206 protein-coding genes, 6 tRNA genes, 3 rRNA genes and 3 pseudogenes (2 of these 218 running past the window's edge) are annotated in these 228709 nt (G+C 59.5%); 115 read left to right on the top strand and 103 right to left on the bottom strand.

Translation table 11 applies throughout. The features are described 5' to 3' along the window. On the bottom strand, positions 1-784 hold the 5' end (the start) of the coding sequence (locus LOY38_RS03940) for a C13 family peptidase (protein WP_258698911.1). 932 nt of this gene lie to the left of the window's left edge; the window shows 784 of its 1716 coding nt (coding positions 1-784); the start codon lies at positions 782-784; its stop codon lies beyond the left edge, outside the window. A gap of 115 nt (positions 785-899) precedes the next feature. After that, entirely contained in the window at positions 900-1355 is a 456-nt protein-coding gene (locus LOY38_RS03945; protein ID WP_258698912.1) for a MaoC family dehydratase, read from the bottom strand. Between the two features lie 179 nt (positions 1356-1534). Between LOY38_RS03945 and LOY38_RS03950 the strand changes: the two genes are divergently transcribed. From LOY38_RS03950 to LOY38_RS03960, 3 genes are read left to right on the top strand one after another with little or no spacing between them, the layout of a single operon-like run. Beyond that, positions 1535-1897 (top strand): CidA/LrgA family protein, encoded by a 363-nt coding sequence (locus LOY38_RS03950; protein ID WP_258698913.1) that lies wholly within the window; start codon positions 1535-1537, stop codon positions 1895-1897. After that, positions 1894-2610 carry an LrgB family protein gene (locus LOY38_RS03955; RefSeq protein WP_258698914.1) on the top strand — a complete coding sequence of 239 codons (717 nt, stop codon included), beginning with the start codon at positions 1894-1896 and terminating at the stop codon, positions 2608-2610. Before LOY38_RS03950 ends, LOY38_RS03955 begins: the two co-directional genes overlap by 4 nt. Before the next feature lie 10 nt (positions 2611-2620). Further along, complete coding sequence (locus LOY38_RS03960) at positions 2621-3211, top strand: LON peptidase substrate-binding domain-containing protein (protein ID WP_258698915.1); 591 nt, start codon at positions 2621-2623, stop codon at positions 3209-3211. Positions 3212-3258: 47 nt separating this feature from the next. Here LOY38_RS03960 and LOY38_RS03965 read toward each other — a convergent pair whose 3' ends face one another. Both LOY38_RS03965 and LOY38_RS03970 read right to left on the bottom strand, forming a co-directional pair. Continuing rightward, entirely contained in the window at positions 3259-4575 is a 1317-nt protein-coding gene (locus tag LOY38_RS03965; protein ID WP_258698916.1) for a bifunctional DedA family/phosphatase PAP2 family protein, read from the bottom strand. 191 nt (positions 4576-4766) lie between these two features. Continuing rightward, positions 4767-5465: a DNA-3-methyladenine glycosylase gene (locus LOY38_RS03970; RefSeq protein WP_258698917.1), complete on the bottom strand. Its 699-nt coding sequence runs from the start codon at positions 5463-5465 to the stop codon at positions 4767-4769. Positions 5466-5652: 187 nt separating this feature from the next. Between LOY38_RS03970 and LOY38_RS03975 the strand changes: the two genes are divergently transcribed. The 13 genes from LOY38_RS03975 to LOY38_RS04035 all read left to right on the top strand — a co-directional run bounded on the left by LOY38_RS03975 (position 5653) and on the right by LOY38_RS04035 (position 18232). Continuing rightward, entirely contained in the window at positions 5653-6924 is a 1272-nt protein-coding gene (locus tag LOY38_RS03975) for a glutamate-5-semialdehyde dehydrogenase (protein ID WP_258698918.1), read from the top strand. A 1-nt stretch (position 6925) separates the two neighbouring features. Further along, entirely contained in the window at positions 6926-7615 is a 690-nt protein-coding gene (gene nadD / locus LOY38_RS03980; RefSeq protein ID WP_258698919.1) for a nicotinate-nucleotide adenylyltransferase, read from the top strand. A 72-nt stretch (positions 7616-7687) separates the two neighbouring features. After that, positions 7688-8182, top strand: a complete 495-nt coding sequence (gene rsfS / locus LOY38_RS03985; RefSeq protein WP_258698920.1) for a ribosome silencing factor — start codon at positions 7688-7690, stop codon at positions 8180-8182. A 9-nt stretch (positions 8183-8191) separates the two neighbouring features. Beyond that, positions 8192-8659: a 23S rRNA (pseudouridine(1915)-N(3))-methyltransferase RlmH gene (gene rlmH / locus LOY38_RS03990; protein ID WP_003185785.1), complete on the top strand. Its 468-nt coding sequence runs from the start codon at positions 8192-8194 to the stop codon at positions 8657-8659. 10 nt (positions 8660-8669) lie between these two features. Next, positions 8670-10565 (top strand): penicillin-binding protein 2, encoded by a 1896-nt coding sequence (mrdA, locus tag LOY38_RS03995; RefSeq protein WP_258698921.1) that lies wholly within the window; start codon positions 8670-8672, stop codon positions 10563-10565. 31 nt (positions 10566-10596) lie between these two features. Next, complete coding sequence (gene rodA / locus LOY38_RS04000; protein ID WP_258700648.1) at positions 10597-11700, top strand: rod shape-determining protein RodA; 1104 nt, start codon at positions 10597-10599, stop codon at positions 11698-11700. 17 nt (positions 11701-11717) lie between these two features. Further along, positions 11718-12728 (top strand): lytic murein transglycosylase B, encoded by a 1011-nt coding sequence (mltB, locus tag LOY38_RS04005; protein WP_258698922.1) that lies wholly within the window; start codon positions 11718-11720, stop codon positions 12726-12728. Beyond that, a complete protein-coding gene (locus tag LOY38_RS04010) occupies positions 12728-13738 on the top strand; it encodes a septal ring lytic transglycosylase RlpA family protein (RefSeq protein WP_258698923.1) in 1011 nt (336 codons plus the stop codon). The genes mltB and LOY38_RS04010 overlap by 1 nt, the downstream gene beginning before the upstream one ends. 180 nt (positions 13739-13918) lie before the next feature. After that, positions 13919-15076, top strand: a complete 1158-nt coding sequence (locus LOY38_RS04015; RefSeq protein ID WP_258698924.1) for a D-alanyl-D-alanine carboxypeptidase family protein — start codon at positions 13919-13921, stop codon at positions 15074-15076. 81 nt (positions 15077-15157) lie between these two features. Beyond that, on the top strand, positions 15158-15433 hold the full coding sequence (locus LOY38_RS04020) for a DUF493 domain-containing protein (RefSeq protein WP_258698925.1): 276 nt from the start codon (positions 15158-15160) through the stop codon (positions 15431-15433). After that, positions 15433-16080, top strand: a complete 648-nt coding sequence (gene lipB, locus LOY38_RS04025; RefSeq protein WP_183682885.1) for a lipoyl(octanoyl) transferase LipB — start codon at positions 15433-15435, stop codon at positions 16078-16080. The genes LOY38_RS04020 and lipB overlap by 1 nt, the downstream gene beginning before the upstream one ends. A 1-nt stretch (position 16081) precedes the next feature. Then, a complete protein-coding gene (gene lipA / locus LOY38_RS04030) occupies positions 16082-17104 on the top strand; it encodes a lipoyl synthase (RefSeq protein ID WP_007946663.1) in 1023 nt (340 codons plus the stop codon). A 177-nt stretch (positions 17105-17281) separates the two neighbouring features. Continuing rightward, positions 17282-18232: an LD-carboxypeptidase gene (locus LOY38_RS04035; RefSeq protein WP_258698926.1), complete on the top strand. Its 951-nt coding sequence runs from the start codon at positions 17282-17284 to the stop codon at positions 18230-18232. A 116-nt stretch (positions 18233-18348) separates the two neighbouring features. On the opposite strand, the gene LOY38_RS04040 is transcribed toward LOY38_RS04035, so the two are convergent. From LOY38_RS04040 to leuS, 5 genes are all read right to left on the bottom strand, one after another. Next, entirely contained in the window at positions 18349-19671 is a 1323-nt protein-coding gene (locus tag LOY38_RS04040) for a lytic murein transglycosylase (RefSeq protein WP_258698927.1), read from the bottom strand. A gap of 62 nt (positions 19672-19733) precedes the next feature. After that, positions 19734-19898 (bottom strand): alternative ribosome rescue factor ArfA, encoded by a 165-nt coding sequence (gene arfA / locus LOY38_RS04045; RefSeq protein ID WP_003176285.1) that lies wholly within the window; start codon positions 19896-19898, stop codon positions 19734-19736. 188 nt (positions 19899-20086) lie between these two features. Further along, a complete protein-coding gene (gene holA / locus LOY38_RS04050) occupies positions 20087-21124 on the bottom strand; it encodes a DNA polymerase III subunit delta (protein WP_258698928.1) in 1038 nt (345 codons plus the stop codon). Positions 21125-21163: 39 nt separating this feature from the next. Further along, entirely contained in the window at positions 21164-21769 is a 606-nt protein-coding gene (gene lptE, locus LOY38_RS04055; protein ID WP_258698929.1) for an LPS assembly lipoprotein LptE, read from the bottom strand. An 88-nt stretch (positions 21770-21857) separates the two neighbouring features. Next, the gene (gene leuS, locus LOY38_RS04060) at positions 21858-24464 is read right to left on the bottom strand and encodes a leucine--tRNA ligase (RefSeq protein WP_258698930.1); all 2607 of its coding nucleotides are present in this window, start codon (positions 24462-24464) and stop codon (positions 21858-21860) included. 280 nt (positions 24465-24744) lie between these two features. Between leuS and LOY38_RS04065 the strand changes: the two genes are divergently transcribed. Next, positions 24745-25065 carry a hypothetical protein gene (locus LOY38_RS04065; protein WP_258698931.1) on the top strand — a complete coding sequence of 107 codons (321 nt, stop codon included), beginning with the start codon at positions 24745-24747 and terminating at the stop codon, positions 25063-25065. A gap of 106 nt (positions 25066-25171) precedes the next feature. Continuing rightward, a complete protein-coding gene (locus LOY38_RS04070; protein ID WP_258698932.1) occupies positions 25172-25951 on the top strand; it encodes a YdcF family protein in 780 nt (259 codons plus the stop codon). A 94-nt stretch (positions 25952-26045) separates the two neighbouring features. On the opposite strand, the gene lnt is transcribed toward LOY38_RS04070, so the two are convergent. From lnt to miaB, 5 genes are all read right to left on the bottom strand, one after another. Next, positions 26046-27569, bottom strand: a complete 1524-nt coding sequence (gene lnt / locus LOY38_RS04075) for an apolipoprotein N-acyltransferase (RefSeq protein ID WP_258698933.1) — start codon at positions 27567-27569, stop codon at positions 26046-26048. A gap of 17 nt (positions 27570-27586) precedes the next feature. Next, positions 27587-28426: an HlyC/CorC family transporter gene (locus tag LOY38_RS04080; RefSeq protein ID WP_007909641.1), complete on the bottom strand. Its 840-nt coding sequence runs from the start codon at positions 28424-28426 to the stop codon at positions 27587-27589. Positions 28427-28431: 5 nt separating this feature from the next. After that, positions 28432-28926, bottom strand: a complete 495-nt coding sequence (ybeY, locus tag LOY38_RS04085; protein ID WP_258698934.1) for an rRNA maturation RNase YbeY — start codon at positions 28924-28926, stop codon at positions 28432-28434. Continuing rightward, complete coding sequence (locus LOY38_RS04090) at positions 28919-29935, bottom strand: PhoH family protein (RefSeq protein ID WP_258698935.1); 1017 nt, start codon at positions 29933-29935, stop codon at positions 28919-28921. The genes ybeY and LOY38_RS04090 overlap by 8 nt, the downstream gene beginning before the upstream one ends. A 271-nt stretch (positions 29936-30206) precedes the next feature. Beyond that, positions 30207-31535 (bottom strand): tRNA (N6-isopentenyl adenosine(37)-C2)-methylthiotransferase MiaB, encoded by a 1329-nt coding sequence (gene miaB / locus LOY38_RS04095; protein ID WP_258698936.1) that lies wholly within the window; start codon positions 31533-31535, stop codon positions 30207-30209. 134 nt (positions 31536-31669) lie between these two features. Here miaB and LOY38_RS04100 point away from each other — a divergent pair, with 134 nt between their 5' ends. Next, the gene (locus LOY38_RS04100; RefSeq protein ID WP_007894425.1) at positions 31670-31999 is read left to right on the top strand and encodes a DUF1820 family protein; all 330 of its coding nucleotides are present in this window, start codon (positions 31670-31672) and stop codon (positions 31997-31999) included. 178 nt (positions 32000-32177) lie between these two features. Here the strand turns inward: LOY38_RS04100 and LOY38_RS04105 are convergent, their stop codons facing one another. The 4 genes from LOY38_RS04105 to LOY38_RS04120 form a co-directional block, all read right to left on the bottom strand. Further along, on the bottom strand, positions 32178-32732 hold the full coding sequence (locus LOY38_RS04105; protein WP_258698937.1) for a tetratricopeptide repeat protein: 555 nt from the start codon (positions 32730-32732) through the stop codon (positions 32178-32180). A gap of 225 nt (positions 32733-32957) precedes the next feature. Next, entirely contained in the window at positions 32958-34241 is a 1284-nt protein-coding gene (gene hemL / locus LOY38_RS04110; RefSeq protein ID WP_258698938.1) for a glutamate-1-semialdehyde 2,1-aminomutase, read from the bottom strand. A gap of 16 nt (positions 34242-34257) precedes the next feature. Continuing rightward, positions 34258-34881 carry a thiamine phosphate synthase gene (gene thiE, locus LOY38_RS04115; RefSeq protein WP_258698939.1) on the bottom strand — a complete coding sequence of 208 codons (624 nt, stop codon included), beginning with the start codon at positions 34879-34881 and terminating at the stop codon, positions 34258-34260. Between the two features lie 18 nt (positions 34882-34899). Next, positions 34900-35697 carry a hydroxymethylpyrimidine/phosphomethylpyrimidine kinase gene (locus LOY38_RS04120; RefSeq protein ID WP_258698940.1) on the bottom strand — a complete coding sequence of 266 codons (798 nt, stop codon included), beginning with the start codon at positions 35695-35697 and terminating at the stop codon, positions 34900-34902. A 415-nt stretch (positions 35698-36112) separates the two neighbouring features. Between LOY38_RS04120 and LOY38_RS04125 the strand changes: the two genes are divergently transcribed. The 4 genes from LOY38_RS04125 to LOY38_RS04140 all read left to right on the top strand — a co-directional run bounded on the left by LOY38_RS04125 (position 36113) and on the right by LOY38_RS04140 (position 42638). Then, entirely contained in the window at positions 36113-38491 is a 2379-nt protein-coding gene (locus LOY38_RS04125) for a hybrid sensor histidine kinase/response regulator (protein ID WP_258698941.1), read from the top strand. A gap of 75 nt (positions 38492-38566) precedes the next feature. Then, the gene (locus LOY38_RS04130; protein WP_258698942.1) at positions 38567-40216 is read left to right on the top strand and encodes an acyl-CoA dehydrogenase family protein; all 1650 of its coding nucleotides are present in this window, start codon (positions 38567-38569) and stop codon (positions 40214-40216) included. Between the two features lie 208 nt (positions 40217-40424). Further along, positions 40425-41924 (top strand): AMP nucleosidase, encoded by a 1500-nt coding sequence (gene amn, locus LOY38_RS04135; protein WP_258698943.1) that lies wholly within the window; start codon positions 40425-40427, stop codon positions 41922-41924. A gap of 147 nt (positions 41925-42071) precedes the next feature. Next, positions 42072-42638: a pseudouridine synthase gene (locus LOY38_RS04140; RefSeq protein WP_258700649.1), complete on the top strand. Its 567-nt coding sequence runs from the start codon at positions 42072-42074 to the stop codon at positions 42636-42638. Here the strand turns inward: LOY38_RS04140 and LOY38_RS04145 are convergent. Both LOY38_RS04145 and LOY38_RS04150 read right to left on the bottom strand, forming a co-directional pair. Continuing rightward, the gene (locus LOY38_RS04145; protein WP_007937369.1) at positions 42633-42842 is read right to left on the bottom strand and encodes a DUF2788 domain-containing protein; all 210 of its coding nucleotides are present in this window, start codon (positions 42840-42842) and stop codon (positions 42633-42635) included. The two genes, LOY38_RS04140 and LOY38_RS04145, sit on opposite strands and share 6 nt — an antisense overlap. Before the next feature lie 214 nt (positions 42843-43056). Next, positions 43057-43536, bottom strand: a complete 480-nt coding sequence (locus LOY38_RS04150) for an Lrp/AsnC family transcriptional regulator (RefSeq protein ID WP_007937367.1) — start codon at positions 43534-43536, stop codon at positions 43057-43059. Between the two features lie 434 nt (positions 43537-43970). On the opposite strand from LOY38_RS04150, the gene LOY38_RS04155 reads away from it, so the two are divergent. Continuing rightward, on the top strand, positions 43971-44972 hold the full coding sequence (locus LOY38_RS04155) for a DUF6515 family protein (RefSeq protein WP_258698944.1): 1002 nt from the start codon (positions 43971-43973) through the stop codon (positions 44970-44972). Here LOY38_RS04155 and LOY38_RS04160 read toward each other — a convergent pair. Together LOY38_RS04160 and LOY38_RS04165 are read right to left on the bottom strand one after the other, a co-directional pair. After that, positions 44966-45862 carry a cation diffusion facilitator family transporter gene (locus LOY38_RS04160; protein ID WP_258698945.1) on the bottom strand — a complete coding sequence of 299 codons (897 nt, stop codon included), beginning with the start codon at positions 45860-45862 and terminating at the stop codon, positions 44966-44968. The two genes, LOY38_RS04155 and LOY38_RS04160, sit on opposite strands and share 7 nt — an antisense overlap. 41 nt (positions 45863-45903) lie before the next feature. Then, positions 45904-46323, bottom strand: a complete 420-nt coding sequence (locus LOY38_RS04165; RefSeq protein WP_258698946.1) for a polyribonucleotide nucleotidyltransferase — start codon at positions 46321-46323, stop codon at positions 45904-45906. Positions 46324-46420: 97 nt separating this feature from the next. Between LOY38_RS04165 and hrpB the strand changes: the two genes are divergently transcribed. Then, the gene (hrpB, locus tag LOY38_RS04170) at positions 46421-48937 is read left to right on the top strand and encodes an ATP-dependent helicase HrpB (RefSeq protein ID WP_258698947.1); all 2517 of its coding nucleotides are present in this window, start codon (positions 46421-46423) and stop codon (positions 48935-48937) included. A 149-nt stretch (positions 48938-49086) separates the two neighbouring features. Here the strand turns inward: hrpB and LOY38_RS04175 are convergent, their stop codons facing one another. Continuing rightward, positions 49087-50166, bottom strand: a complete 1080-nt coding sequence (locus LOY38_RS04175) for an endonuclease/exonuclease/phosphatase family protein (RefSeq protein ID WP_258698948.1) — start codon at positions 50164-50166, stop codon at positions 49087-49089. 74 nt (positions 50167-50240) lie between these two features. Then, positions 50241-50915 (bottom strand): YciC family protein, encoded by a 675-nt coding sequence (locus LOY38_RS04180; RefSeq protein ID WP_258698949.1) that lies wholly within the window; start codon positions 50913-50915, stop codon positions 50241-50243. A gap of 177 nt (positions 50916-51092) precedes the next feature. Between LOY38_RS04180 and LOY38_RS04185 the strand changes: the two genes are divergently transcribed. From LOY38_RS04185 to LOY38_RS04195, 3 genes are all read left to right on the top strand, one after another. Beyond that, on the top strand, positions 51093-51854 hold the full coding sequence (locus tag LOY38_RS04185; protein WP_258698950.1) for a DUF2076 domain-containing protein: 762 nt from the start codon (positions 51093-51095) through the stop codon (positions 51852-51854). Positions 51855-51996: 142 nt separating this feature from the next. Beyond that, positions 51997-52476: an NYN domain-containing protein gene (locus tag LOY38_RS04190; RefSeq protein WP_258698951.1), complete on the top strand. Its 480-nt coding sequence runs from the start codon at positions 51997-51999 to the stop codon at positions 52474-52476. A 22-nt stretch (positions 52477-52498) separates the two neighbouring features. Continuing rightward, positions 52499-53110, top strand: a complete 612-nt coding sequence (locus LOY38_RS04195; RefSeq protein WP_258698952.1) for a PolC-type DNA polymerase III — start codon at positions 52499-52501, stop codon at positions 53108-53110. A 135-nt stretch (positions 53111-53245) separates the two neighbouring features. Here the strand turns inward: LOY38_RS04195 and LOY38_RS04200 are convergent, their stop codons facing one another. Further along, entirely contained in the window at positions 53246-53701 is a 456-nt protein-coding gene (locus LOY38_RS04200; protein WP_258698953.1) for an Lrp/AsnC family transcriptional regulator, read from the bottom strand. Between the two features lie 163 nt (positions 53702-53864). Between LOY38_RS04200 and yedA the strand changes: the two genes are divergently transcribed. Both yedA and LOY38_RS04210 read left to right on the top strand, forming a co-directional pair. Then, entirely contained in the window at positions 53865-54791 is a 927-nt protein-coding gene (yedA, locus tag LOY38_RS04205) for a drug/metabolite exporter YedA (protein ID WP_258698954.1), read from the top strand. Positions 54792-54856: 65 nt separating this feature from the next. Beyond that, positions 54857-56191, top strand: a complete 1335-nt coding sequence (locus LOY38_RS04210) for a DEAD/DEAH box helicase (RefSeq protein ID WP_258698955.1) — start codon at positions 54857-54859, stop codon at positions 56189-56191. A 123-nt stretch (positions 56192-56314) separates the two neighbouring features. Here the strand turns inward: LOY38_RS04210 and LOY38_RS04215 are convergent, their stop codons facing one another. Together LOY38_RS04215 and LOY38_RS04220 are read right to left on the bottom strand one after the other, a co-directional pair. Further along, positions 56315-57556: a TIGR03862 family flavoprotein gene (locus tag LOY38_RS04215; protein ID WP_258698956.1), complete on the bottom strand. Its 1242-nt coding sequence runs from the start codon at positions 57554-57556 to the stop codon at positions 56315-56317. 281 nt (positions 57557-57837) lie between these two features. Next, entirely contained in the window at positions 57838-58758 is a 921-nt protein-coding gene (locus tag LOY38_RS04220) for a histone deacetylase (RefSeq protein WP_258698957.1), read from the bottom strand. A gap of 91 nt (positions 58759-58849) precedes the next feature. Here LOY38_RS04220 and LOY38_RS04225 point away from each other — a divergent pair, with 91 nt between their 5' ends. The 3 genes from LOY38_RS04225 (at position 58850) to LOY38_RS04235 (ending at position 60985) form a co-directional block, all read left to right on the top strand. After that, complete coding sequence (locus LOY38_RS04225) at positions 58850-59419, top strand: GNAT family N-acetyltransferase (protein ID WP_258698958.1); 570 nt, start codon at positions 58850-58852, stop codon at positions 59417-59419. Between the two features lie 106 nt (positions 59420-59525). Beyond that, positions 59526-60395 (top strand): acyl-CoA thioesterase II, encoded by an 870-nt coding sequence (gene tesB / locus LOY38_RS04230; protein ID WP_223485818.1) that lies wholly within the window; start codon positions 59526-59528, stop codon positions 60393-60395. Then, the gene (locus LOY38_RS04235; protein WP_258698959.1) at positions 60392-60985 is read left to right on the top strand and encodes an HAD family hydrolase; all 594 of its coding nucleotides are present in this window, start codon (positions 60392-60394) and stop codon (positions 60983-60985) included. Before tesB ends, LOY38_RS04235 begins: the two co-directional genes overlap by 4 nt. Positions 60986-61101: 116 nt before the next feature. On the opposite strand, the gene LOY38_RS04240 is transcribed toward LOY38_RS04235, so the two are convergent. Further along, entirely contained in the window at positions 61102-62061 is a 960-nt protein-coding gene (locus tag LOY38_RS04240; RefSeq protein WP_258698960.1) for an alpha/beta fold hydrolase, read from the bottom strand. Next, entirely contained in the window at positions 62061-62954 is an 894-nt protein-coding gene (locus tag LOY38_RS04245; RefSeq protein ID WP_258698961.1) for a neutral zinc metallopeptidase, read from the bottom strand. Before LOY38_RS04245 ends, LOY38_RS04240 begins: the two co-directional genes overlap by 1 nt. A gap of 260 nt (positions 62955-63214) precedes the next feature. Here LOY38_RS04245 and LOY38_RS04250 point away from each other — a divergent pair, with 260 nt between their 5' ends. From LOY38_RS04250 to LOY38_RS04265, 4 genes are all read left to right on the top strand, one after another. Further along, entirely contained in the window at positions 63215-63991 is a 777-nt protein-coding gene (locus LOY38_RS04250) for an IclR family transcriptional regulator (protein WP_258698962.1), read from the top strand. A gap of 259 nt (positions 63992-64250) precedes the next feature. Further along, complete coding sequence (locus LOY38_RS04255) at positions 64251-65306, top strand: Gfo/Idh/MocA family protein (protein WP_258698963.1); 1056 nt, start codon at positions 64251-64253, stop codon at positions 65304-65306. A gap of 2 nt (positions 65307-65308) precedes the next feature. Then, a complete protein-coding gene (locus tag LOY38_RS04260) occupies positions 65309-66124 on the top strand; it encodes a sugar phosphate isomerase/epimerase (protein WP_258698964.1) in 816 nt (271 codons plus the stop codon). Between the two features lie 159 nt (positions 66125-66283). Beyond that, entirely contained in the window at positions 66284-67162 is an 879-nt protein-coding gene (locus tag LOY38_RS04265; protein WP_258698965.1) for a DMT family transporter, read from the top strand. Between the two features lie 6 nt (positions 67163-67168). On the opposite strand, the gene LOY38_RS30240 is transcribed toward LOY38_RS04265, so the two are convergent. The 3 genes and pseudogenes from LOY38_RS30240 to LOY38_RS04275 form a co-directional block, all read right to left on the bottom strand. Beyond that, positions 67169-68032 carry a methyl-accepting chemotaxis protein gene (locus LOY38_RS30240; protein WP_408980614.1) on the bottom strand — a complete coding sequence of 288 codons (864 nt, stop codon included), beginning with the start codon at positions 68030-68032 and terminating at the stop codon, positions 67169-67171. Further along, positions 68024-68845 (bottom strand): annotated as a pseudogene (locus LOY38_RS30245) (MCP four helix bundle domain-containing protein); the annotation flags it as partial. The gene LOY38_RS30240 and the pseudogene LOY38_RS30245, both read right to left, overlap by 9 nt. Positions 68846-68887: 42 nt before the next feature. After that, a complete protein-coding gene (locus LOY38_RS04275) occupies positions 68888-70225 on the bottom strand; it encodes an MFS transporter (RefSeq protein ID WP_258698967.1) in 1338 nt (445 codons plus the stop codon). A 612-nt stretch (positions 70226-70837) separates the two neighbouring features. Between LOY38_RS04275 and quiC the strand changes: the two genes are divergently transcribed. After that, on the top strand, positions 70838-72739 hold the full coding sequence (gene quiC / locus LOY38_RS04280) for a 3-dehydroshikimate dehydratase QuiC (RefSeq protein ID WP_258698968.1): 1902 nt from the start codon (positions 70838-70840) through the stop codon (positions 72737-72739). A gap of 103 nt (positions 72740-72842) precedes the next feature. Further along, positions 72843-73520: a TetR family transcriptional regulator gene (locus LOY38_RS04285; protein WP_258698969.1), complete on the top strand. Its 678-nt coding sequence runs from the start codon at positions 72843-72845 to the stop codon at positions 73518-73520. Between the two features lie 100 nt (positions 73521-73620). On the opposite strand, the gene LOY38_RS04290 is transcribed toward LOY38_RS04285, so the two are convergent. The 5 genes from LOY38_RS04290 to LOY38_RS04310 form a co-directional block, all read right to left on the bottom strand. Further along, a complete protein-coding gene (locus LOY38_RS04290; protein ID WP_258698970.1) occupies positions 73621-74475 on the bottom strand; it encodes a shikimate dehydrogenase in 855 nt (284 codons plus the stop codon). A gap of 5 nt (positions 74476-74480) precedes the next feature. Continuing rightward, positions 74481-74921 carry a type II 3-dehydroquinate dehydratase gene (gene aroQ, locus LOY38_RS04295; RefSeq protein ID WP_258698971.1) on the bottom strand — a complete coding sequence of 147 codons (441 nt, stop codon included), beginning with the start codon at positions 74919-74921 and terminating at the stop codon, positions 74481-74483. Positions 74922-75132: 211 nt separating this feature from the next. Continuing rightward, on the bottom strand, positions 75133-76044 hold the full coding sequence (locus LOY38_RS04300; protein ID WP_258698972.1) for a LysR family transcriptional regulator: 912 nt from the start codon (positions 76042-76044) through the stop codon (positions 75133-75135). A gap of 133 nt (positions 76045-76177) precedes the next feature. Then, positions 76178-77257 carry a tRNA (uridine(54)-C5)-methyltransferase TrmA gene (gene trmA, locus LOY38_RS04305; protein WP_258698973.1) on the bottom strand — a complete coding sequence of 360 codons (1080 nt, stop codon included), beginning with the start codon at positions 77255-77257 and terminating at the stop codon, positions 76178-76180. Beyond that, positions 77254-78549, bottom strand: coding sequence for an NCS2 family permease (locus LOY38_RS04310; RefSeq protein ID WP_258698974.1), 1296 nt, complete (start codon positions 78547-78549; stop codon positions 77254-77256). Before LOY38_RS04310 ends, trmA begins: the two co-directional genes overlap by 4 nt. A 228-nt stretch (positions 78550-78777) precedes the next feature. Here LOY38_RS04310 and LOY38_RS04315 point away from each other — a divergent pair, with 228 nt between their 5' ends. Then, positions 78778-79233, top strand: coding sequence for a YolA family protein (locus tag LOY38_RS04315; protein ID WP_258698975.1), 456 nt, complete (start codon positions 78778-78780; stop codon positions 79231-79233). A 67-nt stretch (positions 79234-79300) separates the two neighbouring features. Beyond that, on the top strand, positions 79301-79852 hold the full coding sequence (locus tag LOY38_RS04320; protein ID WP_258698976.1) for a DJ-1 family glyoxalase III: 552 nt from the start codon (positions 79301-79303) through the stop codon (positions 79850-79852). 22 nt (positions 79853-79874) lie between these two features. Here the strand turns inward: LOY38_RS04320 and LOY38_RS04325 are convergent, their stop codons facing one another. Beyond that, positions 79875-81113, bottom strand: coding sequence for an MFS transporter (locus LOY38_RS04325; protein WP_258698977.1), 1239 nt, complete (start codon positions 81111-81113; stop codon positions 79875-79877). A gap of 526 nt (positions 81114-81639) precedes the next feature. Here LOY38_RS04325 and LOY38_RS04330 point away from each other — a divergent pair. The 3 genes from LOY38_RS04330 to LOY38_RS04340 are packed head-to-tail and all read left to right on the top strand — an operon-like array spanning position 81640 to position 84309. Then, on the top strand, positions 81640-83079 hold the full coding sequence (locus LOY38_RS04330) for a cytochrome ubiquinol oxidase subunit I (RefSeq protein WP_258698978.1): 1440 nt from the start codon (positions 81640-81642) through the stop codon (positions 83077-83079). A gap of 3 nt (positions 83080-83082) precedes the next feature. Then, positions 83083-84090 carry a cytochrome d ubiquinol oxidase subunit II gene (gene cydB, locus LOY38_RS04335; RefSeq protein ID WP_258698979.1) on the top strand — a complete coding sequence of 336 codons (1008 nt, stop codon included), beginning with the start codon at positions 83083-83085 and terminating at the stop codon, positions 84088-84090. A 51-nt stretch (positions 84091-84141) separates the two neighbouring features. Further along, entirely contained in the window at positions 84142-84309 is a 168-nt protein-coding gene (locus tag LOY38_RS04340) for a DUF2474 domain-containing protein (RefSeq protein ID WP_052967973.1), read from the top strand. A 69-nt stretch (positions 84310-84378) separates the two neighbouring features. Here the strand turns inward: LOY38_RS04340 and LOY38_RS04345 are convergent, their stop codons facing one another. Both LOY38_RS04345 and LOY38_RS04350 read right to left on the bottom strand, forming a co-directional pair. Then, positions 84379-85503, bottom strand: coding sequence for a class I SAM-dependent methyltransferase (locus tag LOY38_RS04345; protein ID WP_258698980.1), 1125 nt, complete (start codon positions 85501-85503; stop codon positions 84379-84381). Between the two features lie 191 nt (positions 85504-85694). Beyond that, positions 85695-86405, bottom strand: coding sequence for an autoinducer binding domain-containing protein (locus LOY38_RS04350; protein WP_258698981.1), 711 nt, complete (start codon positions 86403-86405; stop codon positions 85695-85697). 293 nt (positions 86406-86698) lie between these two features. Here LOY38_RS04350 and LOY38_RS04355 point away from each other — a divergent pair, with 293 nt between their 5' ends. Then, positions 86699-87475: a ferredoxin--NADP reductase gene (locus tag LOY38_RS04355; RefSeq protein ID WP_258698982.1), complete on the top strand. Its 777-nt coding sequence runs from the start codon at positions 86699-86701 to the stop codon at positions 87473-87475. A gap of 40 nt (positions 87476-87515) precedes the next feature. Here the strand turns inward: LOY38_RS04355 and mscL are convergent, their stop codons facing one another. Further along, the gene (gene mscL, locus LOY38_RS04360) at positions 87516-87929 is read right to left on the bottom strand and encodes a large-conductance mechanosensitive channel protein MscL (RefSeq protein ID WP_111454232.1); all 414 of its coding nucleotides are present in this window, start codon (positions 87927-87929) and stop codon (positions 87516-87518) included. Between the two features lie 285 nt (positions 87930-88214). Here mscL and katB point away from each other — a divergent pair, with 285 nt between their 5' ends. From katB to radA, 3 genes are read left to right on the top strand one after another with little or no spacing between them, the layout of a single operon-like run. Then, positions 88215-89756: a catalase KatB gene (gene katB, locus LOY38_RS04365; RefSeq protein ID WP_258698983.1), complete on the top strand. Its 1542-nt coding sequence runs from the start codon at positions 88215-88217 to the stop codon at positions 89754-89756. A gap of 57 nt (positions 89757-89813) precedes the next feature. Then, positions 89814-90368: an ankyrin repeat domain-containing protein gene (locus tag LOY38_RS04370; protein ID WP_258698984.1), complete on the top strand. Its 555-nt coding sequence runs from the start codon at positions 89814-89816 to the stop codon at positions 90366-90368. A gap of 45 nt (positions 90369-90413) precedes the next feature. After that, positions 90414-91781 carry a DNA repair protein RadA gene (radA, locus tag LOY38_RS04375; protein ID WP_258698985.1) on the top strand — a complete coding sequence of 456 codons (1368 nt, stop codon included), beginning with the start codon at positions 90414-90416 and terminating at the stop codon, positions 91779-91781. A gap of 128 nt (positions 91782-91909) precedes the next feature. On the opposite strand, the gene LOY38_RS04380 is transcribed toward radA, so the two are convergent. Beyond that, positions 91910-92278 carry a PilZ domain-containing protein gene (locus LOY38_RS04380; RefSeq protein WP_258698986.1) on the bottom strand — a complete coding sequence of 123 codons (369 nt, stop codon included), beginning with the start codon at positions 92276-92278 and terminating at the stop codon, positions 91910-91912. A gap of 156 nt (positions 92279-92434) precedes the next feature. On the opposite strand from LOY38_RS04380, the gene LOY38_RS04385 reads away from it, so the two are divergent. The 3 genes from LOY38_RS04385 to yjiA all read left to right on the top strand — a co-directional run bounded on the left by LOY38_RS04385 (position 92435) and on the right by yjiA (position 95846). Beyond that, positions 92435-94501 carry a carbon starvation CstA family protein gene (locus LOY38_RS04385; protein WP_258698987.1) on the top strand — a complete coding sequence of 689 codons (2067 nt, stop codon included), beginning with the start codon at positions 92435-92437 and terminating at the stop codon, positions 94499-94501. A gap of 14 nt (positions 94502-94515) precedes the next feature. Then, complete coding sequence (locus LOY38_RS04390; RefSeq protein WP_007895266.1) at positions 94516-94713, top strand: YbdD/YjiX family protein; 198 nt, start codon at positions 94516-94518, stop codon at positions 94711-94713. Positions 94714-94874: 161 nt separating this feature from the next. Next, entirely contained in the window at positions 94875-95846 is a 972-nt protein-coding gene (gene yjiA, locus LOY38_RS04395) for a GTPase (RefSeq protein WP_258698988.1), read from the top strand. A gap of 103 nt (positions 95847-95949) precedes the next feature. On the opposite strand, the gene LOY38_RS04400 is transcribed toward yjiA, so the two are convergent. The 4 genes from LOY38_RS04400 to glyA form a co-directional block, all read right to left on the bottom strand. After that, on the bottom strand, positions 95950-96645 hold the full coding sequence (locus LOY38_RS04400; RefSeq protein WP_258698989.1) for a GntR family transcriptional regulator: 696 nt from the start codon (positions 96643-96645) through the stop codon (positions 95950-95952). A gap of 26 nt (positions 96646-96671) precedes the next feature. After that, complete coding sequence (locus LOY38_RS04405) at positions 96672-97376, bottom strand: FadR/GntR family transcriptional regulator (protein ID WP_258698990.1); 705 nt, start codon at positions 97374-97376, stop codon at positions 96672-96674. 67 nt (positions 97377-97443) lie between these two features. Further along, complete coding sequence (locus tag LOY38_RS04410; protein ID WP_258698991.1) at positions 97444-98757, bottom strand: C4-dicarboxylate transporter DctA; 1314 nt, start codon at positions 98755-98757, stop codon at positions 97444-97446. 276 nt (positions 98758-99033) lie between these two features. Then, complete coding sequence (glyA, locus tag LOY38_RS04415; protein ID WP_223485880.1) at positions 99034-100287, bottom strand: serine hydroxymethyltransferase; 1254 nt, start codon at positions 100285-100287, stop codon at positions 99034-99036. 353 nt (positions 100288-100640) lie between these two features. Between glyA and LOY38_RS04420 the strand changes: the two genes are divergently transcribed. Then, complete coding sequence (locus tag LOY38_RS04420) at positions 100641-101588, top strand: transposase (protein ID WP_258696476.1); 948 nt, start codon at positions 100641-100643, stop codon at positions 101586-101588. 123 nt (positions 101589-101711) lie between these two features. On the opposite strand, the gene LOY38_RS04425 is transcribed toward LOY38_RS04420, so the two are convergent. Continuing rightward, positions 101712-105560: a bifunctional diguanylate cyclase/phosphodiesterase gene (locus LOY38_RS04425; protein ID WP_258698992.1), complete on the bottom strand. Its 3849-nt coding sequence runs from the start codon at positions 105558-105560 to the stop codon at positions 101712-101714. Between the two features lie 285 nt (positions 105561-105845). Here LOY38_RS04425 and ettA point away from each other — a divergent pair, with 285 nt between their 5' ends. After that, the gene (gene ettA / locus LOY38_RS04430) at positions 105846-107510 is read left to right on the top strand and encodes an energy-dependent translational throttle protein EttA (protein ID WP_258698993.1); all 1665 of its coding nucleotides are present in this window, start codon (positions 105846-105848) and stop codon (positions 107508-107510) included. Positions 107511-107694: 184 nt separating this feature from the next. Here ettA and LOY38_RS04435 read toward each other — a convergent pair whose 3' ends face one another. The 4 genes from LOY38_RS04435 to LOY38_RS04450 all read right to left on the bottom strand — a co-directional run bounded on the left by LOY38_RS04435 (position 107695) and on the right by LOY38_RS04450 (position 111226). Continuing rightward, entirely contained in the window at positions 107695-108189 is a 495-nt protein-coding gene (locus LOY38_RS04435; protein ID WP_258698994.1) for a GreA/GreB family elongation factor, read from the bottom strand. Positions 108190-108259: 70 nt separating this feature from the next. Continuing rightward, on the bottom strand, positions 108260-108616 hold the full coding sequence (locus tag LOY38_RS04440; protein WP_258698995.1) for a hypothetical protein: 357 nt from the start codon (positions 108614-108616) through the stop codon (positions 108260-108262). 175 nt (positions 108617-108791) lie between these two features. Continuing rightward, positions 108792-110645, bottom strand: a complete 1854-nt coding sequence (locus tag LOY38_RS04445; RefSeq protein ID WP_258698996.1) for a DUF4105 domain-containing protein — start codon at positions 110643-110645, stop codon at positions 108792-108794. Between the two features lie 92 nt (positions 110646-110737). Further along, on the bottom strand, positions 110738-111226 hold the full coding sequence (locus LOY38_RS04450; RefSeq protein WP_258698997.1) for a DUF3015 domain-containing protein: 489 nt from the start codon (positions 111224-111226) through the stop codon (positions 110738-110740). A 267-nt stretch (positions 111227-111493) separates the two neighbouring features. Here LOY38_RS04450 and LOY38_RS04455 point away from each other — a divergent pair, with 267 nt between their 5' ends. Both LOY38_RS04455 and LOY38_RS04460 read left to right on the top strand, forming a co-directional pair. Then, positions 111494-113932 (top strand): Lon protease family protein, encoded by a 2439-nt coding sequence (locus tag LOY38_RS04455; protein WP_258698998.1) that lies wholly within the window; start codon positions 111494-111496, stop codon positions 113930-113932. Between the two features lie 306 nt (positions 113933-114238). Beyond that, the gene (locus LOY38_RS04460) at positions 114239-114580 is read left to right on the top strand and encodes a hypothetical protein (protein ID WP_258698999.1); all 342 of its coding nucleotides are present in this window, start codon (positions 114239-114241) and stop codon (positions 114578-114580) included. A gap of 5 nt (positions 114581-114585) precedes the next feature. Here LOY38_RS04460 and LOY38_RS04465 read toward each other — a convergent pair whose 3' ends face one another. Further along, positions 114586-116415 (bottom strand): hypothetical protein, encoded by a 1830-nt coding sequence (locus LOY38_RS04465; RefSeq protein ID WP_258699000.1) that lies wholly within the window; start codon positions 116413-116415, stop codon positions 114586-114588. 159 nt (positions 116416-116574) lie between these two features. Here LOY38_RS04465 and LOY38_RS04470 point away from each other — a divergent pair, with 159 nt between their 5' ends. From LOY38_RS04470 to LOY38_RS04480, 3 genes are all read left to right on the top strand, one after another. Further along, entirely contained in the window at positions 116575-117063 is a 489-nt protein-coding gene (locus LOY38_RS04470) for a TIGR00645 family protein (protein ID WP_258699001.1), read from the top strand. Between the two features lie 204 nt (positions 117064-117267). Beyond that, the gene (locus LOY38_RS04475) at positions 117268-117561 is read left to right on the top strand and encodes a DUF6482 family protein (RefSeq protein WP_258699002.1); all 294 of its coding nucleotides are present in this window, start codon (positions 117268-117270) and stop codon (positions 117559-117561) included. A gap of 129 nt (positions 117562-117690) precedes the next feature. Continuing rightward, entirely contained in the window at positions 117691-118308 is a 618-nt protein-coding gene (locus tag LOY38_RS04480) for an FKBP-type peptidyl-prolyl cis-trans isomerase (protein ID WP_007938433.1), read from the top strand. Between the two features lie 130 nt (positions 118309-118438). Here the strand turns inward: LOY38_RS04480 and LOY38_RS04485 are convergent, their stop codons facing one another. The 3 genes from LOY38_RS04485 to LOY38_RS04495 all read right to left on the bottom strand — a co-directional run bounded on the left by LOY38_RS04485 (position 118439) and on the right by LOY38_RS04495 (position 120406). Next, on the bottom strand, positions 118439-118696 hold the full coding sequence (locus LOY38_RS04485; RefSeq protein WP_258699003.1) for a hypothetical protein: 258 nt from the start codon (positions 118694-118696) through the stop codon (positions 118439-118441). 209 nt (positions 118697-118905) lie between these two features. After that, positions 118906-119247 carry a zinc ribbon domain-containing protein YjdM gene (locus LOY38_RS04490; RefSeq protein WP_258699004.1) on the bottom strand — a complete coding sequence of 114 codons (342 nt, stop codon included), beginning with the start codon at positions 119245-119247 and terminating at the stop codon, positions 118906-118908. Between the two features lie 190 nt (positions 119248-119437). Beyond that, positions 119438-120406 (bottom strand): polyprenyl synthetase family protein, encoded by a 969-nt coding sequence (locus tag LOY38_RS04495; RefSeq protein ID WP_019650960.1) that lies wholly within the window; start codon positions 120404-120406, stop codon positions 119438-119440. Positions 120407-120646: 240 nt separating this feature from the next. On the opposite strand from LOY38_RS04495, the gene rplU reads away from it, so the two are divergent. From rplU to LOY38_RS04520, 5 genes are all read left to right on the top strand, one after another. Next, complete coding sequence (rplU, locus tag LOY38_RS04500; protein ID WP_007901869.1) at positions 120647-120961, top strand: 50S ribosomal protein L21; 315 nt, start codon at positions 120647-120649, stop codon at positions 120959-120961. Between the two features lie 35 nt (positions 120962-120996). Beyond that, positions 120997-121272: a 50S ribosomal protein L27 gene (rpmA, locus tag LOY38_RS04505; protein WP_007901871.1), complete on the top strand. Its 276-nt coding sequence runs from the start codon at positions 120997-120999 to the stop codon at positions 121270-121272. Positions 121273-121467: 195 nt separating this feature from the next. Further along, entirely contained in the window at positions 121468-122691 is a 1224-nt protein-coding gene (gene cgtA, locus LOY38_RS04510) for an Obg family GTPase CgtA (RefSeq protein ID WP_253418535.1), read from the top strand. Between the two features lie 123 nt (positions 122692-122814). Further along, positions 122815-123933: a glutamate 5-kinase gene (proB, locus tag LOY38_RS04515; RefSeq protein WP_258700650.1), complete on the top strand. Its 1119-nt coding sequence runs from the start codon at positions 122815-122817 to the stop codon at positions 123931-123933. Between the two features lie 12 nt (positions 123934-123945). Then, positions 123946-124410 (top strand): CreA family protein, encoded by a 465-nt coding sequence (locus LOY38_RS04520; RefSeq protein ID WP_258699005.1) that lies wholly within the window; start codon positions 123946-123948, stop codon positions 124408-124410. Between the two features lie 185 nt (positions 124411-124595). Here the strand turns inward: LOY38_RS04520 and rpsT are convergent, their stop codons facing one another. Next, complete coding sequence (rpsT, locus tag LOY38_RS04525; RefSeq protein WP_003185593.1) at positions 124596-124874, bottom strand: 30S ribosomal protein S20; 279 nt, start codon at positions 124872-124874, stop codon at positions 124596-124598. A gap of 252 nt (positions 124875-125126) precedes the next feature. On the opposite strand from rpsT, the gene murJ reads away from it, so the two are divergent. The 6 genes from murJ (at position 125127) to ispH (ending at position 132631) form a co-directional block, all read left to right on the top strand. Further along, positions 125127-126665 (top strand): murein biosynthesis integral membrane protein MurJ, encoded by a 1539-nt coding sequence (gene murJ / locus LOY38_RS04530; protein WP_258699006.1) that lies wholly within the window; start codon positions 125127-125129, stop codon positions 126663-126665. Positions 126666-126794: 129 nt separating this feature from the next. Further along, complete coding sequence (ribF, locus tag LOY38_RS04535) at positions 126795-127745, top strand: bifunctional riboflavin kinase/FAD synthetase (RefSeq protein WP_258699007.1); 951 nt, start codon at positions 126795-126797, stop codon at positions 127743-127745. After that, positions 127746-130577: an isoleucine--tRNA ligase gene (ileS, locus tag LOY38_RS04540; protein WP_258699008.1), complete on the top strand. Its 2832-nt coding sequence runs from the start codon at positions 127746-127748 to the stop codon at positions 130575-130577. Then, complete coding sequence (lspA, locus tag LOY38_RS04545) at positions 130570-131082, top strand: signal peptidase II (RefSeq protein ID WP_258699009.1); 513 nt, start codon at positions 130570-130572, stop codon at positions 131080-131082. Before ileS ends, lspA begins: the two co-directional genes overlap by 8 nt. A 7-nt stretch (positions 131083-131089) precedes the next feature. Further along, complete coding sequence (gene fkpB / locus LOY38_RS04550; RefSeq protein WP_258700651.1) at positions 131090-131527, top strand: FKBP-type peptidyl-prolyl cis-trans isomerase; 438 nt, start codon at positions 131090-131092, stop codon at positions 131525-131527. Positions 131528-131683: 156 nt separating this feature from the next. Beyond that, positions 131684-132631, top strand: a complete 948-nt coding sequence (ispH, locus tag LOY38_RS04555; RefSeq protein ID WP_008008700.1) for a 4-hydroxy-3-methylbut-2-enyl diphosphate reductase — start codon at positions 131684-131686, stop codon at positions 132629-132631. Here ispH and LOY38_RS04560 read toward each other — a convergent pair. Further along, positions 132600-133157 (bottom strand): GspH/FimT family pseudopilin, encoded by a 558-nt coding sequence (locus LOY38_RS04560; protein ID WP_258700652.1) that lies wholly within the window; start codon positions 133155-133157, stop codon positions 132600-132602. The genes ispH and LOY38_RS04560 overlap by 32 nt on opposite strands. Positions 133158-133288: 131 nt before the next feature. Here LOY38_RS04560 and LOY38_RS04565 point away from each other — a divergent pair, with 131 nt between their 5' ends. From LOY38_RS04565 to thiO, 7 genes and pseudogenes are all read left to right on the top strand, one after another. Continuing rightward, on the top strand, positions 133289-133762 hold the full coding sequence (locus LOY38_RS04565; protein ID WP_258699010.1) for a GspH/FimT family pseudopilin: 474 nt from the start codon (positions 133289-133291) through the stop codon (positions 133760-133762). Then, positions 133759-134208 (top strand): type IV pilus modification protein PilV, encoded by a 450-nt coding sequence (pilV, locus tag LOY38_RS04570; protein WP_258699011.1) that lies wholly within the window; start codon positions 133759-133761, stop codon positions 134206-134208. The genes LOY38_RS04565 and pilV overlap by 4 nt, the downstream gene beginning before the upstream one ends. Beyond that, entirely contained in the window at positions 134205-134918 is a 714-nt protein-coding gene (locus LOY38_RS04575; protein ID WP_258699012.1) for a PilW family protein, read from the top strand. Before pilV ends, LOY38_RS04575 begins: the two co-directional genes overlap by 4 nt. Positions 134919-134929: 11 nt before the next feature. After that, on the top strand, positions 134930-135409 hold the full coding sequence (locus LOY38_RS04580; protein WP_258699013.1) for a PilX N-terminal domain-containing pilus assembly protein: 480 nt from the start codon (positions 134930-134932) through the stop codon (positions 135407-135409). Continuing rightward, positions 135396-138511 (top strand): annotated as a pseudogene (locus LOY38_RS04585) (pilus assembly protein). Before LOY38_RS04580 ends, LOY38_RS04585 begins: the two are co-directional and overlap by 14 nt. 13 nt (positions 138512-138524) lie before the next feature. Continuing rightward, positions 138525-138926, top strand: coding sequence for a type IV pilin protein (locus LOY38_RS04590; protein ID WP_258699014.1), 402 nt, complete (start codon positions 138525-138527; stop codon positions 138924-138926). A 56-nt stretch (positions 138927-138982) separates the two neighbouring features. Beyond that, positions 138983-140083 carry a glycine oxidase ThiO gene (gene thiO / locus LOY38_RS04595; protein ID WP_258699015.1) on the top strand — a complete coding sequence of 367 codons (1101 nt, stop codon included), beginning with the start codon at positions 138983-138985 and terminating at the stop codon, positions 140081-140083. 128 nt (positions 140084-140211) lie between these two features. Here thiO and LOY38_RS04600 read toward each other — a convergent pair whose 3' ends face one another. From LOY38_RS04600 to LOY38_RS04615, 4 genes are all read right to left on the bottom strand, one after another. Next, positions 140212-141558 carry a sigma-54 dependent transcriptional regulator gene (locus LOY38_RS04600; RefSeq protein WP_258699016.1) on the bottom strand — a complete coding sequence of 449 codons (1347 nt, stop codon included), beginning with the start codon at positions 141556-141558 and terminating at the stop codon, positions 140212-140214. Next, the gene (locus tag LOY38_RS04605; protein WP_258700653.1) at positions 141555-143144 is read right to left on the bottom strand and encodes a PAS domain-containing sensor histidine kinase; all 1590 of its coding nucleotides are present in this window, start codon (positions 143142-143144) and stop codon (positions 141555-141557) included. The genes LOY38_RS04600 and LOY38_RS04605 overlap by 4 nt, the downstream gene beginning before the upstream one ends. Then, positions 143134-143367 (bottom strand): PP0621 family protein, encoded by a 234-nt coding sequence (locus tag LOY38_RS04610; RefSeq protein WP_258699017.1) that lies wholly within the window; start codon positions 143365-143367, stop codon positions 143134-143136. Before LOY38_RS04610 ends, LOY38_RS04605 begins: the two co-directional genes overlap by 11 nt. Positions 143368-143503: 136 nt before the next feature. After that, positions 143504-144520 (bottom strand): outer membrane protein assembly factor BamD, encoded by a 1017-nt coding sequence (locus tag LOY38_RS04615; protein WP_258699018.1) that lies wholly within the window; start codon positions 144518-144520, stop codon positions 143504-143506. Positions 144521-144671: 151 nt separating this feature from the next. Between LOY38_RS04615 and rluD the strand changes: the two genes are divergently transcribed. The 7 genes from rluD (at position 144672) to LOY38_RS04650 (ending at position 149763) form a co-directional block, all read left to right on the top strand. Beyond that, positions 144672-145634 (top strand): 23S rRNA pseudouridine(1911/1915/1917) synthase RluD, encoded by a 963-nt coding sequence (gene rluD, locus LOY38_RS04620; RefSeq protein WP_007901932.1) that lies wholly within the window; start codon positions 144672-144674, stop codon positions 145632-145634. Further along, the gene (pgeF, locus tag LOY38_RS04625) at positions 145631-146356 is read left to right on the top strand and encodes a peptidoglycan editing factor PgeF (RefSeq protein ID WP_258699019.1); all 726 of its coding nucleotides are present in this window, start codon (positions 145631-145633) and stop codon (positions 146354-146356) included. Before rluD ends, pgeF begins: the two co-directional genes overlap by 4 nt. A gap of 129 nt (positions 146357-146485) precedes the next feature. Further along, positions 146486-149050, top strand: coding sequence for an ATP-dependent chaperone ClpB (clpB, locus tag LOY38_RS04630; protein WP_258699020.1), 2565 nt, complete (start codon positions 146486-146488; stop codon positions 149048-149050). Between the two features lie 299 nt (positions 149051-149349). Next, positions 149350-149425, top strand: a tRNA-Asn gene (locus LOY38_RS04635). 9 nt (positions 149426-149434) lie between these two features. Then, positions 149435-149511, top strand: a tRNA-Pro gene (locus LOY38_RS04640). Positions 149512-149516: 5 nt separating this feature from the next. Next, positions 149517-149592: transfer RNA gene (locus LOY38_RS04645), tRNA-Lys, on the top strand. Between the two features lie 94 nt (positions 149593-149686). Continuing rightward, positions 149687-149763 (top strand) — tRNA-Pro (locus tag LOY38_RS04650). Positions 149764-149869: 106 nt separating this feature from the next. Here the strand turns inward: LOY38_RS04650 and LOY38_RS04655 are convergent. The 4 genes from LOY38_RS04655 to LOY38_RS04670 all read right to left on the bottom strand — a co-directional run bounded on the left by LOY38_RS04655 (position 149870) and on the right by LOY38_RS04670 (position 152914). Further along, positions 149870-150271, bottom strand: coding sequence for an EF-hand domain-containing protein (locus LOY38_RS04655; RefSeq protein ID WP_258699021.1), 402 nt, complete (start codon positions 150269-150271; stop codon positions 149870-149872). Positions 150272-150611: 340 nt separating this feature from the next. Further along, positions 150612-151910 (bottom strand): NAD(P)/FAD-dependent oxidoreductase, encoded by a 1299-nt coding sequence (locus LOY38_RS04660; RefSeq protein ID WP_258699022.1) that lies wholly within the window; start codon positions 151908-151910, stop codon positions 150612-150614. Between the two features lie 60 nt (positions 151911-151970). Further along, positions 151971-152144, bottom strand: coding sequence for a DUF3094 domain-containing protein (locus LOY38_RS04665; protein ID WP_007938396.1), 174 nt, complete (start codon positions 152142-152144; stop codon positions 151971-151973). Between the two features lie 143 nt (positions 152145-152287). Beyond that, the gene (locus tag LOY38_RS04670) at positions 152288-152914 is read right to left on the bottom strand and encodes a DUF1780 domain-containing protein (protein WP_123357369.1); all 627 of its coding nucleotides are present in this window, start codon (positions 152912-152914) and stop codon (positions 152288-152290) included. A 129-nt stretch (positions 152915-153043) separates the two neighbouring features. Here LOY38_RS04670 and LOY38_RS04675 point away from each other — a divergent pair, with 129 nt between their 5' ends. After that, complete coding sequence (locus LOY38_RS04675) at positions 153044-153511, top strand: FAD/FMN-containing dehydrogenase (RefSeq protein ID WP_258699023.1); 468 nt, start codon at positions 153044-153046, stop codon at positions 153509-153511. A gap of 11 nt (positions 153512-153522) precedes the next feature. Here the strand turns inward: LOY38_RS04675 and LOY38_RS04680 are convergent, their stop codons facing one another. The 4 genes from LOY38_RS04680 to ppk2 form a co-directional block, all read right to left on the bottom strand. Further along, positions 153523-153969 (bottom strand): potassium channel family protein, encoded by a 447-nt coding sequence (locus tag LOY38_RS04680; protein ID WP_258699024.1) that lies wholly within the window; start codon positions 153967-153969, stop codon positions 153523-153525. Between the two features lie 22 nt (positions 153970-153991). After that, positions 153992-155092: an AI-2E family transporter gene (locus LOY38_RS04685; protein WP_258699025.1), complete on the bottom strand. Its 1101-nt coding sequence runs from the start codon at positions 155090-155092 to the stop codon at positions 153992-153994. A 108-nt stretch (positions 155093-155200) separates the two neighbouring features. Further along, positions 155201-156979, bottom strand: a complete 1779-nt coding sequence (locus tag LOY38_RS04690) for a SulP family inorganic anion transporter (protein WP_258700654.1) — start codon at positions 156977-156979, stop codon at positions 155201-155203. 49 nt (positions 156980-157028) lie between these two features. Then, positions 157029-157853: a polyphosphate kinase 2 gene (ppk2, locus tag LOY38_RS04695; protein ID WP_258699026.1), complete on the bottom strand. Its 825-nt coding sequence runs from the start codon at positions 157851-157853 to the stop codon at positions 157029-157031. A gap of 364 nt (positions 157854-158217) precedes the next feature. Here ppk2 and LOY38_RS04700 point away from each other — a divergent pair, with 364 nt between their 5' ends. The 3 genes from LOY38_RS04700 to LOY38_RS04710 are packed head-to-tail and all read left to right on the top strand — an operon-like array spanning position 158218 to position 162068. Continuing rightward, complete coding sequence (locus LOY38_RS04700; protein WP_258699027.1) at positions 158218-159558, top strand: MFS transporter; 1341 nt, start codon at positions 158218-158220, stop codon at positions 159556-159558. Between the two features lie 3 nt (positions 159559-159561). Beyond that, positions 159562-160782 carry a benzoate/H(+) symporter BenE family transporter gene (locus tag LOY38_RS04705; RefSeq protein ID WP_258699028.1) on the top strand — a complete coding sequence of 407 codons (1221 nt, stop codon included), beginning with the start codon at positions 159562-159564 and terminating at the stop codon, positions 160780-160782. 17 nt (positions 160783-160799) lie between these two features. After that, the gene (locus LOY38_RS04710; protein WP_258700655.1) at positions 160800-162068 is read left to right on the top strand and encodes an OprD family porin; all 1269 of its coding nucleotides are present in this window, start codon (positions 160800-160802) and stop codon (positions 162066-162068) included. Positions 162069-162076: 8 nt separating this feature from the next. Here the strand turns inward: LOY38_RS04710 and LOY38_RS04715 are convergent, their stop codons facing one another. Continuing rightward, positions 162077-162319, bottom strand: coding sequence for a DUF2790 domain-containing protein (locus LOY38_RS04715; protein WP_258699029.1), 243 nt, complete (start codon positions 162317-162319; stop codon positions 162077-162079). 121 nt (positions 162320-162440) lie between these two features. Here LOY38_RS04715 and LOY38_RS04720 point away from each other — a divergent pair, with 121 nt between their 5' ends. Further along, positions 162441-163367 (top strand): LysR family transcriptional regulator, encoded by a 927-nt coding sequence (locus LOY38_RS04720; RefSeq protein WP_258699030.1) that lies wholly within the window; start codon positions 162441-162443, stop codon positions 163365-163367. Positions 163368-163389: 22 nt separating this feature from the next. Here LOY38_RS04720 and dctM read toward each other — a convergent pair whose 3' ends face one another. The 4 genes from dctM to LOY38_RS04740 all read right to left on the bottom strand — a co-directional run bounded on the left by dctM (position 163390) and on the right by LOY38_RS04740 (position 167927). Further along, on the bottom strand, positions 163390-164673 hold the full coding sequence (gene dctM / locus LOY38_RS04725) for a C4-dicarboxylate TRAP transporter large permease protein DctM (RefSeq protein WP_258699031.1): 1284 nt from the start codon (positions 164671-164673) through the stop codon (positions 163390-163392). Continuing rightward, the gene (locus tag LOY38_RS04730; protein WP_258699032.1) at positions 164670-165302 is read right to left on the bottom strand and encodes a TRAP transporter small permease; all 633 of its coding nucleotides are present in this window, start codon (positions 165300-165302) and stop codon (positions 164670-164672) included. Before LOY38_RS04730 ends, dctM begins: the two co-directional genes overlap by 4 nt. Positions 165303-165373: 71 nt before the next feature. After that, the gene (locus tag LOY38_RS04735) at positions 165374-166369 is read right to left on the bottom strand and encodes a TRAP transporter substrate-binding protein (RefSeq protein WP_258699033.1); all 996 of its coding nucleotides are present in this window, start codon (positions 166367-166369) and stop codon (positions 165374-165376) included. Between the two features lie 103 nt (positions 166370-166472). Beyond that, entirely contained in the window at positions 166473-167927 is a 1455-nt protein-coding gene (locus LOY38_RS04740; RefSeq protein WP_258699034.1) for a TrkH family potassium uptake protein, read from the bottom strand. 245 nt (positions 167928-168172) lie between these two features. On the opposite strand from LOY38_RS04740, the gene LOY38_RS04745 reads away from it, so the two are divergent. Both LOY38_RS04745 and LOY38_RS04750 read left to right on the top strand, forming a co-directional pair. Continuing rightward, complete coding sequence (locus tag LOY38_RS04745) at positions 168173-168862, top strand: energy-coupling factor ABC transporter permease (RefSeq protein ID WP_258699035.1); 690 nt, start codon at positions 168173-168175, stop codon at positions 168860-168862. Positions 168863-168925: 63 nt separating this feature from the next. Continuing rightward, positions 168926-169141 carry a hypothetical protein gene (locus LOY38_RS04750; protein ID WP_258699036.1) on the top strand — a complete coding sequence of 72 codons (216 nt, stop codon included), beginning with the start codon at positions 168926-168928 and terminating at the stop codon, positions 169139-169141. Positions 169142-169149: 8 nt separating this feature from the next. On the opposite strand, the gene yacG is transcribed toward LOY38_RS04750, so the two are convergent. The 5 genes from yacG to pilB are packed head-to-tail and all read right to left on the bottom strand — an operon-like array spanning position 169150 to position 173761. Continuing rightward, entirely contained in the window at positions 169150-169350 is a 201-nt protein-coding gene (yacG, locus tag LOY38_RS04755) for a DNA gyrase inhibitor YacG (RefSeq protein WP_030130376.1), read from the bottom strand. Continuing rightward, complete coding sequence (coaE, locus tag LOY38_RS04760) at positions 169347-169970, bottom strand: dephospho-CoA kinase (RefSeq protein ID WP_258699037.1); 624 nt, start codon at positions 169968-169970, stop codon at positions 169347-169349. Before coaE ends, yacG begins: the two co-directional genes overlap by 4 nt. Then, on the bottom strand, positions 169967-170839 hold the full coding sequence (locus LOY38_RS04765; protein WP_258699038.1) for an A24 family peptidase: 873 nt from the start codon (positions 170837-170839) through the stop codon (positions 169967-169969). Before LOY38_RS04765 ends, coaE begins: the two co-directional genes overlap by 4 nt. A gap of 1 nt (position 170840) precedes the next feature. After that, positions 170841-172058, bottom strand: a complete 1218-nt coding sequence (locus LOY38_RS04770; protein ID WP_258699039.1) for a type II secretion system F family protein — start codon at positions 172056-172058, stop codon at positions 170841-170843. A gap of 2 nt (positions 172059-172060) precedes the next feature. Then, the gene (pilB, locus tag LOY38_RS04775) at positions 172061-173761 is read right to left on the bottom strand and encodes a type IV-A pilus assembly ATPase PilB (protein ID WP_258699040.1); all 1701 of its coding nucleotides are present in this window, start codon (positions 173759-173761) and stop codon (positions 172061-172063) included. 226 nt (positions 173762-173987) lie between these two features. On the opposite strand from pilB, the gene LOY38_RS04780 reads away from it, so the two are divergent. After that, positions 173988-174398 (top strand): pilin, encoded by a 411-nt coding sequence (locus LOY38_RS04780; RefSeq protein ID WP_258699041.1) that lies wholly within the window; start codon positions 173988-173990, stop codon positions 174396-174398. Between the two features lie 321 nt (positions 174399-174719). After that, entirely contained in the window at positions 174720-175076 is a 357-nt protein-coding gene (locus LOY38_RS04785; protein WP_258699042.1) for a BON domain-containing protein, read from the top strand. A gap of 198 nt (positions 175077-175274) precedes the next feature. On the opposite strand, the gene LOY38_RS04790 is transcribed toward LOY38_RS04785, so the two are convergent. From LOY38_RS04790 to dksA, 16 genes and pseudogenes are all read right to left on the bottom strand, one after another. After that, positions 175275-175571: a DUF2845 domain-containing protein gene (locus tag LOY38_RS04790; RefSeq protein ID WP_258699043.1), complete on the bottom strand. Its 297-nt coding sequence runs from the start codon at positions 175569-175571 to the stop codon at positions 175275-175277. After that, positions 175571-178567, bottom strand: a complete 2997-nt coding sequence (locus LOY38_RS04795; protein WP_258699044.1) for a DUF748 domain-containing protein — start codon at positions 178565-178567, stop codon at positions 175571-175573. The genes LOY38_RS04790 and LOY38_RS04795 overlap by 1 nt, the downstream gene beginning before the upstream one ends. A 60-nt stretch (positions 178568-178627) precedes the next feature. Next, entirely contained in the window at positions 178628-179644 is a 1017-nt protein-coding gene (locus tag LOY38_RS04800) for a class I SAM-dependent rRNA methyltransferase (RefSeq protein ID WP_258699045.1), read from the bottom strand. A gap of 165 nt (positions 179645-179809) precedes the next feature. Beyond that, positions 179810-180031 (bottom strand): annotated as a pseudogene (locus tag LOY38_RS04805) (acetyl-CoA C-acetyltransferase); the annotation flags it as partial. Then, positions 180030-181967, bottom strand: a complete 1938-nt coding sequence (gene acs, locus LOY38_RS04810) for an acetate--CoA ligase (RefSeq protein ID WP_258699046.1) — start codon at positions 181965-181967, stop codon at positions 180030-180032. The gene acs and the pseudogene LOY38_RS04805, both read right to left, overlap by 2 nt. 141 nt (positions 181968-182108) lie before the next feature. Next, entirely contained in the window at positions 182109-183773 is a 1665-nt protein-coding gene (pgi, locus tag LOY38_RS04815; RefSeq protein WP_258699047.1) for a glucose-6-phosphate isomerase, read from the bottom strand. Between the two features lie 230 nt (positions 183774-184003). Next, positions 184004-184384 (bottom strand): aspartate 1-decarboxylase, encoded by a 381-nt coding sequence (panD, locus tag LOY38_RS04820; protein WP_008153310.1) that lies wholly within the window; start codon positions 184382-184384, stop codon positions 184004-184006. A gap of 129 nt (positions 184385-184513) precedes the next feature. Next, the gene (gene panC, locus LOY38_RS04825) at positions 184514-185374 is read right to left on the bottom strand and encodes a pantoate--beta-alanine ligase (RefSeq protein WP_258699048.1); all 861 of its coding nucleotides are present in this window, start codon (positions 185372-185374) and stop codon (positions 184514-184516) included. Continuing rightward, positions 185371-186171 (bottom strand): 3-methyl-2-oxobutanoate hydroxymethyltransferase, encoded by an 801-nt coding sequence (panB, locus tag LOY38_RS04830; protein ID WP_258699049.1) that lies wholly within the window; start codon positions 186169-186171, stop codon positions 185371-185373. Before panB ends, panC begins: the two co-directional genes overlap by 4 nt. Positions 186172-186524: 353 nt before the next feature. Beyond that, positions 186525-187010 (bottom strand): 2-amino-4-hydroxy-6-hydroxymethyldihydropteridine diphosphokinase, encoded by a 486-nt coding sequence (folK, locus tag LOY38_RS04835; RefSeq protein WP_258699050.1) that lies wholly within the window; start codon positions 187008-187010, stop codon positions 186525-186527. Positions 187011-187013: 3 nt separating this feature from the next. Beyond that, complete coding sequence (locus LOY38_RS04840; RefSeq protein WP_258699051.1) at positions 187014-188414, bottom strand: polynucleotide adenylyltransferase PcnB; 1401 nt, start codon at positions 188412-188414, stop codon at positions 187014-187016. Between the two features lie 708 nt (positions 188415-189122). Next, entirely contained in the window at positions 189123-190559 is a 1437-nt protein-coding gene (locus tag LOY38_RS04845) for a sigma-54 dependent transcriptional regulator (RefSeq protein ID WP_258699052.1), read from the bottom strand. A 22-nt stretch (positions 190560-190581) separates the two neighbouring features. Further along, positions 190582-193536: a sensor histidine kinase gene (locus tag LOY38_RS04850; RefSeq protein WP_258699053.1), complete on the bottom strand. Its 2955-nt coding sequence runs from the start codon at positions 193534-193536 to the stop codon at positions 190582-190584. Further along, positions 193520-193696 (bottom strand): hypothetical protein, encoded by a 177-nt coding sequence (locus tag LOY38_RS04855; protein WP_003176118.1) that lies wholly within the window; start codon positions 193694-193696, stop codon positions 193520-193522. Before LOY38_RS04855 ends, LOY38_RS04850 begins: the two co-directional genes overlap by 17 nt. Before the next feature lie 77 nt (positions 193697-193773). After that, positions 193774-194670, bottom strand: coding sequence for a tRNA glutamyl-Q(34) synthetase GluQRS (gene gluQRS / locus LOY38_RS04860; RefSeq protein ID WP_258699054.1), 897 nt, complete (start codon positions 194668-194670; stop codon positions 193774-193776). Positions 194671-194874: 204 nt separating this feature from the next. After that, entirely contained in the window at positions 194875-195318 is a 444-nt protein-coding gene (gene dksA / locus LOY38_RS04865) for an RNA polymerase-binding protein DksA (RefSeq protein WP_030130357.1), read from the bottom strand. A gap of 335 nt (positions 195319-195653) precedes the next feature. Between dksA and LOY38_RS04870 the strand changes: the two genes are divergently transcribed. Together LOY38_RS04870 and sfsA are read left to right on the top strand one after the other, a co-directional pair. Next, positions 195654-196826, top strand: a complete 1173-nt coding sequence (locus LOY38_RS04870; RefSeq protein ID WP_258699055.1) for a pyridoxal phosphate-dependent aminotransferase — start codon at positions 195654-195656, stop codon at positions 196824-196826. Continuing rightward, entirely contained in the window at positions 196826-197539 is a 714-nt protein-coding gene (gene sfsA, locus LOY38_RS04875; protein WP_258699056.1) for a DNA/RNA nuclease SfsA, read from the top strand. The genes LOY38_RS04870 and sfsA overlap by 1 nt, the downstream gene beginning before the upstream one ends. On the opposite strand, the gene LOY38_RS04880 is transcribed toward sfsA, so the two are convergent. Further along, positions 197536-197853, bottom strand: a complete 318-nt coding sequence (locus tag LOY38_RS04880; protein ID WP_258699057.1) for a Rieske (2Fe-2S) protein — start codon at positions 197851-197853, stop codon at positions 197536-197538. The genes sfsA and LOY38_RS04880 overlap by 4 nt on opposite strands. Positions 197854-198101: 248 nt before the next feature. On the opposite strand from LOY38_RS04880, the gene LOY38_RS04885 reads away from it, so the two are divergent. The 3 genes from LOY38_RS04885 to LOY38_RS04895 are packed head-to-tail and all read left to right on the top strand — an operon-like array spanning position 198102 to position 200734. Beyond that, on the top strand, positions 198102-199085 hold the full coding sequence (locus LOY38_RS04885) for an iron ABC transporter permease (protein ID WP_258700656.1): 984 nt from the start codon (positions 198102-198104) through the stop codon (positions 199083-199085). Then, positions 199085-199852 carry a heme ABC transporter ATP-binding protein gene (locus LOY38_RS04890; RefSeq protein WP_258699058.1) on the top strand — a complete coding sequence of 256 codons (768 nt, stop codon included), beginning with the start codon at positions 199085-199087 and terminating at the stop codon, positions 199850-199852. The genes LOY38_RS04885 and LOY38_RS04890 overlap by 1 nt, the downstream gene beginning before the upstream one ends. A gap of 12 nt (positions 199853-199864) precedes the next feature. Next, positions 199865-200734: a ChaN family lipoprotein gene (locus LOY38_RS04895; RefSeq protein ID WP_258699059.1), complete on the top strand. Its 870-nt coding sequence runs from the start codon at positions 199865-199867 to the stop codon at positions 200732-200734. A 266-nt stretch (positions 200735-201000) separates the two neighbouring features. Here the strand turns inward: LOY38_RS04895 and LOY38_RS04900 are convergent, their stop codons facing one another. The 3 genes from LOY38_RS04900 to LOY38_RS04910 all read right to left on the bottom strand — a co-directional run bounded on the left by LOY38_RS04900 (position 201001) and on the right by LOY38_RS04910 (position 203508). Next, positions 201001-201273 (bottom strand): TfoX/Sxy family protein, encoded by a 273-nt coding sequence (locus LOY38_RS04900; protein ID WP_009050884.1) that lies wholly within the window; start codon positions 201271-201273, stop codon positions 201001-201003. Positions 201274-201515: 242 nt separating this feature from the next. After that, a complete protein-coding gene (locus LOY38_RS04905; protein WP_258699060.1) occupies positions 201516-201860 on the bottom strand; it encodes a pentapeptide repeat-containing protein in 345 nt (114 codons plus the stop codon). Positions 201861-201951: 91 nt separating this feature from the next. Continuing rightward, positions 201952-203508: a bifunctional aminoglycoside phosphotransferase/ATP-binding protein gene (locus tag LOY38_RS04910; protein ID WP_258699061.1), complete on the bottom strand. Its 1557-nt coding sequence runs from the start codon at positions 203506-203508 to the stop codon at positions 201952-201954. Positions 203509-203626: 118 nt separating this feature from the next. On the opposite strand from LOY38_RS04910, the gene mrcB reads away from it, so the two are divergent. The 3 genes from mrcB to LOY38_RS04925 are packed head-to-tail and all read left to right on the top strand — an operon-like array spanning position 203627 to position 207031. Then, positions 203627-205945 carry a penicillin-binding protein 1B gene (mrcB, locus tag LOY38_RS04915; RefSeq protein WP_258699062.1) on the top strand — a complete coding sequence of 773 codons (2319 nt, stop codon included), beginning with the start codon at positions 203627-203629 and terminating at the stop codon, positions 205943-205945. A gap of 16 nt (positions 205946-205961) precedes the next feature. After that, positions 205962-206696, top strand: coding sequence for a M48 family metallopeptidase (locus LOY38_RS04920; RefSeq protein WP_258699063.1), 735 nt, complete (start codon positions 205962-205964; stop codon positions 206694-206696). After that, on the top strand, positions 206696-207031 hold the full coding sequence (locus tag LOY38_RS04925) for a YqcC family protein (protein WP_258699064.1): 336 nt from the start codon (positions 206696-206698) through the stop codon (positions 207029-207031). Before LOY38_RS04920 ends, LOY38_RS04925 begins: the two co-directional genes overlap by 1 nt. 21 nt (positions 207032-207052) lie before the next feature. Here the strand turns inward: LOY38_RS04925 and LOY38_RS04930 are convergent, their stop codons facing one another. Further along, entirely contained in the window at positions 207053-207475 is a 423-nt protein-coding gene (locus LOY38_RS04930) for a DUF4124 domain-containing protein (protein ID WP_258699065.1), read from the bottom strand. Between the two features lie 401 nt (positions 207476-207876). Here LOY38_RS04930 and LOY38_RS04935 point away from each other — a divergent pair, with 401 nt between their 5' ends. The 14 genes from LOY38_RS04935 to LOY38_RS05000 all read left to right on the top strand — a co-directional run bounded on the left by LOY38_RS04935 (position 207877) and on the right by LOY38_RS05000 (position 223312). Further along, the gene (locus tag LOY38_RS04935; RefSeq protein ID WP_258699066.1) at positions 207877-209601 is read left to right on the top strand and encodes an acetolactate synthase 3 large subunit; all 1725 of its coding nucleotides are present in this window, start codon (positions 207877-207879) and stop codon (positions 209599-209601) included. Between the two features lie 2 nt (positions 209602-209603). After that, on the top strand, positions 209604-210095 hold the full coding sequence (gene ilvN / locus LOY38_RS04940) for an acetolactate synthase small subunit (RefSeq protein ID WP_057450890.1): 492 nt from the start codon (positions 209604-209606) through the stop codon (positions 210093-210095). Between the two features lie 47 nt (positions 210096-210142). Next, positions 210143-211159 (top strand): ketol-acid reductoisomerase, encoded by a 1017-nt coding sequence (gene ilvC / locus LOY38_RS04945; protein WP_003228216.1) that lies wholly within the window; start codon positions 210143-210145, stop codon positions 211157-211159. A 145-nt stretch (positions 211160-211304) separates the two neighbouring features. Continuing rightward, a complete protein-coding gene (pssA, locus tag LOY38_RS04950; RefSeq protein ID WP_095055878.1) occupies positions 211305-212162 on the top strand; it encodes a CDP-diacylglycerol--serine O-phosphatidyltransferase in 858 nt (285 codons plus the stop codon). A gap of 63 nt (positions 212163-212225) precedes the next feature. Beyond that, positions 212226-213239: a protein-methionine-sulfoxide reductase catalytic subunit MsrP gene (gene msrP, locus LOY38_RS04955; protein WP_258699067.1), complete on the top strand. Its 1014-nt coding sequence runs from the start codon at positions 212226-212228 to the stop codon at positions 213237-213239. Then, positions 213239-213859 carry a protein-methionine-sulfoxide reductase heme-binding subunit MsrQ gene (gene msrQ / locus LOY38_RS04960; protein WP_258699068.1) on the top strand — a complete coding sequence of 207 codons (621 nt, stop codon included), beginning with the start codon at positions 213239-213241 and terminating at the stop codon, positions 213857-213859. Before msrP ends, msrQ begins: the two co-directional genes overlap by 1 nt. A gap of 543 nt (positions 213860-214402) precedes the next feature. Further along, positions 214403-215941 (top strand): 16S ribosomal RNA (locus LOY38_RS04965). Between the two features lie 82 nt (positions 215942-216023). After that, positions 216024-216100, top strand: a tRNA-Ile gene (locus LOY38_RS04970). A 33-nt stretch (positions 216101-216133) separates the two neighbouring features. Next, a tRNA-Ala gene (locus tag LOY38_RS04975) sits at positions 216134-216209 on the top strand. Between the two features lie 236 nt (positions 216210-216445). Next, positions 216446-219337 (top strand): 23S ribosomal RNA (locus LOY38_RS04980). Positions 219338-219481: 144 nt separating this feature from the next. Beyond that, positions 219482-219597: ribosomal RNA gene (gene rrf, locus LOY38_RS04985) — 5S ribosomal RNA — on the top strand. The 16S, 23S and 5S rRNA genes sit together here with 2 tRNA genes alongside, the layout of an rRNA operon. A 149-nt stretch (positions 219598-219746) precedes the next feature. Beyond that, on the top strand, positions 219747-220406 hold the full coding sequence (locus LOY38_RS04990; RefSeq protein WP_258699069.1) for a paraquat-inducible protein A: 660 nt from the start codon (positions 219747-219749) through the stop codon (positions 220404-220406). Further along, on the top strand, positions 220393-221016 hold the full coding sequence (locus LOY38_RS04995) for a paraquat-inducible protein A (RefSeq protein WP_258699070.1): 624 nt from the start codon (positions 220393-220395) through the stop codon (positions 221014-221016). Before LOY38_RS04990 ends, LOY38_RS04995 begins: the two co-directional genes overlap by 14 nt. Continuing rightward, positions 221009-223312: an intermembrane transport protein PqiB gene (locus LOY38_RS05000; RefSeq protein WP_258699071.1), complete on the top strand. Its 2304-nt coding sequence runs from the start codon at positions 221009-221011 to the stop codon at positions 223310-223312. The genes LOY38_RS04995 and LOY38_RS05000 overlap by 8 nt, the downstream gene beginning before the upstream one ends. Before the next feature lie 97 nt (positions 223313-223409). On the opposite strand, the gene mksF is transcribed toward LOY38_RS05000, so the two are convergent. Genes mksF through mksB form a run of 3 tightly spaced genes read right to left on the bottom strand, consistent with a single transcriptional unit; the run spans position 223410 to position 228212 of the window. Next, entirely contained in the window at positions 223410-226250 is a 2841-nt protein-coding gene (gene mksF / locus LOY38_RS05005; protein ID WP_258699072.1) for an Mks condensin complex protein MksF, read from the bottom strand. Continuing rightward, entirely contained in the window at positions 226247-226948 is a 702-nt protein-coding gene (gene mksE / locus LOY38_RS05010; protein ID WP_258699073.1) for an Mks condensin complex protein MksE, read from the bottom strand. The genes mksF and mksE overlap by 4 nt, the downstream gene beginning before the upstream one ends. Continuing rightward, positions 226938-228212 carry an Mks condensin complex protein MksB gene (gene mksB, locus LOY38_RS05015; RefSeq protein ID WP_258699074.1) on the bottom strand — a complete coding sequence of 425 codons (1275 nt, stop codon included), beginning with the start codon at positions 228210-228212 and terminating at the stop codon, positions 226938-226940. The genes mksE and mksB overlap by 11 nt, the downstream gene beginning before the upstream one ends. Before the next feature lie 206 nt (positions 228213-228418). On the opposite strand from mksB, the gene LOY38_RS05020 reads away from it, so the two are divergent. Further along, on the top strand, positions 228419-228709 hold the beginning of the coding sequence (locus tag LOY38_RS05020; protein ID WP_258700657.1) for an energy transducer TonB. Its footprint extends 456 nt past the window's final position; the window shows 291 of its 747 coding nt (coding positions 1-291); its start codon is at positions 228419-228421; its stop codon lies beyond the right edge, outside the window.

Raw genomic sequence — 228709 nt, forward strand, 5'->3', positions numbered from 1 at the left:
AACTGCCATCGGCCAGGTTCAAGCGGCCCTGGCCAGTGAAGCGCCAGTCGCTGAACTGACCGATGTAGTGACTGCCGTCGGCGCCGATCAACTCGCCCTTGCCGCTCAGCACCCCTTCCTTGAACTGACCGAGCCAGACATCGCCATCGGCGTTCTCGTAGCGGCCCTTGCCGTGCAGTTGATTGTTCTTGAAGCCGCCGACATAGATATCGCCATCGGCGCTGTTGAAGGTGCCGTTGCCTTCCAGCTGGCCATCGACGAAATGCCCGGTGAACTGATTGCCGCTGGCATCGCCGCGCTGGCCTTCGCCGTTGGGTTTGCCATGGGCGAACTGACCCTGGTACTGGCTGCCGTCTTCGAGTTCCAGACGACCGAGCCCTGAATATTGATCGGCCTTGAATTCGCCACGGTAGGTCATGGCGTTTTCTTTGAGGGTGCCTTCACCGTCCCGTCGACCGGCCTTGAAGCCGCCGGTGTAGCTGCTGCCGGTGGTGGTCAGCGTGCCCTTGCCGTCGAACAGCCCCTGCTGGAATTGCCCGCGATAGACCTCGCCGTTGCTACCGTGCCATTCGCCCTGACCATGCCATTGGCCTTTGTCGAACTGGCCGGCGTACCAGCTGCCGTTCGGGTAATCGATGCGACCCTCGCCTTGCAGCAAGCCGTTGACCAGGTCACCGCGATAGCGTCCGCCGTCCGGCAGGCGGGCGTCGGGGGGCAACAGCGATTCGCCATCGCCGCAAGCGGTGAGCAACAGGGTCAGAGCAAGGAGTGCAAGTGAGCGCATAGCGGGATCCGGGCAGTTAGGCGACGGAGTATGCCGCAGCTATGTGTCGCATTTATAGAGACACGGCAGAGACACAGCGCGAAACAGCATGAGCTGTTTCGCAATCAGGCATGTGTCAGACGAAACAGAGGGACAGTGGCTCGGCGATATACGCCGGTTTGTCCGACCCTTCGATTTCAAGCGTGGCGGTGGCCTTGAGCAGCCATTGGCCGGGTTTCTTCTCGGTGACGTCGTTCATGTCGACCTTGAGTCGAACCCTGGAATTGACCTTCACAGGCTGGATAAAACGCACGCTGTCCAGACCGTAGTTGACCACCATCTTCGCGCCTTGGGGCAGGATGAGGATGTCTTCCATCAACTTGGGGATCAGCGACAACGACAGGAAACCGTGGGCGATGGTGCTGCCAAAGGGTGTTTGCGCGGCTTTGACCGGGTCGACATGGATGAACTGATAGTCACCTGTGGCTTCTGCGAACAGGTTGATGCGTTCCTGGTCGATGGTGAGCCATTCGGAACGTCCGAGTTCCTTGCCGACATAATCTTTGAGCTCTGCAACTGGAACATAGGGCATTGAGACTCTCCTTGGGTCATCGGTTTTATAGTTTTCGAGTGGGGGGATTCGACCTCCCTGCGAACCACTTTAGATCAACATGGCAAATGGCTCCGGTCAACTGACCATGCTTTTGGCGAATGCCGATTCATAGCGTTGACGTGCTTATAATGCCTGGCGCCTTTTGCGGGAGATGATGGATGTTGTTACGTGGCCTGACTTGGCTGGTGCTGTTTCAATTGCTCGGCACTGCCCTCAACCATCTGATATTGCCAGTGCTGCCGGGGCCGATCATTGGCCTGCTGTTGTTGCTGGGGTATCTGATCAGCCGTGGCCAAGTCGGCGAGCCGCTGAACCTGGCGGCCAGCAGTCTGCTGCGTTACCTGCCGTTGCTGCTGGTGCCGCCGGCCGTGGGCGTGATGGTTTACGCCACCGACATTGCCGCGGATTTCTGGGCGATCACCGGTGCTCTGGTGTTGTCGCTGGTGCTGTCGATGGCCTTCGCCGGGGTGCTGATGCAGCGCATGGTCAAGCGTCATGCTCATGACGAGGGCGGCCAATGATGTTCGATTGGCACGGCGCCTGGGCGTCGGTGATCCATCATCCGCTGTTCGGTATCGGCATTACGCTGGGTGCGTATCAATTGGTACTGGCGGCGTTCGAGAAAACCCGCTGGGTTTTTCTGCAGCCGGTACTGGTTTCCATGTTGCTGGTCATCGGTGTACTGGTCAGTTGCGGCCTGAGCTATGCCGAGTACCGCAAGAGCACCGAGATCCTGAGCATCTTGCTCGGGCCGGCCACCGTTGCGCTGGCGGTGCCGCTGTACCTCAACCTGCGGCGGATCCGGCAGTTGTTCTGGCCGATATTTACTACGCTGGTGATAGGTGGCGTGGTCGCCACGGGCATGGGGGTATTGCTGGGCTGGTGGTTCGGCGCTGAACACATGATCCTGATGACCATGGCCCCCAAGTCGGTCACCTCGCCGATTGCCATGCTGGTGGCAGAGCAGATCGGTGGCGTCGCGGCGCTGGCGGCGGTGTTCGTGTTGATTACCGGGGTGATCGGGGCGATCTTCGGGCCGAGTCTTTTGACCCGTCTCGGTGTCCACAGCCCGGAGGCCCGCGGTATGGCCCTGGGCATGACCGCCCACGCGGTCGGCACTTCGGTGGCCTTGCAGGAAAGTGAAGAGTGCGGCGCCTTCGCAGCGCTGGCGATGAGTCTGATGGGCGTGGCCACGGCGGTGTTCCTGCCGTTGGCGGTGTCGATGGTGGTGTAAGGAAATGTCTATGAGTCTGCCGCTTTTTCCGCTGAACACGGTGCTGTTTCCGGACTGCATCCTCGACTTGCAGATCTTCGAGGCGCGCTACCTGGACATGATCGGTCGCTGCATGAAACAGGGCGGTGGCTTCGGCGTGGTGTGCATTCTCGAGGGCGAAGAAGTCGGCATCGCCCCTGAAGGCTACGCACGGGTGGGGTGCGAGGCGCTGATCACCGACTTTCACCAGCAGGACAACGGCCTGCTGGGTATTCGGGTGAAGGGCGGGCGGCGCTTTCACGTTGTGCGCGCCGAGGTGCAGCGCGACCAGTTGATCGTCGCCGAAGTCGAGTGGCTCAAGGATGAGCCTGAGCAACCGCTACTGGACGAAGACGCCGATCTGGTTGCGCTGCTCAAGGCCTTGGCGGAACACCCGATGGTCGAAGCGCTGAGCATGGGCGCCGAAGCGACGGGGCAACAGTCGCTGGCCAATCAGTTGGCGTACCTGTTGCCGTTTTCCGAGATGGACAAGATCAACCTGCTGCAACTCGATGATCCGCAGCAACGGCTGGATGCGATTCAGGCGTTGCTCGATGAGTTGCAGGGTGAGTTGTTCGCCTGACATCCGTCAAAAGATCGCAGCTGCTACAGGTGCGATCTTTTGATCTTTCAGTACGCATACCGCAACAAAGCATGCGGCAAATGCCTCAACACAAAGAATCCGAACAGCGCCACCAACGATGGCAACACCAGCCACCAGACCTTGGGTGGCATGGCGTTGAGTGGCGCCTGGCGCTGACTCAGCCACAGGCTGGCCGCACAGATACACGCCGCCAGCATTGCACCGGCCAACACATCGGTCGGCCAGTGCGCGCCCAGATATACCCGCGACAAGGCAATCGCCAGTGCCGGCAAGCAGCCCACCAATAACCAGGTCAGGCGCATTCGCGGCGGTTGTCCGCGGCCAGCCAGCACCGCGAGCGTCAGAAACAGCGCGAAGGAGCCCGAGGCATGGCCGCTGGGCATGCTGTAGCTGGTCAGTGGATCACTCAGCACTTCCGGGCGCATGCGGGCGAAAAAGTGCTTGGTCGCGGTGTTGCCCAGCGCGGTGAACAGCAGGGTGCCACCCGCGAAGATCGCGTGCCGCCATTGCCGCGTCAGCAACAGCAAGGCTGTCAGCAGGGCGCTGATCATAAACATGTTGCGGAATTCGCCGATCAGCGTGAACACCACAGCCACTTCATCGAGCATCGGGCTGCGGTGTTCCTGCACCAGAGTCATCAACCCTTGGTCGAGGGCGGTCAGGTGCGGATAGCCGATGAACAGCCCGGCCAGAATCACCAGGCTCAGGCTGGCAATCAGCACCGTGGCCTTGCGATGGCGGCGCAGGCTGCTGTTGATGCTCAGCCCCACCATCACCGCAATACTGCCCGCGACGACCCCGGCCTCGGGCCAGAAACCTTCCGGCAACGGCAAACGAATGGCCGCGCCCGTGGCCCAGCCGGGCAGCAGATAGGCAACGCTCCAGCCTGCGGCGGCCAGCAGGCTGACGACGGCGAATCGTGGGAACGGCATGTCGAACATCCCGGCGACCATGGGCAGCATGGGCCGCAACGGGCCGATAAAGCGGCCGACCAACAGGCTGGCGATGCCATAGCGCTGGAAGTAGGCCTCGGCACCCGCGATCCATTCCGGGTGATGGCGCAACCCTGGCAGGCGACGGATGTTCTGGTGGAAATGGCGACCCAGGAAATACGAAACGATATCGCCCAGCACACCGCCGAGGAAACCCAGCAGCAGTGTTTCACCCAATGACAATGCGCCACTGCCGGCCAGCACCGTCACGGCAAACAGCAACACCGTGCCGGGTACGATCAGCCCGGCAATCGCCAGGCATTCCATACAAGCCACTATGAACACTGCCGCGGCCAGCCACTGCGGATTGACCGTCAGCCAACCGGTCACGCTATCGAGCCATGGGCCCATAAAAACAACTCCATCTGATTCAATTGGCCCTTGGTGGGCGAACATAATTTAAACAATGTCAAAAGTCCTGTGGGAGCGGGCTTGCCCGCGATGGTGCCTGGACAGTCAACATTGATGTCGACCGGTATGGCCCTATCGCGGGCAAGCCCGCTCCCACAAGGGATCTCCTTTGCATCAAGATTCAGCCGGTATCAGGACAACAAAAAATAATCTCGACCTTCGATTTGCCCCCGGCGCAACGGGTTGCGTGTGCAATAGGGCGCATAAGCCGCGTCGACGAAACGGTACATCAGGTGTTCGTCGCGCCCATGGGGAATGCCCAGCCGTGTGGTCTGGATGATGTGGCCGGGCGCCGGCCCCCGGTCTTCCACCAGCAACACTTCATGATCGAAGCGCTTGGCGTCCCAGACCGGCACCTTCAGTCCCAGCGCCTTGCACAGTAGGGTCTGCCCGGCACACAGCTTTTGCGAGGGGCGAGGGCGGCCCTGAGCGTCGGGGTTGTTCAGCAGCATCTGCGCCAGGCTTGCCGGCCCGCTCAGTTCATCGACCCATGGATAGGCTGATTTGATCAGTACGGCATTGCCCGGCCCCTGAGCGCTGAAGTTCAGGGAATCGCCGCCACGGGCGTAATACATATAGATGTGGCCACCATCCAGAAACAAAGCCTTACGCTTTTCTGTGTAGCCGAGGGAGGCGTGACTGCCTTTTTCTTCGCAGTAATAGGCTTCGGTCTCGATGATCCGGGCACTGAGCCATAGGTCGTCGACCCGATGACGGATGATCTTGCCCAGTAAATCCCGGGCCAGCGTTTGGGCATCGCGGTCGAAAAACGCATCCGGTAGCGCTTTGGGTGGGCGCGTATCGGACGCACGAACAGTCAGGTTGGTCATGATGGACAGCGTTTGTCAGGGCTGATTGAGTCGTGATGATAACAATATGCAGCTTAATCAAGCTTAATCACGGCTGAACGTCGGCAAATTGCCTTCCATTTCGACCATCCGCCCGTCACCGCTGTTAGTCCCGAGACGCGACAGCTATAATCTGCCGCTTTCCTCTTTACCAAGACCACAGTAGACCATGACTGAGTCCGTTCTTGACTACATGACCCGTTTGGGTCACGCCGCCCGCGAAGCTTCCCGTGTGATCGGCCGTGCCAGCACCGCGCAGAAAAACCGCGCATTGCAGGCGGCAGCCAGTGCGCTGGACGCTGCGCGCGCCGAGCTGAGCGCAGCCAATGAGCTGGATTTGACCGCCGGTCGCGCCAATGGTCTTGAGCCGGCTCTGCTGGAACGGCTGGCGCTGACCCCGGCGCGCATCGACAGCATGATCGTCGGTTTGCGTCAGGTCGCGGCACTGCCGGACCCGGTCGGCGCGATCCGTGACATGAGTTATCGGCCGTCGGGCATTCAGGTCGGCAAGATGCGCGTGCCGTTGGGCGTGATCGGAATCATCTACGAGTCGCGGCCGAACGTGACCATCGATGCCGCCAGCCTGTGCCTGAAGTCCGGCAATGCGACCATCCTGCGTGGCGGTTCCGAGGCGATTCATTCCAACCGTGCCATCGCCGCCTGCATTCAGCGTGGCCTGGCCGAGGCAGGTCTGCCGGCCGCCGTGGTGCAAGTGGTTGAAACCACCGACCGTGCCGCCGTCGGCGCGCTGATCACCATGCCGGAATACGTCGACGTCATCGTGCCTCGTGGCGGCCGTGGCCTGATCGAGCGGGTCAGCCGCGATGCCCGCGTGCCCGTCATCAAGCACCTGGACGGCATTTGCCACGTCTACGTCAGTGCCCACGCCGATCTGCCGAAAGCCCGGCGCATCGCGTTCAACGCCAAGACTTATCGTTATGGCATCTGCGGCGCGATGGAAACGCTGCTGGTGGATCAAGCCGTTGCCAAAGATTTCCTGCCCTCGATGGCGGCACAGTTCCGCGAGAAAGGCGTCGAACTGCGCGGTTGCGAGCGCACCCGGGCAATCATCGAGGCCGTTGCGGCCACCGAGGAAGACTGGACCACCGAATACCTGGCGCCGATTCTCTCGATCCGCGTGGTCGACGGGCTGGATCAGGCCATCGAGCACATTAACAAGTACGGCTCCCATCACACCGACTCGATCGTCAGCGAAAACCTGGCCGACAGCCGGCGTTTCGTGGCTGAAGTCGATTCGTCTTCGGTGATGATCAACACCCCGACGTGCTTCGCCGATGGTTTTGAATACGGATTGGGTGCCGAGATTGGCATTTCTACTGATAAGCTGCACGCCCGCGGCCCGGTGGGCCTCGAAGGGCTGACCTGCGAGAAGTACATCGTAGTCGGTGACGGTCAGTTGCGCGGCCAGGAGTCGGTCTGACTTGGGCGACCTCGACCCGTCAGCCCACGTGACCGCCAGCGAGCCCCGGCCTCGACGCATTGGCGTACTGGGCGGGACCTTCGACCCGGTGCACATCGGCCATCTGCGCGGTGCGCTGGAAGTCGCCGAATCGCTGGCGCTCGATGAGTTGCGTCTGACACCCAGTGCCAGGCCGCCTCATCGCGGCACGCCGCAGGTGTCGGCGAAGGACCGTCTGGCGATGGTCAAGTGCGCGGTGGCCGGTGTGCCACCGTTGGTGGTGGACGCCCGCGAATTGCAGCGGGACAAACCGTCCTACACCATCGATACCCTGGAACTGATGCGCGCCGAACTTGCCGCTTCAGACCAGGTTTTTCTACTTTTGGGCTGGGACGCATTTTGCGGCCTGCCCACTTGGCACCGCTGGGAAGAGTTGCTCCAGCATTGCCACATCCTGGTGCTGCAACGCCCGGATGCCGACAGCGAACCGCCGGATGCCTTGCGCAACCTGCTGGCGGCGCGCTCGGTGAGCGACCCGCTGGCCCTCAAAGGGCCGAGCGGACAGATTGCATTCGTCTGGCAGACACCGCTCGCGGTATCCGCCACCCAGATCCGTCAACTGCTGGCCAGCGGTAAGTCGGTACGTTTCCTGGTGCCCGACGCGGTCCTGGCCTACATCGATGCGCACGGACTTTACCGTGCGTCGAACTGAAAAAGGGCGCGCTTCAAGGCACGTGAATGCGTGTATCGAAGCGCCCGAACATACGAGCAAAACGAGTTTTATATGACTGACAAAGACGTAAACAAAGTAAAGCGCAAGGGCACGTTCAAGAGCGCTCCGCTGCCGGTCGCGGCTGACACCGGCCCGGAGCTGCGTGGCGAAGAGCTGGTCAAGGTTGCCGTAGCAGCCCTGGAAGACGTCAAGGCCCAGGACATTCTGGTGATCGACGTTCGTGAAAAGCAGAGCATCACTGACTTCATGATCATCGCTACCGGTACTTCCAACCGCCAGATCGGCGCGATGCTGGATAAGGTCCGCGAGGCGGTCAAGGCTCAGGGCGTCAAGCCGTTGGGTGAAGAAGGCAAGGGTGACAGCGACTGGGTGTTGCTGGATATGGACGATGTCATCGTACACATGATGACGGCCAGCGCTCGTCAGTTCTATGACCTGGAGCGGTTGTGGCAGGGTGCCGAGCAGAGCCGTGCCGGCAGCGCCGCGCACCACAGCCCGGAAAACACCCATGAGCATTTCATCAAGCTCAACAAAGACCAGCAATAAGGGGCCGCTGTGCGACTGCGACTGATCGCCGTCGGTTCACGCATGCCCAAGTGGGTGGAAGAAGGCTGGCATGAATATGCCAAGCGTCTTCCGTCCGAGCTGGCGCTGGAACTGGTGGAAATTCCGCTCAACACCCGCGGCAAGAACGCCGACGTGGCGCGCTTTATCCGTCAGGAAGGCGAAGCCATGCTGGCCAAGGTCGGGCCTAACGAGCGTATTGTCACCCTCGAAGTCCACGGCAAGCCCTGGAGCACCGAGCAACTGGCGGTCGAACTCGATCGCTGGCGGCTGGACTCGCGCACGGTGAACTTCATGGTCGGCGGCCCCGAAGGGCTGGCACCGGAAGTCTGTGCGCGGGCGGATCAACGCTGGTCGTTGTCGCCATTGACGTTGCCGCACCCGTTGGTGCGGATTCTGATTGGCGAACAGCTGTACCGTGCCTGGACAGTGCTGTCCGGCCACCCTTACCACAAGTAGTTCTGCCCTCATGCCCCAGCCGATCCGCATCAAGGACCACGAAAAAGACGCCCGTCTGGTGCGTGGCCGCGTCGTGTTCGGGGCCATTACGGTGGTGGTGCTGATTGGCGTGCTGATCGCGCGGCTGTATTTCCTTCAGGTGATCCAGTACGAGTACCACTCGACCCTGTCGGAAAACAACCGCGTTCACGTGCAGCCGATTCCCCCGACTCGCGGGCTGATCTTCGACCGCAATGGCGTGGTGGTGGCCGACAACCGGCCCAGCTTCAGCCTGAGCATGACCCGCGAGCGCTCCGGCGACTGGCAGCAAGTGCTCGACGCGATCGTCGAAGTGCTGGAGCTGACACCCGAGGACCGGGTGATCTTCGAGAAACGCATGCGTCAGGGGCGCCGACCGTTCGAACCGGTGCCGATCCTGTTCGAGCTGACCGAAGAGCAGATCGCCCGCATCGCGGTGAACCAGTTCCGTCTGCCCGGTGTGGAAGTGGTTGCGCAACTGGTACGTCATTACCCGCAGGGTGCGCACTTTGCGCACTCGGTGGGTTACATGGGGCGGATCAACGAGAAAGAGCTCAAGTCGCTCGATCCGGTGAGTTACAGCGGCACCCATCAAATTGGTAAAACCGGCATCGAGCGGTTCTACGAGCCCGAGCTGCACGGTCAGGTGGGTTACGAAGAAGTCGAGACCAACGCTCGGGGCCGCGTGTTGCGGGTGCTCAAGCGTACCGAACCGATTTCCGGCAAGGACATCGTCCTGAGCCTGGACATCAAATTGCAGGAAGCCGCCGAAGCTGCACTCGGTGGTCGTCGTGGCGCCGTGGTAGCGCTGGACCCGAAAACCGGCGAAGTGCTGGCGATGGTCAGTCAGCCGAGTTTCGACCCAAACCTGTTCGTCACCGGCATCAGTTTCAAGGCGTACTCCGAGCTTCGCGATTCCATCGACCGGCCACTGTTCAACCGGGTGCTGCGCGGTCTGTATCCGCCGGGTTCGACCATTAAACCGGCGGTGGCGATTGCCGGTCTTGATTCGGGTGTGGTCACCGCATCGACCCGGGTCTTCGATCCCGGCTACTACATGCTGCCCAATTACGACCACAAATATCGCAACTGGAACCGCACCGGCGACGGCTATGTGGATCTGGACACGGCGATCATGCGATCCAACGACACCTACTTCTATGACCTGGCCCATAAGCTGGGGATCGATCGACTGTCGAGCTACCTGGGCAAGTTCGGCATCGGCCAGAAAGTCTCCCTGGACATGTTCGAAGAATCGCCGGGGCTGATGCCGTCCCGTGAATGGAAGCGCGCGACCCGTCGTCAGGCCTGGTTCCCGGGCGAGACGCTGATTCTGGGGATTGGCCAGGGCTACATGCAGTCGACCCCGTTGCAACTGGCCCAGGCCACGGCGCTGGTGGCCAACAAAGGTGTCTGGAACCGTCCGCACCTGGCCAAGACTGTCGAAGGCGAGCGGCCGAAGGATGAAAATCCGATGCCGGACATCATCCTGCGCGACCCGTCCGACTGGACCAAGGTCAACCACGGCATGCAGCAGGTCATGCACGGCGCTCGCGGTACGGCGCGCAAGGCATCGATAGGCGCGCAATACCGGATTGCCGGCAAAAGTGGTACGGCTCAGGTGGTCGCGATCAAGCAGGGCGAGAAGTACGACCGCTCCAAGGTTCAGGAGCGTCACCGCGACCACGCCTTGTTCGTCGGCTTCGCGCCGGCCGACAACCCGCAAATCGTGGTGTCGGTGATGGTCGAGAACGGCGAGTCCGGTTCCGGCGTCGCGGCGCCTGTGGTGCGTCAAGTCATGGACGCCTGGCTCCTGGACCAGGACGGCCGGCTGAAAGCCGAATACGCCAGCCCTATCAGTGCGGAGGCTACGGCCCGTGAAGAGTAATTTCGATCGCATCCTCTCCAGCGAGGATGTGATGCGTCGCCGTGCGACGCTGTTGCAACGCCTGCACATCGACGGGCCGTTGCTGATCCTGCTGCTGACCCTCGCCGCCGGCAGCCTGTTCGTGCTGTATTCGGCCAGCGGCAAGAGCTGGGACCTATTGGCCAAGCAAGCCACTTCGTTCGGTATCGGCCTGGTATCGATGATCGTCATCGCCCAGTTCGAGCCGCGCTTCATGGCCCGCTGGGTGCCGGTCGGTTATGTGGTCGGTGTGCTCTTGCTGGTGGTGGTGGACGTGATGGGCCACAACGCCATGGGGGCCACGCGCTGGATCAACATTCCCGGGGTGATCCGCTTCCAGCCCTCGGAATTCATGAAAATCCTGATGCCGGCGACCATCGCCTGGTACTTGTCCAAACGCACCTTGCCGCCGCAGCTCAAGCATGTGGGCGTCAGTCTGTTTCTGATCGGCTTGCCGTTCATATTGATCGTGCGTCAGCCCGACCTCGGCACTTCACTGCTGATCCTCGCCGGTGGCGCGTTCGTTCTGTTCATGGGCGGCCTGCGCTGGCGCTGGATCCTCAGCGTGATTGCCGCCGCGGTGCCGGTGGCCGTGGCGATGTGGTTCTTCATCATGCACGATTACCAGAAGCAGCGAATCCTGACCTTCCTCGACCCCGAAAGCGATCCGCTGGGCACGGGCTGGAACATCATTCAGTCGAAGGCCGCCATCGGTTCCGGCGGCGTGTTCGGCAAAGGCTGGTTGCTCGGTACCCAGTCGCACCTGGACTTCCTGCCGGAAAGCCACACCGACTTCATCATTGCGGTGATGGGCGAAGAATTCGGCCTGGTGGGCATCTGCGCACTGTTGCTGATTTACCTGCTGTTGATCGGTCGCGGCCTGGTGATCACCGCCCAGGCTCAGACATTGTTCGGCAAGTTGCTTGCGGGCAGTCTGACTATGACGTTTTTTGTTTACGTTTTCGTCAACATCGGTATGGTCAGTGGCCTGTTGCCGGTCGTGGGGGTGCCGTTGCCGTTCATTAGCTACGGAGGAACTTCGCTGGTGACGCTGCTGTCAGCGTTTGGGGTTTTGATGTCGATCCATACCCATCGTAAGTGGATCGCACAGGTTTGAATAAGGTGATGATTTCAATGCAAGTAATGCGTGGCTGGGCGACTCGATACGCACCGTGGGTCGGCCTGGTAGGCATCCTTGGTTCCGCGCAGGAAGCGTTGGCCGGCGATTACGAAGGCTCACCCCAGGTGGCCGAGTTCGTCGGTGAAATGACCCGCGACTACGGCTTTGCCGGTGAACAGCTGATGGGCGTGTTCCGCGAAGCCGAGCGCAAGCAGTCGATTCTGGACGCGATTTCCAAACCCGCCGAACGCGTCAAACAGTGGAAAGAATACCGTCCAATGTTCATCACCGACGCGCGCATCGCCCGTGGTGTGGACTTCTGGCGTCAGCACGAAGCGGTGCTGGCCCGTACCGAGCAGGAGTACGGCGTGCCGGCGCAGGTGATTGTCTCGATTATCGGCGTCGAGACCTTTTTCGGCCGCAATACCGGTAATTATCGGGTGATCGACGCCTTGTCGACCCTGGGTTTCGACTATCCTCCCCGTGCCGAATTCTTCCGCAAGGAATTGCGTGAATTCCTGCTGCTGGCCCGTGAAGAGCAGGTCGACCCGTTGACCCTCAAAGGCTCCTACGCCGGAGCCATGGGCTTGCCGCAGTTCATGCCGAGCAGTTTTCGCGCCTATGCGGTGGATTTCGACGGTGACGGCCACATCAATATCTGGAACAACCCGGATGATGCGATCGGCAGCGTCGCCAGTTATTTCAAGCGTCACGGCTGGGTCGCCGGCGAACCTGTGGTCAGTCGCGCCGATGTGCGCGGCGATCAGGTGGACGACGGGCTGACCGCAGGCATCGAGCCGACGAAAACCGTCGGGGAGTTGCGGGCGCTGGGCTGGTCGAGTCATGATGCGCTGCGCGATGATATGCCGGTCACGGCTTTCCGCCTGGAAGGCGACAATGGCCCCGAATACTGGATGGGCCTGACGAATTTTTACGCGATCACGCGTTATAACCGCAGCGTGATGTACGCCATGGCCGTACATCAACTGTCTGAACAGCTGGTCCAAGCACGGGGCGTCAAGTAATGCGGGCATTGCCTATGAATAAACCCCTGAAGCTCATGGCATTCGCCGCGTTGGCGGTGCTGGTCGCCAGTTGTTCGACCAGCCGCTCGCCGACCCAGAAGTCTTCCAGCGCCGTTCGTTCGGCGCCAGGCCTGGATATCAACCGGGCCCACAAGGATGGTGCACCCTGGTGGGACGTCGACGTATCGCGCATCCCGGATGCCACGCCGACCCTGCACTCCGGTCCTTATAAAGCCAATCCGTACACCGTGCTGGGCAAGACCTACTTCCCGCTGCAAGACTCCAAAACCTACGTCGCCTCGGGCACGGCGTCCTGGTATGGCACCAAGTTCCATGGTCAGAACACCGCCAATGGCGAGGTTTATGACCTGTACGGCATGAGTGCCGCTCACAAGACATTGCCACTGCCAAGTTATGTTCGGGTGACTAACCTGGACAACAACAAAAGCGTGATCCTGCGGGTCAACGACCGTGGTCCGTTCTACTCGGACCGAATCATTGACTTGTCCTATGCCGCCGCCAAAAAGCTCGGTTACGCCGAAACCGGTACGGCGCGGGTCAAGGTCGAAGGTATCGACCCGCAGCAGTGGTGGGCACAAAAGGGCCGTCCGGCGCCTTTGATGCTCAACGAGCCGCAAGTCGCACAGAATAGCGCTCCGGTGATTACGGCTTCGGCCGGCACCGTCGAGCAATGGACACCACCACCGCAGCAACACGCCGCGGCCGTTGTGCCCGCGCAGATCGATGCAAAAAAAAACGCTTCTGTACCAGCCTCTGGCCAGTATCTGCAGGTGGGCGCGTTCGCCAACCCGGACGCTGCAGAACTCCTGAGATCGAAGCTCAGCGGGATGGTGAGCGCTCCGGTGTTCATCAGTTCGATCGTGCGCAATCAACAGACACTGCATCGGGTGCGCCTGGGGCCGATCGGTTCGCCGGGTGAAATCCAGCAAGTGCAGAACAGCGTGCGGCTGGCCAATCTCGGTTCGCCGAGCCTGGTCAGCGCCGAGTAACACGTAGTACCTGATTGACGGTTCGCTTGCGATTTGGGGGGTGGACCGGGTTGTTGGCTCGTGAAGAACAAAAGCCCGGCTAGGGTTACAGAGTGAGCAACTGAACACGTGACGGCTTTTAAAAAGTTGTCTGATTAGTTTTGCCCTAGGGCAGTTTCCATTAGCGATTTCGAGAGACGGATGAACATCACCACCTTTGCCAAACGCCTGTGCCTGCTAGTCCCGCTGCTCCTCTCGCCTGCCGCTTTTGCGGCCGAGATGATGCCGTCGCCACCGCAACTGGCCGCCAAAGCCTACGTACTCATGGACGCCAGCAGCGGCAACGTGCTGGTAGAGAACAACGGTGACCAGCGTCTGCCGCCGGCCAGCCTGACCAAGCTGATGACCGCGTACATCGCGACCCTGGAAATCCGTCGTGGCCAGATCGGTGAAAACGATCCGGTGACCGTCAGCGAAAACGCCTGGCGTACCGGCGGTTCGCGGATGTTCATCAAAGTCGGCTCGCAAGTCACCGTCAGCGACCTGCTGCACGGCATCATCATTCAGTCTGGCAACGACGCCAGTGTTGCGCTCTCCGAGCACATCGCCGGCAGCGAAGACGCGTTCGCCGACCTGATGAACAAGACCGTCGCCGATCTGGGCATGAGCAACACCCACTTCATGAACCCGACCGGTCTGCCGAACCCGGAGCACTACTCGTCGGCTCACGACATGGCCGTGCTGGCTCGCGCGATCATCCACGAAGACCCGGCTCACTACGCGATCTACTCGCAGAAAGAGTTCTTCTGGAACGGCATCAAGCAGCCTAACCGTAACCTGCTGCTGTGGCGCGACAAGACTGTCGACGGCCTGAAAACCGGCCACACCGATGAAGCCGGCTACTGCATGGTGTCTTCGGCTGTACGTGATGGCATGCGCCTGATCGCCGTGGTATTCGGCACCAACAGCGAAGTGGCCCGTGCTGCTGAAACCCAGAAGCTGCTGACCTACGGTTTCCGCTTCTTCGAAACCCAGACCTTCTATCAGAAAGGCGCCGAGCTGGCTCAGGCACCTGTCTGGAAAGGCACCACCAATCAAGTCAAGGCCGGCCTGGCTGAAGACCTGACCATGACCCTGCCAAAAGGCCAGCTGAAAAAGCTCGCTGCCAGCATGTCCATGAACCCGCAACTGGTTGCACCCATCGCCAAGGGCGACGTGATCGGTAAAGTCGAAGTGAAGCTGGACGACAAAGTGGTGCACAGCGCTAACTTGATCGCTCTGGACGCGGTCGACGAGGGTGGTATCTTCCGCCGCATGTGGGATAGCATCCGTCTATTCTTCTACGGCTTGTTCAACTGATATTGTCGACCTGCGTGCCTCCCTCCCTGATACAGGGGCGGGGGGTATGCCCGTCGCCACGGCTTACGAGGCCGTTACGCCATGACAGACTCCGAAGTAAAGGCGCCAAAGATCGAATTCCCCTGCGCGGATTACCCGATCAAGGTAATCGGCGACACTGGCGTGGGTTTCAAGGACAAGATCATCGCGATCCTTGAGAAACACGCGACCGTTGACCACAACACTTTTGCCGAACGGCAGAGTACCAACGGCAAGTACACCACCATCCAGTTGCACATCATCGCCACCGGCCAGGAACAGCTGTACGACATCAACAGCGAGTTGCGGGCTACCGGTTTCGTGCACATGGTGCTGTGATGTCTGGCACGCTGGGCTTTCGCGAGCTCGGCCAGATGGCTTACGAGCCGGTCTGGCATGCCATGCAACGCTTCACCAACGAACGCGGCAGCGATGCCGCGGACGAGATCTGGCTGGTGGAACACCCGCCGGTGTTCACCCAGGGCCAGGCCGGCAAGGCTGAGCATCTGTTGCTTCCGGGGGATATTCCGGTGGTGAAGGTCGACCGCGGTGGTCAGGTGACTTACCACGGTCCGGGTCAGTTGGTGGCCTACCTGTTGCTGGATGTCCGCAAACTGGGGTTCGGCGTGCGTGATCTGGTCAGCCGCATGGAGCAATGCCTGATCGAGCTGCTGGCCAGCTACGGCGTGACCGCGGTGGCCAAGCCGGATGCACCGGGTGTTTATGTCGATGGCGCGAAAATCGCGTCCTTGGGTCTGCGGATCCGCCACGGTTGCTCCTTTCATGGCCTGGCCCTGAATGTGGATATGAATCTGGAACCGTTTCGACGGATTAATCCCTGCGGCTACGCCGGGCTGGCGATGACCCAGCTGCGCGATCACGCAGGATCGATTGAATTTGCCGAGGTAAGTGCCCGGCTGCGCGCGCAGCTCGTCAAACACCTCGACTATGCTGAGCAGACGACCCTAACGGGCGGAATCGACTGATATGACTACTGATGCAGTGCAAACCATGATCCCGACGCTCGATGTTACCGAGCGTCCGGCCCCGCGTGCCAAGGTTGAAGCCGGCGTCAAGCTGCGCGGCGCCGAGAAGGTTGCACGCATTCCGGTAAAGATCATTCCGACCACCGAACTGCCGAAGAAACCCGACTGGATTCGCGTGCGCATCCCGGTTTCCCCGGAGGTCGACCGCATCAAGGCACTGCTGCGCAAACACAAGCTGCACAGCGTGTGCGAAGAAGCGTCCTGCCCGAACCTGGGCGAGTGCTTCTCCGGCGGCACCGCGACCTTCATGATCATGGGGGACATCTGCACCCGCCGCTGCCCGTTCTGCGACGTCGGCCACGGACGTCCGAAGCCACTGGACGTCAACGAGCCGGAAAGCCTGGCCATCGCCATCGCCGACCTCAAACTGAAATACGTGGTAATCACCTCGGTAGACCGTGACGACCTGCGTGACGGTGGTGCCCAGCACTTTGCCGACTGCATCCGCGAAATCCGCAAACTGTCGCCGAACGTTCAGCTCGAGACCTTGGTCCCGGACTACCGTGGCCGCATGGACGTCGCGCTGGAAATCACCGCCGCCGAGCCGCCGGATGTGTTCAACCACAACCTGGAAACCGTGCCGCGCCTGTACAAGGCTGCGCGTCCGGGGTCGGATTACCAGTGGTCGCTGACGTTGCTGCAACGCTTCAAGCAGATGATGCCGCACATTCCGACCAAGTCCGGTTTGATGCTGGGCCTGGGCGAAACCGATGAAGAAGTCATCGAAGTCATGAAGCGCATGCGCGAACACGACATCGACATGCTGACCCTGGGCCAGTACCTGCAACCGTCCCGCAGCCACTTGCCGGTCCAGCGTTTCGTGCACCCGGACACCTTCGCCTGGTTTGCCGAGGAAGGTTACAAGATGGGCTTCAAGAACGTCGCTTCCGGCCCGTTGGTACGTTCCTCGTACCACGCCGACGAGCAGGCGAAGCTGGTCAAGGCCGAGTTGATGTCGTCCTGATCCCGCTGTGAGAGCAAAAAAAGGCCCGCAAGGCTTCTAGGCCTTGCGGGCCTTTTTTTAGCAGTGCCTACGGCTATTACAGTCTTTTCCTGCAAACCGTGGTGCGATTGCCCCTCTTCTGTTTATCCCCGTTCCTGACTACTGTGTGCTGAAGCGTTCACACAGGGAGAATCATGGATGACTGCTCGACCGACCCACACCCTTTGTCCTCACATCCCGGTTCCGGCCTTGCCGCCTGCAGGGCTGATCGGCGTGATCGCGCCCGCCGGCCCCGCAGCACTGGACACCAATAAAGCCATTGCCTGGATGCGTGCTCGCGGCTATTCGCTGCGGGTGTTTCCCGGGGTTTACGAGCAAGAAGGCTATCTGGCCGGCAGCGACGATGTGCGACTCAATGACTTGCACGCAGCCTTCGCCGACAGCGAGGTCGACGCGATCATCTGTCTGCGCGGCGGTTACGGTACGCCGCGTTTGCTCGATCGCATCGATTTCGAATTATTGCGCAACAACGCCAAGCCGTTCATCGGCTACAGCGACATCACAGCGCTGCACTTGGCCATCAGCCGTTATGCAGGCTTCGTGACCTTCCACGGTCCGATGCTCAATGCCGATCTGCTGGGTGACAAGCAGACCCCCACCGAGTCCTCGTTTTTCAACATGCTGCGCGGTCAGGTAAAGGCAGACAGCGTACTGGCGCATCCAGTGGCCTACCCGTTGACCACCCTCGAACCAGGCATCGCTCATGGGCGTTTGCTGGGGGGTAATCTGTCAATGATCGCCGCGACCATGGGCACGCCTTACGAGATCGATGCCGAGGGCGCCATCCTGTTTATCGAGGACATCAACGAGCCGCTGTATCGCATTGACCGGCTGCTGACTCATCTGCGTCTGGCTGGCACGTTGCACAAGCTGCGTGGGGTTCTGGTGGGGGATGTGGCAGGGGTTGATGCGATTGCGCTGGAGAGGTTGCTCAAGCAGACCTTTGCTCCGTTGCGCATACCCGTGCTGGCCGGATGGCGCAGCGGGCATTGTGATCCGAATTTGACACTGCCGATGGGCGCGCTGGTCAGGCTGGATGCGGGGGACAAGGCGTTGGTGTTGGAGCAGGATGTGGTGATCAAGGCTTAGGAATTCATCGCCTGACAGTCAGTCTTCGCAAGCAAGCCCGCTCCCACAGGATCAAGGTGTACGCAAATGTCGCATTCACCTTTGAACTTGTGGGAGCGGGCTTGCCCGCGATGCTTTTAGCGGTTACGCAAACCTTCCAGCAACTTGTGCGTCGGATACCCATCCGCCGGCCATCCAAACGACTGCTGCGCGCTGCGGATCGCCTTGCGGGTATTGGCACCGATAATCCCGTCGGCGGTGCCGGCATCGTAGTTCCGGGCGCTCAGCAGGTTTTGCAGCTCGATTCGCTCGGTACGGCTCAGCGGCAAGTCATCTTTTGGCCATAGACCGTTAATCAGGCCACCGCCATTGAAGCGCTCGGACAACAGGCTCACGCCCAAGGCGTAGGACGAAGAGTTGTTGTACTTCAGGATTGCGCGGAAGTTATCGAGGATCAGGAACGCCGGGCCGCGATAGCCTGCCGGCAGCAGCAGGGCGGCCGACAGGTGTTCGGAACCTGCCGGAACCTGGCCGCCATCGGGCAGGGTGACCCCCAACTGCTGCCACTCGGCAACGCTCTTGCGAATCGTGCCATCGGCCAGGGCGTAATTGAAGCCACTCGCCAGTTGCACTTCAAAGCCCCATGGCTGGCCTTTCTGCCAGCCGGAGCTTTGCAGGTAGTGCGCGGTCGAGGCCAGTGCATCGGCGGGGCTGTTCCAGATATCGCGACGGCCATCGCCATCGAAGTCCACGGCGTGGGTGTTGTAGGTGGTCGGGATGAACTGGGTCTGGCCCATGGCACCGGCCCAGGAACCGAGCATTTTCTCAGGTTCGATATCGCCCTGTTGCAGGATTTGCAGGGCAGCAATCAGCTGCGCATGAGCAAAGCCCGGCCGTCGACCTTCATAAGCCAGGGTCGCCAGGGAGTTGATCACCGACTTGTTACCCTGGAACTGACCGAAGTTACTCTCCATGCCCCACACTGCGACCAATGCCTGGCGGTCGACGCCATAACGCTGTTCGATGCTTTGCAGGATGTCGGCATATTGGCTGACCAGTGCCTGACCTTTGCGCACCCGCAGCGGTGACAGGGCGCCATCGAGGTATTCCCACACCGGGCGAGTAAATTCCGGTTGGCTGCGGTCGGCACGGATCACGCTGGCGTCCACGCTGACATTGGCAAAGGCGCGGTCGAACAGGTCGGCGCGAATGCCGGCGGCGAGGGCGTCTTTGCGAAAGCCCGCCTGCCATTCGGCAAAGGTCTGGGTGGGCTGGATGTCGAGATTCTCACCGGTCGGAACCACCGGAGGAATGACCGCAGGGGCCGTGGCAACGGTGCGGGTCTGAAGCGGCTGGGCGTCGGCGGCGGTAGGTTTTTCCGCACAGGCGACAAGCAGAACGAGGCTGGAGGCAGCTATCAGTTGGCGAAGGTGCCAACGACGGGAAAGACGAAGGGGCATGCACAGGTCCAGAGGATACGAATCAGGTGCAGACCTTAACATGTTGAGCGATGGCTTGCCTTTCAGGCCGCCAGAAAGTAAGAAGCCTCCCAGCTATTAGACTGGAAGGCTTCGCGGCGGTAGCTGCCTTTGCCCTTGCCGGCTCGTTCCTGACGGCTGCGGAACAGTGGCTGGGCGATGATGGATTTGGCCTTGTTGGGGCCATGCTTGGATGGCTTTTTGCTCATGATGATTTCTCGCAAGTGAGTGGGTTTTGCGGGGGGAATAATCTGCCGAAGTTGGGGGGCTGTCTATAGGGCAGTTGGATGTGTGTTGTGTAGGAAAAAAGATCGCAGCCTTCGGCAGCTCCTACAGGAGAACGCGATTCTCTGTAGGAGCTGCCGAAGGCTGCGATCTTTTGATTTTTCTTTTGATCTTATTCGGCAGGCAATGTCAGCCGCTGCCCGGCCATCAACAACGTCAACCGGCTCAAACTCATCCACGGCGAACCCGCCGCCTGGCCTTTGATCTGTGCGTCGATGCGCTGCGCTTCGAGCAGCAACTGCGCCCAGCGTTGCGCCGAGTAGCGTTGCAGCGCCTTGCTCATCAGCGGTTTGCGCTTGTCCCAGACGGGCGGTCGGGCCTGGCTGAAGGCTTTATCCAGCGGCACCCCCTGGCTGTATTGCAGCGACAGATTGGCCAGCAGTCGCAGCTCCCGGGCCAGGGCCCAGAGAATCACCGGCGGTTCGACGCCTTCACCGCGCAACCCTTCGAGCATGCGCAGGGCGTGGGCAGCCTCGCCATTGAGAATCGCATCGGTCAGGCCAAAGACATCGAAACGCGCACTGTCGGCCACCGCCGCTTGCACGGTTTCGACTGTAATCTGGCCACCTTCGGCCATCAGCTTGAGCTTTTCGATTTCCTGGGCGGCGGCCAGCAGGTTGCCCTCAACCCGTGCGGCGATCAGTTCGACAGCGTCCTGGCTGGCGGAAAGCCCGGCCTGGGACAGTCGTTGACGGATCCAGCTGGGCAACTGGTTGGTGTCCACTGGCCAGATCTGTACGAACTGGGTCTGCGGACCCTCGACCAGCGCCTTGCCCCACTTGGTCTTCTGCGCGCTACCGTCAAGCTTGGGCAGGCTGATCAGCAGTACCGTGTCTTCGGCCGGGCGCGAGCAGTATTCGATGAGTGCGGCGGCACCTTTGTCACCGGGTTTGCCGGAGGGCAGACGCAGTTCCAGAAGACGTTTTTCAGCGAACAGCGACATGCTGGCGCCAGCCTGCAGCAGCGTACCCCAGTCGAAACTGGCGTCGGCGGCGAAGACCTGGCGTTCATCGAAACCTTGTTGGCGGGCAGCGGCGCGAATGGCGTCGGCGGCTTCCTGGCACAGCAGTGGGTCATCGCCACTGATGATGTAGACCGGCGCGAGGGCGCCTTGCAGGTGTTTGCCGAGTTGGGCGGGGGCGAGTTTCATAAGAAGAGGCGAACGGGGCGCCTGAGCGCCCCGTAAGGCTTACTGCCGTGGCAGTTCGACAGGCGACTGACGCGGAGTCTCCGCTTCAGCCTTCTGCGCCGCTTCCAGCGCGGCGGCTTCAGCCTTGGCCCTGGCGTCGGCGGTCTGTTGCAGCTGTTCCAACTGAGTCGGGGTGAGCTGTTGCAGACGCAGCATCATGCGTTGGACCAGTTCACGACGAATCTCGCGGCGGGCATCGTTGGCTTCCTGGTCGGAACCTACCAGGTTGTTGCCGTCGTGGATGAACACCTTCTGCACTTCAAGCTTGTCGCTCAGCAGTGGCAGGTTACCCTGACCACGGATGTCGTAATTGAGCACGGTGGTCACCTGGTACTCGCCAGTACGGCCGGCACCGGCATAGCTGAGGATGCGCTGGCTTTCCTGCTCATCGGTCAGCACCAGTTTGTAAGATGCGCCGGTGTAGACCCTGACGCCGCTGCTTTCCAGCACCTGACGCAATTGCGTCACGGTTTCGCCGTAGGCATTACGGGCGCTCAGGTCGAGTTCCTTGATCGCCAGTTCGGTGGTGCCGGTGCCACGCAGCTGGAAACCGCAGGCGCTCAGCAGGACCGCAAGGCCCATCACCAGCAAATTGCGTTTGATCATCTTGTTGCTCCCCTTGAAACCATGTGGGCCGGTCAAGCGGCCCGAAAGGTTTTACTCGGCGCCAGGCTCGCCTGGCGCCCGATCCAATTTAGCTGGCGACGATATTGACCAGTTTCCCGGGCACTACGATCACTTTGCGAATAGTCAGGCCGTCGACGAAACGCAGCACGTTCTCGTTGGCCCGAGCGGCGGCTTCGACTTCTTCGCGGCTGGCGCTGGCCGGCATTTCGATGTGGCCGCGCAGCTTGCCATTCACTTGAATGACCAGTTGCAGGCTGTCCTGTACCAGGGCGCTTTCGTCCAGTACAGGCCAACCGGCATCGATCACCGGGTCGGCGTGACCCAGGCGATGCCACAGCTCATGGCTGATGTGCGGGGTGATCGGGGCCAGCAGCAGAGTCACGGTTTCCAGGCCTTCGTGAATCAGCGCGCGATCCTGCTCGGTGCCTTGTGGGGCTTTTTCCAGCACGTTCATCAGCGTCATCACTTGAGCGATGGCGGTGTTGAATTTGTGGTTCTGGCCGACGTCGTGGCTGGCCTGCTTGATGGCCTGGTGGATCGAACGGCGAATGGCTTTCTGCTCGTCGTTCAGGCTGGCGACGTCCAGTTTGCCCGGCAGGCCCTGAGTGACGTGCGCTTGAGCCAGGCGCCAGACGCGCTTGAGGAAGCGGTGCGAACCTTCTACTCCTGAGTCGGACCATTCCGCGCTCATGTCAGGTGGCGAGGCGAACATCATGAACAGGCGGCAGGTGTCTGCGCCGAACTGGTCAATCATCGACTGTGGGTCAACGCCGTTGTTCTTTGACTTGGCCATCTTCTCGGTGCCACCGATTTCCACCGGCAGGCCATCTGCGATCAGCTTGGCGCTAATGACCTTGGCCTTGCTGTCGCGTTCGAGTTCGACGTCCGCCGGGTTGAACCAGGTGTAGGCGCCGTTGGCTTCGCGACGATAGTAAGTCTCGGCGATCACCATGCCTTGGGTCAGCAGGTTCTTGAACGGCTCGTTGGAACTCACCAGGCCTTCATCGCGCATCAACTTGTGGAAGAAGCGCGCGTAGAGCAGGTGAAGAATGGCGTGTTCGATACCACCGATGTATTGATCCACCGGCAGCCAGTGGTCGGCCGCCGATTTTTCTACCAGGCCACCTTCATAGTGCGGCGAGGCGTAGCGGGCGTAGTACCACGAGGACTCGACGAAGGTGTCCATGGTGTCGGTTTCACGCTTGGCCGGTGCGCCGCATTTCGGGCACGAGCACTCGTAGAACTCGGGCATGCGCGCCAATGGCGAACCAGCGCCATCGGGTACGACGTCTTCCGGCAATACGACAGGCAACTGATCTTCCGGGACCGGCACATCACCGCAAGTATTGCAGTGGATGATCGGGATCGGGCAGCCCCAGTAGCGTTGACGGCTGATGCCCCAGTCGCGCAGACGGAATTGGGTGCGCGAGGCGCCGAGGTTTTTCTTGATCAGCGCCACTTCGATGGCGTCGAAGGCGCCTGCGAAGTCGAGGCCGTCGAATTCGCCGGAGTTGATCAGCGTGCCGTGCTCGCCGTATGCATCCTGCCAAGGGGCCGGGTTGGTGTCACCTGCACTTGTGCGGACCACGGATTTGATCGGCAGGTTGTACTTGGTGGCGAACTCGAAATCACGTTCATCGTGTGCCGGAACAGCCATGACCGCGCCATCGCCGTAATGCATCAGCACGTAGTTGGCGACCCACACCGGGAGCTTCTCACCCGTCAGCGGGTGCTCGACGAACAGCGAGGTCGGCAGACCTTTTTTCTCTTGAGTGGCGACGTCGGCTTCGGCGACGCTGCCGCCCTTGCATTCAGCGATGAACGCTTGCAGCTCGGGGTTGTTTTGCGCGGCCAGGGTCGCCAAATGGTGTTCGGCGGCCACGGCAACATAGGTTGCGCCCATCAGGGTGTCCGGACGGGTGGTGAAGACTTTCAGCGCACCGGTTTCGCCGATGGAGGCGACGTCGTACGGGAACTGTACTTCCATGCCACGGGATTTGCCGATCCAGTTGCGCTGCATGGTCTTGACCTGTTCAGGCCAGCCCGTCAGTTCGTCGAGGCTTTCCAGCAGTTCATCCGCATAAGCGGTGATCTTGAAGTAGTACATCGGGATTTCGCGTTTCTCGATCAGCGCGCCGGAACGCCAGCCGCGACCGTCGATCACTTGCTCGTTGGCCAGAACGGTCTGGTCGACCGGGTCCCAGTTCACGGTGCCGCTTTTTTTGTAAATCACGCCTTTTTCGAACAGGCGAGTGAACAGCCATTGTTCCCAGCGGTAGTAATCGGGCTTGCAGGTGGTCACTTCGCGGGACCAGTCCACCGCCAGGCCCAGGCTGCGCAGCTGGCTTTTCATGTAGGCGATGTTTTCGTAGGTCCACTTGGCGGGCGCTACGTTGTTCTTCATCGCGGCGTTTTCCGCCGGCATGCCGAAGGCGTCCCAACCCATGGGTTGCAGGACGTTCTTGCCTTGCATGCGCTGGTAGCGGGAGATCACGTCGCCGATGGTGTAGTTGCGCACGTGCCCCATGTGTAGCTTGCCGCTGGGGTAAGGGAACATCGACAGGCAGTAGAAAGTCTCCTTGCCTGGCTGTTCACTGACTTCAAAGGACTTTTGCTCGTCCCAGAATGACTGGGCGGCGGCTTCGATTTCACGGGGCTGATATTGTTCGTGCATGGCTACTTTTGAACTGAATAGGGGTGGCCTAATCCTCTTCAATGCGACGCTGGACGGTGACAACGCCAAATCGGCGTTTCGGTGCCCAGGCGAGCTGGAAGTGGAGTTACAGGAAGCGCCGTAGCATACATGACCGCACTCTATCGAGGGAAACCCTGATTACACGCAAGGGCGAGGCCAATACCCGCCCCGAGGGCCGTTGGTCGCGGCGCTCAGCCGGTTTTTTCAGCGAAGCTAAGCTCTAAAAGGGGAGTGAGTCTTATCTTCAATGAGGTGATGGATGGTTGAGTCACAGCAAAAAGCTACAAAACCGGAGTTGTACGAAAGGCTGATAGACCGTCTCGCAATGGCCTTGGATGCGGCCAAAACCGCCGGACGGCTTCGTGATGAGCGTCCCCTGGAGCTGGAATTGCGTGGTTTGACCCCCGAAGAGTTTGACCTGGTCAAGGCCTATCTGGACCGCAGTGAACGTGAAACGCACGGATGCTTGTCAGTAGCAGTGAAGCAACTCGAGGCACCACGTTCGGCCAAGATCATCTGGCTCAAGGACAAGGCATCCGGCGGAGGCGCGGTAAAGGTCCGGTCTCTGCAATTCAAGTAAGGGCACTTGAAGCCATGGAATATGGTTTTTTGAAGCAAAGTCCTTCTGTATTTGTTGTCGCATTGCGTCAACCCACCTAGGCTTCGGGCATCTATGGAGATGCCCGATGCCTTTTCGTTATTTCGTTAAACAACTTCTATTGCCGCCCGGCATTCTTTTGCTGTTACTGGTGCTCGCCTGGTGGTGGCGCCGCTCAAGGCCGAGGCTGGCGGGAGTGTGCTTTGTCCTGGGCGTGGGCGGCTTCTGGTTGATGAGCCTGCCAGTGATAGTGGAGTGGAGCGCCAGGGCCCTGGAACGCGAGCCGGCGCTGGCGCGCGAGGAGTGGGCAAGCCTGGGCCAGCGCGCTGACGCGATTGTGGTGCTGGGTTCGGGCCGCGAACGTGGCGATCTGGCCTGGGGCGTCGACCAGCCGACCGGCGTAGGCCTGGGGCGTGAACGCTATGCCGCGCGCCTGGCCAAGGCGTCCGGCTTGCCGATTCTGACCAGCGGCGGTCTGCATTACGGTACCCCGCCGACTGAAGCGCAGCTGATGGCGGACTCGTTGCTCGATGATTTTGGCGTGACGGTGCGCTGGCAGGAAGGGCGCAGCCGCACGACCTGGGAAAATGCACAGTTCAGCGCCCAGGTATTGTTGCCGCAGGGGATCAAGCGGGTGGTGGTCGTGACTCAGGCGTGGCACATGCCGCGGGCGGTCTGGAGCTTTGAGCAGGCCGGATTTGAGGTGGTGCCGGCGCCGGTGGGGTTCTTGGGCGTGGACAATGCCCGGCCACTGGGGGGGTGGATGCCGGAATTCAAATCGATCTGGCAATCGGGGCAGTTGATGAATGAGGCGGTGGGGCAGATCGGGTATTCGATGTTTTATCGAGGCGATGTTGAGGCTGATTGATGTTGTGCCTGTGATGCCGTCTTCGCGAGCAAGCCCGCTCCCGCACTGGATTTTCTGTATACACAGATCAAATGCGGGCTTGCTCGCGAAGCTTTTAAACGGTCTTCGCCATCCGGCTAGCGATCAGCGCCCAGCCAAATAACAACACGCAAATAATGATCAACGGCCACGAACGCCATTCCAGGTACGGCGTCAGGTTGTGCATCGGTACTACTTCGCCGTACAGGATGCCTTGTTCGAACTGAGGGATCTGCGCAGTGATCTGGCCAAACGGGTTGATCAGGCCAGTCACGCCGTTGTTGGTCGCGCGGATCATCCAGCGACCGGCCTCAAGTGCGCGCATCTGTGCCATCTGCAAATGTTGCAGCGGGCCGATCGAGGTGCCGAACCAGGTGTCGTTGCTGATGGTCAGCAGCAAATCGCTGCGGGCGGCGAGGCCGGCGGCGAATTCCGGGTAGACCACTTCGTAGCAGATGAACGGCGCAATCTGATAACCCTTGGCTTGCAGCAGTGCCTGATCGGTCGGCCCACGGGCAAAGTCGGACATTGGCAGGTCGAAGAAGGCGATCAGGCCGCGCAAGATGTCCTGCAGCGGAACGTACTCGCCGAACGGCACCAGTTTCTGTTTCAGATAAGTGCCATCGCCTTCACCGACAACGGTAATGCCGTTGAAGAAGCGCTTCTCGTGACGGACTTCCTGGCGAATCGGCACGCCGGTAATCAGCGCGGACTTACGCTCGGCCGCGAAGCTTCCCATCATGTTCAGGTAGCCCTCGACGGACTCCTTGAGCACCGGGACCGCCGTTTCCGGCCAGATCAGCAGGTCGACGGGTTTGGAGCTGAAACTCAAGTCGCGGTACAGCGCCAACTGCGCGTTGAGTTGCGACGGCTCCCATTTCATGCTTTGTTCGATGTTGCCCTGAATCGCCGCGACGCTCAGCGGTGCGCCCGCCGGGTTGGTCCAGGCATGCTCCTTGAGCGCCATGCCGGCCACCCATGGACCCGCCAGCAGCAACACACCGACAGCGATGAAGCCTTTACGGCCAGTGCGGACCAGTCGTGCAGCGTTGTAGATCAGCGCGGCCGTCAGGGCCAGAGTGAAGGAGATCAGCCACATCCCGCCGACCGGCGCGAGCCCGGCCAGTGGGCCGTCGAGCTGACTGTAGCCGGAATAGAGCCACGGGAAACCGGTGAGGAACCAGCCGCGAAAGGCTTCCTGGCCCACCCACAACGCCGCAAACGCCAAGGCGTCGGCCAGGGGGGCTTCGTTACGACGTAGCCAGCGCGCCCAAAGCCAGGCGGGCAGGGCGAAGAACCAGGCAATCGCCGCCGTGAAGATCAGCATCAGGAAACCGGCCAGCAGCACTGAAGCGCCACCGAAGTGGTGAATGCTGTAGTAGATCCAGCTAGTGCCTGCGGCAAACAGGCCAAAACCGAAACACCAGCCTCGACCCAGGGCCTGGCGGGGGCTCAGTTCACGCAAGCCGGCGTAAAAGAAGCCGACCGCCAGCAATGCCAGCGGCCAGATATCGAAGGGCGCCAGGGCCAGGGTGGTGAGTGCACCGGCCGCCACGGCCAGCAGGTTACCGGGCCAGCCGGGGCGGGTCATACGACGCATTTCAATCCTTAGAAAAATTACCGGGCAATAGGTGTCAGGCGCAGCAAGTGAATCCGACGGCTGTCGGCGTTCAGGATGCGGAAGCGATAGGCGCCGATTTCAGTGATTTCGTTGCGTTTTGGCAAGTGCCCGAACGCGCTCATCACCAGACCGCCGACGGTGTCGAATTCGTCGTCGGAGAATTCGCTGTCGAAGAACTCGTTGAAGTTCTCGATCGGCGTCAGGGCCTTGATCAGGAAGTCCCCGCTGGGCAGCGGCTTGATGTAGCTGTCTTCTTCGACGTCATGCTCGTCTTCGATGTCGCCGACGATTTGTTCCAGAACGTCTTCGATGGTCACAAGGCCAGCCACACCGCCGTATTCGTCAATGACGATGGCCATGTGGTTGTGGTTGGCGCGAAACTCGCGCAGCAGCACATTCAGGCGCTTGGACTCGGGCACGAAGGTGGCCGGGCGCAGCAGGTCCTTGATGTTGAAGCTGTCGCCGTTCTCCTTGAGGATCAACGGCAGCAAGTCCTTGGCCAGCAGCACGCCCATCACGTCATCGTGGCTTTCGCCGATCACCGGGTAGCGGGAGTGGGCCGAGTCGACCACGGCCGGCAGAAACTCGCGAGGTGTCTGGGTCGCCTTGATGCTGATCATCTGCGAGCGCGGGACCATGATGTCCCGTACTTGCAGGTCTGCAACCTGGATGGCGCCTTCGACGATGGCCAGCGCTTCGCTGTCCAGCAACTTGTTTTGGTGTGCATCGCGCAGCAGCTCCAGCAGCTCCTGCCGGTTCTTCGGCTCGTGGGCAAAAGCCTGGGTGAGCTTACCCAGCCATGACTTCTGCCCGTTGCTCGATCGATCTTCGCTCATAGCGATTACTCTGAATCCTTTGTTGTAACGATAGGGGATGTGTCTGTTTCGTCGTCCGCATAAGGATCCGGATGACCCAGTTCTGCAAGCAACGTTCGTTCCAGTGCTTCCATTTCTTCGGCTTCCTCGTCATCTATGTGGTCGTAACCAAGCAGATGCAAGCAGCCGTGAATGACCAGATGCGCCCAGTGGGCCTTTAATTCCTTGCCTTGTTCCGCCGCTTCGCGCTCGACTACTGCTACGCAGATCACCAGATCGCCCAGCAGTGGAATGTCGAGAAACTCGTCGGGCACATCGGCCGGGAACGACAAAACATTGGTGGCGTAGTCTTTCTGCCGCCAGGTGAAGTTCAGTTCGCGGGCTTCCTCTGTGTCGACCAGACGGATGGTCATTTCGGAGTCGGCAGTACGCTGGCGCAGGGCCAGTTCGCACCATTGACGGAATTCGGCTTCGCTTGGGGCAGACGCTTCGGTAGCCAGTTGCAGATCAAGCTCAAGCATCGGGGCGAGTGTCCTTGGGAGAGAGCTTCGCCGGTTCGTCGGCTGTGCGATTTTCGAAGCGCTCGTAGGCTTCGACGATTCGCTGCACCAACGGATGGCGCACCACGTCCTTGGGCATGAAATGGGTGAAGCTGATACCCGGCACGTCTTTCAGTACTTCGATCACATGGTGCAGCCCGGACTTGGTGCCTTTCGGCAGGTCGACCTGGGTGATGTCACCGGTAATGACCGCGGTGGAGCCGAAGCCGATCCGGGTCAGGAACATCTTCATCTGTTCGACGGTGGTGTTCTGGCTTTCGTCGAGGATGATGAAGCTGTTGTTCAGCGTACGGCCGCGCATATAGGCCAGCGGCGCGACTTCGATCACCTGACGCTCGATCAGCTTGGCGACGTATTCGAAGCCGAGCATTTCGTAGAGTGCGTCGTAGAGCGGGCGCAGGTACGGGTCGATTTTTTGCGACAGGTCGCCGGGCAGGAAGCCGAGCTTTTCGCCCGCTTCAACCGCCGGACGGACCAGCAGGATGCGACGAATCTGCTCGCGCTCCAGCGCGTCTACCGCGCAGGCAACGGCCAGATAGGTCTTGCCGGTACCGGCCGGGCCGATGCCGAAATTGATGTCGTTACCGAGGATTTCCTTCACGTAGCGCAGCTGATTCAAGCCGCGAGGGCGAATCATGCCTTTCTTGGTGCGCAAGGCGACGGACGGTTCGGCGGGGGAGTGGTCGTCCAGTTGCTCGACGGCCGATTCCTGCAGGAACAGGTGAACCATGTCCGGCGACAGCTCGGTACCCTTGGTTTCCCGGTACAGGCGGCGCAGGAGGTTTTCCGCGGAGGTGGTGTGTTTGGGTTCGCCGATCAGTTCGAACTGGTTTCCGCGGTTGCGGATCTCGATGGTCAGGCGCTGTTCGATCAAGCGCAGATGCTCGTCGAATTGCCCGCACAGATTGGCGAAGCGCCGAGCTTCAAAGGGCTCGAGGATGAAGCGATGTGGTTCTATGGGTGCGTTCAAGGTCGTATTTAGCCGCCCTGGGGCAATTATGATGAAATCAAGGATAACGCCAGTCGCCTGGGTGCGAAAGCTCTTAAACAGACCAATCACTAACGGTCACTTCATGTCTGTGGCGAGGGAGCTTGCTCCCGTTGGAGTGCGAAGCACTCCCTTCCCGGTCTCTGCAGTTTACAGGGTTGCATCGAGTCGCTTGGTTTACGACTGCTTCGCAGCCGAGCGGGAGCAAGCTCCCTCGCCACACAAACCCGCTCCCTGAGGGGGGAATGCGCTGTTATTGGATCAGCGAGCCCCGCAGCGAGTGCGGTTGTGCGGCGTCGATGTGTACGTCAGCGAACTGGCCGATCAGGGTCGGATTGTCGCAGCGGAAGTTGACGATACGGTTATTCTCGGTCCGGCCTTGCAGTTCGCCGGGGTCTTTTTTCGAATAATCGGTGACCAGGATCCGCTGAGTGGAGCCGACCATTTGTCGGCTGATCTCGAACCCTTGCTGGTTCAGGCGATGTTGCAGGGCGTTCAGGCGTTCTTTTTTCAGCTCTTCCGGCGTTTCGTCGGCCAGGTCGGCGGCCGGAGTGCCCGGGCGTTGGCTATAAACGAACGAGTAGGAGAAGTCGAAGCCGACGTCTTCGATCAGCTTCATCGTCTGTTCGAAGTCTTTCTCGGTCTCGCCCGGGAAGCCGACGATGAAGTCCGAGCTGATGCAGATCCCCGGCACGGCGGCCCGCAGCTTGCGCAGTTTGGATTTGTACTCCAGCGCAGTGTGGTTACGCTTCATCGCCGCGAGGATGCGGTCCGAACCCGATTGCACCGGCAGGTGCAGGTGTTTCACCAGTTCCGGCACGTCGGCGTGAGCCTGGATCAGGCTGTCGGAGAACTCCAGTGGGTGCGAGGTGGTGTAGCGAATCCGGTCGATACCATCGACAGCGGCCACCACCCGGATCAATTCCGCCAGGTCGGCCAGGCGTCCATCGTGAGTGGTGCCGCGATAACCGTTGACGTTCTGCCCCAGCAAGGTCACTTCGCGCACGCCGTTTTCGGCCAGGTGAATGATCTCGGCAATCACGTCATCGAACGGTCGGCTGACTTCTTCACCGCGGGTATAAGGCACCACGCAGAAGGTGCAGTACTTGCTGCAGCCTTCCATGACCGACACATAAGCGCTCGGCCCGTCGATACGTGGCTCGGGCAGGTGGTCGAATTTTTCGATTTCCGGGAACGAGACGTCGACTTGCGGCAGTTTGGTGGCGCGCGCAGCGTTGATCATTTCCGGCAGGCGGTGCAGGGTTTGCGGGCCGAACACCACGTCTACGTACGGAGCGCGATCACGGATGGCCGCGCCTTCCTGGCTGGCCACGCAACCGCCGACAGCGATCACCATGTCCGGGTTGGCCAGTTTCAGCTCACGCCAGCGACCGAGTTGGGAATACACCCGGTCCTGGGCGCGTTCGCGGATCGAGCAAGTGTTGAGCAGAATCACGTCGGCGTCTTCAGCGCGGGCAGTGACTTCCAGGGCCTGATGTTCGCCCAGCAGATCGACCATGCGCGAGCTGTCGTACTCGTTCATCTGGCAACCGTGGGTTTCGATGTAAAGCTTCTTGGCCATGGACCCCAGTCTCACGTGATTCAAAGAACCGCGCATTATAGGGAACATGCACCAAGGTTCCTACCGTTGCGCGTCCGGTGGCTATGCTATAGTTCGCGCCCTCATTTTTATCCCCGATGTGTTACCCGCCCACCATGACCAAACGTGAAGCTCCAATCTACAAGGTGATTTTCCTCAATCAGGGCCAGGTGTACGAAATGTACGCCAAGCAGATCTACCAAAGTGATCTGTGGGGCTTCCTGGAAGTGGAAGAGTTCGTCTTTGGCGAGCGCACACAAGTGGTCGTCGATCCGAGCGAAGAGAAGCTCAAGGCTCAGTTCGAAGGCGTTGTGCGCAGTTTCGTGCCGATGCATTCGATCGTGCGTATCGACGAGGTCGAACGCCTCGGCACACCGAAAATCAGCGAAGCCCGCGGCGCGGTCGGCAATGTCATGCCGTTTCCGATGCCGATGCCTGAGAAGTAAGCCACGGATTGAGTGGCTAGTGGGGCTTGTTGTGGCGAGGGAGCTTGCTCCCGTTGGGCTGCGAAGCGGCCCTGAAATCAGCCTCCGCTACCTTCTGGACAGACCGCGTGTGCCGACTTTACGACTGCTACGCAGCCGAGCGGGAGCAAGCTCCCTCGCCACAGGGGGCCGTGTCAATTCAGGGAAGTGGCGAAAACGGTGTACGCCCATCGGCGCTCTGCAATTCCATCAGGTATTTACGGAAAATTTGCCCCAGCACCTGGGTAGCGACTTCCAGATCTTCGCGGGACATTTTTTCGGCGACTTCGTCGGCGGTGTCCAGCGCGTCTTCGGCACCATTGACCGCGGCCATTTTCAGCACGATATAGGCCTGAACGTTATTGGCCGGTACGCCTTCGCCGTGGAAGAACATGGTGCCGAGTTTGAATTGCGCCTGGGCATGGCCTTGCAGCGAGGCTTTTTCGAAGTAGCTCAGGGCTTGATTGAGGTCGCGCGGCGCGTGTTTGCCGTTGTAGTAGAACTCACCCAACTCGTATTGCGCTTGCGCATCCCCTTCATCCGACGCTTTCTGGCAGGCGGCGAGCGCTTGCGCCAGGTCTTGCGGCTGAGTATTGAGGGTGCAGCGACCCATCGCCGGGATCAACAACGAGTTGCCGCCTGCTTGTGCGAGCGCGAGCAGGGGCTGAAGGAGCAACAGGCAGCCCAGTGCAAGGGTGCGGCCGGTGCGGTTCATGGGAATCGACTTACCTCTGAGGGGCGCGCGGACCCATCGAGGGATCCAATAAGCGCGCATTATGAAATAAGCGAGGCCAACCTTACAAAGTCTTTACTCGTTTTTCTGCTGCGCGGGGACTATATCGCCTACTTTGCGGGGGATTATGGGTAGACGAGTAGGAAAAAGGGCGGGAATGTAGGTGAAAGCTGACGCTGGCAATGGCCAACGTCAGCGTCGCAGCTTTTATTTCAGTGCGGCGAATGCACGCTCGGCAGCGTCCAGCGTCAGTTTCAACTCGGTTTCGCCGTGGGCGATCGAGGTGAAGCCGGCTTCGAAGGCACTCGGCGCCAGGTACACACCACCTTCAAGCATCAGGTGGAAGAAGCGCCCGAACAGGTTCGCATTGCTGGCCATGACGTCATCGAAGGTCACGATATCGTCGGCGCCGGTGAAGTACAGTCCGAACATGCCGCCGGCCTGAGTGGTCACGAACGGAATGCCGGCGGCGTCGGCGCGCTGTTGCAGGCCATCGAGCAGACGGCTGGTGTAGTCGCTCAACTCAGCGTGGAAACCAGGGCGACTGATCAGGCGCAGAGTGGTCAGGCCAGCCGCCATCGCCAGCGGGTTGCCCGACAACGTGCCAGCCTGGTAGACCGGCCCCAGTGGCGCGATCTGCTCCATGATTTTGCGTTTGCCGCCGAAGCAGCCAACCGGCATGCCGCCACCGATGATCTTGCCGAAGGTGCTCAGGTCCGGCGTTACGCCGTAAAGAGCTTGGGCACCACCGAGGGCGACACGGAAACCGGTCATCACTTCGTCGAAAATCAGCACCACGCCGTGCTTGTCGCACAGGGTCCGCAGACCTTCGAGGAAACCCGGTGCCGGCGGTACGCAGTTCATGTTGCCGGCCACTGGCTCGACGATGATGCAGGCCACGTCCTGGCCAACTTCGGCGAGCAGGGTTTCTACCGCGTCGATGTCGTTGAACGGCAGGGTCAGGGTGTGTTTGGCGAACGCTGCCGGTACGCCGGCCGAGCTCGGTACGCCCTGGGTCAGGGCGCCGGAGCCGGCCTTGACCAGCAGGCTGTCGGAGTGACCGTGGTAGCAGCCTTCGAACTTGATGATGCTGTCGCGACCGGTGAAACCACGGGCCAGGCGGATGGCACTCATGGTTGCTTCGGTGCCGGAGCTGACCATCCGCACCATTTCCATCGACGGCACGATCGAGCAGACCAGATCGGCCATTTCGGTTTCCATCGCGGTCGGGGCGCCGTAGGACAGGCCGTGTTCCAGCTGTTTGCGCACTGCATCCAGTACGTCCGGGTGGCTGTGGCCGAGAATCATCGGGCCCCAGGAACCGACGTAATCCACATAACGCTTGTCGTCTTCGTCGGTGACGTAGGCGCCTTCGGCGTGCTTGAAGAACAACGGTGTGCCGCCAACGCTCTTGAACGCGCGAACCGGCGAGTTCACGCCCCCGGGGATGTGTTTCTGGGCATTGGCAAACAGGGTTTCGGAACGAGACATGATTTGGCTCTCAAAATCAGACTTTAAGTAATTCATTGAATGCGCGGGCACGGCGTGTCACTTCAGCCGTGCTCTCTGCGCCAAACAGGCCATGCACCACCGCCAGCAGATCGACTCCGTGGGCCACCAGCGGGGCGGCGTTGTCCAGGGTGATGCCGCCGATCGCGCAGATCGGCAGGTGCAGTTGGCTGCGGGCCTGGTCGAGCAGTTCGAGGCTGCACGCCGGTGCGCCGGGCTTGGTGTTGGAATTGAAGAAGCGGCCGAAGGCGACGTAACTGGCGCCTTCTTTGGCGGCAAGTTCGGCGAGTTCGAGTTGCGCGTGGCAGGTCGAGCCGATGATTGCGTGACGCCCCAGCAGTGCCCGAACCGGCATCAGTGGGCCATCGGTCTGGCCCAGGTGCACGCCTACGCCCAATCGTGCGGCCAGTTCGGCGTCGTCGTTGATGATCAGCTGGGTCTTGTAGCGTTCGCACAGATCGCGCAGCGCTTCGGCCTCACGCAGGCGGCGGGCTTCATCGCTGCTTTTGTCGCGGTATTGCAGCAGGGTGACGCCGCCTTCCAGCGCCGCCTCCACGTATTCGAGCAATTTACCGGCCAGTAACTGGCTGTCGGTAATGGCGTACAGGCCACGTAGTTTCATCGGACAGCCCTCATGGCGTTACGAACAGAAATCCAGCGGCAGGCGGCGCGGCACGAACTGTCCTTTGCCCAGCTGTTCCGCATCCCGCAGAGTGCGCCAAGTGTAGTCAAGCGCGGTCTGTACGGCACTGGCGAGTTGTTCACCCTGGGCCAGGCGACCGGCGAGGGCGCTGGCCAGCGTGCAACCGGAGCCGTGATAGCTGCCGGGCAGACGCTGGCAGGTAAAGGTGTCGCGGCGACCGTCGCGGCTGTACAGGCGATTGTGGATTTCGTGTTCATCGCCATGGCCGCCGGTGATCAGCAGGTGTTTGACGAATGGCAGGAGTTTTTCAGCGCACTCGTCCGCGGTGCCTTCGGGCAGTTCGGCGAGGATGCGGGCTTCGGGAAGGTTGGGGGTGGCAATGATCGACAGCGGCAGCAGGCGTTCGCGCATGGCGTAGCCGACTTCGTCCTTGCCCAGTCGTCCGCCACCACCGGCGCGCAGCACCGGGTCGCAGACCACCGGCAGATGCGGGTGCGCCGAGAGCAGTTCGACCACGGTGTCGACCATTTCCAGGGAACCGAGCATGCCCAGTTTGACGGCAGCGACTTCGGAGTCGTTGAGCACGGCGTTGGCCTGGGCCAGCACCCACTCGCGATCGAGGACGCGGAAGTCAGTGACGTTGACGGTGTCTTGCACCGTCAGGGCGGTGACGGCCGGAGCCGCATGGCAACCCTGAGCGAGCAGGGCTTCGATATCTGCCTGCAAGCCGGCGCCACCACTTGGGTCGTGGCCGGAGAGACAGAGGACAACGGGGCGAGAGCTGTAGATATTCATGGTGCGCGAGCTTACCACCAAACATGTTTTTCGGGTGTTGTGGCAGCCATCGCGGCCGATACAGTGTGGCGAGGGGGCTTGCTCCCGTTCGGCTGCGAAGCAGTCGTCAGGTGTAGCCGACAGCATATTTTGGGGCCGCTACGCAGCCCAACGGGAGCAAGCTCCCTCGCCACAGGTGTTCACCACCCGCCGGGGCATTCTCACAACCTGACAAAGCCTACAGCTCTAACTCAATATATAGAGCTGGAACGCTTGTTCTAGAGCCTTTGTAGGAAAAATTTCAATGGTGTTCAATGGCCATCAACGGCTATGCTAGAGTGGATCCAAACCAATAACAGGTAATACCGGTTTTACGTCTACTCAAAAGGAATGGGGGGCTTCCTGACAGGACCGGACAGGCCACTCTGGGGCTTAAATGCGCTATTTGCTGATGTTGCTGTTGTGCTTGCCCCTCCTGGCGAGCGCCGTCGAATTCGACGAGTTCACCCAGAGCCTTCCCCTGGGCCGAACGATGCAGGTTTATGAAGACGCGGGCGGTCACGCGACCATCGCCGATGTCCGTGCACAAGCCGCGGCCGGGCTCTTCAAACCCCACGATAAAGCCACCCTCAACGCCGGTTATTCGCGTTCGGCGTTCTGGCTGAAAATCGACCTGCAGTACCGCCCGACCAACCCGTCGGTACAACGGACCTGGTTACTGGAACTGGCCTATCCGCCCCTCGATCACCTTGATCTCTATTTGCCCGATGCTGGTGGTGACTATCAATTGGTCCGGCAGACCGGCGATGCGTTGCCGTTCGCCACTCGCCAGATCCGTCAGAACAACTACCTGTTCGATTTGAATTTTGCGCCTGAGCAGGCGCAAACCGTGTACCTGCGCCTGCAAAGTGAAGGCTCGATTCAGGCGCCCGTCACCTTGTGGTCGAGCACCGCTTACCTTGAAGAGCAGCCTGTCCGGCTCTATGTGCTGGGGCTGATTTACGGCGTGTTGCTGGGGATGCTGGTCTACAACCTGTTCATCTTCCTCAGCGTGCGTGACACCAGCTACCTCTACTACATCGTCTATATCGCCTCGTTCGGCTTGTATCAACTGTCGGTGAACGGCGCGGCCGTGGAGTATTTCTGGCCGGATAATCCGTGGTGGGCCAACGCCGCGACGCCGTTCTTCATCGGCTGTTCAGGTTTGTTCGGCAGCCAGTTCGCCCGCAGCTTCTTGCAGACGGCCACCCATAGTCGCTGGCTCGACCGTTTGTTGTTGGCGTTGATTGCGTTCAGTGCGGTAGTGGTCGGGTTGTCATTGATGACCAGTTACGCCCTGGCCCTGCGTCTGGCGACGATATTGGCGCTGGTTTTTACCGTGATCATTTTCGCCGCCGGGATCTTCGCCTGGTGGCGAGGCTTGAGGGTGGCGCGGTACTTCATCATTGCCTGGTCGGCGTTCCTGCTCGGTGGCGTCGTCAACACGATGATGGTGTTGGGGTATTTGCCCAACGTGTTCCTGACCATGTACGCCAGCCAGATCGGCTCGGCGGTCGAAGTGGCGCTGCTGTCCCTGGCCCTGGCCGATCGCATCAACGCCATGCGCGAGCAACAGGCACAGACGTTGTTCGATGCCGGCCAAAAACTCGAAGTGCTGAACCAGCAACTGGCTCACAGTAACAAGCTCAAGGACGAATTCCTCGCCACCCTGACCCACGAATTACGCACCCCCATGAACGGTGTGATCGGTTCGCTGGAGCTCATGCAGACGGTCGAGATGAACCCTGAACTGGAGCAGTATCAACAAACGGCCGCAGGTTCGGCGCGGGACATGATGCGCATGGTCAACGGCATCCTCACCCTGACCGAATTGCAGGCCGGCAAGCTCAAGGTCTATCCGGACACATTCAGTTTGCGCAGTGTGGTCGAGGCCTTGCGCCTGCAGTTCGATGGCAATGCGTCCAGCAAGTCGCTGGACTTCAAGGTCGAGGTAACGCCCGGACTGCCGGATCGCTTGCACGGCGACAGCGGCAAGTTGGTGCAATGCCTGGAGTGCCTGCTGGATAACGCGATCAAATTCACCCGGGTCGGCGGACTGGCGTTGCGCGTGACGGGCAAACCGGTGGAGCCCGGTCGACTGGCGTTGTCCTTTGCGGTGATCGACACCGGCATTGGCTTTACCGATTTGGGGGAGGCAACCCTGTACCAGCGCTTCTTCCAGCTCGACGGTTCGATGACCCGTGAATACGGTGGTCTGGGCGTTGGCCTGGCGATTTGTCGGCAACTGGTCGAATTGCTCGACGGGCGCTTGAGCCATCGCTCGGAACCGGGCCGCGGCAGTCGCTTCCAACTGGATGTCGAGTTTGAGCTGCCCGTGGTGGAACCTGCGCCCTCGATCATGCGGCAAGCTGCCCGCCTGCGTCAGCCTCAGGACTGCACGGTGTTGCTGGTCGATGACAACAGCATCAATCAATTGGTGATGCGCGGCATGTTGCTGAAACTTGGGTTCCAGGTGCGCACCGCCGACAGCAGCGTCGCCGCGCTCGATCACTTGCAGCGTGAAGCCGTTGACGCGGTACTGCTCGATTGTCAGTTGCCGCCACTGGACGGCGTCTCCATCTGTAGTCGGATCCGCGCCTTGCCGGGTTGCGCCGAATTACCCGTGTTCAAGATTGCCCTGAGTGCGGACCGAGCGCACTGCCCGAGTGACACCTTGGTCGACTACCTGAACAAACCGGTGAAATTCGAAGACTTGCAGGCGGCGCTTTATCGACGGGTGCTCTGTCCGGGACAAGGCGAAAGCGCCGACAGTTAGGCAGATATGCCACTTTGTTCAGCCTCGGGGCGGTGCTTAACTGAAAGTCCCTTGGCTGGCCAAAGGAGCCCCGTCATGAACCTGCATCAGTTCGCCGAAACCCACGAAGTCACCAACCAGCCACCGTCGCTGGACGGCACCAACCTTTATCGCATCGACCTGCCTTTGCAGGAGTGGTCGCGGCGGTTCGATGCCGGTTGGGCCGAATCGCGGATCGACGCTTACGGCGCATTGGCCGGCGGGCCGCTGATGGAAGCGGGGTTTGCGGCCAATCAGAACAAACCGGTGCTCGTCAGCCATGACCGTTATGGCCATCGCATCGACCTGGTGGAATTTCACCCGGCTTATCACGAGTTGATGCGCACGGCCGTGGAGCATGGCCTCACAGGCTTGCCCTGGACCGACCCGCAACCGGGCGCCCACGTTGCCCGTGCGTCCATGACGTATTTGCACAGTCAGGCTGAAGCCGGTAGCGGTTGCCCGTTGACCATGACTTTCGCCAGCGTCCCGGCGATGCGTCTGCAACCGGATCTGGCCAAACAATGGCTGCCGAAAATCCTCGCCACCGAATACGACCCACGCAATGTCGGCATGGCCCACAAGGCTGGTGTAACCATTGGCATGGCCATGACCGAGAAACAGGGCGGCACCGATGTGCGGGCCAACACCACCAAGGCTTATCCGGTTGGCGCCAGTGGTCCCGGTCAGGCGTATGAACTGGTGGGCCACAAGTGGTTCTGTTCGGCGCCGATGTGCGACGCCTTCCTGACCCTGGCCCAGACGGACAAAGGGCTGACCTGCTTCCTGCTGCCGCGTCATCGCCCGGACGACACGCGCAATCAGTTCTACATACAGCGGCTGAAGAACAAACTCGGCAACTGGTCCAACGCCTCCAGCGAGGTGGAGTTCCGTGGCGCCCTGGCCTGGATGGTCGGTGAAGAGGGGCGGGGTGTTCCGACCATCATCGAAATGGTTGCCATGACCCGCTTCGATTGCATGGTCGGCTCCAGTGCGCTGATGCGCCAGGCCCTGACCCAGGCCAGCCATCACTGCGCCCACCGCAAGGTCGGTGGCAAGTTGCTCAGCGAACAACCCTTGATGCAAAACGTGCTGGCCGACCTGGCCCTGGAAAGCGAAGCTGCCTTGGCGCTGAGCCTGCGCATGGGCCGGGCGCTGGATCATCTGGATGACGACCACGAAGCGAAATTCGCCCGACTGGTGACGGCGGTGGGCAAGTACTGGATCTGCAAGCGCGCGCCCGCGATGATCAACGAAGCGGCCGAATGCATGGGCGGCGCCGGTTATGTCGAAGAAAGCATCCTGCCGCGACTGTACCGTGAGGCACCGGTCAACTCGACGTGGGAAGGTTCCGGCAACGTGCAATGCCTCGACGTGTTGCGCGCGCTGTCGAAAGAGCCGGGTGTGCTCGATGCGCTGTTCCACGAGTTGGGCGATGGCCATGGTGACAAGCGCCTGACGGCGCACATCAGCCAATTGCAGGCGGCGTTCAAGGACACCGACGACATTCAATACCGTGCCCGCCAGCTCACCGAAGACATCGCCTTGGGACTTCAGGCCAGGCTATTGCTGGAGGCCGGTAACGCGGCGGTCAGTGATGCCTTCATCGCCAGCCGCCTCGGTTCGGCCGGTCGGGTATATGGAACGTTGCCACGCGGGCTGGATGTGGACGCGATTGTGGCCCGGTCGACTCCGCAAGGTTTCTGACAACAATGTTGATCAACAGCACTGAAACCTGTGGGAGCGGCGGTGCGGCGATCCGACTTGCCCGCGATGGCGGTTTAACATTCAACATGGATGCTGTCTGACACACCGCTATCGCGGGCAAGCCCGCTCCCACAGGGTCTGTCTGCGCATCACATCTTGATGTACAACCAACACGCCACTGTTCCCGTGAAGCGACGATGCAGGCAAGATGAGGGTCTGCAAGTCAGAACACAGGAAGCTGATCGTGACCGAAGCGTTTATTGTCGTTCAAACCGCCGAGCAAGCCGTGGATCGGCTTGCTGTCTTGCACGAGCGTGCAACCACCGCGCTGAATCAGGCGCTCAAGCGTTATCTCAAGGATCGCGTCGAGCCGGACGCTGAACAGCGTGCCCTGTTTCGTTATCCCGAGTTGCGTCTGACCTACCTTTGCCAGGGCGAAGTCCCACAGACCACCCGCGCCTATGCCAAGGTTCAATTGCCGGGGACCTACAGTGTCACCGTCACTCATCCGGCAGCCTTCCGCAAATACCTGCTGGAACAACTTGTCCCGTTGATGCACGACTTCACCGTGACCGTGGAAGTCGGCGTCAGCCAGCAGAACATTCCTTATCCGTACGTGGTCGAGCAGGGCGATGAGCTGGCCGGCTCCGGCGTCACCGCTGCGGTGTTGGCGCGAGTGTTCCCGAGTACCGATTTGTCGGCCGCCACCGATGGCATTGCCGATGGCTTGTACGATTGGGAAAACACCGATCCGCTGCCATTGGCCCTGTTCGACGCCGCGCGGGTGGACTTCTCCCTGCGCCGACTGGTGCATTACACCGGCAGCGACTGGCGCCATGTGCAGCCGTGGATTCTGCTGACCAACTACCACCGCTACGTCGACCAGTTCATCGTTCATGGCCTGGAGCAACTGCGCAACGACCCGCGTTTTGTGCGCATGGTGTTGCCGGGCAACGTGATCATCGAAAAGGGCATGGACCACGGCGAAGCCTCGGCGATTGCCGCGGGCGTGGTCTGGCATCGTTATCAGATGCCGGCCTATCACCTGATCGCCAGCGATGGCCATGGCGTGACCCTGGTGAACATCGGTGTCGGCCCGTCCAACGCCAAGAACATCACCGATCACCTGGCGGTGCTGCGTCCGCATTGCTGGTTGATGATCGGCCACTGCGGCGGCTTGCGTCAGTCGCAGACCATTGGCGATTACGTGCTGGCCCACGCTTACATGCGCCGCGACGGGATTCTTGACCGGGTCGTGCCGCCGAACATTCCGATTCCAGCCCTGGCCGAAGTGCAGATGGCGTTGCAACAAGCGGCGGCCAATATCACCGGTGAGAAGGGTGACGAGCTGAAGAAACGCCTGCGCACCGGCACCGTGCTGACCTACGACGACCGTAACTGGGAACTGCGCTGGGCGCAGGAACGTCCGCTGATCAACCTGTCCCGCGCCGTGGCGGTGGACATGGAAAGCGGCACCATCGCCGCGCAAGGGTATCGTTTGCGGGTGCCTTACGGCACGTTGCTGTGTGTGTCGGACAAACCGCTGCACAGCGAAATCAAATTGCCGGGTTCGGCCAACGCTTTCTATGAACGCGCGGTCAGCCAGCACTTGAAGATCGGCATCGAAGCGGTGGATCTGTTGCGCACTGAGCTCAACTCGCTGCACTCGCGCAAACTGCGCAGCTTCGACGAACCGCCGTTCCGCTAACGGTTTGTCGTGGTCATTTGGCGGTCAGGGCACTAGCATTAGCAGCCCTGACCGTTAGATGTTCTTCTCGCCATGTCTCGTCCTCCACGTCCCGTTTCTCGCCGCCCCGGCGTGAAGCCTGCGCCATCCTCTTCAGCCCCGCGACGTATCGCCAAAGCGCCGCCGGCCGAGCCGAAGCTGATTCTGTTCAACAAACCTTTCGATGTGCTGACGCAATTCAGCGACGGCGAAGGGCGGGCGACGCTCAAGGATTTCATCGAGATTCCGGGGATTTACCCGGCAGGGCGGCTGGACCGTGACAGCGAAGGCTTGTTGTTGCTGACCAACGACGGCCAGCTTCAGGCGCGGATTGCCGACCCGAAACACAAACTGGCCAAGACTTACTGGGTGCAAGTGGAAGGCGAACCGAGCGCCGAGCAGTTGCAGCGCTTGCGCGATGGCGTCGAGCTGAACGATGGCATGACGTTGCCGGCCGAGGCGCGACAACTGGATGAGCCTGAACTGTGGCCGCGCAACCCGCCGGTGCGCTTTCGCAAAAGTGTGCCGACGAGTTGGCTGGAACTGGTGATTCGCGAAGGCCGCAACCGTCAGGTGCGGCGCATGACCGCGGCGGTCGGCTTGCCGACGTTGCGCCTGGTGCGGGTCAGAATCGGTGACTGGTCGATCGAAGGGCTCGATCAGGGCCAGTGGAAGGAAGTGCCGGCGCGTTTATAGAGTGCCGGATTCGATCAGGCCGATGACCACGCTTTTGATCACGAATGCGGCCACGCCCAGCCCCAGTACAAAGAACAGAATGAACGAGCCGAAGCGCCCGGCCTTGGATTTTTTTGCCAGATCCCAGACGATGAAACCCATGAAAATGATCAGGATGCTGACCAGGCCAGTCATCATCCACTCTTCGAAAACTGCAGGATCCATCGAACATCTCCAGCGCGGGCGGGGCTAAAAAGGGCGGGGCGAGTATACGCCAAGGGCGATTGGCGGGGCATTGACGTGCGTCGGTGTGCCGCAGTCATTCGTCGCCTGTGCCGACGCCATCGCGGGCAAGCCCGCTCCCACAAGGTTTTGTGTCGAACGCAATACTGTGACTGACGCAAAACCTGTGGGAGCGGGCTTGCCCGCGAAGGCGTCTTCAGCTGCGCAAATGAGTCAGCGGCAACTCGGTGCTGTTGAGCACCTGATTCAACACGAAACTCGAGCGCACACTGGTCACCCCTTCAATCCGGGTCAGATGCCCCAGTAGCAGTTTCTGATAGTGATCCATGTCCGGCACCACCACCTTGAGCTGATAATCGGCATCCATCCCCGTCACCAGGCTGCATTCCAGCACTTGCGGCAAGGTGCGAATGGCGGCTTCGAAGTTCTCGAAGCGTTCGGGTGTATGGCGGTCCATGCCGATCAGTACATAGGCGGTCAGGCTCAGGCCGAGCATCTTGCGATCCAGCAAGGCGACCTGGCGGGAGATGTAGCCGTCGTCTTCCAGTTGCTTGACCCGCCGCGAGCAAGGCGAAGGCGACAGGCCGATGCGTTCGGCCAGCTCCTGATTGGAGATACGCGCGTCGCGCTGTAATTCCGCCAGAATGCTCAGGTCGTATCGGTCGAGTTTGCTCATCAATCAGGCCTTTGTCATAACTATTGCGGAGGATTATCTATCCTGAGTTAAAAATTGCGCAAGTGATGTTTATTTGAGCAATCTTCGCAATCCTCTGCCACTGCGCCGGGCCTATTCTTATCACCAGAATCACTGCTCGGACAAACAGTCCAGTGCGGCTCGCCCAATCAGGCCAGCTGCGGTCGCCACCCCCACCGGGGTTGTGTCGGCCCCCGAGCTACACACTGTCCACAAGACGGCGTGAGGTGAGCCGACGTCATAAGCGTCGAGCACGGACGAAGTTTTCAAAGGGAGGCCGACGGGTCTCCCTTTTTTCTTGCCCGCAATTTCCTTCAGCCCTCAATAAATAAGTTGCGCGACTGATAACCTGTAGCAGAACCGGCCTGCGCTTTCCCAGTCTTACGTACAGGCCCTAACCCGCAGTGAGGAAAAGCATGAAATCGCGCATCTGGCGTTTGGCCGGTGTTGGTTTGCTGTGTGTGAGTGTCACTGCGCAATCGCTGGCCGATGAGCCGCAAAACCGTGGCCCCGATGGCGGGCAGCGTGGGCCGGATCATCAAGGGAATGACCAGGGCCATCGCGGTAACAATCAGCCCCGACCGCAGAACACCGAAATCATTCGTGGCGACAACAGCCGCCAGTTCGAACTCCATGACCAGAATCAAGGCGGTCAGCGGCAGAACCCTACACTGCACGACTCCAACGTTCAGGAGCGAGCGCCACAACAACCGAGTAACAATCTGCCGATCCAGGGGCGGCCCGATACCGTGCGCCAGACCCAGGAACCCCGGCGTGGCTACTATCAGGACGAACCGCGGCGTAACAATTACAACCAGCAATGGCAGACCGGGGGGCGGGACGCGCGTCACGATGACCGTCGCTGGCCCGGTCGCCCGGATGGGCACGGCAATGGCTGGGGCCCCGGCCCGCAGTATCGTCCGGGGTACGTGATCGACCGCTTCCCGGAGGACCGTCACTTCCGTGTGCCGTATCGTGGCCAGGATTATTTCTATTCCGGTGGTTACTGGTATCGCCCGCAAGGCCCGCGTTATGTGGTGGTTCAGCCGCCTCGCGGGATTCGTGTCAGCTATTTGCCCGATTACGCCCGTGAAGTGTGGATCGGCGGGGCGCTATTGTTCCTGGCGGCCGGCGCGTATTACGCCTACCAGGAGAGCACTCAGGATTACGTCGTGGTCGAACCGCCCGTACAGCCGCAACCGGTGAGCAGTGGCTATGACGTGGTGGCGTATCCGGCCAACGGCCAGTCGCCGGAGGAGGTCAGTCGGGACGGTTATGAGTGCTATCGCTGGGCCGTGGAGCAGAGCGGTTTCGATCCGCGCGCTATCACCTATCAACCGGCCCCGTCGGTGGTGCAAGCCTACCGACAGGCCCAAGGCAATTGCCTGAGCAGTCGCGGTTATCAGGTGAGTTACTGAGCCCTGGCGGCGTTCACCACTTCCTGCGGGTCGGCGTGCACCAGCACTTCGGCTCGCGGGTAGGCGGCGTGAATCGCATCGGCGGCTTGATCGCTGATGCCGTGGGCGACTGACAGGGTCAAGTCCCCCGGTAATTCCAGATGCAACTGCACGAACCACTGGTTGCCGGAGATCCGTGTGCGCAAGTCATGGGCGCCCAGAACGCCTGGTACGCTGCAGGCCAGTTCGAGCATGTGCTGGCTGACATCCATCGGCAGCTCTTCATCCATCAGCACCGCAAAACTTTCCTGGGCGATATGAATCGCGCTCCAGAGGATGTAGGCGGCGATTCCCAGGCCGAACCAAGGGTCGACTTGATACCAGCCAAACCCGGCCAGCACCAGCGCCACCAAAATGCTGCCGTTGAGCAGCAGGTCCGAGCGGTAATGCAAGGAGTCGGCACTCACGGCGTTGGAACCGGTTGCCTTGATCACCCGATGCTGCAACTTCAGCAGGGCCAGGGTCAGGGCGAGTGAGAACATAATCACCCCGATGCTGAGCCACGCCGCGCCTATCGGTTCCGGATGTTTCAACCGTTCGATCGCCTGCAAGGCAATCAGCACCGCACTGCCGCCAATGAACAGCGCTTGAGCCATGCCAGCCAATGATTCGGCCTTGCCGTGCCCATAACGATGATCGTTGTCGGCCGGGCGCAAGGCGTAATGCACGGCCAGCAGATTGAGCAACGAGCTGACGCCGTCGAGTGCCGAGTCGGTCAGCCCGGCGAGCATGCTCACCGAGCCGCTCAACCACCAGGCGATAGCTTTGGCGACGATCAACGTGCACGCCACCGCCACCGAGGCGCGCGTCGCCAGCCGCAGCAGGCGGGCGTGTTCGGTACTGGTGGTCATAGGTGCGGCTTTTCCTTTAAATGTTCCTTCACAGGCACGAATTATGCGGCCGGTTGCAGGCCGAACATGGCCAGTTGCTGGGCGCTGCCCTTGTGCTGGATCAGGCGCGGATCGTCCAGCGGGAAGCTGCGGCCCAGTTCACTTTCCAGAATAGTCTGCAACTTGTGGTTATCGACCTTGCCGTCGGTGCCGATGGCTTCCTTGAGTTTTTCCGGAGCCACCTGAGCGGTCCGGCCGGGCTCGAAGTAAATGGCCCCCGTGGCGAAGTCCACCGCAAAGGCGATCAGGCCGGGGATGATATAGAACAGCAGGCCCACGGCATCCAGCGCAGCGATCGCCGGGTCGATCTTGCCGTCGATCTGGCCGCGACGATCCGGGTAGAAAATCGAGCCGCAGGCGGAGATTTGGGTCAGTAAGGTCGCGACCAGTACACCGCCGATCAAGCGAAAGGGAGCACGCATTTGAAATCTCCTGAGTTATCTGGAAACGAAGCATCGTCGATATGAATTAGGACCGCGACGAAGCTCGTTATACTCGCGCCTCTGTTTGGGAGCCAGCATGATTTCTTTGCCAATTGATGAAGTTTTACCCGCCCTGCGTGAAGCCCTCGCTACACGCCACGAAGCCGTGCTCGAAGCACCGCCCGGCGCCGGTAAAACCACCCGTGTGCCCTTGGCCTTGCTCGACGAGCCGTGGCTGGCCGGGCAGACCATTCTGATGCTCGAACCGCGCCGCTTGGCCGCGCGGGCGGCGGCGGAGCGGTTGGCCAGTGAATTGGGCGAGAAGGTCGGCGAAACCGTTGGCTACCGCATTCGTCTGGACAGCAAAGTCGGCCCCAATACCCGCATCGAAGTGGTCACCGAAGGCATTCTCACCCGGCGCTTGCAGGATGACCCGGCGCTGGAAGGGGTGGGCTTGCTGATCTTTGACGAGTTCCACGAACGCAGCCTCGACGCCGATTTGGCATTGGCCCTGAGCCTGAATGGCCGAGAGCTGTTTCGTGATGATCAACCGCTGAAAATCCTCTTGATGTCGGCGACCCTGGAAGGCGAACGCCTGGCCGGGTTGCTGGACGATGCACCGATCCTGCGCAGCGAAGGTCGGATGTACCCGGTGGCGATGCGCTGGGGGCGGCCGTTTCAGCCCGGTGAATTCATCGAGCCGAGGGTTGTGCAGACCATCCTCGACGCGCTGAACGATGAAACCGGCAGCCTGTTGGTGTTCCTGCCGGGGCAGGCGGAGATCCGTCGGGTACATCAACAATTGGTCGAAGCGTTGGGTGAGGGCACGCCGGTGTTGCTGTGCCCGTTGCACGGGGAACTGGACCTGGCGGCGCAGCGTGCGGCGATTGATCCGGCGCCTGCGGGCAAGCGCAAAGTGGTGCTGGCCACCAACATCGCCGAAACCAGCCTGACCATCGATGGTGTGCGGGTGGTGATCGATGCCGGGCTGGCACGAGTACCGCGTTTCGACCCCGGCAGCGGCATGACCCGCCTGGACACCCAACGCATTTCCAAAGCCAGTGCCACCCAGCGCGCGGGCCGGGCCGGGCGTTTGGAGCCTGGCGTGTGTTATCGCCTGTGGTCGCAGGACCAGCACGAGCAACTGGCGGCTTACGCCAGTGCGGAAATTCTCTCGGCGGACCTCGCCGGGCTGGCCTTGCAACTGGGTCGTTGGGGCGTGACGCCGGGGCAGTTGGTTTGGCTGGATATCCCTCCGGCTGCGGCTTATGCACAGGCCCAGGATCTGCTTGAACGTTTGGGCGCGCTGGAGGGCGAGGCGCTGACCCGTCACGGTCAGGCGATGGCCGAACTGCCGGCTCATCCACGGATCGCCCATTTGCTGTTGCGTGGCCAGGCGCTCGGCTTGGCCGACATGGCCTGCGATGTCGCGGCACTGCTCGGCGAGCGCGATATCTTGCGTGGCGCTGGCGCGGACCTGCACAGTCGACTGGTGTTGTTGTCCGGTGAGGAACGGGCCACTCGTGGTGCGCAGGGCGGTGTTCAACGGGCCCGGCAACTGGCGCGGCAGTATCGCGGTTATTTGCGCGGCAAAGCGTCGGAGCCGGTCAGCGATCCTGAGCATCCGCGCTGGCTCGGCGTGTTGCTGGCATTGGCTTATCCCGATCGGGTCGCCCAACAGCGGCGGGCCGGTGGCGCTGAATATCGCTTGGCCAACGGCCGTGCAGCGCTGTTCGCCGAGGCGGACAGCCTGATGAAGCAACCGTGGCTGGTGATCGCCGACTTGGGCAGTCGTCAGGGCCAGCGTGAGGAACGGATTTATCTGGCGACGGATTTTGATCCGGCGCTGTTCGATTCAGTGCTGGCCGAGCAGGTGCGTTGCGTCGATCAACTGGATTGGGATGAGCGCGAAGGCGTGCTGCGGGCCGAGCGTCAGCGCAAGGTCGGCGAATTGATCCTCAGCCGCGAACCGCTGACCGGGCTCGATGAAACCGCCCGCAGTCAGGCGCTGGTGAACCTGGTGCGGCGCAAAGGTCTGGAGCTGTTGCCGTGGACCCCGGAGCTGCGTCAGTGGCAGGCGCGGGTGGCGTTGTTGCGCCAGTTGGACCTCAGCAGTCAGGGCCAGAGCGAATGGCCGGATGTCAGCGACGCTGCACTGCTCAAAAGCCTTGAGCACTGGCTGATGCCGTATCTGGGCAAAGTCTCGCGGCTCAGTCACTTCGCCAACCTGGACCTGTCGAGCATCGTTCACAACCTGCTGCCCTGGCCGTTGCCGCAACGGCTCGAAGAGCAGGCTCCGCGTCACTTGAGCGTGCCGTCAGGTTCGTCGATTCGTCTGGACTACAGTGAGCAGCCACCGATTCTGGCGGTGCGTTTGCAGGAGTTGTTCGGTCTGGCCGAGACGCCGCGCATTGCCGGTGGTCGGCAAGTGGTCAAGCTGCATCTACTGTCCCCAGCTCGGCGGCCGGTGCAGGTGACGCAGGACCTGGCGAACTTCTGGCGCAGTACGTATGCCGAGGTGAAGAAGGATTTGAAGGGACGTTATCCGAAACACTATTGGCCGGATGATCCGCTGGTGGCCGAGGCGACGGCGCGGATCAAGCCCCGTAAGTAGCGCCCGGACTTTTGTGGCGAGGGAGCTTGCTCCCGTTGGGCTGCAAAGCAGCCCCAAGTTCTGTCACATCATTTTTCAGGTGCGTGGCGTCAGTCAGTTTACGACTGCTTCTCAGCCGAACGGGGGCAAGCCCTCTCGCCACACTTGACCTAAGGCGCTGCCGGCAACAAAAACCGTGCAATCACCGGCAAATGATCGGAAATCCGTAACGTATCGTCCTGCCGCACCCGCGCCTCGACCCGTTTGATGTGTGGGCTGTAAAGCAGATAGTCGACAGTCCGGTCCGGGCCATTCAAGCCAGGATCATTCGGGTAATGGGTCAGCCATTGCGCCCGGTCGATACCACTGGCTTCGTTGTTGGTGGGGATCATCGGGTACTTGTCCCACAGCACATGCAGCGCGCTGTCGGCGGAGTAGGGCGTGCGTTGCTCCGAGGGCAGGCGTCGATACTGGCCCAGCGGCAACAGGTTGAAATCACCACCGATCAACCATGGCGTGCCGCGGCTTTCGTACTTGTCGAGCACCCTGGCCACGGCTGTCACTTGGGTTTGCAAGGTTTCGTCGGGCTGGGTGGCGCGATCCAGATGGGTATTGAGCACGGCCATCTGGCCGCCGTCGCTCAGTGGCAGGTACGTGACCAGCAAGGCGTTTTTCGGCTTGAACTGACGGCTGATGACATTGGCCGGTGCGACCGGCAGTTGCAGGCGTTCGGCGTGGTCGATCCGGTAGCGGCTCAGGGTTGCCAATTGCCGGCCGACGCTGCCGTAGATGTGCGGATCAGGCACGAAGTCGGCTTTCCAGTCGAAGGCCTGAGCGGTGCACGGATACAGGTCGGTGACCCGATCCTGAAGCAATTTGAACTGGTTCTGGTAGTCGCTGGCCTTGGCGCCGTCATCGAGTTCCTGCAACAGCACGATGTCCGGTTGCTCGTCGCGAATCACCCGTGCCACTTCGTCGAGGCTGAAGGCCATGTCTTCAGGCGTAGGGCTCTCGTCGTCTCCTGCGGCCAGGTCATTCCAGAACACGTAGCGCTTGCCGGCCAGGTACTGGACGTTCCAGGTCATCACCTTCAGCGCCTGGCCGGGCGCCAGCGTCGGCGCCTGGGCGTTGCAACTGACCGGTAGCGCTTCCTTGGCTTCTGGGCGCCAGGTCAGGCTGTAGATCAGCAATGCAATCAGGCTGATGGCGATCAGCAGGCCCAGCAGGGTGTAGCGCAGTAGACGGGTCATGGCTCGGCTTATAGCGTTACGGAATTGACTCCGAGCATAACCGAGAGCAGCGCCCAAGCCCAAGGTTAGAGCGGTCAGAGCCGCTCATCAGATTTTTCGGGCACATCGCCGATCAGCATGAACAAGCGGAACAGCACCACGCTGGTGAACAGTTGCAGAAAGCTGTGAGCGCTATCGATCAGCAGCGAAATCACCGGGTTCTGCGGTTCAGGGTAAGCCGCCAGCGTCGCTCCCTTGAGCACCCACAGCGGGCCCATCACGCACAGAATGCACACCAGAATGCGCAGGAAGTTTCCGCGGGTCAGGCGCAGGCTTTCCTTCATCGCCGCCAACGGCGCCAGGCCGCGCAGCACCAGCAGGTACTCACCGAATGCCAGCGTCACCATCAGCCAGATACCCGGCAGGAAATACAACGACAGGCCGATCAGGATCAGCAGCGTGTTGAGGGCGGTCAGCACGGCGAAGCGCGGCCACAAGGTCGCGGCGGTCGCCAGCAGGTCGCGGGTGCGCGGCGATTCGCCACGGCTACGGGCATCGAGAAACAGGATCAGCGCGGCGGTGTACAGCGGATACACCAGCAAGCCGACCATCACACTGATGCCGGCGAAACTGTCTGGCCCGGTCGAGTGGTCGACCACTTGTTGCAGCAGCGCCTCGAGAATCACCAGTGGCAGGCACAGCTGCACGATCTGGCGCAGATTGCGCTTGAAAAAATACAGAGAGTCACGCAGTACATCGAACGAATTCATCAGTCGGTATCGCAGGTTGAAAGCAGTGCCTCACTTTAACCGATCAAGCCCTTCGGGGCGCAAACGTAAACGTTCGGTAAAGGTCATTGAAACATCCTGTATCAGCCCCATTACTGGTGAGCACCTTATCCACTGTGGGTGAGGGCAACGATATTCCCGGCAATCTACGAGGTCGCCATGAACAGCGAAGAACAAACCCTGATCGATGGACTGTTTTCCCGGCTGCAACAGGCCGAAACGGACTCAGCCCCGCGCGACGCCCAGGCCGAGGCGCGGATCAAGGAGCACCTGACTCGCCAACCGGCGGCGGGCTATTTCATGACCCAGGCGATTCTGGTGCAAGAGGCCGCCATCAAGAGCCTCGACGAACAGAACAAGCAACTCGCCCAACAGGTCCAGCAATTGCAGGCTGAACTGCAATCGGCCAAGGCTCAGACGGCGGCTCCGGCGCCGAGCAGCGGTGGCTTTTTGTCGAGCATCTTCGGTGGCACTTCTCGTGATCCGCAGCCTGCGTCGACTCAAAGCGCAGCCCCGTCCAATGGTGGCTGGCGTGAACCGGGGCGGCCGTCGTTCAATGCCCAGCCGCCACAGCAAAACTTCGGCGCCGCACCGCAGCAGAACTATGCACCGCAACAACAAGCCCCAGCGGCCGGCAGCGGTTTCCTCGGTGGTGCATTGAAAACGGCAGCGGGCGTGGCCGGTGGCGTGATGCTGGCGCAAGGCATCAGCAGCCTGTTCCATCACAATCAGCAGCCGGAAGTGGTTGAGGTCATCAAGGAAGAACCGGCCCGGGTCAACGATCAGAGCGACAACGGCAATGGCTGGGGCGACGATCAGCGCGTGGCTGACAACTCCAGCGGTCAGGGCGGTTTCGCCGATGCTGATTACAACGATGACAGCTCGTCGTTCTTCGGCGGCGATGACGACTCCTTCGTCTGACTACATCTGTGGCGAGGGAGCAAGCTCCCTCGCCACATGGCCGATTATTCGCGGAACAATCCTTCGTGCTGGCATACTGGGCAACTTTTCGGGCCTGGCGCCTGATCCTGCCCGCGCTTCGGCACGCCAAAGAGGATGTACGGTGAAAAAAATCGCAGTGTTCGCCGATGTCCAGAACCTCTATTACACCGTGCGTCAGGCCTATGGTTGCCACTTCAACTATGCCGCTTTGTGGGCTGACATCAGCAAACAGGGGCAGATCGTCGAGGCCTATGCCTATGCGATCGATCGTGGCGACAGCAAGCAGCAGCAGTTTCAGCAGATCCTGCGCAATCTCGGCTTCATCGTGAAGCTCAAGCCCTACATCCAGCGCAGCGACGGTTCGGCCAAAGGTGACTGGGACGTGGGCATCACCCTCGACATCATGGACGCCGCCGACCATGTCGACGAAGTGGTGTTGGCCTCCGGCGACGGTGATTTCGACATGCTGCTGGAGCGCATCATCGCCAAGCACGGCGTGCAAGCGGTGGCTTACGGCGTGCCAGGCCTGACGGCCAATTCGCTGATCCGCGCCGCCAGCCGTTACGTGCCGATCGAAGGCGCGTTACTGCTCAAGAATTGATTTTTACGGAGTTGAAACAGGTTTGGAACGCATAGCAGTCATCGACTTTGAAACCACCGGGATCTCCCCGAGCAGCAGCTGCCGGGCCACGGAAATTGCCGTGGTGATTCTTGAACAGGGGCGCATCGTCGAGCGTTATCAAAGCCTGATGAACGCCGGCGTGCGGGTGCCGGCCTTTATCGAACAGCTCACCGGCATCAGCAACGCCATGCTGCGCACCGCGCCTTCGGCCGAGCAGGTGATGAACGAGGTCAATGAGTTCGTCGGCATCACCCCGCTGTTGGCGCACAACGCTGCGTTCGACCAGAAGTTCTGGGACTTTGAGCTTGGGCGAATCAAACGTACACGCTTGCAGAACTTTGCCTGCTCGCTGTTACTCGCCCGCCGCCTGATGCCCGCCGCCCCGAACCACAAACTCGGCACCCTCACCACTTACGCCAGCCTGCCCGATACCGGCAAGGCTCACCGGGCCATGGCCGATGCCGAAATGGCCGCCAACCTGACGGCGCATTTGGCTGAAGAGTTGCGGCAAAAGCATGGGTTGCGGGAGTTGTCCCATGATCTGCTGTGCAGCTTGCAGAAAGTGCCGGCGGCGAAGATCAATGAGCATCTGAAACGGCATCGCGGGTTTTAAGACCCACCACAAATCCTGTGGGAGCGGCGGTGCGGCGATCCGACTTGCCCGCGATGAGGCCATCACATTCAACATCTTTGTTGACTGACAGTCCGCTATCGCGGGCAAGCCCGCTCCCACAGGGGCGGTGCAACATCACGATTTGCCATTCCCTTCCAACTGCCCCAACGGCACCCGCTTCTCGATGGCGCTGGACAGCACGATCGAGGTCTTGCTGAACCCGAACGTAGCAACTCGGTTGATCAACTCTTCCAGCTCCGGCATCGAGCCCACCGCCGCTTGCATGATCACGCACGGGTCGCCGGTGACGCGATGGCATTCGGTGAGTTGTGGGATTTTGATCAGTTCGTCGTAGGTTTTCTGGTTGCCGTGCTGGTTCAGGCGCAGTTCGATGACGCACTGGATCGGCAGGCCGATTTTGGACATGTCGACCTTTGCCTGGTAGCCGGTGATCACCCCACAGGCCTCAAGTTTGGCCACTCGCTCGGCCACCGCCGGAGCGGACAGGTTCACCTTGCGCGCCAGTTCAGCGTAGGACGCACGACCGTTTTCCAACAGGGCGCTGAGGAGCATGCGGTCGTATTTGTCCATCGCAGTATTCCTGAAAAGTGACTGGCTTTCGAAAGCACGGTTTATAGCGTTGAACTCCGTGTTTTGAAAAGTGTACTGGCGCTATAAACAGGTTTTGTAGCTTATTTTCCGCCGTTGGCCTTTCTAGAATAGCGGCTCTCTTTGTTTTGTTCTCGAGCTGCCCATGTCTGGCATACGCCGTTTTTCCTTACCGCTGATCGCTGCTTTTTTTGCGCTGTACGTGATTTGGGGGTCGACCTATCTGGTGATTCGCATCGGTGTGCAGTACTGGCCGCCGTTGCTGCTCGGCGGTATCCGTTTCGTGATCGCCGGGACGTTGATGTACGCGTTCCTGCGCTGGCGCGGGGCACCGGCACCGACCTGGGCGCAGTGGAAGGCCGCGGGGATTATCGGGATTTTGCTGCTGACTTGCGGTAACGGCGCGGTCAGCGTGGCTGAACACACCGGTGTCGCCTCCGGCGTTGCAGCATTGGCGGTGGCGACGGTGCCGCTGTTTACGTTGTTGTGCGGATATTTCTGGGGCGCGCGTAATACCCGTCTCGAATGGGCCGGGATTGTGCTCGGGCTGATCGGCATCGCCATGCTCAACCTCGGTTCAAACCTGCAGTCGAGCCCGTTGGGTGCGGCGTTGTTGGTATTCGCGGCAGCGTCCTGGGCGTTCGGTTCGGTGTGGAGCAAGCACTTGCCGTTGCCTCAGGGCCCGATGGCCAGTGCCGTGGAAATGCTGGTGGGCGGCGTGGCGTTGCTGATCGGCAGCGCGGTGAGTGGCGAACGTCTGGACAGTCTGCCGCCGATCGAAGGCTGGGCGGCGCTGGCGTACCTGACCATTTTCGGTTCGATCATCGCCTTCAATGCCTACATGTACCTGTTGAAACACGTGCGTCCGGCAGCGGCCACCAGTTATGCCTACGTCAACCCGGCGGTGGCGGTGTTGCTGGGTATCGTGTTTGTCGGCGAGACCATCGGTATCGAGGAAGCGCTGGCCATGGCGGTGATCATCAGTGCCGTGGTGTTGATCGGGTTGCCGCAGTGGCGCCGAGGTGCAGATCGGCCTGCCGTAGCGGTGCCGACAGAATCCCGCGCGAATTAGGGTAAACTGCGCGCCATTGCACACTCGTTTTGCACAACCGCGCTGATTTTTCCTACGGTACTCCCATGACTTTCGCCACCCTTGGCCTGATCGAACCCTTGCTGCGCGCTCTCGAGACGCTCGGCTACCAGACCCCGACGCCGGTTCAGACGCAAGCGATTCCGGCGGTGCTGGCCGGTCGCGACCTGATGGCCGCGGCCCAGACCGGCACCGGCAAGACTGCCGGTTTCGCCTTGCCGCTGCTGCAATTGCTGGCCATGGAAGGGCCGAAAGTCAGCGCCAACTCCGTGCGCGCGCTGATCCTGGTGCCGACCCGCGAACTGGCCGAGCAGGTTCACGAAAGCGTGCGTCAGTACGCCGAGAACCTGCCGTTGAGCACATACGCGGTGTACGGCGGCGTCAGCATCAACCCGCAAATGATGAAGCTGCGCAAAGGCGTTGATCTGTTGGTGGCGACCCCGGGCCGCTTGCTCGACCTGTTCCGCCAGAACGCGCTCAAGTTCAACCAGTTGCAAACCCTGGTGCTGGACGAAGCCGATCGCATGCTCGATCTGGGCTTCTCCGAAGAACTGGGGAACATTTACAAGGCGCTGCCGAAGAAGCGCCAGACGCTGTTGTTCTCCGCGACCTTCTCCGACGCCATCCGCACCCTGGCCGGGCAAATGCTCAACGACCCGCTGAGCATCGAAGTCAGCCCGCGCAACGTCGCAGCCAACACTGTTAAACAGTGGGTGGTGACGGTGGACAAGAAGCGCAAGCCGGAGCTGTTCGTTCACTTGATGCGCAAGGGCAAGTGGAAGCAGGTGCTGGTATTCGCCAAGACCCGTAACGGCGTAGACGCGCTGGTGGAAAAACTCCAGGGCCTGGGCATCAACGCTGACGGCATCCACGGCGACAAACCTCAGGCAACCCGTCAGCGAGCGCTGGATCGTTTCAAGGCCAGCGAAGTGCAGATACTTGTAGCCACCGACGTGGCCGCCCGTGGTCTGGATATCGAAGATTTGCCGTTGGTGGTCAACTTCGACCTGCCGATCGTGGCGGAGGACTACATCCACCGCATCGGCCGTACCGGCCGTGCGGGTTCAACCGGCGAGGCAATTTCGCTGGTCTGCGCCGATGAAGTGAATCAGCTGTCAGCCATCGAGATGTTGACCCGTCAGACGCTGACTCGCCAGATGGAGCAGGATTTCGAGCCTGAACACCGCGTGCCGGATACCGATGCCAGCGGTCAGGTGATCAAGAAGCCGAAAAAACCGAAGAAGCCCAAGACCTCCGGTGGCGGCAAGCGCAACCTGGGTAAATGGGTCGAGAGCGGTGATGCGTCGGCGCCGGAGCCTTCGATCAAGCCTGTGCGTAAAGTGCCGGTGTTCAATACCGGGCCGCGTAAGCGTAAGCCTTGATTAAACGCTGCGCCTGTCAGGCCACCATCGCGAGCAGGCTCGCTCCCACATTGACCGTATTCTTATGAAAGAACTCGGTCACCTGTGGGAGCGAGCCTGCTCGCGATGGACGCGCCTCGGTCTTCAATCCTTGCGCCGCAACCACTCCACCATCCCCAACCCCGCCGCTCGACCACTGGCGAAACACGCGGTCAGCAGATAGCCGCCGGTCGGCGCTTCCCAATCGAGCATTTCCCCCGCGCAGAACACGCCGGGCAGTTGCTTGAGCATCAAACGTTCATCCATCGTCTCGAACATCACGCCCCCCGCGCTGCTGATGGCTTCGTCCAATGGCCGGGTTTTCATCAGCGTCAGTGGCAATGCCTTGATCGCTTTGGCCAGCAGCGCCGGATCGGCAAAACATTCAACCGGTGTCAGCTCGCGCAACAACGCCGCTTTCACGCCATCAAGCCCAAGCTGACTGTGCAGGTGTTTGGCCATGGAGCGTGATCCGCGCGGTTTGTTCAGCGCCGCCTGAACTTTATCCACAGGCTTGCCCGGCAACAGATCGAGATGAATGGTTGCCGAGCCGTGCTGATTGATCGCTTCGCGGATCGGTGCCGACAGGGCGTAGATCAAACTGCCTTCAATCCCCGTGGCAGTGATCACACACTCCCCGAGTCGCGGCACGTCGTCATTGAGGCCAATGGCGATGTTTTTCAGCGGGCTGCCTGCGAATTTGCTGACCATCAATTCGCTCCAGGCCTGCACCTCGAAGCCGCAATTGCTCGGTTGCAACGGCGTCAGTCCTACACCGCGCTGTTCCAGCGGCAGCATCCAGGCACCGTCCGAACCGAGGCGCGACCAACTGCCGCCGCCGAGGGCCAGTAAGGTCGCATTCGCTTGAACGGTTTTTTCGCCTTCGGGGCTGTCGATACGCAAGTCACCGTTGTCATCCCAACCGAGCCAGCGATGGCGGGTGTGGATAACTACGCCGGCATCGCGCAGGCGTTTGAGCCAGGCACGCAACAGGGGCGCGGCTTTCATGTCGGTAGGAAACACCCGGCCGGAGCTGCCGACAAAGGTTTCGATGCCCAGGTCATGAATCCATTGGCACAAGGCTTCGGCACCGAAGGCTCGCAGCAGCGGTGCAATCTGCGGAGCCCGTTCGGCGTAGCGTGAGAGAAATGCGGGGTAGGCCTCGGAATGGGTGATGTTCATGCCGCCGACACCGGCGAGGAGGAATTTTCGCCCCACTGAAGGCATGCCGTCGTACAGGTCGACCTTGATTCCTGCCTGGCTCAACACTTCAGCCGCCATCAAACCGGCGGGACCGCCACCGATGATGGCGACGTTTGAGGGGAGGGAAGTGGAGGGCTGGGTCATGGCGAGAGCTGCGGCGTGGCGGAATAAGCCGCGCATTCTAGCAGTGCGCGATAACGGTGGGAGCAGGCTTGCCCGCGATAGCGGACTGTCAGGCAACAATGATGTTGAATGTACCGGCCTCATCGCGGGCAAGCCCGCTCCCACAGGGATCATGGGTGTGTTCAAGAGCTGATCAAAAAACAACCACTCCGTTGCACGCTATAGGTAGCATGGCCTGCAGGCCCTTTCACTCAGGTTATCCACAGGCGGTTCCACAGGCATTGTGGGTAAAGGCCCACACCTCAATGACAACCTGATGACTGCCAGACCCGTTGGGCGCTGTGATGGAGGATGCCATGACGGCGCGCCAGGGCTTTGCGGTCCTTGCTGTAACCGCCGCCGATCACGCCGACCAGCGGAATATCCCGGCCCAGGCAATGACGCATCACGCTTTCGTCGCGAGCGGCGACGCCTTCGTCTGTCAGTTTCAGATAGCCCAAAGCGTCGTCCTTATGCACGTCGACACCGGCGTCGTACAGCACCAGATCCGGTTGGTAGAGCGGCAGCAAATAGTTGAGCGCATCGTCCACCACCTTCAGGTAGTCGGCATCGCCCATGCCCATGGGCAAGGGGATGTCCCAGTCGCTTTCGGCTTTGCGTGCAGGAAAGTTCTTTTCGCAGTGCAGGGAAACGGTCACTGCCTCTGGGGTGTTGTGCAGGATTCGTGCAGTCCCATCGCCCTGATGCACATCGCAGTCGAAGATCAGCACCCGATTCACCCGGCCACTTTCCAGCAGGTAATGGCTGATCACCGCCAGGTCATTGAAGATGCAGAACCCGGCGGGGTGATCGTAATGCGCGTGATGAGTGCCGCCGGCCAGGTGACAGGCCAAGCCATGTTCCAGTGCCTGTTCGGCCGCCAGCAGCGAACCGCCGACCGCTCGCACCGTGCGCCGGGCCAGTGCTTCGCTCCAGGGCAGGCCGAGGCGCCGCTGGTCTTCCCGGGACAACTCGCCGCCCATGTAGCGTTCGATATACGCAGGGTCATGAGCGAGGGCGAGAATATCCGCCGGGCACAGGTCCGGGCGCAGCAGGTCAGCGTCGCGGGTCAGGCCACTGTCCACCAGGTGATCGCGCAGCAAGCGAAACTTGTCCATGGGGAAGCGGTGATCCGCCGGGAACTCGGGACTGTAGTCTTCGTGGTAGATCAGAGGCAGGGGCATGGCTGATTTATCTAGGAAGGCCTGTAGGAATGAGTGAAGGATCCTACCAGCGATGTAGACTTGCGGCATGGAAACAGAGGGGAGGGGCACGATGGAGCCGATACTGGAACTCGAAAGCGCGCGACTGTTGTTGCGGCAGTGGCGTGACGAGGATTTGCCGGCGTTTGCGGCAATGTGTGCCGATCCACAGGTGATGCGTTATTTTCCGGCACCCTTGAGTCGACTGGAAAGCGCCTCGCTGATCGGACGGGTTCGCGGGCATTTTGCCGAGTATGGTTTTGGCCTCTGGGCACTCGAGCGCAAGGACACCGGGGCGTTCATCGGGTTTACCGGACTGGGTGTGGTCGGCTTCGACGCGCCCTTCACCCCGGCCATCGAAATCGGCTGGCGCCTGGCGCGCGAGCACTGGGGCCTGGGGTATGCCAGTGAAGCGGCGTGGACCGCATTGCGCTGCGGGTTTGACCGGCTGGCACTGCAAGAGGTCGTGGCGTTCACCACCGAAACCAACATGCCTTCGCAAAAAGTCATGCAGGCGATTGGCATGCACCATGCCCCCGCCGATGACTTCGAGCACCCGAGTCTGGCAGCCGATCATCCGCTGCGCCCCCACGTGTTGTATCGCATCACCCGTGAACAATGGCTGGAAACCTTGCATGGATAAGCAGGCACGGACGTTTACAATGGCCCTCATGTTGAACCGGGCCATAAACTGAATCGACCGCCGCAGCCAAGGCTGCTCGGCATTGCTTTGTGTGAGGAGAGTCTGAATGAGCCAAGTGTTGGAAGATCTGGTAGACCTGCTGACCCTGGAACCGATTGAAGAAAACCTGTTCCGTGGCCGCAGCCAGGATCTGGGTTTTCGTCAGTTGTTCGGCGGCCAGGTGCTCGGCCAGTCCCTGTCGGCGGCCAGTCAGACAGTCGAAGCCGCGCGTCATGTGCATTCGATGCACGGTTATTTCCTGCGCCCGGGCGATGCCAAGCTGCCGGTGGTGTATCAGGTTGATCGGGTGCGCGATGGCGGCAGTTTCAGCACGCGCCGGGTGACGGCGATCCAGAAGGGCAACCCGATTTTCACCTGCAGTGCCTCCTTTCAGTACGACGAAGAAGGCTTCCAGCACCAGAGCGAAATGCCGCAAGTGGTTGGCCCGGAAAACCTGCCGTCGGAGCTGGAGCTCACCCAGCAGCGCGCGCACCTGATCCCTGAACACATGCGCGAGAAACTGCTGTGCCCGAAACCGATCGAAGTCCGTCCGGTGACCGAGAAAGATCCCTACAACCCGCAGCCTGCCGATCCGGTCAAGTACGTCTGGTTCCGCGCCGACGGTGCGTTGGCCGACACCCCGGCGCTGCACAAATACCTGTTGGCCTACGCGTCGGACTTCGGCCTGCTGACCACCTCGATGTTGCCCCACGGCAAATCGGTCTGGCAGAAAGACATGCAGGTCGCCAGCCTCGACCACGCATTGTGGTTCCACGCCGACCTGCGTGCCGATGACTGGTTGCTGTACGCCATGGACAGCCCGTGGGCCGGCAACTCGCGCGGATTCTCCCGTGGCAGCGTGTTCAACCGTGCTGGGCAATTGGTGGCTTCGGTCACTCAGGAAGGCCTGATTCGTCATCGCAAGGATTGGGCATGAGCCTGGCCGAGGTGCGGCACTGGGTGTTCGATATGGACGGCACCCTGACAGTGGCGGTGCATGACTTCGCGGCAATCCGCGTGGCGTTGGCGATTCCCGCCGAAGACGACATTCTCACCCACCTCGCTGCGCTGCCGGCCGATGAAGCGGCGGCCAAGCACGCGTGGTTGCTGGAGCATGAGCGGGATCTGGCATTGGGTTCGAAACCGGCGCCGGGCGCGGTGGAGCTGGTGCGTGAGTTGGCCGGGCGCGGTTATCGTCTGGGCATTCTCACGCGCAATGCTCGCGAGCTGGCGCATGTCACGCTGGAGGCGATTGGTCTGGCCGACTGCTTTGCGGTGGAAGATGTATTGGGCCGCGATGAAGCACCGCCCAAGCCGCATCCCGGTGGTCTGCTGAAACTGGCCGAGGCCTGGAAGGTGCCGGCGAGCGACATGGTGATGGTCGGTGATTACCGCTTTGATCTGGATTGCGGTCGGGCGGCGGGGACGCGGACGGTGCTGGTGAATCTGCCGGATAATCCGTGGCCGGAATTGACTGATTGGCATGCTGCCGATTGCGTGGTGTTGCGGCAGATGCTTTCGGCTTGAGGGATTGGTCATTTGATTAACCGCTATCGCGGGCAAGCCCGCTCCCACAAGGATGGTGCATAACCCTGTGGGAGCGGGCTTGCCCGCGATAGCGTCAGTTCAGGCACCACAAAAACTCACTGACCGAACAACGCCTTCTGCCCCTCAGGCGACGTAAACATCCCGTCCCCATTGTGCCCGACCCCAGGCACTTCGATCAGTTGCTGACTCAACCCCTGAGAATGGCGTTGTTTCAGATATTTGAAATAGTTGCGCCCACGAATCAATCGAGACGCACCCTGAGCTTTAGCCTCACAACTTTTATCCAGCGCCGGATGATTCGGATCAGTGTCCTGCTGGCCGAGTAAATAAACGATGTCACGTTTGACATAGTTCTCTTCGAGTTGCGCAGGCGTTTGCCCATTGGCATAAGCGGGCAGATCCGTCAGCCCGTACTTCCAGCGATTGAAATTCGGGCACCCCGCATGACTGAACGCCACTGGCCGTTGCTCATTGAAGTAGGCGTACGACGAAGGATTGGCAATCACATAGCGCACCTTCACGCCTTCTGTATCGAGAGCGGGCTGAGGGTGACCCAGCAAGGCATAACGCTGAACCACCTGAGCACCGCCGGAGTGACCGGCGATGACGATTTGCTTCACGTCCGGAAACTGGCGCCGATCCCCCAGGCGAGCGATGATTTCGTCGAGCGCCGCATAGGAACTCAGGGTGAACGGCGCGGTGGATAAGCCGCCGGCCATCCAGTCATTGCCTTGCCAGCGTAAAACACTGTCAGGCACCGGATGGCTCGCGATGTCGGTTTCATTGAGAAACTGCGGGGCGAGCACCAAGGTGTTCGCGCTTTGCCCGGCCTGCTCGGCCGCGTGCTCGGCGCTCTGGCGGTAGGTTTCAGCATTGCGCAAACGACCATGGATGATGATCAGCACGCGTTCGATTTTCGCAGGCGTCGGGCCGATGCCCACCGCGATTTCGCCAGCGCTCAACAGCAGGCGCCCGGAACTGATCGCCTTGCCTCCCTGCTCGGCAGCCTGGGTGCTTGCGCAGGTGATCAACAGAACCAGCAGCCACTGACGCATCACAGAGTCTTCGCGGCAAAGGTATCGCACTGGCTGATCTGGCCCTGTGCGAATCCAGCCTTGAACCAGCGCACCCGCTGGGCCGAAGTGCCATGGGTGAAGGAGTCCGGCACCACGCGGCCCTGACCTTGCTGTTGCAAGCGGTCGTCGCCGATGGCGTTGGCGGCGTTCAAGGCTTCTTCGATGTCACCGGGTTCCAGCCAGTTCAGGCGTTTTTGCGCATTGTTGGCCCAGACCCCGGCCAGGCAATCGGCCTGCAGTTCCTGACGCACCAGCAAACCGCCGTCGCCTTCCATTTGCCGGCCCTGCTGCCGAGCGGCCTGAATTTTCGCCGAAACGCCAAGCAGGGTCTGCACGTGGTGTCCGACTTCATGAGCGATCACGTAGGCCTGAGCGAAATCACCCGCAGCGGAAAAGCGTTGCGACATTTCCTGGAAGAAACTCGTGTCCAGGTAGACCTTCTGGTCTGCCGGGCAATAGAACGGACCGGTTGCCGACGTCGCCAGGCCGCACGCCGAATTCACCCGATTGCTGAACAGCACCAGGGTCGGGTCTTTATATTGCCGACCGGCCTGCTGGAAAATCTGGCCCCAGGTGTCTTCGGTGTCGCCGAGGATCGAGCGTACGAATTCGGCCCCTTCATCATTGGCCGGTGGCGCCTGGCGGGTTTGGGGGGTGGCCGGGGCCGATTGCTCGCTCATCTGCCCGGTCAGTTGCCCGAGGATCTGCAACGGGTCCTGGCCGGTGATCCAGCCGATCCCGACGATCAACAGGATCGCCGTCAGGCTCAGGCCCTTGCCCCCGCCGAAGCGCATCCCGCCGCCGCCACCACCGACATCATCGCCACGGGCGTCGACCACGTTGTCGCTGCGTCGGCCTTTTTTCCAAAGCATGGGCGGATCCTCGTTTGAACATGGTGATGAGTGTTGCTGGTGAGTAAGCGTGGCGCCAGTCCGGTCGTCCGTCTTTTGCCGTGCGCGCACCATTTCAGACTTGTATTGAACACGGATAGCCCAGCGAATTCCTTCAGGCGATGGGTTTTTATCGAGTGGGGGACTGCTTGTCTCGACGGCGGCTAACGGACTCGCGGTTCCAGATTTCGCATTCGGCGGGTTGTCTTCTAGAATCGGGCAAATTTCGTGTGGAACCTCCCATGGCCGGCAGTCAGATCGAACGTGTTTTCAGCGTGCTGGAAAGCCTCACCAGTGAACCTCGTGGCCTGCCGATGCAGACGCTGGCAGAGCAACTGGATATCCCCAAAAGCGCGACTCATCGCCTGCTCGCCGAGCTGATCCGGCTGGGTTATGTGCGGCAGAATCCGGAGAGCCTGCGTTATCACTTGTCGACCAGACTGGTGGCGATGGGTTTCCGTTACCTGTCCAGCAGCGGCGCCGATATCGTGCAGCCGGTGCTGGATCGTCTGGCCGAGGAAACTGGTGAACTGGTGCGCCTTGGCGTTATTGAAGGCGAACGGCAAGTCTGGATCGCCAAGTCTCAAGGCGCCCGCTCGGGGCTGCGTTATGACCCGGACATGGGCCGTGATGCGCCGTTGTTCTACACCGCGTCGGGCCACGCATGGCTGGCGTGCATGAGCGATGCCGAAGCGTTGTCGTTGGTGGAACGTCAGGGCGACGTGCAACCGAAAGATCTGGGGCCGAACGCACCGCGCTCCAACATTGAATTGCTGGAGCGCCTGCGTCTGGCGCGGGAGCAGGGCTACGCCTGGGTCGAGGAGAGTTCGGCAGTGGGCACCTCGGCGATTGCGGCGGTGGTGCGCCATCCCGGCGATGGTCGAGTGATCGGTGTGCTGAGCATTGCCGGGCCAAGCGCACGGATGCCGGGGGCACGGCTGCATGAGTTGGCACCGCTGTTGTTGACGTTTGCCGAGGAACTGTCGGCGGCAAGTCTGGCGTCGGAGTTGTTCAATTAAGCCGGCCAGCGCCCGTTCATTGTGGGAGCGGTGGTGCGGCGATCCGACTTGCTCGCGAAGACGGTGTGTCAGTCGACATCAATGCTGCATGACACACCGCTTTCGCGAGCAAGCCCGCTCCGACATTTGATCTTCTTTCGCTCCTGCAAAGTTGTGCGCTGTTCGCACACTTTTGCGGTTCGCTTGTGTAAGAATCTGGAACTAGGTTCTAAATTATTGGAATTCACCCTTCCGACAATAATCACAAGAGGACTGCACCGTGTCTTTGCCCCTTCGCATCGCCCTGATCGGTGCTGGCAACATGGGCCGGCAGCATTACCAGCATCTGAAATCCCTGACGGAAGCGACCTTGTGCGCAGTGGCCGATCCCGGTTCACAAGCCGCAGGTCTTGCAGCCGAGTGGGGCGTGAGGCATTTCGCCGATCACCGTCAGATGCTGGAGCAGGTGCAGCCAGACGCGGTGATCGTCGCCAACCCGAACACGTTGCACGTCAGCACTGCGCTCGATTGCCTCGCCGTCGGCGTGCCGGTGCTGCTGGAAAAGCCGGTGGGCGTGTACATGGATGAAGTGCGCGAACTGGTGGCCGCGTCGAAAGCCACCGGCGTCCCCGTGCTGGTCGGCCATCACCGTCGGCACAATCCGTTGATCGTTCGCGCCCAAGAACTGGTTCAGGGCGGTGCTTTGGGGCAGCTGACGACGGTGACGGCGCTCTGGCAATTGCGCAAACCCGACAGCTATTTCGAAACACCATGGCGCCGCGAACCCGGTGCGGGGATGTTGCTGACCAACCTGATTCATGACCTCGATCTGCTGCGGCATCTGTGCGGCGAAGTTCGGCAGGTGCAGGCAATCACCAGCAATGCGGTTCGCGGGTTTGCCAACGAAGATTGTGCGGCGGTGTTGCTGCAATTCGACAATGGCGCACTGGGCAGCCTGACCGGTTCCGACGCAGTGGCGGCACCCTGGAGTTGGGAGCTGGATTCCGGCGAGAACCCGGTGTATCCGCGCCAGGCCGATCAGCCGTGTTATCTGTTGGCCGGGACGGGCGGTGCGCTGAGCATTCCACAGCTCAAGCGCTGGCACTATGCCGACGTCGATGGGGGCTGGCATCAACCGCTGCTGCCGGTGCAGGAGAGCTTCAGCGCCGATGAAGCGTTGCGTTTGCAGTTGCAGCATTTCGTGCGCGTGGCGCGCCGGGAAGTCGAACCATTGGTGAGCGCTGCCGATGCTGCGCGCACCCTGGCGCTGATTGACGCAATCCGCGAGGCCGCCGAAACCGGTCGCGCCTGCACCCCGATGTTGATCGAGGAGTGAACATGAGTGAACGGATCTTTTCCCTGGCCAGTCTGACGGTACTGGAGTTGTCACCACCGGAGAGGGTCGAGGTCGCGGCACGGGCCGGTTACAGCCATGTCGGATTACGCCTGGAACCTGCGACACCCGAAGAACATCACTTTGCGCTGGTAGCCGATGTCGGGTTACGGCGCAGGACGCTGGAGAGTTTGCGCGACACCGGCATTCGTGTGCTGGATGTTGAAATCCTGCGTCTTGAACCGCAAACCATCGTTGCCGACTTCGAGAAGATTCTGGCGGTCGGAGCGGAGTTTGGTGCCAGTGAATTGCTGGTGGCCGGTAACGATTCTGACGAACAGCGACTCACCGAGAATTTCGCCCGGCTCTGTGATCTGGCGGCACCTTACGGGCTGCATCCGCATTTGGAGTTCATGCCGTGGACCGATGCGCGCAACCTCCAACAAGCGGTGCGCGTCGTCGAAAAAGCTGACCGTGAAAACGGCGCGGTGTTGGTGGACGCGTTCCATTTCGACCGATCGGGTTCGCGGCTGGAAGATCTGGCCAAGGTAGCACCGTCACGGTTACGGTATGCACAGCTGTGCGATGTTGCGGGGCCACGGTCAGCGGACATGGCGGAGATTTTGCGTCAGGCCCGTAACGAACGACGTTTTCCGGGCGATGGCGATTGTGATCTGGTGGGGTTGTTGCAGTGTTTGCCGGCTGATATTCCGTTGAGCCTGGAGGTTCCCACTGTGAAGTTGCTGGAGCAGGGCGTAAGCGGGTTACAGCGGGCGCGGATGGCGTTGGATAAAACCCGGGAATTGTTGGCGCGCCTTTGAACCTGTGGCGAGGGAGCTTGCTCCCGTTCGGCCGCGAAGCGGTCGTCAACGATCTGTCATATGAAGTGACGGAACACCTTTGCTGATTTGGGGACTGCTGCGCAGTCCAGCGGGAGCAAGCTCCCTCGCCACATTCTGATTTGATTCCAGAGGCCTTGCATGACCGTCAGCACCCCGCTCTCCGGCGTAAACCAACCCTTCAAAGGGATTCTGCTGATCGTCGTCGCGACCTTCCTGTTTTCCAGTCACGACGCTTTGTCGAAGTATCTATCGGGCTTCTACCCCATCGTCATGGTGGTCTGGGCTCGCTATGTGATTCACACCCTACTGATGGCCGGGATATTTCTGCCGCAATCCGGGCTGCGAGTCCTGCGCACCAAACGGCCGTTGCTGCAGTTGCTCAGAGCGTTGTGCCTGTTGGGCACCAGTTTGTTTTTCACCACCGGTTTGCAGTACATCCCGCTGGCCGAAGCCACGGCGGTCAACTTCCTTGCCCCGGTGTTGGTGACCGCGCTATCGGTGCCACTGCTGGGTGAGCGGGTCACCCGTGGGCAATGGATCGCGGTGATTTGCGGATTTATCGGCGTATTGATCATCGTCCACCCCGGCGGTGATCTGTTCACGCCAGCGGTATTACTGCCGCTCTGCTCGGCGCTGTTTTTCTGCTTCTATCAATTGCTCACCCGCAAGCTCAGTGAAATCGACAGCCCGACCACCAGTAACTTCTTCGCCGGCCTGTGCAACACCCTGGTGATGAGCGCACTGGTGCCGTTCTTCTGGAAAGTGCCAAGCCTTGGGCATGGATTGATGATGGTTGCACTGGGCGCCTGCGGGATGACGGCGCACCTGTTTCTGACCCAGGCTTTCCGTCACGCCGCCCCCGCGCTGCTGGCACCGTTCGGCTATTGCCAGATTGTCTTTGCCGGGTTGCTGGGTTGGTTGCTGTTTTCTCACACGCCGACCCTGACCACGGTGGTCGGGATCGCGGTGATTTGCTGCAGCGGGTTGGCGGCGGCGTGGCAACAAAGCCGCCGCTGAGGCCAGTCAAAACCTGAAGCGCACCACCAGGTTTTGCAGGCCGGCCGCCAGTCGCGACAGCTCCTGGCTGGTGGCGCTGGTCCGGGTCGCGGCGTCGGCGCTTTCCAGCGACAGGTCGCGAATGTTCAGCAGATTGCGATCCACCTCACGGGCCACCTGGGCCTGTTCCTCCGAGGCACTGGCGATCACCAGATTACGTTCATGGATCTGCTCCATCGCCCGGGTGATTTCTGCCAGCGCCAGCCCGGCCTGTTCAGCAATCGACAGGGTTTCGGCGACACGCTGACTGTTGTCGTGCATCGACACCACCACACTGTCGGTGTCGCCCTGAACCCGCCCGATCATCTGTTCGATCTCCCGGGTCGATTGCTGAGTGCGATGCGCCAGCGCCCGAACTTCGTCGGCCACCACCGCGAAACCACGTCCGGCTTCCCCGGCCCGCGCGGCTTCGATCGCGGCGTTGAGCGCGAGCAGATTGGTCTGTTCGGCGATGGCGCGGATCACATCCAGCACCTTGCCGATTTCCCGGGACTGCTCGGCCAGGGTCTGAACCTGTTGCAGTGCGAGGCCCGCATTGCTGCTCATCGCCTGAATCGAATCCAGTGTTTCAATCACCCGTGCCTGGCCCTGACTGGCTTGCTGCGTGGATTGGCGAGTGCTGTCGGAAGTCGACACCGCGTTGCGCGCGACTTCTTCCACCGCGACGGTCATTTCGTTGACGGCCGTGGCGGCCTGCTCGATTTCATTGTGTTGCTGTTGCAGCCGACTGGAGTCCTGGTGAGTGCTCTGATTCATTTGCAGGGCGGCGGCCGCCAGTTGAGTCGAAGTGCCGCTGATCAATTGCAGGGTTTCCCGCAGGCTGGTCTGCATGGCCGACAGGGCCTTGAGCAAGCGTGCGGTTTCATCGGCGCCGTGGCTGCGGATCGGTTGACTCAGGTCACCGGCGGCCACTTGCTCGGCCACCTCGACTGCCTGGCGGATTGGCATGACGATGCTGCGAATCAACAGCCAAGCCAGGCACAGGGTCAGGAGTGCGACTGCTATCAGCGCACCGATAACCGTGATTTTTACCTGGTTGTAGAGCGAGTCGGCCTGGTTGGCCGACAGGCTGACTTCGTTAGCGGCAAGGGCCATCAATTCGGCGAACTGGTCACCGGTCTGAGTCGAGTAGTCCTGGATTTTGCTGTTGAGCAACGCGGTCATTTCTTCGCTGCGGTTCTCCCGCGACAGCGCTTCGTATTGCGCCAGCGCCTGCCGGTAGTTTGTGACGGTGGCGACGAATTTTTCGTACGGCCCCCGGTTGTAATCACCGACCAGCGGGGTGAATTTTTCCAGTGTCTGCGCAAGCCAACCCTGCACTTGATGCAGGCGTGTGACGGTGGCATCGAGCACTTTTGGATCGCGGTTGAGCGCCATGCGCAGGCTGAGTACGCGAATGCTCAGGATGTAGTCGCGGATTTCACCCAGGTAGCGAATGCTGGGCAGAGAGATGTTTTCAGTGTGCTGGCCGGTGGCGCGGACTTGCGCGACTTGTTTGAGGGCGAACAGCCCCTGCAACAGGACCAGCAAGGCGATGACGCCGAAGCTGATCACGGCACGCTTGGCGATGCTCAAGTTACCTGGCGACATGGTTTGTCTCTGTGGCTTTGAGAAAAAAGGGGTGAATTCATAAACCGCGCACATAAAAAAACGCAGGCCCGGGATCAGGCCTGCGTTTGAGATGAATCAATCTTTTATGGTCGGAATCTTGCGCGGTGCCATGAAGTACAGCCAGGTCAGCGCGATGAAGTACATCGCCGGAATGATGGTGAACAGCACGGTGTAGTTGTTGTTGGTGATCGTCAGAATGTGGCCGACCAACTGGGTCATGAACATCCCGCCGATCGCCGCGCACATCCCGCCGAAGCCGAACACCGTACTCATCATGTGCTTGGGTGTGTAGTCCATCACCAGGCTCCAGATGTTCGCGGTCCAGGCCTGGTGAGCGCCGATGGCCAGGGAGATGGCGAACACCGCGAGCCACAGGCTGCTCGAGCCGGCGGCCATGACCACGCCGATGATGCAGCAGGCGAACAGGAACATGGACATCAGTCGTGCCTTGATCGGGTTGATCCCGCGACCGATCAGGAACGAGGACAGGATCCCGCCGCCGACACTGCCGAAGTCAGCCGTGAGGTAGATGATGATCAGCGGGATACCCATCTGGGTCACGTTGATCCCCAGGTTGTATTGCTGATTGAGGAACGGCGGCAGCCAATACAGGTAGAACCAGAACACCGGCGCGGTGATCGAGTAGGCCAGGGCGAAGGCCCAGGTGCCTCGCATGCGCAGGATTCGTGAGAACGGTACGCGGGATTGTTCCGGTTCGACTTCATTCTGGATGTAGTCCAGTTCCGATTGTTTGACGCTCGGGTGGTCTTCCGGATTGAAGTACTTCAGCCCCCAGAACAGCAACCAGATGGCGCCCAGTGCCGCGATGCACAGGAACGCGGCTTGCCAGCCCCAGGCATGGAGGATCAGCGGCAGCAGCATCGGTGTGAACATCGCACCGACGTTGGTCCCGGCGTTGAAGATGCCGGTGGCCACGGCGCGTTCGCCGGCGGGGAACCACAACCGGGTGGTTTTCACGCAGGCCGGGTAGTTGGCGGCTTCGGTCAAACCGAGAATGAACCGGCAAACCATGAAGCCCACCGCCGAAGTGGCCAGGCCATGAGCGCCGGTGGCCAGGCTCCAGAGCAGTACCGCGCAGAAGAACACGCGTTTCACGCCGACCCGGTCGATCAACCGGCCTTGCAGCACGAAACCGACGGCGTAGCCGACCTGGAACCAGAAGTTGATGTTGGCGTAATCCATCGCCGTCCAGCTCATTTCCTTGGCCAGGATCGGCTGCATGACGCCCAGGGCGGCGCGGTCGATGTAGTTCAGGGTGGTGGCGAAAAACACCAGCGCCAGCATCCCCCAACGGGTTTTGCCGACCGCCATGGCGCCGCGGATTTTGTCGCCGATGCCGCCAGTGGCGACGCTTTGGGCCGGAGCCACGTGAGAGCTTTGAGAAGGAAACATGTGTGCCATCCGTTCAATGACTGACAAGCGAGGCTTGTCGGGACTTCAAGGGCGCGTGATCAATCGACGGCGACAGGCGCGGGTGTGATTGATCGGCTGAGGGGTTCTCGTCAGGTGACGACAACGTTTTATTCAGCGAGCGGCACGGTTCGGCCGAGGGAACGCGAGGTTCGGATGGACGCCAGGCCAGGCGTGAGGGCGGTGGAGCAAGCAAACAAGGCGTTGAATGAGTGCATGAGCGTGTACCCGTTTTTTGAAATTTTTATGTGGTGTTCAGGGTCTTTGGTAACCGAGTCCATGGGGTCGTGACCGGACTCAATGTGCTGTCGATGGTGCGCAGTGGACGAAAAATCGTCAATTCGCCAACCGCCATTGTGTTCGATAATCGCCCGCAAAACTAACCGGGTAGTACACTTTGAATTGCTGTGTGGATTCGTCAAGCCAATAATTTACCCAAGACAAACGCTACCCCTGTAGGAGCTGCCGAAGGCTGCGATCTTTTGATCTTGATTCTGACGCCTGACCTATTGCTGAAGGCAAAGTCAAAAGATCGCAGCCTTCGGCAGCTCCTACGCCCTGACAAGAAATTTCCCTACCACCGGGAGTCCATACATGCAGCGTTCCATTGCCACCGTTTCCTTGAGCGGCACCCTGCCGGAAAAACTCGAAGCCATTGCCGCCGCCGGTTTTGACGGGGTGGAGATTTTCGAGAACGACCTTCTCTATTACGACGGAAGCCCGCGAGAAATCAAACAGATGTGCGCCGATCTCGGGATCGCCATCACACTGTTTCAACCCTTTCGGGATTTCGAAGGTTGCCGCCGCGATCGCCTGCCGCGCAATCTGGAGCGGGCCGAGCGCAAGTTCGATTTGATGCAGGAACTGGGCACCGACCTGGTGCTGGTGTGCAGCAACGCTTCGGCCGACTCCATCGGTGATGAACAGATCCTGATTGATGATTTGCGCCAGCTCGCAGAACGGGCCGGTATTCGTGGCCTGCGGATCGGCTATGAAGCGCTGGCCTGGGGCAGGCATGTGAACACGTATCAACAGGTATGGAACATCGTTCGCCAGGCCGACCACCCGAGCCTCGGCGTGTTGCTGGACAGTTTTCATACGCTGTCGCTCAAGGGCGACCCGAGCGCCATCGCCGAGATTCCCGGCGACAAGATCTTCTTCGTGCAAATGGCCGACGCGCCGATCCTGGCCATGGATGTGCTGGAGTGGAGCCGACACTTCCGCTGTTTCCCGGGCCAGGGTGAATTCGATCTGCCGGGCTTCCTCGCGCCGATCATCAAGAGTGGCTACACCGGGCCGCTGTCGCTGGAGATCTTCAACGACGGCTTCCGCGCCGCACCGCCACGGGCCAACGCCGCCGACGGTTTGCGTTCGTTACTGTATCTGGAAGAGAAAACCCGCCAGCGTCTGGAGCAGCAAGCCACGCCTGTGGCCAATCGCGACATTCTGTTCGATACCCCAGGCGCCAGCGAATACAACGGCATCGAGTTTCTTGAATTCGCGGTGGACGAAAGCCTTGGCGCCAAGCTGGCCCATTGGCTGGAGCGGCTGGGTTTCGTCAAGGCCGGGCAACACCGCTCCAAGAGTGTCAGCCTGTTGCGTCAGGGCGATATCAACCTGATCCTCAACTCCGAGCCTTACTCGTTCGCCCACAGTTTTTTCGAGGCCCACGGTCCATCGCTGTGCGCCACCGCCGTGCGGGTCAAGGACAGCACCAGTGCACTGGCCCGCGCCGTTGCGTACAAGGGGCAACCCTATCGCGGGCTGGTAGGCCCCAATGAGCTTGAACTGGCAGCGGTTCGTGCGCCGGATGGCAGCCTGATTTACCTGGTGGACCAGGACGCCGACGTCTACGGCACCGACTTCAACCTGCAACCGACGGCCGTCGCCAGCGGTGGCCTCAAGCGCATCGATCACATGGCGATGGCACTGCCCGCCGACAGCCTCGACAGCTGGGTGCTGTTTTACAAAAGCCTGCTGGATTTCGAGGCCGACGATGAAGTGGTGTTGCCTGACCCGTATGGTTTGGTGAAGAGCCGCGCATTACGCAGCCGCTGCAGTTCGATCCGCTTGCCGCTGAACATTTCCGAGAACCGCAACACTGCTATCTCACATGCGTTGTCGAGTTATCGCGGTTCCGGCGTGCATCACATCGCTTTCGATTGTGACGACATTTTTGCCGAAGTCAGCCGCGCGAAGGAGGCCGGCGTGCCGCTGCTGGATATCCCGCTCAACTACTACGATGACCTCGCCGCGCGGTTCGATTTCGACGACGAATTCCTCAGCGAGCTGGCCTACTTCAACGTGCTCTACGACCGCGATGCTCAGGGTGGCGAGCTGTTTCATGTTTACACCGAGCCGTTCGAAGGACGGTTCTTTTTTGAAATCATCCAGCGCAAAAACGGCTACGCGGGTTACGGCGCGGCCAACGTGGCAGTGCGACTGGCGGCCATGGCAAAATCACGAACTGGTGGCGTACGTCAGGCAAAGTTGTAGGAAAATCGTAAACATGGGTACAAAACCGCTGCCGCGCGACTTCCTTCACCGGGCGCAGCGGCCCATAATCGCCCACTTGTGTAGTGATGGCCGTGAGCCCGCAATGACAATAATTTCAGAACTCTCCGTAGCGCCCGAAAAGCCAATTGCCGAGCCTCGCAAGAGTCGCAAGAACAACCCGGAAAAAACCCGCGAGAACATCCTTCAAGAGGCCATTGTCGAGTTCGTCCAGCAGGGGCTTTCCGGTGCCCGGGTCGATGCAATCGCCGAGCGCATCCACACCTCCAAACGCATGATCTATTACTACTTCGGCAGTAAGGAACAGCTCTACGTCGAGGTGCTGGAGAAACTCTACGGGGATATCCGCAGCACCGAGAGCCGTTTGCACCTGGCCGAACTGGCGCCGGTGGAGGCGATTCGGCGGTTGGTGGAATTCACCTTCGATCACCATGATCGCAACGTCGATTTCGTGCGTATCGTCAGCATCGAGAACATTCACAACGCCGAGTATGTGAAGCGCTCCGATGCGATCAAGGCGATGAACAACACCATCCTCGATTCACTGGGTGAGATTTTGCGTCGCGGGGCCGAAGCGGGTGTATTCCGCGGCGGCCTCGATCCGCTGGATGTGCACCTGCTGATCAGTTCGTTTTGCTTCTATCGCGTGTCGAACCGTCATACCTTCGGTGAGATCTTTCAGATCGACTTGCCGGACGAAAGCATCAAGCAGCGTCATCGGGAGATGATCTGCGAGTCGGTGTTGCGCTACCTGCAGGCCTGATTTCCAGGGCCCTTAAAAGATCGCAGCCTGCGGCAGCTCCAGAGACCGGTGTGTACCCGGACATTTGCAGGAGCTGCCGCAGGCTGCGATCTTTTGATCTTCAACCATTCATGCTCTGAAAATGCGCCAGCATCCGCTGGGCATCCGGCACCACCCCGCTGAATAATTCAAACGCCTTCACTGCCTGAAACACCGCCATGTTGCCGCCATCCAGGGTTCGGCAACCCAGCGCGCGAGCGTTGCGCAGCAGTTCGGTTTCCAGTGGGAAGTAAACGATCTCTGCTACCCATAGATCGGCCCGAAGCAGCTCTGCCGGCACGGGCATGCCCGGCAGTTTTTTCATGCCCATCGGCGTGGTATTGACCAGTCCGTCCGCCTGACCCAGCGTGCCTGGCAAGTCATGACCGGCCACGGCGCGGCCAAAACCAAAATGCTGATTGAGGTTGTTCGCCAGCGACTGAGCCCGGCTGTGATCCACATCGAAAATACTCAGCAGTTGTACGCCTTCGCTCAATAGCGCGTGGGCCACCGCCGCGCCTGCACCCCCTGCACCCATTTGCACCACACGCTCACGGGCAACGTCCTTCAGGCCACGGCGAAACCCTTCGGCAAAACCCAGGCAATCGGTGTTATGGCCGATACGTTTCCCGTCCTTCAGCACCACCGTGTTCACCGCGCCAATGCCGCGGGCTTCCGGCGACAATTCGTCGAGCAACGGGATGATCGTCTGCTTGCACGGGAAGGTAATGTTCAACCCGGTGAAGTTCATGCGTTCGGCGGCCATCAGCAGGTCGGGCAGGGCGCCGCTGTCGAGTTTCAACTGATCCAGATCGATCAACCGATACAGGTAGCGCAAACCCTGCGCATCACCTTCATGCTCGTGTAGCGCCGGGGTGCGGGAAGCCTGAATGCCGGCGCCGATCAACCCGGCGAGTACCACGGTGTTCTGTGTCATGACGCTTAATCCTTCAAACGTTGGCTGAAATGCTCCAGCGCCAAACGATAGCCGTGGCTGCCGAAACCGCACATGACCGCCGTGGCGATGGACGAGACAAAGGAGTGATGCCGGAAAGGTTCGCGGGCATGGACATTGGACAGGTGCACTTCGATCACCGGCAGTTCGCTGGCGACCAGGGCATCGCGAATGGCGACCGAGGTGTGAGTCCAGGCGGCCGGGTTGATGACGATCCCGGCGCAGCGGCCACGGGCGGCATGAATCCAGTCGAGCAGTTCGCCTTCATGGTTGGTCTGGCGAAACTCCACCTTCAGGCCGAACTCTTCGGCTGCGCGACCGCACAGTGATGAAATATCCGCCAGGGTTTCGTGGCCATAAGTCGCCGGTTCACGGGTGCCAAGCAGGTTCAGGTTCGGGCCGTTGAGCACCAGAACGATAGGGGACATCGGTTCTCTCCACTTATTATTTTTGGCGTTGGCCGAGGGTTTCAGCCTGTGGAGATAAATTGTACTAACTGGTTAATCCGGTCAATTGAAGAGGTGCTGCAACGGTTTTTTGTGTGCGGTGATCGGACATATGCCAAAAGATCGCAGCCTTCGGCAGCTCCTGCAGGTGCACGCGTTTCAAAGGTAGGAGCTGCCGAAGGCTGCGATCTTTTCAGCGAGGCAGATGCTCAACCAGAAAATCGATAAACGCCCTGAGCCGCAACGGCACATGGCGGCTCTGCGGATACAGCAAAGTGAAGGGACGCGAACGCCCGCCATAGGGCTTGAGCACTTCAACCAGCGAGCCATCCGCCAGTTCGTTTTCGACGATGAAACGATAGGTTTGAAACAGTCCTGCGCCGTGTTTCGCCAGCGTCACGCCACCCAATACATCATCGGAACAGCAGTAATTACCCTCGGCCAAAATCTCCAGCGGCACGCCGTTATCGTTGAACAGCCAGGCAATCCGCCGCCCGTTGCTGGGTAGCTCGAACTGGATGCATTCGTGGTGCGCCAGGTCGTCGAGGGTTTGTGGAGTGCCGGCACGCTTCAGATAGTCAGGGCTGGCAATCATCACCAGCGCGGCGTCCTCCAGCGGCCGGGCAATCAGCCCGGAATCGGGAATGGCGCGCACACGGATTGCCATGTCGTAGCCTTCGCCGACGAAATCGATGTTGCGATTGCTGATGTGCGCCTCGACCTTCACGGCGGGAAAGCGCGCCCGAAACGCGGGCAGCAAGGGCAGGATGCGATGGTGGGCATAGGTGGTGGGAATGCTGATGCGCAAGGTGCCGGAGGGTGCCTGCTGTTGGCCCATGACTTCGCGCTGAGCCTCGACCAGTTGCGCAAGGGCTAGGCGACACTCCTCGAAATAACGCCGGCCACTGTCGGTCAGCTTGACGCTGCGTGTGGTACGCGCGAACAGCCGCACACCCAGACGTTCTTCCATCCGCGACACCGAGCGGCTGACGGCGGCCGGCGTCACACCCGCCACCAGGGCCGCGGCGGTAAAGCTGCCGGCTTCGGCGGCCAGGCAAAACAGTTCGATGCTGCCCAGCTGAAGATCGTCGAAATGTCGCTGCATGATTGATTACACCGGGAATCAAATGAAATGCCTGAGGCTGTATTTATCAAATAAGGGCGCACAAATACAGAGCGTTTCAATCGCCCACAAAAAAGCCGTCCCGGGGACGGCTGGTTTGTGTGTAGGGATGTAATCAACGACGGGTCAACAACACTCCGGATTCCATGTGATGGGTCCATGGAAACTGGTCGAACATCGCACATTGAGTGATGCGGTGAGTGTCGTGCAGTTGGGCGATGTTGGCCGCGAGGGTTTCCGGGTTGCAGGAAATGTAGAGGATGTTGTCGAAGCGCCGGGTCAGTTCGCAAGTGTCCGGGTCCATGCCGGCGCGGGGCGGGTCGACGAACACGCTACCGAATTCGTAGCTCTTGAGGTCGATGCCGTGCAGGCGACGGAACGGGCGAACTTCGTTCAGGGCTTCGGTCAGCTCTTCGGCGGATAAACGCACCAGCGTGACGTTATCCACCGCGTTTTCGCTCAGGTTGCTGAGCGCAGCGTTGACCGAGGTCTTGCTGATTTCGGTGGCCAGTACTTTGCGCACGCGGGTAGCGAGTGGCAGGGTGAAGTTGCCATTGCCGCAATACAGCTCCAGCAAATCGTCGGAACGATCGCCGAGGGCGTCATACGCCCAGTTGAGCATCTTCTGGTTCACCGTGCCGTTGGGTTGGGTGAACGCGCCTTCCGGCTGGCGATAGCTGAAGGTGCGACCGCTGACTTCAAGTTTCTCGACCACGTAATCGTGACCGATCACTTCGCGTTTGCCCTTCGAACGGCCAATGACACTGACGTTCAGCTCGGCCGCCAGCTTCGACGCCGCCGCGTGCCAGTGCTCGTCCAGCGGGCGGTGGTAGCACAGGGTGATCATCGCATCGCCAGCCAGCGTGGTCAGAAACTCTACCTGGAACAGCTTGTGGCTCAGGGCAGCACTCGCTTGCCACGCCGCCTTGAGTTGCGGCATCAATTGGTTGATGCGCAGGCTTGCGATCGGGAATTCCTCGATCAGGATCGGCGTGCGTTTGTCTTCCTGAGAAAACATCGCGTAATGGCGCTCGCCGGCCTCACGCCACAGGCGGAACTCGGCACGCAGGCGGAAGTTTTTCAGCGGCGAGTCGAACACTGCGGGTTCGGGGGCACCGAATGGGGCCAGCAGGTCACGCAGGCGCGTGACCTTTTCTTCGAGCTGTGCGGCGTAAGCCTGGGAATCAAAAGTCATGCGTTGAACCAACCCAACTTGATCACGAACAGAATCGACAGAATCACCAGCGCCGAATTCAGTTCACGGCCGCGACCGGACAACAATTTGGCGGCGGTCCAGGCGATGAAACCGAAGGCGATGCCGTTGGCGATGGAATAAGTGAACGGCATGGCCAGGGCGGTGACCACGACCGGTGCGGCGACGGTGATGTCGTCCCAGTCTATTTCCGCCAGGCCAGATGTCATCAGTACGGCGACGAACAGCAATGCAGGCGCGGTGGCGAAGGCTGGAACGCTGGCCGCCAATGGCGAGAAAAACAGCGCCAGCAGGAACAGAATTGCCACCACGACAGCGGTCAGGCCGGTGCGGCCACCAGCACTCACGCCGGCTGCGGATTCGATGTAACTGGTGGTGGTCGAGGTGCCCAGCAAGGAACCGGCCATGGCCGCGGTGCTGTCGGCGATCAGGGCGCGGCCCATTTTCGGCATGTGACCGTCCTTGCCCATCAGGCCAGCGCGTTTGGCAACGCCAATCAGGGTGCCGGAGTTGTCGAACAGATCGACGAACAGGAAGGCGAAGATCACGCTGACCAGACCGATGTTCAGTGCGCCTTTGATATCCAGTTGCAGAAAGGTCGGGGCCAGCGATGGCGGCATCGACATCACGCCGCCGAACGGGCTGAAGCCCAACAGGATGGAGACGATGGTCACCGACAGAATGCCGATCAGTACCGCACCTCGCACTTTCAGGGCTTCAAGCGCCACGATCAGGGCAAAACCGAGGCTTGCGAGAATCGGCGCCGGTTGCGTCAGATCACCGAGGCCGACCATGGTTGCCGGGTTGCTGACCACGATACCAGCGTTGTGCAGGGCGATCAGCGCCAGGAACAGGCCGATACCGGCGGCAATCGCCGAGCGTAGCGCCAGCGGGATGCTGTTGATGATCCATTCGCGGATGCGGAAGATCGACAACAGGAAAAACATCACCGCCGAGAGGAACACCGCGCCCAGTGCCACTTGCCAGGTGTGGCCCATGTGCAGAACCACGGTGTAAGTGAAGAAGGCGTTCAGCCCCATGCCCGGCGCGAGGGCGATCGGGTAGTTGGCGATCAGGCCCATGGTCGTCGAGCCGATGGCGGCTGCCAGGCAGGTGGCGACAAACACCGCGCCCTTGTCCATGCCGGTCTCGCCGAGGATGCTCGGGTTGACGAACAGAATGTAGGCCATGGCCAAAAAGGTCGTGACGCCCGCCAGAATCTCGGTCCGCACGTTGGTGTTGTGTGCCTTGAGTTGAAACAGCCTTTCCAGCATGTCTGCTCCCCGTGGCGCGCCCGGCGCCGTGAATGTATCGACCTCAACAGCAAAGCACAGACCGCCGTAGGCGCCTGGGAAATTTCTGTGGGTCGGAAAAAGCCGCGCATCATACCAGCAGCGTAGGGTTATGGCTGCTTATGGCTACGATCGTCGTCGATGTTTTGCCCAAAAGGGAACTGCGCCATACTGCGCTCTGTTTTTTTGGGGGGAGAGGGAAGGGTGAATATGAAGTGCATGAACAGGCGTGCGGTTACCGCATTCGCAATATTGATCGCATTGTTCCTGGGGGCGCAAATCGCCTCGGCAGCGACGGCGCCCCCGTTGAGCCAGGTAAAGGTACTCAAGGTCGAATCGCCAGGCTGTGGCTTTGAAAGTATCGCGGACGGCCAGGCGCAAACCCGTTGCGACCACAAGGGGCCGAACATCAAGGTTTACGTGCTGGAAGTCGGCTACGGTCGCCAGGCCCATGTCGCGCTGGACGGTTTCGAGGTGGATGGCACCCGGACCAAAGTCTGCGCGTTCGATAACGGCAATCTGACGGATTGCTCTGAACGGACCAAAGTGGTCGGCTTTTTGTACATCTTCGACCTGAAGGGCAAGCAGGACGGCAACTTCACGTTCAGCAACACCTCGATCAACGCACCGGGCAACACGATGTCGACCCAGCTTTACATCAAGTAACAGCCAGGCTCGAACAAGGGACAGGAAAGCTGACTACGCTTTAAAGATCATCCTGTGGACCGCGCCCATGACCTTTAGAGCCCTGATTACCCTCGCCGAGGGCATCGACGATCTGCAAACCGTGACCCTGATCGATGTGCTGCGCCGCGCCAAGGTCGAAGTGGTGGTGGCCAGCATCGAGTCGCGACGCATGCTCACCTGCGCTCGCGGCACCCGCTTGACCGCCGATGCGATGTTGGTGGATTTGCTGGCCCAGCCTTTCGACCTGATCGTTCTGCCCGGCGGTGTCGTGGGGGCGCAGCATTTGGCGGCTCACCAACCCCTGCAACAATTGATCAAGGACCAGGTGGCAGCCGGGCGCCTGTTCGCCGGTATTGCCGACTCTCCGGCGCTGGCGCTGCAAACCTTTGGCGTTTTACGTCAGCGGCGCATGACCTGCCTGCCCGCTGTCAGCCATCAACTGTCAGGTTGTAACTTCATTGATCAACCGGTGGTGGTCGACGGCAACTGCATCACCGCTCAGGGTTCGGGCGCCGCGTTGCAGTTTGCGCTGACGCTGGTGGAGCAGCTCTGTGGCAAAGCCATGCGGTCGACGGTGGCGGGGGAGTTGGTGGTTTAGAGAGCGCCCTGGACAGACTGCGTCATGCCCTGACTGCTTCCACCGGCACATGCATGCGGTCGCGGTTGGCCAGGGTCGGGAACAGTTTGATCCACGCCCCGGTCACCACCAGCGTGCCGATGCCACCCATGACCACTGCCGGCACAGTGCCGAACCAGTGGGCCGTCAGGCCGGACTCGAACTCGCCTAGCTGATTCGAAGCGCCGATGAACAAACCATTCACGGCACTGACCCGGCCGCGCATTTCGTCCGGGGTTTCCAGTTGCACGAACGAGGCGCGGATCACCATGCTGATCATGTCCGCCGCACCCAATACCACCAGCACGGCGAGGGAAAACCAGAACGAGGTCGACAAGCCGAAAGCGATCGTCGCCACGCCGAATACGCCCACGGCGGTGAACATGACCCGTCCGACGTTGCGCTCCATGGCAAATCGCGCCAGAAACAGCGACATCAGCAGCGCACCCACCGCCGGGGCCGAACGCAACAGGCCCAGCCCCCAGGGGCCGGTCAGCAGAATATCTTTGGCGAACACCGGCAGCAGCGCGGTCGCGCCACCCAGCAGGACGGCAAACAGGTCCAGGGAAATTGCTCCGAGAATGTCCGGGCGGCTGCGAATGAAGCGGATGCCTGCCAGCAGCGAATCCAGGGTCGCCTTGCCCTTGTTCAGCGGCGTCTGCCGGGCCGGGAGGTTGAGCATCAGCGTACAGGCGATGAGGTAGAGGATCACCGTCGGGCCATACACCCAGACGCTGCCGAAGGCGTAGAGCAAACCGCCCAGCGCCGGGGCGACGATGGTCGCCGATTGTTGCGCAGATTGCGCGGCGGCAACCGCGCGGGGGAACAGGGCGCTGGGCACGATGCTCGGCAGCAAGGCCTGGGTCGTTGGCATCTCGAAGGAGCGGGCGGCACCCAGCAGGAACGCGAGGATGAAGATCATCTCCCGGGTGACATGGTCGGTCGCGCTGCCGATGGCCAGCGACAGGGCGATCAACGCTTGCAGGGACTGACAGATCGCCGCGACCTTACGCCGGTCGTAGCGGTCCGCGACATGCCCGGTGTGCAGCATGAACAACACCCGCGGGGCAAACTCCACCAGCCCCACCAGCCCCAGATCGAGCACGTTGCCGGTCAGTTGATAAAGATTCCAGCCAATGGCCACGGTCAGCATCTGAAAACCGCTGGCGGTAAATACCCGAGCCAGCCAAAACGCGATAAACGGGCGGTGATGACGTAACAGCAAGGGCGCTTGGCTGGGCATCTGAGGCAGGTCTTGAGCGAGGGAAGGGCGAGATTATCACCTACCTGTAACCAGAGGTTGCGAGGGCGGGAAATTTAGTTAGCTAGACACCGATCTGCGGAGCAGACGAAATCCCGTGTGACGAGGGAGCTTGCTCCCGCTGGGCTGCGAAGCAGTCCTGAACCTGCCATCTCATTCCCACGGGCATATCGCATTACCCGGTTTTACGACTGCTGCGCAGCCGAGCGGGAGCAAGCTCCCTCGCCACAGGGAATGTATTGCAGTTCATGACCAAACCCGTGAGGCAACCTGTCACGCGGCAATAGACCACACCGTCCATCGGCAAAAATGCGACTACTCTTTCAACATTGCTTGATCCAGATCAAGACCCTTCGTGGAATTGATCGGGTGGCCTGATGGCCAGATTCCCTACGTTGTGATGATGGTAGAAAAAGAACGAATTCAAATTCGCCACACTCCATATCCGTGGGGGCAGTGGGTGCAGGCCGCAAGCCTTCAGCCGGTATTACCTGACAGAGGAAGACTTATGTTCGGTTTGGAGGCACTTGATCTCGCCCGGATTCAGTTTGCGTTCACCATTTCGTTCCACATCCTGTTCCCGGCCATCACCATTGGCCTGGCGAGTTACCTGGCGGTGCTCGAAGGCCTGTGGCTGAAGACGCACAATGGCACTTACCGCGATCTGTACCATTTCTGGTCGAAGATCTTTGCCGTCAACTTCGGTATGGGCGTGGTGTCCGGTTTGGTCATGGCCTATCAGTTCGGTACCAACTGGAGCCGATTCTCGGATTTCGCCGGTTCCGTGACCGGGCCGTTATTGACCTACGAAGTACTCACCGCCTTTTTCCTCGAAGCCGGTTTCCTTGGCGTCATGCTGTTCGGCTGGAACAAGGTCGGGCGCAAGCTGCACTTCTTCGCCACGGTCATGGTGGCCATCGGCACCCTTATTTCGACCTTCTGGATTCTGGCCTCCAACAGTTGGATGCAGACTCCGCAAGGCTACGAAATCATCAATGGCCAGGTCATTCCGGTGGACTGGCTGGCGATTATCTTCAACCCGTCGTTCCCTTACCGCCTGATGCACATGGCCACGGCGGCGTTCGTGGCTACCGCTTTCTTCGTCGGTTCGTCGGCGGCCTGGCACTTGTTGCGTGGCAAGGACAACCCGGCGATCCGCACCATGCTCTCGATGGCCATGTGGATGGCCTTGATCGTGGCGCCGATTCAGGCCGTCATCGGTGACTTCCACGGCCTCAATACCCTTAAGCACCAGCCGGCGAAAATCGCTGCGATCGAAGGCCACTGGGAAAATGTTGGCGATGAACCGACCCCGTTGATCCTGTTCGGCTGGCCGGACATGAAAGCCGAAAAGACCAAATTCGCGGTCGAGATTCCGTATCTGGGCAGCCTGATCCTGACCCACACCATGGACAAGCAAGTACCGGCGCTCAAGGAGTTCCCGCCTGAAGACCGGCCGAATTCGACCATCGTCTTCTGGTCGTTCCGGATCATGGTCGGCCTGGGTTTCCTGATGATCTTCACCGGTCTGTGGAGCCTGTGGCTGCGCAAGCGTGACAAGCTGTATACCTCGCGTCCGTTCCTGTACCTGGCGTTGTGGATGGGGCCGTCCGGTCTGATCGCGATCCTCGCCGGCTGGTTCACCACTGAAATCGGTCGTCAGCCATGGGTGGTTTATGGGCTGATGCGCACGGCGGATGCGTCCTCCGGGCACAGCTTCGTGCAGATGAGCATCACCTTGATCATGTTCGTTGTGGTGTATTTCGCGCTGTTCGGTGCCGGCCTTGGCTACATGATGCGCCTGGTGCGCAAAGGGCCGAAGGTCGACGAAGGCAAGGAAACCAACGAAGGCGGTCCTGGCCAGAAACGTACGCCGGCCCGCCCGCTGTCCGCAGCCGATGACAACGGTGACGGTGATCACAACCACAGCCTGAACAAGGAGATTTGAATCATGGGTATTGATCTTCCGCTGATCTGGGCCGTGATCATCATCTTCGGCATCATGATGTACGTGGTCATGGACGGCTTCGACCTGGGGATCGGGATTCTTTTCCCGTTCATCAAGGGCAAGACCGACCGTGATGTGATGATGAACACCGTCGCCCCGGTCTGGGACGGCAACGAAACCTGGCTGGTATTGGGCGGCGCGGCCTTGTTCGGCGCCTTCCCGCTAGCCTATTCGGTGGTGCTCTCGGCGTTGTACCTGCCGCTGATTTTCATGCTGATCGGGCTGATTTTCCGCGGCGTGGCTTTCGAGTTCCGCTTCAAGGCCAAGGACGCCAAGCGCCACCTCTGGGACAAGGCGTTCATTGGCGGTTCGATCGCCGCAACCTTCTTTCAGGGCGTGGCGTTGGGGGCGTTCATCGATGGGCTGCCAGTGGTCAACCGTCAGTTCGCCGGTGGCTCACTGGACTGGCTGACGCCGTTCACGATGTTCTGCGGTGCGGCGTTGGTGGTGGCTTACGCGCTGCTCGGCTGCACCTGGCTGATCATGAAGACCGAAGGCAAGCTGCAGGAACAGATGCATGACCTGGCGCGGCCATTGTCCTTCGTGTTGCTGGCGGTGATTGGCATCGTCAGCATCTGGACGCCGTTGGCCCATGCCGAGATCGCCGCACGCTGGTTCACCCTGCCGAATTTGTTCTGGTTCCTGCCGGTGCCGATTCTGGTGCTGGTGACCCTGTACGGTTTGATTCGCGCGGTGGCCCGCAACGCGCATTACACGCCATTCCTGCTGACCCTGGTGCTGATCTTCCTCGGCTACAGCGGCCTGGGTATCAGCCTGTGGCCGAACATCGTGCCGCCGTCGATCTCGATCTGGGACGCTGCCGCGCCGCCGCAAAGCCAGGGCTTCATGCTGGTGGGTACGCTGTTCATCATCCCGTTCATCCTGGGTTACACCTTCTGGAGCTACTACGTGTTCCGCGGCAAGGTCACCCATGAAGATGGTTACCACTAGCGACTACGGCGCAGGATTGATACCTGCGCCGTTGCAGAGGAGAAAGCGATGATGGCTGGCAAACCTGATTTGCAGGAAATCGAAGCCGCCGAGAAAAAGCCGCTATGGCAGCGACTCGGCTGGCTGGCGATGATCTGGACCGGCAGCGTCGTGGCACTGTTCATCGTGGCCAGCCTGATGCGCATGTTCATGAACGCCGCGGGCCTGAGCACCCACTGAAATTCCCATCCCGTTGCCTTGCGGCACGGATTTACAACCCTCCCGCGATGGAGGGTTTTTTGTGCGCGGTTATTTGCGGGCTTTGAGAATCACGAACTTGGGGGTGGCTGCTACTTGCTCGACGCCGCGGAACAACCGCGCAAGCTTGCTGTGATAGCCCAGATGACGGTTGCCGACGATGTACAGCGCGCCGCCTACCACCAGCGCTTCGCGCGCCTGCTGGAACATCCGCCAGGCCAGGAAATCACCGACTACTTGCTGTTGGTGAAACGGTGGATTGCACAGCACCACGTCCAGGGATTGGGGTTCCTGGCCAGCCAACCCATCGCCGGCCCGCACAATCACGTCACGATCACCCAGTGCCGCGCGCCAGTTTTCAGCGGCCGATTGCACGGCCATGAATGACTCGTCCACCAGGGTGTATTGGGCCTCGGGGTTTTGCAGGGCACTGGCGATCGCCAGCACGCCGTTGCCACACCCCAGATCGGCGACACGCGCTGCGCCGAGGTTCTTCGGCAAGTGCGGCAAAAAGGCCCGTGTGCCGATATCCAGTCCTTCGCGGCAGAACACATTCGCGTGATTGAGCAGTTCGATTGCAGGCTCGTCGAGTCGATAGCGGGTCGGGTATGCAGAGATCGCGCAGGCTTTGACTTCGGGCGTGGCGATCAGCAGTCGAGCCTTCTTCACGGCCAGCGAGGCTTGCACCGGGCCGATGTAGCGCTCCAGCAGATCGCCAGCGGCGCGTGGCAGATGCTTCACCATCGCGGCCGCAACCACTTGAGCGCCGGGAGCCAATTGACCCTGTAGCCGAATCAGTTGCTCTTCCAGCAAGGCCAGGGTTTTCGGTACCCGGATCAAGACCCGGTCAAACGGCCCGACGAACGCTTCGCTGGCAGGCACCTTCGACACCGCATCAAACGCCTGGCCGTTGCGTATCAGGTTTTTTTCCAGTCCCTGAAAGGCTAGAAACGAATCGCCGCTGCTGGTCACCCGGACCTTGCCCACCAGGCTGGCGGCCAATGCGCCGAAGCTGTCGTTGAGCACCAGCACTCGGATATCGGCTGTCGGTTGTTGTCCGGCCAGATGATTGAGCAGGTATTCGTCTGCGGCATCAAACGCTTGCAGCGGTTCGTTCTGCTGTTCTGGCTGGCGGATCAGGTCGAGTCGAGCGAAGGGGGTTTCGAGCAGAGGCATGAGGCAGGGGGCTCTGGGTAGTCAACGAAGGATAATCAAGCGGGGGCCCGTCGCTCAGGGGCGTTGTAGCGGGCGGATCCATCCGAGTGGGCTGCGTCGTGGGATTTCCCACGTCATCACTCAGGATGGATCGCAGATGGTACGTTTTTTTGTTCTGGATTACTTGCAGGGATTACCGGATTCGAACAGTTTTAGATAACGCCTTCCCTTGCTGCTCTGATCACCGCCGCAATCTTGTTGTTGACGCCGAATTTGCGGATGGTGTTTTGTAAATGGAACCGTACCGTGCTTTCACTCAGGTTGAGGATGGTCGCGATCTCCCATGCCGTCTTGCCGTTGGCTGAATATTTCAGCACTTCAATTTCTCGGGATGATAAATGCACGGTGTCCGGATTCAGCGAGGAGGCAGGCAGGTCTTTCACGGCAAGCCCGTGCAGGTGCCGGCTGATGAACATCGCGTAGCCCAGATTTTCATACATATCATGCGTAGTAATCGGGCAGTGGCTTCTGGCCAGGCTTAGCATGCTGCAAAGTCCGTTCTTATCATGAACGGATTGGGACCAGCCATAGTGCAAACCTTGCTTTTTTTGTGTTTGCCACAGCGCTGGTGTCTTTGAGAAGACTTCCTCCTGCCAAAGAATCGGCATTTCGGAGCGATTGCAGTGGGCTAGTATTGGATCGATCTCACTGAAATGTTCTTGTTCATATTGGGTGTTCCATTCGCTAGAGTAGTTATTCAAATTGATCTTATGATGGGGGATCCCTCGTGTTCGGGGTATTACTGAAAATGCGCAGAAATTAAAGCCCAGGTTTTTAACGAGATTGAGAGAAATCTCGTACGCGGTCTCTAAATTCTGGGCGTAAGAAAGCTGCATTAGCTGTGATTCCTTCCACGCTTTCATCTGGTAACTCCGTGCGGCTTCCTTGGGGGTGCGGATTGGATCCTGGATCCAGCACGTTACAGATTGTAAGAGAATTCCTATATGTATGCTGAATTTTTTTCGTTCTTGAAGACGCTTGCAACTGCATAACCGGTTCTTGGCTTTATTACTACGGACTAACAGACTCAATGCCAGATGTAATCATTTTTATTGTTGTGCTGTTTGGTTTGTGGCCTAAAAGACATTACAAATCACCGGTGTTTATGCTGCTTGCTTTGCGGGACACTGGGGTTATCTGTTGAATGGAGCGCCCCATGACTGCCAGTGCGGAAAAATTCACTCGCCAGACCTTGCTTGAGGTCCAGCCATTGACCCCAAACCTGTTCACCCTGCGCACCACCAGGGACCCGGGCTTTCGTTTTCGCGGCGGGCAATTCGCCCGGCTGGGCGTGACCAAGGCAGACGGCAGTACGGTATGGCGGGCTTATTCCATGGTGTCTTCGCCCTATGACGAGTTCCTTGAGTTCTTCTCCATTGTTGTGCCGGGAGGGGAATTCACCAGTGAGCTGAGCCGCCTGGAAGTCGGCGATACACTGCTGGTCGACCGACAGGCCTTTGGTTATCTGACGCTGGATCGCTTCGTTGATGGCCGTGACCTCTGGTTGTTATCCACAGGTACGGGCCTGGCGCCGTTCCTGTCGATCCTGCAGGACTTCGAGGTTTGGGAAAGATTCGAACGCATCATCCTGGTCTACAGCGTGCGCGAAGCGCGGGAGTTGGCGTACCAGGAACTGATAACGGGGCTGGCACAGCGTGACTATCTGGCCGAGTACGCGCACAAGCTGCAGCTCATAACGACCGTCACCCGTGAACAGCATCCGGGGGCCTTGAATGGGCGGATCACGAGGCTCATGGAAAGTGGTGAGCTGGAACGGACGGCCGGTGTAGCGCTGACGGCCGAGCAGTCGCGGGTGATGCTCTGCGGTAATCCACAGATGATCGATGACATGCGCCAGCTATTGAAACAACGGGACATGCACTTGAGCCTCAGTCGACGACCTGGCCAAGTGGCAGTGGAAAACTACTGGTAAACAAACGGCGCCGAGGCGCCGTTTCTGGGGCAATCGGTCATCAGGGCCGATTGTTCTGAGCCTTGAGCAGATCGCGGATCTCGCTCAGCAGCTCTTCTTCCTTGGTCGGAACCGGCGGCAGGGTTGGCGCAACGGCTTCTTCGCGTTTCAGTCGGTTGATGGCCTTGACGCCCATGAAGATCGCGAAGGCGACAATGATGAAGTCGATCATGCTCTGGATGAACTTACCGTAGGCCAGCATCACTGCCGGGACATCGCCGTTGGCGGCCTTGAGCGTAATGGCCAGGTCACTGAAGTCTACCCCACCGATCAGCAAGCCAATGGGCGGCATCACCACGTCGCCGACAAACGACGTAACGATTTTGCCGAAGGCGGCACCGATGATGATACCGACGGCCATGTCGACCACATTACCTTTGACCGCGAAGGCCTTGAACTCACTTATCACGCCCATAGGTTATTCCCTTGTTACAGATGAGGTTGGTGAACGCAGTGTAAATCAGCAAGGCGGCTCCTGCTCGAAACACCTTCTTACAATGCTTGCCCTTATCGACCCGCCTTCTGGCAATAAGTTTACAAAGTGCCACCAATCGCGCGCGTTTACCCGCTCTAGGCCGGGCTTTCCAGAACCTTTTCGCTATCGGCCCGGTACGGGATTTCTATTTATGTTTTGGCCTTCGGGTCACTAGCCTCTGTGGTGCGCACCTGGATGCGCCTTATAAAATCAGAGGAAACATCCATGACAACTCCCCTTGGCCTCGGGGCTTTTCCCCTCCGTCGTACCCTTGGCGTTCTGACCGCTAGCCTGCTGTCCTTCTCCGTCAACGCCGCGACGTTGACCCGCGATAACGGTGCCGCCGTCGGCGACAACCAGAACTCGCAAACCGCCGGCGCGACCGGGCCGGTGCTGTTGCAAGACGTACAATTGATCCAGAAACTCCAGCGTTTCGACCGTGAACGCATTCCCGAACGCGTGGTGCATGCCCGCGGTACTGGCGCCCATGGCACGTTCACCGTGACCGACGACCTCAGTGACCTGACCAAGGCCAAGGTATTCGCCGGCGGCCAGAGCACGCCGGTATTCGTGCGTTTCTCTGCGGTGGTGCACGGCAATCATTCGCCGGAAACCTTGCGTGACCCGCGTGGTTTCGCCACCAAGTTCTACACCGCAGACGGCAACTGGGACCTGGTCGGCAACAATTTCCCGACTTTCTTCATTCGCGACGCCATCAAGTTTCCAGATATGGTCCACGCCTTCAAGCCGGACCCGCGCACCAACCTTGACGACGACTCCCGCCGTTTCGACTTCTTCTCCCATGTTCCTGAAGCCACTCGCACCTTGACCGAGTTGTATTCCAACTCCGGCACGCCGGCCAGTTATCGGGAGATGGACGGCAATGGTGTACATGCCTACAAGTTGGTTAATGCCAAAGGTGAAGTTAACTATGTAAAGTTTCACTGGAAAAGTTTGCAGGGGATAAAAAATCTCGACCCCAAAGAAGTTGCCGGTGTTCAAGGTAAAGATTACAGTCATATGACTAATGACTTGGTCGCTCACATTAACAAGGGTGACTTTCCAAAGTGGGACTTGTACGTCCAGGTTCTAAAACCTCAAGATTTGTCCAAGTTTGATTTCGATCCATTGGACGCCACCAAAATCTGGCCCGGTGTTCCTGAACGAAAAGTTGGACAAATGGTGTTGAACCGTAATCCGGCGAATGTTTTTCAGGAAACCGAACAAGTGGCCATGGCGCCAGCCAATTTAGTTCCGGGTATCGAACCTTCGGAAGATCGCTTGTTGCAGGGACGAGTGTTCTCGTATGCCGATACCCAACTGTATCGTCTGGGGGCCAATGCTCTGCAACTGCCAATCAACGCCCCCAAAATTACCGTGAACAACGGTAATCAGGATGGCGCAATGAACACTGGCGCCAGCAGCACGGGCGTGAATTACCAGCCAAGTCGTTTGCTGCCCCGTGAAGAGCCGCAAACCGCGCGTTACAGCCAGTCGACCCTGTCGGGCAGCACGCAGCAGGCGAAGATTCAGCGTGAGCAGAACTTCAAGCAGGCCGGCGATCTGTATCGTTCGTTCAACCAGAAGGAACGTCTGGATCTGATCGACAGCTTCGGCGGCTCCCTGGCCACCACCGATGACGAGAGCAAGCACATCATCCTGTCCTTTCTCTATAAGGCCGACCCGGAATACGGGACAGGGGTGACCAAGGTGGCCAAGGGTGATCTGGCCCGAGTCAAGGCACTGGCAGCCAAACTGGTCGATTGATCTATCTGTCTGAAGCGGGGCCTCACGCGAGGTCCCGTCTGATCAAGGAGCGTTGCCATGCGTATTTATCTGTCTGTGTTTCTGGCGTGCTGGTTAGTCAGTGTGCTCGCCGGACCCGGCACGCAAGTCTCGCAGGACCCCGAGGCGCTGAAAACCCAATTACAGGATTACTACTTCGATGCTGCTCGACGCGGTGATGTGCCGATGCTCGAGACCTTCATCGAGGCCGGCTATTCCCTCGATACCCGCGACAGCAAGGGTTACACCGCACTGATTCTGGCGGCCTATCATGGCCAGAGTGCCGCCGTGGAGCGTTTGCTCGCCGCCGGCGCGGACGCCTGCGCTCAGGATCAACGCGGCAACACGGCGCTGATGGGCGCGATTTTCAAAGGCGAAGTGCAGATCGCCAGAACCTTGCTGTCCACCCATTGCAGCCCCGACCAACGTAATGGTGCAGGACAAACTGCCGCGATGTACGCCGGCTTGTTCAAGCGCGTCGAGTTGCTCGACGCGCTCAAGGCCAAAGGCGCGGACATGAACGCTCAAGATCCACTGGGTAACAGTGCCGCGCGTCTGGCCAGCGGTGAAATCCACACGGCGGCGCCGCGCTGATCCGTGCCAGCTGAGCTATCATCGCGGTTTTTGCCGGGAGTTCAGATGGCCAAGGCCAAGCGCATGTACGGCTGCACCGAGTGCGGTTCAACCTTCCCCAAGTGGGCCGGCCAGTGCGGCGAATGCGGGGCCTGGAACACGCTGACCGAAACCATGGTGGAGAGTGGCGGCGCCTCAGCCCCCAGTGGTCGCACCGGTTGGACCGGCCAGCAGGCACAGATCAAGACCCTGGCCGAAGTCAGCGTCGAAGAGATTCCGCGTTTCTCCACAGCGTCCAGTGAGCTCGATCGCGTACTGGGCGGCGGCCTGGTGGATGGCTCGGTGGTGTTGATCGGTGGTGATCCCGGCATCGGCAAGTCGACCATTCTGTTGCAAACCTTGTGCAACCTCGCCAAGAGCATGCCGGCGCTGTATGTCACCGGCGAAGAGTCTCAGCAGCAAGTGGCCATGCGCGCCCGGCGGCTCGGCTTGCCTCAGGATCAACTGCGGGTGATGACCGAAACCTGCATCGAAACCATCATCGCCACCGCCCGGCAGGAAAAGCCCAAGGTGATGGTGATCGACTCGATTCAGACGATCTTCACCGAACAACTGCAATCGGCACCCGGGGGCGTTTCCCAGGTGCGCGAAAGTGCGGCGTTGCTGGTGCGTTACGCCAAACAAAGCGGCACGGCGATTTTCCTCGTGGGCCATGTCACCAAAGAAGGCGCGTTGGCCGGCCCCCGAGTGCTGGAGCACATGGTCGATACCGTTCTGTATTTCGAAGGCGAATCCGATGGGCGCCTGCGTCTGCTGCGGGCGGTGAAAAACCGTTTCGGCGCGGTGAATGAATTGGGCGTGTTCGGCATGACCGACAAGGGCCTGAAAGAAGTCTCCAACCCTTCGGCAATTTTTCTCACCCGCGCTCAGGAAGAAGTCCCGGGCAGCGTGGTCATGGCAACGTGGGAAGGCACCCGACCGATGCTGGTGGAAGTCCAGGCCTTGGTGGATGACAGCCATTTGGCCAACCCGCGCCGGGTAACGCTGGGGCTGGATCAAAATCGATTGGCGATGTTGCTGGCGGTGCTGCACCGCCATGGCGGCATTCCGACTCACGATCAGGACGTGTTCCTCAACGTGGTCGGCGGCGTGAAGGTTCTGGAAACAGCGTCCGACCTGGCCTTGATGGCGGCGGTCATGTCCAGTTTGCGCAACCGGCCACTGCCCCATGATCTGCTGGTGTTTGGTGAAGTCGGGTTGTCGGGTGAAGTGCGCCCGGTACCGAGTGGCCAGGAGCGCTTGAAAGAGGCGGCCAAGCACGGCTTCAAGCGCGCCATCGTGCCCAAGGGCAACGCGCCGAAGGAGGCGCCGCCGGGGTTGCAGATTATCGCCGTGACGCGCCTGGAACAGGCGCTCGATGCGTTGTTCGAATAGCTGCAAGCAACACACAATCCTGTGGGAGCCGGGCTTGCCCGCGATAGCGGTTTGTCCGTCGACATTTGTGGTGGGACTAAAATAGCCATCGCGGGCAAGCCCGGCTCCCACTGGGTATTGCGGCGTTTTCAGATTTCGATGAGTGCGCCCAGTTCGCGCTCCAGCTCTTGCGGATCGCCCAGGTTGAACTCGATCAAACGCCGCAGGCGCTCAATCGATTCCAGACTTATGTGTTTGCAGACAAACCCGAGCTGCCCCTGATCTTCATGGGTCAGCTCCATATCCATTTTGATCTCGATGTCATTGCTCAGATGAATGTCGACCGAGAACGCCTGCTGCCGATTTCCCAGCCATGGCTCGGGCCGCTCGATCAACAACCCTTTGAGCGACAGGTCGATCAGCTTCACCGGCCAGATGAATTCTCCTTGGCTCAGCTCGGATCGAGCATCGAACGCAATACGTTTGAAGCGGCGGCGATCAGCAAGGTGTTCACTCATGGTGCAATCCTCTGAATGTCCGCTGACTATAGACCCGCATTGTTAAAGCCTGCCAGCAAGACAGGGTCTAGACCAACGTTGGGGGTGGTCTTTGAGGCCAGTAGCGCTAAACTCGAGACGGCTGTCTTTCTTGTCCACTCTGGCTGGAATCATAAAATGAAAAATAACAATAGCCTGCTACGCCACTTACCTTGGCTGCTGCTGGCAATCCTGGGAGCGTGCGCCCTGGGCGTAGTGGCATTGCGCCGAGGCGAGGCGATCAACGCCTTGTGGATCGTGGTCGCCGCCGTGGCCATTTATCTGGTCGCTTACCGCTACTACAGCCTGTTCATCGCTAACAATGTGATGCAACTCGATCCGCGTCGGGCTACACCCGCCGTGCTCAACAATGACGGTCTGGACTATGTGCCGACCAACAAACACATTCTTTTCGGTCACCACTTCGCGGCCATCGCTGGCGCGGGGCCGCTGGTCGGTCCGGTATTGGCGGCGCAGATGGGCTACCTGCCCGGCACGCTGTGGCTGATTGCCGGCGTGGTGCTGGCCGGTGCGGTTCAGGACTTCATGGTGCTGTTCATGTCCACCCGCCGCAATGGTCGTTCCCTGGGCGACATGGTCCGTGAAGAAATGGGCCGCATCCCCGGAACCATCGCGCTGTTTGGCTGCTTCCTGATCATGATCATCATCCTCGCGGTGCTGGCGCTGATCGTGGTCAAAGCCCTGGCCGAAAGCCCGTGGGGTATTTTCACGGTGATGGCGACCATCCCGATCGCGATGTTCATGGGCATCTACATGCGCTACATCCGTCCGGGCCGCATCGGTGAAATTTCGGTGATCGGCGTGGCGTTGCTGCTGGGTTCGATCTGGCTGGGCGGGCAGATTGCTGCTGACCCGGTGTGGGCCAAAGCATTCAGCTTCACCGGGATCCAGATCACCTGGATGCTGATCGGCTACGGTTTTGTGGCAGCAGTGTTGCCGGTGTGGCTGATTCTGGCACCGCGTGACTACCTGTCCACTTTCCTGAAAATCGGCACCATCGTCGCGCTGGCGATTGGCATTCTGATCACCATGCCCGAGTTGAAAATGCCGGCATTGACCCAGTTCATCGACGGCACCGGGCCGGTGTGGAAGGGCGGCCTGTTCCCGTTCCTGTTCATCACCATTGCCTGTGGCGCAGTGTCCGGTTTCCACGCGCTGATCTCCTCCGGCACCACACCGAAACTGCTGGATAACGAGGTTAACGCCCGTTACATCGGTTATGGCGGCATGCTGATGGAATCCTTCGTCGCGATCATGGCCATGGTGGCCGCTTCGGTGATCGAGCCGGGCGTGTACTTCGCCATGAACAGCCCGCCAGCGGTCGTCGGCGGAGATGTGGTGGCGGTGGCACAAGCTGTCAGCGGCTGGGGTTTCGCGATTACCCCGGAAGCGCTGCAAGCGGTGGCCAAGGACATCGGTGAAACCACCATCCTGGCCCGCGCCGGCGGTGCGCCGACCCTGGCGGTCGGTATCGCGCAGATCCTGCACAGTGTTCTGCCGGGTGAAAACACCATGGCGTTCTGGTACCACTTTGCGATCCTGTTCGAAGCGCTGTTCATCCTGACCGCGGTGGACGCCGGTACCCGTGCCGGGCGTTTCATGCTGCAAGACTTGCTCGGCTCCTTCGTGCCGGCGCTCAAACGCACCGAATCCTGGACCGCCAACCTGATCGCCACCGCCGGTTGCGTGGCGATGTGGGGCTGGTTGCTGTATCAGGGCGTGATCGATCCGCTGGGCGGGATCAACACCTTGTGGCCGCTGTTCGGTATCTCCAACCAGATGCTGGCCGGTATCGCGCTGATGCTCGGCACTGTCGTGCTGATCAAAATGAAACGCCAACGCTACGTCTGGGTGACCATGCTGCCGGCGCTTTGGCTGCTGATCTGTACCACCACCGCCGGCTTCATCAAGCTGTTCGATGCCAACCCGGCAATCGGCTTCCTGGCGCTGGCCAAGAAGTACAGCGATGCGTTGGCCAACGGACAGGTCCTGGCCCCGGCCAAGAGCATCGAGCAGATGCAGCATGTGATCTTCAACGCCTACACCAACGCAACGCTGACCGCGCTGTTCCTGTTCGTGGTGTTCAGCATCCTGTTCTATGCGCTCAAGGTCGGTATCGCCGCCTGGGGCAAAAAAGAACGTACGGATAAAGAAGCGCCATTCCAGGCTCAGCCGGATGCGTAATCGAGGAGTGCAGCATGTTCAATGACCTGAGTCGCCTGGGTAAATACCTCGGTCAGGCCGCGCGCCTGATGGTCGGTATGCCCGACTACGACAACTACGTCGAGCATATGCAAACCAAACACCCGGACAAGCCGGTGATGAGCTACGAGATGTTCTTTCGCGAACGTCAGGAAGCCCGTTACGGTGGCAAGGGTGGACCGAAGTGCTGTTGACCCGACAGCCTGGCTGATGCAATCCCTGTGGGAGCGGGCTTGCCCGCGATGACGGACTATCAGTCAGCATTATTGTTGAATGGTAAGTCGCTATCGCGGGCAAGCCCGCTCCCACATGTGTTTTGTGTAGTTTCTTAACTTTGTGAAACAGGAGAACCCGTTTGTCCTCTCCCATTCCAGTAACAATCCTCAGTGGCTTTCTCGGCGCGGGAAAAACCACGCTGCTGCGCCACCTGCTCAAAGCCGAGCACGGCCTGAAAATCGCCGTGATCGAAAACGAATTCAGTGATGCCGGCATCGACACCCAACTGTTGGGCGATGAGCCGGTACAAGTGATGACGCTGTCCAACGGCTGCGTTTGCTGCACCATCCATACCGATTTGACCAAAGCGCTGTACCTGCTGCTGGAGCGCCTGGACAGCGGCGAAATCGCCTTCGATCGTCTGGTGATCGAATGCACCGGTCTGGCCGACCCGGCGCCAGTGGCGCAGACCTTCTTCATTGACGAAGAATTGCGCGAGCGATACATCCTCGACGGCATCATTACCCTGGTGGACGCAGCCCACGCCGACGCTCACCTGACCCAGACCATCGCCCAGGCGCAGATCGGTTTCGCTGACCGCTTGCTGGTGAGCAAACGCGATCTGGTGGACGAGCCGACCTTCACCGCCCTCAGCGAGCGCCTGACCCGCATCAATCGCCGCGCGCCTATTCGTGTGGTCGATCACGGCAAGATCGACCTGGCCGAACTGCTCGATGTACGCGGCTTCAACCTCAATGCTGACCTCGGTGGTGGCGTGAGCTTGCGCCCGGTGAGCAAGGCACCGTCCATCGACCGCATTTCCAGCCTGGTGCTGCGCACCGATAAACCGCTGGATATCGACAAGCTCAGTGAGTTCATGAACGAACTGCTGGAAGACCATGGCAAGCAACTGCTGCGTTACAAAGGTGTTTTGAACATTCTTGGTGAGCCGCGACGCATGGTGTTTCAGGGCGTGCTGAAGTTGTACGGTTTCGACTGGGATACCGAATGGGCGGACGACGACACGCGCGAAAGTGTGATCGTGTTCATTGCCGATGAGTTGCCGGAAGAGAAGATTCGTGAGGGGTTTGCCCGGGTCGCGGCAGAGTAAGCCCCGACATTTTCAGCGAGCCTGATGCCGCCATCGCGAGCAGGCTCGCTCCCACAGGGGGATGCATTTCAAATGTGGGAGCGAGCCTGCTCGCGATGGCGATCTAACCGGCAACACGATTTTGGCTGACTACCGATCCAGAGTTCAGCAATACCTCCTCAAGATGATCCAGGTGCTGGTTCATCAATGTTTCGGCCATCACAACATCCCCACGCTCCACTGCATCGACAATCTCCGTGTGCTCGTGCCACGTGCAATAACCGCCTACCTGAGCAATCGCCAACGAAGTCAGCGGCACCAGGCTGCCGAGAAAATGCGCCAACGGTGCGTTCCCCGCCATTTCGGCCAGTTGCAGATGAAACTCCCCTGACAATCGAATGGCCGGACCACGCGCTGTGCATTGGCGTTCACTGTCGATCAAGGCGCGCAGGCGTTTCAGGTCCTGTGGGCGAGGTTGCTGGCAGGCCAGTCGAACCAGCGTGATTTCGGTCAGTCGTCGGGCATGCAGCGTCTGCCGAGTCTGCTCGACATCGGGCGCGGCGACTCGGGGACGATGATTGCTCCGAAGGATAATGATCTGCTGATGGGACAACTGCGTCAGTACGCCACGAATGTCACTGCGTCGAGCGCTGAACATCTGCGTCAGGCTGTCTTCGGTAAAACGACTGGCTGCATGGATGCGCTGTTCGAGAATGGCGTCGAAGATCCGTGAATAGAGATCATCCGCTGGCGGTTTCCCGGTGTCCGTTCGGGAGAATGGCAGGGCAGTGAAAATATGTGGTGAGGCGAAGCTGTTCATGGCCTGTCTCCAGTTCGAAGAGGGGGTCAACTGCCGAGGTGGTCGTCCGGGATGTTCAATTCGATGCCCATCCGTTGGCCTTCCCGAAGGATGTGCCGACGCATCTCGGCGCTGGCCTGGGCGCTGTTCTTGCTGCGAATGGCACGCACCACGGCTTCGTTTTCTTCAAGGCGTTCCGCCAGGTGCTCAGGCGAATTGCGCAGCACATCGGCGCTTTGCTTGAGGGCATTACTGGTTTGCTGCACCACGCTCTGGAAAATCGGGTTCGAGGTCAGCGTGAACAACTCTTCGTGGAACGCGATGTAGGCGTTCACACCGGCCTCGCTGTCGCTGGCCTCCAGCGCTTCGCGCATGTCCATCAGGGTCAGGCGCAGTTGCCCGACTTCCTTGCTGCTGATCGACTGCGCTACCAGGCCGACAATGAATGGCTCGAGGGTGTAGCGCAGTTGCAGCACGTCTTCCAGGCTCGCGCCGGCGACCGCGCTGTCGTGGCTTTGGCTGTCGTTGAGATTGGCTTCCAGCACCACCACGCCTTTGCCCGGCATGGAGCGCACCAGCCCGAGGGTTTCCAGCACGATCACCGCTTCACGCAGGCTCGGGCGGCTGATGCCAAGTTGTTCGGCCAGCTCACGTTGCCCTGGCAGCATCTCGCCGGAACGCCACTGACCACGGGCCAGAGCGGCCCGAAGTTTTTCTACGACTGAATTGACGACGGTTGATGTGGTATTCACTGTTCACTCCATGAGCATCCATAACGATTGATGACCGTGCCTGCCCGTAGGCAGGCACGGCGTTTATTCAGAATTCTTGTTGATGCACCGGGCCGACAGGCTTTCTCGGCTGGAAGGTATAACCCTGCTGGCCCGACAGCACTTTGTTCGCGCGTTGGATATCGATGTCTTTTTCCCAACGGGCGATGGCCACGGTGGCAACGCAGTTACCGATCAGGTTAGTCAGCGCCCGGCCGATGCCCATGAACCAGTCCACCGCCAGCACCAACACCAGGCCCACCACCGGAATCGCCGGGATCGCCGTCAGAGTCGCTGCGAGAATCACCAGCGCCGAGCCGGGAATCCCGTGGGCACCTTTGGAGGTGATCAACGACACCAGCAGAATTGTCAGCAGATCGGTCATGGCCAGCGGCGTGCCGGTGGCATTGGCGATGAAGACGATGGCCAGGGTCAGGTAGATCGAAAAACCATCAAGGTTGAACGAGTACCCGGTTGGAATCACCAGCCCGACCGTGGAGCTACCAATGCCCAGATGCTCAAGCTTGCGCATGATTTGTGGCAGCACGGCGTCGGAAGAGGCGGTGCCCATGACGATCAGCAGTTCTTCACGCAGGTACTTGAGCAACGGCCACATCTTCAAGCCCGAAAGGCGCATCACCAGGCCGAGAATCAATGTCACAAACGCCACGCAGGTCAGATAAAACAGACCGACCAGGCTGCCCAGGTGCTGTAGCGAATCCAGGCCATATTTGCTGGTGGTGAAAGCGATGGCGCCGAACACGCCGATCGGCGCCAGACGCACGATCATACCCATGATGCGGAAGATTACGTGGCTCAGCTCATTGATCAGCCGGGAAATACCCGACGCTGCTTCGCCCACCAGGTTCAACGCACTGCCGAACAACACCGAAAACAGCAGGACTTGCAGAATGTTGTTTTCCGCGAAGGCGCCGATTACCGAGGTCGGGATCAGGTTCATCAGGAACTGGGAGGTGGTTTGCATGTGCTGACCGCGCTGGGCGATGTCGCCCATGTCGGCGGCGGAGAGCTGCTCCAGATGAATGTTCGCGCCGCTGCCGATGCCGGTAGTGAAGGCGAACACCAGACCGATCACCAGCGCGATGGTGGTCAGTATTTCGAAGTAGATCACCGATTTCAGGCCGATACGACCGACCTTCTTCAGGTCACCGGCACCGCTGATGCCGCTGACCACCACGCAGAACACGATCAGACCAATGAGCATCTTGATCAGTTTGATGAAACCGTCGCCCAGCGGTTTGAGTTGGGCGGAGTATTCGGGAAGGGCCAGCCCGCAGACGATGCCGAGCACCAGTCCGAGAACCACTTGAAGGAAGATTGAACGCGAGCACCATCTGAGCATGGGAGGAATCCTGGTCGGTGTCCTGGCTGCCGTGCGCGAGGCGCATCAGATTCAGGACTTAATTATTGTGGTCTTACCGGTATGTCCAGTGCAGGCGCAGTCTAGGCGCTGTTTTTGGGTGATCGCAAGCATATTTTGAATAATTGGCATGACCGGTCTTACCAGTTGGGCGCAATGCCCCGACCTTGAGCCTTTTCATTATTTGAAAAAAACGCGGACGAAAAAAAACCGGCCATCACTGGCCGGTTTTTTCATTGCTACGGTTTAGCGGTGCAATCAAGCGCCGTATACCGGCAGCTTTTTGCAGATGGCCTTGACCTTCTCACGAACGGCGTCGATCACCGCTTCGTTGTTCAGGTCAGCCAGGATGTCGCAGATCCAGCCGGCCAGCTCTTTGCACTCGGCTTCCTTGAAGCCGCGAGTGGTCACTGCCGGCGTACCGAAACGCAGACCGGAGGTGACGAACGGGGAGCGTGGATCGTTCGGTACCGAGTTCTTGTTCACGGTGATGAACGCTTTGCCCAGTGCGGCGTCGGCGTCTTTACCGGAGATTTCCTGCTTGATCAGCGACAGCAGGAACAGGTGGTTCTGAGTACCGCCCGACACCACGTCGAAACCGCGCTCGATGAATACGCCGGCCATGGCCTGGGCGTTTTTCACCACTTGTTGCTGGTAAGTCTTGAACTCAGGCTGCAGCGCTTCCTTGAAGCAGATCGCCTTGGCAGCGATTACGTGCTCCAGCGGGCCACCCTGGGCGCCCGGGAATACTGCGGAGTTCAGCTTCTTCTCGATGTCGGCGTTGGCGCGAGCCAGGATCAGACCGCCACGTGGACCGCGCAGGGTCTTGTGGGTGGTGGTGGTCACGACGTCAGCGAAAGGAACCGGGTTCGGGTAGACGCCAGCGGCGACCAGACCGGCCACGTGGGCCATGTCGACGAACAGGTAGGCGCCAACCTTGTCGGCGATTTCACGGAAACGCGGGAAATCCAGAATCTGCGAGTAGGCAGAGAAACCGGCCACGATCATTTTCGGCTTGTGCTCGACCGCCAGACGCTCGACTTCGTCGTAGTCGATCAGGCCGTTGGCGTCGATACCGTACTGAACGGCGTTGTACAGCTTGCCGGAGGACGAAACGCTGGCACCGTGGGTCAGGTGACCGCCGTGGGCCAGGCTCATGCCCAGAATGGTGTCGCCTGCTTGCAGCAGGGCCAGGTAAACGGCGCTGTTGGCTTGCGAACCGGCGTGGGGCTGAACGTTGGCGTAATCGGCGCCGAACAGTTCTTTGGCACGGTCGATGGCCAGTTGCTCAACCACGTCGACGAACTCGCAACCACCGTAGTAGCGCTTGCCCGGGTAGCCTTCGGCGTACTTGTTGGTCAATACCGAGCCTTGAGCTTCCATTACCGCAGGGCTGGTGTAGTTTTCCGAAGCGATCAGCTCAATGTGTTCTTCCTGGCGCTGAGCTTCTTGCTCCATGGCGGCAAAAAGGTCGGCGTCGAACTTGGCAATAGTCAAATCACGGCTGAACATGGCGGTCCTCAAGGATCGGGGCAGAAAAGGGGGGCATTCTAACCCAATGGGTTTTAGATGGCATATGAAAGGACATCATGTCGCAGACAAGTGGGCTTCATGACGGGATCAGCGGTGATCGTGCGGGCCTCATCGCGGGCAAGCCCGCTTGTATGGTAGGACTTGAAGGGAGGAGGAGGGACAAAGCCCGATTCTGACTGTTGACGCAGTACAGATCCGTGGGAGATTTCGCCCCTCCTCCTTTCACCCAAGCGCCGATAAAGAATGCATCTGGCTAGACCGACGATAGGAACAAGCCTGCGCCTCTGAGTGAGCCCTTCAAGTGTTCAAAACCATATCCCGGAGGAAATACAATGGCAATGCCGGTTTCTGTCACACAGCCGATCGTAGGCGTGGATGTCGCCAAGAACGAACTGGTGATCTATCGCGCCGAACTTGACCTGCTTGAAGAGATTCCCAACAACAAAGCAGCCATCAAGACGTGGTTGAAGGCCTTGCCAGGGACAGTCGCGGTAGCTATTGAATCGACCAATATCTATCACCTGGAGTTCGCTGATCTGGCCTATGAGGCCGGCTGCACGATTTACATGGTGGGTGGCTATGAGCTCAGCCATTACCGCAAAGGGGTGAATGTCCGTGCCAAAACCGACGCGCTGGATGCCAGGCTGCTCGCTCGCTATCTGAAGAACGAAGGTGATGATCTTCATCCATGGACCCCGCCATCACCGCTGTACCGCCAGCTCCTGAGCCTCTTCCGTCGTCGCGCAGCCTTGGTTCAGGCGCGGGTCGGCCTGGTGCAAAGCTGGGCGAATGAGCCACTGTTGAAGACAGCTTTTGCCGAGCAAGTGAAATCCATGCAGCAGCTTGAGGCGCTGGTCGAAAAGACGATTAATAATCATCTGAAGGAAGCCGGCTTGCTCGGTCAGTTGAAGCGTTGCGTGAAAGTTGAAGGCATTGGATTTTTGACCGGAGCCCGCTTGCTCACGGCGTTTCAGCGGGGCGACTTCAGAAACGCGGATGCCTTTATTGCCTTCCTGGGAATGGATCTGCGCGTGTCGAAGTCAGGACAAAAGGATGGTCGTCGGAGTCTGACCAAGCGAGGTGACCCGGAAGCCCGCCGGCTTTTGCACAATGCAGCCATGTCGGCCAGCCGTACGCCTGCCTGGAAAGGCTTTTACGAAGAGCAAAGAGCTCGGGGCTTCAGCACCACTCAGGCGCTGGTGATACTGGCTCGCAAGCTTGCTCGGATCGTATTCGCTCTGCTGAAAGGGCAGAGCGAATACCAACCAAAAGCCGGTTGAGGGCTTCCCCTCAACCATAGAATCTCCCACAGTGATCTTCAGTGGTCACAAATCTTGGGTTCACCCAAAAAACTGTGGGAGCGGGCTTGCCCGCGATGAGGCCAGCAGCCTCACCACATAGCTTCAGTCAAACATGAACAACGCATCATTGCTGAACTGCGCCTCAAACCGACTCGCCGGCATCGGACGTCCAAACAGATACCCCTGAACCTCATCGCAACCATGCTCACGCAGGAAGTCGAGCTGCTCGTGGGTTTCCACACCCTCGGCGATCACCGCCAGATTGAGGCTGTGAGCCATGGCGATGATCGCCCGGGCAATCTGCGCATCCTGTTCGCCCGAGGGCAGGCCGTCGACGAAAGTACGGTCGATTTTAAGCACGTCGATCGGGAATTGCTTGAGGTAGTTGAGCGATGAATAACCGGTGCCGAAGTCGTCGACCGCGATACTCAAGCCGAGGTTTTTCAACCCGGCGAGGATCTGCATCGCCTCGCTGACTTCACGCATCAGAATACTTTCGGTCAGTTCCAGCTCCAGGCACGCCGGCGGCAGGCCGGTTTCCTTGAGAATCGTGGCGATCCGCGTGCCGAGCTGCCCGTCGGAGAACTGCCGGGCCGAAATATTCACCGAAACCTTCGGTACCCGCACCTTGGCCTGGTGCCAGGTCTTGAGCTGACGGCAGGCTTCGCTGATCACCCAGTCGCCGACATCCACTACCAGGCCGAGTTCTTCGAGCACCGGAATGAAATCCCCCGGCGGCACCAGACCGCGTCGCGGGTGGCGCCAGCGCAGCAGGGCTTCGGCGCCGGTCAGGCGTTTGCCGTCGCCGCTGAATTGCGGTTGGTAATACAGCACGAATTCGTTTTGCTCCAGGGCATGGCGCAAGTCGCTTTCCAGCTCCAGGCGCTCCAGGGCACTGGCGTTCATGTCGGCCTGATAGAACTGGAAGTTGTTTTTGCCACGCTCCTTGGCGTGGTACATCGCAGTGTCGGCGTTTTTCATCAGCTGACTGAGTTCGCTGCCGTCCTGAGGGCTCAGGGCGATGCCGATACTGGCGGTGACGAAGAATTCGCGGCCTTCCAGTACGAACGGTTTCACCAGGCTGGCGAGGATCTGTTCGGCCACATGAATCGCCCGGTTCAGGGCGATCTCGCGGTTGACCCGCGGTTGCAGAAGCAACGTGAACTCATCGCCGCCCATGCGCGCCACGGTGTCGTCATCGTCGACGCAACCCAGCAGGCGCGTGGCCATTTCCTTGAGCATACGGTCGCCGGCGGCGTGGCCCAGGGAGTCGTTGATCGGCTTGAAGCGGTCCAGGTCGAGGAACATCAGCACCACCCAGGACTTCTGCCGTTCGGCCGATTGCAGCGCGGTGTGCAGGCGATCCTGGAACAGCGTGCGGTTGGGCAGGTGGGTCAGGGCATCGTAATAGGCGAGGCGGTGAATTCGTTGTTCACTGGCCTTGCGTTCGCTGATGTCGCTGAAGAAACACACGTAACTGGCCAGGTCGCCTTCGTCGTCGAGCACCGCCGTAATCCCGACCCAGGCCGGGTAATGCTCGCCATTGCGGCGCTTGAGCCAGACTTCGCCTTCCCAGGTGCTGTGCTGATGCAATTGCTTGAGCACATAGCGCAGATGAGCTTCCTGCTGCTCGTCGACGGTGAGCATGTTCGGCAACTGATCGAGGACCTGGGACACCGCATAGCCGCTGACGCGACTGAAGGCCTCGTTGGCCTGGACGATGTAGCCGGCCGGGTCAGTGATCAGAATCGCCGAGGTCGAGTGCTCGAATACCGTGGCTGCCATGCGCAGGTCTTTCTCGGCCCGGCGTTGCTGGCTGATGTCGCGACCGACCCCGAGCACGCCTTCGAAGGCACCGTGTTCGTCCCAGACCAGCACCAGACGCAACTCGATGGGAATCTTGCGTCCGTCGGCCCGCAGGCAGTCGAACAAAAACAGTTGGGTCTGCACCTGACTGCGCAGCAGTGCCAGTTGATCGGGTTTATCCAGCGCTTTGCTGACCCGGTCCATCAGGCTGTAGATGCCGCTCAGTTGTTGCGGGTTTGCGATGGTCGATTGCCAGCCGTTCTGGAATATCCAGTCGGCGTCGAAGCCCAGCACGGCTTGCACCGAAGGGCTAACGTAATTGAGCGCCATCTTGCTGTCGGTGGAGAAAATCACGTCGCTGATGCTTTCGGCGAGCATCCGGTAACGCTGCTCGCTATCGCGCAGAGACTCGCTGGCTTCGATCTGTTCGGTGATGTCCTTGGCCACGCCGATGATGCGTGTGACCTGGTCGTGCTTGTCTCGCGCCAAGGCCTGTTCGCGTATATCGAAACGCCGCCATTTGCCGTTGCGATGACGGAAACGCAGCTGGCACTGCAGCAATTGGGTGTAACCGGCTTGACGCTGGGATTGGCGTGAACGGTGGTAATAGTCGGCATCTTCGGGGTGCAAGAGGATTTCCCAGAAGTACTCGCCCATCTGGTGCAGCTCGGTGCGGTTGTAACCCAGCGTCTGCCCCAGATGGTGGTTGCTGAAGATCATCCGCGGGCTGATCACATCCTGCACATACAGGTGATCCGGCACGGTGCGCACCACGTCGGACCAGAACCCTTCACGCTCCAGCAGCGACAGTTCGATGAGCTTACGGCTAGTGATGTCGCTGATGCTCAGGATCACCGCTCTATAGTCGGCCTGATCTTCTGGCAGGCGCAACACCAGCCATAGGTGCTGGTCGCGGCGATCGGCGTCCTGGAATTTGATTTCCAGCTCAAGCTGTTTCTGCTGGTGGAGCACTGCGTCGAGCACTTGATTGCCGATGGCCGTGCAGTCCAGCGGACAGCCGTCGATCAGCAGTTTCCAGGCCTGATCGCAAGAATTGACGTTGAGCAGTTGCAGGGCAACCTGATTGACCTCGGTGATGCGCAGTTCCTGCAGCAGTTGCTGGCGTTGCTCCGGTGTGTCGAGCCAGGCCTTCAACTGCTCGCTGCTGTTGAGTTGAGCCTTGTCGAAAATACTTTTAAGCCCGGACAGGTCGAGCACGCATAACGCAACGCCGGTGCCTTCGAAAATGTCCTGATAGCGTCGGCGGCCTTCGTGCAGCTGGCGTTGACGGCGACGAATGTTCAGCAGCGCGATGAACGGTAGCAGAGAGAAGGCCAGGCCCAGCAGGCATTTGCCGATAAACGCCGGCAGCAGTTGCTCGAGCACCTGTTGCCGGTCGAACAGCCCGCGCAGTTGCCAGTCGCTGCTGCTCAGAGGAACGGTCAGCACGCTGTTGGCCAGTTCATCGGGTGTCAACACCGTCGGCTTGGCCGAGGGCAGGGCATCCTCACGGCTGATGATTTGATGATTGATGCGGTTCTCCACCAGCCACAGGGGGCGAATGCCGGTGTCGCCCTGTTTGGTCAGTGAAGCGAAAAACGTTGGCGTCAGGCGCAGGGCCCAATAGCCGCGGGAACTGCCGCTGGCCTGATGCAGGAGCAGGTGCACCACCGAGCCGTCGTCAGCATTGCTGAAATAGTGGGCCTGGGCGCGGCTGCGCTGGACCAGTTCGCTCAGGTAGCTGGCGTCCGGGCTGTCGACGGCGCTGTCGCTGAGAATCTTTCCGGAGGGGCTGAGCAGCGCCAGGCTGCGCAGGTCGGGCAGCGATTGTTGCAGTTTGAGCAGCAACGCCTGCTGTTCGTCGGCGCTTTGCGGTTGTTCGATGAACGGTAGCAAATTAAGGGCGATCTGGGCATTGAGCGCCATGTTCAGGCTGACTTGCGAAGCCAGATCGGCGGTGTAGTCGATGGTGTACTGGCGCTGGTTTTTCTGGGTTTCGCGAAGCTGATCCAGGAGCTGCCAGAACAGGAGGGTGAGCAGCAACAGCACGAGGGTCGCCAGCGCGCCCTTCAATGTTCCGCGCAGGGGGGAGCCGCTCGCAGAATCAAGTGCGCTAACGAACGGTGTCGGAGTGACATTGGACAAACTGTAATCCTGCGGTTTGGCTGGACTGGCGCGACGTGCACTATAAGCCGGGCGCCCGAAGGGCGGCTAGCATGCCTTGAGTTGTGGCGAAGTGCCAGTCCCGCTCGGCTGGACTGCCTTCCGTCAATCAGGTAGCTTTGCCGGTTACGCGGGAGCGTTCCAGCTCCTAGACTCAGGTTTTTTCAGCGCGCACGCCTTGATACCCATCAATCGAACGACGCGCATGGCCTGGCCGGGCATCGCCTGCGCTCTAATCATTCATCAGTCACTGACCCTAGGTTCTCCATGGCTCAATACGTCTTCACCATGCATCGGCTGGGCAAAGTTGTTCCGCCGAAGCGGGAAATCCTGAAAAACATTTCGCTGTCGTTCTTCCCTGGCGCCAAGATCGGCGTACTCGGCCTCAACGGTTCGGGTAAATCCACCCTGTTGAAAATCATGGCGGGCGTCGACACCGAGTTCGACGGTGAAGCCCGTCCGATGCCAGACCTGAACATCGGCTACCTGCCGCAAGAACCCATTCTGGACCCGACCAAGACCGTGCGAGAAGTGGTCGAGGAAGCGGTCAGCGTGATCAAGGATGCCCAGGCGCGCCTGGACGAGGTCTACGCCGCTTACGCTGATCCGGATGCCGACTTCGACAAGCTCGCTGCCGAACAGGCCAAACTCGAAGCCATCCTGCAGGCCAGCGACGGTCACAACCTGGATCGCCAACTGGAAGTCGCCGCCGATGCACTGCGTCTGCCGGCCTGGGACGCCAGGGTCGAACACCTCTCCGGTGGTGAAAAGCGCCGTGTGGCCCTGTGCCGTCTGCTGCTGTCCGCCCCGGACATGCTGCTGCTCGACGAACCGACCAACCACCTGGACGCCGATTCCGTCGCCTGGCTGGAGCATTTCCTGCACGACTTCCCGGGCACCGTGGTTGCGATCACGCACGACCGCTACTTCCTGGACAACGTCGCCGGCTGGATCCTCGAGCTCGACCGTGGTGCCGGTATCCCGTACGAGGGCAACTATTCGGGTTGGCTCGAAGCCAAGTCCGATCGTCTGGCGGCCGAATCCAAGCAGCAGTCGGCCCACGAAAAGGCCATGAAGGAAGAACTGGAGTGGGTGCGCAAAGGCGCCAAGGCCCGCCAGTCCAAATCCAAGGCCCGTCTGCAACGCTTCGAAGAAATGCAATCGCAGGAATTCCAGAAGCGCAGCGAAACCAACGAGATCTACATCCCGGCCGGTCCGCGCCTGGGCGACAAGGTCATCGAATTCAAGAACGTCAGCAAGGGCTACGGCGATCGCGTGTTGATCGACAACCTGTCGTTCTCCATGCCTAAAGGCGCCATCGTTGGTGTGATCGGCGGTAACGGTGCCGGTAAATCGACGCTGTTCCGCATGCTGATGGGCAAGGAAACGCCGGATTCGGGCAGCATCGAAGTCGGCGAAACCGTGCAACTGGCATGCGTGGATCAAAGCCGTGAAGACCTGGAAGGCAGCAAAACGGTGTTCCAGCAGATCTCCGACGGTTCCGACCAGATTCGCATCGGCAGCTACGAGATCCCGTCGCGCACCTACGTTGGCCGTTTCAACTTCAAGGGCGGCGATCAGCAGAAGTTCGTCAAGGACCTGTCCGGCGGTGAGCGTGGTCGCTTGCATCTGGCCCTGACCCTGAAAGAGGGCGGCAACGTCCTGCTGCTCGACGAACCGTCCAACGACCTCGACGTTGAAACCCTGCGTTCCCTGGAAGAAGCCTTGCTGGACTTCCCGGGCGCCGCCATTGTGATCTCTCACGATCGGTGGTTCCTTGACCGCGTCGCGACTCACATCCTGGCGTACGAAGACGACTCGCAAGCCGTGTTTTTCGAAGGCAACTACACCGAGTACGAAGCCGATCGCAAGAAACGCCTCGGCGAAGCGGCTTCCCAGCCGCACCGCGTACGGCACAAGAAACTGGCCTGATTTCAGGTTGGTTGCATAAAAAAACGGAGCCTTCGGGGCTCCGTTTTTTATGGGTTTCAGGAAGACCGAGTCGCGGCTATCGCGAGCAGGCTCGCTCCCACATTTGATCTTCAGTGAACTGAAGATTTGTGGCCAATACAAATCCCCTGTGGGAGCGAGCCTGCTCGCGATGGCGGCCTCGATATCACCCGATCTCTATCGTAAGAACCTCAATCACCAAATCCCCCGCCGGCCGCTTCCACAACACGTCATCGCCCACTTGCGCCCCAAGCAATGCTCGCCCCAGCGGCGAGCTCCAATTGATCAGCCCATGGGCGGCATCCGCCTGGTCTTCTCCGACCAATTGCACGCGCTGTTCATGATCGTGTTCGTCGGCAAATGTCACCCAGTTGCCGATCTGCACTTTATCGGTAGAGGAAGCCAGTGCGACCACCTGGGCGCTTTGCAGGCGCTGCTTGAAGTAGCGCCAGTCGCGATCGAGGTCGGCCTGGCGCTGCTTATCGGCCAGGTCACCTTTGGCGCTTTCCTGATCGAGCAGGTTTTGCAGCTCGTCGACTTTCGCCTGAAGCTGTGCGAAACCGGCTGGCGTGACGTAATTGGGCTGCGCGCTGACCTGCCGTTCGACTGGCTGATCGGCTTGCGCGGCGGCGTTATCTTCATTGACGAAGGCACGACTCATGCTTTTCTCCCGTTATAGGGTTTGGGCCATGGTCGCAGGCTTTAAGTTTCGACGAATGTCTGTAAACGACTTATTGCGAGCGATAGGCTCGCGCGGCGTCCCGGTCTTTCTGCTGTTGCCAGGCCCGTTCGCGCTCGTCCCAATGGCGTTCCCTGTACTCGTTTCGATCCTCGTTTTCGCGCATGGCCTGGCACTGACGGAAGCCATCGGTCCAGCCTTCGGCGTATTGCTTGTCCTTGAGGTAACGTGGGACGTTTTTGCGAAACTCACCAGTGATTGCCCCGGCGGCCTGCCGGCCACTGCTGCAACCGTCATCGAAGCCGTCGGCGAATGCCGGTGGATAACCCTTGCTGATCAGATCTTCATGGGTCGACTGGCACCCCGTGATCAATACCAACATCCCCAACACACCCACGCAACGCCACATCTTGGACTCCTGGACCGTTCAACGGCCTATAAGGGAAGTCTAGAAGCGTATTTGTCAGCTGGGAGTGAAAGAAAGATTAAAAGATCGCAGCCTTCGGCAGCTCCTACAAAAGCACGGTTATATGCGGTCCTGTAGGAGCTGCCGAAGGCTGCGATCTTTTGCGGTTAAGCAACGATCAATAGTGATACCACTTCACCTCAAGCATCACTTCGTTTTCGGGTGAAGCCAGGTGGCTGAACTCGCGTTGGGCACTTAGGCGCACACCCAGATTACGCGACAATTCCCACTGCTGATTCAGGCTCACACTACGGCGCACTTCGCCGTTAGTGAAGTAATCTCCCTTGGCTTCCAGGCTGAAATTGCCCAGCGGGTTTTTCCACAGCAGGCCGCTGTTAAAGCCCGCCGCCGGGGCGATGAAGCCCGCGAAGTCATTGTTGTGCTCCACGCGAACGGTGCCCAAGGCGAACCCGAGCATGTCGTCACCCAGTTGCCAGGTTCCGCCGCCGCCACCGTTGACATGGCTGACCAGGGTTTCGTCATCGTGCTTGCCCGGCACGCGCTCCAGGCCGCCGGTGACTTGCCACGACAGCGGCTGCAAGAGCGCGTTGCGCGGGGTCAGGGAGCGGATGGTCGCCAGGTCCAGTTGCTGCAACTGCCAGTGATTACCTTCGTATTGGCGCAGCTTCATCTGCAGGATTTCGATCTGCGCGCCAAGCGGGAAGCCTTCGGCGTTGTCGTTGAGGTCGTGATAGGCCATGCGCAGGCCATATTCGCCGAAGGCCTTGTCGCCCCGGGTGCCGATGCCGGCCTGCCAGGTACGGGATTCGTGGCCGTCTTCGGGCAAGTCAGGTTGCGCAATGTCCAGTTCCGGAGGCGGGTTTTGATTGATTGCGCGCAGCAATTCGAAACTGCGCTGCGCCCGTTGCGGGTCACGTTCCTGGCCGTTGGCGCGATAACGTTCCAGGCGGTAAGCCGCATCGATGATCAACGCCTGACGGTCGCGAGGCTGAGCCTTGAACGCCGGGGCCTGCAATTGCTTCTGATCGGCACTGAGCTTTAGCACCCAGTCCTGTTCTTCAGCGGTCAACGGTTCTGCGCGGCTCAGCAGCTCACGCTCGCGGGACGGGCGATATTCAATCGATTCCACCAGCCCGGCCTGTTTCACCGCTTTGACCGTGTCGGTGGGAATGGCGGTCAACGGGAATTGCTCGGTCAACTTCAGGCCCGGCCGCGCCACTTGCAGCAGCTCAAGCAGGCGATAAGAGCAGTTTTCGTCGAAGAAAAAGTAGTCGAACTGGATCTGTTTGAGTTCCCAGACGTGCTCGACCATGCGCTCGGTTTCCTGCTGGGTCAGATTCAGGCGGTATTCCCACAGATCGCGGTTCTCGAGGCTACGGTATTCCGAGAGTTTTTCCTGGTAGGGCACCAGGGCAAACAGCCCCGGATAACCGCCCATCAAGCCTTTCCAGGCGTACAGAATGCTGTTGTCCGAACCTTCGATGTAGGCGCCGAAGTTGATCGCGTAACTGAGTAGCGACGTCTTGTCGCTCTGCACATCGGCCTGATCGATGCGTAGCAACGTGTGACCGAACATCGACGACGGGCTGTTCAGGTAGGCCGCCGGGAAAATCATCACCGCACTGTGGGGCGAAACGTCCTTGAACCACTGTTTGAACTCAGCGCAGTCCGGCGTCGGCAGACCGCTCAGCTCAAGCTGCGCCCTCAACCAGCGGGTGCGGGCCGGATAGACGCATTGCGCATGCTGCTCGCCGGCACTGGCCGGGGCATACAGTGCCTGCACGGTCGCCGCCAGTTCACGGTCGGGGTGTTCGTTACCATCGGGGGCGAGGAAGAACTTCTTGTCGCTGACGTAACTGCGCCAGCCACCGAGCTTGGCGGTTTCGTAATGGCCCAGGGAAATCCAGAAGGGGTCGTTGGCCAAGTGCTGCAAACGTTGATTGTCGATGTGTGGCGCGCCGGACAGCGGGGCGCAGACACAGAGCGCCAGCCAGGCAAGGCGTTTGAGCATAGGAGGCTACTTGAACTCGAAGAAAACAAAGACCAAGGGGTCAGGTCCAAAAAACAAAACCCGCTCCCAGAAAGGAGCGGGGTGGGTCGAGCTTATGCTTGAGTGGCGTACTTGGCCAGACGAGGATCGTTCTTCAATACGGCCAGGGTGTTGGTATGCACGTCTTCAGCGGTCACATCAGCTTTGCTGAAAATCTGCTGGAAGTGCTGATGAGCCACCGCGGCGAAATGCGCACGGTCTTCCGGCGCCACGCCCAGGACCACGGCGTAAGTGGTCAGCGCTTCGCCCTGACCTTTGGCCATGTCTTCGGACAGCTCGTTCATCATGCCATTCATGGCGATCCAGGATTTGCCGCCATAGGTCAGCGCCGCATTGGTCGAGCAACCGTTGGTACCGGAGGTCATACCGAAGGTTGCGTTACCGGAAGTGCCGTTGGTGGTGGATGCCAGGAAGTGTGCCGGGGTGCCACGCTGACCTTCGAACAGCATGTTGCCCCAACCGCAGTCCGGACCGCCTGGCGCCTGAGCCATGGCGTTGATGGATACAGCGGTGAAGAGAGTACCGAGAAGAATCCGTTTCATAGCTATGTTCTCTTTTGTGTGCATGCCAATGGACAGGGTGCTGGCCCCTAATGGTGCCAGTGGGCCGGTTATTAGTTCCAGCCGCGCGGTTTGGAGTTTAAGGGGTTGCGTAACCTTTTGCGAAACATTCCTTGAAAACATTGATTTTGACCCGCTCGGCCTGGAGCTGGCGCTTTGTCTAAGCTTTGGCTTGAGGCGCGCCTTGCCAGTGAGGTACGGGCAGCGCCAGAATGCCGCTATCTGCCCCGCCTGATGTAAGGAAGCCCGATGCCTGATCCTGTTGCTGCCAGCTTGCGTCTAGCGCCCGAAGCGCTGACCCGTCCGTTTTCCGCTGAACAGTTCAGCTTCTCTACCACCAATGATCTGGAGCCCTTCCGCGGTGTGCTTGGCCAGGAACGTGCGGTCGAAGCCTTGCAGTTCGGTGTGGCCATGCCACGCCCCGGTTACAACGTATTCGTCATGGGCGAGCCCGGCACTGGCCGCTTCTCGTTCGTCAAACGCTACCTCAAGGCCGAAGGCAAACGCCTGCAGACCCCGGCGGACTGGGTCTACGTCAATAATTTCGATGAGCCGCGCGAGCCTCGCGCCCTGGAGTTGCCGTCGGGCACCGCAGGCGCCTTCATCGGCGACATCAACGGTTTGATCGACAACCTGTTGGCGACCTTTCCGGCGGTGTTCGAGCACCCGTCCTACCAGCAGAAGAAAAGCGCCATCGACCGCGCTTTCAACCAGCGTTATGACCGGGCACTGGACGTGATCGAGCGTCTGGCGCTGGAGAAAGAGGTCGCGCTGTACCGCGACAGCAGCAACATCGCCTTCACGCCGATGAGCGAAGGCAAGGCCCTGGATGAGGCTGAGTTCGCCCAGTTGCCGGAAGCCGAGCGCGAGCGCTTTCATGACGACATTTCCGGGCTCGAAGAGCGGTTGAACGAAGAACTTGCCAGCCTGCCGCAATGGAAGCGCGAGTCGAGCAATCAGCTGCGTCAGCTCAACGAAGAAACCATCACCCTGGCCTTGCAGCCATTGCTGTCGCCGCTGTCGGAAAAGTACGCGGAAAACGCAGGCGTTTGCGGTTACCTGCAAGCGATGCAGGTGTACCTGCTCAAGACAGTGGTCGAGCAACTGGTGGACGACAGCAAGACCGACGCTGTCGCCCGCAAATTGCTTGAAGAGCAATACGCCCCGAGCCTGGTGGTGGGTCATCCGTTCAGCGGCGGTGCGCCGGTGGTCTTCGAGCCGCACCCGACCTACGACAACCTGTTCGGTCGCATCGAATACAGCACCGACCAAGGCGCGCTCTACACCACCTATCGGCAGCTGCGACCGGGTGCGCTGCACCGGGCCAATGGCGGTTTCCTGATCCTCGAAGCGGAAAAAATGCTCAGCGAGCCATTTGTGTGGGATGCGCTCAAGCGCGCCCTGCAATCGCGCAAGCTGAAAATGGAATCGCCTCTGGGTGAGCTGGGCCGTCTGGCCACCGTGACCCTGACACCGCAAAACATTCCGTTGCAGGTCAAGGTCGTCATCATCGGCGCCCGGCAGCTCTACTACACGCTGCAAGACCTCGATCCGGACTTCCAGGAGATGTTCCGCGTCCTGGTGGATTTCGACGAAGACATCCCGATGGTCGACGAGAGCCTGGAGCAGTTCGCCCAGTTACTCAAAACCCGTACGTCCGAGGAAGGCATGGCGCCGCTGACCGCCGATGCGGTGGCGCGTCTGGCGACTTACAGCGCGCGTCTGGCCGAACATCAAGGGCGTTTGTCGGCGCGGATCGGCGATCTGTTCCAGCTGGTCAGCGAGGCGGATTTCATTCGCGACCTGGCGGGTGACGAGATGACCGACGCCGGGCACATCGAACGTGCACTCAAGGCCAAGGCCACCCGTACCGGGCGCGTTTCGGCGCGGATTCTCGATGACATGCTGGCCGGGATCATTCTGATCGACACCGATGGCGCGGCGGTCGGCAAGTGCAACGGGCTGACGGTGCTGGAAGTCGGCGATTCGGCTTTCGGGGTGCCGGCGCGGATCTCCGCCACGGTTTATCCGGGCGGCAGCGGTATCGTCGACATCGAGCGCGAGGTCAACCTCGGCCAGCCGATCCACTCCAAAGGCGTGATGATCCTCACCGGGTACCTGGGCAGCCGTTATGCGCAGGAATTCCCGCTGGCGATTTCCGCGAGTATCGCCCTGGAGCAGTCCTACGGTTATGTCGACGGCGATAGCGCGTCTTTGGGCGAGGCCTGCACACTGATCTCGGCCTTGTCGAAAACCCCGCTCAAGCAGTGCTTCGCGATTACCGGTTCGATCAACCAGTTCGGTGAAGTGCAGGCGGTAGGCGGGGTCAACGAGAAGATCGAAGGTTTCTTCCGGCTCTGCGAAGCTCGCGGCCTGACCGGTGAGCAAGGGGCGATCATTCCTCACGCCAACGTCGCCACGCTGATGCTCGACGAGAAGGTGCTGGCGGCAGTGCGCGCGGGGCAGTTCCATGTCTACGCGGTGCGCCAGGCCGACGAAGCCCTGAGCCTGTTGGTCGGCGAGCCGGCCGGTGAGCCGGATGAGAATGGCGAATTTCCTGAAGGCAGCGTCAACGCCCGGGTGGTGGAACGCTTGCGGGTGATCGCGGAAATGATCAGCGACGAAGACCTCAAGGAGGCCGAAAAGGAGTTGGCGCAGGAAGCGTTGGTGGAAACCAAGCCGGCCTGACGCGCCCCCCCCATGTAGGAGCGGGCTTACTCGCGAAGACGGACTGACATTCAGCATTAATGTCGACTGTTATGCCGCCTTCGCGAGCAAGCCCGCTCCCACAGGGTTTTGTGTTCAATGCAAATTAAAAGCGTCGCCAAAATGGCGTCAATATTCACGCCGTGACCGCTCGGCGCCTTCTGGTCTCGGTCCGCGTGCGAGCCGAACTTTTCTTCTATTCTCAGCTCAAGGACATCGACAGTAATCACTGGATCGAGACAGCCTTCCCGTGGGGGCTGAATACCGGATCTACCGAGGGTCGCCGCCATGTCGCGCAACCTCTGCCTCACCCGTCAATGCCTGGGCCTTGTGACCCGTATCGAATGTGCTATCCGCCCGCTGGCGGGAGATACGGGCATGTGGACCTTGCTCTTCGCCGCCGGAATGGCCGGCGAACAACCTTCAGCCATCAAGGCTCAGGGCCCGTTTCATGGGCCGGTCGTGGCTGAGTCGATCCTCGACACCATTGTTGAAAGTCTGACTCTGCATGGCTACGAATTGGCCGATGACCCGCAAATCTGGTGCCTGCACCTGCAAGCCCAGTTGCGAGAGATCAATGGTGGCCGTTGCCGCAACCTTGGCGGTTTCGAGTTTCGGCCCGAGCACTGAACAGGCTATTGATCAAGGTTGCCTGGCTCGGCCTTATCGAGTTTGACCTCGAAACCGTACTGCACGGTGGTGAGGTTGGTTCGCTGATAAGTTTCCAGACGTGTGGGCTGGCCATAGAAGTAATGCACTGCGAATAACGCCGGGCCTTGCGTGCTCGCGTCATGAATGACCGAAAGAATCTCTTTCAGATAGTTGCCACTGTTGTCCTTGGCGAAAAAGCGCCAGTCCTGGGCGGGAAACAGCTTCAAATCAACCACCAGTGCATTCCCTTTGAACGCCAGGCCTTTGGGCAATGGTTGGGTGTCGTACGTTTGCTGGCCGATAGTCGCCAGGAGCAGGGGCATGGAGCCCACCGCGTAGGCCGGTGTTTCTGCAAACAGATTCAGATCGTAGGTGATGGTGCCGCGTAGCGGGTCGACCTGATACGCCTCCGGTGGCAGTTCGATCGGCCCATCGCGCTGCCCCTTGTCATCTTGGGTAAAGAACGTCACCGGGCTTTCGCTGGGATTGAAAGAGGTGCCGAGCAGTTCGTCATTGAAGCTTCTGGGGTGATCGAACTCGATGCGCGCGGCGCTCGGGTCATCGACCGACTGACTGATGCTGATGCTCTTTTTCAATTGCTCCTCGCCCAGCGTTGCACCTTTGAGCCAGGTCGCGGCCTGGTCGTCATACACCACCACGGGCAAGGTCAGTGGCTGGATGGTTTTTTCCGTGGTGTGCTGGTCGAAGCGGCGTACCGGCAGGTCCAGGTTTTTTCGAGTGACCGTGACCCCCGAGAAGTCCAGCAGGCTGACTTCGAGGGTTTCGATCGGTCCGTTGAAGTACACCTTGGTGTAATGCCGGGTCTGTTGCTTTTCAAACGCACGCTGATCGTCGTCGAGCTGTTTTTCGAATGCTTCGCTCCAGCCCTTCTGCTGCTGCATTTGCGCCAGTTGTTTTTGATAGAACGCAATTTGTGCGGCAGTTTCATTGATCGCGCCCGAGCGAGCGAGGAATTGCCCGGTGGCGTCCCTGGCCTGAACGATCAGTGGGTTGAGCGGCGTATCGCGGACCTCGGGGTCTGGCGGCGCGCTGTTACTGAATTCGATTTCGGCATGGTTTTTTTCAAGCTTCAGCAGCGTGACACTGAGGTTGTCGTTGGTGCGCGTCTGGCCGACGTCCTTTTTCGTCAGGTCGAAGCTGTAGAGCCGGCGTGGAGCGATGATTTCCACCTTGCCTTGCAGGCTCACCGGTTGTGGCTGGTTCTTCCTATCCACATCCAGCCCCTCGATGAAGGGGTAGGTCACCGTCAGATCATCGGGGCTGGTCAGGTTGGAGCTCGACGGGCTCAACTGAATGCCTGGATCGGTTTCCGACCATTCCGGCTGGAACGCGATGACGCGCTTGTTGCTCAGGGTCACCGATTGCCATTCCAGGCCATGAGGAAAAAGGAACGTGCCCGGAATGTTGAAGTTGAAGGGGAATACCGGTTGCAGGTCGGTCAGGTAATCCGAACTGGAATCCTTGTGCAGCACGAACAGATCGTTGATGTAGGTGTCGACCAGTGCCTGGGGCGTGGGGTAGTGCTTGAGCACGACGAGGGCGTCTTCGCCGTATTCGGTGACCACCGGTTTGCTGTCGAGCTTGAGTTGTGCGCGCTCGAGCAATAACAGTGAGCCGCCTAGCTCGGCCACGGCGTCCCTGAGTTTCGGATCCTCGATCGTCTCCAGGGATTTTTCGAACTGCGCGGTCTTTTCTTCGAGGCTGACCTGGCGTTTCTCATCGCTGGGCGAACAACCACCGAGCAACAGAGCGAGGCAAAGTCCGGCACTCGTTAAAGGCAATCGCACATCCATTTCCAGTCTTCCTGTCTGACGCCGCTGACCTGTCAATGATCTGGACACTAGCAGAAAAACTTTGTCACACACACGCAGGTTGCGGATTTTCCGGCGGTTTCTGGGTGTAACAGGTGGCTGTTATACTCGCCGCCATTTCCAGCCCTGATGTGAGATTTAATGGAACGCTTTATCGAAAATGCAATGTACGCTTCCCGTTGGCTACTGGCACCGATCTATTTCGGTTTGTCTCTGGGGTTGCTGGCATTGGCGCTCAAATTCTTCCAGGAAGTCTTCCACGTCATCCCTAACGTGTTCTCGATGGTCGAGTCGGAACTGATTCTGGTATTGCTGTCGCTGATCGACATGGCGCTGGTGGGCGGCTTGCTGGTGATGGTGATGATCTCCGGTTACGAGAACTTCGTCTCCCAGCTGGATATCGACGACAGCAAGGAAAAGCTCAACTGGTTGGGCACCATGGATTCATCTTCGTTGAAGATGAAGGTCGCGGCTTCCATCGTGGCGATTTCGTCGATCCACCTGCTGCGAGTCTTCATGGACGCCAAGAACGTCGATCCCGAGCATCTGCAGTGGTACGTGATCATCCACATGACCTTTGTGGTGTCTGCGTTTGCCATGGGCTATCTGGACAAGCTGACCAAGCACTGATCGACTGATTCTTGTGGGAGTGGGCTTGCTCGCGAAGAGGCCATGACATTCAGCATCATCGTTGGCAGTTGCACCGTCTTCGCGAGCAAGCCCGCTCCCACAGAGTTGTGAAACAGACAGGCGGTGTCGTTTGTGGCTTGTGCTTTGGCACGTCGAGGCATATCCCTGTAAGGATCCTGACTCGCCACTGCATGAGGTGCGTTCATGAACCTGCAAGAGTTGAATGTGTTTGCCATCGCCGGAAAGATCGATGAGCTGAACCTGGTTTCGATGGAAGGCGTGTTCTACGTGCTGGAGGCACGGATGCATGGCTCGGCGCACCCATTGCTCGATGCCCACGGCAAGATATTGCAGCTGCGCTCGGTCGAGCATGCGCGTGAAGTGCTTCACGCCTGTCCCAAGTCATTCAACGTTGTACATACCCCGGCTCATGACGAAATGTGCGGTGCCAGCACTGAGGAAAGCCCAAAAGTGCCGAGCACCTTCCGTTCTGCGTAACAGGGCTGACACCGCTCATCAACGTGACGGCATCTGTGCTAGTCTGCTGGCCCTTTTTTATGAAGGGCTCTTCTGGAAGTGCTGTACGAATATTTACCTTTCAGGGATGCCCCACAGCGGAGCAGTGTGATGTCCGAAGTAAATCTGTCCACCGACGAAACCCGCGTCAGCTACGGCATTGGCCGTCAGTTGGGCGACCAGCTGCGTGACAACCCGCCACCGGGCGTTAGCCTGGACGCGATCCTGGCTGGCCTGACCGACGCGTTCGCCGGCAAGCCAAGCCGTGTGGGTCAGGAAGAAATGTCCGCCAGCTTCAAAGTGATCCGCGAGATCATGCAAGCCGAAGCGGCTGCCAAGGCTGAAGCGGCTGCTGGCGAAGGTCTGGCTTTCCTGGCTGAAAACGCCAAGCGCGAAGGCATCACCACCCTGGCTTCCGGCCTGCAATTCGAAGTGCTGACTCAAGGTGAAGGCGCCAAGCCAACCCGTGAGGATCAAGTGCGCACTCACTACCACGGCACCCTGATCGACGGCACTGTGTTCGACAGCTCCTACGAGCGTGGTCAGCCTGCAGAATTCCCGGTTGGCGGCGTCATCGCTGGCTGGACCGAAGCCCTGCAACTGATGAACGCCGGCAGCAAATGGCGTCTGTACGTGCCGAGCGAACTGGCTTACGGCGCTCAAGGCGTTGGCAGCATTCCGCCGCACAGCGTACTGGTATTCGACGTCGAACTGCTCGACGTTCTGTAATGCCCGGCCTGTCGTTATGACGGGCTAATGTGGGAGCGAGCCTGCTCGCGATGCAGTCAACTCGGTTTTTCTGTGAAACCGAGGTGATGCCATCGCGAGCAGGCTCGCTCCCACAGTTTTTTGCGTTGTCTCATAGTTCGATCTTATGGTTCAGCTCACTGGTCGGGCGCAACGCCCGGGCATAGCAGAACAGAAACAGATTGCGCACCAGTTCCTTGAGCACCACCGGCTCACTGGAACTCAGGCCGTTGACGTCCAGATCACCCTGATCCTGCAGCTCGTTCAAGGCTTCTTCTTCAAGCACCGCACAGACTTCCCCGGTTTCCCGATGCAGGATTCTGAGGTAGGGATGTGGGCGGTCCAGCCAGGCATCGATCAAATAAGTCATGGGTCTCATCTCCATTGATGGGTTTCAATGAGAATAATTCTTATTCGTCAAATAGCAAGGACCTATTGGCGGTCTGTGTTTTTTTATGGGTAAAGATTGCGTAAGGTCAAAACGGCTGGCGTTTGGCTATTGCGAGGAATGTTGGGCGAAGCGGGGGGGGGGAGGCGAAGCACCATCCCACGCCAGGCGCGGGATGGAATACAGCAGGCTCAGACTTTTCTGACGAACTCGGATTTGAGCTTCATCGGGCCAATGCCGTCGATCTTGCAGTCGATGTCATGATCGCCATCGCACAGGCGGATGTTCTTGACCTTGGTGCCGACCTTGACCACCAGCGACGTGCCCTTGACCTTGAGATCCTTGATCACGGTGATGATATCGCCGTCCTGCAGAACGTTGCCGACCGAATCCTTTTTCACGGTGTCGTCGGAGGCCACTTCGGCTTCGCCGCTGGCGGACCACTCATGGGCGCACTCCGGGCAGATCAGCTGCGCGCCGTCTTCGTAGGTGTATTCGGAATTGCATTTCGGGCAGGGTGGCAACGTGCTCACTAAAGCTCCTTGGATTCAGGATGGCTAAAAACGCACATTATATAGGGTTTTAGGCAGGAGGGGGGCAACGCTACTCCTGTGGGAGCCGGGCTTGCCCGCGATGCGGGCGCCCCGGTGTTTCAGATGCACCGCGGTGATGCCATCGCAGGCAAGCCAGCTCCCAACAGGAGCCGGTCCTTGCAAGAGGGTGTCAGTGCGTACGGGCTACCGCAAACTCGCTCAATTCCACCAATGCATCGCGGTATTCGCTGGCAGGCAGCGCGTCCAGGCACTTGATCGCACGGGCCACGTAGTCGCGGGCCAGTTGCGCGGTGTAATCCAGCGAGCCGGAAGCTTCGACAGCTTCGCGAATGCTTTCCAGATCTTCGATGCCACCTTTCTGGATCGCCTGACGAACCAGTGCGGCCTGCTCCGGAGTGCCTTCGCGCATGGTGTAGATCAGCGGCAGAGTCGGTTTGCCTTCGGCCAGATCGTCACCGACGTTCTTGCCCAGGGTCTCGGCATCGCCACGGTAGTCCAGCAGGTCGTCGACCAATTGGAAGGCCACGCCCAGGTGATCACCGAAGGTGCGCAGCGCTTCGCTCTGTTCCAGCGAGGCCCCGGCCAGGGCGGCGGCACTGTGGGTCGAGGCTTCGAAGAGCATCGCGGTTTTGCCGCGGATGACTTCCATGTAGGTTTCTTCGGTGGTGCTGGCGTCGCGGACCTTCGACAGCTGCAACACTTCGCCTTCAGCGATGATGCGCGTGGCTTGCGAAAGGATCTTCATCACCGGCATGGAGCCCAGTTCGACCATCATTTCGAAAGAACGCGAATACAGGAAGTCGCCCACCAGCACGCTCGGCGCGTTGCCCCACATGGCATTGGCGGTCGAGCGACCACGGCGCATGCCTGACATGTCGACGACGTCGTCATGTAGCAGGGTGGCGGTGTGCAGGAACTCGATGGTGGCGGCCAGCAGACGCAGGTCATCGCCTTCGCGGCCCAGCGCCTTGCCGCACAGCAGCACGAGCAACGGACGCAGGCGTTTACCGCCAGCCGAGGTAATGTAGTCGCCGATTTTCGATACCAGCGGCACTCGGGAAGTCAGCTGCTTCTTGATGATGCCGTCGACGGCGCTAAAATCGTCCGCCACCGCGCGGTAGAAAGCTTGGGGTTGCATCAGCGACAGTTGCTCCAGAAGGGGTGCGCGGCATGCTAGGACCCACGTCCGGGCCTGTCAAGGCACGATGGACGGCCACTTGCAACGCCAGAGCAGCTTGCGTACAATCGCGCACCCTGAACTTCCTGGGCAGCACCTGCCTTACGCAATTGCAAACAGGCCTTCCAGCCTTATGCAGCCATGCCAGCCAATACCTCTTCTTATAAAGAGCTGGGTGAGCAGGATTATCGGAGAAATACCATGTCTTATGCAGTAATCGTTACTGGTGGCAAGCAGTACAAAGTTGCTCCAGGTGAATACCTGAAGATCGAAAAACTGGAAATCGCTACCGGCGAATCCGTAACTTTTGATCGCGTTCTGTTGGTTGCCAATGGCGACGACGTGAATATCGGCGCTCCAGTTGTTCCTGGCGCTACCGTTGTGGCTGAAGTGATCTCCCAAGGTCGTCACGATAAAGTCCGCATCATCAAGTTCCGTCGCCGTAAGCACCACATGAAGCGTATGGGCCACCGCCAGTGGTACACCGAGATCAAAATCACCGGTATTCAGGCTTAATTTCAGCCTAATTCCTCACTAGGAGAATTGAACTCATGGCACACAAAAAAGCTGGTGGTAGTACCCGTAACGGTCGCGACTCAGAAGCCAAGCGCCTTGGCGTGAAGATGTATGGCGGCCAGGTTATCATTCCGGGCAACATCATCGTGCGTCAGCGCGGTACCCAATTCCACGCTGGCTACGGCGTTGGCATGGGCAAGGATCACACTCTGTTCGCTAAAATCGACGGCGTGATCAAGTTCGAAGTAAAAGGCGCCTTCGGTCGTCGTTACGTGAGCATTGTCCCGAAGACTGACGTCGTCGCGGCATAATTACGTAGTTGCTGGAAAAGCCCTGTCTTGCGACGGGGCTTTTTCGTTTGTGGGGTGAGTCTCTTGCAAAGCTGTTTGTGATGGGCTCCAGCGCTGTATTGGCGGTCGTTGATTGAGGTCGCTGCGCTCATTTTTGCAAGAGTCTTATGTCTTGGTTGTTTTTCGGCTCGTCCGTATGGCGAGAGGCGTTTTGTTATGAAGTTTGTTGATGAAGTATCGATTCGAGTAAAGGCCGGCGACGGTGGCAACGGTTGCATGAGTTTCCGTCGGGAAAAATTCATTGAAAACGGCGGCCCGAACGGCGGCGACGGTGGCGATGGCGGCTCCATCTACATGATGGCCGACGAAAACCTGAACACCCTGGTCGACTACCGTTACACCCGGCACTTCGATGCTGAGCGTGGCTCCAACGGTGGCAGCACCGACTGCACCGGCAAAAAAGGTGAAGACCTGGTCCTGCGGGTGCCGGTCGGTACCACTGTGATCGACTCTGCTACCCAGGAAGTCATCGGCGACCTGACCAAGGCTGGTCAGCGTCTGCTCGTGGTTCAGGGCGGCTGGCACGGTCTGGGTAACACTCGTTTCAAATCCAGTACCAACCGCGCACCGCGCCAGACCACGCCGGGTAAGCCGGGTGAGCAGCGCGACCTGAAACTGGAAATGAAAGTATTGGCGGACGTCGGCCTGCTCGGTTTGCCGAATGCCGGTAAAAGCACCTTCATTCGCTCGGTGTCGGCCGCCAAGCCGAAAGTCGCTGACTACCCGTTCACCACGCTGGTGCCGAACCTGGGTGTGGTCAGCGTCGATCGCTGGAAGAGCTTCGTGGTGGCGGACATTCCGGGCCTGATCGAAGGTGCTTCCGACGGTGCGGGCCTGGGGATTCGCTTCCTCAAGCACTTGTCGCGTACCCGTTTGCTGCTGCACCTCGTCGACATGGCGCCGCTGGATGACACCAGTGCTCCGGACGCCGCTGAAGTGATCGTCAGCGAGCTGACCAAGTTCAGTCCGTCCCTGGCCGAGCGTGATCGCTGGCTGGTGCTGAACAAGTGCGACCAGATCCTCGAAGAGGAGCACGATGCTCGCGTCAAGGAAATCGTTGATCGTCTGGAGTGGACCGGTCCGGTCTACGTGATCTCGGCGATCGCCAAGCAAGGCACCGAGCGTCTGTGCCACGACATCATGCGTTACCTGGAAGATCGTGCCGATCGTCTGGCTAACGACCCGGCCTACAAGGAAGAGCTGGCCGAGCTCGATCAGCGCATCGAAGACGAAGCCCGTGCCCAGTTGCAGGCGCTGGACGATCAGCGTGCTCTGCGCCGCAGCGGCGTGAAGTCGGTCCATGACATCGGTGACGACGATTGGGACGAAGAAGATGTGGATGACGAAGACGGTCCGGAAATCATTTACGTGCGTGACTGATTCGTTGCGATAAACTTAAGCGCCGCTCACTGGAGCGGCGTTTTAGTATCTGGAAATCGGTAGTCACGAATAACGTTACGGGCAGCGCTGGGTCGTGCTGTCCTCAAGCTAAGGTTGAAGATGATGCGGAGCAAGGTGACAGGTGCGCAGCGTTGGGTCGTGAAAATCGGCAGCGCTTTGCTGACGGCGGACGGCAAGGGCCTGGATCGCGCGGCAATGGGTGTCTGGGTCGAGCAGATGGTTGCCCTGCATGAGGCAGGTGTTGAGCTGGTGCTGGTGTCCTCCGGGGCGGTGGCGGCGGGCATGAGTCGTCTGGGCTGGACCGTACGACCCGGTGCCATGCACGAGTTGCAGGCGGCTGCCGCCATCGGTCAGATGGGGTTGGTGCAGGCTTGGGAGTCGAGCTTCGCCGAGCATGGCCGGCATACCGCGCAGATTCTCCTGACTCACGACGATTTGTCCGACCGCAAGCGCTACCTGAACGCTCGCAGTACGCTGCGCGCGCTGGTCGAGCTTAAGGTGATCCCGGTGATCAACGAGAACGACACCGTGGTCACTGACGAAATCCGTTTCGGCGACAACGACACGCTGGCGGCGCTGGTGGCGAACCTGGTCGAGGCTGATTTGCTGGTGATCCTCACCGATCGCGACGGCATGTTCGACGCTGATCCGCGCAACAATCCCGATGCCAAGCTGATTTACGAAGCGCGAGCCGATGATCCGGCGCTGGATGCGGTCGCCGGCGGCACTGGCGGTGCGCTGGGGCGTGGCGGTATGCAGACCAAATTGCGCGCCGCACGTCTGGCGGCGCGTTCCGGTGCGCACACCATCATTGTCGGTGGGCGTATTGAGCGGGTGCTGGATCGCCTCAAGGCTGGCGAGCGCATCGGCACCTTGCTGTCGCCTGAGCGCGGCATGCTGGCGGCGCGCAAACAGTGGTTGGCCGGGCATCTGCAAACCCGCGGTACTCTGGTGCTGGATGCGGGCGCGGTGACGGCGTTGTCCCAAGGCAATAAAAGCTTGCTGCCGGTGGGCGTCAAACTGGTCCAGGGCAGTTTTCGTCGTGGCGAAATGGTGGTTTGTGTGGCGCCGGACGGTCGTGAAATTGCCCGTGGCCTGGCTAACTACAGCGCGCTGGAAGCACAAAAAATCATCGGTCAGTCGTCTGAGGCGATTGTCGGTTTGTTGGGTTACATGGCTGAGCCGGAGCTGGTTCACCGCGATAACCTGATTCTGGTCTGAAGGAATACCTGAATGCGTATGGCAAAAGGATTATTGAGCTTGTTGTTGGCGATGCCGCTGCTGGCCTCGGCTGAGGAAATTGGTCAGGTGTCGACGGTGTTCAAGTTCGTCGGCCCGAACGACCGTATCGTTGTCGAGGCGTTTGATGATCCGAAGGTTGAGGGGGTGACCTGCTACCTGTCCCGGGCCAAAACTGGCGGCGTGAAAGGTGGGTTGGGCTTGGCCGAGGATCGCGCTGAGGCGTCGATTGCCTGCCGTCAGGTCGGGCCGATCAATTTCAAGGGTGAGCTCAAGGATGGCGAGGAAGTGTTCAAGGAGCGCACCTCGCTGGTATTCAAGACCATGCAGGTGGTGCGCTTCCTCGACAAGAAGCGCAATACGCTGGTGTATCTGGTCTACAGTGATCGTTTGATCGAGGGCAGCCCGCAGAATGCGGTGACGGCGATTCCGATTCTGCCATGGACTCACGCTCAATAAGTTAACGCAGATCCAAATGTGGGGGCGGGCTTGCTCGCGAAGACTGACTAACATCCAACACTTGTGTTGACTGTTATGCCGCCTTCGCGAGCAAGCCCGCTCCCGCATTTTTTTTGCGGTGTATTCGATAAATCGCAGGCAATAAAAAACCGACCCTAAGGTCGGTTTTTTAATGAGCGTGTCGCTTAGGCAGCAGCGGCAACGTTCAGGGCCTTTACGTGGCCATTCAGGCGGCTCTTATGGCGAGCAGCTTTGTTCTTGTGGATGATGCCTTTATCGGCCATACGGTCGATAACTGGCACGGCCAGAACGTAAGCAGCTTGAGCTTTTTCAGCGTCTTTTGCGTCGATGGCTTTAACTACATTCTTGATGTAGGTACGAACCATGGAACGCAGGCTGGCGTTGTGGCTGCGACGCTTCTCAGCCTGTTTTGCACGTTTTTTGGCGGAAGGTGTGTTGGCCACCGTCGAGCTCCTCGAAAGACTTTTTAGGAAATAGCAAACAAAATAGGCCGCGAATCATGCCGATGAGTTGATGTCTTGTCAAGGGCGGTTGAAACGATCCGCTAAGTGGCAGGTATGGAGCGCCGGGATATTTCTTTCCGGCGTGCGACCTGTAAACTCGCGAGCTTTGGCTCTGTGCTGTTGCGGCGCGGAGTATCGCATAAGTAGGCGCGTTGTTCGCCTGCTGTTTATCGACAGGCAAAAACTCTTTCAATGAATCTGCTCAAATCGTTGGCCGCTGTCAGCTCTATCACGATGCTTTCCCGAGTGTTGGGGTTTGTTCGTGACACCCTAATCGCCCGTGCATTTGGTGCGGGGATGGCGACCGACGCCTTCTTTATCGCCTTCAAACTGCCCAATCTACTGCGGCGGATCTTCGCCGAAGGGGCGTTTTCCCAAGCCTTCGTGCCGATTCTTGCCGAATACAAAAGTCAGAAGGGTGAGGAGGCGACGCGAACCTTCATTGCCTACGTCTCGGGCCTGCTGACGCTGGTGCTGGCGCTGGTCACCGTGTTGGGCATGCTTGCCGCGCCCTGGGTTATCTGGGCCACGGCACCGGGTTTCGTCGATTCTCCGGAAAAATTCGAGCTGACCACCGACCTGTTACGGGTCACTTTTCCTTATATATTGCTGATCTCGCTGTCTTCATTGGCCGGAGCGATCCTCAACACCTGGAACCGCTTCTCGGTGCCGGCCTTCGTGCCGACCCTGCTCAATGTCAGCATGATCATCTTTTCGGTGTTCCTGACGCCGTACTTCGATCCGCCGGTGATGGCGCTGGGCTGGGCCGTTCTGGTGGGGGGGCTGGCGCAGTTGCTGTTCCAGCTGCCACACCTGAAAAAGATCGGCATGCTGGTGCTGCCGCGCCTGAGCCTGCGCGATAGCGGTGTCTGGCGGGTCATGAAACAGATGCTGCCGGCGATCATTGGCGTTTCGGTGAGCCAGATTTCGCTGATCATCAACACCATATTCGCTTCGTTTCTGGTGGCCGGTTCCGTGTCCTGGATGTATTACGCCGACCGTCTGATGGAATTGCCATCCGGCGTACTGGGTGTGGCACTGGGAACGATTTTGCTGCCGACCCTGGCCAAGACTTACGCCAACCAGGATCGCCACGAATATTCACGGATACTCGATTGGGGGCTGCGCCTGTGCTTCATGCTGGTGTTGCCGTGCTCTCTGGCGCTGGGGATTCTGGCAGAGCCGCTGACGGTTTCGTTGTTTCAGTACGGCCAGTTCAGCGCTTTTGACGCGACCATGACCCAGCGCGCGTTAATCGCTTATTCCGTCGGTTTGCTGGGGATTATCGTGATCAAAGTGCTGGCGCCGGGCTTTTATGCGCAACAAAACATTCGCACCCCGGTAAAAATCGCGATTTTCACCCTGATCGTCACCCAGCTGTTCAACCTGGTGCTGATCGGGCCGTTGGCTCACGCCGGTCTGGCCTTGGCCATCAGCGTGGGGGCCTGCATCAACGCCGGGCTGCTGTTCTATCAACTGCGCAAGCAGCAGATGTATCAGCCACAACCGGGCTGGGCGAAGTTCGGGCTCAAACTGTTGGTGGCGGTCGCGGTGATGTCCGCGGTATTGCTGGGTGCGATGCACTTTATGCCGGCCTGGGAGCAGGGGCATATGCTTGAGCGCCTGCTGCGTCTGGGCGCGTTGGTGATCGCCGGCGTGGTGGCGTATTTCGGCATGTTGCTGTTGATGGGCTTCCGTTTGCGCGACTTCAATCGCAAGGCATTGAGCTGAGGCTTTTGTCTCGATAGATACGGGCGGGCCGACGGTTTTGTCGGCTCGATCACTTTGGGTTACGGTGTTGCCTGTCGTCGGCCGCCGGGTGTGGTTATAATCGACCACTTTATGAGCAAGAAGCGCGTTATGCAGCTGGTTCGAGGCCTCCACAACCTGCGCCCCCAGCATCGGGGCTGTGTCGCCACTATTGGCAACTTTGACGGTGTTCACCGTGGTCACCAGGCTATCCTGGCCCGGCTGCGTGAGCGTGCGCTCGAGTTGGGCGTGCCCAGCTGCGTGGTGATTTTCGAGCCGCAGCCGCGAGAGTTCTTCGCCCCGGACACCGCCCCGGCCCGTCTGGCCCGCCTGCGGGACAAACTGCAGTTGCTGGCCGAAGAAGGTGTCGATCGGGTGCTGTGCCTGGCTTTCAATCAGCGGCTGAGCAAACTCAGCGCCAGAGAGTTCGTCGATACTATTCTGGTGGACGGCCTCGGCGTGCAGCATCTGGAAGTCGGTGACGATTTCCGTTTCGGCTGTGACCGGCTGGGGGATTTCGATTTCCTGCAGCAGGCCGGCGCCCTTCAGGGGTTTACCGTCGAAGCGGCGCAGACCGTCGAGATGGACGGCATTCGTGTCAGCAGCACTCAGGTGCGTAATGCCCTGGCCGCTGCCGATTTTGCCTTGGCCGAGCAGTTGCTCGGTCGTCCGTACCGGATTGCCGGGCGAGTCCTGCACGGCCAGAAGCTGGCGCGCCAGCTGGGTACGCCCACGGTCAACGTGCAGCTCAAGCGTCGTCGTGTGCCGCTGAGCGGGGTTTACCTGGTCAACGTCGACATCGACGGCAAGACCTGGCCGGGCGTTGCCAATATCGGCGTGCGGCCAACGGTCGAAGGGGATGGCAAAGCCCACCTCGAAGTACACCTTTTAGATTTTGCCGGCGATCTGTATGACCGGCGTTTGACGGTGGTTTTCCACCACAAGCTGCGTGAAGAGCAGCGTTTCGCCTCTCTGGAGGCGCTTAAGACGGCGATCAATGCGGATGTTGCCGCCGCCCGTGCCCTGTCGCACCTAGCGCCAATCGCTAATGAAGAGCCTTAAATGACCGACTATAAAGCCACGCTAAACCTTCCGGACACCGCCTTCCCAATGAAGGCCGGCCTGCCTCAGCGCGAACCGCAGATTCTGCAGCGCTGGGACAGCATTGGCCTGTACGGTAAGTTGCGCGAGATTGGCAAGGATCGTCCGAAGTTCGTACTGCACGACGGTCCTCCGTACGCCAACGGCACGATTCACATCGGTCATGCGCTGAACAAGATTCTCAAGGACATGATCATCCGCTCGAAAACCCTGTCGGGTTTCGACGCGCCTTATGTTCCGGGCTGGGACTGCCATGGTCTGCCGATCGAGCACAAAGTCGAAGTGACTCACGGCAAGAACCTGGGCGCCGACAAAACCCGCGAACTGTGCCGTGCCTACGCCACCGAGCAGATCGAAGGGCAGAAATCCGAATTCATCCGTCTGGGCGTGTTGGGCGATTTCGCCAACCCGTACAAGACCATGGACTTCAAAAACGAGGCCGGTGAAATCCGCGCCCTGGCGGAAATCGTCAAGGGTGGCTTCGTATTCAAGGGCCTGAAGCCTGTGAACTGGTGCTTTGACTGCGGTTCGGCCCTGGCTGAAGCGGAAGTCGAGTACGAGAACAAAAAGTCCGCGACCATCGACGTGGCGTTCCCGATCGCCGACGAAGCCAAACTGGCCGCCGCGTTCGGTCTGCCATCGCTGGGCAAAACCGCCTCGATCGTGATCTGGACCACCACCCCGTGGACCATCCCGGCCAACCAGGCGCTGAACGTTCACCCAGAGTTCAACTACGCCCTGGTCGACGTCGGCGACAAGCTGCTGGTGCTGGCTGAAGAGCTGGTCGAGTCCTGCCTGGCCCGCTACAGCGTGGAAGGTTCGGTGATCGCCACCACCACCGGCAAGGCGCTGGAGCTGATCAACTTCCGTCACCCGTTCTACGATCGTCTGTCGCCGGTTTACCTGGCCGATTACGTCGAACTGGGCGCGGGCACCGGCGTGGTCCACTCCGCGCCAGCCTACGGCGTAGACGACTTCGTGACCTGCAAAGCCTACGGCATGGTCAACGACGACATCCTGAACCCGGTACAAAGCAACGGCGTGTATGTGCCGTCGCTGGAGTTCTTCGGCGGCCAGTTCATCTGGAAGGCCAACCCGGCCATCGTCGACAAACTGACCGAAGTCGGCGCGCTGCTGCACACCACCACCATCGAACACAGCTACATGCACTGCTGGCGTCACAAGACCCCGCTGATCTACCGCGCCACCGCGCAGTGGTTCATCGGCATGGACAAAGAGCCGACGACTGGCGACACCCTGCGCAAACGCGCAATCAAAGCCATCGAAGACACCAAGTTCGTTCCGGCCTGGGGCCAGGCGCGTCTGCACTCGATGATCGCCAACCGTCCGGACTGGTGCATCTCCCGTCAGCGTAACTGGGGTGTGCCGATCCCGTTCTTCCTGAACAAGGAAAGCGGCGAACTGCACCCACGCACCGTCGAGCTGATGGAAATCGTCGCCCAGCGCGTCGAAGTCGAAGGTATCGAAGCCTGGTTCAAGATGGACGCCGCCGAGTTGCTCGGTGAAGAGGCGCCGCTGTACGACAAGATCAGCGACACCCTGGACGTCTGGTTCGACTCGGGCACCACGCACTGGCACGTCCTGCGCGGTTCGCACCCGATGGGCCACGAAACCGGTCCACGCGCCGACCTGTATCTGGAAGGCTCGGACCAACACCGCGGCTGGTTCCACTCGTCGTTGCTGACTGGTTGCGCTATCGACGACCACGCCCCATACCGCGAGCTGCTGACCCACGGTTTCACCGTTGACGAGTCCGGTCGCAAAATGTCCAAGTCCCTGGGCAACGTAATCGCGCCGCAGAAGGTCAACGACACCCTGGGCGCCGATATCATGCGTCTGTGGGTCGCTTCCACCGACTATTCGGGTGAAATGGCGGTTTCCGAGCAGATCCTGCAACGCAGTGCGGACGCCTACCGGCGTATCCGTAACACCGCGCGCTTCCTGCTTTCCAACCTGACCGGTTTCAACCCGGCCACCGACATCCTGCCGGCCGAAGAAATGCTGGCGCTGGACCGTTGGGCCGTGGACCGCACCCTGTTGCTGCAACGCGAGCTGCAGGAGCACTACGGCGAATACCGCTTCTGGAACGTTTACTCCAAGATCCACAACTTCTGCGTGCAGGAGTTGGGCGGTTTCTACCTGGACATCATCAAGGACCGTCAGTACACCACTGGCGCCGACAGCAAGGCCCGTCGTTCGTGCCAGACCGCGCTGTTCCACATCAGCGAAGCGCTGGTGCGCTGGATCGCGCCGATCCTGGCGTTCACCGCCGACGAGCTGTGGCAGTACCTGCCGGGCGAGCGTAACGAGTCTGTGATGCTCAACACCTGGTACGAAGGCCTGACTGAACTGCCGGAAGGCTTCGAGCTGGACCGCGCCTACTGGGAGCGGATCATGGCGGTGAAGGTGGCGGTCAACAAGGAAATGGAAATCCAGCGCGCGGCGAAGGCTGTCGGTGGCAACCTGCAAGCCGAAGTGACACTGTTCGCCGAAGACGCGCTGAGTGCCGATCTGGCCAAGCTGAGCAACGAACTGCGCTTCGTGCTGATCACCTCGACCGCCAGCGTTGCACCGTTCGTGCAGGCGCCGGCCGACGCGGTGGTCACCGAAGTCAGCGGCCTGAAGCTCAAAGTGGTCAAGTCGGGCTTCGCCAAGTGCGCCCGTTGCTGGCATTGCCGTGAAGACGTCGGCGTGAACCCGGAGCATCCGGAAATCTGCGGTCGTTGCGTCGATAACATCAGCGGCGCGGGCGAGGTTCGTCACTATGCCTAATGCCGTTGGCCGTTTCGGACGGCTGAGCTGGCTCTGGTTGAGTTTGCTGGTCCTGGTCATTGACCAGGCCAGCAAGTTCTACTTCGAAGGCAAGCTCGAGATGTACCAGCAAATCGTGGTGATCCCCGATTTGTTCAGCTGGACCCTGGCCTACAACACCGGCGCGGCGTTCAGCTTCCTGGCCGATAGCTCGGGCTGGCAGCGTTGGCTGTTCGCCTTGATCGCGGTGGTGGTCAGCGCGGTGCTGGTGATCTGGCTCAAGCGCCTGGGGCGCCACGAAACCTGGCTGGCGATTGCGCTGGCCTTGGTGCTGGGTGGCGCGCTGGGCAATCTGTACGACCGCATTGCCCTGGGCCATGTGATCGATTTCATTCTGGTGCACTGGCAGAACCGCTGGTATTTCCCGGCGTTCAACTTTGCTGACAGTGCTATTTCTGTCGGTGCCGTGATGCTTGCGCTGGATATGTTCAAAAGTAAGAAGACCGGAGAAACCGTTCATGACTGAGCAGGTATTGGCTGAGCAACGCATTGGCCAGAACACGGAAGTCACCTTGCACTTTGCATTGCGCCTGGAGAACGGCGACACCGTCGACAGTACCTTCGACAAAGCCCCGGCGACCTTCAAGGTCGGCGACGGCAACCTGTTGCCAGGCTTCGAAGCCGCGCTGTTCGGCTTCAAGGCCGGCGACAAGCGCAGCCTGACCGTCGAGCCGGAAAACGCCTTTGGTCAACCTAATCCGCAAAATGTGCAGATCATCCCGCGCTCGCAGTTCCAGGACATGGAACTGTCGCCAGGACTGCTGGTGATCTTCAACGATGCGGCCAATACCGAGCTGCCAGGCGTGGTGAAGGAATTCGATGATGTGCAAGTGACCATCGACTTCAACCACCCGCTCGCCGGTAAAACCTTGACCTTTGACGTCGAGATCATCAACGTCAAAGCGCTGTAAGTAACAAAGCAGATCCAGTGTGGGAGCGGGCTTGCCCGCGATAGCGATGCAGCAGTCGACATCAATGGCGACTGTGAAGCCATCATCGCGGGCAAGCCCGCTCCCACAGGGGTTGCAATGATCTAACTTCCCTGCGCGCAAGACACGAGGCACAGCATGCAAATCAAACTCGCCAACCCCCGTGGCTTCTGCGCCGGTGTGGACCGGGCGATCGAAATCGTCAACCGCGCCCTGGAAGTCTTCGGGCCGCCGATCTACGTGCGCCATGAAGTGGTCCACAACAAGTTCGTTGTCGAAGACTTGCGCGCCCGTGGGGCAATCTTCGTCGAGGAACTGGATCAGGTGCCGGACGACGTGATCGTGATCTTCAGTGCCCACGGGGTTTCCCAGGCCGTGCGCACCGAAGCCGCAGGTCGTGGCCTGAAGGTGTTCGACGCTACCTGCCCGCTGGTGACCAAGGTACACATCGAAGTCGCGCGTTACAGCCGCGACGGTCGTGAATGCATCCTCATCGGCCATGCCGGCCATCCGGAGGTCGAAGGCACCATGGGCCAGTACGATGGCAGCAATGGTGGCGCGATCTATCTGGTCGAAGACGAAAAAGACGTCGCAGCGTTGCAGGTGAACAACCCTGAAAGGCTGGCCTTCGTTACCCAGACCACCCTGTCCATGGACGATACCAGCCGCGTGATCGACGCTCTGCGTACACGTTTCCCGGCGATCGGCGGTCCGCGCAAGGACGACATCTGCTACGCCACGCAAAACCGTCAAGACGCCGTCAAACAACTGGCCGACGAATGCGACGTGGTGCTGGTGGTCGGTAGCCCGAACAGCTCCAACTCCAATCGTCTGCGTGAACTGGCCGAACGCATGGCTACCCCGGCCTATCTGATCGACGGCGCCGAAGACCTGCAAAAGAGCTGGTTCGACGGTGTCGAGCGTATTGGTATCACCGCCGGTGCCTCCGCTCCGGAAGTGCTGGTGCGTGGCGTGATTCAGCAATTGCAGGCCTGGGGCGCCACCGGTGCCGATGAACTGGCCGGCCGCGAAGAGAACATCACGTTCTCCATGCCTAAAGAGTTGCGCGTGCGCTCCTTGCTTTAACGCTTTTCCCTCCTGGACACAGCGCCTGCTCAGCCTGATGGCTGCGCAGGCTGACGCGACCGGTCGCGGCCAGCACCACCTGGAGCTGAGAGACCGGTTCGCGGGCTGCGCAAATGTGCAGTGTCCCTGCTTGAAAGGCCCGTCCGGGCATCTGTGGTTCGCCAATACTGTTGAAACGTATGTATCGCCTGACCGGCCAGTTGCCGACAATCGGCACCCGGGCGCCACTCGCGCGCTCAACCAGCAGCGGATTGCTGCTGTCCTCCGGGCCTTTGCCGCTGAGATCCAGAATGATCCGCCAGCCCTGACCCCAGTCGCCGTTGAGGCCGTGAATCACAACGCTCTGATTGCGTGTGATGGCAGCGGTTCTGGCATTACGTATGCCGCTGGCAATCGACTGCGCTGCCTGCTCCCGATGGTTCGATTCTGTAAAGGCGGCGAACGCCGGGCTGACCAGTTGCAGAACAATCCCGACAATCGTCAGTCCCATGAGCAGTTCGATCAGGCTGAAACCTTGCTGACGCATGTCATCTCCCTCCCTGGAGTGCTGCGGCCCGCGCGATCCTTGCGCGAGTAATGGCAAAACAACCGTACATCCCTCGGTCGAATGTTCTAGCGTGTAGAAGCAGGTATAGCCGACGGCAACGGAGCGCACCGATGGATCATCGTACAAAAGGTTTCACGCTGATCGAGTTGCTGATCACGCTCGCGGTGTTTCTGATCCTGATCACCTTGGCCGTTCCGGCGTTCACCCGCTCGGTGCAAAGCAACAAGGCCGACACCGAGATCGGCGACTTGCAACGGGCACTCAATTACGCACGGCTTGAGGCGATTGATCGGGGCCTCACCACTCGGGTTCGCCCGACGGCTGGCGGCAGTGTCTGGACCGGCGGGCTGAGCGTTTATGACGGTACAGGCAACCCGGCCAATGTATTGCGGGTTGTTCCAGCGATGAGCAGCGGTGCAACTCTGACGCTAACCTCAGGAGTGACCGCTATTGATTTCAACAATCTGGGCGGTTTGTCGGCGCCGTCCACGGCAGTCGTGATCAGTTATGTACTGGGGGCACAGAACAGGACGCTGAATGTGTGTTTGAACGGACGAATTCTACTGGGTGGAAGTTGCGGATGAGGGGTTGGAGCAAGCGTGCACAGGAGGGCATGACGCTGATCGAGGTATTGGTCGCGTTGCTGGTTCTGGCTGTGGGGTTGTTGGGCGCGGCGGCGATTCAGCTCAATGCGCTGAAGTACACCGACAGCTCGCGGATGACCAGTCAGGCGAGTTTTATCGCCTACGACATGATGGACCGCATTCGCGCCAACTCCGGCGCCGATTACACCGTCACGCCCCCGACCTCGGGCAACCTGAGCGTGGCCCGGGATCAGGACCTCTACGACTTCACCACCAATATCGTCAATTTCGGCGGCGCCACGGCGACCGGTAGCATCGCCCGGAACCAGCGGGTGTACACCATCACCATTACCTGGGATGACTCGCGAGCTGCGAATACCGCCGACTCGCGCCGCAGTTTCGTCCTCACCAGTCGCGCCACCGCTGATCCGGCGACGACACCATGACCAGAACCAGCAAAGGTTTCGGCCTGATCGAATTACTGATCGCCCTGGCGTTGAGCCTGATCGTGGTCCTGGGCGTGGCACAGATTTTCATCGCCGCGAAAAACACCTACGTCAGCCAGAACACCGCTGCCGGGATGCAGGAAGATGCGCGGTTCGTCCTGAGCAAGATGATTCAGGAAATCCGCATGGTCGGCATGTTCGGTTGCCTGGGTACGATTACCGATGCCAGCTCGGCGGGGGATTTCAACGCCGCCCAGATCACGCCGATCAGTTGGGACAATGCCAACCTCAAATTGACCCTGGTCACCGCGGATGTCGGCGGCAGTGGCGGGGTTCCGACCTGGACGGTGGTTTCCGACTGCCGTAATACAGCGACAGCCTACACCGGTGTACGTACGCCGGCATCGGGGCAGTTGGCGATTCCGATCCGGCGGCTGGTCTACAGCTTCAGCAACAACCAACTGCTGATGGGCACCGGCACCGGCACGCCAACGCAGCAGGTATTGGTGAACAATGTCAGTGCGTTTGGCGTGAGCTTCGGCCTCGCCAGTTCGGCCACCGATACGTCCGCTTCCAGCTACAGCGGCAACCCGTCCGATCCGGCGCGAATCCGCAGCGTGCGGCTCACGCTGACCCTCACCGACCCGAACAACCGGGTACGCAATCAAACCTTCAACGTGGTTGCCACTTTGCGCAACCGGTTGCCATGAGAGGAGGGCCGATGAGTATTTCTCCCGTGACCCCTCACGCCCAGCGCGGCATGGCGCTGTTGGTCAGCCTGGTGTTTCTTCTGGTATTGACGTTGATCGGCCTTTCGTCGATGCAGAGCGCTACGCTGCAGGAAAAAATGGCCGGTAGCGTGACCCTGCGCAACCAATCGTTTCAGGGCGCGGAAGCGGCGTTGCGCGTCGGCGAAAGTGCGGTGCAACTGAATAGCTATTCATTGCCGGTCTGCAGTGGCACCAGCCAATGCGCGCCGCCGGCCGAGGCGTCGGTCATCACCGTCGCCGGGTTCAATTCCTCCTCGGGGGTGACCTGGATCGCCTCCGGCAGCGGCTTTTACGGGGTGCAGAACATCGGCACCACCCTGACCGCCGTGAACGTGCCGAGCAACACGTCGGCAACGCTGTACCGGGTGACCGCCGTGGGCATCACGGGCAGCTCGCGCAGTGTGGTGGAGAGTATTTATGCGAAATATTGAGGCGCGTACAGGCAGGCGCCGTTGGTTGTTGCAGCTGTTCTGCGGCGCTGCGATGAGCCTTTATCTGGCCGCGCCGACTTACGCCTTCACGCCCTCGGATTCGCCGCTGTTGAACGCCGCCGCCGTGGCCCCCAATGTGATGCTGTTACTCGACGACTCGGGGAGTATGAACAACATTATCTGGGCAGCCGGCTTCGACCCGACGGTCGCACGCACCCCGGTGACTATTTGCCTCTCGAATGGTACGTGCCTGAAAGGCCGCGACCTGGACATGACCGATGACAATATTTCCTTGTCGAGTTTGACTCGAGGAACATGTTCGAAAGGATGGTACGGTTTTTATAACAGCAGCTTTCTCGGTCTGGATTCACTCTGTCTGAAGCTTCCCGATCCGGTGGGGGGGAGGACACTCGTTATACGGCGAATTACTTGTCCTACCTGATAAGCCTGGCGAACCGTTCCGACCGGGACTTCACCGATGGCTCGATCCCCAGTGATTACCGGATGAATGTGGCGCGCAACGTGTCCAAGGCGTTGGTGACCGGCAACCGCTCGCTGCGCATCGGCCTGTCGACGTTCAACCTGGCGGTCGGTAAGCATAAGAATGACGGCGGTTACATCGCCCGTTCGGTCAGCGATTTGTCGGCGGTCAGCGGCACCGTGACCCAGGCTCAGGCCAATACCAACTACAACGCACTGATCGCCGCGATCGACGAACTGAGCGCAGAGGCCAACACGCCGCTAGCTGAAGCCTATTACGAGATCACTCGCTATTTTCGTGGCATGGCGCCATACAACAACTCGACGCCCTCCACCTATACCAGTCCGATTCAGTACCGTTGCCAGAAAAATTACGGTGTGGTGATCACCGATGGTCTGCCGACCTTCGACCGAACCTTCCCGACGAGCGATCCGTTGGGCGGTATCCGGTTACCCAATTGGGACGGGGTGAACGATGATGGCCCGAATCTCAATGGCGACGGCGAGGGTGACACCCTATACCTGGATGACATCGCCAAGTTCGCCTTTGACATTGACATGCGCTCGACCGGCACCGACGCCGCTGGCAAAAGCTGGAACGCGGTGGATTTTCCCAAGCAGAACATGAATACCTATACCGTAGGTTTCGCCATCGCTAACGATATGTTGTCTGATGCCGCCAGCTACGGGCAGGGCAGGTATTACCAGGCAAGCGACAGCACCGGGCTCAACAGCGCACTGTCTGCAGCCCTGAGCGACATCACTTCCAAGGCCGGCTCAGGTGGCAGTGGCGTAGCCAGCGGCACAGCCCTGACCAGCAACTCGAGCTACTTCCAGACCAGCTACGATCCCAAGGACTGGCGGGGCACCATCAAGTCCTTTGGCTTCACATCGGCGGGTGCGGTTAACACGGCTGCGGTGCTGTGGACGACCGATACCACCATTGTGCCCGGTGCTACCGCGCCGACCTACCAATCCTGGAATACCCAGACCAACGCTGCTGTCACCCTGGCCTACAGCAACTTCTCCCCGACCCAGCAGGCATCCCTCAATCAGGGACTGCCCGTCGGCATCACCGGCAGCGATCTGGTGGAGTGGAGCAAAGGCATCAACAAAACCGGGTTGAAAGTGCGCAGCGTATTGCTCGGCGACATCATCAATTCGCCACTCGTGCTGGCCGCGCCCACGGACCAAACCGCGTCCGATCTGGTGGGTGACACCGCCTACAGCACCTACCTGACCACCAAAGCCGCCAACATGAATGCCAGCCTGGTGGTGAACGCCAACGATGGTTTTGTAAACGTCATCAACTCGACCAACGGTGCCAGACGTTACGCCTATATGCCCTCCAGTGTGTTGCCATCATTGCGCTACATCGCTGATCCCACTTACATCAACGGTGTGAGCCACAAGTTTCTGGTCGACGGCCCGGTCGGCGTGTTCGATGCCCAGCTCAACAACGCCTGGAAAACCCTGGCGATTGGCGGAACGGGGGCGGGCGGCAAAACCTTCTATGCACTGCAATTGTTCGATGCATCAGCCGGTAACGAGACTAAAGCGCTGTGGGAAATCAGTGCGCCGGCCACGGCCAGTACGGCGAACGTTTTCAATGATCTGGGTTATGCCTATGCGCGCCCCGAAGTGGCACGCTTGGCCGATGGTCGCTGGGCCGCGTTTATCTCCAACGGTTATGGCAGCAACTCCGGGGTGGCAGCGCTGTATGTGGTGGATATCCGCGACGGCTCGCTGATCAAGAAAATCGTGGTCGACAGTACCGAAACCACCAACGGCCTGTCGTCGGTGAAGCTCAGGGTCAACTCGCAGAATGTGGTACAGGCTGCCTATGGGGGCGACTTGAAAGGGCGGTTGTGGAAGTTCGATTTGAGTGGCACCACCCCCGACACCTGGGGCGTGGCGTTTTCCGGCAAGCCGTTGTTCACCTCCGCAGGCGGCACGACCCAGCCAATTACCGCACAACCGTTGCTGGCCGATCACCCATCCGGCGGCAAGGAAGTGTTTTTCGGCACCGGCAAGCTCAATGAAGTCGCCGACAAGACCAACAAGGATCTACAGGCGTTCTACGCGGTATGGGATGCCGAGGGTGGCACGGGGCAAATCACCACTTCCAGCCTGCAGGCGCAGGCGGTGACCGGGGTGTTTACGGGCAGCACCGGGCAATTCATCACCACCAGCCAGAACGAGGTGACCTACCCGGCAAAGAAAGGCTGGTACTTGCCGCTGGTATACAACAACGTTTTGACGGGGGAGCGGGTGATCAATCAGGCCAGTCTGGTCTCGGGGCGCATCGTTTTTACCACGGCCAGTCTGGACACGACGGACCCCTGTACCGGCTTCGGCACCGGCAAACTGGTCGAACTCGATGCGTTCAGCGGTAAGATGCTCAATTACGCAGTGCTCGACACCAATGCCGATGGGGTGGTCGACAGCACTGACACGATTTCCAGCGGGGTGATCTTCACCGGTGGTATCCCGACCCTGAACGCGGTCGTCAATGACGCAACCCGCAAGATTGTGAACGACTCCGGTGGTGGCGTGACCACTCTGGTGGAAAAATCCGGTGGCGGCAGCGGCCGTCGCATCATGTGGCGACAAATACAGTAAGTGAGAGTGAGGCATGCGCAGATCCAACCGAGGTTTTACCCTGATTGAAATCATGATCGTGATAGCGATCATCGGGATCGTCATCACCATTGGCTATCCGAGCCTCACCGAGTATGTAAAAAAGGGTCGCCGTACTGAAGTGGCCGGTCTGCTTTCCGAACAGGCGCAGATTCTGGAGCGTTTCTATTCGAAGAATAATGTCTACACCAATGCCACCGGTCTGAGCGCCGGCAATGATTTCTATACCATCACCCCGACCCTGACCGATCAGACCTTCCTGCTGACGGCAACACGCAAAGCCGGTTCGACCATGGCGAGCGATAAGTGTGGTGATTTCACCCTCACCAATACCGGAGTCAGAAGCATGGTCAATGCAACGTCCGGCCTGACCACCAAGGATTGCTGGGGGCGCTGAGTTTATTTTTCGGGCGCCCTTTGCGCCCTCTGTCTATTGAACGGTTGGATCAGAACATGAGCAGGCAACAGCAAGTGGTGATTGTCGGTGGCGGGGTGATTGGCCTGCTGACGGCGTTCAATCTCGCGTCCGAAGTACAGAGCGTCGTGCTTCTGGACCGCTCAAGTGTCGGTCAGGAATCCTCCTGGGCCGGTGGCGGGATCGTCTCGCCGCTCTACCCGTGGCGCTACAGCCCGGCAGTTACTGCGTTGGCTCATTGGTCCCAGGATTTTTATCCACAGCTGGCGGAACGCCTGTTCACCGCCACTGGTGTCGATCCTGAAGTGCACACCACCGGGTTGTACTGGCTGGACCTGGATGACGAGGCCGAAGCGCTCGCCTGGGCCAAACGGGAAAATCGTCCGCTGCGGGCTGTGGATATCTCTGCGGCACACGATGCGGTGCCGGTATTGGGCGCTGGTTTTTTGCGGGCGATCTACATGGCTGATGTCGCCAATGTGCGTAATCCACGGCTGGTGAAGTCCCTCAAGGCGGCTTTGTTGGCGCTGCCGAACGTGACAATTCATGAGCAGTGCGAGGTCAGCGGGTTTATCCGTGAAGGCGCTGCGGTGGTCGGGGTACAGACTTCGATAGGGGCCATTGCCGGTGATCAGGTGGTTTTGACGGCCGGGGCCTGGAGCGGTGACTTGCTGAAAAGCCTGGGCCTGGAGCTGCCGGTCGAGCCGGTCAAAGGCCAGATGATTCTCTACAAGTGCGCGGCGGACTTTCTTCCGAGCATGGTCCTGGCCAAAGGGCGTTATGCCATTCCTCGGCGTGACGGGCACATTCTGATCGGCAGTACGCTGGAACATGAAGGCTTCGACAAGACACCGACCGAAACGGCGCTGGAAAGCCTGAAGGCATCGGCGGTGGAGTTGATTCCGGCGCTGGCGGATGCCGAGGTGGTGGGGCATTGGGCCGGGTTGCGGCCGGGGTCGCCGGAAGGGATTCCCTATATCGGTCGGGTGCCGGGGTTTGACGGGCTCTGGCTCAACTGCGGGCATTACCGCAATGGGTTGGTGCTGGCGCCGGCGTCGTGTCAGCTGTTTGCGGATGTGATGCTGGGGCGGGCGCCGATTATCGACCCTGCGCCGTATGCGCCGGCCGGGCGAATCTGACCGGGGAATCTGTGTTGTCTTTCAGATTGTCTTCGCGAGCAAGCCCGCTCCCACTTTTTATCTCTGCTGTGCACAAGTAATACGTCCACAAAAGATCCAATGTGTGGGGCTTGCTCGCGAAGAGGCCTTCAATCCAAACCCAATTTTTTGAGCCTGTAACGCATCGATCGAAACGACAAATTCAACCGCTGAGCCGCCGCTGTGCGATTCCAGCGGGTTTCCTCGAGAGCCTGGAGGATCAGTTTGCGTTCGACATTTTCCAGATAGGCTTCCAGGTTGTCGATTTGTGTCAGGTCCGGCACGTCGCCGTCCGGGTTGCAGTTGCCTTCGGTCAGTCGCAGGTCGCTGGCTTCGATCTGTTTGTTCTCGCACAAGGTGTGGGCCCGCTCAAGCATGTTCTCCAATTCCCGCACGTTTCCTGGAAAACGATAGCTTTTCAGTGCATCGAGAGCTTGCGGGTGGAGTTTTGCGGCGGGTTGGCCGGTGCCGGTCGCCAATCGTCTGAGTACATGGCTGGCCAGGAGCTCAATGTCGTCGCGGCGTTCGCGCAAGGGCGGCACCCGAAGCTCGATCACATTGAGTCGGTAGTACAAATCCTGGCGAAAGCGTTCGGCGGTGACCTCGGCACCGAGGTCTTTGTGGGTGGCGCAGAGGATGCGCACATCGACCACGGTTTCTTGCTGCCCACCGATGCTGCGAACGGCTTTCTCCTGAATCGCCCGCAGCAGTTTGACCTGCATCGCCAGCGGCAGGTCAGCCACTTCGTCGAGGAACAATGTGCCGCCATGAGCGGCCTGGAACAGTCCGGGTTTGTCTTCGATGGCGCCGCTGAAACTGCCTTTGCGATGGCCGAAAAATTCGCTTTCCATCAACTCCGACGGGATCGCTCCACAGTTCACCGGGACGAACGGTCGGGCGGCACGTGGGCCTTGGTCATGGATCAGGCGGGCGACCAACTCCTTGCCGCTGCCGGACTCGCCGCTGATGTACACCGGGGCCTGGCTGCGGGCCAGTTTGTCGATTTGTTTGCGCAGACTGCGCATGGGCAACGAGTCGCCCAGCAGGCGCCGATCGATGGCGGTGCAGGCGCCGCCCGGCGCGGGCAAGCGCAGGGCGCTGGTGACCAGTTCGCGCAGGCGGGTGAGGTCGACCGGTTTGGTCAGAAAGTCGAAGGCGCCCGCCTTGAGAGCGTTGATTGCCGTCTCCAGGCTGCCGTAGGCGGTGATCATTGCCACCGGCACTTGCGCATAACGCTGCTGGATGTGCTGCACCAGCGCCAGGCCTGTGCCGTCTGGCAGGCGCATGTCGGTGAGGCACAGATCAAACGTCTCCCGTGCCAGCAGCGCCTGTGCTTCCGCGAGGTTGCGTGCGCTGAAGGTGTCGAGTTTCATCCGTCCCAGGGTGATTTCCAGGAGTTCGCGGATATCGGGTTCATCGTCGACGATCAGGATTTTTTGCCGTGGGCTCGTGTTCAACTTTGTTTCCGTCCGTGAGCAAAGGTGATGCGAAAGCAGCCGCCGCCTTGGCGTGGTTTGAAGTCTAGGCGGGCCTGATTGCTTTCGCACAGCTCACGGGACAGATAAAGCCCCAGGCCGGTGCCCTGGCTGCTGGTGGTAAAGAACGGTTCGAACAAATGTGCACGCTGGTCCGACGCCACGCCGGGGCCATCGTCCAGGACTTCAAGGGTCGGCAACTGGCTGTCCGGGTCGATAAACAACTCGAGCCAGGCCTGTGCCTGATCGTGCTGCAGGGCGCTATGGCGCCAGGCGTTGCGCAATAGATTGTCGAGAACCTGGGTCAGCTGATTCGGATCCATCAGGGTTTTGAATTCTCCCGAACCGATGCGCAGGTGAATCTGCTGACGCTCGGTCGCCCCTTCGCGGGTTTCGGCGACGAAGTGCTCCAGCCACGGCTTCAAATCAAGCCGTTGTGGCATGGTTTGCTGGCGACGGGACAGTTGCAGGACGTTTTCGATTACCCGATTCATTCGCTGAGAGTGGTCTTGAATAATCTGTGTCAGACGCCGATCCGCGCCGTTCAGTTCCTCGGATTCCTCCAGTAACTGCGCGGCATGACTAATGGCGCCCAGTGGATTGCGGATCTCATGGGCAATAACGGCGGTCAGGCGACCGAGGGCGGCGAGTTTCAGTTGTTGGGCCTGTTGGGCGATTTGGGCGAGGTCTTCGAGAAAGACCAGCGTCTGGTGGTGCGGGCTTTGGTTCAGGGCAATGAAGCTTGGTTGCAGCTCCAGGCCATTACTGGCGATTTTCAGGCTTTGCGGGCGCAAAGTCGGATTGTTGAACCACAGTTGGAGGCGCTCGACCAACGGCTTCGAATAATCGTCGATCAACTGGCCATCCAGCTTTTCCTGCCCGAGCAAGGTCAAGGCACTGTGATTGGCCAGTTGCACCCGCCGTTGGTCGTCGAGCACCAGAATGCCTGTGCGCATGCGTTGCAGGATCAGTGCGTTGAGCGCTTCGAGGCCGAGTACTTCGCTGGCCCGCTGCTCCGCCAGGGTTTCGCTGACTTCCAGTCGTCGGATCAAGCCTTGCACCAGCAACGCCGCAGCAAAACACAGGGCGCCGAGGGTGCCTATTTGCAGGTAATCGCTGGGGTTGGTGGAGTGGCTGAAGCTCAGGATGAAGCTCAAACCGACGATGCCGAGGGCGCCGACCGCTGCGATCAGCAGGCCGATACGCCCGCGCAGCAGGGTATTGCTGATGGCCACCGACACGATCAGCAAATTGCCGATGGCGCTGGCCACGCCGCCTGCGGCGTAGAACAGGCCGCACAGCAGCAGGACATCGACCAGCGCCAGGCTGAGCAGCTGCGAGGGACGCCGGGTGTTCCCCAGAAAGACCACCAGCAGGATATTCAGTACCAGATACAACCAGCTGCCATTGCGCAGCAGGTCGTCATTGGCGAACTTCAGCAACTGGTTGTCCATGTTGCTGGAGATCAACAGCACCAGGGTGATGCCGATGCTTAAGCGGTAGAGGTGATAGAGGCGCAGCAATCGCTGGGCCTGTTTGTTGCCGGGACTGGGCGTCTCAGCGACCACTGGAGCCCGGGCCTTGCTCAAGGTGAGCCTGGCTGCAATACCACTGTTGTTCAAGTCTCAGCGCGCGGTCACGGGGCAGGTGTACGCCGCAATGAGCACAGCGAACCATGGGCGGAGCATCTTGCTCGCGCGGCGTATTGGCAACCGACGTCGAGCCCTTGAATTTGCGCCAGAACCATACCGCAGCGGCAATCAGGGCGATCCAGAACAATAGACGAAGCATGGTGAGCCGCTTTTTGATTAATGAATTGGCAGTTTAGCCAAGGACGGGTCAGGCGCACAGCGCAATACGCTCACCCTAAAGTCCGGCAATAAAAAAGGCGCCTCGAAAGGCACCTTCTCGGCATAACATCCCGGCGTCAGTCGAACAGGCCGAAGGTCATGTGACTGAACCAGGAGCGGTCGGTGTTACTGGACTCGGGTTCCGGTTCTTCGATCACATCGCCGTTTTCATCTTTAGGCTTGAGCTCGTTCGGAATCGAGTCCTTGGCATCCTGGAACTGCCTCTGCACGTCCTGGTTGGCGCGGGTTTGGCCCGGCGGCAGCGGCGGACGGGATTCGATCAGGCCCAGGGTGGCCTTGCTCAGCCACGAACGGTTGTCGGCTTCATCCCTCGATGGCACAAATTGACCGTCCACCAGGCTTGGGTGATTCGGATAGTTGAGCTTCAGGGTTTCGAGGCTGGTCGCGGCCAGTTCGTCCAGGTGCAGACGCTGGTAGGCTTCGGTCATCACCGCCAGGCCGTCACCGACCGAAGGGGTTTCCTGGAAGTTTTCCACTACGTAACGACCACGGTTCGCGGCGGCGACATAGGCCTGGCGGGTCAGGTAATAGTCGGCAACGTGAATCTCGTAGGAAGCCAGCAGGTTGCGCAGGTAGATCATGCGCTGCTTGGCATCCGGCGAGTAGCGGCTGTTCGGGAAGCGGCTGGTCAGCTGGGCGAACTCGTTGTAGGAGTCGCGAGCAGCGCCCGGGTCACGCTTGGTCATGTCCAGCGGCAGGAAGCGCGCCAGCAGGCCGACGTCCTGGTCGAAAGAGGTCAGGCCCTTGAGGTAGTAAGCGTAATCGACGTTCGGGTGCTGCGGGTGCAGACGAATGAAACGCTCGGCGGCGGACTTGGCAGCCTCAGGCTCGGTGTTCTTGTAGTTGGCGTAGATGAGCTCGAGTTGAGCCTGATCGGCGTAGCGACCGAACGGATAACGCGACTCCAGCGCCTTCAGCTTGGCTGTGGCGGCGGTGTAGCTATTGTTGTCCAGATCGTGCTGAGCCTGCTGGTACAGCTCGACTTCGCTCAGGTTTTCGTCTACGACTTCCTTCGATGAGCAAGCAGCGGTCAATGCGAGGATGGCGATCAGCAGCAGGTGTTTCACTTGCATGGCGGCTTGCGTCCCTATGACGGCCGCTGTCTTGGGCGGGGCCGTCCTGTTATGATGAGCGCCCCGTTGAAAAGCTCCGGGGCAAAAGACGCCGTATTTAACCACAAGCGCGCAGCCGAAACCAAAGGCTGTGCCGACGCCTAGTCTGAGCATGTCCGATAAAATTGAACTTCGCGCAGAGGTGCCGTCCGAATTGGGCGGCCAACGCCTCGATCAAGTCGCCGCACAATTATTCGCTGAGCACTCGCGCTCGCGCCTTTCCGCCTGGATCAAAGACGGCCGCCTGACTGTGGATGGGGCGGTTATCCGCCCGCGAGACATCGTTCACGGTGGCGCCATTCTTGAGCTGACTGCCGAGCAGGAAGCTCAAGGCGAATGGATCGCTCAAGACATCGAGCTGGACATCGTCTATGAAGACGACGACATCCTGGTGATCAACAAGCCTGCGGGCCTGGTGGTGCATCCGGCCGCCGGTCACGCCGATGGCACCTTGCTCAACGCCTTGCTGCACCACGTGCCGGACATCATCAATGTGCCCCGCGCCGGTATCGTGCATCGCCTGGACAAGGACACCACCGGTCTGATGGTGGTGGCCAAGACCATTCAAGCGCAGACGCAACTCGTCACGCAATTGCAGAGCCGCAGTGTCAGCCGGATCTACGAGTGCATCGTGATCGGTGTGGTGACGGCCGGCGGCAAGATCAACGCGCCGATCGGTCGCCACGGTCAGCAACGCCAGCGCATGGCCGTGATGGAAGGTGGCAAGCAAGCCGTCAGCCATTACCGCGTGCTCGAGCGTTTCCGCTCCCACACTCACGTGCGGGTGAAGCTGGAAACCGGTCGTACGCACCAGATTCGCGTGCACATGGCGCACATCAACTACCCGCTGGTCGGAGATCCTGCCTATGGCGGTCGTTTCCGTATTCCGCCGGCCGCCAGTGTGACCATGGTCGAATCCCTGAAGAATTTCCCGCGTCAGGCGCTGCATGCGCGGTTCCTGGAGCTGGATCATCCGACTACCGGTAAACGCATGAGCTGGGAATCGCCACTGCCCGACGACTTCGTCTGGTTGCTGTCGCTGCTCAAGCAAGACCGCGAGGCGTTCATCGGATGAGTGACTGGCTGATTCCCGACTGGCCTGCGCCTGCCGGGGTGAAAGCCTGCGTCACCACCCGTGCGGGCGGCGTCAGTCTGGCGCCGTTCGACAGCCTCAACCTCGGCGATCATGTCGACGACAGCCCCGAAGCCGTCGCCGAGAACCGCCGTCGCCTCACCGATCATTTCTCTATTCAACCGGCCTGGTTAAAGCAGGTTCACGGCATTGTCGTGGCCCATGCCGACCCAAGCCAGGTAGCCACTGCCGACGCCAGCTGGACGTCAACACCCGGTATCGCCTGCGCGGCAATGACCGCGGATTGTCTGCCAGCGCTGTTCTGCGACCGTGCCGGCACCCGCGTTGCCGCCGCCCATGCCGGTTGGCGCGGGTTGGCGGCGGGTGTGCTGGAAGCGACCCTCGACAGTCTGGCCGTGCCACCCGCCGAAGTGCTGGTCTGGCTCGGCCCGGCCATTGGCCCACAAGCCTTTGAAGTCGGCCCGGAGGTGCGCGAAACCTTCGTCCAGCAATTGCCTGAAGCCGCCAAAGCCTTTGTGCCGAGCCAGAATGCCGGCAAGTTCATGGCCGACATCTATGAGCTGGCGCGTTTGCGTCTGGCCGCTCGCGGTGTAACGGCTGTCTACGGCGGTGGGTTCTGCACCGTGACCGATCCACGTTTCTTTTCTTACCGCCGCAGTCCACGCACCGGCCGGTTTGCCTCTTTAGTCTGGATCGAACGCTAGACTTCTCTGATCTACATCAACTGTACGACGCTTGAATCTTCCAGAATCGACCACATCTAGTGAGGTATCCGGCAGGCTTCTTCATTCAGGATGTTTATAGGTCCGGCCTGCTCAAAAGGAAGGTGACCCATGCGTATAGACCGTTTAACCAGCAAGTTGCAGTTAGCCTTGTCCGACGCTCAATCCCTGGCCGTCGGTCTGGACCATCCGGCCATTGAGCCGGCGCATTTGATGCAGGCCATGCTTGAACAACAGGGTGGTTCGATCAAACCCCTGCTGATGCAGGTGGGTTTCGACGTCAACAGCTTGCGTAAAGAACTGACCAAAGCGCTCGATCAACTGCCGAAAATCCAGAACCCGACCGGCGACGTGAATATGTCGCAGGATTTGGCGCGCCTGCTCAATCAGGCCGATCGCCTGGCCCAGCAGAAGGGCGACCAATTCATCTCCAGTGAGTTGGTTCTGCTCGCCGCCATGGATGAGAACAGCAAGCTGGGCAAGTTGCTGCTTGGTCAGGGCGTGAGCAAAAAAGCTCTGGAAAACGCGATCAATAACCTGCGCGGCGGTGAGGCAGTCAATGACGCCAACCACGAAGAGTCGCGTCAGGCGCTGGATAAATACACCATCGACCTGACCAAGCGTGCTGAAGAGGGCAAGCTCGATCCGGTGATCGGTCGTGACGACGAAATTCGCCGCACCATTCAGGTTCTGCAACGCCGTACCAAGAACAACCCGGTGCTGATCGGTGAGCCTGGCGTGGGTAAAACCGCCATTGCCGAAGGCCTGGCTCAGCGCATCATCAACGGTGAAGTGCCGGATGGCCTGAGAGGCAAGCGTCTGCTGTCTCTGGACATGGGGGCACTGATTGCCGGCGCCAAGTACCGCGGCGAGTTCGAAGAACGCCTCAAGTCCCTGCTCAACGAACTGTCGAAGCAGGAAGGGCAGATCATTCTGTTCATCGACGAATTGCACACCATGGTCGGTGCGGGCAAGGGCGAAGGCTCAATGGATGCCGGCAACATGCTCAAACCGGCATTGGCTCGCGGTGAGTTGCACTGCGTCGGCGCGACCACGCTCAACGAGTATCGCCAATATATAGAGAAGGACGCGGCCCTCGAACGGCGCTTCCAGAAAGTCCTGGTGGACGAGCCGAGCGAAGAAGACACCATCGCCATCCTGCGTGGCCTGAAAGAGCGTTACGAGGTTCACCACAAGGTAGCGATCACCGACGGCGCAATCATCGCCGCGGCCAAGCTCAGTCATCGCTACATCACTGACCGCCAGCTGCCGGACAAGGCCATCGACCTGATCGACGAAGCCGCCAGCCGCATCCGCATGGAAATCGATTCCAAACCGGAAGTGCTGGACCGTCTGGAGCGTCGCCTGATTCAGCTGAAGGTGGAATCCCAGGCGCTGAAGAAAGAAAGCGACGAAGCGGCGATAAAACGTCTGGAAAAACTGCAGGAAGAAATCGTTCGTCACGAGCGTGAGTATTCGGACCTCGAAGAAATCTGGAACTCGGAAAAAGCCGAAGTCCAGGGTTCGGCACAGATCCAGCAGAAAATCGAACAGTCCCGTCAGGAACTGGAAGCCGCGCGCCGTAAAGGCGACCTGAACCGCATGGCCGAGCTGCAATACGGGGTGATCCCGGACCTGGAGCGCAGCCTGCAAATGGTCGACCAGCACGGCAAAAGCGAAAACCAGTTGCTGCGCAGCAAGGTGACTGAAGAAGAGATCGCTGAAGTCGTGTCGAAGTGGACCGGCATCCCCGTGGCGAAAATGCTCGAGGGCGAGCGCGACAAACTGATGAAGATGGAAAGCCTGTTGCACCAGCGTGTAATCGGTCAGGACGAAGCGGTGATCGCCGTCTCCAACGCCGTGCGACGTTCCCGTGCCGGGTTGTCCGATCCGAATCGCCCGAGCGGTTCTTTCATGTTCCTCGGCCCGACCGGTGTCGGTAAAACCGAGTTGTGCAAGGCGCTGGCCGAGTTCCTGTTCGATACCGAAGAGGCAATGGTGCGGATCGACATGTCCGAGTTCATGGAGAAACATTCTGTGGCTCGTCTGATCGGCGCGCCACCAGGCTACGTGGGCTATGAGGAGGGCGGTTACCTGACCGAGGCGGTGCGTCGCAAGCCTTACTCGGTGATCCTCCTGGATGAGGTCGAGAAGGCCCACCCGGACGTGTTCAACATCCTGCTGCAAGTGCTGGAAGATGGTCGCTTGACCGATAGCCATGGCCGCACGGTAGATTTCAAAAATACCGTGATTGTCATGACCTCCAACCTGGGCTCGGTACAGATCCAGGAGCTGGTGGGTGATCGCGAAGCGCAGCGGGCAGCGGTGATGGATGCGATTTCCACGCACTTCCGCCCGGAGTTCATCAACCGGGTCGACGAAGTGGTGATCTTCGAGCCGCTGGCTCGGGATCAGATCGCCGGTATTACCGAGATCCAGTTGGGTCGCCTGCGTAGCCGCCTGACCGAGCGCGAGCTGAAGCTTGAGCTGAGCCCGGAAGCAATGGATAAGCTGATCGCCGTCGGTTACGACCCGGTCTATGGCGCACGGCCGCTCAAACGGGCGATCCAGCGCTGGATCGAGAACCCGCTGGCACAGCTGATTCTATCGGGTCGTTTCATGCCCGGAGAGACCGCCAAAGGTGTGGTGGAGAACGACGAAATCGTCTTTGTCTGATCCCCAGTGGCAACAAAATGAAAGAGGCCTCGCATTGCGAGGCCTTTTTTTCGATAGGCTGTTGAACTCAAAGGAAAATGCTTGTAAAGTGCGCCCCGCAGTAAGTCACCCCGAGAGGGTTTCTGCTCCCCAAGCAGGAATCTGAAATAAGTTGCAAATCATTAACTTGAAAGCAATTTAGGGGGTTGACAGAGGTGCTTAAGATTGTAGAATAGCGCGCCTCGGACACACGAACGCAGCGATGCGAACGGGTAGAAGAGGTGAAGTAAGCTTCACAGTTGTAAATTGAAATATGTAGTTCCGTGATAGCTCAGTCGGTAGAGCAAATGACTGTTAATCATTGGGTCCCAGGTTCGAGTCCTGGTCACGGAGCCAATTTCAAACCGGGGTATAGCGCAGTCCGGTAGCGCGCCTGCTTTGGGAGCAGGATGTCAGGAGTTCGAATCCCCTTACCCCGACCATTTTTGGGTCGTTAGCTCAGTTGGTAGAGCAGTTGGCTTTTAACCAATTGGTCGTAGGTTCGAATCCCACACGACCCACCATTTTTGAAACCAGTTAACGCTGGAATCGAATCTTAAGATCAGATGCCAAAAGCTCTGTTCGCAGAAGGCGCCTTTAAAGGGTACCTTTTTTTACCGGGGTATAGCGCAGTCCGGTAGCGCGCCTGCTTTGGGAGCAGGATGTCAGGAGTTCGAATCCCCTTACCCCGACCATATTAAAAATCCTCGTATCGAAAGATACGGGGATTTTTTTTGCTCGCTGTAAATGCAAAAAAGCCCTGCTTCTCGATGGAGAAGCAGGGCTTGGGCCTTCAGAGGCTTAGCTATTGTCTTTCAGGTGCTCGAACAAACCCTTCGGCATTTTTTTGCCATTGGTTTCGTAGTTGGCTTTCACGTTATCAAAAGCCTCTTGTTCGTCGATTTGGCCGTCATGGTTGGTGTCGATCTTGTCGAAGTCGGCCTTGGGCGCCACTTTCAGGAATTCCGCACGGGATACCTTGCCGTCGTCATCGGTGTCGGTCTTGGCCATCGAGGCATCGCCGCACTTGCCTTCGCCACATTTACCTTCCGGCGCCTTCACGACCTGTTCGGCGGAGGCCAGCAGATAGCCTTGAGTCAGCGGCTGCGAAGCGAATACGGAACCGGACAACATCATGCCACCGGCCAGGACTGCACCAAGCAGACCTACAGTGTTTTTGCCGAGAGTAGTGGTACGGGACATTACAAATCTCCTGGGTTGCACGACACAACCGCTCGATAAAGGACGCCACGTGAGTGCGGCAATGGCCGAAGCAGGCAGTGCCTTGCTTCGGGTGTGGCCATTTAGCGGGCGTGGTGTATCGCTACTGTGTCGCGCAAGGGGGGCTTTGTAAGCGAAGGGATGGAATCGACGGGGGAGATACAGTGAGACACAGAAGTGTTCGCAGATTGGACCTAGGCGCCTGCATCGCGGGCAAGCCACGCTCCCACAGGTTATCTGTCGACCATGGGATCTGGGTCCGACACATAACCTGTGGGAGCGTGGCTTGCCCGCGAAGAGGCCCTAAACAACGCCGAAGATCTTAATGCAGCTTCAGCCGCGGCTCAGTCCCGCGGCCAATCTTGCTGCCCAGCATCAACATCGCCGTGCGGAACGCGCCATACAGCGCCATCTGGTGCATGCGGTACAGCGACACATAGAACATCCGCGCCAGCCAGCCTTCGAGCATCACGCTGCCGGTCAGGTTGCCCATCAAGTTACCCACAGCCGAAAAGCGCGACAGCGAGATCAGCGAGCCGTAATCGGTGTATTTGTATTCCGGGAGGGACTTGCCTTCGATCCGCAGTTTCAGCGATTTGGCCAGCAACGACGCCTGCTGATGCGCCGCCTGGGCGCGCGGCGGTACATTGCGATCGGTGCCCGGTTGTGGGCAGGCCGCGCAGTCACCGAAGGCGAAGATGTTCTCGTCGCGGGTGGTTTGCAGAGTCGGCAGCACTTGCAGCTGGTTGATGCGGTTGGTTTCCAGGCCATCGATGTCCTTGAGGAAACCCGGTGCACGAATCCCGGCGGCCCAGACTTTCAGGCTGGCGTTGATCACTTGGCCATCGGCGGTAATCAGGCTGTCTGCCGTGACTTCGCTGACCGCGGCATTGGTCATGACGTTGACCCCGAGTTTCTCCAGGGTTTTATGCACAGGCCCGCCGATCCGTTCCGGCAGGGCTGGCAGTACCCGTGGTCCGGCTTCGATCAGGGTGATGTGCATGTTTTCCGGTTTGATTCGGTCCAGGCCATAGGCCGCGAGTTCATGGGCGGCGTTGTGCAGTTCTGCCGCCAGTTCGACCCCGGTGGCCCCGGCGCCGACGATGGCTACGCTGATCTGTTCGACCTTGTCGGTCTGCCCGGCGTGGGCACGCAGGTAGTGATTGAGCAGTTGCTGATGGAAGCGCTCGGCCTGTTTGCGGGTGTCGAGGAACAAGCAGTGTTGCGCCGCGCCTTGAGTCCCGAAGTCGTTGGTGGTGCTGCCGACGGCAATCACCAGCGAGTCGTAAGGCACTTCCCGCGCCGGTACCAGTTCCAGGCCAGCCTCGTCGTAGGTGGCAGCCAGCTGGATTTTCTTCTGCGCGCGATCGAGCCCGCTCATGCGCCCCAGCTGGAACTCGAAGTGGTTCCATTTTGCCTGGGCAACATAGTTGAGTTCGTCTTCGGAAGAGTTCAGGGAGCCTGCCGCCACTTCGTGCAACAGCGGTTTCCAGATATGGGTCAGGTTCGCGTCGACCAGCATCACACTGGCCGTGCCGCGCTTGCCCAGAGTCTTACCCAGACGGGTAGCCAACTCCAGACCGCCGGCGCCGCCGCCAACGATGACAATACGATGAGTCATGGGGATATCTCGCAAGGCTAAAAGAAATCGGTGCAGTCAACCGAGCGAGCGCAAGGCAGCTCATAGCGTCAGGTAACTGATAAGTCGGCTCAACAGGCCTAGACCAATGGTCACTGCCAGCACCACCACCAGGAGCATCCACGGCCGGAAAGGCCGGCGCTCGACTTGGTGCTGGGACAGGTGCAGGTACTCTTCGACATGCTTCTGGTCGTCGGGGTTCAGGCGGCTGGTCATATTGGGCCTCGTCAGGTAGACGTTGCTGAATGTGCAGACGTTACAGTGGTTTGTCTGCAAGCGTTGAACGGTGCATGTGACGCTTTTGTAACATTCGGCCAGTGATTGCGCCATCTTGTGCATGCCGGTATCTGTGGCGGGACTCACAGGCTGATCCCGACGTCGAAGACGATGCTGCGACCCAGGTTGCTGCGCAGGAAATCCGGGGCATCCGGGTGCGCGAACAACACTCGGGCGAAGGTCGGGCCGACCAGCGACAACGAACGCCAGCCCTGGCGCAGGTACTCGGTGGGCGGTGGAAAGTGGCTGTTGAGGTCCAACACTTCGCGCTTGAGGCTGGCGAAGGCGATGATGTCCAGCTCCCCCAGGTCCATGCCGCGTTCTTTGTAGTTGTGGGCTTTTTTGCGCAAGGTCGGCGCCAGTCTCAGCAGAAACTCATTGGCCGGGATGCGCCGGGGCTTGGCCTCGCGGCGCACCAGCTGGCTCAGGGAAAACGCGCTGCGCCGGCGTTGCAGCTCATCACGCCATTCGTCGTTGAGGCGCCGGCCCTCGTCGAGCACGAAGAACACCTCGAAATTCGCGTCGCGAAACAGCACGTCCGGCGGCTCCCCGGCGGGGGCAAACTCGTCGGCGCGATAGGGAATGTTCAGGCCTTGGAGCAGGCGCTGGCAAACCCAACGCTCACGCTCCCATTTGCGGGCATTGGAGAGGAACGTGTTGGCTTGCTCGGCCGCGATGGTCAGCAGGCGTAAATAATCTGAGTCATCCATAGGCCCAAGCTTAGCGTTCATTTGCGACAAGCAGAAAGCGTGAAATGGTAAACGGAGGCACTGAGCACTCGGAACGGGCGGTGTAGACTGATAGCCATTACGCATATGCGCTCGAACGAGGAGTAGAACGTGAAATATTGGCCGGTGTTATTGCTCAGTCTTCTGCCTCTTTGGGCCCAGGCGCTGGAGGTTGGCGAGCGCCTGGCGCCGTGGACCTTACTTGATCAGTTCGATCAGGCCTTCACATTCGATAATCAGACTCAGACGCTGCTGGTGGCGCGCAGCATGGACGCCGCAAAATTGGTCGACGCCGCTCTGCAGGGCCAGCCCAAGGGCTACCTGGAAGCTCGGCACGCGGTATTTGTCGCGGACATCCAGCGCATGCCTCGACTGATCGCGAAGATGTTTGCAGTACCGGCTATGCGCGATTATCCCTATCGAGTGATGCTTGACCGTGATGGTCGCGTGGCGCCGCGTTACCCCGGGTCCGTGGATAAAGTGCTGTGGCTGCAGCTCAAGGACGGTCAATTGGTGGGGAAGCACGAATACGCCACGGCGGCACAATTGCGTGAGGCGCTGGAGAAGGCCCGGCCATGATCGGCGCATGCCTATGGGCGTTCACGCTGCCGTAGCCTGTCCATGTTGTGCTTTATGACATCCATCACCGCAGCGGTCATCACCGCGGTGGAGACACCAAACATCAGGATTCCGTTGGCGGCCTCCAATGGGCCAAGCAGACGCCAGCGAGAGGACATGATGATGTCGCCGTAGCCCAGCGTCGCGAAGTTGACCGCCGAGTGATACAGCGCGGTGGCGAATTCGTCGAATTCGTTGAGCAGCATGAACAGCGCGGCCCAGATGGCGATCTGCACGAAATTACTGAACAGCATCAGCAGCATGACCATCGACAACAACAGGATATTCAGCCATTGCGTTTCAGGCGGTCGGGAATGCCTGAAATGCACGTATTGACGCAGGCACATAGTCACGAAAATGGCCTGCATTATCAGGCAGAAGAACATTACGGGAAGACCGGCCAGTAGATTCAACAGCATGGGAATATCCTCTGCCGCCGTGTCAGGTCTGTTCCTGGTCGTCTGGCCCGGGATCTTGCACTTGATCCACCCATTCCCAGAACAACTGATAGCCGACCGCGAGTATCACCGGGCCGATAAACAGTCCGAGGATACCGCCCGTGACCATGCCGCCCAAGGCACCGATCAGCACCACAGGCATCGGTACATCGACACCCCGACCCAGCAGCAGCGGTTTGAGGACGTTATCGACCAATCCTGCGACGAAGACATAGATGGCAAACACAATGGTCGCCGTACTGGCACCTTCGCTCATGAAAACAAAGACGATGACCGGAAGGGTAATCAGGGTCGCCGGTAACTGCATGATGCCAAGCAGCAGTACCGCCAAGGCGAGAAGTCCGGCGCCGGGGACGCCCATGAACACAAAACCGATGCCCACCAACAGCATCTGGATGAAGGCGATGCCGACAACCCCTAACGCCACTGCCCGGATGGTGGCGGTGCACAGATCGGCGATTTTCGGCCCGTTGATCGGACCGCTGAAGCGCGTAACGATTCGCACCGCGCTGCGGTGGCCGCCTTCTCCATACGCTAAAAAAATACCGGCAATAATCAGGGCGACGATGAATAAAAGGAGCCCCATGCTGACACCCGCAAGCTTGCTCAGCAGGGAGAGGCTGACACCTTTGATCTGCGGTATGAACTTCTGAGCCAGATGGGGCAGGTCAGTGGCGGCTTGTGTCCATAAGTTATAAAGAGATTCTCCCACCAGTGGCCAACTGGCGATCGTGGCGGACGGCGGCGGAATATGGAAACTGTCGGTTTTGACCATGGTCATGACCCTTTCCACGGATTCCGCAAGCGAGGCTCCCAACAAATAGACAGGCACCATAAGAATACTGATGACGATCAATACGATCAGCGTCGCGGTGATCCCGTCCTTGTTTCCCAGTTTGCCTCTGAATTTGACTTGCAAGGGGTAGAGGGTGATTGCCAGGATCACCGACCACAGCATCAGATCGAGGAACGGGCTGAATATCTGGAAGCAGAACATCACCAGAACAGTAATCACTCCGGCACGAATCAGTACATCGAGCAGGTCTCGGGAAAAAACCTTTTCGAGAGTGGGTATGGGAACCATTGATTACCTCCTGTAGAGAGTGGCAAAGGCATGCGTTCGGTAAGCCGCGGGTGAGCCGGTAAACATGGAAACATTGATAAAACCCGTCGCTGAGTGTCTCCATGCCACTCAGCGATCCTCGTTCTCCCAATCCACCGGATGAATCATCAGATAGCTGTCGACTGCAGTACCTACTGTTGGAAAAAACGCCGTTTCGCCAAGTCGCGCGAAAAGCCCGAATCGCTTCAGCTTGTCCTTGACCGGGTCCTTCATCTCGGCCACGCACAACTTGATGCCCGCCGCGTGCAAGGTTTCGTCCAGCTCCGCCAACATGTCGGCGGAGGTCACGTCCACGCTGGTGACGGGTTCCGCCGCAACGACCAACCAGCGCACTGGCGTAGGCGATGCAGCCACGGCGTCGAGCACTCGGTCATGGAACAACTCGGCGTTGGCGAAAAACAACGGCGCATCCCAGCGAAACAGTACGAGGCCGGGTACAAGGCGCGCGTCGGGATAGCGCTTGATGTCGTGATAACCCTTCACGCCTTCCGCGCGTCCCAGAACGGCAGAGTAAGGGCGCCAGCCATCCCACAGAAATTCGATGACGGCGATCACGATGGCCAGGCCGATGCCCTCAATCGCACCCAGCACGGCCACGCCGACGGTGCAGACGATTGACAGCCAGAACTCCCAACGCTGGATTCGGTAAATTCGTCGCAGGTCGGTGACCTCAATCAGGCCGATGGCGGAGGCGATCACCACCGCCGCCAGTGCGCTGGTGGGTAAATCCTTCAACAGGTCCGGCGCCACCACTAGCAATAAGGCAACAGCAACCGCACCGATGACTCCGGTCAGCTGGGTTTTGGCGCCTGCGGCCTCCGCCACGGGCGTACGTGACGAACTGCTGCAGATCGGAAAACCCTGAAAAAATCCGGCGGCCAGGTTGGTGACGCCCAGGCCCACCATCTCCTGGTTCGGGTCCACATAGGTACGGCTCCGTGCCGCATAGACACGTGAGAGCACGCTGGTATCGGCGAATGAAACCAGGGCAACAGCGAAACCGCCGATCAGCACGGGGACGATGTCGGCCCTAGTGATCCAGGGGATGTCGAACGCAGGCAAGCCTTGTGGAAGAGAGCCGAGGACCGATATTCCAGCGCGTGCGGCAAGGTCCAGCACACCCACGACGACGGTCGCTCCCACTACGGCGATCAGAATACTTGGTACGCGCTTGTTACCCTTGAACAGCAGAATCACGGCCAGGGTGGCTGCGCCGACCATGAAGGCGGTCCAGTTGGTTTTCCCCTCCATGATCGCTGTAGCGATGGCCCACAGGTTTCTCAACGGGCCGTCGGATTCAATTGAAAAACCGAAAAGCTTGGGCAGTTGGCTGATCAATACCGTCAGCGCGATTCCGTTCATGTACCCGTAGCGGATCGGTTTGGACAGCAGCTCGGTGACAAAGCCCAGGCGCGCTATGCCGGCCAGGATGCACACAACTCCCGACACGATCGCCATCATGCCCGCAAGGGCGATGGCACGATGCGGGTCGCCGCCGGACAGCGGCAGGACGACGGCGAGGATGACAGCGGCCAGCGAGGAGTCCGGCCCCAGCACCAGAATTCGGCTGGGGCCGAACAGCGCGTACGCCAGTAGCCCAACGATGGTCGCGTAAAGGCCATAAATGCCGGGTACGCCCGATGCCACTGCGTAGGCGATGCCGACGGGCACCAGCATCGTGGTCAGCACCAGTCCGGCCACGAAGTCGTGCCGCAACCAGGCGATTTTGTATCCACGTAGCGTGCGCAGCCCTGGCAGCCAGCGGCTCCAACCGGTGTCGCCATCGGTATCCCGATGGACAATCCGTCCGGGTTCCGGGACGGGAGACGAAGAATCCGAATCGCTCATAGAACTGTGGCCCTTTGGTGTACAGCGCAGATCCGCTTGAACGTGCCGGTCAGAATTTTTCTGGAATTCGCCGCAGCGGATAATTCGGTTCACGATAGCCGCCTGATTTCTGCCGCTTGGGCAAAACCACCTTCTCGCGCGGTACATTCTTGTACGGAATGCGGCTGAGCAAATCAGAAATGATGTTGAGGCGGGCCCGCTTCTTGTCGTTCGAGTTGGCCACAAGCCACGGAGCATGGTCGGTGTCGGTCGCCTTGAACATGTCGTCACGTGCGCGCGAGTAGTCATACCAGCAGCTGTATGACTTGAGATCCATTGGCGTCAGTTTCCAGATTTTGCGGCCATCCTTGATCCGTGCCTCAAGCCTGCGGGTCTGCTCCTCTTCGCTGACTTCCAGCCAGTACTTGAACAGCATTACGCCCGAGTCGACCATCATGCGTTCCATGAGAGGGGCCAGGCTCAGGAAACGGGTCACTTGCTGATCGGTACAAAATCCCATCACACGCTCGACCCCTGCGCGGTTGTACCAACTGCGATCGAAGATCACCACTTCGCCAGCCGCTGGCATGTGCGCCAGGTAGCGCTGTATATACATCTGGCTCTTCTCGCGCTCGGTTGGTGCCGGCAATGCCACGACCCGAAAGACACGCGGGCTCACCCTCTCGGTGAGCGCCTTGATCGTCCCGCCCTTGCCAGCGCCGTCACGTCCCTCGAAGACGATACAGATCTTGATGCCCTTTTCTTTCACCCATTCCTGCAACTTGACCAGTTCTACATGCAATCGGCGTAACTGCTCAAGATAGGCTTTGTTCGTCAGTTTCAAGCGTTCGTCGGAGTTACTGTTAACAGGGGTTTTCTTCTTGTCCTTTGCCATGACCCAAGCCTCACATATGCCAGTCGCTGACTACCGATAGATAGACCCTGCAGGTGCAGCTATCAGCCTGCAGATTGCACATTGCTTCGAGCAAAACTGGCGTCAGTCGTGGACGAGCCCTCTGCTCTTGACGTTTAACTCCATCATCAATCGCGTGAGTCTAGTCCATGAATCAACCCTCTACAGGGTTGCAACAGGCTCTTGGAGAACTCCTCATCCCACGCCCGGTTCAGGGCATTGCACAAAGCGGATAGCGATCTGCGCAAAGCGGCTATTGCCCCGTGCCTGGCGTCTCTACCCTCGGCTGTACGGACGTTAGCCGCGTTACCGACTCTTAAAAAAACAACAACAAGAGATAGATGCCATGCGCAAGATCAACGTACACGAGGTTATCGACAACGCTCGATTCAACCGCTTTCACTGGATGGTGCTGTTCTGGTGCGCCCTGATCATCATCTTCGACGGATACGATTTGGTGATCTACGGCGTGGTGTTGCCGATGCTGATGAAAGAGTGGGGGCTCAGTCCCCTGCAAGCCGGCGCGCTGGGCAGTTATGCCCTGTTCGGAATGATGTTCGGCGCGCTGTTTTTCGGCCCGCTGTCGGACAAGATTGGCCGCAAGAAAGCCATCACCCTGTGCGTGATGCTCTTCAGCGGTTTTACCGTGCTCAATGGTTTTGCCCGTAACCCCACCGAGTTTGGCCTCTGCCGGTTCGTTGCCGGGTTGGGCATTGGCGGGGTGATGCCCAACGTCGTGGCGCTGATGAACGAGTACGCGCCGAAGAAAATCCGCAGCACGCTGGTGGCGATCATGTTCAGCGGCTACTCGGTGGGCGGCATGCTCTCGGCGGGGCTCGGCATCGTGCTGATCCCGAGTTTTGGCTGGCAGTCGGTGTTTTACGTGGCGTTGCTGCCATTGCTGTTGTTACCGTTGATCATGTACTTCCTGCCTGAATCGGTGGGTTTCATGTTGCGTCAGGGGAGTCATGACGAGGCGCGCAACATTCTCCAGCGGGTCGATCCGGCGTACATCGCGCAAACCGGCGATCAGTTGCACATGAGCGAAGTGAAGGGCACCGGCACCCCGGTGTTGCAACTGTTTCGCGAGGGTCGCGCGCTGCGCACGCTGATGCTGTGGCTGGCATTTTTCTGCTGCTTGCTGATGGTCTACGCCTTGAGTTCCTGGCTGCCAAAACTGATGGCCAACGCCGGTTACAGCCTGGGCTCGAGCCTGTCGTTCCTGCTGGTGCTCAACTTCGGCGCCATTTTCGGCGCGGTCGGCGGCGGGGTGCTGGGCGACAAGCTCAACCTGCCACGCGTGTTGGCGGTGTTCTTCGTCGTGGCTGCGGTATCGATCACCTTGCTGGGCTTCAACAGTCCGATGCCGGTGTTGTACCTGCTGATCGCCCTTGCCGGCGCCACCACCATCGGCTCACAAATTCTGTTGTACGCCTGCGCCGCGCAGTTCTACTCCATGACCATTCGCTCCACCGGTTTGGGCTGGGCGTCAGGCATCGGGCGCAACGGTGCGATTGTCGGTCCACTGCTGGGCGGTGCCTTGCTGGGGATCAGTCTGCCGCTGCAACTGAACTTCATGGCGTTTGCCTTGCCCGGCGCGGTGGCCGCCCTCGCCATGACCGTGTTCTCCATCAGCAGCCGGCGCAGCGCTGGTGTCAGCCAAGCGCTGTCACCGACCGGCGCTTGAGTCATGAAGGCTCTATTCCAGGACTTCTCCCTGTCTGCTGCCGTCGCCGGATTCATCGCCACGGTGATTTCCTACGCAGGCCCGTTGGTGATCATCTTTCAGGCCGCCGAGACCGCGCAGCTCTCGCGGGACGTGTTGTCGTCCTGGGTTTGGGCGATTTCCATCGGCAGCGCCGTGCTCGGCATTGGTTTGAGCCTGCGTTACCGCGTCCCGGTGATCATCGCGTGGTCGGCGCCGGGCTCGGCATTGCTGGTGGCCCTGTTGCCGGGAATCTCCATGCCGGAGGCGGTGGGCGCTTATCTGGTCAGCAGCCTGATTATTTTCCTGGTCGGCGTGTCGGGGGCGTTTGACCGGATCATCGGCAAACTGCCCGCGGCGATTGCGGCGGCGATGCTGGCGGGGATTCTGTTCAGCTTCGGCACCGGGTTGTTCGTGTCCATGCAACACAAGCCGTTGCTGGTGCTGGCGATGTTTGCCACGTACCTGATCTGCAAGCGAGCGATGCCACGTTACGCGGTGTTGATGGTGCTGCTGGTGGGCTGTTCCATCGCCGCGTTCACCGGTGATTTACACAGCGAAGCGCTGGTAATCGGTTTGGCCACGCCCGCGTGGATCACCCCCGAATTCAGCCTGAGTGCGACCCTGAATATCGCCTTGCCGCTGGTGATGGTGGCGCTGACCGGCCAGTTTGTGCCTGGCATGGCAGTGCTGCGCGCCAGCGGCTACCCGACGCCGGCGAGCCCGATCATCGCCAGTAGCGCGTTGGGCACTGCGCTGTTGGCCCCGTTCGGTTGCCATGGGCTGAATCTGGCGGCGATCACCGCGGCCATCTGTACCGGTCGCGAGGCCCATGAAGATCCGGGCAAACGCTATGTGGCCGGGGTCGTGGGCGGGCTGTGTTACCTGGTGCTGGGGATCTTCGGTGCCACGCTGGTTTCGTTGTTTTCGGCGTTCCCCAAGGAGCTGATCGCAGCCCTGGCCGGGCTGGCGCTGTTCGCGGCGATTGCCGGGGCGCTGGCCGGCGCAATGGCCGTGCCGAGTGATCGCGAATCCGCGCTGGTGACCTTTCTCTCCACCGCGTCGGGCATGTCGCTGTTGGGTTTGTCCGCCGCTTTTTGGGGACTGATTTTCGGCATGGTCACGCACGTGCTGTTAAGCGCCCGCCGTCCCGTCCCACGCAGCGAAACCGCTGCGACTGAAGCACTTCAACCTGTCGATCAATAAAAATAAGAGAAAAAATGATGAAACAGATCCTTCCAGCAACCGGTTCAGTGTTGTCCCTGGCGCTCGTCTCGGGTTTTTCCAGTGGCGTGATGGCCGCCGAGGGCGGCTCCATCGAAGACACCACGGCCACCTTGCAGGCGCGTAACTACTACTTCAGTCGGGACTTCTCGGACATCGTCGGGGCCAATCAACAGTCGAAGGCCGAAGAGTGGGCGCAAGGCTTCATCCTCAACGTCAAATCCGGTTATACCCAGGGCCCCGTCGGTTTTGGTGTGGATGTCATCGGCTTGCTTGGCCTCAAACTCGACAGCAGCCCGGACCGGGTCAATACCGGTTTGCTGCCGGTGCACGGTGACGGGCGCGCGGCGGATGATTACAGCCGTCTGGAGGGCGCGTTGAAGATGCGTTACTCCAAGACCGAGTTGAAGGTGGGTGAGCTGCAACCCAACCTGCCGGTGCTGGCCTTCAGTGATATCCGTCTGCTGCCGCCCAGCTATCAGGGCGCAAGCATCAGCTCGAACGAGATCAATGGTCTGACCTTGCAAGGCGGCCACTTGAACTCGACCAGCCTGCGCAACGAGGCCGGCGACGAAAAGATGCAAGCCATGCTCGGTCATGTACCGCAGCGACAGGTCAGCAGCGATGGCTTCAACTTTGCCGGCGCCGATTACGCCTTCAATGACAAACGCAGTTCGGTCAGCGCCTGGTTCGGGCAACTGGAAGATATCTACAACCAGCGCTTTCTCGGCTTCAAGCACAGCCAGCCGATGGGCGACTGGACCTTGGGCGCCAACCTTGGCTATTACGATTCGCGTGAAGACGGCAGAAAGTTGCTGGGCAATATCGACAACCAGGCGTTCTTCTCCTTGCTGTCGGCCAAGCGCGGCGGCCACACGTTTTATGTCGGCTATCAGGGCATGTTCGGCGACAGCGCCTTCCCGCGAGTGTTTGCCAACATCTCGCCACTGGGCAATGAAGTGCCGACCTACGAGTTTGCCTACACCGACGAACGCTCCTGGCAGGCGCGCTACGACTACGATTTTGCGGCCCTCGGCATGCCAGGGCTGACCAGCACTGTGCGCTACATCACCGGTAATAACGTCGACACCGGCAAGGGCTTTGAAGGCAAGGACCGTGAGCGCGATCTGGATATCGGCTATGTGCTGCAGAGCGGCAGTCTCAAAGGCCTCGGCATCCGCGTGCGCAACGTCATGGCGCGTTCCAACTACCGCAGCGATATCGACGAAAACCGCCTGATCCTCAGCTACACGTGGAAGCTGTTATGAGCCCGTGATCACAGATCCATGGTGCAGTTACCCATGACCTCGTACGTCACGCGGTGGCTCTGGCCCTGATGATCGACATACTCCATGGTCGCAGGCACAACCCCGCAGGCGGTTGCGGTGTTCGTCACGGAAACCACCTTGGCGATGTCCAGCGGCTGCGCCGGGTTGTACGAGGTGGCGGCGGGCTCGTTGCCGGCGGCCAGGGCGGAGGTGGCGGCGAGGGTCAGAAACAGGCTGATCAAGGTTTTCATTTTCCCGTACTCCGTGTTGATTCCGATGTCTCGATTCTAGGCTTTACCCGCGACCGATAAAGGGGCCAACGCCTGATGCAGCCTTACATGAAACGTAACAGTCACCGCCCCTGGAGGGCTTATGGATCTGCTCAATAACTTGCGGGTGTTCGTCCGCGTAGTGGACAGCGCAAGTTTTACCGCCGCCGCCGATGCGTTGGACCTGTCGACCGCGCAAGTGTCGCGATTGGTGGCGGATCTGGAGGAGCATGTGCAAGCCCGCTTGCTGCAGCGCACCACACGCAGGTTGAGCCTGACCGAGGCCGGTGAACGGTTCTTGCTGCGCAGCCGGCAAATACTCGAAGACATGGAGGAGGCAACGACAGAAGCCCGCGGTGCCCATCTCAAACCCAGTGGACGGTTGCGGATGCACAGCATGAATGGCCTGGGCGTGCTGATCACGCCGTTGATCGCCCGTTACAGCGAGCTTTACCCCGATGTGGTGTTCGAGCTGACGCTGTCGCAACGCAATCCCGATCCACTGGAGGAGGGGCACGACGTGGTGATTTCGATTGCCCATGAACTGGCCGATTCGCAGTTGGTCGCCCAGACCATCGGGCAGATCTACAGTGTGCCCTGCGCCTCCCCGGAATACCTGCAACGCCGGGGCGTGCCGGACAACCCGCAGGCGCTGAACGATCATCAGTGCTTACGCATGCTCGACCCGTTGTACAGCGATCAATGGGTGTTCCAGGACGAGCATGGCGAGTACGCCGTCAGCCCGGCCAAGACCTTTCAATGCAACGTTGCCGAGTCGATGGTCAAGACGTCAGAGGCCGGCATGGGCATCAGCCTGATTCCGTTCTACACCGCGACACGCCCCTCGAGCGACGGCACGTTACTGCGCCTGCTGCCAGCCTGGCGTCCCCGTCAACGCAATGTGTATGCGTTGTATCCGTCGCGGCGTTTTCTCGATGCCAAGGTCCGGACCTGGGTGGCCTTTCTCAAGGCCGAATTACCCAAGCTGTTCGCCGAACATGACGCGGTGATGAACGATCCACGGCATTGAGCCTGAGGTCGACTCATCTCGGTTACGTCATCCCCAGCCAGTTCGGCAGGACCAGAGAAATCCACGGTACGTAGGTAATCAATATCAGGAACAGGACCAACAGAATCAGCCAAGGCATTGCTGCCCGTATGGTGGCGGTCAGTGACATGCCGGTCACCGCTGAGGTGACGAACAGGTTCAAGCCTACGGGCGGTGTAATCAGACCGATCTCCAAGTTCACCACCATGATGATCCCCAAATGAATCGGGTCGATCCCCAATTTCATGGCAATCGGGAACAGGATCGGCGCCAGGATCAGGATGATTGCCGAGGGCTCCATAAACGCCCCCGCCACCAACAATACGATGTTCACCACGAGCAGGAATGTTATCGGTGTCAGCCCCGCGCCGATGACCCAAGCGGTGATTTGTTGAGGTAATTGCTCGGTGGTCAGTACATGAGCGAAGAGCATGGCGTTGGCGATGATGAACATCAGCATGATGCTCAGCTTGGCGGATTCGAGCAGCACCTTCGGTGTTTCGCGGAACGACATATCCTTGTAGACGAACAGCGCAACGAATGCCGCGTAGACCGCTGCCACGGCCGCCGCCTCGGTCGGGGTGAACATTCCGGTGTAGATGCCGCCCAGAATGATGACCATCAGCAACAGGCCCCAAATGGCCTTGCGTGCCGCACTCAACCATTCACGAACGGTCGCCCGTGGCATCGCGGGCAGATTTTTCCTGACGGCAACGATGTAGATGGCCACCATCAGTACCGTACCCAGCAGCAGCCCTGGCACGACGCCGGCCATGAACAGCTTGCCGACCGAGGTTTCCGTCGCCGCTGCATACACCACCATCACGATGGAAGGAGGAATAAGAATCCCCAGCGTGCCGGCGTTGCACACAATACCGGCACCGAACGCCTGTGGATAACCGGAGCGGACCATCCCCGCAATGGCGATGGAGCCCACCGCGGCTACCGTCGCAGGGCTTGAGCCGGACAACGCGGCGAACAGCATGCACGCCAGCACCGCCGCGATGGCCAGACCGCCGCGAATATGGCCCACGCACGCGTTGGCAAAGTCGATCAAGCGCCGCGCCACGCCGCCCGTGGTCATGAAGGCACCGGCCAGCAAAAAGAACGGAATGGCCAGCAACGTGTAGTGCTCGGAGGTCTCGAACAGCTTGATGGCCAGTGAGCGCACGGAGTCAGGGCTGAAAAAGATGATCGTCAGCGAACCGGCCAGGCCCAGGGAAATGGCGATCGGTACACCGATAAACATCAGCACGAACAGGGCAACAAAGAGAAAAAGAATAGTCATTTCTTGTCATCCTCATGTTCGGTCAGTTTCATCACCTCCGCGGCCTCGTCGGCCAGGCCCAGGCCCGTTTGACGGTTTTGCACGATGCGCACCAAAATTTCGGCAAAGCGGATGAACACCAAGGCAAAACCCACCGGCACAATCAGCCCGATGTGCCATTGCATGATGCCGTAATGACCGAGGTCCTCGGCACCGATGCCGGCGACGAACAGCGTCTGAATCCATTCGAAACTGGCGACGCTGAGCAGGCCCGCATAGGCCAGGCTGCAGAGGCAGGCAATGATCCCAATGATTCGCTGAGCCGGTTTGCTGGCCAGTTTCACCAAGGCATCGACACCGATATGTCCGGCCGTGCGCACGCCATAGGACAAGCCGAAAAAGATCAGCCAGGCGAACAAGGCTTTGGTCAGCGATATGCTCCACGTCATAGCCTGGGCCATCCCCATGACGCTGTCGCCGATGGCGAACAAGGGTTCACTGGCGCTCTGCCAATACTCGGCGAGGCTGTAGAAAACGCTATAGAGGTTGTTAAGGATGACGTAAACGAACGTGACCAGCGTCATTGCCGCCAGCAGGAAGACGATAAAACCTTCTTCGAAGTGGTCCCAGATGCGCCGCAAGGCATTCATGAGTGGCATCTCCCGATCGAGTGACGACGATGAAACAGGGGCCACCCTTTCGGGCGGCGCCCGACGGCAGATTACTGGGCCTGGTTGGCAGCTTCGGCGGCCTTGATCAGGTCGGCACCGATATCACCTTCGAACTTCTTCCAGACCGGTTTCATTGCTTCGCGCCATTCGCCACGTTGCTCCGGGGTCAGCGTGATGATTTCAGTGGTTTTGGCGTTGATGATGTTCTGTTTGGCATCCTGATTCAGTTTTTCCGCATCCTTGTTCACCTGAGTGGTGACCTCGGCGATGATCTTGTCCAGTTCGGTTTTTATATCCGGTGGCAGGCCAGTCCAGAACTTGGTGTTGGTGATCAACATGTAATCGAGCAAGCCATGGTCGGATTCAGTGATGAACTTCTGCACTTCGTGCATTTTCTGGCTGTAGATATTCGAGTAAGGGTTTTCCGCGCCATTGACGACGCCGGTCTGCAAGCCCTGATACACCTCGGCGAAGCTCATTTTGCGAGGGTTGGCGCGCACCGCCTTGAATTGCTCTTCGAGCACGGCCGAAGCCTGCACACGAAATTTCAAACCGCGAGCATCGCCCGGTTTACGCAGCGCCTTGTTGGCGGACAACTGCTTCATGCCGTTATGCCAATAGGCCAGGCCGGTGATGTTCTTGCTTTCCATGGCCTTGAGAAGCCCCTGGCCGTCAGGGCTTCGCTGGAAGCGGTCAACTGCCGAGATATCGTTGAACAGAAACGGCAGATCGAACAATTGCAGCTTGGGTGTGTATTGCTCAAACTTGGCCAACGACGGCGCAATCATCTGCACGTCGCCCGACAGCAGCGCCTCCATTTCCTTGCCGTCACCGAACAGCGAAGAGTTTGGATAAACCTCTACCTTGACTTTGCCGGGCAGACGCTCTTCGACGAGTTTCTTGAACAGCAGGGCGCCTTGGCCTTTAGGCGTTTGTTCGGCGACCACGTGAGAAAACTTGATAACGACTGGATCAGCCGCCAGTGTCAGGCTCGACGCACCCAGGGCGAGTGTGCAGATGGCCGCGCTCCACAATGATTTGAGCATTTAGATGTTCCTCTTGTTTTAGTTCTCGTGCCGTTCATGTCTGAAACGCTTTGCACGGTGGACAAGAGGAGTCTAGGCAATAAATCACCATTGGTTGTTGCAACTAGTATTTCCAGAAAACCGGGATGAACAGCACCAGAACGGTGAGGATCTCCAGTCTTCCCAGCAGCATGCCGACGGTCAGCAGCCATTTGGCGGCATCAGGCAGTGTCGAGAAGTTGCCTGCCGGACCAATGATCGAACCAACGCCAGGCCCCACGTTGCAGACGGCGGTGGCCGCGCCACTCAATGCCGTGGTCCAGTCCAGGCCGATGAGCGCCAACCCCATGGCGATCGCCCCGATGGTGATGGTGAAAAAGAAAGAAAACGTCAGGAGCGAACGGGCGATATCCTCGTCGATGGGGTGATTGTTGTATTTTTTCCGGATGATGGCTCGAGGATGGATCAGTTGTTTCAGGCTGCCCATGAGCAGTGCGCCAGCCACTTGAAAACGGAAGATTTTAAGCCCGCCAGCGGTGGAGCCGGAGCAGCCGCCGACAAAGGTCAGGTAAAAGAACAGCAACACGGAGAAACTGCCCCATAACGTGTAATCCCCCAGCGCCACGCCGGTCGTCGTGACCACTGACGTCACGTTGACCGCCACGATCCTAAACGCCTCCCACCAGCCGTACTCGCTGTGCAAGCACAACCAGGTTCCGACCAGCAGCGAGGTGATGAGCAAAAAGCCAATGAACCCGCGTACCTGGTGATCTTTGAGCAGGGCGTATCTATTCCCGCGCAACGTGCCCACATACAGCGTAAAAGGCAGGCTGCCCAGAATCATGACAACCACCGACACCCAATGGATGGCCGGTTGCGTCCAGTGCGCCAGAGAAGAATCGGAGGTGGAAAATCCTCCCGTGGAAATCAACGACATTGCATGGTTGATGGCTTCGAACGGCGTCATCCCTGCTATCCACAGGGCCAGTGTGGAAAGAGCGGTAAGCCCGATATACAGCCCAAGAATATATTTGGCAGCGACGTGGGAGCGTGGTGTGACCTTCTCCGACCAGTCGGATGATTCAGTCTGAAACAGCCGCATGCCCCCGACCCGCAATAGCGGCAGGATGGCCACGGCCATGCCGATGAAGCCGATGCCACCCAGCCAATGCAGCATTGAACGCCAGATCAGCAATCCGGGCGAGGCGGTGTCCAGACCGGTCAGGATGGTCGATCCGGTGGTGGTGATGCCGGACATCGTTTCAAAAAACGCGTCGGTGTAGCTGATGTGCTGGATCAGGACCATGGGCAATGCGGCGAACATGCAGACGACTACCCAACTGGCAGTGGTCAGCATGTACATATCGCGGGGACGCAACTGAGCGTCCTCAGGACGGCCCTTGTTGATCAACAGCAGCCCGGACACCGCTGTGATCAGGCTCGACCACAGAAAGGCCGACATATCATCGTTGCGTTCATAGATCACCAGAGTGAGCATCGGTATCGCCATGCTCACTGCCAGTGTGATCAAAAAAATACCCAGGATGAAACCGATAAGCCGCAGTACCGCAATGGACATAAATAACGCCTGTCTTGTTAGCGCCGCGCAGTATCGATCGGCTTGTCGTTTTGTCTCGTAAAGTTTGCGTAACTTTTTTCGTTCCCTCGGATTCTCTATTCGCCGGGTAGACGCGCGACACGGCCAGGCAGAATCGTCGGTATAGACTGGGAGCTACGACGAAGGGAGAGACGCGTGAAATATAGAACAGTGTTGCTGCTCAGTCTTGCGCTTATGTGGGCCCAGGCGCCGGAAAAGGCTTGCCCATGATTGGCGCCGAACTGCTGTCATCGCAAAGCCTTACAGTTGGCTGGCTGATTTACGTGCCGGTAGTGATCTGGGCTGTCTGTCGAGCGCCTTGGGTTGAATTGTTCAGCGATAGCCGCCGTCAGCATCTGTTGTTCGGCACGGTGTTCGCATTGTTCATGCTTTGGCTGGTGCGACGGGACTTTGATACCGGCGTGTCCTATCACTTCATCGGCATGACGGCGGTGACGTTGCTGCTGGATTGGCCGTTGGCGATTGTCGGCGGGTTGGTCGCGCAAGCGGGATTGGTGCTGCTCGGGCGCCAGGACATGGCGGCCATGGGGGTCAACGGCGCGCTGCTGATTCTGCTGCCGGTGCTGGTCACCGAATGCTGCGCAATCCTGGTCGAACGCGCACAGCCGCGTAATCCCTTTGTGTACATCTTCTGTTCCGGCTTTTTTGCCGCTGCGTTGTCGGCCCTGTTGTGTTTGATTCTGGCGCTCACATTGCTGTGGTACGACGAACGTTTCGCCATGCCGTATTGGCTGGAAGATTTTGTCGGTTATCTATGGCTGCTCATTTTCCCGGAAGCATTTATCAACGGCATGGTGGTCAGCGCATTGGTGGTGTTCTGCCCAGAATGGCTGGAGACGTTCAATCGCACGCGCTACCTTTCGGCGCCCTGGAAAGACGACGACCCCAAATCTTGATCCACATCAAATCCAAAAAGCGTTGACGAATCCATGCTCCGGAAAACCTTCAGGAGCATCGGCATGAGTGTGTATGAGTGGGCCAGGCAGGAGTTGCGTCAGAGTCTGGATCTGGCACAAGAGGTGGGTTTCGACCCGGGATTGAGCCTGCGCGCCTTGCTCAGTGCGGTGGTGCAGCAGAGCAAGGCGGTACGCAATGTCGAAGACCTGGCCGATGAGTTGCGGTTTCTTGCCGAAAACCTCGACGAGGGTCAGGACTATGGCTTTATGCGGCCTTGATGGCCGGATCAGTGACGCGGGTCGAAGTCTTCGCTGAACAGTTCGTCTTCGGCATCCGGGCTCACCGGGATCTTGTGTTCTTCCGACGCCCAGGCGCCCAGGTCGATCAGTTTGCAACGGTCCGAACAGAACGGCCGGAACTTGTTCTCGGGGCTCCATTCGACAGGGGCGCCACAGGTTGGGCAATCGACGGTCGGGGTTTGGCTCATGACTGGCCTCCACGCAAAGTAAGGTAAAAGTGATGCAGGCGTTCGACCTCGCTGTGCAGCCAGGCGAGGTCGCGGTCGTTGACCACCACATCGTCGGCATGGCTCACGCGGTCCTGTCGGCTGGACTGGGCCTTGAGGATCGCCTGGACCTGCTGTTCGCTGGTCTGATCACGCTGCAGGGTGCGTTCGATCTGTAGCTGTTCCGGAGCATCGATGACCAGGACCCGTTGGGTCATGGCGTACTGCCCGGACTCGATCAGCAGCGGCGAAACCAGAATCGCGTAAGGCGATTGTGCCTTGGTCAGATGATGGGCGATTTCCTCGGCGATCAACGGATGCAGCAGCGCTTCGAGCCAGCGGCGTTCATCCGGCACTTCGAAGATCAGCTTGCGCAGGGCGGCACGATCCAGTTGGCCGTCGGCTAGCAACACGCCGGGGCCGAAGTGCTCAGCGATCCTGGCCAGTGCCGGGCGACCGGGTTCGACCACCCAGCGAGCCGCATGATCGGCGTCCACCACGTGCACGCCCAGGTCGATGAAGTGCTGGGCGGCCGCGCTTTTGCCGCTGCCGATGCCGCCGGTCAGGCCGAGAATCCAGGGTTTTTCCACAGGGGTATTCATTTCAAACCGACAAACTGCCAATAGAAGCCGGTTATTTGACCACCCCAGAGCAAGGCAATCCAGCCGGCAATGGCCAGATAGGGACCGAAAGGTAACGGCGTCGAGGTTTTCGCATCCCGCAGGCGCAGCAAAATCATCCCGAGAATGGCCCCTGCCAGCGATGACAGCAGGATGGTCAGGGGCAGGATCTGCCAACCGCCCCAGGCGCCGAGCATCGCCAGGAGCTTGAAGTCACCGTAGCCGATGCCGTCCTTGCCGGTGATCAGCTTGAACAGCCAGAACACCGACCACAGCGCCATGTAGCCGGCCACCGCACCCCAGAACGCATCATGCAGTGATACGAAGAGCCCGAAGCTGTTGAGGATCAACCCCAACCACATCAACGGCAGCACCAGCACGTCCGGCAACAGCTGATGTTCGGCGTCGATCAGGCTCATCGCCAACAGGCCCCAACTCAGGACCAACACCATGCAGGCCTGCCAGCCGAAACCGAAATGCCAGGCGACGAATGCCGACAGTAACCCGCAGGCCAGCTCGGTCAGCGGGTAACGTTTACTGATCGGCGCCGCGCAGTTCGAGCATCGCCCGCGTAAAAACAGATAACTGAGCACGGGGATGTTTTCCCACACACGGATCCGATGACCACAGTGGGGACACTCGGAGTGAGGCAGTATCAGGTTGTAAGCAGGGCCTGGGGGTTCGGCTGGCAAATCCAGTACGTCATGGGCCTGCAGGCGCCATTCACGCTCAAGCATTTTCGGCAGGCGCCAGACCACCACGTTGAGAAAGCTGCCGATCAGCAGGCCGATCCCCCCTGCGGTAATCACGAAGGCCAGCGGGTTGAAGCTCAGAAATTCGTTCAAGGACATATCAGATCGCTGAGCCGAGTTGGAAGATGGGCAGGTACATTGCAACCACCAGCCCGCCGACGATAACCCCCAGCACCACCATGATGAACGGCTCCATCAGGCTGGTCAGGTTATCGACCATGTTGTCCACCTCGGCCTCGTAGAAACTCGCGACCTTGTCGAGCATGTCGTCCAGCGCGCCGGACTCTTCGCCAATGGCCGTCATCTGGATCGCCATGGTCGGAAAGATGCCGGAGGTGCGCATGGAAAAATTCAGCTGCATGCCGGTCGAAACATCCTGTTTGATGCGTAACACCGCTCGCTTGAACACGATGTTGCCGGTCGCGCCCGCCACTGACTCCAGGGCTTCGACCAGTGGCACGCCGGCTGCGAACGTCGTCGACAGGGTGCGGGCGTAACGGGCCACGGCGGACTTGTACATGAGCGCGCCAACCAACGGCAGTTTCAGCAACCAGGTGTCCATCCGGTCGCGAAAGCCTGGGGAATTCTTGAAGGCGTGGTGCACGCCGAAGATCCCCGCACCCAGCACGCCGAGCAACATCCACCACCAGTCCTGCATGAACTCCGACAAGCCGATGACCATTACGGTGAACGCCGGCAGCTCGGCGCCAAATCCTGAGAACACCGACTCGAACTGCGGTACAACCTTGACCAGCAGAATGCCGGTCACAATGATCGCGACGAACACCACGGCCAGCGGGTAGGTCATGGCTTTCTTGATCTTGGCCTTGAGGCTTTCGCTCTTTTCCTTGTAGGTCGCCACCCGTTCCAGCAGGGTATCCAGGGCACCGGCCTGCTCGCCGGCGTCCACCAGGTTGCAGTACAGCTCATCGAAATACTGGGGCTTTTTACGCAGGGCCGCGGCGAAGCTGTTGCCGGCCGCGACTTCCTGTTTCACCTCGTCCACCAGCTTGCGCATGTTCGGGTTATCGAAGCCTTCGCCGATGATATCGAACGATTGCAGCAGCGGTACGCCGGCTTTCATCATGGTCGCCATCTGCCGGGTAAACAGGGCAATGTCCAGGGGCTTGATGCGTTTGCCGGCACTGAAAATGGACGCGGACTTTTTCCGCACCTTGCCCGGGTTGATGCCCTGCTTGCGCAACTGGGCCTTGATCAGCGCGGGATTTTGCCCGGTTAACTCGCCGGTCATTTTCGCGCCTTTGCGATCCGTGCCTTCCCAGGCATACACGCTGATTTTCGCTGCTTTGACCGCCATATTCAGTCCTTGGTGACCCGGTTGATTTCTTCAAGGCTGGTGATGCCTTGCATGGCCTTGAGCAGGCCCGAAGTGCGCAGGTCGTTGAAGCCGTCCTTGCGCATCTGGAGGTCGATTTCCAGTGAGTTGCCTTCGGCCATGATCAGCCGTTGCAAATCCGGTGTGTTCTTGACCACTTCATAAATGCCTACTCGCCCTTTGTAACCGTTGTTGCACTGATCGCAACCGACCGGTTCATAGATCGTGAACGAGCCGATGCGTTCCTCGGGGAAGCCTTCCTTGAGCAGCGCCTCGCGGGGAATTTCGATGGGTTTCTTGCAATGACTGCACAGTTTGCGCGCCAGGCGCTGGGCGATGATCAGGCTGACCGAGGTCGCGATGTTGAAGCCCTGAATCCCCATGTTGTGCAGGCGGGTCAGGGTTTGCGAAGCGCTGTTGGTGTGCAGGGTGGAAAGCACCATGTGCCCGGTTTGGGCGGCCTTGATGGCGATTTCGGCGGTTTCGAGGTCGCGAATTTCACCGACCATGATCACGTCCGGGTCCTGGCGCAGAAACGAGCGCAGCGCCTGGGCGAAATCCATTCCCTGCCTGGGATTGACGTTGACCTGGTTGATGCCTTCCATATTGATTTCTACCGGGTCTTCGGCAGTGGAGATGTTGATGTCGACGGTGTTGAGGATGTTCAGACCGGTATAGAGCGACACGGTCTTGCCTGAGCCGGTGGGGCCGGTCACCAGGATCATCCCCTGTGGCTGCTTGAGGGCGGCCATGTACAGGTCTTTCTGGTCGGGCTCATAGCCGAGGGCGTCGATGCCCATTTGGGCACTGGACGGATCGAGGATCCGGATCACCACTTTCTCGCCCCACAGGGTCGGCAGGGTGTTGACCCGGAAGTCGATGGACTTGCTTTTGGACAAGCGCATCTTGATTCGCCCGTCCTGGGGTTTGCGCCGTTCGGATATGTCGAGGCTGGCCATGACTTTCAGCCGGGAAGCGATGCGATTGGCCAGTTGTGTCGGTGGCTTGGCGACCTCATGCAGGATGCCATCGGTGCGCATCCGCACGCGGTAGGTTTTTTCGTAGGGCTCGAAATGCAGGTCGGAAGAACCGCTCTTGATCGCATCGAGCAACATCTTGTGGACGAAGCGCACCACGGGCGCGTCATCGGTATCTTGCCCTGCGATGGAATCCTGTTTCTGGTCATCGACCGACTCGATGTCCAGGCCGTCGAGGTCGACATCGGCCATGTCTTCCAGGCCGGTGGAGTGGTTGTCGAAGAATTTCTCGATGGCATCATTGAGCTTGTCTTCCTCCACCAGGATGGCTTCGGTGCTCAGCCCGGTGCTGAACTGGATGTCATTGATGGCCTGGTGATTGGTCGGGTCGGAAATCCCCACGAACAGCTTGTTGCCACGCCGCCAGAGAGGCAGGGCGTGGTGCTGACGGATCAGCTTTTCGCTGACCAGCCCACGGGGTTGGGTTTCCTTGTCCAGGCAATTGAGGTCCAGCAGGGCCATGCCGAAATGATCTGAAGCGACTTCGGCGACCTGCCAGCTTTTCAGCAGTTTGTTCTGCACCAGATAGCTGACGAAGGAGATTCGACTGCGTTGGGCTTGCTGATACGCCTGTTGCGCACTTTGGTCAGTGATCAGCTCGGCCAGTACCAATTGCTTGGCCAGACCGCTAAGGGCGATGTCATTCATTGGGATTCCGGACGCAGACGGTTAATGACTTATAGCCTAGTCAAGCAGTGGAACCAAACCCGCCGGGGTAAGGTGACAAAAAGTGTCAGATAGTGCGGATTATGGGGATAGGAAAGGTCTTGGCGTTGATCTCGCGCCCCGTCAGCAGGGGGGAGGGGCGGTTGGCATGGGCTGTGCTGTGCCTTGTTCAGATCATGAGATTTCGACTCATGCATGGAGCCTGTCTATGAAAAATCAAAATGGTTTTACCTTGATCGAACTGCTGATCGTCGTGGCGATCATCGGGATTCTGGCGACGTTTGCGTTGCCGCAGTATTCGAAGTATCAAGCGCGGGCGAAGGTCACTGCGGCGCTTGCAGAAATCTCGGCACTGAAGGTGCCTTTGGAAGACATTATCAATCAAGGCACCGATCCTACCCTCGCGCTGATCGGCGGTACGGCGACCACAGGTAATTGCACGATTACGGCATCGGGTACTTCCTCTACCGGTGTGGGCAGTATTGGTTGCACGATCCTCAATGCTCCAGGGCCGGTGCTCAGCAAAACCATTACGCTCTCGCGTACGCTCACCGGTGGCTGGACATGCGCCACCACGGCTCTACAGGAATACGCGCCTAAAGGCTGCACCGGCGCCTGATCCATATTGCCAGGCATAGCCAATGCCCCGCTTCTCACGACGCGGGGCATTTTTTTTGTGGGTCATTTGAGGGCGATTCGGATAATCAGGAAAATCCCCGGCAATTCATTGCGTTAGGCCTGCGTTAAAACCCGCAAGTTGCATGTCGATAAACTCGAAGTCATGCATTTTGCATGACTCCGGAAATTATCATTTTTATTAAGTTATTGATTTTTAAGTGTTTTGTTTTATTTTCTCAGTTGGCACAGCGTTCGCAATATCCCTGTTAACCCTGCTGACAAGACACGCAGCAGACTTTCCAGAAGAACAGGAGTTACTCGTATGAAGAAGTTCGCTATTGCTGCCGCTACTGCTACCGCGCTGACCCTGACCATGGCCAACGCTGCATTTGCACAGACCATCCAGACCACCCAGTCCCCTATGGTGCTGGCTGCCGGTGAAGTGACCAAAGCCAAAGAAGCTACTTCCGATACCTGGATAACGACCAAAGTCAAAGCAGACCTGGTGACCGAAAAAGGCATCCCGGGCACCGACATCAAAGTCGAAACCAACAAAGGCGTAGTGTCACTGTCGTCCACCGTTGCGGTGACTGACGCTCAGAAAGCAACCGCCGTGGCCATCGCCAAGAAAATCAAAGGCGTCAAAGCGGTATCCGCTGACGGCCTGAAAGCCGAGTAAGGCAAGGCTTCTCGCCTGGACCGGGAGAAGACGCGGCAGGCGGGCCGAGTCATACGCTTGTCGCTTTTTGAGAGTTCATGCGAACGGCCACAGGGACGTGGCCATTACAGGCCCCGACATTCGTGTCGGGGCCTGTTCTATTGGGAGCAACGCAGAAACAACTGTGGGAGCGGGCACCCACATTGAATTGTGGCGGGTTCAATTACCGCGTTTGCTGGTGATCTGCACCAACCGGTTGCCTTCAAAGCGCAGGTACTGGTACATCCCGCTGTTGGGTCCGTAGGTCCATTCCTCGACCTGAAACTCTTCCCGTCGATTGGCGCTGCGCTTGTAGCCAAGCAGGTCACGGGCGACAGGCTCTCCGCATTTTTGCAACACTTCACTGGACCTGTCCCCGACGCTGATCAGCTGGCTGCCGCAGCGCAGGGTATCGGCCGCAACGGCTTGGCCGGCGGCCAGCATCAAGGCCAGATTCAGAAGCCAGCGCGCGCCCATCACTCGGCATCCAGGTGCATGGCCGTCACCACGCGGCCATCGCTTTCGGGCTCACCGAGGTTGGCGTCGATGAAGTACACGCGGTCATCGGCCAACTGCCCTTTGTCCACCAGGTAGTCCTTGATGCTGCTGGCCCGCTCTTGCCCCAGTTGGCGCAACAGCACCTCGCTGGAGCTCCAGAAGTCGATCACGCTTTCACGCATTTTTTTGCTGCGCTCTTCCTTGCCCAGGTCCTTCCATTCGGCGGGTGGCTGGATTTTGAGACGCGTGCGGTAGATCCCTTCAAGCAGTGGGCTTTTCTCGTTGTCCGGCACGTTCAGCAATGAGGCCTGGGCCGGCACTTTGTCTCCGCGGCGCTGGAGCATTTTGTAGTAGTTGTACTGGTATTCCCGTTCCAGGCGTTGCTCGGCGAGCAGCGGGCCGTCGCTGCTCTTGGCGGCGGTGCCTTCGATTTCCAGGCGCAGGGCCGGACGCTCCTTGAGCGCTTGGGACAGTTTGATCAGTGTCGCTTCGGCTTCCTTGCTCAAGTCGCTTGAACCCGGAGCAAACGCCACGGTACCCAGGTCCTCTGAACCACCGCCGCTGACCAGCCCGCCGATCATTTTGAACGGAGCCGCGGCCGCCTTCACGATCAGATTGCGCAGGGTCTGCCAGATGATCGGCATGATGCTGAACTGCGGGTTGTTCAGGTCGCCGCTCACCGGCAGCTCGATGGAAATCTTGCCGTCGACATCCTTGAGCAAGGCAATCGCCAGTTTCAGCGGCAGGCTTACGGCATCCGGACTGTCGACTTTTTCACCGAGTTGCAGCTGTTCGACCACCACTTTGTTTTCGGCCAGGAGCTGGCCGTTGGTGATCCGGTAATGCAGATCCAGATTAAGCCGGCCCTTACGGATGCGGTAGCCGGCGAACTTGCCGGAGTAGGGCGTCAGGGTTGTCAGTTCCACCCGTTTGAAACTGGTGGCGATGTCCAGGCTGGCCATCGGGTCGAACGGGTTGACCGAACCCTTGATGGTCACCGGCGCATAGCGGTCGACCTTGCCTTTGACGTCGACGCTGGCCGGTTTTGCCTGCCGGCTATCGATGGTGCCGATCTTCCCGTTCAGCTGTTGAACGGCTGTGGCGAAGTTCGGGGTCAGGCTGAAGTCGGCGAAGTTCGCCGAACCGTCATTGATGGCGATGCTGCCAATGTGGATGCCCAGCGGTTTTTCTTTTCCTGCCGCCGGTTTGGCTGCGGCGGTTGTGGTCGTTGTGGCGCCGGAGTCCGCCGGTTGCGGGATCAGCAGGTCATCGATGTTGGTGGTGCGGTCATCGTTGATCATGAAGCGCGCATAGGGCTGGAACAGATTGACCTTGTCGATCGACAGGCTGTCGCCATGCTGATAGTTCAGGCCTTCGAGCACCAGCTGCTGCCACTTGAGGAAGTCTCGGGTTTTCAGGGTGTCGAGGGTATGCAGTTGATCGACCTGGGCGCGGCCGGTGACGCTGAACGCCAGTGGCTCGGTGCTTTTCAGGTCGACCGCCAAATCGCTACCGAGCATGCCGCTGCGCAGTTCGAGGCGAATGAAGGGGGTGATGTAGGACTGGGCGACGCGCAGGTCGATGTCCTTGGTCTGCACGTTCAGTCTGGCGCTGATCGGGGCCAGATTGACCACGCCGTCCGCGGTGAGCTTGCCTTGCTTGCCCACGCCCGTGTCGAGCTTGAGGTTGAAAGGAGAGCCATTGAGGCTGTCGAAATTTTGCAGGTCCAGGTTCAGCGGTCCGAGCTCCAGCGCCACGGCGGGTTGCGCCTTACGGTCGGTCAGGTGCACCTGATAATTGCGCAGTTGCACGTCTTTGAGCAGCACTTGCCAGGACTTGCTTGGCGCGGTCGGTTCAGGCTTCGGTGAATCGGCTGCCGCTGGTGTGCTGGCGGGTTCGGCGTTGGCTTTGGCGGCCGGTTTGGACGGTTGACTGGCGAACAGTTTTTGCCAGTCGAGTTGCCCATCCGCTTCGAGGGCGGCCCAGGTTTCCAGTTTCTGGCTGCGAATCTTGCCGACCACCACTTGCTGTTTGGCCAGATCCACGGTGGTTTCGCTGATGTCCAGCCGTTCGAGCTTCGCCAGCGGTCGGCCGTCCGGCGCCTTGATGGCGAAAGGCGCGACGCTGACGGCGACGTTGTTCAGTAGCAGTTCGGTTCCCTTGGACAGGTTGAGTTTGTAGTCGGTGCTCAGGTTCAGGACACCGTTTTCCAGGACCAGCGGCACAGCATCGCGCACATAGGGCCAGAAGGATTTCATCTTGCCATCGGTGATTTTCAGCTTACCTTCGGAGGCGATCGGGATCAGGCTGAAGTTACCGGTCCAGTCGATCTGTCCACCTGCCGGGCCAACGGCGACCAATGTCATGTCGGCGCTGTCTTCGGGCAGGGTGCTGAGGTTTTTCAGTTCGAAATCGAGTTTGTCGTAGATGAATTCGATGGGTTCGCTGGGCCGTGCATCCTCGAAATGTACGGAGCCGCCGGCCAGTTTGATCCGCTCCACGCGCAGCGGGAATGGTCTGGCGTTCGGGTCGACCGGGGCCGGTTCGCTGGCGGGGATTTTGAACAGCCCGAGCAGGTTGAGTTTGCCGTCCTTGCCGAAGAGGATTTCGGTCTTGGGTTTGTCCAGCTCGATATCGGACAGGTGCAGCGCCTTGGTCCAGAGGCTGTCGATCTGCAGGTTCGCGTACAGGCGTTCGAAGCCCACTTGTTCCTTGCCCGGCTCGCCGACGACCAGGCCCCAAAGGGTGACTTCAAGGGTGAACGGGTTGAGTTCGATCCGCGAAATCGTGGCGGGCGTCGCGGCGTAGTTGGCCAGTTGTTGGTTGACAACCCGCAACGCGATGCCCGGCAAAATCAGAAAACCCAGCAGGCTATAAAGAGCCAGTGCAGTCAACAGGGCGCCGATAGCGCGAATCAATCCTTTGGGCATGTGCGGTTTCATCTGTCGGAATCGGAGTGCCTTGGAGTATGGCATGCGTTTGCGGTTCCGAAGCAATCATGCTTTATAGGAATTGTCTGACTATGGGCGGGATTTTCAGAGCTGCAGGATCAGCGTTTTCAGCGGCGGCTGTTGATCCATCGACGGGAAATCGCCGCCCGGTTTCATCACTGTCCACTCGCGAACCGGACGACCAGACTTCTCTGCGCAGCGTAAAACCTGTTCACGCCAATCGTCCATGCTGACCTTCGCCAGGTTGTTGCAGCAGATCAGCACGCCGTTGTCGGCGGTGGCCAGCAGCGCCGGTTTGAGCAGGCTCTGGTAGTCGCGCAACAGGTCGACCGTACCGAAGGCACTCTTGGCCCAGGCGGGTGGATCGAGCAGCACCAGATCGTACTGACGCTGATCCAGACGTTGATAGCTTGGCAGTTTCTGCCCGCGACGCTGGCTGATGGGCAGGCCCGCCAGTTGGCGGATCGCCGGGAAGTAATCGGACTGGATGAATTCCATGGTCGGTAATTGCGGGTTGAGCAGGCCGTTCTCACGACCGACCGCCAGATTGCCTTCGGCAAAGTCCAGGTTGCACACCTCGCTGGCACCCCCGGCCGCGGCACTGAGGCCGACGCCACAGGTGTAGGCGAACAGGTTCAGCACACTTTTGTTTTTACTGTGCGCCTTGACCCAGCCGCGGGTGTTGCGCAGGTCGAGAAACAGCAACGGGTCCTGGCCGGCGTGGCGCCCGCGAACCCGGTAGTTGAGCCCCCATTCGTGGCCGATCAAATCTTGCAGGGCGGCGTCGTCGGCGCGGTAGACGGTGTCTTCGCGGTCGATGCGCGAGTTGCCGCGGGAACGGTCGTTGTAGACCAGCAGGGTGTCGAGGCCCAGCTGCTGATTGACGGTCTCATGCAGTTGCAGCAGGGCGTCACGCTCCAGTGCCTGGTGGAAACTTTGCACCAACAGTTGCGGGCCGTAGCGGTCGACGGTCAGGCCGCCGGCGCCTTCCTGGCTGCCGTGGAACAGGCGATAGCAATCGGTGCCCTGCTGATGCAGCTCGGCGAGCAGGTCTTGGCGACGATCAAGGGCGGCGCACAGCGCCTGATTCAAGGAAGACATGCTGGGCGCCTTGCAGGAGGGAATTGGGGGCGCGGGAGTTTAACAGTTTGGGCGATGAAGAACCTGTAGGAGCGAGGCTTGTCCGCGAAGACGGCGGCACAATCAACATTGATTTCGCCTGACACACCGCTTTCGCGGGCAAGCCTCGCTCCCACAGGGACGTGACTAGCGCTCGATGGCCAATGCAACGCTCTGACCACCACCGATGCACAGGGTGGCCAGACCTTTCTTGGCGTCACGCTTGATCATTTCGTGCAACAACGTCACCAGCACCCGGCAACCCGAGGCGCCGATCGGATGGCCCAGGGCGATGGCACTGCCGTTGACCTTGCTCAGGTCCCATTCCAGGCCCTTGGCCACCGCCAGGGATTGTGCCGCGAAGGCTTTACGAGTTCAGGCGTTTGTCGATCAGGCCTTGCACCACACTCGGGTCGGCGAGTGTCGAGGTGTCGCCCAGGTTGTCCAGTTCGTTGCAGGCGATCTTGCGCAGAATCCGCCGCATGATCTTGCCCGAACGGGTTTTCGGCAGGGCCGGGGCCCACTGGATCAAGTCAGGTTTGGCGAAGCTGCCGATCTCCTTGCTGACGTGGGCCAGCAGTTCTTTCTTCAAATCATCGTTGGGGTCGACGCCATTCATGGGGGTGACGAAGGCGTAGATACCCTGGCCTTTGATGTCGTGGGGGTAACCGACCACGGCGGCCTCGGCAATGCTGTCGTGCAGCACCAGGGCGCTTTCCACTTCGGCGGTGCCAATACGGTGCCCGGAGACGTTGATGACGTCATCGATGCGCCCGGTGATCCAGTAGTCGCCGTCCTCGTCGCGGCGTGCGCCATCGCCGGTGAAGTAGTAGCCGGGGTAGGGCTTGAAGTAGGTTTCGACCATGCGTTTCGGGTCGCCGTAGACGCTGCGGATCTGCGCCGGCCAGCTGGACTTGATGGCCAGAACGCCGCTGCCGGCGCCTTTGATTTCCTTGCCGTGTTCATCGAGCAACACCGGTTGCACACCGAACATCGGTTGGGTGGCGCAACCGGGTTTGATCCGTTGGGCGCTGACCAGCGGGCTGAGCATGATGCCGCCGGTTTCGGTCTGCCACCAGGTATCGACAATCGGGCAGCGCTGTTCGCCGACCGTATTGAAGTACCACTCCCAGGCTTCAGGGTTGATGGGCTCACCGACGGTGCCGAGTAATCGCAGGCTCTCGCGGGAGGTTTCCTTCAACGGCTCGGGACCTTCACGCATCAGCGCACGCAGGGCGGTGGGGGCGGTGTAGAAGATGTTCACGTGGTGTTTGTCGATCACCTGCCAGAAGCGCGAGGTGCTGGGGTAGCTCGGTACGCCCTCGAAGATCAGCGTGGTCGCGCCGTTGGCCAATGGCCCGTAGACGATGTAGCTATGGCCGGTGACCCAGCCGACATCGGCGGTGCACCAGAAGACTTCACCGTCACGATAGTCGAGCACGTATTTGAAGGTCATGGCGGCTTGCAGCAAGTAGCCGCCAGTGGTGTGCAGCACGCCTTTGGGTTTGCCGGTGCTGCCGGAGGTATAGAGGATGAACAACGGGTCTTCGGCGTCCATCGGTTCGGGCGGGCAATGGTCATCGACGTCGCGCAGGGCCTGGTGATACCAGAGGTCGCGGCCTTCAACCCAATTCACCTGGTTTTGGCTGCGTTCGACCACGATTACGCTGCTGACGTCGGGGCAACTTTGCAGGGCCTTGTCGACGTTCTGTTTGAGCGGCACGAATTTACCGCCGCGTACGCCTTCGTCGGCGGTTATCACCGTGCGGCAGTCGGCGTCGAGGATCCGGTCACGCAGGGAGTCCGGGGAGAAGCCGCCGAACACCACCGAATGAATCGCGCCGATCCGCGCGCAGGCGAGCATGGCATAGGCGGCTTCGGGGATCATCGGCATGTAGATGCACACGCGGTCGCCTTTCTTCACGCCACGGCTTTTGAGCACGTTGGCCAGTCGACAGACGTTGTGATGGAGTTTTTTGTAGGTGATCCGGTCGGATTCGGCGGGGTCATCGCCTTCCCAGATGATCGCGATTTGATCGCCGCGTTTTTCCAGATGACGATCGATGCAGTTGTAACTGACGTTTAACTTTCCGCCGGCGAACCAGCTCGCTTCACCGGTTTTAAGGTCGTAACGCTGGACGGTTTGCCACGGCGCGCTCCAGTCGAGAAAGCGTGTGGCCTGTTCGGCCCAGAAGGTGCTGGGGTGTTCGATGGATTGGCGGTACAGGCGTTTGTAGTCGTCTTGACTTAACTGTGCAGCCCGGCGGACGGCATCGGCTTTGGGGAACGTGCTGATATCGAACATGACGGTTCCTTATGCTTGTTATGCGACAAGAATAAAGATGCGCCCTGTGAATTTTGAGTTCAAGTGTACATAGAACCAATGTGGGGGCGAGCCAGCCCGCTCCCACAGGGTCAGTGCTGACCTGTGGGAGAGGGTGTCAGATCACCCGCGGTGACGACCGCGGAAGTAGTTGATCAGGCCTTGGGTGGAGGCATCGTCGGCCGGGGTTTCTTCGCTGCCGACCAGGCGGTTGTAGACGCCTTTGCCCAGCTCTTTACCCAGCTCCACGCCCCACTGATCGAAGGCATTGATGCCCCAAATCACGCTTTGCACGAAGACTTTGTGTTCGTACATCGCCACCAGTGCGCCGAGACGACGCGGGCTGATGCGCTCGACCACCAGAGTGTTGCTCGGACGGTTGCCCGGGATCACCTTGTGCGGTGCGATTTTCTGTACGTCTTCTTCGCTCATGCCCTTGTCGCGCAATTCGGCTTCTGCCTCGGTGCGGTTCTTGCCGAGCATCAACGCCTGGCTTTGGGACAGGCAGTTGGCGTACAGCCACTGGTGGTGGTCGGACACCGGGTTGAAGCTGACGATCGGCACAATGAAGTCGGCCGGAATCAGTTGGGTGCCCTGGTGCAGCAACTGGTGGTAAGCGTGCTGACCGTTGCAGCCGACGCCGCCCCAGATCACCGGGCCGGTATCGGTGGACACTGGCGTGCCGTCCTGGCGTACGCTCTTGCCGTTGGATTCCATGTCCAGCTGTTGCAAGTGCTTGGTGATGTTGCGCAGGTAGTGGTCGTACGGCAGGATCGCGTGGCTCTGCGCGCCCCAGAAATTGCCGTACCAGACGCCGAGCAACGCCAGCAGCACCGGCATGTTCTGTTCGAATGGCGCGCTCTGGAAATGCTGGTCCATGGTGTAGGCACCGGACAGCAGTTCCTTGAAGTTCGACATGCCGATGGCCAGTGCAATCGGCAGGCCGATGGCCGACCACAGCGAGTAACGCCCACCGACCCAGTCCCACATCGGGAAGATGTTCTCTTCGCGGATACCGAACGCCACAGCCGCCGCGTTGTTGCTGGAAACGGCGATGAAGTGACGATACAGCTCGGCTTCCGAACCACCCTGAGCCAGGTACCAGGCGCGTGCGGCCTGGGCGTTTTTCAGGGTTTCGAGGGTGTTGAAGGATTTCGACGAGACGATGAACAGCGTGGTTTCGGCGCGCAGTTTCATGGTCAGTTCGTGGAATTCACTGCCGTCGATGTTTGCCAGGTAGTGGCAGCGAACGCCTTTCTGGGCGTAGGACAGCAACGCTTCGGACACCAGCTCAGGGCCGAGGAACGAGCCACCGATGCCGATGTTCACCACGTCGGTGATCGGCTTTTCGGTGTAACCGCGCCACAGACCGTCGTGGATCCGGCCCACGAGGTCGGTGATCTGGTTCAGCACCTTGTGCACGTCGGGCATCACGTTGACGCCGTTGACCGACAGCTTGTCGCCCACCGGACGGCGCAGTGCGGTGTGCAGTGCCGGGCGCCCTTCGGAAGAGTTGACGATTTCACCATCGAACAGCGCTTTGATCGCGCCCTTGAGGTCGACTTCGTTGGCCAGGCCCACCAGCAGATTGCGGGTCTCGGCGTTGATCAGGTTCTTCGAGTAATCGAGAAACAGACCGCAGCTGCTGAGGGTGAATTGAGTAAAGCGCTGCGGATCGGCATTAAAGGCTTCGCGCATGCTGAAATCCTGCATGGCTTGGCGGTGGTCATTCAGCGCTTGCCAGGCGGGCAGAGCGGTAACGTCGTGAGGAGTGCGGTAGTACGCCATCGCTGCGGTTTTCCTTTTTACTTGAACGGCCTTTTGAACACGAAAAATCCCGGAGAGCCGCGGGTGGGCGTCCGGTCAACTACGTCGACACGATTTTTGGCGCAGGGCGAATACAGTAAACCTCGCGCCGCAATCTGTCTTGACTTTGTCTGACCTGCTCCCGGTACTTTTTTAACATTTAAACCGGGAGCGGTCCGACAAACGGAAGGCTGACAGGGGTGTCGGCTCGATCAGGCGACCTGAACCGGAATGGCATTGCTGGTGTGGCTCAGCTCGTTACCCGGTGCCATGTAGAGCATGCGCGGCTTGAAGTTCAGTAGCTCGGCTTCGCTGTAATGGGCGTAAGCGCAGATGATCACGCGGTCGCCGACCTTGGCTTTGTGCGCTGCGGCACCGTTGACCGAGATCATGCGCGAGCCTTCTTCACCACGAATCGCGTAGGTGGTGAAGCGTTCGCCGTTATCGATGTTGTAAATCTGGATCTGTTCGTACTCACGGATGCCGGACAGGTCCAGCCATTCACCGTCGATGGCACAAGAGCCTTCGTAATCGAGTACAGCGTGGGTGACTTCGGCGCGATGCAGCTTGGCCTTGAGCATGATGGCGTGCATGAGTGTTTCCCCGGGTCGGAATCGAACGGGGGGCAGTTTGCCCGAAGGGCTTGTGGGCGGCAATACAGTCTGGAAACGAGGCAGATCCAATATGGGAGCGGGCTTGCTCCCACAGTGGTTTTGTAGTGTTTATACGGGAGTGTCGAGGTTCAGATGCAGGTTGTCGATCAACCGCGTCGTGCCCAGGAACGCCGCCACCAGAATCACCAGGTCCCGATCTTCTGCCGTCGCCGGACGCAACGTCAGTGCATGGCGAATTTCCAGATAATCCGGACGCAGGCCGGCAGCTTCGAGTTGCTTGATCTGCTCGTTGATCAGCGTCGGGTAATCGCGCTCGCCCTGTTTGATCGCGTCGGCAATATGGGTCAGGGTGCGATAGACCATGGGCGCGATGGCCCGCTGTTCTTCGCTGAGAAAACCATTGCGCGATGACAGGGCCAGGCCGTCAGCGGCACGCACGGTGGGTTCGCCAATGATCTGGATCGGCATGTTCAGGTCATGCACCAGGGCGCGAATCACCGCCAGTTGCTGGAAGTCTTTTTGGCCGAAGATCGCCAGGTCCGGCTGGACCATGTTGAACAGCTTGCTGACCACGGTCGCCACCCCTTCGAAATGCCCCGGACGACTGGCGCCGCACAGGCCTTCGGACAGTTGAGGCACGCTGACGCGGGTCTGACCGGCCATGCCGTCGGGGTACATTTCTTCGACGGTCGGTGCGAACAGCAGATGGCAACCGGCCTGGAGCAGTTTCTCCTGGTCGGCGGCCAGGGTCCGGGGGTACTTGTCGAGGTCTTCGCCGGCGCCGAATTGCAGCGGGTTGACGAAAATGCTCGCGACCACGAAATCCACCCGTTGGGTGGCTTTGGTAATCAGTGCGATATGCCCGCTGTGCAGGTTGCCCATGGTCGGCACGAAGCCGATGCGCTTGCCTTCGCTACGGGCACGGGCCACGGCGGCCCGCAGTTCGCGTACGGTTTTTACGGTGTTCATGCAGAGAATCCGTGTTCGATGCCGGGGAAAGTCGCCGCTTTGACTTCAGTGACGTAAGCGCTCAGGGCAGCCTGAATGCTGCTCTGGCCAGTCATGAAGTTTTTTACGAATTTTGGCACGCGCCCGGTAATGGACAAGCCCAGCATGTCGTGCAGCACCAGCACCTGGCCGTCGGTGCCATTGCCGGCGCCAATACCGATCACCGGGATACCCACCGCCTGAGTGATTTCTTCGGCCAATTCGCTGGGCACGCATTCGAGCAGCAACATGGCCGCACCGGCCTGTTCCAGGGCAATCGCGTCGGCACGCATCTGCCGCGCCTGGTTTTCGTTGCGGCCCTGGACTTTATAGCCACCGAGGATGTTGACCGATTGCGGTGTCAGCCCCATGTGCGCGCACACCGGGATGCCACGTTCAGCCAGCAGACGGATCGAGTCCGCGAGCCACAGTGCCCCTTCAACCTTGACCATGTGCGCACCGGCCTGCATCAACAGCGCGCTGTTGGTCATGGTCTGTTCGATAGTGGCGTAGGCCATGAAGGGCAGGTCGGCGAGGATCAGGGCATCGGTGTTACCGCGCTTGACGGCCGCCACGTGGTAGGCCATTTCAGCGGTGGTCACCGGCAGGGTGCTGTCGTGACCTTGCAAGACCATGCCAAGGGAGTCGCCCACCAGCAGCACTTCGACCCCGGCCTCATTGCAGGCGTGGGCGAAGGTCGCGTCATAGCAGGTCAGCATGGTGATCTTTTCACCTTTCTGCTTGAGGCTCTGGAGCGTGGTCAGGGTGATGGCTGGCATGAAAAAAGTCCTCAGTACAGGCGCTATGGAAACTACTGCGAGTAACGCGCGTGATTCGTCATTTATACAGGCGCACCTTCTTTCGTGGTGCTTGTAAGGCCTGGATTGCGCCCTTTGGCGCCGGGTTGGCGGCAGCGGGACGCCTATAGTCGTGAGGAGAACCCGGGAAGTCAATTACGTGTGTTACCGCATTGTTACGCGTGGGGTGTTACCGGCGTTACTGGTGCGATTCAGCAGATACGACAGAAACCATTGTGGGAGCGGGCTTGCCCGCGATAGCGACTTTACATTCAACATCAATGTTGACTAATAGTCCGCCATCGCGGGCAAGCCCGCTCCCACAGGGAGTTTTGTCAATTCGGGGAGAGGCGTTCCAACCCGACGAACGGGCAGGCGGCGAGTAATTCTGTGAGGCTGCGGCCATCGGCCAGGCGCAGATCCGCCGGTGCCAGCTCGGCCAACGGATAGAGCACGAAAGCCCGTTCTTGCAGGTGGTAGTGGGGGACTTTGAGGCGGGGTTCGTCGATCAGTCGATCGCCGAACAGCACGATGTCCAGATCCAGCGTGCGCGGGCCCCAACGTTCAAGGCGCTCGCGACCTTGTCCGTTCTCGATGGCTTGCAGCGCATCAAGCAGCTCCAGCGGCGCGAGGCGGCTGTCGAGGGCGGCAACCGCGTTGGTGTAACGCGGTTGGCCGGGCAGCAGCGAGTCGCTTTGATAAAACGCCGAAACGCCGACCAGTTGGGTCTGCGGCAACTGCGACAACGCCTCGATAGCGCTGCGTAACTGTGCGGCGGGGTCAGCCAGATTGCTGCCCATGCCGATGTAGATGCGTTCCATGACCTACTCGCCTGTAGCGCTCGAAGCACCGGCAGCGCGTTTGCGCTTGGCGCCGCCGCTGCGGCGACGTTTGCGTGGAGCGCCGGTACCGTCGTCCTTGCCGCTGAGGTCGCGGATCATGTCCCGGCGTTCGCTGTCGTTGGCGTCCTGATAGTCAGTCCACCATTCGCCCAGGCCATCGGTCTGCTCCCCGGCGCTTTCGCGCAGCAGCAAGAAGTCATAACCGGCGCGGAACCGCGGGTTGTCCAGCAACAGGTCGGCTCGTTTGCCGCTGCGCCGTGGCAGACGCTCCTGCATGTCCCAGATCTCGCGGATCGGCATCGTGAAGCGTTTCGGGATTGCGATCCGTTGACACTGTTCGGCAATCAACTCGTGCGCCGCTTCCTGCATCGCCGGTATCGGCGGCATGCCACGTTCTTGCAGGCGCAACACGCGAGCCGGCAGGGCAGGCCACAGTAATGCTGCAAACAGGAACGCCGGGGTGACCGGTTTGTTCTGCTTGATCCGCAGGTCTGTATTGATCAGCGCTTCGCTGATCAGCGTATGGGTGTAGGTCGGGTTGTATTCCAGCGCTTCGGCACTGGCCGGGAACAGCGGATCGAACAGTTGCAAGTCGACCAGCATCTCGAAGGTGTCCGCGGCATGGCCGGAGAGGAACAGCTTGAGCACTTCTTCGAACAGACGGGCTGATGGAATCTCGCGCAGCATCGGTGCCAGATCGCGGATCGGCAGGGCGCTGTGTTTTTCGATGCCGAAATTCAGCTTGGCGGCGAAACGCACGGCCCGCAGCATCCGCACCGGGTCTTCCTGGTAGCGTTGCTTCGGATCGCCGATCAGGCGGATCAGGTGATTGCGGATGTCGTGTACGCCATTGGCGTAGTCGAGAATGCGCTCGCTGACCGGATCGTAATACAAGGCGTTGATGGTGAAGTCGCGGCGTTGCGCGTCTTCTTCCAGGGTGCCGTAAACGTTGTCGCGCAGAATGCGCCCGCTTTCGTTACGGGAAGACTGGTTGCTGTCTTCGTCCTCGTCGTTTTGCGGGTGATTGGCGCGAAAGGTCGCGACTTCGATGATTTCGCGACCAAAGTGGATATGCACCAGTTTGAAGCGACGACCGATGATCCGCGCGTTGCGGAATTCGGCGCGTACCTGTTCAGGTGTGGCGCTGGTGGCGACGTCGAAATCTTTCGGCGTGATGCCGAGCAGCATGTCACGCACACAGCCGCCGACCAGGTAAGCCTGGTAACCGGCGTTCTGCAGGCGTTCGACGATATTCACCGCATAACGGCTGAATTGCGCCTTTTGCAGCGAATGTTGGCCGCTGTTGAGCACTTCAGGCGTACTGCGAATGTGTTGCGTATGACGCTTGGGAGAACGGAATGACTGGAACAGCTTCTTCAGCATGGGATGCACTGTTTGAAGGAATGTTCGGCCATAACGAAGAATGACCGCATGATGGGCGGGGATTCTAGCATTTAGTCGGGGGATGGTGTAGGAAGCTGCGCAAGCGCTTGAAGGGGATGTCTACTACGGGACCAAACGCCAGAAACCACAAGGGGAGCCGAAGCTCCCCCAGAAGTAGTTGCGTGCTCTATTTTTATTATTGGTTTCGGGCTTCTTGTTTTTGTTGAGCGCCCTCGCCATGAAGTTTTCCTTCATGACCCTCCCAATCGGGAGCCAAGAGCAAACGGATTGCTTTGGTCGCTGTGTTGCAATGATCGTGAGATCCAACCAGTTCAGGCACTGTCTTAGGACAGTTTTTATTGTTCTCGGCCTGGTCGTGGGGCAAGCCCCAAATACAACGCCTCTCCAAAAGAATCAGTTAGCTACGCCTCTCGCCGTCTTGTTTTTATTGTGCGTGAGTCGATTCGTCTTATTTTTATTGTCTTGTGCATTGCTTGTTATTGTTCTTGTACTAAACATATAGCAGGGGGCGTGCCAACTTTTGTGAGGTCCAGTAAAACAAGGGCTTAGGCGGGCTAATGGTGTTTTTCGAGGCCAAAAAAAACCGGGGCTTCGTTACCGTAAGCCCCGGCTTCTGTTACGTGATAAAGCTGAGGTAACAGTTTTTCCACAATGTCACGTGTTACCCGCCCCTGCGACAGGTGCGGTTCAGCTCTCGCTGGCCACCCCGGTCTTGCGCCGCGGGATACCCAGGCGCTGACGGCGCTCCCACAGGCATTTGCGACTGACCCCGAGTTTTCGGGCCAGTTCGGTTTCGGTCATGTGGTCCTGATGCTCGAGAACGAAGTGCTGGAAGTAGTCTTCCAGTGACAGGTCTTCGGTCGGTTCGTGGCTAGTGTTACCGGCGTTGTTGCCCTGTTGGGGTGCCAGGCCAATGAAGTCGTCGTCTTCCAGATCGCTGAGTTCGATGTCGATACCCAACAGCTCGGCGGAAATCTCCGGGCTCTCGCACAGGATCACCGCGCGCTCGACCGCGTTTTCCAGCTCGCGAACGTTACCCGGCCAGGAGTAATGCCGAATCGCCTGCTCGGCATCCGGGGCGAATTTCAGATCGGTGCGGTTGACCCGCGCGCTCTGCCTTGCGAGGAAAGCATTGGCAATTTCGTTGACGTCCGCGCCGCGTTCGCGCAGGGCCGGCAGTTTCAGGGCGATCACGTGGAGGCGGTAATACAAGTCTTCACGGAACTGGCCGATCTTCGCCAAGCTCTTGAGGTCCCGGTGGGTCGCGGCGATCAGGCGTACATCGACCTTCTGCGACTGCACCGAGCCGACCCGGCGGATTTCACCTTCCTGCAACACCCGCAACAGGCGGGCCTGGGCTTCCAGTGGCAGTTCGCCGATTTCATCAAGGAACAAGGTGCCGCCGTCCGCTGCTTCCACCAGCCCGGCACGCCCGGCGCTGGCGCCGGTGAACGCGCCTTTTTCGTGGCCGAACAGTTCGGACTCGATCAGGCTTTCCGGAATGGCCGCGCAGTTCACCGAAATCATCGGGGCCTTGGCGCGTTTGGACAGGTTGTGCAGGGCGCGTGCTACCAGTTCTTTACCGGTACCGGATTCACCCTGGATCAGAACGTTGGAATCGGTCGGCGCGACTTTGCGGATCTTGCTGTATAGGTCCTGCATCGGCGGGCACGAGCCGATGATGCCGATTTCGCCGTTGCTGTTATCGACACCGCTTTTCGCGGCGCCATTGGAAGCTTTGCCGACGACAGGCTCACCGCTGGCTTGCGCCGATTGCCGGTCACGCAGGATTCGTGCGACGGCCTGGAGCATTTCGTCGTGATCGAAAGGCTTGGCGATGTAATCCACCGCGCCCATCTTCATTGAGTCGACGGCCGAACGCAGGCTGGCGTAACTGGTCATGATCAGCACCGGAGTGCCTTGGCCAAGTTTGATCAACTCGGTGCCAGGTGCGCCCGGCAGGCGCAGGTCGCTGACGATCAGGTCAAACGTGGGAATGCTGAAACGCTCTTGTGCTTCCTGCACGGATCCGGCTTCGCTGACCTGGTACTGGTTACGTTCCAGCAGACGGCGCAAGGCGGAGCGGATAATTGTTTCGTCTTCGACGATCAAAATGTGCGGCATTGATTCGATACTCTCGACGGTCTCAGTTCACAGCGGACGTCGCTTCGACATGACGCGGCAAAGTCACCCGGATACGGGTGCCGCGTTGGCTTTGAACATCAGCCGGGCTGTCGATGGTGATTTGTCCATAATGCTCTTCAACGATGGAATAGACTAGTGCAAGGCCCAGACCGGTGCCTTCGCCAGGATCCTTGGTGGTGAAGAAAGGTTCGAACAGTCGGTCCATGATGCTCGAGGGAATACCGCTGCCTTCGTCTTCGACGATCAGATCGACCGTGTGTTCGCCGGCTTCGCTTTTGACTCGCACCGCACTGCCCGCAGGTGAGGCGTCGCGGGCGTTTGAGAGCAGGTTGATCAATACCTGGGCGAGCCGCTGCGGGTCGCCTTCGACCCAGTGATCGGGGTCACACAGGTTGTAGAACTGTACTTCGAAATTGCGCCGGTTCAGGGCAAGCAGGCCGATGGCATCCTGGGCCACTTCCGCCAGACAGACGGGCTCGTCGCTGTGCTGATGACTGCCGGCATGGGCGAAACTCATCAGCGACTGAACGATGCGCGACACACGTTTGGTCTGCTCCAGAATCTGCCCGCTTATTTCCGTCAACTCGCTGTCTTCTTCACGCTCTTCGCGCAAGTTTTGCGCGAGGCAGGCAATGCCGGTGATCGGGTTGCCGATTTCATGGGCCACACCGGCCGCCAGTCGGCCGATGCTGGCCAGGCGCTCGGAGTGCACCAGTTTATCTTCGAGCATCTGGGTTTCGGTCAGGTCTTCCACCAGCAGCACCAGGCCGCTGTTACCCGGCGCCAGCGGTTCGTCGATCGCCGCTTTGTGCAGGTTCAGCCAGCGGGTCTGGCCGTCGAGGGCCAGGTGCTGCTTGTGCAAGTGCTCGTCCGGCAGATTGATGAAGCCTTGCAGCAGTTCTTTCCACGGATCGGCAATGGTGCTCAGGCGTGAACCCACCACACGCTGCGCGGCAATTCCGGTCAGTTCCTCCATGGCTTTGTTCCACATGAGGATTTCCTGATCCTTGGCCAGCGAGCACACGCCCATCGGCAGTTCCTGCAAGGTCTGGCGGTGGTAGCGGCGCAGGGCATCGAGTTCGGCGGCAAGGCCGGTGAGGCGCGAGTGGTAATCCTCGAGGCGACTTTCGATGAAGTGGATGTCTTCGGTGACGTAGTTTTCGCCGCCAGCCTTGTAGGGCAGGAAGGTTTCGACCATGTCCTGCGCCACGCTTGGCCCCATCAGGCCGGACAGGTTGGCTTCGATTCGGTCGCGCAAGCGGCGCAAGGCGTATGGCCGGCGCTCGTCGAACGGCAGATAGAGGTCACGCAGGGCTTGTTCGACTTCTTTCTGGGCAGCCTTGGCGCCCAATGGTTTTGCAAGCTGCGTGGCGAACTCCTGAGGCGAGGCAGCGTGCAGTTCGCGGCGTTGCGGGCGGCGAACGTTGTCCACCGCGCAGGCTTCGGCGGCGCTGGCCTCTTCGGGGCTGGCATTGGTGAACAACGAGATCAGCGTGAACATCAGCACGTTGGCGGCCAGCGAGGCAATCGCTGCCATGTGCCAGCTGGTGTCGTCCAGCACGTAAATCATGTTCAGCAGCGGAATGTAGAAGCCCTGCAGATTGCCGACCAGCGGCAGCAGCATGGTCACCACCCACACCAGAATCCCCGCCAGCAGGCCTGCGATGAAGCCGCGACGGTTGGCGGTCGGCCAGTACAGCACTGACAATACCCCCGGCAGGAACTGCAACGTGGCGACGAAGGCGACGATGCCGAGGTTAGCCAAGTCTTGCTCGGCGCCCAGCATCAGGTAGAAACCGTAACCGGCCATGATGATCGCGACGATCAGTGCCCGGCGGGTCCATTTCAGCCAACGGTAGATATTGCCTTCGGCCGGCGGCTGATAGAGCGGCAGCACCAGATGGTTCAACGCCATCCCCGACAGTGCCAGCGTGGTGACGATGATCAGGCCGCTGGCCGCCGACAATCCGCCGACATAGGCCAATAGCGCAAGGGCTTTGCTATTGGCGGCGATGCCGATGCCCAGGGTGAAGTATTCCGGATTGGTCGTGGCGCCGAGTTTCAGCCCGGCCCAGAGAATCAGCGGCACCGCGAGGCTCATCAACAGCAGAAACAGCGGTAAACCCCAGCTAGCACTGACCAGCGAGCGCGGGTTGAGGTTTTCGGTAAAGGTCATGTGGTACATGTGCGGCATCACGATCGCCGAGGCGAAGAACACCAGTAGCAGCGTGCGCCACGGACCTTCCTGCAAGGGCGTGTGCAGGGCGGCGAGGGCGGTCTGGTTTTGCAGCAGCCACAGTTCCAGCTGCTGCGGGCCGTCGAACACGCCATACAGTGCATACAGACCGACACCGCCAAGCGCGATCAACTTGATCACTGACTCGAAGGCAATCGCGAACACCAGGCCTTCATGCTTCTCACGGGTGGCGATATGGCGCGAGCCGAAGAAAATCGTGAACAGCGTAATCAGCGCGCAGAAGCTCAGGGCCACGCGATGCTGTACCGGCTCGCGAGTGAGGATGCTGATGGAGTCTGCCACCGCCTGAATCTGCAACGCCAGCAACGGCAGCACGCCGATCAGCATGAAGATCGTGGTGAGTGCACCCGCCCAGGTGCTGCGGAAACGAAACGCGAACAGGTCGGCCAGGGACGAGAGTTGATAAGTGCGGGTGATTTTCAGGATCGGGTACAAGAGCACGGGCGCCAGCAGAAAGGCTCCGGAAACCCCGAGGTAACTGGACAGAAAGCCGTAACCGTACTGATAGGCCAGGCCCACCGTACCGTAAAACGCCCAGGCACTGGCGTATACACCCAGCGACAGGGTGTACGTCAGCGGGTGGCGAATGATCGCCCGGGGGATCATGCCCCGTTCGCTGATCCAGGCCACACCGAACAGCACCGCCAGGTACGCGGCGCTGATCAGGATCATCTGGGTCAGGCTAAAGCTCATCGGCATCTTTTTGGCTCTGCAGGATGAAGGTCACGACGATCAGAATCAGCCAGAGCAAATAAGGGCGATACCAGGCGCCCGTGGCGTCGATCCACCAATCCATGATGGCCGGGGAAAACAGATAAATCCCCACTACCAGGAGCAGGACCAAGCGATAGATGTACATCCCGGCCTCTCTCTTTTATGCGCGTGCCCGAAAACGTGCGGCGATGGTAACGGATGGGCGCGCCACTGCAAGTGGCTTCATTGCAGTTGCGCTTCGGGCAACGTCAGTGTGCGCGGGATCAGCGATGCATCCCAGTGGGCAATGCCCCAGTTCAGCACTTCCCGTGGTGTGGCGTCATTCAGTTCGATCACAGGCTTGTGCCCCAGTGCCCGCAATGCACGCAGTAACAGCGGCGTGGCCTGATCTTCGGCCAGCGGTGGCGAGCGATAGGATTTGCCGAGTTTGTGGCCGTCCGGCTGGGTAATCAGCGGGATGTGCAGGTAGCGCGGTTGCGGCAGGCCAAGCAGTTCTTGCAGATAGAGTTGGCGTGGCGTGGAATCCAGTAAATCGGCGCCGCGCACGATATCGGTGATGCCTTGCCAGGCGTCGTCCAGTACCACCGCCAATTGATAGGCATAGAACCCGTCGCGGCGGCGGATCACGAAATCGCCAACCTCACGCCCCAGGTGTTGACGGAACTCGCCCTGCACCCGGTCGATGAAGTGGTATTCCAGCTCCGGTACGCGCAGGCGAATCGCCGCGTTCTCGGTGCCGTGCCCCGCGTTGCGGCAGAATCCGGGATAGATGCCGTGGTACGGCTCCAGTTGCTTGCGCGAGCAGGTGCAAGCGTAGGCCAGGCCCTGATTGAACAGGCGATTGATGACTTCGTCGTAGGCAGCGTGCCGGTCACTCTGTCGGACCATGTCGCCATCCCACTCGAAACCGTAGCATTCCAGTGCCTTGAGAATCGCCGCCTGAGCACCGGGTTCTTCGCGCGGCGGATCGAGATCTTCCATGCGCACCAACCAACGGCCACCGACCGCACGGGCGTCAAGGTAGGAGGCCAGTGCTGCGACCAGCGAACCGAAATGCAGATGCCCACTGGGGGTGGGGGCGAAGCGCCCGATATAGAGAGGGGAAGTCGTGGCAGTCATGGACGAATGTTACTTTCTCTGGTCGTGCGCAAGTCCCTGTGGGAGCGAGCTTGCTCGCGAAGGGGCCATCAGCTCCAACATTGGTGTTGCCTGACACACCGCATTCGCGAGCAGGCTCGCTCCCACAGGTTTTCTGCCAAGGCGAAATTCAGAAACAAAAAACGGAGCGTTCGCACGCTCCGTTCTTCGTTCAAGTCGCCAAGATCACTTGCCGACTTGCTTTTCCTTGATTTCCGCCAGGGTCTTGCAGTCAACGCACATGTCGGCGGTAGGGCGGGCTTCCAGTCGCTTGACGCCGATTTCGACGCCGCACGATTCGCACCAGCCGTATTCTTCGTCTTCGATCAATTGCAGGGTTTTGTCGATTTTCTTGATCAGCTTGCGCTCGCGGTCGCGGGCGCGCAATTCGAGGCTGAATTCCTCTTCCTGGCTGGCACGGTCTGCCGGGTCAGGAAAGTTGGCCGCTTCGTCTTTCATGTGATCAACAGTACGGTCGACTTCCTGCATCAAGTCCTGTTTCCACTTGTTCAGGATCTTGGTGAAGTGCGCGCGCATGGGCTTGCCCATGTACTCTTCGCCCTTTACTTCTTTGTAGGGTTCGAAGCCGCTGATCGACTGGTTCTGCTGTTGCTTTGCTTGGGTGGGCATGAAATGGACCGCCTCTACTCTTGTAATCCATTGCGCAGGATTGCTCCATCACCGACACCTGCCGGCCCTGCGGCTGCAAGCGGGCGAACTTACCAGATCAAATCGGACCGCGCTACTCCCTGATGTCGAGCCCGCGGCCTGCGGTGCTTGCAAAAGTTTGCAAAGCCTTGTCTGGTGGCTCCGGAGACCTGATCAATTATTGATTTTAGTCAAACCTGGAGCATACGCTTGAACCGTTTGAAACCAGCGTTATATAGGCTCTGACCGCTTTAGGTTTTCGCCCGTTCCTGCGCTTGGGTAGAATCGATTCTTTTCCCCCGTTGTAAGGAAGGCTAATGGCTCCGTCCTACAGTGCGCGCAGTCGCGCTATCGAACCGTTCCACGTCATGGCCCTGCTGGCGCGGGCCAACGAGCTGCAAGCGGCCGGCCACGACGTGATTCACCTGGAAATCGGCGAGCCGGACTTCACCACCGCCGAGCCGATCATCCAGGCCGGCCAGGCTGCGCTGGCGGCGGGGAAGACTCGTTACACCGCTGCCCGCGGCACTCCCGAGCTGCGTGAGGCCATTTCGGGCTTTTATCAGCAGCGTTACGGGCTGAACATCGATCCGCGACGCATCCTCATCACGCCCGGCGGTTCAGGCGCCTTGTTGTTGGCCACGGCCTTGCTGGTGGACCCAGGCAAACACTGGTTGCTGGCAGATCCGGGTTACCCGTGCAACCGGCACTTCCTGCGGCTGGTGGAAGGTGCTGCGCAACTGGTGCCGGTCGGCCCGGACGTGCGTTATCAGCTGACCCCGGACCTGGTCGCGCGTCACTGGGATCATGACAGCGTCGGTGCTCTGGTGGCATCGCCGGCCAACCCGACCGGGACCATCCTGACCCGCGACGAATTGGCCGGGCTGTCTGCGGCGATCAAGGCTCGCCACGGTCATTTGGTGGTCGACGAGATCTACCATGGCCTGACTTACGGCACGGATGCGACCAGCGTGCTGGAAGTCGATGACAGCGCCTTTGTCCTCAATAGTTTCTCCAAGTATTTCGGCATGACTGGCTGGCGCCTCGGTTGGTTGGTCGCGCCTGAAGCGGCGGTCGGTGAGCTGGAGAAACTCGCCCAGAACCTCTACATCAGCGCGCCAAGCATGGCCCAGCACGCCGCACTGGCCTGCTTCGAACCCGCCACCATCCGCATTTTCGAGGAGCGCCGAGCCGAGTTTGGTCGACGTCGTGATTTCCTGCTGCCCGCCTTGCGGGAGTTGGGCTTCGGTATCGCCGTGGAGCCCGAAGGCGCGTTCTATTTGTACGCCGATATCAGCAAATTCGGCGGTGATGCCTTCGCGTTCTGCCAGCACTTTCTCGAAACCGAGCACGTTGCTATCACGCCGGGCCTGGACTTCGGCCGCCATCAGGCCGGGCATCACGTACGCTTTGCCTACACCCAAAGTCTTCCGCGCTTGCAAGAAGCGGTCGAGCGGATCGCCCGCGGTTTGAAGAGCTGGCAAGGCTGATGCGCTTTCATCCTCCCCTAGAAGAAGGTCGCTTGATTCGTCGCTACAAACGTTTTCTTGCCGATATCGAAACCGTTAGCGGCGAGTTGCTGACCATTCACTGCCCGAACACCGGTTCGATGCTTAATTGCCAGGTCGAAGGCGGGCAAGTCTGGTTTAGCCGCTCCAGCGACCCCAAACGCAAGTTGCCCGGCACCTGGGAAATCGGCGAAACCCCACAGGGGCGGCTGTTCTGCGTGAACACCGGGCGTGCCAACGGTTTGATCGAGGAGGCGTTGCGCGCCAATATCATCACCGAGTTGAACGGTTTTACCGAACTGAAGCGCGAAGTGGCCTATGGTCAGGAAAGCAGCCGCATTGATTTCCGTCTCGATTATCCGAGCGGGCCAGCCTATGTCGAAGTCAAAAGCGTCACCCTGGGCTTCGATGGCTCGGCGGTGGCGGCGTTTCCTGACGCGGTGACCCAGCGCGGAGCCAAGCATTTGCGTGAACTGGCCCATTTGGCCCGGGACGGGATTCGCGCTGTGCAGTTGTATTGTGTGAATCTGACCGGCGTTGACTCCGTGCGTCCAGCAGAGGAAATCGATTCGGCCTACGCGGCGGCGTTACGCGAAGCGGTCGCGTGCGGAGTCGAAGTGTTGGCGTATGGCGTGCGCTTGACCCACGAAGAGATGGTGGTCGATCGGCGGCTGGATGTGTTGTTGAACGGTTAGAGCGTGACCCAGATTCCTTGCTCATCTTCGCAGCAGGGGATGGTGGTCAGGGATTGTCCGGCGCACGGCCCGGCGACGCATTCGCCGTCCTCGATCAGAAACAGTGCGCCGTGGGTGGCGCACTGGATCAGGCTGTTGCTGGGGTCGAGAAACTGGTCGGGTTTCCATTCCAGTCCGACGCCACGGTGCGGGCAACGATTTTCATACACATACACTCGACCGCCTCGGCGCACGGCCAGAAGCTTCTGACCGTCGACGTCGAAACCGCGACTGCTGGCGTCAGCCAATTCGGCGCCTGTGCAAAGAAGTTTCATGTCTATCCTCAAGTCATGCAGCTCGCGACCAGGTATGTCCGAGCTTGATGTGCAAATGCAAGCAATTATCAAATGGCCGCTCACCCGCTGGGCGATTGCCGGATGCCGAGGATACTTGGCCTGTCAACTCTATGCCCGGGAAACCTTTAAAGGAGGCTGTTCATGCACCTGTTCTATCCCGGTACGACGGGTCAATGACCCTTCTGGTTAAACCTCATGCGTTGTTCATTGGTCTGAGCCTGTTGTGTTTGCTGGCGATCTGGCTGTCGCTGGCGCTGGGGCCGGTGAGTTTGCCGTTGTTCGACACGTTGCGGGCGGCGCTGCGGCTGATCGGTTTGCCCATTGCGCCCGACGGGTTGGAGCAGGCTGAGCTGATCCTTGGGCAGATTCGCCTGCCGCGTACCTTGCTGGGATTGGCGGTGGGCGGTGTGCTGGCACTGTCCGGCGTAGCGATGCAGGGTTTATTTCGCAACCCGCTGGCCGACCCGGGATTGGTGGGAGTGTCCAGCGGTGCGGCGTTGGGCGCGGCCATCGCGATTGTCGGCGGCTCGGTGTTCGGCGGTCTGCCTGTATCCTTCGGACCTTATCTGCTGTCGGTGTGCGCGTTTCTCGGCGGGTTGGGGGTGACGGCGCTGGTCTATCGGCTGGGGCGGCACAATGGTCAGACCAACGTTGCGACCATGTTGCTGGCCGGTATTGCGTTAACTGCCTTGGCTGGCTCGGCGGTCGGGTTGTTCACCTATCTGGCAGATGACGCGACTCTGCGCACCCTGACATTCTGGAACCTGGGCAGCCTTAACGGTGCCAGTTATTCGCGACTCTGGCCGTTGCTATTGGTGAGCACCGGTGTGGCGCTGTGGTTGCCGCGCCGGGCCAAGGCCTTGAATGCATTGTTGCTGGGAGAGTCGGAGGCCGGTCACCTGGGTATCGACGTCGAAGGCCTCAAGCGCGAACTGGTGTTCTGTACGGCGCTGGGCGTTGGTGCGGCGGTAGCGGCAGCCGGGATGATCGGGTTTGTCGGGCTGGTGGTACCGCATCTGGTACGGCTGCTGGCCGGCCCCGATCATCGGGTGCTGTTGCCTGCATCGGTATTGGCGGGGGCCAGTCTCTTATTGTTTGCCGACCTGGTGGCGCGGCTGGCCCTGGCGCCGGCCGAGCTGCCGATCGGGATCGTTACGGCCTTCATCGGTGCGCCGTTCTTTCTGTATTTACTGCTCAGAGGGCGTGCCTGATGTTGCGAGCGCAGAATCTGCAAATCCGGCGCGGTCGAAAGATTGTCCTCACGGATATCACCCTTGTGCTTGAACCGGGTGAAGTCCTTGGCGTGCTGGGCCCCAACGGTGCCGGTAAAAGCACGTTGCTCGGCGCCCTAAGCGGCGAATTGCATGCGGACCAAGGCAGTGTCTGGCTCGATGAGCGTGAGTTGCGTCATTGGCCTGGTGCGCAACGAGCCCAGCGTCTGGCGGTGTTACCGCAGGTGTCGACCCTGGACTTTGCCTTCCGTGTCGAAGAGGTCGTCGGTATGGGGCGTCTGCCTTATCAAAGCGGTCGGGTCCGGGATGACGAGATCGTCGCCGCCGCGCTGCATGCAGCCGATGCGGAGCACTTGAGCGGTCGCAGTTATCTGGCGTTGTCCGGCGGCGAGCGTCAGCGGGTGCATCTGGCACGAGTGCTGGCGCAACTCTGGCCGGGCGAGGCGGGGCAAACGCTGTTGCTCGATGAACCGACGTCGATGCTCGACCCGCTGCATCAACACACGACCCTGCAAGCGGTGCGCGAGTTCGCCGATCGCGGCGCGGCGGTGCTGGTGATTCTGCATGATCTGAACCTGGCGGCGCGTTATTGTGATCGCTTGTTACTGCTTGAAGGTGGGCGTCCCGTAGCGCTGGACACGCCGGAACAGGTATTGCGCCCAGAGCCGCTCAAGGCCGTGTTCGGGCTGGAAGTATTGGTGCAACCGCACCCGGAGCGTGGGCATCCGCTGATCATCGCCCGCTGAGGTGTTTTAGGGATGAAAACACGCGTGATGGTTTTTCTGGCTGCGCTGTTACTGAGTGCTTGCCAGCATGTATCGGTACCGCCGCCGGTCAGCGGCGAAATCCGGGATCTGCACAGCGGTCAGATCCTGACGGCGCAGGAACTGCTTGCACGGTTGGCTGAGCCTTCGCGGCTGATCGTCGGCGAGCGGCATGACAATCGTGATCACCATCAACTGCAATTGTGGTTATTGCAGGCACTGGGTGAGTGGCGACCGCAAGGCAGTCTGCTACTGGAAATGCTCACGCCGGATCAACAAGTGCGCGTCAATGACGTTCGGCATGCTTCACCGTTGCCGACTGACTTGTCCAGTGCATTGGCCTGGCAGCCGGGGTGGGACTGGAATCTGTACGGGCCGATCGTTCGTTTTGCCCTGACTCAGCCGTACCCATTGCTGGCGGCTAATCTGGACATGCTTGAAGTTCGTGCTTTCTATGCCAATCCGCCGACATTGAACGGTTCGCGCTCCAACGCCCCGACGGTCAAGGATGAGTTGTTGGCACAGATCAGCGATTCCCACTGCGGCTTGCTGCCTGAATCACAAATGCCCGCGATGCTGGCCGTTCAGCAGCAGCGTGATCGGCGGATAGCCGAGCGATTACTGGCGGCACCGGTGCCTTCACTGTTGTTTGCCGGCGCGTTCCACGCACGCAAGGATGTTGGGGTGCCGATCCATGTGCTGGATCTGGGTGAGCCCGAGGCGCCAACGGTATTGATGCTGGCGGAGCGGGGCGCGGAGGTCACGCCGGCCATGGCTGATTACGTCTGGTATACGCCCGCCACGCCTGCGCAGGATTACTGCGCGCAAATGCGTAAACAGTTTGGCAAGCCGTCGGGCCAATAAAATCAGGTGAGTTTTCCACAGGCAAAAAAAGACCCGGCAAGAGCCGGGTCAAATAACCGTGATTAGCCTGATGAGGAGATATCTGAGAGTCCGAACCAAGGGCTTTTCAAATATCGACCAGTCTCGCGACCAGTTGTGATAATCATAGCGATTCTCATTACCAAGTCAACCGCTGATTTCTGATTTCCATGAATTACGTCATTCCTTCGCTGGAAAGCCTCGTAATCATTAGGTTTCAGGCCGTGCGTTCGAGTGAAATTACCCGTTCAATTCTTGTGGCGAGACGAAATAGCATCCAGCTGTTTGTTCAAGGCTTCCTTGCGCTCGGCGGGAATGTCGTTCCAGTGAACATCCATCAACGCGCCTTCGATCGCATACAACAACACCTTGGACGCCCGAAAACCGCGCGTGCGCACGGCCCGATAAGCATCCACAGCTCCCAGCCGACGCAAGTCCGAGGCACTGTGGATGCCCACGGCATGTAGCCATTGCGCCGATGTCTTGCCAAGATTTTTCAGGTGTTGCAGTTCATCATTCATCAAGCCTCCTTGCGACAGCCGAACAGTGCGTGGGCGAGCCTCTCAGCAGTGTAGCCATCAGTAGGAAAAGCGTGATTGTTTGGTCGGTTTCGACGCAAAAGCTTCTAAGAGGCAAACTCAAGAAGCGGCGGGAAAAGGCGGTGGATGTCGTCCGAAGGCGTATGAAGAACTGAGTTTTCGAGCAAAAAAGTACAAAGTCCGGCGCAAGGCGAGGGCGCCGGACTGGGTGAAACGTCGCTTCTTTAGTGGGCGCGATAACGCAGGCGTGTACCGAAATTCATCGACATCAGAATCTCATCGGCACTCAGCTCTGGCGGGAAGTAGGCGCCGGAGATCTGTGCGTGGGCCAGGCTCGCGCCCTCCAGGGACGCGTTGCGAAAGTCGATGCCGCGCAAGTCGGCGGAGCGGAAATAGGCATCGGTGAAGTCGATGCCATCGGCGTTCAGCTCACGCAGATCGAGACCACGGAAGTCGCCACCGACCATGTCGATGGGGCCATCCTTGGGGCGCTCGTTGTTAAAGCCTGTGATGTCGTCTTTGTGCAGCAAGGCATAAAGCGGGGTGTCGAGGAGTTTCGGCTGGCTCATGTCACATCACCTGATGGTTTTATGACGCCAGTATAGTGCCACTATTTGGCGGCCGTGAAGCCGGCGAGGGCTTCACGGCTGAAATAGTTTCTTACAGCCCCGGCAGACGTTGGCGAATCTGCGCAACGACGGTGTCGAGCGTGCCACTTTCATTGGTCTGGACGCGTTTGCTGCAGAGGATTTCTGCCGGCGTCAGGGCCTCGCGGCTGGCTTGCTGGGCGGCGATAACGGCCAGGTTGGCGTCGGATGGATCGTTGTTGTCCGCCTGACGTTGTTTCAACCAACTCTCGATCACCGCTTGCGGTGCGTCGCAATCGAGGATCAGGAACGGTGCGCCGGTGGCCTCGGCGATTTTTGCCGCGCCATCACGTTGGTCGCGCTTGAGGTAGGTGGCATCGACCACCACCGGGAAACCGGCACGCAGAATGACATCGGCAACTTCATGCAGACGGTTGTAGGTGGCGGCGCTGGCGTCGGCATTATAGATGCCGGCCTGAGGGTCGTTCGGTACGGTTTGCTCGCCGAACATACGCTTGCGTTCGACATCCGAACGCAGGCGAATGGCGCCCAACGCTTCCACCAGGCGCATGGCCACGTGACTCTTGCCGACGGCGGAAACGCCGTGGGTAATCGCCAAGAAGCGCGAAGGAATGGTGCTGTAGCTCTCCGCCAGGTTGGCGTAGTTGCGGTACTGGCGCAGGGTGGTGGCGCGCTGCACCGGATCGGCCTCGGCCGGCATGCTGAACAGGCTGACCTTGGCGCGAACCAGTGCACGGTAGGCTTTGTAGAAGTTCAGCAGTTCCAGGCCCTGATAGTCGCCGGTCAGTTCCAGGTATTGGCTGATGAAACGGCGCGCCAGGCTTTTCAGGCCACGGTCTTCCAGGTCCATGGCCAGGAAGCCGGTGTCGGCGTAAACGTCGGTAAAGCGGAACGGTTCGTTGAACTCGATGCAGTCGAAGATCACCACTTTGCCGTCGATCACGGTGGCGTTGCCCAAGTGAATGTCGCCATGGCATTCACGAATGAAACCGTCGGCCTTGCGCTGGACGAACAGCGGCTTGAGGCGCTCGAAGCTGCTTTCGGCCCAGGCTTGCAGTGCATCGAGTTGCAGCAGATCAGCCTTTTCACTGAGGAACGGGCGGATTTGTTCGAAATTTTGCCGTACCGGCGCCATGACGCTGTCCGGCGTGCCGGCTTCGTGTTCGGCAGGCACTTTTGGTGCGCTGAGGTGGAATTGAGCGATCTGCGCGGCCATCTCGTCGATGTGCGCGGTGGTCAGTTCACCGTTGGCTTGCAAGGTGCTGAGCAACTGGCTTTGTGGGAATTGACGCATTTTCAGTACGTAATCGACGACCGGACCATCGCCGCCCAGTTGTGGTGCCTCGGCGCTGCCGGTGATCGGCAGCACTTCAAGATACAAATCATGGGTCAGGCGCTGGTTCAGGCGCAGCTCTTCACCGCAGAAGTGCTCGCGAGCTTCAAGGCTGGTGAAGTCGAGGAAGCCGAAATTCACCGGCTTCTTCACTTTATAAGCGTAGGGGCCGGTGAGCAGCACCCAGGAAATATGGGTCTCGATGACCTGGAACCCTTCTACGGGATGCGGGTAGAGGGCCGGGTTTTGCAGGGCAGCGATCAGGGATTGGCTCACAGGCGATCCTTCAGAGTCTGGGGAAAATTCAAGGCCGTCATTATGGCTGCAAGTCCGCCCGACGCAAACCTCGGCGGGCTCCTGTTGAGGATGAATAAAGTGCGTATAATCCGCCGCCATGACTCGAACTCGATCCCCCCGTACCCCCAAAAAACCACCTTCCAGGGGCATGAGCCCCTGGCTGGGCTGGGCCCTTAAACTCAGCCTGGTCGGCCTTGTGGTGCTCGCCGGGTTCGCGGTTTACCTCGACGCAGTGGTCCAGGAGAAGTTCTCCGGAAAGCGCTGGACCATCCCGGCCAAGGTGTATGCACGCCCGCTCGAGCTGTTCACTGGCCAGAAGCTGAGCAAGGATGACTTCCTCACCGAGCTCGATGCCTTGGGCTACCGACGCGAAGCCGTCAGCAACGGCCCCGGCGCGGCGGCGGTCAATGGCAATACCGTCGACTTGAATACCCGAGGCTTCCAGTTCTATGAAGGTATGGAGACGGCCCAGCCCGTGCGCGTGCGGTTCTCCGGCGATTACGTGGCCGAGCTCTCGGCGACCAACGGTTCGAAGCTTTCTGTGGTGCGACTGGAGCCACTGCTGATTGGCGGGATTTACCCGAAAAACCTTGAAGACCGCATTCTGATCAAGATCGATCAGGTTCCGCCGTATCTGCTCGAAACTCTGGTTGCCGTAGAAGACCGGGATTTTTACAGCCACTGGGGCGTGTCGCCGAAGTCGATAGCCCGAGCTATCTACGTCAACACCTCGGGCGGCAAGATGACCCAGGGCGGCAGTACGCTGACGCAACAGTTGGTCAAAAACTTCTACCTCTCCAGCGAACGCAGCCTGACCCGTAAGCTCACCGAAGCCATGATGGCGCTGTTGCTTGAGTTGCATTACGACAAACGCGAAATTCTTGAGGCTTACCTCAATGAAGTGTTCGTCGGCCAGGATGGTCAGCGCGCGGTGCACGGTTTCGGCCTGGCCAGCCAGTTCTTCTTCGGGCAGCCATTGTCCGAGCTGAAACTGCATCAAGTCGCTTTGTTGGTGGGCATGGTCAAGGGGCCGTCCTATTACAACCCGCGTCGCAACCCTGAGCGGGCGCTGGAACGGCGCAATCTGGTGCTCGATGTTCTGGGGGAACAAGGCGTTGCCACCGCCGAGCAGGTTGAGGCAGCGAAGAAAATGCCTCTGGGTGTGACCACTCGCGGCAAGTTGGCTGACAGCTCGTTCCCAGGCTTCCTCGATCTGGTTAAACGGCAGTTGCGCGAAGACTACCGCGACGAAGACTTGACCGAAGAGGGGCTGCGGATTTTCACCAGTTTCGACCCGATCCTGCAGATGAAAGCCGAAGCGTCGGTCAACGACACGTTCAAACGTCTTTCGGGTCGCAAGGGTGCCGATGACGTGGAAGCGGCGATGGTCGTGACCAACCCGGAAACCGGTGAAGTCCAGGCCATGATCGGCAGCCGTCAGGCGAGTTTTGCCGGTTTCAACCGGGCGTTGGACGCGGTGCGACCGATCGGCTCTTTGATCAAACCGGCGGTTTATCTGACAGCCCTTGAGAAGCCGAGCCAGTACACGCTGACCAGTTGGCTGTCGGACGACTACTTCTCGGTCAAAGGCGCGGACGGTCAGGTCTGGAAACCGCAGAACTATGATCGCCGTTCCCACGGTACGGTGTTCCTTTATCAAGGGTTGGCGCATTCCTACAACCTGTCGACCGCGCGTCTCGGGTTGGCGGTGGGCGTGCCGAATGTCTTGAAGACCTTGGCACGCCTGGGGGTGAGTCGCGAATTCCCGGCGTTCCCGTCGATGTTGCTCGGTGCCGGCGGTATGACCCCGATCGAAGTGGCGACCATGTACCAGACGCTGGCCAATGGCGGGTTCAATACGCCGATGCGCGGAATTCGCAGCGTACTGACTGCCGAGGGCGAGCCGCTCAAGCGTTATCCGTTCCAGATTCAGCAGCAATTTGATCCGGCGTCCATTTACCTGATCCAGAACGCCATGCAGCGCGTCATGCGCGAAGGCACCGGCAGTTCGGTTTATAACGTGTTGCCGAAAACCCTGACCCTGGCTGGCAAGACCGGTACCAGTAACGATTCGCGGGACAGCTGGTTTGCCGGTTTCAGTCAGGATCTGCTGGCAGTGGTCTGGCTGGGGCGCGATGATAACGGCAAGACACCGTTCACCGGTGCCACCGGTGCGTTGCAAGTCTGGACCAGTTTCATGCGTAAGGCTGATCCACTGCCGCTGGACATGCCGCAGCCGGACAACATTGTTCAGGCCTGGGTCGATTCGCGCACCGGCCAAGGTTCCGAAGCCAGCTGCCCAGGCGCGGTGCAGATGCCGTATATTCGCGGCAGCGAACCGCCTCCCGGTGCTGCTTGCGGTGGCGAAAGCCCTGCTGAATCGGTGATGGATTGGGTCAAGGGCTGGATGAATTAAGCAAAGAGGATTTGAAGTGAACAAGTGGTTGATTCCAGCGGTGACTGCCGTGGCTTTGCTCAGCGGCTGCTCCACCGTACAGCGTGGTTCGATCCCGGTTGTGGATGCCGGCACTGCCGTCTCCAACAGCGAGCGGATTTCGGCGAATGGCGGTTTCCGGCAGACGACGGTAAAACGTCCTGCACAGGCCCAGACTCAGGCAATCCCGCAAGGTGACACCGGCGTTGTCGTGATGGTGCCGGGTGGTGGCGCCGTCTCCTCGGCACCGATCAGCACTTCGCCGATAACCCCAGGTCCGATCACTCCGGGGCCGATTGATACCTCGCCGGTGCAGTCGGCACCGATCAATCAGGGCAGTTACACCATGCCGTCTACGCCGAGCGGGGTTCCTTCGGCGAGCTCCGGCGGCCTGTCCGCCGATGAGCAACTGGACGGTCCGGTCCTGGCGTTGTTGACCACTGCTCAGCAGCAACAGGCCAGTGGTGATCTCAACGGTGCTTCCTCCAGTCTCGAACGCGCCCAACGAGTCGCGCCGCGTGAGCCGCAAGTGCTTTATCGTCTGGCTCAGGTGCGTATGGCTCAAGGCGATGCGGCACAGGCCGAGCAGTTTGCCCGTCGTGGTCTGACGTTCGCCAATGGTCGTCCGGATCTTCAGGCCAGCCTATGGGAATTGATCGCCCAGGCCCGTGAGAAGCAGGGTGATTCAGCCGGTGCAGCGTTGGCTCGTCAGAAGGCCAAGGTTTCGCTGTGATGGATGCACGCTTCCCGAAGATTGCCGAGCAGTTGCTGTTGATCGAGCGCGAACTGCGCGTTCAGGGATGGTGGGACGAAGTGCCGCCGTCCGTTGATGCGCTTTCCAGCGTCGAGCCGTTCTCGGTGGATACGCTGGATTTCGAGCAGTGGCTGCAATGGATCTTCCTGCCAAGGATGAAGTCGATCCTGGAGCAGAACCTGCCCTTGCCCAATGCGTCGGGGATCCAGGAGATGGCCGAAATGGTCTTCGCCGCGCGCAAGGTTCAGGGCAAGGATCGGCAGCTTCAGGTCTTGCTCAAAGAGTTCGACCTGTTGATCACCGCCTCTCGCTGACCCTGAACCCGTGTAGGGTATCTACTGGCAGTTTTTCGTGATCTGTTTCTGTGCTTCGGTGATGCGCTCCTGACGTTGTTGGTCGGTCAGGCGGCGCATCTCACCGTCGACCTCCTCCCGTAGTCGCGGATTGTTCTGCAGTTGAGCCAGGTTCGTTCGGGCCTGCTCGCAGAACACTTTCAGCTGGGCCTGCTGCTCGCCGACCTGTTTTTTAACTTTGTTGTCGATGGCCTTTTGATCGCCTATGACGTTGCCGCGCGGTGGCGTGCTCGGCTTGCCGACGGGCGGGGCAGGCGTCACCACAAGGCTGGCTTCCCGGCCCTGGGGCGGTTGCGCATCGAAATGGGTGACGCCCTGGGCATCGATCCATTTATAGACCTGACCCGCCATGCACAAAGGGCTCAGGCCGATCAGCAAGCCAGCGGTGAAGAAGAACGTTCGCATGCCATTTCCTTGTCATGAGTGCGCAATTGAAGCTAACACACTTGCGGTTTAAAGGTTTTTTCTTGCGTTCTCATGCGCTTAGTTCGAATAAAGCGCATTGACGGCTTGACTTGCGATGGGCGAAACAGAAGAATCCAAAGTCCGCTGTAGAGGGACTGCCAGAAGCAGACCCACTCGGTAGATCATGAGGCGCACATCCGCGCCGACCTGTTACACCCGCAACGCGTTACCTCGCGCTGGGTGGGAAAGGCCCGCAACACTTGGGACGATCCCAATACTTGCTCAGTCAGTGCTGACGTAGTCGGCGACCACCGTCGCTCATGCTCTGCCGAGAAGTAAACCTATTAAGACCCGTCCTCTTTGTATGTGGGCGGTATTCTGGCGTTTTAGAGGTGAACAACGTGGAGCTTTTATCTGGCGGTGAGATGCTCGTCCGCTTTTTGCGTGACGAAGGCGTCAAATATATCTACGGGTACCCGGGTGGTGCTCTTCTTCATGTCTACGATGCCCTGTTCAAAGAACCGGAAGTGACCCACATCCTGGTTCGTCACGAGCAGGCTGCGACCCATATGGCCGACGGCTACGCCCGTGCCACCGGTAAAGCCGGCGTGGTACTGGTCACTTCCGGCCCGGGCGCAACCAACGCCATCACCGGTATTGCCACGGCCTACATGGACTCCATTCCGATGGTGATCATTTCCGGCCAGGTGCCTAGCACCTTGGTAGGCACCGATGCATTCCAGGAAACCGACATGATCGGTATCTCCCGGCCGATCGTGAAGCACAGCTTCATGATCAAGCACGCGTCGGAAATCCCGGAAGTCATGAAGAAAGCGTTCTACCTGGCGCAATCCGGTCGTCCTGGTCCGGTCGTTGTCGATATCCCGAAAGACATGACCAACCCGGCCGAGAAGTTCGAATACATCTTCCCGAAAAAAGCCAAGCTGCGTTCCTACAGTCCGGCTCTTCGCGGTCACTCCGGGCAAATCCGCAAGGCGGCAGAAATGCTCCTGGCGGCCAAGCGTCCTGTGCTTTATGCAGGCGGCGGCGTGATTCTCGGTGGTGGCTCCGCGCCGCTGACCGAACTGGCGAAGATGCTCAACCTGCCAGTGACCAATACCCTGATGGGGCTGGGTGCCTACCCTGGCACCGATCGTCAGTTCATCGGCATGCTCGGCATGCACGGCAGCTACACCGCCAACCTGGCGATGCACCATGCCGACGTGATCCTTGCAGTCGGTGCGCGCTTCGATGACCGCGTGATCAACGGCCCGGCCAAGTTCTGTCCGAATGCCAAGATCATTCATATCGACATTGACCCGGCTTCGATCTCCAAGACCATCAAGGCAGACGTGCCTATCGTCGGCCCGGTCGAGAGTGTCCTGACCGAAATGGTCGCGATCCTCAAGGAAATCGGCGAGACCCCGAACAAGGAGTCCGTTGCCAGCTGGTGGAAGCAAGTTGATGAGTGGCGCGGTGACCGCGGTCTGTTCCCTTACGACAAGGGCGACGGCAGCGTGATCAAGCCGCAGACCGTGATCGAAACCCTGTGCGAAGTGACCAAGGGCGACGCCTTTGTGACCTCCGACGTGGGGCAGCACCAGATGTTCGCAGCGCAATACTACAAGTTCAACAAGCCGAACCGCTGGATCAACTCCGGTGGTCTGGGCACCATGGGCTTCGGTTTTCCGGCGGCCATGGGCGTCAAGCTGAGCTTCCCGGATGATGACGTCGCCTGCGTAACGGGCGAGGGCAGCATCCAGATGAACATTCAGGAACTGTCGACCTGCCTGCAATACGGTTTGCCGGTGAAGATCGTCATTCTGAATAACGGTGTACTGGGTATGGTTCGCCAGTGGCAGGACATGAGTTATGGCAGCCGCCACTCGCACTCCTACATGGAATCGTTGCCTGACTTCGTCAAGCTGGCCGAGGCCTATGGTCACGTTGGCGTGCGCATCACCGAATCGAAAGATTTGAAGTCGAAGATGGAAGAGGCGTTCGCCATGAAAGATCGCCTGGTGGTTATCGACATTTCGGTCGACACCAGCGAGCACGTCTACCCGATGCAGATCAAAGACGGCTCCATGCGCGATATGTGGTTGAGCAAGACGGAGCGTACTTAATCATGCGGCACATTATTTCCTTGCTTCTGGAAAACGAACCGGGCGCTCTGTCTCGTGTAGTTGGCCTGTTCTCGCAGCGCAACTACAACATCGAAAGCCTGACCGTGGCACCCACCGAAGACCCGACCTTGTCGCGTCTGACGCTGACCACAGTTGGCCACGATGAAATCATCGAGCAGATCACCAAGAACCTGAACAAGTTGATCGAAGTGGTCAAGCTGGTCGACCTGTCGGAGAGTGCTCACATCGAGCGCGAACTGATGCTGGTCAAGGTCAAGGCCACCGGCGCCCAGCGCGCCGAGATCAAGCGCACCACCGATATTTATCGTGGGCAGATCGTTGATGTCAGCGCCAGCGTGTATACCGTTCAATTGACCGGTACCAGCGACAAGCTCGACAGCTTCATTCAATCGATCGGCACTGCCTCGATTCTGGAAACCGTACGCAGTGGCGTCACCGGGATTGCCCGCGGCGACAAAGTACTGAGCGTCTAAACCAAATTAGCGAATGGCCTGAAGGGCCAGATATAAAGGGGAAATTCATGAAAGTTTTCTACGATAAAGACTGCGACCTGTCGATCATCCAGGGCAAGAAAGTCGCCATCATCGGTTACGGCTCCCAAGGCCACGCTCAAGCGTGCAACCTGAAAGACTCCGGCGTTGACGTTACCGTTGGCCTGCGTAAAGGTTCGGCCACCGTTGCCAAAGCCGAAGCCCACGGCCTGAAAGTGACCGACGTTGCTTCCGCTGTAGCGGCTGCCGACCTGGTCATGATCCTGACCCCGGACGAGTTCCAGTCTTCCCTGTACAAGAACGAAATCGAGCCGAACATCAAGAAAGGCGCCACCCTGGCCTTCTCCCACGGCTTCGCGATCCACTACAACCAGGTTGTGCCACGCGCTGACCTCGACGTGATCATGATCGCGCCGAAAGCTCCGGGCCACACTGTGCGTTCCGAGTTCGTCAAAGGCGGCGGTATCCCTGACCTGATCGCTATCTACCAGGATGCTTCGGGCAACGCCAAAAACGTTGCACTGTCCTACGCTGCTGGCGTTGGCGGCGGCCGTACCGGCATCATCGAAACCACCTTCAAGGACGAGACCGAGACCGACCTGTTCGGCGAACAAGCCGTTCTGTGCGGCGGTACCGTTGAGCTGGTAAAAGCCGGTTTCGAAACCCTGGTTGAAGCTGGCTACGCGCCGGAAATGGCCTACTTCGAATGCCTGCACGAACTGAAGCTGATCGTTGACCTCATGTACGAAGGCGGTATCGCCAACATGAACTACTCGATCTCCAACAACGCTGAGTACGGCGAGTACGTGACCGGTCCGGAAGTAATCAACGCCGAATCCCGTCAGGCCATGCGCAACGCCCTGAAACGTATTCAGGACGGCGAATACGCCAAGATGTTCATCAGCGAAGGCGCTACCGGTTATCCTTCGATGACCGCCAAGCGTCGTAACAACGCCGCTCACGGTATCGAAATCATCGGCGAGCAACTGCGCTCCATGATGCCGTGGATCGGTGCCAACAAGATCGTCGACAAAGCCAAGAACTAAGTCGCGAGCTTGTACGGAAAACGCGGCCTAGGCCGCGTTTTTTCGTTTGGATCCGCCGGTTCTGGTATAAAGCTGCATCGTTTGCGGTCGAACCGTCGTCCCAGACACCTGTCGAAACTTTCCACCCCGTTGCAAGGTAATGTCCATGAGCGAACGTCCCGAAGAGCCAAAACAGGCTTCTGACGCCGAAAGCCTTCTGCCTATCGATGAACACATCGAAGAAGGGCATGACGCTGAAGGCCGTAAAGTCCGGCATCGTGGTATCTATCTTCTGCCGAATCTGTTCACCACGGCGAACCTCTTCGCAGGGTTCTATTCCATTATCAACTCGATGAGCGCCCAGAGCGCCTTGAGTGCCGGTGATGCAATCGGCGCGAGCAAGTATTTCGCGTTTGCCGCGATCGCGATTTTCGTCGCCATGGTGCTCGATGGCCTTGATGGTCGTGTTGCCCGTATGACCAATACCCAAAGCGCCTTCGGTGCCGAGTACGACTCGCTGTCGGACATGGTTGCCTTTGGTGTTGCGCCGGCATTGCTGGCGTTCGGCTGGGCCTTGGGTGATATGGGCAAGGTCGGCTGGATGGTTGCGTTCATCTATGTGGCGGGGGCGGCGTTGCGTCTGGCGCGTTTCAATACTCAGGTCGGTACGGCAGACAAACGCTACTTCATCGGTCTGGCCAGCCCGGCCGCGGCCGGTGTGGTCGCAGGCATTGTCTGGGCGTTCAGCGATTACGGCATTCAGGGCTCCAAGATGTCGTTCCTGGTTGCTCTGATGGTCGCCGCGGCTGGCATGCTGATGGTCAGTAACATCAAGTACAACAGCTTCAAGGAACTGGACTTGAAGGGGCGCGTTCCCTTTGTCGCGATCCTGGCGGTAGTGCTGGTATTTGCCGTTGTGTTCAGTGATCCGCCGCGCATCCTGCTGCTGGTCTTCCTTGGCTATGCGGCTTCTGGGCCGGTGCAGTACCTGTTACGTCTTCGTCGGCACAAAAAAGCCGAGTGATGTAATTTCCCTCATACTCCGCAGTCTATGGGTGCATCTGTCCTCCAAAGCTGCGGAGTTGTCATGCTGATCAAAGTCCCCAAAGCGTCTGACTGTCATGAGTCTGATGTCACGCCTGAATCTCTCTACCTTTCTCGTCGCAGAATCTTGGGTGCCACCGTTGCCGGTTTGGCTGTGAGCAGTCTGCCGCGCTGGGCGAATGCCGACGATGTTGCGCGTTATGCCGATGTCGAGTCTGGCAAGGCACCGTCCTGGTTTGCCGAAAAACTTCCTTCCACTAAATGGGGGGCGGTCAACGTCAAGGATGAGGCGATCACACCTTTCAAGGACGCGACCCACTACAACAACTTCTATGAGTTCGGTACCGATAAAGGTGATCCCGCGGCCAATGCCGGTGCGCTGAAAACCGAACCGTGGAGTGTGGTGGTGGACGGGGAGGTGGGTAAGCCGGGGCGGTATGCGCTGGAAGACTTCATGAAGCCTTATCAGCTGGAAGAGCGTATTTATCGTCTTCGCTGTGTGGAGGCCTGGTCGATGGTCATTCCATGGATGGGTTTTCCCATTTCAGCCTTGCTCAGGGAGGTCGAGCCGACGTCCGAAGCCAAATTCATTCGCTTCGAAACCTTGCAGGATCCCAAGAGTATGCCCGGACAGCGCTCCGGCTTTGCCTTGATCGACTGGCCTTATGTAGAGGGGTTGCGTCTGGATGAGGCGATGAACCCGTTGGCGATTCTTGCTGTAGGTATGTATGGACGTGAGTTGCCCAATCAGAACGGTGCACCATTGCGTCTGGTGGTGCCCTGGAAGTACGGCTTCAAGAGCATCAAATCCATCGTCCGCATCAGCCTGGTCAGCGAGCAGCCGAAGACTACATGGCAGAGCATTGCGGCAGATGAATATGGCTTTTATGCGAACGTGAATCCGACAGTCGATCACCCGCGCTGGACCCAGGCACGGGAACGGCGTTTGCCGAGTGGTCTGTTCAAGCCCAATGTACGAGAAACGCAAATGTTCAACGGCTACTCGGATGAAGTCGCTTCTTTATATGCAGGGCTCGATCTGCGGAAGAATTACTGATGCGATATCCGTTCTGGCGTATCGGTGTCTTCGTCGCTGCAGCGATTTGGCCGCTGCTTTGGTTGTACCAAGCCTGGGCGGATGTGCTGGGGCCTGACCCGGGCAAGGTGCTGGTTGACCGTCTGGGGTTGGGGACACTTGTCCTGTTGCTCATTACGTTAAGCATGACGCCTTTGCAGAAGCTAACCGGTTGGCCGGGATGGATAGTTGTCCGGCGGCAGTTGGGGTTGTGGTGTTTCGCCTATGTGGTTCTGCATTTGAGTGGTTACGCGGTGTTCATCCTTGGCTTCGATTGGTCGCAGCTGAGTGTCGAGTTGCGCAAGCGGCCGTACATTATTGTCGGAACGCTGGGGTTTCTCTGTTTGTTGGCATTGGCAATCACCTCCAATCGTTATAGTCAGCGGCGTTTGGGGGCTCGCTGGAGGAAACTGCACCGACTGGTCTATGTGGTTCTCGGGTTTGGGTTGTTGCATATGTTGTGGATCGTTCGCGCTGATCTGAAGGAGTGGGCTGTCTATGCTTCTATAGGTGCCTTGCTATTAGTACTGCGTTTACCGCCAATAACCCGTCGAATCCCACGTTTAACAGCTAAAAAGACACCTTCCGCCAGAAAAGCGTAATTAACGGTTGACGGCAGATTCTGGACGTCTATAATTCGCCCCACTTCTGGCGCAGTCGAAACGGAAAACTCCTTGATAAACAATGAGTTACGCAGTTTTCGGCGGCGGTTACGCTTCAGTTCATCGAGGCCAGAAGGAGTTGGTAAGGCAGTGTGTTGTCGCCTTATTGACGGTTCGATCTTCTCGGTCGAAAGCGGAGAAAAACAGGTGTTGACAGCAGCGACTAACGCTGTAGAATTCGCCTCCCGCTAACGAGAGATCGGAAGCGCAAGTGGTTGAAGTTGCAAAGGAAACTTTGAAAACTTCTGAAAATAACCGCTTGACAGCAACAGAGGCTGCTGTAGAATGCGCGCCTCGGTTGAGACGAAAGATCTTAACCAACCGCTCTTTAACAACTGAATCAAGCAATTCGTGTGGGTGCTTGTGGAGTCAGACTGATAGTCAACAAGATTATCAGCATCACAAGTTACTCCGCGAGAAATCAAAGATGTAACCAACGATTGCTGAGCCAAGTTTAGGGTTTCTTAAAACCCAAAGATGTTTGAACTGAAGAGTTTGATCATGGCTCAGATTGAACGCTGGCGGCAGGCCTAACACATGCAAGTCGAGCGGCAGCACGGGTACTTGTACCTGGTGGCGAGCGGCGGACGGGTGAGTAATGCCTAGGAATCTGCCTGGTAGTGGGGGATAACGCTCGGAAACGGACGCTAATACCGCATACGTCCTACGGGAGAAAGCAGGGGACCTTCGGGCCTTGCGCTATCAGATGAGCCTAGGTCGGATTAGCTAGTTGGTGAGGTAATGGCTCACCAAGGCGACGATCCGTAACTGGTCTGAGAGGATGATCAGTCACACTGGAACTGAGACACGGTCCAGACTCCTACGGGAGGCAGCAGTGGGGAATATTGGACAATGGGCGAAAGCCTGATCCAGCCATGCCGCGTGTGTGAAGAAGGTCTTCGGATTGTAAAGCACTTTAAGTTGGGAGGAAGGGCAGTTACCTAATACGTAATTGTTTTGACGTTACCGACAGAATAAGCACCGGCTAACTCTGTGCCAGCAGCCGCGGTAATACAGAGGGTGCAAGCGTTAATCGGAATTACTGGGCGTAAAGCGCGCGTAGGTGGTTCGTTAAGTTGGATGTGAAATCCCCGGGCTCAACCTGGGAACTGCATTCAAAACTGTCGAGCTAGAGTATGGTAGAGGGTGGTGGAATTTCCTGTGTAGCGGTGAAATGCGTAGATATAGGAAGGAACACCAGTGGCGAAGGCGACCACCTGGACTGATACTGACACTGAGGTGCGAAAGCGTGGGGAGCAAACAGGATTAGATACCCTGGTAGTCCACGCCGTAAACGATGTCAACTAGCCGTTGGGAGCCTTGAGCTCTTAGTGGCGCAGCTAACGCATTAAGTTGACCGCCTGGGGAGTACGGCCGCAAGGTTAAAACTCAAATGAATTGACGGGGGCCCGCACAAGCGGTGGAGCATGTGGTTTAATTCGAAGCAACGCGAAGAACCTTACCAGGCCTTGACATCCAATGAACTTTCCAGAGATGGATTGGTGCCTTCGGGAACATTGAGACAGGTGCTGCATGGCTGTCGTCAGCTCGTGTCGTGAGATGTTGGGTTAAGTCCCGTAACGAGCGCAACCCTTGTCCTTAGTTACCAGCACGTAATGGTGGGCACTCTAAGGAGACTGCCGGTGACAAACCGGAGGAAGGTGGGGATGACGTCAAGTCATCATGGCCCTTACGGCCTGGGCTACACACGTGCTACAATGGTCGGTACAGAGGGTTGCCAAGCCGCGAGGTGGAGCTAATCCCATAAAACCGATCGTAGTCCGGATCGCAGTCTGCAACTCGACTGCGTGAAGTCGGAATCGCTAGTAATCGCGAATCAGAATGTCGCGGTGAATACGTTCCCGGGCCTTGTACACACCGCCCGTCACACCATGGGAGTGGGTTGCACCAGAAGTAGCTAGTCTAACCTTCGGGAGGACGGTTACCACGGTGTGATTCATGACTGGGGTGAAGTCGTAACAAGGTAGCCGTAGGGGAACCTGCGGCTGGATCACCTCCTTAATCGACGACATCAGCTGCTCCATAAGTTCCCACACGAATTGCTTGATTCATTGAAGAAGACGATAAGAAGCAGCCCGAAATTGGGTCTGTAGCTCAGTTGGTTAGAGCGCACCCCTGATAAGGGTGAGGTCGGCAGTTCGAATCTGCCCAGACCCACCAATTTTGCTTGTGTGGGAACGCCTGTAGAAATACGGGGCCATAGCTCAGCTGGGAGAGCGCCTGCCTTGCACGCAGGAGGTCAACGGTTCGATCCCGTTTGGCTCCACCACTACTGCTTCTGTTTGTTGAAAGCTTAGAAATGAGCATTCCATTGTGATGATGGTGAATGTTGATTTCTAGTCTTTGGCTAGATCGTTCTTTAAAAATTTGGGTATGTGATAGAAAGATAGACTGAACGTTACTTTCACTGGTAACGGATCAGGCTAAGGTAAAATTTGTGAGTTTAATCGCGAATTTTCGGCGAATGTCGTCTTCACAGTATAACCAGATTGCTTGGGGTTATATGGTCAAGTGAAGAAGCGCATACGGTGGATGCCTTGGCAGTCAGAGGCGATGAAAGACGTGGTAGCCTGCGAAAAGCTTCGGGGAGTCGGCAAACAGACTTTGATCCGGAGATGTCTGAATGGGGGAACCCACCTAACATAAGTTAGGTATCTTAAGCTGAATACATAGGCTTAAGAAGCGAACCAGGGGAACTGAAACATCTAAGTACCCTGAGGAAAAGAAATCAACCGAGATTCCCTTAGTAGTGGCGAGCGAACGGGGACCAGCCCTTAAGTGGCTTTGAGATTAGCGGAACGCTCTGGAAAGTGCGGCCATAGTGGGTGATAGCCCTGTACGCGAAAATCTCTTGGTCATGAAATCGAGTAGGACGGAGCACGAGAAACTTTGTCTGAATATGGGGGGACCATCCTCCAAGGCTAAATACTACTGACTGACCGATAGTGAACTAGTACCGTGAGGGAAAGGCGAAAAGAACCCCGGAGAGGGGAGTGAAATAGATCCTGAAACCGTATGCGTACAAGCAGTGGGAGCCCACTTTGTTGGGTGACTGCGTACCTTTTGTATAATGGGTCAGCGACTTATTTTCAGTGGCGAGCTTAACCGAATAGGGGAGGCGTAGCGAAAGCGAGTCTTAATAGGGCGTCTAGTCGCTGGGAATAGACCCGAAACCGGGCGATCTATCCATGGGCAGGTTGAAGGTTAGGTAACACTGACTGGAGGACCGAACCGACTACCGTTGAAAAGTTAGCGGATGACCTGTGGATCGGAGTGAAAGGCTAATCAAGCTCGGAGATAGCTGGTTCTCCTCGAAAGCTATTTAGGTAGCGCCTCATGTATCACTGTAGGGGGTAGAGCACTGTTTCGGCTAGGGGGTCATCCCGACTTACCAAACCGATGCAAACTCCGAATACCTACAAGTGCCGAGCATGGGAGACACACGGCGGGTGCTAACGTCCGTCGTGAAAAGGGAAACAACCCAGACCGTCAGCTAAGGTCCCAAAGTTATGGTTAAGTGGGAAACGATGTGGGAAGGCTTAGACAGCTAGGAGGTTGGCTTAGAAGCAGCCACCCTTTAAAGAAAGCGTAATAGCTCACTAGTCGAGTCGGCCTGCGCGGAAGATGTAACGGGGCTCAAACCATACACCGAAGCTACGGGTATCACTTAGGTGATGCGGTAGAGGAGCGTTCTGTAAGCCTGTGAAGGTGAGTTGAGAAGCTTGCTGGAGGTATCAGAAGTGCGAATGCTGACATGAGTAACGACAATGGGTGTGAAAAACACCCACGCCGAAAGACCAAGGTTTCCTGCGCAACGTTAATCGACGCAGGGTTAGTCGGTCCCTAAGGCGAGGCTGAAAAGCGTAGTCGATGGAAAACAGGTTAATATTCCTGTACTTCTGGTTATTGCGATGGAGGGACGGAGAAGGCTAGGCCAGCTTGGCGTTGGTTGTCCAAGTTTAAGGTGGTAGGCTGGAATCTTAGGTAAATCCGGGATTCCAAGGCCGAGAGCTGATGACGAGTGTTCTTTTAGAACACGAAGTGGTTGATGCCATGCTTCCAAGAAAAGCTTCTAAGCTTCAGGTAACCAGGAACCGTACCCCAAACCGACACAGGTGGTTGGGTAGAGAATACCAAGGCGCTTGAGAGAACTCGGGTGAAGGAACTAGGCAAAATGGCACCGTAACTTCGGGAGAAGGTGCGCCGGTGAGGGTGAAGGACTTGCTCCGTAAGCCCACGCCGGTCGAAGATACCAGGCCGCTGCGACTGTTTATTAAAAACACAGCACTCTGCAAACACGAAAGTGGACGTATAGGGTGTGACGCCTGCCCGGTGCCGGAAGGTTAATTGATGGGGTTAGCTAACGCGAAGCTCTTGATCGAAGCCCCGGTAAACGGCGGCCGTAACTATAACGGTCCTAAGGTAGCGAAATTCCTTGTCGGGTAAGTTCCGACCTGCACGAATGGCGTAACGATGGCGGCGCTGTCTCCACCCGAGACTCAGTGAAATTGAAATCGCTGTGAAGATGCAGTGTATCCGCGGCTAGACGGAAAGACCCCGTGAACCTTTACTATAGCTTTGCACTGGACTTTGAATTTGCTTGTGTAGGATAGGTGGGAGGCTTTGAAGCGTGGACGCCAGTTCGCGTGGAGCCATCCTTGAAATACCACCCTGGCAACTTTGAGGTTCTAACTCAGGTCCGTTATCCGGATCGAGGACAGTGTATGGTGGGTAGTTTGACTGGGGCGGTCTCCTCCTAAAGAGTAACGGAGGAGTACGAAGGTGCGCTCAGACCGGTCGGAAATCGGTCGTAGAGTATAAAGGCAAAAGCGCGCTTGACTGCGAGACAGACACGTCGAGCAGGTACGAAAGTAGGTCTTAGTGATCCGGTGGTTCTGTATGGAAGGGCCATCGCTCAACGGATAAAAGGTACTCCGGGGATAACAGGCTGATACCGCCCAAGAGTTCATATCGACGGCGGTGTTTGGCACCTCGATGTCGGCTCATCACATCCTGGGGCTGAAGCCGGTCCCAAGGGTATGGCTGTTCGCCATTTAAAGTGGTACGCGAGCTGGGTTTAGAACGTCGTGAGACAGTTCGGTCCCTATCTGCCGTGGACGTTTGAGATTTGAGAGGGGCTGCTCCTAGTACGAGAGGACCGGAGTGGACGAACCTCTGGTGTTCCGGTTGTCACGCCAGTGGCATTGCCGGGTAGCTATGTTCGGAATAGATAACCGCTGAAAGCATCTAAGCGGGAAACTAGCCTCAAGATGAGATCTCACTGGGACCTTGAGTCCCCTGAAGGGCCGTCGAAGACTACGACGTTGATAGGTTGGGTGTGTAAGCGCTGTGAGGCGTTGAGCTAACCAATACTAATTGCCCGTGAGGCTTGACCATATAACACCCAAGCAATTTGCTGACTCGAGAGAGCACCAGATTGCGGTGTGTGAAGACGCAATGAACCGAAAGTTCGCACAAACACACAAACTATCGCATACCCAATTTGCTGAAGCGTCGAAAGACGGTTCGGTACCCGAATTTCTTGACGACCATAGAGCATTGGAACCACCTGATCCCATCCCGAACTCAGCAGTGAAACGATGCATCGCCGATGGTAGTGTGGGGTTTCCCCATGTGAGAGTAGGTCATCGTCAAGATTAAATTCCGAAACCCCTATCTGCGTATGCAGGTAGGGGTTTTGTTTTGCCCGCAGAAAAAGTCTACTTCGCTGGCAATACAAAATTGCACAGTTATTTTCGACTCAGAACACTAGAATAGGTCCAACTTTTTTGGAGCCAGAGCCTTTATGCCAGATTCGGTTGACGCCCCTGGGCTGTCAGATTTACCGCTGGACGGTTTGGTAGCGTGTCATGAGTGCGACTTGCTGATGCGCAAGCCTGAACTCGCCCATGGTGAGAAGGCCATTTGTCCACGCTGCGGTTATGAACTGTATGCCCATCGGCACAATGTCGTGCAGCGCAGTCTCGCCCTGGTCATTGCCGCACTGTTGTTGTACATCCCCGCGAACTTTTTACCCATCATGCAGCTCCATCTACTCGGGCAGTCATCGAATGATACTGTCTGGAGCGGCGTTGTCGGCCTGTTCGATACCGGTATGCAGGGCGTAGCAGCAGTGGTATTTCTCTGCAGCATGGGGATTCCACTGCTCAAGCTGCTCTGCCAATTGGTCGTGCTGCTGAGTATCCGCTTCGATATCGGACGCAGTTACGGTTTGCTGCTCTACCGCATTTATCACCATCTACGGGACTGGGGGATGCTCGAGGTTTACCTCATGGGCGTACTGGTTGCGATCGTCAAGTTGGCCGATATGGCGGCGATTACCGTAGGTTTTGGTCTGGCATGCTTTATCAGTTTGTTGTTGGTCCAGGTCTGGCTGGAAGTGGTGATGTCACCGCATCAGATCTGGCAGGCTTTATCAGGAGAAGATGCCCATGCGGGCGATTGATGCGGGCATTCTGATTTGTGGCGAATGCCACGAGTTGAATAAGCAGGAAGCCGACACCGACGAGCAGGTCTGCACCCGCTGCGGTGCGCTGGTTCACGCGCGCCGTCCGAACAGCCTGATGCGTACCTGGGCGCTGCTGGTCACGGCTGCGATTATTTATATCCCGGCCAATGTGCTGCCGATCATGACCGTCAGCTCCCTGGGCCAGGGCGATCCGAGCACCATCATGTCCGGCGTGATCCAACTGGTTCAGCACGGCATGATTCCAATCGCAGCCGTGGTTTTTATCGCCAGTATTCTGGTACCAACGTTCAAACTGGTGGGCATCGGGTTGTTGCTGTTTTCGGTGCAGCGCCGCCAGCCACTCTCGGCACGCCAGCGTATCTGGATGTACCGCTTTATCGAGTTCATCGGCCGCTGGTCGATGCTCGATATTTTTGTGATCGCCATCCTGGTGGCGGTTGTGAATTTCGGACGGCTTGCCAGCGTCGAAGCCAATCTTGGCGCCATCGCCTTCGCCAGTGTGGTGATTCTGACGATGCTTGCCGCAGTAACTTTCGATCCCCGACTGATTTGGGATAACACGGAGTCGGACGACGACCATGACTGAGTTGCCTAAAGCGAAAACCCGACCAGCCTCGAACTGGTCTGCCATTTGGGTGTTGCCCCTGATCGCCTTGCTCATCGGCGGCTGGCTCGCCTGGCGTGCCTACAGCGAGACAGGCATCGAGATTCAGGTGCGCTTCGAAAGTGGTGAAGGCATTCAGGCCAACAAGACCGAAGTCGTCTACAAAGGTATGTCAGTCGGTAAAGTTAAAGCCCTCACACTCGATGACGAAGGCAGCTCCAAAGGCGTGATCGCCACCGTCGAGATGAACAAGGACGTGGAGCAATACCTCAAGACCAGCACGCGCTTCTGGCTGGTCAAGCCGAGCGTGACCCTGGCCGGTATCACGGGCCTGGAGACGCTCGTCTCGGGTAACTATGTGGCCGTCAGCCCAGGGGAAGGCGAGCCGACCCGCAAGTTCAAGGCCTTGGCCCAAGAACCACCGCTGTCGGACGCCAAGCCCGGTCTGCACCTGACCATCAAGGCCGATCGTCTCGGCTCGCTGAATCGCGGCAGCCCGGTGTTCTACAAGCAGATCCAGGTCGGTCAGCTTAAAAGCTACTTGCTGTCCGCGGACCAGAGCACTGTCGAACTCAAAGTCTTCATTGAGCCGACCTACGCCAGCCTGGTGCGTAAACACACGCGTTTCTGGAATGCCAGCGGCATCAGTATCGACGCCAACCTGTCCGGTGTGAAAGTGCGTAGCGAGTCCCTCGCCAGCATCGTCGCCGGTGGTATTGCGTTTGCCACACCGGAAAACCGCAAGGACAGCCCGCCCACCGATCCAAGCCTGCCGTTCCGTCTCTATGAAGACTTCGATGCAGCCGCCGCCGGTATTCGGGTCAAGGTCAAACTCAGCGATTTCGAAGGCCTGCAGGCCGGTCGTACGCCGGTGATGTACAAAGGTATCCAGGTCGGCAATCTGAAAGCGCTCAAGATTGACCCGGACCTGTCCAGTGCGACTGCCGAGTTGACCCTCGATCCGCTGGCCGAAGAGTACCTGGTCACCGGCACGCAGTTCTGGGTGGTCAAACCGTCGATTTCGCTCGCCGGTATTACCGGTCTGGAAGCGTTGGTCAAAGGTAACTACATCGCCGTGCGCCCCGGCGACAAGGGCGGCGCACCACAGCGTGAGTTCGAAGCACGGGCCAAGGCGCCGCCGCTGGATCTGCGTTCGCCGGGCCTGCATCTGGTGCTGTTCACCGACAATCTCGGTTCTCTGGAGGTCGGCAGTCCGATTCTCTACAAGCAGGTCAAGGTGGGTTCGGTGCAGAGCTACCAGTTCTCCCGTACTAAAAAGCAGCTGGTGATCGGTGTGCACATCGAGAAGGAATACGAAGGGCTGGTCAACGCCTCGACGCGTTTCTGGAATGCCAGCGGCATTACGCTAACGGGTGGACTGACCGGCGGCATCCAGGTCAAAAGTGAGTCGTTGCAAAGCCTGATGGCTGGCGGCATTGCCTTCGAAACCCCGGAAGCCAAAGCGCCGTTGCAGAAGCGGATTCCACGTTTCCGGCTGTTCGCCAACCATGACGAGGCGACGCAGAAAGGTGCCGTGGTGACCATCAAGGTTGATCGCGCCGATGGCCTTCGCACGGGCACACCGATTCGATTCAAAGGCCTGGACGTTGGCAAGATCGAGGACGTCGACCTCAGTGACGACTTGCAATCAGTGCTACTGACGGCGCGGATCAGTGAAGTGCCGGAGCGTATCGCTCGGGTGGGCAGTCAGTTCTGGGTGGTCAAACCTGAATTGGGTCTGATCAAGACGTCCAACCTCGAGACACTGGTGACCGGGCAGTACATCGAAGTGCAGCCAGCGCCGAAGAACCTCGGCCCGCAAAAGAACTTCGTGGCTTTGACCAATCCTCCGGAAACCGCCAAGGAAGAGGCCGGTTTGAGCCTGGTGTTGAGTGCTGCTCGTCGGGGATCGCTGAAGACCGGGGTGCCCGTCACCTATCGCGAAATCACGGTAGGCAAGGTGACCGGTTATGAACTGGGCCAGACGGCTGATCGAGTGTTGGTGCACATCCTGATCGAGCCCAAATACGCGCCACTGGTGCGCAGCGGCACGCGGTTCTGGAACACCAGTGGTTTTGGTTTTGACTACGGCTTGTTCAAAGGTGCGACCATACGCACCGAATCGCTGGAGACGCTGATTCAGGGCGGCATCGCCTTTGCCACACCGGATGGCGACCGCATGGGAGTTCCGGCGCGGCCCGAGCAAACGTTCCCGTTGTTCGACAAGTTCGAAGATGAATGGCTGACTTGGGCGCCGAAGATCTCGATCGGCAAGTAGTTTATCGGCCTCAAACTCACAGAAAGTCTTTAGTCATTGCATAAAAAAGGCCGCGATCCATTTGGATCGCGGCCTTTTTTGGGCTTCGGTTTAAGCGTCAGACCGCATCCAGCTCTGGCTCATCAGCTTGTACAACAACGGTAGCCTTCACTTCATCGTGACGACGGATGTACTTCCAGTCCGCCTCGTCGATGTAGATGCCATTCGGGCCGCTGCCACCTTCCAGGTCGATGGCGACACTGGCGCAGACTTGCGGTTTCACACTCGCCAGGATCGGCACGAAGCCCAGTTGCAGGCTGGTTTCCAGCAGCGCTGCCTGGTTCTTCTCGTCGATGTCCGCCGCCTCGTCGAGGTAGTACGGCAGGCGCACGCGACCGGCCTGGTCGCGGTCCATCAAGTGCAGCAACAAGTACATGTTGGTCAGCGCCTTGATGGTCATGGTGGTGCCGTTGGACGCCGCGCCGTCGATGTCGGTGTGGATCACCGGCGATCCGTTGACCTTGGTGATCTCGAACGCCAGCTCGAACAAGTCCTTGAGTCCGAGCTGGTTGTGGTTGGCCGCCACCAGCCGCGCCAGATATTCCTTGGCTTCTTCGTTTTTGTTGTCCTGATCGGCGCTTTGACTCAGGTCGAAGACGGAGAGGGTTTCGCCTTCTTCGTATTGGCCGGCGCTGTGGATGATCTGGTCAATGTGCTTGAGCGCTTCCTTGTTCGGCGCGAGCACGATACGGAAGCTCTGCAGGTTGGAAACCTGACGCTTGTTGATCTCACGGTTGAACAGCGCCAGTTGATGCTCGAGGCTGTCGTAGTCGCTGCGGATGTTGCGCAGGGTCCGGGCGATGTCGGTCACGGCCGCACGGCGCGCCTTGCCGAGGGTCAGGGCTTCGTCGGTGCGGTGTGCATACGCGTTGATCAGCAGTTGCAGGCGACGTTCCATATCGTCTTCGCTGTCGAACTTGGCCACACCCTTGAGGCGAACCTGCGCGTAGAGCGCTTCGATTTGCCCGTCGCTGCGCAGCAAACCTTGCCAGCTGTCCTGATAGTCATTGAGCAACGGCAGCAGGTTGTCCATGGAGTCATCGACCGGGTCCATGAACGGCGTGCCGAAGGGCAGGTCGGCCGGCAACAGCTGACGGCGGCGCAGGGCGTCGTCGAGGGTGCGTTGCTTGGCTTCCATGTCGCCGATCTGGCGGCCGACCAGTTGCAGCTTGGCCGACAGTTGCTGGACGCGCTCGGTGAAGGCGTCGCTGGAGCGTTTCAATTCATCCTGAGCCGCTTCCATTTGCGCCAATTGCTCAAGCTTGTCGCCTTCTTCGGCGCTCAAGGTTTGCGTGCGACGGAAGTCTTCCAGGGCTTTCTGCGCATCCAGCACTTGCTGGTAAAGCGCTTCAGTCTGGGTCTTGCTCGCGGCGCGGTCGGCGGCTACGGCTTGTTGGGTCTTCAGTTGCTTGAGTTCTTTGTCCAGACGCTCTTTCTGATCGCGTAGCGCCGCGCGGTCAGCCAGGGCTTGCAGCGCTGGAGGCTCAATGTGCGAGATGTCGATGGACAGGCCCGGCACTTCGAAGCGCTCGCCTTTGAAGCCATCGAGGATCAGCTCCATGGATTTGACCCACTGGCCGTCCTCGTCCAGCGTGATGCCATGCTCGCCTAGCGGCAGGCTGAACAGCGCGCTGTTGAACAGGCGCATCAAGCGCTCGACGTCCTGCTGCGAGAATTCTTCGCGCAGTCGGGCGTAGCTGTTGTTGTCAGCGTGATCGAGTTGCTGCTTGACCGACTTCAGGCGTTTTTCCAGATCGCGCAGGCGCTCTTCGAGGTCTTCGGCACTGAACTGGCGGGACTGAGCCAGCGCACCGGCCAGTTCGTCGTGCGCGTCCTTGGCCGCGAGCAGTTGCTGCTCGAGGACTTTGACGTCATCGACCAGGGCGAAGCGATGCTTGAGCACCGACAACTCGCCGAGCCAGCGCTGGATGCCGGTGATTTCCCGCTCCAGACGCATCAGCTCTTGAGTACCGCCGCGTTGATCGTTTTGCAGGGCGTCCTGCTCGTTGCGGTAGTGCTCGGCCTGAATCGTCAGTTCTTCCTTGCGCGCACTGGCGTAATCCGACCAGGTGCCAAGCAAGGAGTCGAGAAGCGGCGAGATCCGGTGCAGTTTGCCGCGCAGGATATTGCGCTGGGCCACGCCAGCGGCCAGTGCTTCAACCAGTGGGCCAGCGGTGACCAGCGAGTTGTAATCCTGCTCCATGCGGCGAACATCGCGGAAGGCTTCTTCGCACGCGGCGATGTAATCGACACTGCCGGAACGCAGGCTGTGTTCGAAGGCATCGAGAAACAGCTGCTTGAGCTTGGCCGCGGTGATTTCGCGCATGTGCAGCAAGTTGATGAACAGGGCGCGGAAGGTCTTCAGGCTCTGCTCGCTGGTGGAGCGCAGCGGGATCAGCGTCAGGTCCAGCGGAATCGAGGTGTGGCCGCCCACCAGCAAACGACGCAGTTCATCCGGCTTGAGTTCGTAGGCTTTCAGGCCTTCGCGCTCAAGGTTGGTGAACAATTCTTTCTGACGCAGGCAGGTGTCATTTTTCTGGTAATGGGCCAGGTCGAGCTTGCCGGCGTAGGCAAAGAACTGGTGACCGAAACCGCCGCCCGGGCCGCGGCCGACCACGCCGATCACGTGCGGGCCGTGGGGCAGGGAAACTTCGACCAGGATGTAACTGGTGTCCGAGGCGAAGTAGAAACGCCGGGATTGCTCCAGGCTGTACTTGCCGAAACTCATGTCCGACATGCGCGCCAGAATCGGGAACTGCAAGGCGTTGATCGAGGCGGATTTACCGAGGTTGTTCGCGCCGTAAACCGACAGCGGCTCTTCCAGCGGGAACAGGCCGAGGCTGTAACCGGCGGTGTTCAAAAGGGCAAAGCGGCGAATGCCGTAGCGTTCCTTGCTCATGCGTCGGTCTCCTGTTCTTCGGCAATGGCGCGGGCCATGGCGTCTTCTTCGCTTTCTTCCTCGAAGTCACTCAAGTCGAGCGGATCATCGGTTTGCAGTAATTTTTCGTCGCTATCGTCGTCGATCAACACTGGAACCGGCAGAGGCAACACGCTGTGCAGGCTGGCCGCCAGATCGCGGTCCTGCTGAACCGACAGGCACACGTCGAGGAAACGGTGCATCGGCGGCAGGAAACGGTAGATGCCGGTCTCTTCGCTGGCGAATCCGAGCTGGGTCATGCGGCGCATGATTTTTTCTTCGAGTTCTTCGACGGTCTGCACTTCGGCCTGGATAAACAGGTCGCGGTATTTCTCCAGCAGCGATGGCAATTCATCGCGGCCGAGGCTGCCCCCATCCAGCACGGCGACCGGGTCGCGGCCCTGATCGGCCAGATGCTCGACGAGAATGAAGGTGAACAGCGCCAGACGTTGCGCGGTCTTGTTCACTGCCGCAGCAGCGAGGTCCGGCACGAAGTAGTAGAAACCACGTGTGTCGCAGACCAGCTCAAAGCCCAACGCCTTGAACAGCGTGCGGTACTGGTCCTGGAAGTTAGACAGTTGCGCGTACAGCTCCGGATCGCGGCGGCTGACGTGGTAGCCCTTGAACAGCTCGCGAAAGATCGGCGCCAGCTGGGACAGTTCGTTTAGATCAAGATGCATGTGGGGTGCTCGCAGAATCCTCGGCGGTGTCGCGGGCCGAGAGCAGGGCGAAGGAGCGCAGGCTGACCTGGTGCTCATGAGTGTGGTAATCGCGGCGTTCCAGACGCTCGCGCTTGAAGCGTTTTTCCCGCGACAGGCGCGAGAACCAGTACAGCAATTCGTCGGTGGCGCCGTCCGGCTCCTGCTCCAGCAGCCAGGTCATCAGGTCTGGCATCGGCAGGGCGTCTTCGCAGCGCTCGAGCATTTCCCGAACCGTGCGTGGTGCGCGCGGGGCTTCGCCTTTCTGGGTCTTGTGAGCCTTGGGAAAACGCGCCGGTTTTGGCTCGAAACGGGCCAGAGCGTACACATAGGCTTCGACCTGACTGGCGCTGCCGAGGAAGGTGCTTTGCGGACGAGTGAACAGCGGCATTGCGGCTTGCGGCACCGCATCGATGCCTTTTCGACGAATGGCCGACAGCGCGAGCGCCGCGCCACGGGTCACAGCGTTGTGCCGACGCGCTTCTTCGCGCAGCGGCAGCAGCAGTTCACGGGCATGACGCAAGGTCAGCTGGGCGCTGGTCTGCATCTCGAGGATTCGTGCGTGGGTGCGCAGCAGCATGTCGTCGTCGACCAAGTGGCCGAGACGCTGCTGTTCGGTGAGCATCTTCAGCAGGACGTTTTCGACCTTGCGCACGCCTTGTTCGAAGGCGCCGTCGGCGTTCACCAACTGGATCATCGGTTCGACGTATTCGTCCCAGGTCGCGAGCACTTCAGCGTAGCGCTGACGCAGCGGAATCTGCCGGTCGCTGGTCTTGGCCCGCTCGGCGACGGCCACCAGGGCCTGTTCGTCGTTGGCGAGTTTCTTCAGCACGTCGCGCACGCGCATGTCGAGCAGGCGCAGCTGACGTGCCAGGTCGTTGCCGTCGCGAATGTCAAAGGCGTCCTGGATGTAACCGGCCAGGCGCTCGAGGTGGCGCAGGTAGGCTTCGATTTCCAGGCACAAGCCCAGACGGTGTTCGCGACGCAGGTAAGCGAGGAAGTCGTGAATCTGCGCGTTGAGCTCGAAACGGTTCGGGCTTTTCGCCACGGGAACCAGAATGTCGAGGCGGATCCACACGTCCAGCAGGCTGGTGATGTCCTGCGGTGTACTGTCCAGTTGCTGGGCGGCCAACTGTGAACGCAGTTCGTTGAGGCTCAGGGTGCCTTGGTCGAAGTGCTCGCACAGTGGCTCCAGAAGTGCCCAGTGTTCAGCGAGGGCGCGCAAGACGCGCTTGGGTTCGATCATCGGAATGGCCGGCTGGTTGGCGATTAAAAGCCGCGATTGTACTGCATCGCAGCCGTGTCGATTCACTCTCGGGACGGACTGTTGGTTTTCTATCGATCAAGCGCGGGCGATCTTGAGCGAAGGGCGGTAGAATCACCGCACTTTAGTTATCCACAAGTGGCCGACCTTTGCTTATCGAGTCCCGTCGCCGCGCTTATTTGGCCGCCATGCAGGTGGTCAACTGGCTGCCGCGCACCGAATTGCCCTTTGCTGCGCCGTCGCGGCCCGAGCTCCTGGAGATGCCTGAACCGTTGGTCATCGCCCCGGTTGCGCCGGCTCCCGTGGCTGATGCGTCGGTGGAACCTGCGGTCAAACCGGCCGAGCGGGTGAAAATCGAGGTGCCGCGTCCATCATTGTCGAGCACGCGCACCGGGGCCAAAGTGGTGGAGGAAGCCGAAGAAGCGCCGGTTATCGCCAAGGCTCCTCAGGTTCCGCCACCGCGTTTCGCCCTGCAATTG

The organism is Pseudomonas sp. B21-015 (assembly GCF_024749285.1).
Taxonomy (GTDB): domain Bacteria; phylum Pseudomonadota; class Gammaproteobacteria; order Pseudomonadales; family Pseudomonadaceae; genus Aquipseudomonas.

Coding starts and splice junctions, on each gene's coding strand:
- LOY38_RS04995 (WP_258699070.1), top strand. CDS start 220,393: ATGCGGGCGATTGATGCGGGCATTCTGATTTGTGGCGAATGCCACGAG.
- LOY38_RS04105 (WP_258698937.1), bottom strand. CDS start 32,732: ATGAACCGCACCGGCCGCACCCTTGCACTGGGCTGCCTGTTGCTCCTT.
- dksA (WP_030130357.1), bottom strand. CDS start 195,318: ATGCCCACCCAAGCAAAGCAACAGCAGAACCAGTCGATCAGCGGCTTC.
- ileS (WP_258699008.1), top strand. CDS start 127,746: ATGACCGACTATAAAGCCACGCTAAACCTTCCGGACACCGCCTTCCCA.
- LOY38_RS04870 (WP_258699055.1), top strand. CDS start 195,654: ATGGCTCCGTCCTACAGTGCGCGCAGTCGCGCTATCGAACCGTTCCAC.
- LOY38_RS04850 (WP_258699053.1), bottom strand. CDS start 193,536: ATGCCGATGAGCTTTAGCCTGACCCAGATGATCCTGATCAGCGCCGCG.
- LOY38_RS04460 (WP_258698999.1), top strand. CDS start 114,239: ATGTCGCGCAACCTCTGCCTCACCCGTCAATGCCTGGGCCTTGTGACC.
- rplU (WP_007901869.1), top strand. CDS start 120,647: ATGTCTTATGCAGTAATCGTTACTGGTGGCAAGCAGTACAAAGTTGCT.
- LOY38_RS04275 (WP_258698967.1), bottom strand. CDS start 70,225: ATGTTTCCTTCTCAAAGCTCTCACGTGGCTCCGGCCCAAAGCGTCGCC.
- LOY38_RS04735 (WP_258699033.1), bottom strand. CDS start 166,369: ATGCTCAAATCATTGTGGAGCGCGGCCATCTGCACACTCGCCCTGGGT.
- LOY38_RS04035 (WP_258698926.1), top strand. CDS start 17,282: ATGACTGCTCGACCGACCCACACCCTTTGTCCTCACATCCCGGTTCCG.
- rsfS (WP_258698920.1), top strand. CDS start 7,688: ATGACTGACAAAGACGTAAACAAAGTAAAGCGCAAGGGCACGTTCAAG.
- lspA (WP_258699009.1), top strand. CDS start 130,570: ATGCCTAATGCCGTTGGCCGTTTCGGACGGCTGAGCTGGCTCTGGTTG.
- radA (WP_258698985.1), top strand. CDS start 90,414: ATGGCCAAGGCCAAGCGCATGTACGGCTGCACCGAGTGCGGTTCAACC.
- LOY38_RS04200 (WP_258698953.1), bottom strand. CDS start 53,701: ATGGACAAATACGACCGCATGCTCCTCAGCGCCCTGTTGGAAAACGGT.
- rodA (WP_258700648.1), top strand. CDS start 10,597: ATGCGTCGCCGTGCGACGCTGTTGCAACGCCTGCACATCGACGGGCCG.
- LOY38_RS04855 (WP_003176118.1), bottom strand. CDS start 193,696: ATGTACATCTATCGCTTGGTCCTGCTCCTGGTAGTGGGGATTTATCTG.
- glyA (WP_223485880.1), bottom strand. CDS start 100,287: ATGTTCAGCCGTGATTTGACTATTGCCAAGTTCGACGCCGACCTTTTT.
- holA (WP_258698928.1), bottom strand. CDS start 21,124: ATGAAACTCGCCCCCGCCCAACTCGGCAAACACCTGCAAGGCGCCCTC.
- LOY38_RS04705 (WP_258699028.1), top strand. CDS start 159,562: ATGAAGGCTCTATTCCAGGACTTCTCCCTGTCTGCTGCCGTCGCCGGA.
- LOY38_RS04390 (WP_007895266.1), top strand. CDS start 94,516: ATGTTCAATGACCTGAGTCGCCTGGGTAAATACCTCGGTCAGGCCGCG.
- LOY38_RS04290 (WP_258698970.1), bottom strand. CDS start 74,475: ATGACACAGAACACCGTGGTACTCGCCGGGTTGATCGGCGCCGGCATT.
- LOY38_RS03970 (WP_258698917.1), bottom strand. CDS start 5,465: ATGACCAACCTGACTGTTCGTGCGTCCGATACGCGCCCACCCAAAGCG.
- LOY38_RS04475 (WP_258699002.1), top strand. CDS start 117,268: ATGAACCTGCAAGAGTTGAATGTGTTTGCCATCGCCGGAAAGATCGAT.
- mrcB (WP_258699062.1), top strand. CDS start 203,627: ATGACTCGAACTCGATCCCCCCGTACCCCCAAAAAACCACCTTCCAGG.
- hrpB (WP_258698947.1), top strand. CDS start 46,421: ATGATTTCTTTGCCAATTGATGAAGTTTTACCCGCCCTGCGTGAAGCC.
- LOY38_RS04750 (WP_258699036.1), top strand. CDS start 168,926: ATGAGTGTGTATGAGTGGGCCAGGCAGGAGTTGCGTCAGAGTCTGGAT.
- LOY38_RS04895 (WP_258699059.1), top strand. CDS start 199,865: ATGAAAACACGCGTGATGGTTTTTCTGGCTGCGCTGTTACTGAGTGCT.
- LOY38_RS04900 (WP_009050884.1), bottom strand. CDS start 201,273: ATGAATGATGAACTGCAACACCTGAAAAATCTTGGCAAGACATCGGCG.
- mscL (WP_111454232.1), bottom strand. CDS start 87,929: ATGGGCGTGATAAGTGAGTTCAAGGCCTTCGCGGTCAAAGGTAATGTG.
- LOY38_RS04730 (WP_258699032.1), bottom strand. CDS start 165,302: ATGAATGCCTTGCGGCGCATCTGGGACCACTTCGAAGAAGGTTTTATC.
- LOY38_RS04130 (WP_258698942.1), top strand. CDS start 38,567: ATGAACCTGCATCAGTTCGCCGAAACCCACGAAGTCACCAACCAGCCA.
- LOY38_RS04180 (WP_258698949.1), bottom strand. CDS start 50,915: ATGAATTCGTTCGATGTACTGCGTGACTCTCTGTATTTTTTCAAGCGC.
- LOY38_RS04770 (WP_258699039.1), bottom strand. CDS start 172,058: ATGGCGGTCAAAGCAGCGAAAATCAGCGTGTATGCCTGGGAAGGCACG.
- gluQRS (WP_258699054.1), bottom strand. CDS start 194,670: ATGACTGCCACGACTTCCCCTCTCTATATCGGGCGCTTCGCCCCCACC.
- LOY38_RS04155 (WP_258698944.1), top strand. CDS start 43,971: ATGAAATCGCGCATCTGGCGTTTGGCCGGTGTTGGTTTGCTGTGTGTG.
- msrQ (WP_258699068.1), top strand. CDS start 213,239: ATGCGATATCCGTTCTGGCGTATCGGTGTCTTCGTCGCTGCAGCGATT.
- LOY38_RS04160 (WP_258698945.1), bottom strand. CDS start 45,862: ATGACCACCAGTACCGAACACGCCCGCCTGCTGCGGCTGGCGACGCGC.
- LOY38_RS04465 (WP_258699000.1), bottom strand. CDS start 116,415: ATGGATGTGCGATTGCCTTTAACGAGTGCCGGACTTTGCCTCGCTCTG.
- LOY38_RS04235 (WP_258698959.1), top strand. CDS start 60,392: ATGAGCCTGGCCGAGGTGCGGCACTGGGTGTTCGATATGGACGGCACC.
- aroQ (WP_258698971.1), bottom strand. CDS start 74,921: ATGTCCCCTATCGTTCTGGTGCTCAACGGCCCGAACCTGAACCTGCTT.
- LOY38_RS04690 (WP_258700654.1), bottom strand. CDS start 156,979: ATGAGCGATTCGGATTCTTCGTCTCCCGTCCCGGAACCCGGACGGATT.
- mrdA (WP_258698921.1), top strand. CDS start 8,670: ATGCCCCAGCCGATCCGCATCAAGGACCACGAAAAAGACGCCCGTCTG.
- LOY38_RS04440 (WP_258698995.1), bottom strand. CDS start 108,616: ATGTGGCGTTGCGTGGGTGTGTTGGGGATGTTGGTATTGATCACGGGG.
- miaB (WP_258698936.1), bottom strand. CDS start 31,535: ATGGCCAAGAAGCTTTACATCGAAACCCACGGTTGCCAGATGAACGAG.
- LOY38_RS04150 (WP_007937367.1), bottom strand. CDS start 43,536: ATGAGCAAACTCGACCGATACGACCTGAGCATTCTGGCGGAATTACAG.
- LOY38_RS04310 (WP_258698974.1), bottom strand. CDS start 78,549: ATGCTGGAAAGGCTGTTTCAACTCAAGGCACACAACACCAACGTGCGG.
- LOY38_RS04330 (WP_258698978.1), top strand. CDS start 81,640: ATGTTCGGTTTGGAGGCACTTGATCTCGCCCGGATTCAGTTTGCGTTC.
- LOY38_RS04610 (WP_258699017.1), bottom strand. CDS start 143,367: ATGCTTCGTCTATTGTTCTGGATCGCCCTGATTGCCGCTGCGGTATGG.
- pilV (WP_258699011.1), top strand. CDS start 133,759: ATGAGGGGTTGGAGCAAGCGTGCACAGGAGGGCATGACGCTGATCGAG.
- cgtA (WP_253418535.1), top strand. CDS start 121,468: ATGAAGTTTGTTGATGAAGTATCGATTCGAGTAAAGGCCGGCGACGGT.
- LOY38_RS04740 (WP_258699034.1), bottom strand. CDS start 167,927: ATGTCCATTGCGGTACTGCGGCTTATCGGTTTCATCCTGGGTATTTTT.
- LOY38_RS04495 (WP_019650960.1), bottom strand. CDS start 120,406: ATGCAACCCCAAGCTTTCTACCGCGCGGTGGCGGACGATTTTAGCGCC.
- LOY38_RS04880 (WP_258699057.1), bottom strand. CDS start 197,853: ATGAAACTTCTTTGCACAGGCGCCGAATTGGCTGACGCCAGCAGTCGC.
- LOY38_RS30240 (WP_408980614.1), bottom strand. CDS start 68,032: ATGCAGACCAGCCTGCGGGAAACCCTGCAATTGATCAGCGGCACTTCG.
- LOY38_RS04165 (WP_258698946.1), bottom strand. CDS start 46,323: ATGCGTGCTCCCTTTCGCTTGATCGGCGGTGTACTGGTCGCGACCTTA.
- LOY38_RS04010 (WP_258698923.1), top strand. CDS start 12,728: ATGCGGGCATTGCCTATGAATAAACCCCTGAAGCTCATGGCATTCGCC.
- pilB (WP_258699040.1), bottom strand. CDS start 173,761: ATGAATGACATCGCCCTTAGCGGTCTGGCCAAGCAATTGGTACTGGCC.
- LOY38_RS04710 (WP_258700655.1), top strand. CDS start 160,800: ATGAAACAGATCCTTCCAGCAACCGGTTCAGTGTTGTCCCTGGCGCTC.
- pgi (WP_258699047.1), bottom strand. CDS start 183,773: ATGGCGTACTACCGCACTCCTCACGACGTTACCGCTCTGCCCGCCTGG.
- LOY38_RS04560 (WP_258700652.1), bottom strand. CDS start 133,157: ATGCGTCAGCAAGGTTTCAGCCTGATCGAACTGCTCATGGGACTGACG.
- tesB (WP_223485818.1), top strand. CDS start 59,526: ATGAGCCAAGTGTTGGAAGATCTGGTAGACCTGCTGACCCTGGAACCG.
- LOY38_RS04660 (WP_258699022.1), bottom strand. CDS start 151,910: ATGACTCATCGTATTGTCATCGTTGGCGGCGGCGCCGGCGGTCTGGAG.
- ettA (WP_258698993.1), top strand. CDS start 105,846: ATGGCTCAATACGTCTTCACCATGCATCGGCTGGGCAAAGTTGTTCCG.
- LOY38_RS04575 (WP_258699012.1), top strand. CDS start 134,205: ATGACCAGAACCAGCAAAGGTTTCGGCCTGATCGAATTACTGATCGCC.
- LOY38_RS04580 (WP_258699013.1), top strand. CDS start 134,930: ATGAGTATTTCTCCCGTGACCCCTCACGCCCAGCGCGGCATGGCGCTG.
- thiO (WP_258699015.1), top strand. CDS start 138,983: ATGAGCAGGCAACAGCAAGTGGTGATTGTCGGTGGCGGGGTGATTGGC.
- LOY38_RS04285 (WP_258698969.1), top strand. CDS start 72,843: ATGACAATAATTTCAGAACTCTCCGTAGCGCCCGAAAAGCCAATTGCC.
- LOY38_RS04260 (WP_258698964.1), top strand. CDS start 65,309: ATGAGTGAACGGATCTTTTCCCTGGCCAGTCTGACGGTACTGGAGTTG.
- LOY38_RS04715 (WP_258699029.1), bottom strand. CDS start 162,319: ATGAAAACCTTGATCAGCCTGTTTCTGACCCTCGCCGCCACCTCCGCC.
- hemL (WP_258698938.1), bottom strand. CDS start 34,241: ATGTCTCGTTCCGAAACCCTGTTTGCCAATGCCCAGAAACACATCCCC.
- LOY38_RS04145 (WP_007937369.1), bottom strand. CDS start 42,842: ATGGATCCTGCAGTTTTCGAAGAGTGGATGATGACTGGCCTGGTCAGC.
- LOY38_RS04250 (WP_258698962.1), top strand. CDS start 63,215: ATGGCCGGCAGTCAGATCGAACGTGTTTTCAGCGTGCTGGAAAGCCTC.
- amn (WP_258698943.1), top strand. CDS start 40,425: ATGAGGGTCTGCAAGTCAGAACACAGGAAGCTGATCGTGACCGAAGCG.
- folK (WP_258699050.1), bottom strand. CDS start 187,010: ATGGAACGCATCTACATCGGCATGGGCAGCAATCTGGCTGACCCCGCC.
- lipB (WP_183682885.1), top strand. CDS start 15,433: ATGTCTGGCACGCTGGGCTTTCGCGAGCTCGGCCAGATGGCTTACGAG.
- LOY38_RS04040 (WP_258698927.1), bottom strand. CDS start 19,671: ATGCCCCTTCGTCTTTCCCGTCGTTGGCACCTTCGCCAACTGATAGCT.
- LOY38_RS04890 (WP_258699058.1), top strand. CDS start 199,085: ATGTTGCGAGCGCAGAATCTGCAAATCCGGCGCGGTCGAAAGATTGTC.
- rluD (WP_007901932.1), top strand. CDS start 144,672: ATGTCCGATAAAATTGAACTTCGCGCAGAGGTGCCGTCCGAATTGGGC.
- LOY38_RS03960 (WP_258698915.1), top strand. CDS start 2,621: ATGAGTCTGCCGCTTTTTCCGCTGAACACGGTGCTGTTTCCGGACTGC.
- LOY38_RS03950 (WP_258698913.1), top strand. CDS start 1,535: ATGTTGTTACGTGGCCTGACTTGGCTGGTGCTGTTTCAATTGCTCGGC.
- LOY38_RS04790 (WP_258699043.1), bottom strand. CDS start 175,571: ATGGGCGCGCGCTGGCTTCTGAATCTGGCCTTGATGCTGGCCGCCGGC.
- LOY38_RS04225 (WP_258698958.1), top strand. CDS start 58,850: ATGGAGCCGATACTGGAACTCGAAAGCGCGCGACTGTTGTTGCGGCAG.
- lnt (WP_258698933.1), bottom strand. CDS start 27,569: ATGCGTCGTATGACCCGCCCCGGCTGGCCCGGTAACCTGCTGGCCGTG.
- LOY38_RS04840 (WP_258699051.1), bottom strand. CDS start 188,414: ATGCTGAAGAAGCTGTTCCAGTCATTCCGTTCTCCCAAGCGTCATACG.
- yedA (WP_258698954.1), top strand. CDS start 53,865: ATGTCTGGCATACGCCGTTTTTCCTTACCGCTGATCGCTGCTTTTTTT.
- LOY38_RS04340 (WP_052967973.1), top strand. CDS start 84,142: ATGGCTGGCAAACCTGATTTGCAGGAAATCGAAGCCGCCGAGAAAAAG.
- pgeF (WP_258699019.1), top strand. CDS start 145,631: ATGAGTGACTGGCTGATTCCCGACTGGCCTGCGCCTGCCGGGGTGAAA.
- LOY38_RS04800 (WP_258699045.1), bottom strand. CDS start 179,644: ATGTCTTCCTTGAATCAGGCGCTGTGCGCCGCCCTTGATCGTCGCCAA.
- LOY38_RS04125 (WP_258698941.1), top strand. CDS start 36,113: ATGCGCTATTTGCTGATGTTGCTGTTGTGCTTGCCCCTCCTGGCGAGC.
- LOY38_RS04655 (WP_258699021.1), bottom strand. CDS start 150,271: ATGTCCCGTACCACTACTCTCGGCAAAAACACTGTAGGTCTGCTTGGT.
- sfsA (WP_258699056.1), top strand. CDS start 196,826: ATGCGCTTTCATCCTCCCCTAGAAGAAGGTCGCTTGATTCGTCGCTAC.
- LOY38_RS04220 (WP_258698957.1), bottom strand. CDS start 58,758: ATGCCCCTGCCTCTGATCTACCACGAAGACTACAGTCCCGAGTTCCCG.
- mksF (WP_258699072.1), bottom strand. CDS start 226,250: ATGAGCAAGGAACGCTACGGCATTCGCCGCTTTGCCCTTTTGAACACC.
- murJ (WP_258699006.1), top strand. CDS start 125,127: ATGAATCTGCTCAAATCGTTGGCCGCTGTCAGCTCTATCACGATGCTT.
- LOY38_RS04400 (WP_258698989.1), bottom strand. CDS start 96,645: ATGAACAGCTTCGCCTCACCACATATTTTCACTGCCCTGCCATTCTCC.
- LOY38_RS04100 (WP_007894425.1), top strand. CDS start 31,670: ATGACCAAACGTGAAGCTCCAATCTACAAGGTGATTTTCCTCAATCAG.
- LOY38_RS04795 (WP_258699044.1), bottom strand. CDS start 178,567: ATGCCATACTCCAAGGCACTCCGATTCCGACAGATGAAACCGCACATG.
- LOY38_RS04065 (WP_258698931.1), top strand. CDS start 24,745: ATGGTTGAGTCACAGCAAAAAGCTACAAAACCGGAGTTGTACGAAAGG.
- arfA (WP_003176285.1), bottom strand. CDS start 19,898: ATGAGCAAAAAGCCATCCAAGCATGGCCCCAACAAGGCCAAATCCATC.
- LOY38_RS04785 (WP_258699042.1), top strand. CDS start 174,720: ATGAAGAAGTTCGCTATTGCTGCCGCTACTGCTACCGCGCTGACCCTG.
- LOY38_RS04385 (WP_258698987.1), top strand. CDS start 92,435: ATGAAAAATAACAATAGCCTGCTACGCCACTTACCTTGGCTGCTGCTG.
- LOY38_RS04420 (WP_258696476.1), top strand. CDS start 100,641: ATGGCAATGCCGGTTTCTGTCACACAGCCGATCGTAGGCGTGGATGTC.
- coaE (WP_258699037.1), bottom strand. CDS start 169,970: ATGAATACCCCTGTGGAAAAACCCTGGATTCTCGGCCTGACCGGCGGC.
- quiC (WP_258698968.1), top strand. CDS start 70,838: ATGCAGCGTTCCATTGCCACCGTTTCCTTGAGCGGCACCCTGCCGGAA.
- LOY38_RS03965 (WP_258698916.1), bottom strand. CDS start 4,575: ATGGGCCCATGGCTCGATAGCGTGACCGGTTGGCTGACGGTCAATCCG.
- LOY38_RS03945 (WP_258698912.1), bottom strand. CDS start 1,355: ATGCCCTATGTTCCAGTTGCAGAGCTCAAAGATTATGTCGGCAAGGAA.
- ilvC (WP_003228216.1), top strand. CDS start 210,143: ATGAAAGTTTTCTACGATAAAGACTGCGACCTGTCGATCATCCAGGGC.
- LOY38_RS04215 (WP_258698956.1), bottom strand. CDS start 57,556: ATGACCCAGCCCTCCACTTCCCTCCCCTCAAACGTCGCCATCATCGGT.
- rpmA (WP_007901871.1), top strand. CDS start 120,997: ATGGCACACAAAAAAGCTGGTGGTAGTACCCGTAACGGTCGCGACTCA.
- LOY38_RS04565 (WP_258699010.1), top strand. CDS start 133,289: ATGGATCATCGTACAAAAGGTTTCACGCTGATCGAGTTGCTGATCACG.
- LOY38_RS04445 (WP_258698996.1), bottom strand. CDS start 110,645: ATGCTCAAACGCCTTGCCTGGCTGGCGCTCTGTGTCTGCGCCCCGCTG.
- LOY38_RS04670 (WP_123357369.1), bottom strand. CDS start 152,914: ATGGATGACTCAGATTATTTACGCCTGCTGACCATCGCGGCCGAGCAA.
- LOY38_RS04685 (WP_258699025.1), bottom strand. CDS start 155,092: ATGGTTCCCATACCCACTCTCGAAAAGGTTTTTTCCCGAGACCTGCTC.
- LOY38_RS04320 (WP_258698976.1), top strand. CDS start 79,301: ATGACCTTTAGAGCCCTGATTACCCTCGCCGAGGGCATCGACGATCTG.
- msrP (WP_258699067.1), top strand. CDS start 212,226: ATGCTGATCAAAGTCCCCAAAGCGTCTGACTGTCATGAGTCTGATGTC.
- LOY38_RS04845 (WP_258699052.1), bottom strand. CDS start 190,559: ATGCCGCACATTTTGATCGTCGAAGACGAAACAATTATCCGCTCCGCC.
- mksB (WP_258699074.1), bottom strand. CDS start 228,212: ATGATCGAACCCAAGCGCGTCTTGCGCGCCCTCGCTGAACACTGGGCA.
- clpB (WP_258699020.1), top strand. CDS start 146,486: ATGCGTATAGACCGTTTAACCAGCAAGTTGCAGTTAGCCTTGTCCGAC.
- LOY38_RS04370 (WP_258698984.1), top strand. CDS start 89,814: ATGCGTATTTATCTGTCTGTGTTTCTGGCGTGCTGGTTAGTCAGTGTG.
- LOY38_RS04300 (WP_258698972.1), bottom strand. CDS start 76,044: ATGCAGCGACATTTCGACGATCTTCAGCTGGGCAGCATCGAACTGTTT.
- thiE (WP_258698939.1), bottom strand. CDS start 34,881: ATGAAACTACGTGGCCTGTACGCCATTACCGACAGCCAGTTACTGGCC.
- LOY38_RS04745 (WP_258699035.1), top strand. CDS start 168,173: ATGATTGGCGCCGAACTGCTGTCATCGCAAAGCCTTACAGTTGGCTGG.
- lipA (WP_007946663.1), top strand. CDS start 16,082: ATGACTACTGATGCAGTGCAAACCATGATCCCGACGCTCGATGTTACC.
- LOY38_RS04905 (WP_258699060.1), bottom strand. CDS start 201,860: ATGAGCCAGCCGAAACTCCTCGACACCCCGCTTTATGCCTTGCTGCAC.
- LOY38_RS04450 (WP_258698997.1), bottom strand. CDS start 111,226: ATGAAACGGATTCTTCTCGGTACTCTCTTCACCGCTGTATCCATCAAC.
- LOY38_RS04410 (WP_258698991.1), bottom strand. CDS start 98,757: ATGCTCAGATGGTGCTCGCGTTCAATCTTCCTTCAAGTGGTTCTCGGA.
- LOY38_RS04265 (WP_258698965.1), top strand. CDS start 66,284: ATGACCGTCAGCACCCCGCTCTCCGGCGTAAACCAACCCTTCAAAGGG.
- panC (WP_258699048.1), bottom strand. CDS start 185,374: ATGAACACCGTAAAAACCGTACGCGAACTGCGGGCCGCCGTGGCCCGT.
- LOY38_RS04120 (WP_258698940.1), bottom strand. CDS start 35,697: ATGAATATCTACAGCTCTCGCCCCGTTGTCCTCTGTCTCTCCGGCCAC.
- LOY38_RS04175 (WP_258698948.1), bottom strand. CDS start 50,166: ATGACCCGTCTACTGCGCTACACCCTGCTGGGCCTGCTGATCGCCATC.
- katB (WP_258698983.1), top strand. CDS start 88,215: ATGACAACTCCCCTTGGCCTCGGGGCTTTTCCCCTCCGTCGTACCCTT.
- LOY38_RS04665 (WP_007938396.1), bottom strand. CDS start 152,144: ATGACCAGCCGCCTGAACCCCGACGACCAGAAGCATGTCGAAGAGTAC.
- LOY38_RS04455 (WP_258698998.1), top strand. CDS start 111,494: ATGCCTGATCCTGTTGCTGCCAGCTTGCGTCTAGCGCCCGAAGCGCTG.
- LOY38_RS05000 (WP_258699071.1), top strand. CDS start 221,009: ATGACTGAGTTGCCTAAAGCGAAAACCCGACCAGCCTCGAACTGGTCT.
- dctM (WP_258699031.1), bottom strand. CDS start 164,673: ATGACTATTCTTTTTCTCTTTGTTGCCCTGTTCGTGCTGATGTTTATC.
- LOY38_RS04435 (WP_258698994.1), bottom strand. CDS start 108,189: ATGAGTCGTGCCTTCGTCAATGAAGATAACGCCGCCGCGCAAGCCGAT.
- ribF (WP_258699007.1), top strand. CDS start 126,795: ATGCAGCTGGTTCGAGGCCTCCACAACCTGCGCCCCCAGCATCGGGGC.
- LOY38_RS03975 (WP_258698918.1), top strand. CDS start 5,653: ATGACTGAGTCCGTTCTTGACTACATGACCCGTTTGGGTCACGCCGCC.
- LOY38_RS04355 (WP_258698982.1), top strand. CDS start 86,699: ATGACTGCCAGTGCGGAAAAATTCACTCGCCAGACCTTGCTTGAGGTC.
- LOY38_RS04325 (WP_258698977.1), bottom strand. CDS start 81,113: ATGCCCAGCCAAGCGCCCTTGCTGTTACGTCATCACCGCCCGTTTATC.
- LOY38_RS04240 (WP_258698960.1), bottom strand. CDS start 62,061: ATGCGTCAGTGGCTGCTGGTTCTGTTGATCACCTGCGCAAGCACCCAG.
- yacG (WP_030130376.1), bottom strand. CDS start 169,350: ATGAGCCAAACCCCGACCGTCGATTGCCCAACCTGTGGCGCCCCTGTC.
- cydB (WP_258698979.1), top strand. CDS start 83,083: ATGGGTATTGATCTTCCGCTGATCTGGGCCGTGATCATCATCTTCGGC.
- acs (WP_258699046.1), bottom strand. CDS start 181,967: ATGTTCGATATCAGCACGTTCCCCAAAGCCGATGCCGTCCGCCGGGCT.
- ybeY (WP_258698934.1), bottom strand. CDS start 28,926: ATGCTTGAGCTTGATCTGCAACTGGCTACCGAAGCGTCTGCCCCAAGC.
- LOY38_RS04720 (WP_258699030.1), top strand. CDS start 162,441: ATGGATCTGCTCAATAACTTGCGGGTGTTCGTCCGCGTAGTGGACAGC.
- LOY38_RS04380 (WP_258698986.1), bottom strand. CDS start 92,278: ATGAGTGAACACCTTGCTGATCGCCGCCGCTTCAAACGTATTGCGTTC.
- LOY38_RS04615 (WP_258699018.1), bottom strand. CDS start 144,520: ATGCAAGTGAAACACCTGCTGCTGATCGCCATCCTCGCATTGACCGCT.
- LOY38_RS03955 (WP_258698914.1), top strand. CDS start 1,894: ATGATGTTCGATTGGCACGGCGCCTGGGCGTCGGTGATCCATCATCCG.
- LOY38_RS04930 (WP_258699065.1), bottom strand. CDS start 207,475: ATGCGAACGTTCTTCTTCACCGCTGGCTTGCTGATCGGCCTGAGCCCT.
- LOY38_RS04345 (WP_258698980.1), bottom strand. CDS start 85,503: ATGCCTCTGCTCGAAACCCCCTTCGCTCGACTCGACCTGATCCGCCAG.
- LOY38_RS04470 (WP_258699001.1), top strand. CDS start 116,575: ATGGAACGCTTTATCGAAAATGCAATGTACGCTTCCCGTTGGCTACTG.
- LOY38_RS04700 (WP_258699027.1), top strand. CDS start 158,218: ATGCGCAAGATCAACGTACACGAGGTTATCGACAACGCTCGATTCAAC.
- LOY38_RS04315 (WP_258698975.1), top strand. CDS start 78,778: ATGAAGTGCATGAACAGGCGTGCGGTTACCGCATTCGCAATATTGATC.
- LOY38_RS04780 (WP_258699041.1), top strand. CDS start 173,988: ATGAAAAATCAAAATGGTTTTACCTTGATCGAACTGCTGATCGTCGTG.
- ispH (WP_008008700.1), top strand. CDS start 131,684: ATGCAAATCAAACTCGCCAACCCCCGTGGCTTCTGCGCCGGTGTGGAC.
- LOY38_RS04590 (WP_258699014.1), top strand. CDS start 138,525: ATGCGCAGATCCAACCGAGGTTTTACCCTGATTGAAATCATGATCGTG.
- LOY38_RS04990 (WP_258699069.1), top strand. CDS start 219,747: ATGCCAGATTCGGTTGACGCCCCTGGGCTGTCAGATTTACCGCTGGAC.
- mksE (WP_258699073.1), bottom strand. CDS start 226,948: ATGCATCTTGATCTAAACGAACTGTCCCAGCTGGCGCCGATCTTTCGC.
- panB (WP_258699049.1), bottom strand. CDS start 186,171: ATGCCAGCCATCACCCTGACCACGCTCCAGAGCCTCAAGCAGAAAGGT.
- mltB (WP_258698922.1), top strand. CDS start 11,718: ATGCAAGTAATGCGTGGCTGGGCGACTCGATACGCACCGTGGGTCGGC.
- LOY38_RS04015 (WP_258698924.1), top strand. CDS start 13,919: ATGAACATCACCACCTTTGCCAAACGCCTGTGCCTGCTAGTCCCGCTG.
- LOY38_RS04020 (WP_258698925.1), top strand. CDS start 15,158: ATGACAGACTCCGAAGTAAAGGCGCCAAAGATCGAATTCCCCTGCGCG.
- ppk2 (WP_258699026.1), bottom strand. CDS start 157,853: ATGGCAAAGGACAAGAAGAAAACCCCTGTTAACAGTAACTCCGACGAA.
- LOY38_RS04080 (WP_007909641.1), bottom strand. CDS start 28,426: ATGAGCGAAGATCGATCGAGCAACGGGCAGAAGTCATGGCTGGGTAAG.
- LOY38_RS04925 (WP_258699064.1), top strand. CDS start 206,696: ATGGATGCACGCTTCCCGAAGATTGCCGAGCAGTTGCTGTTGATCGAG.
- LOY38_RS04680 (WP_258699024.1), bottom strand. CDS start 153,969: ATGCTGTTGAATCTACTGGCCGGTCTTCCCGTAATGTTCTTCTGCCTG.
- LOY38_RS04480 (WP_007938433.1), top strand. CDS start 117,691: ATGTCCGAAGTAAATCTGTCCACCGACGAAACCCGCGTCAGCTACGGC.
- leuS (WP_258698930.1), bottom strand. CDS start 24,464: ATGCACGAACAATATCAGCCCCGTGAAATCGAAGCCGCCGCCCAGTCA.
- panD (WP_008153310.1), bottom strand. CDS start 184,384: ATGCACGCCATCATGCTCAAGGCCAAGCTGCATCGCGCCGAAGTCACC.
- LOY38_RS04350 (WP_258698981.1), bottom strand. CDS start 86,405: ATGAAAGCGTGGAAGGAATCACAGCTAATGCAGCTTTCTTACGCCCAG.
- LOY38_RS04070 (WP_258698932.1), top strand. CDS start 25,172: ATGCCTTTTCGTTATTTCGTTAAACAACTTCTATTGCCGCCCGGCATT.
- LOY38_RS04185 (WP_258698950.1), top strand. CDS start 51,093: ATGAACAGCGAAGAACAAACCCTGATCGATGGACTGTTTTCCCGGCTG.
- pssA (WP_095055878.1), top strand. CDS start 211,305: ATGAGCGAACGTCCCGAAGAGCCAAAACAGGCTTCTGACGCCGAAAGC.
- LOY38_RS04520 (WP_258699005.1), top strand. CDS start 123,946: ATGCGTATGGCAAAAGGATTATTGAGCTTGTTGTTGGCGATGCCGCTG.
- LOY38_RS04210 (WP_258698955.1), top strand. CDS start 54,857: ATGACTTTCGCCACCCTTGGCCTGATCGAACCCTTGCTGCGCGCTCTC.
- LOY38_RS04245 (WP_258698961.1), bottom strand. CDS start 62,954: ATGCTTTGGAAAAAAGGCCGACGCAGCGACAACGTGGTCGACGCCCGT.
- trmA (WP_258698973.1), bottom strand. CDS start 77,257: ATGACTTTTGATTCCCAGGCTTACGCCGCACAGCTCGAAGAAAAGGTC.
- lptE (WP_258698929.1), bottom strand. CDS start 21,769: ATGATCAAACGCAATTTGCTGGTGATGGGCCTTGCGGTCCTGCTGAGC.
- LOY38_RS04485 (WP_258699003.1), bottom strand. CDS start 118,696: ATGACTTATTTGATCGATGCCTGGCTGGACCGCCCACATCCCTACCTC.
- LOY38_RS04765 (WP_258699038.1), bottom strand. CDS start 170,839: ATGTCCTTGAACGAATTTCTGAGCTTCAACCCGCTGGCCTTCGTGATT.
- proB (WP_258700650.1), top strand. CDS start 122,815: ATGCGGAGCAAGGTGACAGGTGCGCAGCGTTGGGTCGTGAAAATCGGC.
- ilvN (WP_057450890.1), top strand. CDS start 209,604: ATGCGGCACATTATTTCCTTGCTTCTGGAAAACGAACCGGGCGCTCTG.